We start from the raw sequence: 224,161 nt of genomic DNA, 5'->3' as shown, positions 1-224,161 counted from the left end.
TGAGAAAAGAAGAAAGCTCAAAAATTTATGTAAAAAAAGTAGGTGACGACGGTGAGTAAATATCGTATTGCACTAGCAGGAAATCCGAACACAGGAAAAAGTACGTTATTTAACGGGTTAACCGGTCTTAAGCAGCATACCGGAAACTGGACGGGAAAAACCGTAGCCAAAGCAGAAGGGACGTTCGAACATCATAATCAGCTTTATACGATAGTGGATTTACCTGGAACGTATTCACTTTATTCAAACTCGGCGGATGAAGAAGTAGCGCGCGATTATATTTTGTTTGAAAGACCTGACGTGACGGTTGTGGTGGTGGATGCAACGGCGATGGAACGAAATCTTAATTTAGCGCTGCAAGTGATGGAAATGACGGAAAACGTCGTGATTTGCGTGAACTTAATGGATGAAGCAAAGAAAAAAGGAATTGTGATTAACGAAAAAAAGCTGGCTGAATCGTTAGGGGTACCAGTTGTACCAATATCAGCTCGCAATAAAAAAGGAATTACGAATTTGCTGGATGCGATTGAAGGAGTCGTGCGCGGGGAAGTAAAGCTTAACCCTTACCAGGTGCAGTACACAAAGGAAATTGAAGCTTCGCTAAAAGAGCTAGAGCCTCAAGTCGCTTCTATTGTTGGAAATCAATTTCCTCTCCGCTGGATTGCTTTACGGGTTCTTGATGGAGACACGTCATTTTTAGAAACGATTCAGCAGCGTCAGCAAAAAGATATCAGCCACACAGAAAGGAGGAACAGCGCATATGGGAAATCCGTTAACTCCTGAAAACTCATTAGCGATGGAACAGCTAACGCGCTATGCGCAGCAGGCAAAAGAAAAAGATCATCGTTCAAATATGGTCGCAAGTATTTATCAGTCTTCACAGCAAATATGTAAAAAATCAGTTGTGTACCAAGACCGCTCAAAGCTTCAGCGCACTGAGAAATTGGATAAAGTCTTCACTTCACCAATCTGGGGCTTTCCGATTATGCTTGGTATCTTATCAGTCATCTTTTATATCACCATAGCAGGTGCAAACGTTCCTTCTGGATTAATTGCAGAAGGGTTCGGCTGGGCGGAAGGATATTTAACAGCTTTCTTTCAAGCAATGCATGCGCCAGAATGGCTGCACGGAATTCTTGTATTAGGGCTGTTTCGAGGCACAGGGTGGGTCATCAGCGTCATGCTGCCCCCGATGGCTATCTTTTTCCCGGTGTTTGCGCTTTTAGAAAACTACGGCTACTTGCCTCGCGTAGCGTTTAATATGGACCGTTTGTTCAAACGAGCAGGCGCACACGGCAAGCAGTCGCTGACGATGGCGATGGGATTTGGATGCAACGCCGCAGCGATTATGTCAACGCGTATTATTGAATCGCCCCGTGAACGTATGATGGCGATTTTAACAAATAACTTTGTTCCTTGTAACGGCAGATGGCCTACGCTGATTTTGTTAGCTTCTTTATTTATGGCAACAGGCTTTACAGGAAGCGCTAAAACATTCGTAACGGCGCTTGTGGTAGTGGGAACCGTGTTATTTGGAATTGTGGTGACGCTGTTTGTATCGTGGGCACTGTCTAAAACAGCGCTGCGCGGAGTACCAACACACTATACGCTAGAGCTTCCGCCTTACCGCAAGCCAAAATTTGTAGATACAATTGTACGGGCGACGTTGGATAAATCGCTGTTTGTGTTAAAACGTGCGATTATTGTTGCAGCGCCCGCAGCGGTGTTAACGTGGGTATTGGCTAATATCTATATTGGCGATACGAGTATTTTAATGCACTTTGTTCAGTTTCTTGATCCGTTTGCCAAGTCGCTAGGACTAGACGGTTATATATTAGCTGCTTTTATTATTGGATTGCCGGCTAATGAAATTGTTGTACCAGTTTTACTGATGGCGTATTTATCAACGGGCTCATTAATTGAAATTGAAGATGCGACTCGACTCAAGCAAATTTTCCTTGATCACCACTGGACGTGGCTAACGGCTCTTAACATGATGTTGTTTTCACTTCTGCATTTTCCGTGCGGAACAACGCTTGTGAATATTTATAAAGAAACTAAAAATGTAAAGTGGACGTTTCTTGCTTTTGCGATTCCAACAGTGATTGCGATTGGCGTTACGTTTGCGGTTGCTCAAGTGGTAAAAGCGTTTAACCTTATTTAAATATGAAATAAAAGTGCAGGGCTCTTGAGAGAGTCCTGCACTTTTTTTATAAGTCGCTGATTCTTTAGTCTTAGTGAGATTAATTGATATTTTTTAGGATAAATGGTAATTTGTATGATGTGTGTTTCTTTTATGATATGCACACATTTAACTTCTGGGGGAGAACAACTATGGCAAAAAACAAGGTGGCAGAAACCATCTGCTGGCTGGCAATCCTTGCTCTCCTTATTCTCAGTATCGTGAATGTCGTTTATAAAGGTACAAAACAAACGCTGTTATTTACAAGAGATGAGCTGAAGTCTGGAGAAGTAAGCAAAAGCTGGGAATCCTTTCGAAAAGAACAGCAGCTCTCACAGCATAAAGCAAAAATAGAAGATTTTCGTTTAACGCTAGATAGGGATCAAAACATATCTTCTATGCGGTTTACAGTGATAAATCCTTCTGATCATAACTCCTATACAATGTTACATTACAGCTCATGTTTTTCATGTGAAGATCAAGGAGAGGACTGGTTGACGGTTACAAGTGACAAAGTTGATGGAAAGCCTGCTCAATATGACCGATTAATGACCGCAGATGAGTTTTTTTCGAAGGTAGAAATCCTTAACAACCAACACTTCTTTACAACTAGTCGCTATGCGTACACGCACCTTCATTCTTCCGGTGAGTACGAGAATACGAGTTATGACGGCCCTTACTTTGTTTTAGAGGGAACGGAGTTAAAACAACTACAAATCTCTCATTCTTCGAACAAAGATTATCATGATTACGGCAGCATACAAGTGATTGGCAGCAACAGTTCAGGTGGCTATCAGACAAGCGAGGGTACTACGAAAAGTGTCATCATTAGGTAAAAAGAAACTGCAGGTTGAGCCAAGAGAGATTAGTAGAAAAACTCACCGATAAAATGCTGAAAGGAGGCTGACCGTGAGGGTATTTTTTAATAAAATAGATTCAAAAAAAACGAGTAGGTATCAAACAAAATTATATTTCGGTTTCACCATCGTCATCATACTGAATGTCATTAACAGCTGGTTTCTGGACTGGTTTTGGCTTTATGTGACGACAAGCAGCGCTCTTATGATATTAGTGATCCTGCTGCTAACAACACCTAAACGTGATTCAAAGGAAGAGTGGAAGCAGCTAGAAATAGAGAGGGACGAAGCGTTTGAAAACAAAGTCAATCTGATGCTTATGAATGGCCGAAGCGACGTTCAGGCTATTAAATACATACGAAAAGAAAAAAATCTTGGCTTGCTTCATGCGAAGCAGTATCTTGATCGTATCAAAGAATCAAAGAAATAATAAAAACGACCTCTGCTTGTCAGAGGTCGTTTTTTAATAGGTAGTTTACTTTTTCTCGCCAACCGTTACTTTTTTCGTAAACATTTTCATGTCGCCTTTTATCGTAACGTGAGCAGTAATCGTATATTTACCGTCTGTTTTAAACGTGTAGTCAGTGCTGTATGTGCCATTACCCTGATGTTTGGCAGGGATCATTTTCTGGTTAATATAGCCTTCTTTTTCAACTTGAATCTGTACGTCATCTGCATTTTTAATCTTTTTGTCTCCTTGTGTAACGAGCGTTTCAATCGAAACTGTTTTATTGGCATTAATGGTTTGGGGCACTTCAATTTTCCCTTTAACTTCCTGTGATTTTTGCTCATTTCCTTTTGAACAGCCGACCATGGCAATGACTAAAATGATCAGCAGCATGCTAAGCTTCTTCATAAATATCTCCTTTTTATTTTCTATCTTGTTAGTAAATAAATTTCTCTATAAAACTTTATCACTGAAGTCATAAAATAAAATCATCACAATGAGTGATTTTTATAAGTGTTCATGTGAAAGAATTGAACATTTTGTTACAAAAAATAGTTCACTATCACAACACGACGAGAGGTGCTTTACAGCATTGTGTCGTGCGTTTAGGATTAAACATAGTAAGCTAGTAAAAGGAGAGAAGGATATGGCTATACTTTATGATGAGCTGTACGGAAAATTTGAAATAGACGGCGTTCTTTTAGAACTCATTCAAAGTGATCCCGTACAGCGTTTAAAAGGAATTTACCAAGGCGGAGCGAGCCGGTTTGTAAATGGAAAATGGAATACTACACGATACGATCATTCCGTTGGTGCGATGATGCTTGTCAATAGATTAGGAGGCTCTTTGGAAGAGCAAATAGCGGCTTTATTACATGACGTTTCCCATACGGCATTTTCTCATGTGATTGACTACGTTCTTGAACAAAAAGAAGAAAATTATCATGAAATGATTTACGAAAAAATAGTAGCCCAGTCATCTATTCCTCATATTTTAAAGAACGCCGGTTTAAACTGGCGAGATATCTTACTTGATGAAAGCCAGTGGACGCTTCTCGAACAGAGCGCTCCGCACTTATGCGCTGACCGCGTGGATTATACGCTGCGGGATTTGTACGTATGCGGGGAGATCACTTTACAAGAAGTGGATGCGTTTTTGGATCAGCTTGTCGTATTTAATGGACAAATGGCATGCAGTAATTTATCAGCGGCAGAGTGGTTTTTGGATGCTTACTACAAAGAAGTGATTGGCTTTTTTATGAATCCGCTTAATATGTTTGGAAATTATCAGCTGACGGAGATTATCAAGCTTGCTTTGCAAAAAGATATTTTATCTATAGAAGATTTTCTAAAGCAGGATGAAGATGTGGTTGGGTTGCTGAAAAATGCTGGAGATAGCAGCATTGAAGTAATGTTAGCTACTCTTTTTAACAGCAAAGCAGAAACAGGTACTGCGTCTTGTCATGATGTTCACCAAACGACAAAAATGCGCTGGGTTGATCCTCTCGTCATTGGTTCAGAGGGAGCGGCTCCTGTATCTCAGTTATCACTTACCGCTAAAAGAGTAATAGAAGAAGCAAAACAAAGGATAGAAAAAGGAGTGTATATCAACGTTCAGGCTCCGTTATAACAGGAATCGTTACATAAAGAAGGGGATGCATAATAATGTGCATCCCCTTATCTCATAAGAAGTTTTATAGACCTCTAAAGAAGCCTTCTCTTAACGAACTTCATCACGCTTTGCAGTTAGTTCTTTAATCGTTTCGCCTTCAACTAACACCGGCTGATAGTAGGTTTCGTTTGGCAACTCTTTTTTGCCCTGCAGCTTTTTAATAATCCAATCCGCCGCGTCGTGTCCCATTTGTTCCTGCGGATGGGTTAACGTTGTTAAATTAATCGTCGCATTTTTAGCGATGTACGAATTGTCTTGACCAATAATTGACAACTTGTCCGGAATGGAGATACCAAGCTGTCTGCATACATTTACAACTTCTAATCCCACTTCATCGTTATAGCAGACAAGAGCCGTCATTTCGTCTTGATTTTCAGTAAGAAATTCTTTTAAATTAGCATACAAATCAAGCTTTGTCTCCGTGTTAAAAGACAAAATATGCTCAGGCTGAAAGCGGAGCTTTGCTTCACCAAGCGCTTTTATGTAGCCTTTCATTCGGTACTTTCCTTGCAGGTCATCCATTTTTGCAATGAGCCCAATTTGTGTATGGCCTTTTGAAATTAATTCATTTGTGGCAAGGTAGCTTGACTGAACGTCATCTAAACAAAAAAACGGAACCTCTAATTCTTCGTAGTAGGCGTTAATCATCGTAAATGGAACGTCTTGTTCTTTGAATGATAAATAATACGAGATGTTTGGATTGTACAAATTACTTTTTGTAGGCTCAACAATTAGACCGTCTACTCCGTAAGAAAGCATCATTTCCAATGCTTTTTTTTCTTGTTCTACATCATTATTCGTGCTCGCCAGCAGCAGCGAATAATTATCTTTATTTAACCTGCTTTCAATTCCGCGAATAATAGAAGGGAAAATATAGTCAGAAATATACGTGGTAATAACGCCGATTGTTTTGTTGGCAGAAGCCCCGCTAGCTTTGGATTGATACTGATTGCTCACATAGGTGCCAGAGCCTTTTTCGCTTCTTAAATATCCTTCATTCGACAGCTCTAAAATCGCTTTTCGAACCGTATGTCTGCTGACGTTATATGTTTCTTGCATGGCCGATTCAGTCGGGATTTGCTCGCCGATGCTGTAATCGCCTGAAAGAATTTTGCTTTTTATATCCTCAATAATCACCTGATATTTTGGCTTCATGTTTTCACTTCTTTCGTAGTTGTATACATTCAACTTTTTTTATGTATAAAATTTGTATGGACATATTTTATCATGAACGTGAATAAATGAAAAGATTTCCGTAATTTTTAATTGAAAGAAGAATGATTTAACGATTGGATACCGATTATTTGAACGTTTAAAGAAGGAAAGGTAGGATATTTTTAATATTTGTGTGCATATATAATTTTATTATTGACAAATGTACGTACAAATAAATATACTTAAGTTGTTAACAAATTCAAACAGCGTTACATAAAACGGAAAGCGCTTCCTTACTGCTATAGGTATCTTTATAGCTATCAGAAAGGAGATTAAACGTGAAAACAACTCAAGAAAGCATAAAACAAGCAATTGCTAAAGGGAAAACGTCCCTTGGAATTGAACTTGGATCTACTCGTATTAAAGCGGTGCTGATTAATGAGAGGTTTGAAACCATCGCATCAGGCAGTTACGAATGGGAAAATCTCTTAGAAGACGGTTTTTGGACGTACAACTTACTCGATATTATTACAGGTTTGCAAAGTGCTTACCGTGAAATGAAGCAAGAAGTAGAGCGAAGCTACGGGATCACCATTCGAACAGTTGGCTCCATCGGTGTTTCAGCTATGATGCACGGATATATGGCGTTTGATAAAACGGGTGAGCTGCTTGTGCCGTTTCGAACGTGGCGTAATGCTACAACAAGCGAAGCAGCAAAAGAATTAACTGAACATTTTAACTTTAATATTCCTGAACGATGGAGCATTGCGCATCTGTATCAGGCAATTATCAATCAAGAAAAACACCTGCCGCGCATCCATTACATAACAACGCTAGCGGGCTATATTCACTGGCTGCTAACGGGCAGTAAATCGCTTGGTATTGGAGATGCTTCGGGGATGTTTCCAATTGATGAACGCACGCAAAATTACAGTGAAGATATGATGAAGCAGTTTGATGAGCTTATTTCCTACAAAGGATATCCATGGCAACTATCAGATATTCTGCCTGCAGTCCATACGTCAGGCGAGCAAGCAGGTACATTAACAGCTATTGGGGCTAGCATTTTAGACCAATCTAAAAACTTACAGCCGGGCATTCCGTTTTGTCCTCCAGAAGGAGATGCGGGAACGGGAATGGTGGCGACAAACAGCGTAAGAAAGCGCACAGGAAATGTTTCAGTAGGAACGTCCGTTTTTGCGATGATTGTACTAGATAAAAAGCTTTCAAACGTTTATCCGGAAATTGATTTGGTTACGACGCCAAACGGCAGTCCAGTTGCCATGGTTCATGCGAATAACTGCTCAAGCGACTTAAACGCCTGGCTCGGATTGTTTCGTGAATTTTCGGAGGCGATGGGACAAAAAGTAGAGTCGGATAAATTATTCCAAGTGATGTTAAATAAAGCGCTAGAAGCTGATCCTGATGGAGGGGGCTTGCTTAGCTACGGTTATTTCTCAGGTGAAAATATTACCGGAGTAGAAAGTGGACGTCCGCTATTTGTCCGTTCAGCAAAAAGTAATTTTAATCTAGCAAACTTTATGCGTACACATCTTTTTACAGCTTTTGGTGCTTTAAAAATAGGGATGGATCTTTTAGTCAAAGAAGAAAACGTAAAGATTCATAGTATTTTAGCGCACGGAGGGTTATTTAAAACGCCGGTAGTTGGTCAAAAAATGATGGCAGCGGCAATTAATACCCCGGTTTCCGTTATGGACACAGCAGGAGAAGGCGGCGCGTGGGGAATGGCTATTCTTTCTTCTTACATGCTCAATAAAAGTGAGAATGAAAGTTTAGAAGATTTCTTGGATGATAAAGTTTTTAAAGAAGTGACCGCACAGGAAATCTACCCTGACGAACTCGATGTAAAAGGGTTTGAAGCATTTATTAAAAGATATAAAAAAGGGCTAGTCATTGAAAAAACAGCTGCCGAGCATCACAGCGAAGAACGGGAGGAGTTACTGTGCTAGACAAATTAAAAGAAGAAGTATTTCAAGCAAACCTCGATTTGCCAAAACACGGACTGGTCAAGTACACGTGGGGAAATGTAAGTGCAGTTGACCGAGACAGCGGTTTGTTTGTGATTAAACCAAGCGGCGTGACGTATGAAAAAATGACAGCCAAAGATATGGTAGTCGTAGACCTAGATGGCCGCGTGGTAGAAGGTGAGCTTAATCCGTCCTCTGATACGCTGACTCACGCTGTACTATATAAACACTATCCCGAAATTGGCGGTATTGCTCATACGCATTCAACGTGGGCGACCATTTGGGCTCAAGCAGGACTTGATGTGCAGGCAATGGGTACCACTCATGCGGATACTTTTTATGGTTCGATACCGTGCGCGCGCTTTTTAACAGAAAAAGAAGTAAATGACGGATATGAAGTGGAAACGGGCAAGGTGATTATCGAAACGTTTGAAGAGCGCGGCTTAGATGTGTTAGCGGTTCCTGGTATTTTACTTCAAGGGCACGGGCCGTTTACGTGGGGAAAAGATGCCAAAACGGCGGTAATGAACAGCGTTGTATTAGACGAAGTATCCAAAATGAACTTCTTTACACAAAAATTAAACGGACTGGCTGAAGAGCTGCCGCAGCGTATATTAGACAAACATTATTTACGAAAACACGGACAAAACGCGTATTATGGGCAGGGACAGTAAAAGACTTACATACAGAAAAGGGGATTATCATGTTAAAAACAGCTCAAAAAGAATTTTGGTTTATTGTTGGTTCACAGCATCTTTACGGAAAAGAAGCGCTAGCAGAAGTAAAAGCACACGCGCAAAGTATGACTGATGCTTTAAATGAAAGCGGTATCTTGCCTTATCCGATTGTTCTGCAAGATTTAGCTGTGAGTGCTGATACAATTACAAGCATGATGAAAGAAGTAAATTACCGAGATAAAGTTGCCGGCGTAATCACGTGGATGCATACGTTCTCGCCTGCAAAAATGTGGATTCGCGGTACCAAGCTGCTACAAAAACCGCTGCTTCATTTAGCAACACAATTTAATGAAAGCATTCCTTGGGAAACGATTGATATGGATTTTATGAACTTGAATCAGTCCGCTCACGGTGATCGTGAATACGGCTTTATCAACGCGCGTTTGAACAAGCAAAATAAAATCGTAGTAGGCTACTGGGAGCGCCCCGAAGTACAGCAGCAAATTGCACAGTGGATGGACGTAGCCGCTGCTTATAACGAAAGCTTCAACATTAAAGTTGCCCGTTTCGGTGACAATATGCGCAACGTGGGCGTAACGGAAGGAGACAAAATTGAAGCACAAATTCAATTTGGCTGGACGGTTGACTACTTTGGAATCGGTGACCTTGTTCAATATGTAAATGCTGTTACGGAAGAAGAAATCAATGATTTGTTTGCTGAATATGCCGACGCGTATGAGTTTGTTTACGGGGATTATTCTGTAGAAGACTGGGAATCTAGCGTAAAAGTACAGGCAAGCTATGAAATTGCGATTAAACGTTTTCTAGACGAAGGCGGCTACAGCGCTTTTACGACTAACTTTGAAGACTTGTACGGTATGAAACAGCTTCCTGGTCTAGCCGTACAGCGCTTGATGGCACAGGGATACGGCTTTGCTGGTGAAGGAGACTGGAAAACAGCGGCGCTTGACCGCTTGCTCAAAGTGATGAGCCATAATCAGTCAACGGGCTTTATGGAAGACTACACGTATGAATTAGCACCTGGACGTGAGTCAGTGCTTCAATCTCACATGCTCGAAGTAGACCCGACGCTAGCGGTAAATAAGCCAAAACTAATCGTTTCTCCGCTAGGAATCGGTAACCGTGAAGACCCGGCTCGCTTAGTGTTTGACGGTAAACAAGGAGAAGGCGTAGTGGTTTCCATGGCTGACTTCGGTACGCATTACAAGCTGTTAATTAACGAAGTATCGGCATTTGAACCGGAAGTTCCAGCTCCAAATCTTCCGGTAGCGCGCGTGCTTTGGAACATTAAGCCGAACTTCCAAGACGGCGTTAAAGCGTGGATTGAAAACGGAGGAGGCCACCACACGGTACTTTCGTTAAATTTAACAACGGATCAAATCGTGAGCTATGCAAAGCTTGTGAATTTAGAGTACGTCATTATTAAGTAAGCATCATTACTTCCAAGGGAGCGCTGCTTCCTTGGAAGTGAAAATATGGCGTTAGTAAAAGAACGCCGTTTTTAGAAATAAATGAAAGCGTTTTAAATAAGTGTGGCAGGAAGAAAAACTAAGACAATACAAAGGGGATATAATCATGAGTAAAGTATCAAGTAAGTTTATCTTCTTCTTCGGCTCATTTGCCGGTATTTTATTCGGTTATGATATTGGGATTATTGCTGGTGCAGAAGGTCATATCCGTGAAGCGTTTCATTTAAGTCCGCTGTGGCTGGGGATTGTGGTTTCGTCGCTAATGGGCGGAGCCATTATTGGTTCTATTTTAAGCGGATTATTAGGCGATAAGTTTGGACGAAGAAAGTTAATTTTAATTTCGTCTATTATTTTTCTGTTAGGCTCCATCGGTTCAGCGATTGCACCAGAGGAAATCACGTTGACGATTGCGCGCGTCTTTTTAGGTACAGCAGTAGGAACGGCTTCTTCTTTAGTTCCTGCTTATATGTCAGAAATCGCACCCGCTCATATTCGCGGGAAGCTTTCAGGTTTGAATCAGCTAATGATTGTAATTGGATTATTATTAAGCTATATCGTAGCCTTTATTTTTGAACCGATTCCAAACAGCTGGCGACTTATGCTTGGCAGTGCCGGTATTTTTGCGATCGTCTTATGCATCGGTATGATCAAGCTTCCAGAGTCACCTCGTTATTTAATTAAAAATGGAATGGCAGATAAAGCGCGTGAAGTGCTGCGCACGCTTCGTTCCTCAGCAGCGGAAGTCGAAGCTGAAGTGTCTGAAATTGAAAGCGTAGCTGTGCATGAACAATCAGGCATTAAACAGCTGTTTCAGAAAAAGTTTCGTTTAGCTTTAATTATCGGTGTCGGAATGGCAACTTTCCAGCAGATTCAAGGCTCAAACTCAATTGTTTATTATGCAACAAGCATTGCTCGTCAAGTTGGTTTAGCGCCGCAGGTAGCTGCTGGTTTTACGGTCATCGTTGGGGTAATCTTCGTTGTGACAACACTTATTTTTCTGCAGTTTGTTGATAAATTCAACCGTCGTACCATTCTTACGATTGGCGGCGCGGGTATGGCTCTTTCCTTTTTTACACCGGCTATTCTAGGAGCATTAGGCGTTAATGAAGTCGTCGTTAACTGGGTTACGTTAATTGCCCTTTGCTGCTTTATCCTTTGCTATGCGTTTTCTTGGGCGCCGCTTACGTGGATCATTGTAGGAGAAATTTTCCCGCTTTCTGTACGCGGAATCGGTGCTGGTATTTCATCTGCCTTTAACTGGACAGGATCGCTTGCAGTAGGGCTTGTGTTCCCAATTTTAGCCGACCAGTTTAGTTTAGGCGTGATCTTTTCAACGTTCGGAATCATTTGTATTCTCGGATTATTCTTCATACGCTTTGTAGTTGTTGAAACAAAAGGACGCAGCCTAGAGCAAATTGAAACAGACATGGCAGCTCGTTCTGAAAGAAATTCTTTAAGTCCAGTTGAGCGTAATAAATATGTTTAATTGTCGTAAATGTTTTAAATGTAAGGTGCTGAGATAAAAATATTTTAGCTGAAGTGAAAAACGAACCACTAATCAAACACTTTGATTAGTGGTTCGTTTTTTATGGTGAACGCAGGTTTCAGCTGTTTCATTTCTTCTAGCAGTTGATTGGAGAGCAAGGCGAAGACTCCTGCGGGAAAAGCGGAACAGATGAGACCCCGCAGGCGCACAAGCGACGAGGAGGCTCATCGGCCGCCCGCGGAAAGCGAAGCCTTGCACGGAAATCAACTGCGGGGCAACAAGCGGTTCAGCTCATGTCGGCCTTTGCTCGTCTTTGGATTATGCTCCAGCTCTTATTAATAGATACTGAGATTCTAGCTTTTATGTTGTCTTATCAGTGCTTAACAAAATGAAAGAATAGATAGGCTATAGAAACGCATTTAAATGTGCGTTCTGCTTACAAGAAGATAGTGACCTTCATCAGCAAATTTCCATATAAATAAGTAAGCTTGTTTACTTTTAACTAAATTTATTTAGTAATAGGGGGATTAACTAGTTGATGAATTTGACGCTTCATGAACGTTCTGAAAAGTTATTAAAGCAAAGAATTAAACAATTAAATCCGAGAGATCCATTCAACTTTGTTTTTATGGGCGACAGCAGAGGTGACGGACCAAACGATAATTGTTTCACGATGAGCGGTGAATTTGAGCTTGTGTTAAAAAAGGCGGTGGAATTGGACCCGCTGTTTATTATTCATGGGGGAGACACCGTCTATACAGGGAAAAAAGAGTATTTGGAGCACTTTGTTAAGGTTGTCGAAAAAATCGCACCAAACATTCCTGTGTTTGTATGCGTAGGGAATCATGATGAACTGTACCTTGATGAAAGCAATCTCGAAAACTTCAGAGCCACTATCGGAAAAGTACACTGGGTCATTGATATTCCTGTCTTTAACTTCCGGTGCATCGCATTAAATAATGTCATCAGTCCCAAAAATAAAATATATGGATTTACAGATAGAGAGCTTAATTATTTAGAGCGGCAGCTAGAGGATGCTCCTCGTAATACCGTTATAGCCATGCATGCGCAGCCAAATATTGGTCGATGGACAAACCTTGAAGGGTTTCCTGTAACGACTCCTCAAAGTCAAGAATTTTTTGATTTAATTCAAGAACACTGCGTGAAAAAAGTGTTAGTCAGCCACGTGCATGCGTATGACGAACAGTTTATTAGAAAAAACAGAAACGGGTCGTTTACGCTTGGAAGAGGCACTGATTTTGTATTGTCAGGAGGCGCGGGTGCTCCCCTTGATTTTGAGCCGCCTTTAATTTTAAATAATTATAATTTTACGGAGTTTTTTGTTAGCCGGTACGACATTTTAGGACCTCTTCTTTGGAAGGATTTTGGACGACCTCGAAGAAGTTGTTTGTAAAAACAAGAAAGTAGAAAGCTAAGTTTAATAGAGAGCCTGCCTGTGAATCACAGGCAGGCTTTTGGAAGATTGTGCATAATGTTTAAAGAAACCTTGTAGCAGAAGGCTCAGTCAAACGTTATAATAGATAGTGAATGATGATATATTCTCTATATTTGTCATATATTTGTATTACATATGTAATTGAAGAAAAACATTCACTTGATATACTGTTTAATGACTTAACTTTATCTTAAAATTTACAGTGAACTGCCTGCTTATAGAGGATTAGAAGATACACAGCAAATGGAGGAGCTATCATGGCAAACGAAAAGATGCAAGAAGGACTTAATCGTTTTATTAAGGAAGATTTAAATGACCTTTTAGGTAGACTGTTCCCTTTAATGGACCGGGAGTGTGCGGAAGAAAAGAGAATGCTTATCGAAACCGCGGTAGAGTACATCTATTCTTCAGGGTATCATCAAGGAGCAAAAGACTTGATCGAAACACATCGAAAAGATGATTACAAATTGTTAAGGCAAAAATTAGCGTCAGCACCTCCTGAAAACTGATTTTTTAAAATTTGTTTTGACAACGTAAATGTAAGGTGTTAAGATAACTCTAAATTCAAAACATTATAAACAATTAAAACTCTTATTGAGAGAGGCGGAGGGACTGGCCCTGTGAAGCCCGGCAACCATTTAACAATTTTGTTAAAAAGGTGCTACATCCTGCAAAGCGTACAGCTTTGAAAAATAAGAGAGGATTTCATAGATACTATGCCTCTCTATTCATGATAGAGAGGCTTTTTATTTTATGTGAAGGTGTTTTGAATAAACAATTTCATAGAAATGCATCAGGTGCTGTGTAACGAATGTACGCAGCTTAAAAGGGAAGACCGGTAAAAAGCCGGCGCGGTCCCGCCACTGTAATGGGGAGCAACTTATTAACCACTGTTTCATGTTGAAATGGGAAGGGATAGGAAGCGATGAACCTAAGTCAGGAGACCTGCCTGTTGTATGCACTTAAGCTCTACGGGATATAGAGAGGAGTGAGGAATACGTGTTGAGAAAAACAGGCTATCTCAACTTTAGTTAAGTATGCGTATCATCTCTCTTTTCATTTCGAAAAGAGAGATTTTTTAGTTTACCGATAAAAAAATATACAGGGAGTGGAAAAAATGAGCAGTGTAAAAAGTTCAAATGTAGGTTATCCAAGAATTGGTGAAAAACGAGAATGGAAAAAAGCGCTTGAGCAGTTTTGGGCAGGAAAGCTAGAGAAAGATATCTTTCTGCAGGAAATGGAGGCTCTTCGTCTAGGGCATCTGAAAAAACAGCGTGATGCAGGAATTGAATTGATTCCAGTCGGCGATTTTAGCTTATACGATCATGTGTTAGATACAGCTGTTATGTTTGGTTTGGTGCCAAAGCGCTTTGAGTACGAGGGAGGACCAGTATCGCTTGAAACGTATTTTGACATTGCGCGAGGAACAAAAGGTGCAGTAGCCTCTACGATGACAAAATGGTTTAACACCAATTATCACTATATCGTACCAGAGCTAGAAGGACGTAAGCCGGCTCTCGTAGAAAATCGTCCGCTTCAATTTTACAAAGAAGCAAAACAAAAGCTAAATATCAAAGGAAAGCCCGTTATTTTAGGTCCGGTAACATTTGTAAAGCTATCAAAAGGATATAAAGAAAGTGAGTTTAAAAGAGTAGTTGAACAATTTATTCCTCTTTATGCAACTATCTTAGCGGAGCTTCAGGCAGAAGGAGTAGAGTGGGTACAAATAGATGAGCCGGTTTTAGCTACAACGCTATCAAAAGAAGACCTAGCGCTGTACAAAGAAGTCTATCAAGCTTTGAAAAAAGCAGCACCGAACGTCAAAGTCATTTTGCAAACGTATTTTGACAGCGTTGATTACTACAAAGAAGTTGTGTCTCTTCCTGTTGAAGGAATTGGCTTAGACTTTGTACATGACCGAGGAGAAAATCTCACTGCGCTTAATAAATATGGGTTTCCGACTGATAAAGTGCTGGCAGCAGGAGTGATTGACGGACGAAACATTTGGCGTGAAAACTTGGACGAGCAGCTTTTAACGATCAGTGAAATTGAAGAAGCCGTATCAAAAGACCGTTTGATTCTGCAGCCTTCATCGAGTTTATTACATGTTCCTGTCACGGTAAAAAATGAAGAAACCATTGAGCCAGTGTTAAAAAATGCGCTCTCTTTTGCAGATGAAAAGCTAAAGGAAATCACGCTTTTAACAAAAGCGGTGCAGCAAGGAAAAGAAGCAATAGAAGAAGAAATAAACGTAAGTAAACAGGCGATTCAAGCATTAAATGGATCATCTTTCCGAAACCATCAAGACGTGCAAAAAGAGCTGAAGCAGCTGGACAGCTATAAAGCTAAGCGCCAAACGCGGTTTGACGTACGTCAACGCGTTCAGCAAGAAGCTTTTCAACTGCCGCTTCTTCCCACGACAACAATTGGAAGCTTCCCGCAAACAAAAGAAGTGCGACAACAGCGTCTAAAGTGGCGTAAAGGCGAGTTAAGCGATGAAGCATATGAAGCGTACATTAACGATGAAATCAAAAAATGGATTGAAATTCAAGAAGACATCGGCTTAGATGTCCTTGTGCACGGAGAGTTTGAGCGTACGGACATGGTTGAGTACTTCGGTGAAAAATTAGGAGGCTTTCAGTTTACGAAGTTTGGCTGGGTGCAATCATACGGTTCTCGCTGCGTAAAGCCGCCGCTCATTTACGGAGATGTATCGTACGAGCAGGCGATGACGATCAAAGAAACTGTGTATGCACAGTCTCTAACAGATAAGCCGGTTAAAGGAATGCTGACGGGTCCGATTACGATTTTAAACTGGTCGTTTGTACGTGATGATATCCCGCGCTACGATGTCGCAAATCAAATTGCGCTTGCTCTTAGAAAAGAAGTAGAAGCACTTGAAAGTCAGGGCATTTCAATGATTCAAGTAGATGAACCGGCGCTGCGTGAAGGATTGCCGTTAAAACGAGAAAACTGGGACAGCTACTTAAACGCTGCGGTGTATGCGTTCAAGCTAGCAACGGTATCGGTGCAAAACGAGACGCAAATTCACACGCATATGTGCTATTCAGAATTCGAAGAGATTATTGATGCAATCAAAGCGCTTGATGCCGACGTGATTTCTATTGAAACATCTAAAAGCCACGGTGAACTAATTCATGCGTTTGAAAAACATACGTACAATCAAGGAATAGGACTTGGCGTATATGATATCCACAGCCCGCGCGTACCGAAGCTTGAAGAGCTGACAAGAAACATTGACCGCGCTCTGCAGGTGCTTGATCCTGCATTGTTTTGGATTAATCCCGACTGCGGCCTTAAAACAAGAGGAATCAGCGAGACGGTTGACGCTTTAAAAGTGATGGTTGAGTCTGCAAAACAAACAAGACAAAATTTATTACAAAACGTTTAATAACGAGAAAGTAAAGACCAAGCAGTGTAAACGCTACACTGCTTGGTCTTATGGGTTTCTTAAAGGCCAAAAATATCCATTGACACTTCCCGTACATTTTTGTATCTTTTTAAAGGTGTTTTTAAAATCAGGGAGGTACAACATGAGTAACAACAGCACGCAGCACGTTAAAATTGTAACAGCAGATCCATCAGCGCTAGGTCTATTTGGGCTTGCCATGGTGACACTTGTTGCATCGTTTCAAAAGCTTGGGGTAACCGACGGAGTTTCATTGGTATTGCCATGGGCAATTTTTTTAGGCGGGATAGGGCAGTTAATCGCGTCTATGCAAGATTTCAAACATAATAATACCTTCGGCGCAACGGCTTTTGGTGCCTTCGGGTTATTTTGGCTAGGTGTAGCTATGACATGGCTTATTCAGCTTGGAGCATTTGGGGAAGCGCTCGCAAAAGCAGCGGATCCGAAGCAGCTCGCATTTGCTTTTGTCGGCTACTTGATTTTCAGCGTTTTTATGACAGTTGGAGCAATGGGCACTCATAAAGTATTATTTATTATTTTTGTGTTAATTGATTTCTTATTCATTGGATTATCGCTAAGTACATTTGATGTGGCATATGAATACACGCACTTACTAGCAGCAGTGTCAGAGCTATTGATCGCTCTGTTTTCATTCTATGGATCTGCAGCGGCTGTATTAAATACTCACTATGGTCGAGTTGTGCTTCCGGTGGGCAAGCCGTTTGGTGCATTTATCAAATAATCAAGACGTTAATTAAAAGCGAAGTAGGGTTGAATTCTGTATGATGCAGAGGTCAATCCTTTTTTGTTTGGGCATTTTTATATATAGTAGAAAGAGAGATATATAATAGTAGCTTTTAATGAAAGGAAACGTTTCAATGATTATAAGACAAGTGGATAAAAAGGATTTAAACCAATTAATTACGTTAGAAAACAAAGGCTTTACACCTGAAGAAGCTGCCTCAAAAGAAGCGTTTATCACGCGGATCAACACCATTCCTGATACGTTTATCATTGCCCAAGAAAATGAAGAAATAATCGGATATGTGAACGGCCCCGTCATTTCAGCTCCGTTTATCACGGATGATTTGTTTGAAAAAACGATTTCGAACCCTGAGACAGGTGGTCATCAAAGTATTTTAGGTATCGTTGTAAATCCCAAGCATCATCATAAAGGAATTGCTAGTATGCTGCTGAGGGAGTTTGAGAAACAAGCGCGGAACAAACAGCGCTTAACGGTTACCTTAACGTGTAAAGAAGAATTAATTCCTTTTTATGAAAAAAACGGGTATGTGAATCAAGGATTGGCGGAGTCGCAGCATGCAGGCGTGCAGTGGTTTAATATGAGTAAAAAGCTTTAATGTTACTACTATGAATCGCTTGTTACACCCCTGTTGATCTCCGTGCAAGGCTCTGCTTTCCGCGGGCGGACGGTGAGCCTCCTCATCGCATGCGCTCCTGCTGGGTCTCACTTGTTCCGCTTTTCCCGCAGGAGTCTTCGCCTTGCCCTCCAATCAACAGCTAGAAGCATCGAACGAAATAGATCAAGCCTACATTCATCATAGCAATAAAAAATCTGAACGAGTTTGATTCTTAATCAAGCTCGTTCGAATTGTCCTTCAACTAACCTGCTTTTTCCCATCCTTTATTTCAGGTATGTAAGAAATATTAATTTGTCAAACATATTTGACAAAATCGAGGAAGATAATGTAAGATATAAATGTAAAAAGTTTTTTACATTTTAGAGATGAGTGATGAATGGTGGAAAACCGAATTAAAGAACTGCGTAAAATCAAAAAAATGTCTCAGGATGAACTGGCAAAAGTATGCGGCGTCTCGAGACAAACGATTAATGCAATTGAAAACAATAAGTATGATCCAAGCTTAACGCTAGCTTTTCAACTCGCCGAAGAGCTGGGAGCAACAGTAGATGAGCTGTTTTTATTTCATAAATCATGAGTTAGTTAAAAAGGAGAAGGTAATGTGAAAATAAAAAAAGCGGACGAAATGGAAAAGTTTGAAATTAAACAAGCGGCGCAAAACGGCTTTTTATTTTATACGGTAGCGCTGTTAATTTGGTCTTCCTATGATTTTATTAAAACCGGTGAAAGAGGCTGGGAAGCCACAATTTTACTAGTAGGAATATGCGTATATTTTTGGACCCTCGTTTATTACAAGCGAAAAGTACATAGCTAATAAGTGAACAGGAAATCGAATTTACCAAGCGATGGTGGTGAAATGAATGGAAAATCGAGCTGCCGGAGTAGCTCTTACAAGTACGGGCATGTTACTGTTGATGGTGACATTAATACTTCCTGTTCCGGGATTAACGTATAGTTTACTTGTAGGAAGCAGCATTCTACTAAAAGGCTGCGGGACTGGAGGAATAAAAAGATGTATCACCTGAATGCAGCGTGATATGGAAAAGGAGGTTCCTTTTGAAAAAAAGAACAATTATTATAGCTGCACTTTTATTTATCGCAGTATTTTACTTTACATATACAGGGAAAGCCTATCAATTAAAAGACGTCATAAAAGTAGACCAAGCAAACGTTACGCGTATTGAAATAGATACAGACGAAGGAAAACGTGTAATAGACGATAAAAAGAAGACGAAAGAGATCGTACGTTCTTTATCACAGCTAGAAGTAAAAAAAAGCAAGGAGCTGGACCCAAAGTTTGACCAGGCTTACTGGGTAAAAATCGTTGAAAACGGAAAAGATGCGTACGGTTTAACGATTTACGATGATGATTACATAAAAGCCTTTAATTTTAAAGATAAAAAGCAGGCCACGTATACGATTGTTAAGGATCAAAAAGTAGATGTTAAAAGGCTATTTTCAACTAAATAAACGTGTAAACCTACTAAAAAAGACAGCCTGCGCTGTCTTTTTTTATAAAAATAATAGATTGAAAATTATGACTATTTAAAGCGGAATTAATCCTTGCCTATATAATTAATAAATGATTGAATTAGGTCAATATCAGGGTTAACCAATAGTGCTGGAAGAAGGCCGAATGTTAATAATACAAGAACGTTTGATCCAATAAAGATGCGAAGTGCTTTTTTGATTTTCATGATATTTCCTCCCTTTTTTATATTTTCGTATAAAAAGAGAAAAAAATCAATAGAAATGTGACGAAATTGTGAACTTTTTGTCTGATAGTCCCTGCTAGATTATAAAAATCCCCTCTCTATACTAGATAAAGAGGGGATTTAGTAAGTCATAAAATATGTAGAAACATTAAAAGTACATGCGCAGATTCCCAATAAACCGGTAAAGAAAGTAGCATGAAAAACCAATTAAGATACATCCAGCTGCAATAGAAACCCATTTGATATAAATCTGATTCAGCACTTTTCTAGTTCCAGAGACAATCGTCATTAAGCCTAAGTCATGAATTAAAATCCCTGTTAATATCCCCGCAGCAATCAGCAGGAAATGAAAAGAATGAGAGGATTGAAGCGAGTTGGTCAGCACTGTTCCAAACACGCTTAGCCAAAAGATGAGATTGCTAGGAGAAATGGCAACAAAGATTCCGTTCACATAAGAAGATGCAAACGACTTTTTTACCTGTTCTCCAGGAGCCGTAATATCATGGTCCGCATGTCTAATGCTATCATAGCCAATATAAAGTAAAAAAAGCGCCCCTACAAGCCACATCACAAGCTGGATAAAAGGAGCAGACAAAAAAGAAGCCAGTCCAGAGTAAAGAAGCACAATTAGTAACAAATCAACCGTCATGCCTCCAAGTCCGACAACCCATCCGTGAAGAAACCCGTTTTTTAAACCTTGCTTTGTCATTTCAATCGTCACCGTACCAACGGGAAGGGCAATCGAAAGACCGAGCAGCACATTTGTTAAAAATAACGTCACCAAAAACAAAACCTCTTTCAATCTCGTATCTACTAACATTTTCCGTTTAAGTGATCTTTCATCATATAAAAATATGTAATAAAATTCAATATTATGTATAAAAAAACATGATGAATATAAGAGGAGAAAAAAGTAAATGAAATTGACTTATGAATCGTTGGAAAAAGAAGACTACAAGCAAGAACTTCCTGAAGTGAATTTTACACATCCTTTGATCCAACAAAAGGTACGTGAACTCAAAAGCGGCTTGCCTCATTCTTCCCTAGCGTACATAAAAAAAGCATATGAGTTTGTGAGAGATGAAGTATCTCATTCCTGGGATATTCAAAGCAAAATCATCACAAAAACCGCTTCGGAGGCTTTAAAAGAAAAGGAAGGAATTTGTTACAGCAAGTGTAATCTACTAGCGGCTTTGCTTCGGGCAGAAGGGATTCCGACAGGGTTTTGTTATCAAAGACTGATACTTGGAGATACGTTAGACACAGGCTACTGTATTCATGCGTTAAATGCAGTGTATATCAAAAGTGAAGAGAGATGGATTCGACTAGACGCGAGAGGAAATAAAGAAGGAGTGCAGGCCGACTTTTCGCTGAAAAAAGAAAAATTAGCTTTTCCAGTAAATCCTGCACAGGGTGAAGTAGATTATGCGACTATTTATACAAAACCTCGTAAAGAAACAATGGACGTGTTGTCTCAGCATGAAGACTGCTTGGATATGTATTTGCACTATTTGCCTACCAAGCTATAAAAAGAGGCTGGGGCAAAAGTAGGTTAGTTGAAGCAAGAGCTGAACGATGAATGGAGACTCTTAATGGAGAATTAAATTCGTTCGGATTTTTTATTGATAGGTTTCATGTATGTGGCTGCTTCTAGCTGGTGATTGAAGGGCAAGACGAAGACTCCTGCGGGAGCAGCGGAAGTGGTGAGACCCCGCAGGAGCGAAAGCAACGAGGAGGCTCACCGGCCGCCCGCGGAAAGCGAAGTCTTGCACGGAAATCAACAGCGGTGTCACAAGCGCTTCAGCTCATCTCTCCAATTTGTTCGTTTTTAACTGAAATTAGTATGCAACCTCTTCACCATTTTAAACGCTTTCCTGCACGGTGGCTGACGGTCTTTTAAACGCAACAACAAACCACACAATATTCGTGATCAGTAAGCCCAAACAAGAAATCATTACACCTATGATGGAAGCTAAGTTTCCTGAGAAATCTTCCAGTCCAAATAAAAACAGAGCCGGCATCAGTAATAGAGTACTAGCAGCGATTAAAAGTCCAATACTACAAAAAGCGGCCATCACAAATTTTAAGAAGTTGATTCCTATCATATAGAAAGCTAAAGGCAGCAAATATAAAAACAGAATCATGCCAAGAGATAACCACATTCCTACTGAACCGAACGTATTAACGTTTGGACCTGAATCTGCTAGAGGTGAAAGCGAAGCAAGAACCAAGATAAAGCAGAAAAATAGTGCAGAAAGCAAAGTGGTGATCGCCACACTATTTTTTGCTGTAGAATTACGCACTGTTTGTTAACCTCCTTTCCAAATTAAAAGTATATGGATTAATTTTACAATATAAAAGTCCGGAAATCACCAAGTTTTTACAAAAATGTTCGATAGGCTGGATAATAATGAAGAGAAGATGGGTTGAGATAATACACGTGAACATATTTTTTGTGTGGACCTGGATAGTGGGTTTGGTGCCAGTATTGCGTCATCAGCGTTTGAATAGGGTGCGAATGAGGGGCTTCTCCGTAATGTCCGTAGTAGAGGCCGCTGCCTGAATAAGGAGAATACATAAAATCACCTGCCTGCTTACATGAATGTGTTACACGGTATGTTTTTGTGGTCACTAACGTTCTTCTATCATGTAAAAAGGGCACAAATAGGTCGGAATGCATTCCTACAGTAAAAAAGACCTCTAAAAGCAAGAGGTCATATGCTAAGCATCTGTATGTTCTTCACTTGGATTCCTTTGAAAATCCAAAAAACGAGTTCCTTGAAAGGTCAGCATTCCTTCGTCGCCTTCTGCAAGTTTGCCGTATTCGCTGCCTGAAACAGTAAATTCAGAGCGGTCGGTGCTTTCAAACTGGAAGGTTACATAGTAAGTTGTAGACGTGTGAGAGTGGTGATGTTCGTGAGCGTGACTGTTGTGGTGATGGACGTTTGTCCGTTTGCCCGTAATTTTTGCTTTTACAGATAGACGAGGAGACTGCTCATTTTTACTCCACGTGCTGATTCCTTTAAAAATAGAAAATAGAAAAATACCAATAACAATAATAAAAAATAGCATAACAAACGTAGGCATTCCGTTAAATAACGCATCGTCTGGAAAAAAAGCGCCTCCGCTTAGGTCAGTATCACCTTCAAAAACAATGTCATCTCCGGACGGATCATCTTCAAATATCATTTCATCTTCAAACATTCGTATTCCCCCTTACTATAAATACGATTACTGAATGGAAAAAGTTTCATCTTTATAGTAGGCTTATGATAGAATAGCTAGTTTCTATTCATACATATGAGTGAACAAGGAAAAGGAGAGATACACATGGGGAAATACAAAGTTGTTATGTCTGGAAAAACGTGGCCAAATGCTTATGAAAAGCTAGCGGAGCACTGCGATATTCAAATGTGGGAAGGAGAAGGAAAGATTCCACAAGAAACGCTGCGCGACTGGCTTCATGACGCCGACGGCTTTTTTAATATCGGACACATTACAGTGGATGAAGAGCTGTTAGAAGCAGCGCCGAACCTGCGCGTTATTTCTCAATCGGGTGTGGGGTATGATAGTGTAGATGTCAAAGCATGTACCAAAAAAGGCGTACCGTTTAGCAATACGCCAGGCGTGTTAGTAGAAGCGACGGCTGATTTAACGTTTGGTTTATTACTGTCGGCAGCTCGCCGCATTCATGAAGGCTATGAAAAAGTGAAACAAGGAAACTGGGAAACAGTATTCGGCGTTGATTTATTTGGAAAAACGCTTGGTATTGTTGGGATGGGTGATATCGGAAGCGCCGTTGCCAGACGCGCAAAGGCATCAGGCATGAACATCGTTTATCACAATCGAAGCCGCAAGCATGAAGCAGAAAAAGAGCTTGATGCCGTATACCTTTCGTTTGAAGAACTGCTTCACACAGCTGATTGTATCGTATGCTTAGTGCCGCTTTCAAACGAAAGCCAAGGGATGTTTGGAGAAGCGGAATTTAAAGCAATGAAAAACAGCGCGTATTTTGTAAACGCAGCGCGCGGAGGGTTAGTGGACACTGAAGCGTTGTACGAAGCGCTAAAAAATGAAGAAATTGCGTATGCTGCACTCGACGTAACAGACCCAGAACCGCTTCCGGCAGATCACAAGCTGCTGCAGCTTTCAAATGTGTTAGTAACACCTCATATTGGAAGTGCTACGTACGAGACGCGCAATCGCATGGCGGATTTAGCCGTACAGAACTTGCTGTTAGGCCTTGAGAAAAAGCCTTTAGTGACGTGTGTGAATGAAGAAGTGAACTACAAGTAAGGAGAGATTTTTTGTTAAAAGTATTACAGCTTATTTTTTCAATTATTACCGTTGGACTGGCTCTTTATATTATGCTCACTCACAATTACCAGTTCCTTTCGTTTTTAAATATACTTCTAGGCTTAACGATGCTAGTTTTAGGAGCAATTGAGTGGCAAAAAAGAAAAAAAACCAGCGCGTGGCTGTTGCTGTTAGTTGCGCTGTTTAGCTGGTTTGTTGGTATTTACCGTATGATCAGTTAAAAACGCTTGGCATTTGCCAAGCGTTTTTTTAATGTGCTTTTAGCTGTGTTTCTAACACTTTTTCAATAACGGAAGCTACTCCGTTTTCATCGTTTGTTAATGTAACGTCATCTGCTAGTGCTTTAATTTCCGCGTGCGCATTTGCCATAGCAATTCCTTTTCCAGCCGTTTGAAGCATCGATACGTCATTAAAGCTGTCTCCAATGGCAATGGTATCCTGAAGAGAGCCGCTAAGCTCTTTGACAACGTAGGTTAATGCATTTCCTTTTGAGGCGTCTTTGTGTTCGAGTTCAAAGTTGTGATCAGCGGAAGAGACAAGGGTCATGTCATGCTGCTTGCTAAAGTGATCCCAGCCTTTTTTTCGTTTTTTATCATCAAATGAAAAAGCTAATACGTTATAAAGCTCAGCGTTTGTATTTAAAATATCTTCATACGATGCAACAAAGGCAAATCCCGTTTGGCTGTACTGCTTAGCCGCAGCGTGATGAAGTCTTTCTTCATCCACATTTTGATTGGCGCTTTTTACCCGGTCAATTTCAATGGCCAGCAGCTCTCGGCCTGAGTTGGGTGTATAAATCGCATGCTCTGCAAACACTTCATAATAAAATTCGTTTGCATCCAGCCACTGAAGCGCTTCTTTTACATGATGGGCATCAATTGGAACAGAATGTCTAAGCTTTCCGTTCGGGTCATGAATAGTCGCTCCGTTTGCGGCAATCACCCAAAGATTTGAAAGCTCAGCTTTTTTTAAAATTTCCTGCACGTCGAAATAAGCGCGCCCTGTAGCAACCACGACTTCAACTCCATGTGTTTGCGCTTTTTTAATTGCTTCTGCATTAATTGTGCTAATTTCACTGCTGCTATTTAAAAGAGTTCCATCTAAGTCTGTAAAAATCATCTTCATAAACTATCTCTCCCTTTGACTATTATTACTTGTTTTTGCGTGTTTTATCTTGTTTATCCTACAATAAACGAAAAAACACTTATAATCAAGCGTTTTTACATTGTTTTTACAAAAGAAACAAGTATAATAAAGTAAAAAGCAGAAAGAAAACAGGTGAACAAGCAATGCTAAAACAAGAAAGACGCAAACAAATTATGAATTTGCTTGAAAAAGAAGGGCGCATTGTAGCTACGACGCTTAGTCAAACGCTGAACGTTTCAGAAGATACAATCCGCAGAGACCTGCGGGAAATGGACGCGCTTGGTTTGCTGCAGCGCGTACACGGAGGAGCGCTTCCGCGTTCCACGTCTGCGGTTGATTACAAAGAGCGTAAACGTGAATTGATGGATGTTAAGCATTCACTTGCCGTTGCGGCGCTTCCGTTAATTAAAGACGGGCAGGTGCTCTTGATGGACGGAAGTACAACAAATATTCAGCTCGTCAAAGCTTTTCCAAAGAATTTAAACGTTACGGTTATTACAAACAGTCCGTTAATTACCGTTGCATTAGCGGAACATGACTTTGTAGAAGTTGTTTCTCTTGGAGGAACGTTTCGAAAAGAATCGATGGTCACGGTAGGACAAAGCGTGGTTGATACGCTTAAACAAATTCGAGCGGATCTTTGTTTTTTAGGCGTATACGCGATCGATCCGAAAATTGGCATGAGCATTCCTTTGCTTGAAGAAATGCACATTAAAAGTCAAATGATTAAAAGCGCGAGTGAAGTAGCGGCTATTGTAACAGCTAAAAAACTCAATACGTCTTCAACGTACACGTTCAGCTCAGCCAACTCACTAGATTGGCTCATTACAGAAGAACATGTGAACGAAACCGTGTTAAATGCTTACCGCGAAATCGGCATTGAAGTGATCACAAATAAACAGTAGTGTTAGTAAGGAAGTATATGGTAATGTAGAGTAAAAAGGAGCTTGAGCGATGAGCGAACAAATAGATGTTACGCGGGAATTAGCGAAGCTTCAGCAAAGAGTCGAACACCTAGAGGAAAGAGTGAAGAAAGCAGAGTCCAGGCAAGGACCTTTACGCTTTCTGTGGGAAGCTATACGATCGATTTTAATAGGACTATTTATTGTAGGACCTGTAGCGGCAATTATTTTTGGCGTTCTATCAGCCCTATCAGGAAAATAAAAAAACCCGTTTCTTTATCGAAACGGGTTTTTTTATTATTTGTTTTCTGAAGCAGAACGAAACTTCGTGCTGACAAAAATGATAATGGCTAATAGAATCACAATTGGCAGCCAAATAATTTCAAATTTATAAGCAGGCTCTGCAAGTGCAGCGATAACAGCGCCAAAGCAGTAAAATACAAGAGACAGCGCGCGAAGAATCGCATCGGTTGTAAACGTTTTGCGGTAGCGAGGGCTGCGCAAACGTGCCGTTACGTCTTCAAAGAAATTAGCAAGCGTCCCTGTTAATACAGTTGTTGAAATTCCGGCTACGCCAAGCTTTCGAGCAGCCGTTGTTTGAAGTCCCATTGCTGAGCTTAATAAGAAAATAAATAAGTAAGTTAAGTGTAAAGAAGGAGAAAACGAAGATAAAAGTGCAAAAACAAGTAAAATCAATCCTTCTATTCCAAGGGCAATCGTTACGGCTTTAGGCCAAAATGTTTTTTCTTTGTTTCCAACTAGGATTGCAGCGCCTACAACTCCTACAATAAAACCTCCTAAAGCTGTCAGGGAATGAAAAACAGTTGTTTCAAGCGAGTTTCCGATTGCTAACCCGAGCAGCACGATGTTTCCCGTCATATTCGCGGTAAAGATATGGCCAAGGCTTAAGTAGCCAATCACATCAACAATACCTGCTGTTACGCAAAGAACGAGTAAAATAATGTTTCGATAAGTAGAATTCGTCACGGTAAGTCATCCTTTCTTTTTATACCAACTAAACAGTTTACCGTGAAGAAAAAAATCTGTCCAGATAGTTGTCTTACAAATTTTTAAGCGTGTCCCACCCAAAAGCCACTTCAGAGAGAGATGTACCATCAATGATAACGTCAGCGCGATCGATTCTTTTCCCGCCAAGCGCTTCGTAAAATTGACAGGCGTCGTTTTGTTCAAAAGCCCATGTGAGCATCGTATGTATATGTTGGTTTGTCAATTCTTGCGCTATTTTATGCATGAGCGCTTTTCCAATTCCTTTTCGCTGATGCTCTGTGAGTAAATACATGGCATACAGTTCTCCGTTATAGGAAGGATGCTTGTTGGTTCTTTCTTTACCATAAGAAGCGAAGCCGACAATTTGACCGTTTTCTTCTGCAACGAAAACAGAATTTGATTCCAGCTGTTTTTTCCAGACGGCTTTTCGCTTTTCAGCGTTCAACGAATTTAAAAAAGAATCCGGAACAAGTCCTTTATAAGTCGATTTCCAGCTTTCTACGTGTACGTGGGCAATGCCCGCTTCATCACCAATTCTCCCTTGACGTATCATCTGCTCACCTCGTTTTTTTCTATATTTTAACATAAATTTAAAGGTGGCATCCCCGTTTTTCCGTTTTCTTTGTATATATATAGTAGCTATTTTACATAACAAAGGAGATGACGTAATGAGTAAATTATTATTAAAAGATCAGCCGTTACTTGTACTGCCGGCGCTTGCAGTTAAAGTAGGAGTGAACGGAGCGCTGTTTCTTCAGCAGCTTCACTACTGGCTTGAAAAAAGCGTAAACGTGCAGGACGGATATACGTGGGTATACAATACCAATCAGCAGTGGCTGCAGCAGTTTCCGTTTTGGTCGCTTTCAACGATTCAACGCATCATTTCAAAACTTGAAAAAGAAGGCTTGATTATAAAAGGGAAATACAACCGCTCTAAATTTAACAACACGGTCTGGTACCGAATTGATTATGAGCAATTAGAAAAGCTTATGCCAAGGGATGAATTTGAAGAGCTCGAAGATGTCAATTTGACAGAAGGGAATCGTCAAATTGAAGCAGCGGAGCCCGTCACAGTGAAGGCGTCATTAACAGAGACTACAGCAAAAAATACAAATCAAATAAAAAGAGAAGAAGACGCGCATGACGCTTACGTCCAAACGTTGGAAGCCGCTTTTATTGCTAGAAGAAATCGAGGGATGTATCCTTCAGCCAGTGATTTAAAGCACATGTACGAAGTCGCAAAAAGCGAAATACCAATAGAAACGGCGCTATCAGGACTGCATGAAGCATTCGATCACTACGTGCCTAAATACAGCGGTGATACCATTCGAGCATTTGCCTATATTAAACAGCATCTTTTTCATAAGCATTATGTAACATCGCAGCGAGCGCTAGCGAGTCAACAGGCTGAAAAGCCGATTTCCTACGCTAATAAAAAGCGCTTCATTCGCAAGGAAATGACGCCGGATTGGCTAAAAGAAAATGAAGAGCTAGAACCTCCAGCTCCTGCTTTTAAAGACGATGCTCACTTTGAAGAGGAAAAGAAAAAGCTTGCTGAAAGTCTTCGTGAGTTGGAGCAGGAATTAAAAAATAATTGAAAATACCCCCGGACTTTTATAAGATAAAAGATAGTAAACCTTTTGAATACGAAAGGTTTACTAGGTAAAAGAAAAGCGGCTTTTAAAGAAGGTGCGCCATAAACATGATAAAATTTTTGTTTTTGCTGTTCATGCCTACAATCTTTGTTTTTTTCGGTTTGTGGCTTATCCAAAATGTGTTGGTAACATTTGTTTGCTTTTACGGCTGGATGTTTATGATTTTATATGCGAATAATAAAATTAACTTTAAGGTAGCGCTTACAAAGAAATCTCTGTATGTGGGAACTCTCAGCGGAGTTCTATGTGCCGCTGCTATAATTGGAAGCAGCCTGCTTTTTTTTGGTAAAATCTTTCATGTAGAAGATATGCAAGCGGTTTTGCAAATATGGGGATTTAGCGGATGGGAAGTTACCGTTTTAGCCGTCATTTTGATTTTTATTAATCCTGTTTTAGAAGAAATGTATTGGCGGGTGTATATACAAAATAAAGTGAAAAAGCATGTTTCTGTACTTGCTTCAAGCGCTGTTACATCAAGCTTTTATACGCTTTATCACGTATTCATTATCCTTCCTGTTTTTGTATTTCCGTTTAATGTGATCTCGGTAATAGGCGTCTTTTCAGCAGGTATGATGTGGGCGTATATAAGAGAGCGATATGGTATCAAAGGGGCCATCATCAGCCATGCGTTAGCGGACGCGGCGATTATGATTGTATACGGATTATATGTAAGATAGTGGTATTATGTCAAAAAACCATGAATCGTTATTCATTTATAACTTGTTTTCATGGTATAATAACAATAATAGTAAAATTTTATCAACACATTTGAATTGAAATAATGTATACTTGTAATACAAAGATTGAAGCGTTTACATAAATCGGAATACACATAGTTAATCTGGGTCCGATGAAAACTAAAAAAAGAGAGAGAGATAATTACTTGGAGGAGGAATAGAAGTATGTTTGTACCTATTGAGCGTAAAAAAGTGTCTAGTCAAGTGCTTGATCAATTAAAAAAGATGATTAAAGAGAAAACGTTCCCGCCAGAGTCTCGTTTGCCGTCGGAACATGAACTGTCAAAAATGTTTGGAGTGAGCCGCGCACCGATCCGTGAAGCGCTAAGCGTTCTTTCTGCAAGCGGATTGATTGAATCACGACAAGGCGGAGGAAGCTACGTAAAGCGTGTAAACTTAGTGGGCATGCTTGATCCAATGACGTTTGAAATGGTTGAAGCAGATCAGGTTCTTGAATTAATTGAAATGCGTATTATCATTGAGTCGCAGGCAGCAAGCTTAGCCGCGCTGCGCCGCACAGATGAAGAACTGATTGAAATTAAAGAATCGTTAGAAGCATTTAAAAAGACGGTTCATAACAGTGAAGAAATTGGACATGAAGCGGACTATCGTTTTCACCATGATATCGTGAAAGCAGCTCATAATTCATTCCTTCTTCATGCCGTAGAAGATTTAGGTCATTTGTATCGAAAAGCGCTTGCTTATTCGTTAAATAAAAGCCAAAAAGAAAATCGTAAGCAAACGGATGCCGACCATGAGCGTATTTTTGAAGCAATTAAAAATGGAGAGCCAGAAGAAGCAGCAGAAGCGGTTCGTGATCACTTAGAGCACGTTCGCCAAAAAGTAATGGTATCTCAATAATAAAAAAACGACAGCCCGAGTGGTTGTCGTTTTTTTATTAATCAGACCATTCATGTGAGGAAATAGCACACGATGAAATCGAAAATTCATGCTTAAGCCGGTGCACATGTGCCGGCTTTTTTGTGTGTAAAAGGAGAAAATATCTAATTATACTCTTTAATAATCAGAAAATACAGTATTGTTAATAATTTTACGGCGTGGTATTTTATTAACAAATGTTACTTTTATTTACATTTAAATGTGAGTAAATATAACATTGAGAGGAAGGGGAGGGATAGGATGCTTTCATCAAGCGTCGGGTATTTTATTTTACTGATTTTTGGAGGAGGATTTACGGCCGTTACAATCATGATGCAGCGCCGTCAAGGAAAGGAAATGACGGCTGAGCAGTTTAGTACAGCCGGAAGAAATGTAGGCGTTGGACTGGCGAGTGCGTCCATTATCGCCGCGTGGACATGGGCCGCTACGTTAATGATGTCTTCTTCCACGGGCTATCAGTACGGAATTAGCGGACCGTATTGGTATGCAGCGGGAGCAAGCATCCAAATTTTGCTGTTTGCCATTGTCGCGATTAACCTGAAGAAAAAAGCACCGAACGCTCATACGTTTTTAGAATTTATTGCACAGCGTTTCGACGTGAAAAATCATCGTTTAATGCTTGGCTTTGCTCTTATGACAAATATTATTGTGACCGCCATGGTTATTTTAGGAGGAGCCATTGCTTTAAACTCTCTCACTGGGATGAATATTTTTGTTGCCGCTTTTTTAATTCCTCTTACGTTTACCATCTACACCATGATTGGCGGTTTAAAAGCCTCATTTGTTGCTGATTATTTTAACACCGTTTTTATTTTCATTATTTTATTTATTTTTGCTGCTGCCGTTTATTATAAGTTCGGCGTAACAAGCGTGTACGAAGGGTTGAAAAATCTGCCTCAATCACAGCATATGCTTACGATGGCATCGGTGCCGGGCCTTTTGTTTGGGATGATTAATATTATCGGGAACTTCGGTACGGTCTTTGTAGATCAAGCTTACTGGCAGCGTGCCATCGCAAGTAAAAACAGCGCTGCTTCAAAAGCGTATATTTACGGCGGAATTGCCTGGTTTTCGATTCCGTTTGCGGTTGCCACTTTCCTAGGTGTAAGTGCGGCTGGGCTTGGAATTGCTGTAGATTCACCAGATTCCATCGCGCCCGTTATGGCGTCACACGTGCTTGGAAATCTAGGTTCTATTTTGTTTTTAACGATGCTGTTTATGGCGGTGATGTCGACAGGAGCAGCTGAATTAACGGCGATTACGAATATTATCGTAACGGACATTTACCTGCGTTCTATCAATCCGAAAGCAAGCAGTAAAAAAATCTTAAGCACGTCGCGAAAAGTGACGCTTGGTTTTGGGCTTGCGATGGGTGTGTTTTCCATTTTACTGTTTTACTTAGGAATTAGCCTTGGATTTGTGTATATGGCCATGGGTATTTTCGTCAGCGGAGCCGTTATTCCCGTTACGCTTGGACTGATGTGGAAAAAAGCGACGAATACAGGTGCATTTTACGGCGCGCTTTTAGGAATGGTTGGCGGCGTTGTCGCATGGAACACGTCTGCTTACTTGATTAACGGTCACATTGATGTGGAAGCCCTTGGCGGACTGTATCCAATGCTTATTGGAAATTCTACCGTTTTTATCATCAGTGGTGTCATATCAATTGGACACGGCTTGCTTGCTAAAAAAGAATTTGACTTTGATGAACTAAAAGACAAATTTAAAAGTTTTGATGAACATGGAGATGAACCATTAAGGGAGGAAGTGGCGTATGGATCCACAACAACAGTTAAATAAAGACGCAAAGCTTTGTACGCGCTGGGCGCTGGGACTTACATTCTTATTTGTCCTCTTGTTTCCAGGTGTGATGTTTTTAACGGGCTATCAATATACGCTTTCCTTTTTTAAAGGCTGGACGTATCTGGCGTTTGGCTGGCTGATTATCGCAGGGATTTGTATTATTGTGGGGCCTGTGGTGGAGTTTGTGAGGGAGAAGAAGGATAGTGCTTTAAAATAATAGATTTCATCAAAGAACAGCTTTTCTTTTGCAGAAAAGCTGTTCTTTCATTGATTACTTATATTGGTCTAGAATTCCTCTCCAACTTACACACCCACCGGTAATACTGCACCACCATCCAAAACAGCAGCGGATTTAGCAGAAGCGAATACCACCACGTCCACCATCCGTAGTGAAAATAACCCCATGGAGCAGGGAGAAGGGCCACTACTTCATAAAGTAAAACAGCAACCGACCAAAGTAAAATATAGGCGGCTTTTTTTGTGATTTTCCCGGCAAAAGGATAGTAGGTAAGAAAAAGCATGTTTACAGGCGGAATGAGAACAGTATAGGCAAAAATACCTTGCCAGTCTGTCTCTTGTGTAAAATACCAGTAGCCGTGAAATTTGAAATTAATGAAGACGTCAAAGATATGCTGAGCAGCAATGGTGAACATCCAAATGTGTACAATTTGATTTGCTGTGAAGCGCTTGTTTGTTTTAAAAGCAAGAATATTAAATATTAAAATAGAAAGAATTAATCCAATCATATTGGTTCTCCTTTTGGCTTCTTGACTATATTGTATAATTTTAGGAGATTAAATCCAATAGAGAAATGGACATACTATGAATTTTCTGCGGTATTTTTCACAGGGACGGACTGTGTTTTTTTTCGATTTCTTAAAAATGCGATCACGAGTAAAAGAGCAGGAATGACAATTTGAAACGGAAGGTGTAAAGTGAACGGAATGATTTTTAACCCTTCATATACGTGTTCGAAATAGTTTTGAGCAAGGGACAATGAATAAAACAAAACGACTAAGCCAATTGGAAATACAAGCGGTGACGGGTTTTTAAGCTCAAACACGTGGGACAGGCCCAGCACAGTGGCGTAGAAAAACAGACCTATTTTAAAGAAGCCGCCAGTGATTAAAGCCACCATAAAAAACACATCAAGCCGTTCTAAAAAACCTGCGAATTGAATGCTTTGAACAGTGCTTAAAAGCGGAAAAGCAGATCTCGATGTTAAGGTAACGCCCAGCACACCTATATTCACAATCATAGTAATCATAAGGTTAATGCCGTTTAACGTAATTGCGCTGAATACAATGAATGCGGTCTTTTTTACATTTTTTGTATGAGGAAAAATCATGGCAAATACAATGACTTCTCCAAAAGGAAAATACAGCGTCTGGCTGTAGGCAACCCTCAGCACTAAAGAAATACCGTTTTCAAGCATCGGCTTTAGGCTTGAAAAATCAAGAAGGCCAGAAACGAAGATAAGAATAAAGCCAGCGACGGCGAGTACATAAATGAAGAAAAACAGCAGTTCCGCCGAACGTGCCATCACTTCAATTCCTTGGCGAACCGTATAGATAATTCCGAGCATCAGTAAAGCGTTCACTATAAACAGCGGCGTGTCAGGATATACAAAAGTAAGAAGCATCGCGCCGAAATCGCGCAGTACCCGCGCGGCTCCGTTAGCAAAATATAATACGTAAAGAAAAGCCAGTACGCGTCCCGGCACTTTTCCAATAATTTTTTCAATGTACTCCGTCAGAGCTAAATCTGGATAATAGCGGTGCAAGCGATAATAAATAAAAATGAGTGCATAGCTGCTGATCATACCAACTAAAATGGCAATCCAAGCATCTTGCTTAGCGTCCATCGCTAAGCCGACTAAAAAGGCGCTGCCAATCTCAAAGAGCGTAATTAACACAAACAGTTGCCATCCGCTAATTCGAGCATTTTCCACTGACTACTCGCCCCCTTTTCTACAGCTAGTATGCGCTTGTTAATATGGAGCATATGCATCATGTAAGTAAAGAGTTGGCAAATAAAAAGGGGTATTTTGTTAAAAAACAGATATGTTAACCGAAGAGATAAAAGAGAAGGACGTAAAAGGAGAGAGCGTGTTGGATTTATTTGCAGTCCGCTTATTTACATAGTGGGAAGACGCTATCGAAAAAAACCTTCCGTTACTAAAAAAATATCATACTAACGAAAAAAGCCTTTTCTCTATAAAAGGCTTTTTTCTATGGCGAACATTTGTGCTATGATAGAAAAGCAAGGAGGATACAGCATGAAAGAAAAACAACAGTTTATCATACATACGAATAAAGAAAAACTTGATATAGATGTCATCTACTCGTACCTTCATCATGAATCGTACTGGGCAAAAGGAATTCCGCTTCACCTTGTTCAAACATCTATTGAACACTCCGTTTGTTTTGGCGTGTATGATGAGTGCGATAAACAAGTAGGGTTTGGACGAATTATTTCAGATTTTGCGACGTTTGCTTATTTGGCGGATGTGTTTATTCTTCCGCACGCGCGAGGCAACGGGCTTGGAAAGGCGCTGGTACAAGAGATGATTCGCTATGAGCCGATTCAACACGTACGAAAAATTTTATTGGCAACAAAAGATGCTCACGGTTTGTACAGTCAGTACGGATTCAAGGAAGTTAAAAATAAGCAGCTATTTATGCAAATTTTTAAAAAAGGGATGTACGAGCGGGCGATTTATTCAAAAGAAAATAAAATACTGCCTGGAAAAGAGGGATAAGTATGGCTGAAGAATTACGTAAAAGCGTATTTAATGAAGAATTGATTACGCACTTGAGCGACGCTTTTTCACGTGAAATGAGTTCATTTGATCAAAAAGCATTTCATGAGCTGGTTTTTCAACAGGACTGGGAAGACTTAGCGCTGAAAGAGCGCATGAGAAGAATTACGCTTTCCATGCATGAAGTGCTGCCGGCGGATTATGAAGAAGCGCTTCATATTCTCTATAAAGTGGCTCCAACAGTAGGAGGACTTCAAGGTACGATTTTTCCAGATTACGTTGAACTTTACGGATTGAATGCTTGGGAAGCTTCAATAAAAGCACTCGCTTTTTTTACGCCGTTTTCCACGTCAGAATTTGCGGTGCGTCCGTTTTTGATTCAAGATAAAAACCGAATGCTCCAGCAAATGATTGAATGGGCAGGGGATGAAAACCATCATATTCGAAGATTAGCAAGTGAAGGAAGCCGGCCTAGACTTCCATGGGGACAATCAGTACCTGCGTTAAAGCAAGATCCGAAGCAAACGCTGCCGATTTTAGAACAGTTAAAACGCGATGAATCGCTCTATGTCCGCAAAAGCGTAGCCAATCATTTAAATGATATTTCTTACATAGAAAAAGATTGGATGCTTGACGTGATGAAAAGATGGTACGGAAAAGACGTTAAAACGGACTGGATTGTTAAACATGCGTGCCGTTCACTTTTGAAAAAAGGAGAGCCTGAAGCTCTGTCTCTTTTTGGCTATGGAGATGATCCGGGCGTGAGTGTCACAGGGCTTAGCTTACAGCCGCATGTCATTACGATTGGTGATAGCATTAACTTTTCCTTTGAACTATCGGTAGAAAAAAACATGCCGCTTCGCATAGAGTACGGAGTTCATTACGTAAAAGCAAAAGGAAACCGCACTCAAAAAGTGTTTATGCTAAAAAATGTTCAAGCAAAAGCAGGCCAAACGCTGACAGTCACAAGAAAGCATGCGTTTAAAGATTTAAGCACAAGAAAACATTACAGCGGTACGCATACGCTGTCTGTTATTGTAAACGGAGTGGTAAAAGCAGAAGCGGATTTTGTGATAGAGTAAAAGCTTGGACAAAAGTATCTTAGTTAATTTTAAACGCGAACTATCGATCAAACATTGATTAATAGTTCGTGTTTTTTATTATCACGGTGAATGTAGGTTTTATGTATGCAGCTGCTTCTAGCAGTGGATTAGAGGGCGAGGCGAAGACTCCTGCGGGAAAAGCGGTTTAGATCATTTACCCTGATTGGTCGTCTTCATATTGAATTGATTCTGCTATGTCCCAATCTTTTTGTTATAAAACAGAATTCGTCTCCTACGTTAAAATAGTTAAAAAGGTTCATCTTCCTTATCTTGAAGTTATTTCCTTAAACGGTATAATTATTTATGTAACATTTTAAATATTTTAAAAATTTAAAATGTCTAACCAAAGGGATGGGGAGGAGTAAATGAATGAAAAAAACTGTAAAACGAACGGCCGTGCCGGCGATTTTGTCGATTGGATTATTGCTGTCGCCGCTTGCGGTACAAGCTGAGATGCCTTATTACGGAAAAGACTATAGTCAGCCGGAAAAAATTAAAGCGCTTTATCCGGAAATAAAGGTGAATGAAGCAACGCCGGCATTTATGAAAGGGCAAGACGCATTTACGACTCAAGAAGAAATGATGAGCTATGTCCAAAAGCTTGCTCATAAAAGCCCGTACGTAAAGCTGAAGATTATCGGTAAATCACAGCAAGGACGAGACATTCCGGCTCTATATTTTTCAAAGGAAAAGAAGTTTGCAGATGGAAAAACATCCAAAAAGCCAACGATTTGGCTTCAAAGTCAAATTCATGGTAATGAACCGGCAAGCGGTGAATCCGTACTCGCTGTGGCGACGCGTTTGACAGAAGACTTTGGAAAAGATGTGTTAAATAAAGTCAACATTGTCATTGTGCCGCGCATTAATCCAGACGGATCTTATGCATTTAAACGTCAGCTAGCAAATAATTTAGACGGAAACCGTGACTACATAAAGCTTGAAAGCCCTGAAGTGCAGAGCGTAAGAGCTGAATTTAACCGTTTTTCACCAGAAGTCGTCATTGACGCTCATGAATATACGCCGTACAGCAGCGGATTTAAAAATATCGGTAAAGAAGGCGTGTGGAAGTATCACGATATTTTACTGCAGTCCGGTCGGAACTTAAATATTCCGCAGCGCATTCGAGACATGTCTGATGAGCTGTTTGTGAACAGTACGCTTACAGCCATTGAAAAGCAAGGATATTCAGGAGAAGTATACTATACGTCTCAAGTGAATAAACAAGGACAGCTTGAAGTAGAAGAAGGCTCAGTTGAACCGCGAATTGGCCGAAACTCACTAGGCTTGTATCCATCGTTTTCGTTTTTAGTCGAAAGCAGAGGGATCGGTATTGGACGAGAAGATTTTCCGCGGCGAGTGAGTGCGCAAATTGCTACGCAAGAAAAGCTGATTACGCAAACAGCTGATCACGCCAAACAAATTAAAGCGCTGATTGCAAAAGAAAAAGCGGCGCTTGTCAAAAAAGGAAAAAATGCAAATGATCATGATCCAATTGTTGTGAACAGCGAAAATAAAAAAATACCAAACTCCACGTTAGAAATGGTTGATGTGGAAAGCGCGTCTGTTAAAGAAATTCCTGTGACGTACTACAGTGCAAAAGAAGCAGCTCCGACGCTTGTCCGCGAGCGTCCGACTGCTTATCTTTTAAAACCAGGACATGAAGAGTTAGCAGAAAAACTGCAGGGACAAGGAGTAAAAGGCTTCAAGTTAACGAAAGAAACGGCTCTTTCAGTAGAAGCGTATTCGGTCAGCAGCCGCATTGAAAATGAAGTCTACGAAAACAAACCAAATGTAGATGTGCAAACAATCGTCAAGTCGAAAACGGTGACGTTCCCAAAAGGAAGCTACGTCTTTTTAACGTCTCAGCCGCAAAACAATTTATTGTCTCTATCGCTTGAGCCGGAATCAGTGGACAGCTTCACAACGTTTGGGTATTTGCCTTCAGAGGTAGGACAAGAACTTGATGTTTACCGGTTTACGCGTTCCATTGAAAAATCGCCTTTGCAAAAAGAATCTCGTAAATAATGAAAAAGCGTGGAGCTTGGCTTCACGCTTTTTCATTGTGATCACGTGACTGCTGTCGGTTTTTTCTTCTTCTAGAAAAGAAATAAACAAAAAAGCCGGCTAATACGAGAAGTGTAATAAGAAGAATACTAGTAGGAAAGTAAAGAGAGCCTATCTGAATGCCCAAATAGTTTAACATTGTCATAACTTCCTTTCTTGATAAAAAATGGTTTATTTTACTAAATACCCTTATAAGCTGATAAAAAACGTTTCCGCTGTTTTAGTAGGGAATGTGTTGACTCTGTGCGCCAATAACCAGGATATGTCCTCGTTTCATTTCTTCTATATACTGATTTGCTTCTTGATTAGATAAGCCGAGTGAAGCCATCTTTGAAAAAAGCTCATCTTCTCTTGAAAGAAGCATATTGACCGCCGTTTCAAAAATTCCTTGCTCTGCCATTCTGTATTTTTTGGTGCGTGTTGCCTCCGTTAAATTCTGAGCCCACTCTTTATCATAGGCTAGCAGATAAATATCTTTGTTTGTAAATCCATTCTTTGAAAAAGAACGGATGACGCAGACTGCCTCTTCTTGGTTTTCTGCTACTTGAATGTGTTTCATACACCAACCAAACCTCCTGATAAAAAGATAGTTCCGACATACATCTTCTACTCATTCTGTAGCCCTTGTTTCCAACTTTAAACTTGTTTTCAATAAATTTTCTAAGATAGTAAAAAAGAATAGAAACATCATAAATTTTTAAAAAAGATGTTTGAACTTCAAAACGGAAGGCTAAACGTAGACTATACTAAAAAGTTCCATCAAAAATAGGAGGAGATTAAAATGAATTTACAAGATCAACAAACACAAGGTCAGCCCCAGCAAACGCAAGACCGCCAGCCGGGTATTGAAAGCGAGATGAATCCTCTCCCTATTTATGAGGATGATAATTATATTGGTACAGGAAAATTAAAAGGAAAAGTAGCGCTAGTTACCGGAGGAGACAGCGGAATTGGACGAGCAGTATCCATTGCTTATGCGAAAGAAGGAGCGGACGTAGCCATCGTTTACTTAAATGAACATAGCGACGCCGAGGAAACAAAAGCCCGCATTGAAGAAGAAGGTGTAAGATGCCTGCTGATTGCAGGAGACGTAGGAGACGAATCGTTCTGTAACGAAGCGGTAGAAAAAACGGTGAGTGAGCTTGGAAAGCTTGATATCCTTGTGAACAATGCCGGAGAGCAGCATCCAAAAGAAAGCATTAAGGAAATTACGAGTGAACAGCTTGAACGAACGTTCAAAACGAACTTTTATTCCTACTTTTATTTTACGAAAAAAGCGCTTGATTACTTAGGGAAAGGTAGTGCAATCATTAATACAACGTCGATTAATCCTTATCGCGGAAATCCTCAGCTCATTGATTATACGGCGACAAAAGGAGCGATCAACGGCTTTACGCGCAGCATGGCGCAAGCGCTTGTCAAAGACGGCATTCGCGTGAACGCCGTAGCGCCGGGACCAATCTGGACGCCGCTTATTCCGTCTACTTTCTCAGGCGATAAAGTAGGAGAATTCGGTACAGATACGCCGATGGGCAGACCCGGACATCCTGTGGAGCACGTAGGCTGCTACGTACTATTAGCATCCAATGATTCATCTTATATGACGGGTCAAACGCTTCATGTCAACGGCGGAGACTTTATGAACACATAATTGCTTCACCTATAATAAAGGAGGAGAAAAGATGGGAGAACGCGAGAAAAGATCTATTTCAAATACACCAAAAAAACGAGATGAAACGGAGCAGCGTGTAACAGATCAAGACGAAACGTTATTTGAGCGTTTTAAAGAAGAAGAAACGGTGGACCCTATGCCAATGGAAGACATAAGGCTTGAACAAAAAGAAGAGAAAAATAAAAAGAAAACGAAGGATGAATCGGGTTCTGAACGTATTCATCATAGAAAATAAAAGATAAAAAACAGCCTGAGAAGGCTGTTTTTGTCTTTATAAATCTACTTATTAATGAGTACTAGAAGCAATTACAATTTTTGAATCATCTTCTAATGCTTGAGCAAGATTCGATTTAATCCGTATACGGTCAAATTTTAGTCCAAGCTGCATCGCAGTAGTGGCCAATTCAGGGCGGATACCTGATAAAATCGATTTGACGCCGATTAAATCAAGTGCATCTATCAGCTGGAATAGCTCGTGTGCGACCATTGTATCAATCATCACAACGCCTGATAAATCAATATACAAATGAGCAATTTGCTTTTCTGCACACTGTTTTAACGTGCTTTCTAGAATCATTTTAGCTCTTGTCGTGTCAATATCACCAACTAATGGTAAAAGAGCCACGTCTTTTTTAATCACAATAACAGGTGAACTTAGTTCATGAATCATTTCCTGCTGAGAACGAAGACGACTTGACGCATAATTTTGAGCTTCTGTAATGAATTTTAAGATAATAATATCAAATACTCTTACTACTTTTTCGTTCCACTTATCGATATGCTGTTGAGTCACGTCATGATGAAGTTCTGCAAACTGACGAATATAATCACAATATTGTTTACGGACGTTCATAAACTCTTTAATAATACACTGAATGGGAGTTTGGAGATGGTGTTGATCTTTAGAAACTTTATTTAGCCACGTGTTAAAAGAGTCAAAAAAGCTCTTTTCTTCTTCTATAAAGATGTTGCTGATATATAAATGAAATTCATAGTTTTGCGCTTTTAACCGTTGAATGACATCAGGGTCATTAGAGATATAAACGCCTTCAGAAGATTTTCTGTCCAAAGATTCATACCATTCTTCGGTCATATTTGGTGCATTCTCTAGCAGATAAGAACGTAAAGCGATATCTTTCTTCACTATTATTCTCCTCTCAAACTGATGAAGCATCGCGCATACGCGCAGTGTATCTATTATTATAGCACTTTTGAAATAAAGATGTATATGAAATGTATGTTTATTTAATATGTGAGGTTTTAATTGATTGTATATAGGGAAAAATCCTAATAAAAGGGGAAAGAGGGAAAGTATGAATACCGTGACGAACGACGAATGGAAATGGTATCAGTTTGATGTAGAAGAAGCAGATGGAATAGCTGATGTCCTTAAAGACTATCAGTACCCACGAGATGAATGGTTTTGCCATCAGCTGCAAAAGAAAAACTCTAATCACATTCAAGTAGATGTAGTAGGAGAAAGTGAGCTGATTTATGGTTCACTCATTTATCATAAGAAGTCATTTGATCAAAGGGATTACGATTCGTTTCACTTTTATATTACCGAGGAGTTTATTATAACCGCGGGACTTGATTTAAAAATCCTCGAACAAACCAACCATGAACGAATGATTGAACGCATGAAGCAGTCTGCTAATACGGCGGAAAGTTTTTTTATTCTTTTAGGTGAAATTATGAAAAAGCACTTAAACGGGTTTGATCAGTTTGAAAGTCATTTCAGAGAGCTTCTTTGGGAAGTGCGCCATAATAATAACATCGACGTGTTAGATGAAATTCATAAAGCGCGCTATGACCTGCTTATATGGACAAATCTAATCAGTTCTGTTCGAGAAGTCACAATGGGAATCGAAGAAGCGTTTCATAAAAAAATTAACCAAACGATTCAATATCAGCGGATGTGCAAAAAAATCGAAATCGGCTTAACGCTAATTGAACAATATCAAAAAGAATTTGACGCGTTAATTAAATTAGAAGAAGTTGTGTCTACTCACAGAGGAAATGAGATTATGAAAGCTTTAACGCTTTTAACAGCAATTAGTACACCTTTAACCGCTTTTGGGGCCCTTTGGGGAATGAACTTCAAAGGGATGCCGGAGCTTGATTGGAAGTTTGGCTATATCTACGCGCTCATTTTAATTGTTCTTTCAACGGTTGCTCTTTATCTCTATTTAAAAATGAAAGGCTGGACGGGAGATCTGTTAAAAGGAAGAAAAAAGAATTCATTTTTTAAATAAGCTTTAATAAAAGAGGGTGAGACATAACTAAATGAATCCAACCTAAAGGCGAACAAAGGAGATCAAACTATATTCACCATCACAAAAAACGAACCACTCATCAAACATGTTGATTAATGGTTCGTTTTTCACTTGGGCTAAAATATTTTTGTCCCAGCCTCTTTGTTGTTTGTTATCCGCGCCTCCACGTCGTAGGCTCACCTGAACGAAGGCACCTTGGAAATAAATCGTTTTCTTTTAACTTTACTTGATTGCCGTTTTCGTCGGTATAGCGACCGGTTTGCGGAACCAATTCTCCGGTTGAAAAGGCGTCATCTACAGGCTTCCACGTCGTGGATTCACGTGTGTGTGGACACGGTGTAAAAAGGTCATCTTTTTGAAAAATCTTAATTTCGCCTTCAGCGCAAATGTAAGCACCGGATTCTGGTACAGCTTCACTCGTTCGATAAATGTTCTGTACAGTTTTCACACGTATCCAACCTTTCGTTTTCTATTAGTTGTATTTTAGTGTCCCTGTCGTGGCATCCATGTACGTGCGGTCTTCTATGATATCCGAGTCGTCTAGCTTTCTAAAAGGTGCGCAGTAGCAGACAACACCCGTCTCGATTTCAATTTCTTGAAATCCGTACGCACGGCAAAGGTACTCACCAACATCCGCCGGAGCTGGATGCGTATCCAGCTCATCTAACGCTTCATTAAACATCTCTAAAAATTCTTTTTTCGAAAACTTCTTTTCATGATGCAGTGTCACTGGGTCTCCAGAATCTGTTCCTTGTGCTAACGCGTAAAAATACATCGTCCTCACTCCTTGCATATATATAGTCGAGATTTTTCTGAATTGTAGAAACATTGATTGTTAATAAGTAAATTCCCTTAAATAAAAAAAATAAACGCATCTGGAAGAAAACGGTTTCTTTGTTATTATGATCTTAACGAGAATTCAGCGCAATCAGCGTTTGATAGCAGGCTGCAACAGGGTGATAATCGGCTTTAGGCGCGGGGCTTTTTTTCGAGCTGTAGCGTTCATTTTGCTGATTTAACAGCTGATACCAGCCTCCATATGTGTGATCAATAAAGTGTTTCTGACAGTAGGAGAACAGGGCGTCGTAAGCTTTCCAATACCCGCTGTCTTCGGTTTTTACCCCGAGCAGTGAAGCCGCAGAAATGGCTTCGGCCATCACCCAGTAGTTTTTATCCGGGTCAATGACCTCTTCTTGAGGGGACAGCGCAAAGTAAAGACCTCCGTACTTAGCATCCCAGCCTCCGTTCCAGCCCTTATCAAACAAATACTTTGCACGTTCTGTCATCCAGTTTTCCGAACGGTGCCGATCAAGCCATAAAAGCAGCTTGCTCCATTCAAACTGATGTCCTGGTATAAAGCCGTACGGACGAAATTCATCTTTTGTATTGTTTTTATTGTAGTCCCAATCCGGCTGCCAGTCTGTATCATAATGCTCCCAAATCATGCCTCCAGATCGTTCAGCAAGCTGCTGAGTAACGCCTTTTGCAAGCGTGTACGCTCGGTCTAAGTATTTTTTATCTCTTGTTGCTTCAAAGGCAGAAAGCATCGCTTCACACATATGCATGTTTGCATTTTGGCCCCGATAGAAAGAAGCAGCTGACCACGATGCGTCCCATTCGTCTCGGTAAAAGCCGTGCGCATCTTCCCAAAAGTACTTTTCCATCACGCTATATACCTGTTCAATGGTTTCTTTTGCTTCTTGAATGCCGGCTTGATATGCGATGGAAGAAGCTAAAAGCGTAAAAGCGTGGCCATATGCTTGTTTAGAATCATCTTTTACTTCGCCGTCATCGGCTATTTCAAAAAAATACCCGCCGTGCTCTCTATCATAATGGTTGTTTTGTAGAAAACGAATGCCGTGCTGAGCTGCTTCTTTGCACCAATCCGGTCCGTCTAAAAGAGCCCCTACACTGAAGATATAAATAAAGCGCGCCGTACTTACTAAGTGCTTTGAATGCGTATTGTTGACGGTGCCGTCGTCGTAGTATTCATGGATGTACCCGCCGTTTTTCTTGTCAATACAAGCAGGATAGTAGAAATGAAGCGTATCAAAAATATGCTGTTTTAATGTATGAGGTTCTCGAAACGCAGTTGAGGAAAAACCCGTTGCCATGTTCATTTTATCACCATCTCAATCTTTGTTTTTAGTTGTTTTTACCCTAAGCAGTTGGGCGTAAACGTAAGGGTTTTTTTGCTGTTTTTGCGCTATTATTCTATTTTTGTTGAAAATGTATCAGTTTGGAAACAAGTTTGAAATATTTTGATATACTTTTGACACGATTATCCTGTATTCTAAAAGTACGTGCTAGCTGGAACGAAGTAATGGTAAGCCTCTAGACGTCGAATAATTTTACTTAATGTTGTTTAGTTAAGGTTGAGCTTAAACATCGGATCCTGTTTTCACTTAACCTATTAAACTAGCAGCATATATTTCTATTATATTTTGCAAATGAGGTATAAAAAATGACAGAAGTGAACAAACAAAGATTTTACAAAAAATTAGCGGTAACAGGTCTTGCTTTTACACTTGTAGGGGCAGGAACTCTAGGTCTTCATTCTTTACATTTTACGGGTGAGCCAACTGTCGCAAGCGCAGCGGCGGAAACATATACAACAACGGCGAATTTAAACATTCGAAGCGGCCCATCGACGTCCAACGCGATTATTGCAACGGTTAAACAAGGCACGCAGCTAACGGTAATTGGACAAGCAGCAAGCGGTTGGCTGAAAGTAAGCTATCAAGGCAAAACGGGCTATGTAAGCAGTGAGTATGTTAAAAAGTCAGCGAGTTCAACGACCAAAACCTATGTAACAACGGCAAATTTAAATATTCGAAGCGGTCCATCTACGTCAAGCGCGATTGTTTTAACGGTCAAACAAGGCACGCAGCTAACGTCGACAGAACAAGCAGCGAACGGCTGGCTAAAAGTAAGCTATCAAGGCAAAACGGGCTATGTGAGCACGCAGTACGTAAAGGAATCAACGGGTTCTTCTGAACCGGCTCCAGCTCCAGCAGCTTCTGTCTATGTGGCAACGGCGAATTTAAATGTTCGAACAACTGCTTCAACTTCTGGTGCGGTTATGGCAACACTTAAAGCCGGCACACAGCTCGACGTAACGGCTAAAGCAGCAAACGGCTGGCTGAAAATTACGTATCAAGGTAAGGTTGGTTATGTAAGCGGTCAATACGTACGAGCATTAGCTGGCATGAAAGTGGTTTCGAACCCTGAAAGTATACAAGTTGTTGTGAATAAACAAAACAAGCTTCCGGAAAACTACGTTCCGAAAGATTTAGTATATACAACGATTCCATTTACATTCAAAGAACAAACGGAAAAGAAAAAAATGCGCAGTGAAGCAGCCGCTGCTATTGCACAGTTATTTGCGGGTGCGAAAAAACAAGGCGTTACGCTTCTTGGCGTATCAGCTTACCGTTCACATGCAACGCAAAGCGCGCTTTTTAGTTCGTATGTTCAACGAGACGGTTATGATAAAGCGGCAACTTATAGCGCACTGCCAGGCACGAGTGAACATGAAACGGGTCTTGGAATTGATGTAACAAAAGGAGACGGCACATGTGCTGCTCAAGACTGCTTTGGCGGAACAAAAGAAGCAGCTTGGCTCGATGCCCACGCAGCAGAATACGGATTTATTATTCGTTATCCAAAAGGGAAAGATGCGGTAACCGGCTATAAATATGAGCCGTGGCATTTGCGATATGTAGGCAAGCCAGTGGCGCAGGCGATTAAGAGTAAAGGCATTACGCTTGAAGAGTATTACGGAATTAAGTGATTTTTAAAAAAGAGGCTAAAATAACAGTAGCTTAGTTGAAGGAAGATCCGAACGCGTTTGATTCTTGATTTAGAATCAAATGAGTTCGGATCTCTTTTATTTTTGTTCATCATGTTTACCCTTCTTGTGAAGGAGGGTAGGTAATGATACAAAAGAACTACTGTTTGTACATTTAAAGTTGTGTTTGTGTGTGAAAAGATCTAGTGTATATTTCATACAGAAGTGTAAAGTACAGGGGGCGTTCATCTGTGAAAAAACGAAGGAGATGCATCCTACCATGTTGAAAAATCATATGTTTGAATTTTATTTTGATCAAATGAATGAGCTGGTTTTTTTAGCGGAAGTAAAGAACCAACATCTTTATTATAAAAAAATGAATAAAGCGGCTGCTAAGCTTGTACGGTGCCAAGGAGAAGCGGGCATGCGGCTAAAAAGCGTACTCCCTGAGCGGGCGTATCACTCCCTTTACCCTTACTATATGAAAGCGATGGAAACAAAAAAGCCAGTTACCTACCATGACATAAATATCTTCTCAGATGAAGCTGAAGCGTTTGAAACAACGCTTACCCCAATTTTTGATGATACCGACAATAGTACGCACCTATTAGTGATGAGTAAAAATATCCAGAAGTTAAAAAAAGAATTAGCTCAAACCATGGAGCAGTATAAGTCGCTTTTTATGAACCATGAAAACGCCATATGTATGATGAATTTAAGCGGTAAAATTGTTCAAGCAAATCCTGCCTGTGAGCAAATGTTCGGCTACGGTGCGCAGGATATCATCAACAGTTCTTACATGCAGCTGCTAGAAGAACTGAAGATTGATGTGCGTGCTTTGCCTCTGCATCACATCATATACGACCAAAGCTACAGTAAAGAAATCCAAGCGTGGCACAAAGAAAAAGGAATGATTTATTTATATGTTACAAACGTGCCCATCATAGTGGAAAATGAATGGATTGGTATTTACTTGATTGCTCAGGACGTTACAAAGGAAAAGGTAGCTGAAATAAAGTTGGAAAACACGGTGAAAGATTTAGCAAACATGAAGTATGCCCTTGATGAGTCCGCTATTGTGAGCGTCCTAGATCCATATGGAACGATTAGGTATGTCAATGATATGTTCTGTACGATATTTGGCTATGAAAAAGAAGAGCTAATTGGACAATCATACGAGTTATTTAATGTAAGCTATGATCTTCGGGTTCTTGAAAGTATTGGACAAGGAAAGGTTTGGAGAGGGCAAGTCAAAAGCATAACAAAAGAAGGCGTCATCGTGTGGAGCCATAAGACCATTGTTCCGCTGACAGATATTCATCATCGCATCTCAAGCTACGTGCTGATTCAAACCGATATTACTGCGCAAAAAAAATTAGAAAATCAGCTGAAGTTTAAGGCATTTCATGACAGTTTGACGGGGGTGCCGAATCGAATGATGCTGCAAAAACAAGTGCAGGCTGCGATCGAACAAAAAGAAAGATTTGGCCTGCTGTTTTTAGACTGTGATAATTTTAAAGAAGTGAACGATCAATTTGGTCATGATATCGGCGATGCATTTTTAATTCAGTACGCGCATCGTTTAACGTCTTGCATTCGCACATGTGACGAAGTGTATCGCCTTGGAGGCGATGAATTTGTTATCTTGCTTCGGCAGATTGAAAGGAGCGAGGAAATACAGCAGATTATGGAACGAATTCACCGAGAGCTTCAAAAAGAATGGAGTATTGAATCCTGCACCTTTACAGCTACATCGACAATTGGAGCCGCTTATTATCCAGAAAACGGAGAATCGTTTCAAGAGCTGTTAAAACAGGCGGATCAAGCGCTGTACGAAGGAAAACGACAGGGGAAAAATAACGTGAATTTCTATAAAAAAAACCAATCTGTAGCCGATTCTATAGATGAAGAAAGTATTGTCTAATATAGAAAGGGATAAATATGAATAAAGATAAATTAATGGTTGTTTTATCAAGCGGAGCAGTGATACTTTCTCTGCTCATACATATCATTCATGGTATTTGGCCGATGGGTATGTCCGGCATGTCCATGGAACATAATTCAACGCCAGGCGAAGTGTCATCGATCTTTTTGATGCTTCCTATTCTTTTTCTTGGTGTGCTGCTTGTGCTGTACGTTAAAAAGCATGAGCTAGTACCTGCGTTTGTGACGCTAACGCTGACGTTTTCAAGTATCAGCACGGTGGTAGGCGGAGGAGGAATGGTTGAGTATCACTTTTCAATTTTTATGGTGATAGCCATTCTTTCCTACTATGAAAATGTAAAGCTGTTATTGTTAATGACGGGTATTTTTGTCGTCGAGCATCTAGCTGGATTTTTCGTGCCATTTTTTACACCGATTATTTTCGGAACGTCTTCTTATTCTTTTTCGATGCTTTGCCTTCACGCGGCTTATCTGCTTTTTACATCAGGGGCAACCGCTTGGCAAATTACTTCCAAGAAAAAATACACAGAACAGCTTCAGCAGGAAAATGAACAAAAGCAGCACATCATTTATGACATGATGAAAAAGCTGCATGAAACGAATGGGCAGGTAAGACAGACGGTTGAAGACTTAAAGGGGAACTTAGAAGAATCGCAAGCGGCTAGTCATCATACAACGTCTTCAATGCAAGAGCTAGCCGCAGGAGCTGAGCAGCAGGTAATAATGGCTCAAAAAAGCAGTGAGTTTCTAGAAGAGATGACGCAAGGCGTAACCAAAATAGCCGAGGCTTCAGCAGCAGTCAGCGAAGCTTCTGATCAAACAGCAAATGAAGCGGTTCAGGGAAAAGAAAAAATTCAAGAAGCAATTCAACAAATTCATACAATCGATTCTTCTGTTCAGCATGCAGCTAGCGTTATTCATCAGTTAAAAGAACGTTCTGCGGAAATCAACGATATTATGAGTGTGATTTCAGGTATTGCTGCACAAACAAATCTACTGGCGCTAAATGCTGCAATTGAAGCAGCGCGCGCAGGCGAACATGGTAAAGGGTTTGCGGTCGTAGCATCGGAAGTTCGCAAACTTGCAGAACAATCCAATCAGTCAGCCGAACAAGTAGCAAGGCTCATTCAGCATATTCAGCAAGAAACGTCTCAAGCCGTAGCCCTCATTCAATCAGGAACAGCCGATGTGAAAAATGGTATTTTACTAGCCAACGAAGCGGAAAATGTTTTTAATCGAATCGCCAACGCATCTACGTACGTTCACGAACAAATTCAGCAAACGGCTGCTTCCGCACAGCAAATAGCAGCCGGATCTACGCAGGTGCTCCATGCCGTCAGCGATATGACCGCTTTTGCCAACCAATCGGCTGTAAGCAGCAGCAGCATTTCTTCTGCTTCCGTGCATCAGCTGCAATCGCTGCAGATCATTGACCAGACGGCGGAATTTTTAAGTGGGTTAGTTGAAGAGCTTGGCAGCGTAACGGAAAAGTTAGCGAAGCAAGCGTGAGTGAGGTAGCAGACTACATAGAAGTACATGATTTTATACACTGGATTCATGTTATAAATCTGGTAAAGAATTATGTACATACAAACATTTAAAAATTTTCTACGAACCTTTAAACCACTAACGTTCATATCAATCCCCTCCTTTAGAGAAATGAAGCGATCTAAAAAGAGGGGATTGATGCTTTTGTCTAAAAGCTAGTGTTAGTTATTTGTTGGAGAAGGAAATCTCGCTGCTTCAAAATGTGAGCCATCTTCGGATGTGACGATTGTACCAGCTATACTGCTTTGAACAAAAACTTCAACGCGATCTCCAGCTTCTAAATTATAAATAGTAGACACGGATACCGCATTAACAAACGGTGTGTTCCCGCCAAAGAAATCGTTATCGATAGCGATAGCGGTTGTCCCATTTACACGTATTTCTATACGAGTTCTATAATCTAGCATCTGGTCGTTAGGAGAGAATCCAATTGTAGCAATGATGGAATATACGCCATCTTTTTTGGGGCGGAAGGTAGAAGTAATCGGGTTATATTCATTTGCTAAATCAAATTGTTCAGTTGGGAAAACTGCTTTTACAAACGTATTTGCAGGAACATTTTGAGGCATCGTTAAATTGAGCGCTCTAAATGCTGACTCCCGCGCGCTTCCTTTTTTGTCTTTATCTTCTTTATATTTAGAAGCCCAATCATGTGATTCCTCATAGATGTCTTCTGCGCGTCCATAAGTCCAAACCTGTGATTCTTCAGAGCTAGCTTCTTCGTGACCATAAGCCCAGCCGCGTGCTTCCTCAGGGGCGTCTTCTTGAAGCTGCTCTTTCTTATTGTTAAGGGAAGCTTTCTTCTTGTAAGGATAAGATTTTTCTACATAATATTTATCATCGTTATCATTGTAATGGAAATAATACTTTTTTATAATAATCATCCTTTCTTTGCAGTACTCTATACTGTATTCACTCATAGAGGAAATGTTTGGATACTTGTCTGATAACTTTAGAACTGTTTTTTAAATAGCTAATAGTAACTAATTTTGAATGTAGAATTATTTGCATCATATAAAAAAACACCTCGTTTGAACAAAAGTCGAAGAGGTGTTTTTATTCGAAGGGTATTTGATTCGAGAGTCTACCGATAACCTGTATGTAAATGTCACTCTATCAGTCAACTGGGTGTACTTTTATAGCGCTGGGTCCTTTAGCTCCTTCTTGGATTTCAAATTCTACTTTTTGTCCTTCTGACAGGTTTTTATATTCCTCATGGTCGATCGCATTGGAGTGAACGAACACTTCTTTTGATCCGTCCTCGGGTGTGATAGATCCAGATCCTTTTGATTGGTTGAACGATTTAACGGTTCCTTTATGTTTGCTCATTGAAAAATCCCCCTTATAAGTATAGAAATAAATTCATAGTAGTTTTTACCCCAACGCTGAAATTTCAATCATGTTTATGGTAGGCATACCGATTAGAAGAGTAGGGATAAAAGCAAATAGGTAGGGCTTAACAATTTTTTCATTTCGGTTATATTTTTATATTGTCTGTGACATAACTATTGTTATAAAATGTAATCGTTAATTCTGCTAACTAAAGGAGATAAAGAAAAAAATGAGGGATGAGTTGTTATATATAGGGAAGAAAATTATCAATAATAAACAGGAATTAGCGATGCAATTTTCTGATCTGATGGACTCTGAATATAAGCGGAAGCTTGTTTACCACGAAGAAAGCGAAGTTTTAAGATGGAGAGCAGAACTCATTGAGTATTTAGGCGAGTCGTTATTCGAAGAACACTCGGTCATTTTAAAGAAAATCGTTCAGTGGGGTACAGATATAGGAAAAGTGGCTGTGGAAAACGGACTTTCTTTGAGGCAAACGTTAAAATCACTCGCGCTGTTTCGAACAGTGATATGGGGCGTTTTTACAGAAGAGCTGCAGCAGAAGCAGTTTGCTCCTATTACGATGCTTGATGTAAGTAAAAAAATTGATCCGATGCTTGATGAGCTTAATCATATATTTGTCGAAATCTATGAAGAACATAATACCGAAACCATAAAACGAGCTTATGCAGCGCTAGAAGAATTATCAGTTCCCATCGTTCCTCTTTCTGAAGGAATCGCTGTGATGCCAATCGTTGGACAAATTGATACGCATCGTTCGCAGCTTATTATGGAAACGGCTTTAGAAAAAAGCGCTCAGCTGCAGCTGAGTTATTTAATATTTGATATTTCAGGTGTTCTTATCGTCGATACGATGGTAGCGGACAATATTTTTCAAATTGTAAAAGCCTTACAGCTTATCGGCACTAAAACGATGATTACCGGAATACGTCCGGAAATCGCGCAAACCGTTGTTGATTTAGGCGTCGATTTTGGAACAATCAAAACAAGAGCAACGCTAGAAAAAGGTCTTGAAGAAATAGGCTTCAGTAAACTGCCAGAAAATCCGCAAAGAAAAAAAGACAAATGGCGTTATTAATAAATAAAAAAGCCTAGAGGCTGGGACAAAAATATTTTAGTTGACGTTAAATCCGAACTATTAATCTAATTGATGGTTCGGGTTTTTTGTTGTTATGGTGAACGTAGGTTTCATGTATGTAACTGCTTCTAGCTGGTGATTGGAGGGCAAGACGAAGACTCCTGCGGGAAAAGCGGAACAGGTGAGACCCCGCAGGAGCATAGGCGACGAGAAGGCTCACCGGCCGCCCGCGGAAAGCGAAGTCCTGCACGGAAATCACCAGCGGTGTAAAAAGCAGTCCAACTCATTTATCTCATTTGTTCGTCTTTCGATTGGGTTGATTTAATTATGTTTCCATCTCTTAGTTTTCTCGTGTCTCTAAAAAATAAAAGAAAGGCTTATATTACGAAAAATTTAAGGGGAAGTCACAGCGTCACATGTTACATTCCTTGTAAAAATGGGTACTGGTAAAAAGAAGCATTTCAAGCCCTTTTCAATTACATTGGCCGTCTAAAATTAATTAATTGTCAATTTCGAATAACATAAATTATTTAAATACTTAGACAAACAAATGAGGAAAATATATACTTATTAGTGTTGTCACGAAAAGATAAAGGGGAGAAACAAGGATGGATATCAAACGTCAAAACGTTGATTTTGGTAACTCAATTTTTCAAACGCTAGTGGATGGTTATTACTATGAAATTCCTACAAACGTAGTAGAAATCACAAAAGATCAGGCAGAGGGTCATTTTCCTTCAAGTGTAAATGAACCGGAATTACTTCTTCAAAATTTACTGATTTCTACCGCAATTGAAGGAGTAGAAAAGTATTATTTAGTAGGAGACGCTGCAGAGAAACATGTGCTAGGCAATATCCATATTAATAAGTTACATAATAAAACTGAATCTGATATTCCTTATGTGATGTTTTTAGCTTCAGTTGCTTATTACAACATACTTAAAGGAAAAGACAAAGAGGATAATCATGTGACGATTAATTATTTCTCGACTATGCTTCCGATTTGGCTGCTTAAGAAAACAAATAAATTCAGTGAAATGCAGCAGAAGATGGCCGAACGTTTTCAAGGAGAGCATACGGTTACGGTATTGACTCCTGGGTTAGAAAAAACGGTCACTGTGAACATTGAAACGAGCAAATGCCGTATTGAAAGCGAAGTGGCTCGCTGGGCGATCAAAAAAGATTTTGAATTACAAGATAGAGAAGAAGCAAATGCATTCAAACATTTTGAAACATTGATTGTAGATTTGGGCGGAGGTACGGTTGACCTGGCACTGCTTCCTGCAGGACTTCAAGCTCCTAAAAGCAGAAATTCGTTGAAGTGTCTTACGGATATTTCATATTTGAAGCATATTGAAAAGCTAAGAAATGAAAAGCTGCTTGAGTATTTTGAAGATGTTCGTTCATTAGAAGAATTTATTATTGCCAATATCCATAAAGCAAAAATGGAGCAAAGAGACGGCAACAGCGGGAAAAAAGTAGATCTCACGGAGCCTATTCACGCTTCGCTTAGAGAATACACGCAAATTTTATTAACGAAAGTTGAAAATCTATTTCCATCGCCAAAAGATAAAGTCTATAAATATATTTATATTGGAGGACTAGCTCCTATCCTTCAACAGTTTATTGCAGAGCAGATTGATAACATGTACGGGGAAGAGATCAGAGAAGAAAACCATCTTTTCTTGCCGGAGACACGCAAATTAAATTTATACGGTCTTGAAATTTTAAGCAGACATGAAACAAACGCAGCGGTTCACGTTTAAAAAGGGGGAGCATACATGAGTCATCAAAACACTCGCCTTAAGGAAGCATTAGACGATTGGTACGGTCAGCTAAGCTCCCAAATGGCTGCACCGTTTTACTTACTATCAAATGCGTTTCTGACAGCTGGCAATCTATCAGCAGATATGATGGGAGCAAGGGAAAAGACCGCAAGTAATAGAGATGAACGTGCAAATTTAACAATCGAAACTGCTAACATTCCATCAGAAGTGTCTTCATTTCTGAAAGAAAAACAGCAGGCAAACGAGCTTCAGGACTATATAGTAGGACTCATACAGCAAGACTTGCAAAAAACGAGTAAAGAAGAGGATATAGAAACGCTCGTTCATTCACTTCGAAAAGAGCTGTTGGGCGAAATTGACTTACTAAAAAAAGAAATGAATTCACGTCTTGCTGCAAATCGTGAGGAGTATGAGTCCAAGCAGGCAAATGAACTTCAAGATTATGTAGCGAAGCTTGTAGAACAAAACGGGAAGAAAGACAGCCGTGAAGAAGATTTTCAATCGTTAGTCCATTCATTAAGAGCGGAGCTGTTAGGCGAAATTCATTTGCTTAAAAAAGAGCTAGGCTCTGCGTCAGCTCCTTCTTATAAGCAGCTGAAACCCGTTAAAAATGAGGAAGAAGAAACATTTAAAGAAGGTCAATTAATTAAAAGTGAAAAAGTGACCGGAACCATTCAAGAAGATATCGATGTAGATTTCTAAACAGAAAGTAGAGGCGTGATATGCCTCTACTTTTATTATTTTTCAATTTAAAATGAGGCTGGGGCAAAAGTATTTTTGCTAAAGGAAGATCCGAACGAGTTTGATTCTTGATTGTGAATCCAACTTGTTCGGTTTTTTATTGATATGCTGAATGTAGGTTTCATGTGTTTAAATGCTTCTAGCTGTTGATTGGAGCGCAAGCGACGAGGAGGCTCATCGTCCGCCCCCGGAAAGCGAAGCCTCGCACGGAAATTAACAGCGGTCCAATGTAAAGGCTTTAGCGTATAAATCATAAATCTTTTTTGTTTCTTTTTAGCTTTTTTCGAAAATATAAGCAAATATCAAATGTAACGATGGTACAAATACTGCATTTTATCATAAACCAAAATAACGATTCGTTTATGCCAAATCCGCCAATCGAAGCTTTTAGTTCATTTAGCTGCCTGAGAATTAAATTTATGTCGTTTTCATAGGCCACAGTAAAAGATTTAATCACAAGCATGGTCATAATGACTGCTTCTACAGATATATATAGAATTTTTCTTGCTAATTTAAGAGAAGGATTTACGTTTGATTTGGGAATTTTATAAAATAATTTCATCGCCTGTTTGCCTTTCAGTTATTTTAAGCTGTTTAAAAAGATTAGTTTATTCTATAATTCTTTCCTTGGCTATAAAATCCTGTATGTATAGCAAGTTTAAAAAAAGCCCGCTAGAAAAGGTAGTACACCGATTTTCTAGCGAGCTTATGTTAGTTAATGTTCTTCAGCTAAGGCATTTGCTTTTGTCACATGAACTGTGCCAAACGGATGGTTTGGAGGAGCGTAGATGGAGTAAAGCTTTAGAGGAGTGGTACCCGTATTAGTGAGATCATGCCACGTTCCGGCAGGGATAAATATCGCATCATCATCGTAGACTTTTCGTTTAAAGGTTAGGTTGTTTTTACTTTTGCCCATTTGAACAACGCCTTGCCCTTGTTCAATGCGCAGGAATTGATCAACGTTAGGGTGGATTTCTAAGCCGATATCTTCACCGGGCTTGAGACTCATTAGCGTCACTTGTAAATGTGTTCCCGTCCATAACGCAGTGCGGTACGTATTGTTTTGCTTTGACGCTTCATTAATGTTAATAACAAAAGGTCTTGGTCCGTAGTCCTTTAATTTACCGTTTCTTTGCTGAAATTGTTCGCTGGTGTGATAGTGATTCGGCGCATAATAACTATATGGCTGCCAGCCGTAATACACTGGAGTCTGCCACTGATGGTAATAAGGTGTATAGTGCATACTCATTCTCCTTTTCTCGTTTCATTTTTCTTTTCATCCTATGCTTTTGTCAAAACGGTTGATACCATTTGCCTTTTTGTCCGCGGTCTTTATCCGCTTATTTTTTGCTGAAATCATTTGATTAATGATTTATCTGAGCTCCTTGCCTGTTTTTTCGGTGGTTAAAAAATACTTTCATCACTTTAATACGATAATTCATTAAAAAAATATATCGTATGAAAACGTTTTATTTGATATAATTTTAGAAGATGAAAATTATTTTAAAGGGTGACGTTCATTGAAAGAAAAAAAACTTCAAGAATTAACTGAACATCTTAATAATTTATTCAACAATTTAATTCATGGATCTATCACAGAAGGTGAATTTAATGAGCTGTCCGAAGAGCTTTACAGAAAGCAAACTAGGCTGCGCTATGAGATAGAGTGTGAGAAAGGTTCGTATTATAGAGAATATTTTAGAGGCTAAGGCTTTGTATTAGACTGCTTTATAAGAAATAAGAAAAGACCTCTACTTAGGAGGCCTTTTCTTAACTTCTAGTAGAAAGTGGAGTGATACTTTCTATTTCAATAAGTATATTAGTATATTTACTTCATAAAAAATACAACTGTTGAAGCTCTAAAACTCGCTATTCACCCCCAAAAACCTGTATGATAGGTTTAAGATTACCGCATATGAGATATATGTATAGTAAAAAGGGGTGATGAGCTGTGAAGTGGTATAAAGGAGTTGTCATGCAAGTCTTAATGACAGAAATCGAAACAGCAAGAGAGCACATGGTTATGTTAGGACTTACAGAAGGTCTTACAAGTCGTAATACAGTTCGAATCAGTCAAACCCTTGATTATTTATTAAATGAACTAAGTAAAGTGATGGCCGCAGATTAATCGTATTTTATATAAAAATGAAAAGAGCTGCTGACTTCACGGCAGCTCTTTATAAGTTGCCTTAACGTTTACTTTAATGTTTATGATACTATTTATACAGTTACCTCATAGCAAAGAAAATAGCGGATTCGATTATATATATCGTATAGTAGAAACCTAGAAAATGAGTTGAAAGCACCCGTGAAAAGGGAAGCTTAGATACATAAAGCAAACGCCGTACTAAGAATGGCGATGGAGGGTATAGTGGAATGGAATATCATATTAAAGAGGCCGCTGCAAAGGTAGGGCTGCCTACGCATACGCTTCGATACTACGAACAGCAAGGGCTTTTGCCTTTTATAAAAAGAGATGAAAACGGAAATCGGATTTTTAGCGAGTCCGATATCGAGTGGCTGGAATTTATTATTTGCTTGCGAAAAACAGACATCTCTCTTTTAGAATTACGTAAAATTGTTGAATTAACACAAGAAGGTGATGATACAATCGGTTTGCGCAAGCAGATATTTGAAAAGCATAAAGAGAAAATGATGGAAAAACAAAGAGAGCTGGACGCAGCTTTTAGAAAAGTGGAAACAAAAATTGAGTACTATGATAAATTAGAGCAAAAGTATCAAGAAGAGCTTTCATCTAAAGCTTAATTTAACATTTGTTTTTCTTATTTTATAAAGAAATAAAAAACAGGCAGCTAATTGAATTAGCTGCCTGTTTTTTTTACAACTTACAGTGTAGAAATGTCAATAACAAATCGATAGCGAACGTCGCTGCGAAGAACGCGCTCGTACGCTTCATCTACTTGATTTGCATCGATAACTTCAATCATAGGAGCAACGCCGTGTTCAGCCGCAAAATCAAGCATTTCTTGTGTTTCACGAATGCCGCCTACAAGTGAACCCGCAATGCTGCGACGTCCCATGATAAGGGAGAATACGCTGTATTGATCTGGGTTAGCCGGTGCACCAACGTTAACAAGCGTTCCATCTACGCGAAGTAATGATAAGTATTGATCCACGTTCAGGTTAGCCGATACCGTGTTTAAGATAAGGTCAAAGCGACCTGCTAGTTCAGTAAATGTCGTCTCATCACTTGTTGCAAAATAATGATCCGCACCAAAGCTTAGCGCTTCTTCTTTTTTATTGTTAGAACGGCTCAATACCGTCACTTCAGCACCCATTGCATGTGCAAATTGAATCGCTACATGTCCAAGACCGCCCATTCCTACAATGGCAACTTTTTTACCAGGGCCAGCATTCCAGTGCTTTAACGGAGAAAATGTTGTAATCCCTGCACATAGAAGAGGACTTGCTGCATCCATACTTAAATTATCAGGAATACGAACAACGAATCCTTCTTTTACGACGATTTTTTGGCTGTAGCCGCCGTATGTACGGTTTCCGTCGTAATCCAATGAGTTATACGTTTGAACAACGCCTTTTGTACAGTATTGCTCGTCACCGTTCACACAGTACTCGCACTCTCCGCAAGAGTCAACGAAACATCCAACGCCAACGCGATCGCCAACCTTGTATTTTGTTACGTTTTCTCCAACCGCTTCAACTACTCCTGCGATTTCGTGACCAGGAACCATCGGGAACATCCCGCCGCCCCACTCATCAAATGCACTATGAATATCAGAGTGACAAATACCGCTAAACTTAATATCAATTAAAACGTCGTCTGCTCGCAGTTCTCTGCGTTCGATTGTCGTGTTCTCGAATTTTGCCTTTGCATGCGGCGCACTTAAAACACGTGATGTTGTTGTATGTTGATGATTATTACACATAAGTAAAAACACAATCCTTTCGTCGTTTGATGTATTTAAAAACTACAATACTAGCTTAAACGTTAAAGTCGACTTTAAAGCAAGACCTTTTTGAAAAAAATTTTCTTTCTATGACTTTATGAAAAAAGGAAAGGAAGGAATAGCATGGCAGCTTTCTATCTATGTTTAGTTAAAAGAAATTCTTCAAGGGTGCGAGCGGCAGCTTGTTCATCAACTCCATTTGTCAGCAGTGTTATTTCATCTCCTTTCTTAACAGCCAAAGCCATTACCTTCATGATGCTTTTTCCACTTACACATTTTCCACGTTTCGCAAGAAGAATATCACTTTGAAACGAACACGCTTCGCGTACAAACAAAGCTGTATGTCTAGCTAGAAGTCCACCGGAAAGTTGCACCGTCATTCTTTTAATCAGCATTGTATTTCCCCTTTTTTGTATTTTAAAAACTATAAAACTAGCTTAAACGTTAAAGTATACTTTAAGGCAAGGGAGGATTTGGATAAAAAGAGTCATTTATGAATGTATGGGGAGCAGCAATCGTTTCTACTAGTCATTTAAATGACGGTAACAAAAAGAAAATACGGTAGACATGTTCAGAAAGGTTAAATAAGAACTTATTGTTAAAGGAATTTCCACTCCCTAACCAGAAAAACAATATAGATATCATTTTCTGGAGGAATACGATGAAAGAGCTAAAAAGGTTAGAACCGCTGCAAGCAGCTACACAATTTATTTCTAAGCATTATCCTAATTGTCAAGGCGCATTACTCGCCGGAAGCGTGGTGAGAGGCGAAGCTACCCATACGTCTGACCTTGATCTTGTTATTTTTGATGATAGTTTTACTTCTTCTTTTAGAGAATCACTCATTGAATTTGGATGGGCCATTGAAGTTTTTGCTCATAACCTGGCTTCATACCAAGCTTTTTTTAAAAGCGACTGTAAGAGGGCTAGACCATCACTGCCGAGAATGATTTCCGAGGGAATTATTTTAGTAGATAGTGGGGTTGTCCAGTCTATAAAAAAAGAAGCAACACAATTACTGGAAAAAGGCCCGGAAAAATGGTCGGAAGAGACGATTAGCTTAAAAAGATATTTTATAAGTGATGCCTTGGATGATTTAATCGGTTCTTCAAATACAGGTGAAGCACTTTTTATTGCCAACACGCTCGCTTACATAACGCACGAATTTGTTTTAAGAACAAAGGGGCATTGGATTGGGGATTCTAAATGGATGGTCCGATCTTTAAATGACTATAATGAACGCTTTAGTAAAGAGTTTGTGGAGGCATTCGATACCTTTTATAAAACAGGGAGCAAAGATAAAGTGATTCAACTGGTTGATAAAGTATTAGCACCACATGGAGGCCGGCTGTTTGAAGGGTTTTCACTGGGGAAAGAGAGTTTGGATCAGTAGCCTTGTTAGAACCCCACTATTAATTCTTGCTAGTAGTGGGGTTTATTTTTAGGGATATTCACGTATGCTTAAAGAGTTTGTCCGTTATCAATCGTAAATACTTGGCCCGTCACGGACTCTTGTTTTAACTGAAACAAGATGGCATCTGCGATATCTTCAGGAGAGGAAATGCGCTGAAGAGGCAGATTTCCTGCAAGCTGATACATTTTATCTTCGTTGCCAGACCACCACCTTGTGTCGACTGCACCAGGAGAGATGCAGTTTACGCGAATATGTGGTGCCAGTGCAATCGCTAACGATTTCGTCATCGTATGAATTGCTGCTTTTGTCGCTGCATAGGGAATAGACGAGCCGATCCCAGTTGTGCCCGCAACACTTCCTACATTAACAATCGCTCCCGACGTTTGCTTTTTCATATATGGAACAGCTGCTTTTACACAGTGAAACATGCCTTTAACGTTTACATCATATAAAGAGTCCCATACGTCATCCGTTGCAGACTCTAAGTCATGCATCGGAATTTGAGCGGTAATACTAGCGTTATTCACTAAACCATCTAATCGTCCAAATTGTGCAATGGTTTGATGAATCATTTCACTCACTTCGTGCTCGTTGGCTACATTCGCTTTAAAAGCGAATGCCATACTTCCTTTTTCTACAATTTCCTCCACAACTTTTTTGGCTTCTTTTTCTGAGTTGCTGTAGTTTATCACAAGTTTTGCGCCCATGTCAGCTAACTTTAAAGCCGTTGCTTTACCTACGCCAGTACCGCCGCCGGTAATAATAAATACTTTATTTTTAAAATCATTCATTTCTTTAAACCTTCCTTTCTCTTACCACCTTTTATTATATCTTCGATGAAAAAAAGGATATAATAGGTAATACTAAGAGAGGTATCATTTAAAATGATATCAGCGGAGGAATTGAGAGTGGAAAGCCAAGACTTACGAATTTTTAAATGTGTGGCAGAAGCCAAATCATTATCAAAAGCTGCGGAGATATTGGGATATGTTCAGCCGCATATCAGCCAGCGAATGAAAAACTTAGAGGACGAGTTAGATACCAAATTATTTATACGTACAAATAGAGGAGTCACGTTAACGGAAGGAGGGGAAGCTTTGTTTAGCTACGCCCAGCGTATTTTGCGTTTAATGGACGAGGCTAAGGCAGAAGTTAATCCAAATAAGTTTAGAAACTCTTTAATTATTGGTGCCTCGCAGACAGTTTCTGCTACTAAAGTTCCTTTTTTGTTCTCGTCGTTTCTGAAAGAAAACAAAAATATCGAGGTTAAACTAAAAACAGATAGAAAACAAGTCTTGCAAGAAATGCTTTCGTACGGGGAAATTGACGGCCTTTTTCTTAGCGGTACTTATAACGAAGCGCAGTTCGAAACGGCTTATCACTATGCAGAAAAGGTGGTGCTCATCGCACCTCTATATGAAGGTAGAGAAGAAACAGATCAACCAACGCTACTCATCAATAGTGATGTAAACTGCATCTATAGAAACAGACTATTAGCGTTTTCAAAAGAACATCATATAAATAAAGCCAACATCATGGAATTTGATTCATTAGAAGCGATTTTACAAGGTGTCCGCGATAGACTTGGCATGAGTGTAGTGCCAGCTAGCGTAGTAAATTCTCGTGGTGATATGCAAAGCATTCACTATCAAGAGCTTTCAGAAGACGTTCGAATTGATTTTGTGGTAAAGAAAGGAAAGCAACGTTCTCCAAGTCTTAAGAAATTTATTCATTTTTTAGGGAGTCTATAATCGAGTATTTATTTTAGGTTCAAATCGTATATGATTTGAACTTTTATTTTTGTCTACATTTATATATTGAATATATGTTTTTATACCCTTAATACTCGTTATGATTTGAAAGATAAATGAATGATCCACCAAGGACTTTTGTTTTTGAAAACAGAAATAGTTTATATAAAAACAAAAGGAGTAGGTTCTATGAAGGTTTCTCTTTCAAATTGTATAGAAGATGTTGAGTGGTCGAGAATGAAAGAAATTTACTGCTCTGTCGGGTGGAAGAAGCATGATGAAGAAAAGATTAAAAAAGTATTTCAATCAAGCAACGTAGTAGCGATTGCTTATGATAAAAATAAAATAACAGGGTTTGGCAGAGCTCTTTCAGACGGTGTATTTAATGCTGCGATTTATGATGTCGTGGTTGATGAGCATTATCAGAACAAAGGAATTGGACAGCAAATTATAGAAAACCTGCTTGCTCAGCTTAAGAATGTTTCTTGCGTTCATCTTGTTTCCACATCAGGCAATGAAGAGTTTTATAGAAAAGCAGGGTTTCGTAAAATGAAAACCGGTATGGCTCGTTATTTAAACCCGTCTTTAGCAAAAGAATATTTAGAATGAGCTATATCTCTATCTTAAAAACTGAAAAAAGCAAAGACTATACTATACGCTTCACTACGCTGGAAGCCATTTGTGAAGTGCTAGATTGTCAGCGGGGTGAATATGTACCAGATGAATAAAAAAAGAGGACGTAGATAAAATCTACGGCCTTTTTTCTTTCTGATGTTGAGACTTTGTAATTTGTATATTTCAATTCAGTATTATATGGTATTATTTTCTTTAGTTAGGAGGTATTTGAAATGAGTGTTTCAAAAGAAAATAAGCCGATTTTATTAACGGTTATTCTGCTGGCGGCTGCTTTTGTAGTGTTTTTTTCGAATCGGATATTCCCACTAAATTCAATTTTTCCAAATAGAAGCGGTGATTTGACCATTCCGCTGTGGCTATTTTTTGCAATAGACGTTGGCTTTATTGTGGCATTAGTTTTAGGAGTCCGAACAAAAAAGCCGAGCGTTGTGTGGTTTAGCATAATCGCAAACAGCATCTTTTTTGTGTTGCTTTCTGGCTTGATGTTTTTATTAGCGATTGCCCAGGGAATTTCTGAGCCGTAAGCTGATTATCTCTATTTTAAGTGAATGAAAAGGATTTAGAGAGGTTGATAGATATGATGATAGGCGGTCCTTTACTGATTGCCCTGCTGCCAGGTGTACTTGTACTCCTTGTAACCTGGCTGTTCAGAAAGATGAAGTGGAACAAAGTTATTAGAATGCTTCCCTCCATGCTTACCGTTCTTGCCGCCACCGTGCTTTTTTATATTGGCTATGTAGAAGTAAGAGGGTTTGAAGGTGCTGGCTATTTGTTTTTATCCGTATGTTTACTGTTGTTTGCAACTGTTGCATTTATCATTGCCAAAAAACCTGTACGATAATTTTTATAAACTTTATAAATTCTTTATAATTCCCTCCTATACTACGTGTAGGGGGGATTTAATATGAAAAATATTATTTTAGAGGTAAGAAGCGTTTCAAAAAAAGTAAGGCGTCGCCACTTAGTAAAAGAAGTATCGTTTCAAATCAGTGAAGGAGAAATATGCGGACTGCTAGGGCCAAACGGAGCTGGTAAAACGACGTTAATTCGTTTATTGACGGGGTTGATTAAACCAACCGGGGGAGAAGTTTTTATTAATAATAAACATATTGTTTCACAAAGAAAAGAAGCGCTGCAAAGCGTTGGTGCAATTGTGGAGTCGCCCATCTTTTTTCCTTATATGACGGGAAAAGAAAACCTGACAAATTTAGCCCGATTGCATTCATTTTCGACAAAACAAGAAAGGCAGCAAAGAGTAAAAGAAGTACTTGATATCGTAGGATTAACCGGCAGAGAAAACGATAAAGTTCGAACGTATTCTCTAGGGATGAAGCAAAGGCTCGGAATTGCTCAAGCTCTTTTAGGTGACCCGGACTTATTAATACTGGATGAGCCCGCCAACGGCTTAGATCCAATGGGGGTACGTGAACTGCGCGAGCTGCTTTTCACCTTAAAACGTGACTATAACAAAACGATTTTAATCTCTAGTCATTTGCTGGATGAATTACAGCGAGTATGTGATCAAATTGTTGTGATGAGAGAAGGAGAGTTAATATGGGACGGCGCTCTGGACCAGTTAGCATCTGGTAAAAATCTTGAAGATGCGTTTGTAGAGCTGGTGTCGCAATGAAGGAGCTGTTAGTAGCGGAGTGGGAAAGACTTTGGAAAAGAAAAGTGGCGTGGCTGACTTTTCTATTAGTGCCGTTGGTACTGTTGGTCGCTTCTTCCTATCTCCAAAAACAAAATGGAGCACTCACAGTCGATTTACCAGAGTATACGTTTGCGGGAAACTTTCCTGTGCTGAGCTTAGTCGAAATGTTATTTACCGTTTTTAATGGAATGTTCTTAGTTTTTATTACCCTCGTTGTTACCGGAGAGTACAGATCCGGACAGCTGCGAATGGTCATGATCCGCTCGTATTCGTTTAAAGAAATTATCCTAGCAAAAGTCGCAGTGATTCTGCTGTTTAATGCACTGTTTTTTATTACGTATTTTTGTATGAGCTATGTGATAGGCTTTCTGATGTTTGAACACCCGCAAAGCTACTTTGTGTTTTATCACAGTCATGCTTTTAACATAAAAGAAGCACTAGTATATAATCTTTCGTTTTATGGATATGCCTACTTAACGACTATTGCGATATGCTGTGTGCTGTTTTTTATCTCTGTTATCAGCAAAACGACCACTACGGCTGTTGGAGTTGGGGTTGCTTTTATACTGATTTCCTTTTCGTATCCTACTTTATTAAGAGGATTTAGGCAGTGGATGAGTGAAGAGCTCTTTGGACAGCTGTTTTTTACTTCCGTACCGATGATTCAATGGCAGGGGATCACAGTCATGATGGCGGAAAAACCGCAGTTTGTAGGGTGGAATTTCGGCGTGTTAGGGTTTTATATTTTATTCTTTGGTGGTTTAACGTATTTAGCTATTCGAAAAAAAGAATCATTTCTATAAAAGGAGAGAAGACATGATGACAGGACTTTTTATCAGTGAATTAGAGCGAACGTTTAAACGAAAGAAAACAGCGGTGGTACTAGGTGTGTACATAGGGTTACTTGCTTTTAGCTGGTTCTTTTTCTTTCAAAGGGGAGGCATTTCATTTTTTGATGCGGCTCATGACGTGAAAATTGATTCTTTAAATTCAGCACCGCTGCTTCTTCGAGACCTATCCTTTGCGATTACGTTTATTGTCATTCCTATGTTTGTGGCAGATAGCTTTAACGGCGAGTATACGTCGGGAGCTCTGCGCATGGTACTAATTCGACCGCACCATCGCGTGAAGCTGTTTTTTGTAAAGTGGGCGGTTCAATGTTTACTAGTTTTTATTATTCTTTGTATTACGTGGGTAGTGGGGACATGCCTTGGGAAAATGGTTATGCCTCATGTAAATGAAACAACATTTTTAGGCGGACATACGCTAGGGACTTTAGGGGCGTTACTATATTCGCTGAAATTTTACGGCATTTGTTTTTGCATCTTTATAGCGGTTATTAGTATCGGGAGTATCCTGAGTGTTCTTATGCCTAATTCCATTTTATCTTACGTCGCAACCATTGGTGCTTTAATTGGAAGTGTGTATGTGTCAGATAAACTAAGCTTCTTTTTCTCGGTAACCGATTCTGTTTTTCATGAATTAAGTAGGCCAAACTCTGAATTTTTAGTGAACCTATTATTTCCAATTTTGCTTATTAGCCTTATAATAAACCTATTCGTATGGAAAAAGAAGGAATGGGTAGGGTGAGATGGAGATGAAGCAAACAATTTTACTAGTGGACGACGAAAAAGACATTATTTCATTTATGAAAGATGCGCTGAGTGATGAAGGATATGAGGTGGTGTTTGCTTACGAAGGGCAAGAAGCGTTAACAAAGTTAAAAATAAATCCAGACTTAATTGTGCTGGATGTGATGATGCCAGGCATAGACGGCTTTGCACTTTGTGAAATGATCCGAAAAAGCATATCATGCCCCATTATCTTTCTAAGTGCCAAACAAACGGAGCAGGACCGAGTAAAAGGACTATTAGTGGGTGGAGATGATTACTTAGTTAAGCCTTTTAGCATGAAAGAACTAAAAGCCCGAATTTACGCCCATCTGCGCCGAGAGCAGAGAATTAACAGTAACTCCTATAACAGGCTTCACTTTGGAGAGTTAACCATTGATTTAAATGGCTATCAAATTTTACATAATAATGAAGTAATTCCGTTTACTTCAAGAGAATTTGAGATTATTCATTTCCTCGCTCTTCATCCAGGTCAGGTGTTTACACGCGAGCAGCTGTATGAAAAAGTTTGGGGCTACGACGCGGAAGGGGATTCGTCTACGATTACGGAACACGTGAAGAAAATTAGAGCAAAACTATTAAAGTATGACGAAACGCCTTATATCTCAACCGTTTGGGGAATTGGCTACAAATGGGTAAAATAAAAAAATGGATGAACCGGGCGACGTTAAAAGCGCAGTTTGTTTTATCTTTTCATTTAATTTTGCTGTACAGCCTGCTTGCGACGCTTTTAACGTGGGGAATTGTCATCTTAGTGAACTGGTTTCTTATGCCCGGAGCACTGAATCCAGCAAATTATTATGAAAAACAAATTCCTGATATTTTGCAGTTTGTGAATAAAAAAGAGGATGCGCTTCTTTCGAAAGATGTTCAAAGCCAAGTAGAAGCGGTTATTCCGCTAGAAGGAATGGATTATCAAATTATAAATAAAGAAGGACAAATCGTGTATGGATCCATGTCCACTTCATACATAAAAAATAAACGGAATCTTTATTCTCAGGTCAATACAAATATTCATTCAGGTAAATATATTATAAAAGTCTATCCGCTTTTTAATTCAAAAGACGAAGTAAACGGGGCGATTGCGTTAAGATATCAATTAAATGTGGCTTCGGCTAATCCAAATATTAAATGGATTGTTGCGCTTGTAACGTTTTTATCGTTAGCCAGCCCGTTTCTTTACTTTTATTTGTTTGCTTATTTGTTTGGAAGACGATTTAGCAAAAAAATTGAACGGCCTTTTAATGAGCTGATGACCGCAGCCAAAAATATTCAGCATAATAATTTAGATTTTTCGCTGTCCGTCACTCAAGACGCCAAAGAATTAAGTCAGCTGCTGCATGCCTTTGAAGAAATGCGAAAAGAATTAAAGCAATCGCTATCTAAACAGTGGCAGCTAGAAGAAGACCGCAAAGATATGACAGCTGCGATTGCGCATGATTTACGAACGCCTCTTACGATTATTCACGGTCACACCGAAATTTTAGTAGAAGGAAGCAAAAAGGACCCGGAGAGGCTTAATCGATATTTACATACGATCTACACAAATACACAGCGTTCGATTCAACTATTAAATCAGCTGCAAGAAGTATCTGTCATAGAAAATCCGGGCTTTACCGTAAAGAGAGAGCCTATTCATATACCCTCATTTGTTCATGAGAAGGCAAACGAGTTCCAGCCTTTATGTCAAAAAAAAGAGATTGCATTTGTATCTTCAACTAGTGTAGAAGATGCATCCAATCAATTTTACGGAGATCCTCAGCGCATTTCTCAAGTATTAGATAATATCATCACAAACTGTATTCGCTACACGCCTGAACGAGGGGAGATAGCTTGGAAGACAGTCATTCATCATAACGAAGTAATCTTTGAAATATATGATACGGGTCCCGGCTTTGCGTTATCGAACAAAGATCAGCTGTTTAAAAAGTTTTACAGAGAAGATGCGTCAAGAACAAGCGGCCACGGAAACTTGGGGCTAGGTCTTTACATTGCTCATTCCATAGTGAAAAACCACGGAGGAAGCATCACAGCGGATAATAAGGAGACGGGAGGAGCATTGTTTAAGATTGTTCTTCCGGTGGGAAAGAAGTAAACGCATAAAAAAAAGAACCCTCAAAAAAGAGAGTTCCAAAAAGGGTAAGTAAGAAAGAAATGTACATGTTCCTTTGGGGGGACTGCATCTGTACAGTGAAATTCATACCCCATATACATCTGTTGAAACGTTGAAAAATAATCCAATTACAAAAAATAGACGATGATATGTTTTATAATCTATTAAAAAGACTGCAAAGCGGTTGTATCCTGTACTTTGCAGTCTTTTTCTAGTTTATTTGCTTAAGAAGTTTCTCATGAATTCATTTACTTTTTCTGGCTGCTCATGCTGAGGAGCATGCCCTACACCATCTAAGCGGTGAATCGTTACGTTTGGAACGTACTCTTCAATTCCATCTAAATTACTGTTTTCAAACGCTTCATCTGCATTTCCCCATACAATTAAAGTCGGAGAGTGAAATACTTTATGCGGAAGGGCAACAGGTTTATGAACGCGCTCTTCAAACGGATAAAGAGAAGACGCACGGTAGTAGTTAAGCATGGATTTCATCGCATTCGGCTGATTCCACGCCTCTACGTATTTAGCTTCTTCTTCTTTTGTTAAATAGCCTTTTTTGATGCCAGGCTCCGTCAGCATGTTTCTTAGCTTTTCACTATTATTTGCGAGTAGCTCATCTTGAGAATTTGGCTGTTGGAAAAAGCTCATATAGCTGCTTGCTTCTCGTTGAGCAGGGTTTTCAGCAAGCTCTCTTATAAATGTATAAGGATGCGGTGCATCGAACATCACTAACTTTTTGACATACTGCGGATACGTATAAGCAAATGCCCATGCTACAGCGCCGCCCCAATCGTGTGCTACTAACACACACTCTTTTTCACCAAATGCTTCAATTAACTGTTTTACATCTTCCATTAGAAGAGGCATGCTGTAAGAAGAAATTTCTGCTGGCTTATCTGATAAGTTATAGCCTCGCATATCTACCGCTACCACGCGATAATCTTTCGAAAACTCTTCTAACTGATGGTGCCACGTATACCAAAAGTAAGGGAAGCCATGTAAAAATAGCATAAGCTCGCCTTCACCTTTTGTCACGTAATGGAGGTTTACATCATTCACTTTTACATAACCGTCTTTAAACATCTTACTCATCCTTTCGCTTTTAACCTTTATTATAGAAAAACTTTACTCTTTATTAGTTGATATATCAACTAATAAGCTTTTATATGTACTAAATGAGCTATAAGACCTTTTGGGAATCTTTATTTTGGTTATTGTGTGCAAAATAGAATATGGGAATTTTATTTAATTGTACAAAATTATTGTGTTTAAAAACATTATCATTTGCTCATGCATACTGTATTAAAAAATGTAGAAAGTGTGAGATATATGACGAGTTACAGTAAAAAAAAATACGTTAAAAAATCCAAAAGTGCGAGAGAAGACTATTCTTGTCGTACTAATACTCGATATGAGAAAAGATGTGACGACTTTTGTAACTGTGAAATTTGTTGTGTAGAAGGGCCGCCGGGACCGCCGGGACTTCCGGGACTTCCGGGAACTCCGGGACTTCCGGGAACTCCGGGACCTCCAGGATCTCCAGGACCTCCGGGATCTCCAGGACCTCCGGGATCTCCAGGACCTCCGGGATCTCCAGGGCCTGCGGGATCTCCGGGACCTCCAGGACCCCAGGGGCCTCCAGGACCAGCGGGAGGGCCTCCAGGACCACAAGGGCCCGAAGGACCTCAAGGACCAGCGGGATCGCAAGGGCTCCAAGGGCCAGAGGGGCCACAAGGACTTCAGGGGCTCCAAGGACCAGCAGGAACTCAAGGGCCGGCGGGACCACAAGGGCTTCAAGGGCCAGCAGGAGCTCAAGGGCCTGAGGGACCTGAGGGCCCGCAAGGACTTCAGGGGCTCCAAGGACCAGCGGGAGCTCCAGGACCAGCAGGGCCGCAAGGGCTTCAAGGACCAGCAGGAGCTCAAGGGCCTGAGGGACCTGAGGGACCGCAAGGGCTTCAGGGGCTCCAAGGGCCAGAAGGAACTCCAGGGCCAGCAGGGCCGCAAGGGCTTCAAGGGCCAGCAGGAGCTCAAGGGCCTGAGGGGCCTGAGGGACCGCAGGGACTTCAGGGGCTCCAAGGACCAGCGGGAGCTCCAGGACCAGCAGGGCCGCAAGGGCTCCAAGGGCCAGCAGGAGCTCAAGGGCCTGAGGGGCCTGAGGGGCCGCAGGGACTTCAGGGGCTCCAAGGACCAGCGGGACCGCAAGGGCTCCAAGGGCCAGCAGGAGCTCAAGGGCCTGAGGGGCCTGAGGGGCCGCAGGGGCTTCAGGGGCTCCAAGGGCCAGCGGGAGCTCCAGGGCCAGCAGGGCCGCAAGGGCTTCAAGGGCCAGCAGGAGCTCAAGGTCCAGCAGGACCGCAAGGGCTTCAAGGGCCAGTAGGAGCTCAAGGTCCAGCGGGACCGCAAGGACCAGCAGGAACTCCTGGTGGCAATACAAAAGCTATTCTGTTTGGTGGTGTTAACACAGGATTCCAAAGAGTCGCTGGATCACCTGGCGCAACTTCTCAAACTATACCATATGTAACTGGAGGATCAGGAAGCGTAGTAGGTTTCTCAGGTTCTATAAATGTTAATAACTTATCACCTGGCTCTTATAGCTTTCAAATATGTTCAGATGTAATAAACGATGCATCGGCACCATTAACAAGCAATATTATATCAACTATTGTATTGAGGGTAACTGCTACAACGAGTGGGACTTTCAAATTCAGTATTCGTTCTACAGCTGTAGGACCGCAGTCTGTGGTATTTGTTTCAAACGGCTCACCTTATGTTCTGGCTCCCGCTACAGCTACCTGGATTAGTAATATTTCAGGGAATCCTATAGCAGCTGATACTGCTCTCTCACTATTTGCTAATCCAACTCCTGCATCAAGTGCCATTTATACCGTGTTTTTAAACACTAGTATTTAATAGTTGGAGACTTAAAATATAGCCGGTGTAGGAAGTTTTTAAGCTTTCCAAATATATTCGTTTAATAAATAATAATTTCAAGAAAAAAGGGCTTAAGTTTGTCTTAAGCCCTTTTTAAATTTTATAAATCTATGCATTTAATAAAGAGGTTTATGCTATAAAATAAGAGAAACTTACTGTTATAGAATCTTCTTTATTTTTATGGTTATTATATGTTATGTGAATTGAGATTTTAAATAGAATGATAAAGGAAACTGAAAAACACCTCTCGGTAACTATCTATCGGTCCAAGTTTTTCTTCAGCGTCTCAAAAATCAAAAACTACAGTATGGAGTATTTATCTTTACATGCTATTAAATGTTACATTTTGTATAGGTAAACTTAAAAAAGTATTATAATGGAATTTATAAAAATAGTACTAAAAGAAGATAAAGGTAATAGAAAAATTAATTATGCACTTATACTTTTTTACTGTTAATTTGACTTCTAAAGGAGGAAATCAATATGGGTGGAATCTCTAAAACCCCCGAACCACCTTATTATGCCGTTATTTTTGCTTCTGAAAGAACGGAAGGTGAGAAGGGTTATAGAGTTATGGCAGACAAAATGGTAGAGCTTGCTTCTGCACAAAAAGGCTTTTTAGGAATAGAAAGTGCCAGGGACAAAGATTTAGGCATTACCATTTCATACTGGGATTCTTTAGAATCAATCAAAATGTGGAAAGAAAACTCAGCCCACCGCGCAGCCCAGCACAAAGGGAAAACAGAATGGTATCAAAAGTTTTCGCTTAGAGTTTGTAAAGTGGAAAGACATAGCTTTTTTGAGATGTAGGGCGCTTCTAACATGAAAAGATGAATTACACATACACAACAGTTTTAAGAGGAGAGAAAATGTGACAAATTTATATTTGATCCGGCACGCTCATTCGATGTATACACCTGATGAAGTCAATAGACCTTTATCAAAAAAAGGAATGGTAGATGCTGAGCAAATTGCGAGTTCACTTAAAAACGAAGAGATACATCTTGTGATTTCCAGTCCGTATCAACGAGCTGTTCAAACAGTCGAAGGAATTGCCAATCAATTCAATTTAGATATTGAACTGGCATATGATCTGAGAGAAAGAAAGTTAAGCTCGGATCCTTTAGAAGATTTTGAAACAGCAATCACAAAAGTGTGGAAAGATCCTTTATTTTCTCTAGCAGGAGGAGAGTCAAATATCATAGCTCAGCAAAGAGGCATAGCATGTATTTGTAACATTTTAGAAAAGTATCAAGGAAAAAATATTGTTGTTGGAACGCATGGAAACATCATGGTGTTAATCATGAATTATTTTGATGCAAAGTATGATTTTGAGTTTTGGAAGAGTTTACAGATGCCTGATATCTACAAATTATCTTTTGAAGGAGATAGCTTAAAGTCTGTTTCAAGAGTGCGCATAAACGACACCAATAAAAGTTAAAGTCTAAAATACATTGCAGATGTTAAAGGCTTTTCATATAGCGGAATACGTGTCTAGCATTTGAAAAAGAAAGGGCGTGCATATGGAAATGAGGAGAACCATTAAGACGCGGAGGAAAAACCATGACAGTTGATTTCTTGTCTAATCATCCTGATTATATTAAAGAAGTCGCCTCTATGATCTATAAAGAGTTTGTGGAAAACACAACTAGCAAGATGACTTTTGAAGAAGCTGTAACCTTCTTTTCACACACGCAAAAAGATGATTTGCCTCTTACACTCATTGCGCTAGAAGGAGAAGCGTGCGTAGGGACCGTATCAATTTTTGAAAACGACTTAAAAATACAAGGTGTATACAAACCTTGGCTTGCTTCCTTGTACATAAAGCCCCAGTATCGCAGTAGAGGTGTAGGTCAAACTCTCATACTAGAAGGATTAAAGGTAATTAAGAGCTTAGGATATCAAGAGCTTTATTTAAAGACTGAAACCGCCTCTGAATACTACCAAAACAGAGGGTGGAAGCTTCTTCAGACAATTTCAGGTAATAACGATAAAAAAGTCGATATCTTTAAATGGATTTTATAACACAAAGCCATGTTACAAAGTGACTTAAGTCAACTACACTGCTAAAATGGAAGTAACAGGAATTGTAATGTTTCGCCAACTAAAAGTGAGGTGGGTTGTTTGGTTCTTCATAAAAAAACAGTTTCTTTTGTTGCTCTTTTCTTGTTGTTATTAGTGATAAGCTCGAATTATGTGTTATATCATTCTTCTTTTGGAACTCAGTCTTTGCCTGCTGATCTCAACGGAGTGGTAGTAGGATCTATTTTAGATTTAAGCCTTGTGGCTCCGCTCTTGTTTCTAGCTTGGCAACGTAAGTTCAGCGTAAAATATTTTATTGTATTAATGGCCACAGGTCTTATTGCTGCGCGTTTTATCATTCCAAGTGAATATTTAGCTTCTTTTCAGTCGGTTATGTGGCTAGGCGTTGGCATAGAAGGGGTACTCATTTTCTTTGAACTTTCGCTGCTGTTTATGCTGGCTAAAAACGTACCGCCTATTTTGAAAAGAGTCAAATCAAGCTCTTTACCGCTTTTATTTTCCTTTTCGCGGGCTATAAACGAAAAGTTTCCCAAACAAACGTTTATACACATACTGTGTTCAGAAATGCTGATGTTTTACTATGCGTTTGGAACGTGGAAGAAGCAGCCGAGTACTGAAGGGGATACGTTTACTCTGTATAAACGCTCAAGTTTTATTACATTTCAAATTATGATTATTCACGCGATTGTTATTGAAACATTAGGGCTTCACTGGCTCCTGCACAACACGTCAATCATTCTTTCAGTTGTTTTACTGTTCCTTAATATTTACAGCATTGTTTTCTTTATAGGAGACATTCAAGCATTAAGGCTTAACCCTTTACGAGTGGAAGATGATCGTATATACGTTTCGTTTGGCTTAGCCAAGCGTATGGAAATCTCTTTTAAAGATATTGAAGAAATAATAGAAGACACTCACATCCTCGAACAAAAAATACCTAACACCACGATTGAATTTATTGCACGTGATTTTGAAAAAGTTTATCCAGATCTTTTATTAACACTAAAGTCTCCAGGAGAGGCGACACTTTTTATGGGGATTAAAAAGAAATACAAGCAGGTCGCCATTCGTGTAGATGATCCTCATGCGTTTAAGAAAATAGTCAAAGAACGTTTGGAGAAAGCTCAGCGAGATGAGTTGATCTAGAATTCTAGAAAGATAAGACCTTATAGAGATATCTATAAGGTCTTTTTGCTGTTGATTAGTTACCGGACATAAATAGTGAAGTGTTAGCTGTATTTTAGTAAAATGGAAGTAATAGGCAATGCGATAAAGGGGGATAGGGTATGGGAATTTTTTTTAGAGGAAAAGAGAAGTATTTAAACTCTATAGAATGGCTATCTGAAAACTCAATCCATTTAAGCAAACCAACTGAATGTACGCCGCAAGAGTTTGAATTTCTCCGTCATATCGTAAAAGATAAGAGAGTTGTGTGGTTAGGGGAAAACGGTCATAACATAAGAGAACATAATATGATGAAGTCAAAAATAATAGAATTTCTACATAAAGAAATGAATTTTACCGTACTGGCATTTGAAAGCGGATTAGCTGAATGCTACAGCGCTAATGAGTTAAAGAAAGAGTTTACAGATGAAGACTTTTTAAAAAACGCGATTTATTCTTTATGGGCAACAAAAGAAAATCTGTCTTTGTCTCAGCTAATAAAGAACTCAGATTTAAATTTAATAGGAATAGATATTAATCCTTCTTCTAATCCAGATCTTTTCATAAAATTTGTTCAGCAGCTGAGTCCCGTAGTGTCTAAAGACGTAATAGAAAAGATAGAATACATTGAAGCAGGCGTATATAAATGGTACTACCAGCTAGGGCAATATAAAGCGAGAAGAAAAAAAGTCCCAGCAGAAATGCTGCATGAGTTTGAAGAGTTTAAAGAAAAAGCAAGCGCAGTAATAGCGGACTTAGAAGCTTATCTACATGAAGAATACGTTTTGTATCTTGAAAATCAAGAGCTTGCATGTAAAGTTAAAATAATTATTCGATGCCTGCAAAATCGCTTATATTTTGTTAACCATATTCACCATAACCACCGAACCTATAAAAAAGTAAGAGAAAAAAGGATGAAAGAAAATCTAGAGTGGGTTTGTCAGGAGTTGTATCCTGACGAAAAAATTATTATTTGGGCCCATAATCTTCATATTTTCAAGCAATACAAAACGTTTACGGGATTTGAACCTCTAGGAGCAATTGTCTCTAATAAAATAAAAAAACAGTCTTATTACTTAGGCTTATTTATGTATGAAGGTGAAATACATACGGATACAGGGCAGCCATACAAAATAGAGAAGCCGCCTAAAAAAAGTCTAGAAGATTACATGCATCAAGTGCAGTCACCGGCGTTATTTACGGATTTCTCACAGCTTGAAAAAAACTCAGACAACAAGTGGATATTCACTAAAACGATCTTTTTAGAAAGCGGTACTATGCCGAATTTATTTGTACCGCGTGATCAGCTAGACGGTGCTTTATTTGTTGAATCTGTTTCTCCGCCCGAGTATCTTAAGCGCAATAAAAATAAATAAAAAATCGTAATGAACCAAGAAGAGGTGCACATTGAAAATCTATACATGCAGTAAAGAAAACGGCAAAAAAGTAGAAAAATATCAGTCGCATTTAGCTACTTACGTAAAAATGATTCAAACAAACGAAGCGGCTACGATTGGCTATATGTATATAGATGGAGAAGGAACGGTAGGACATCACCCAGCGCCTATACCTCAGCTGTTTATCGTAGTCGAAGGTGAAGGATGGGTAACAGGAGGAGATCAAAAACGAGTATCCATTAAACGTGGAGAAGCGGCGATGTGGGAAAAAGGAGAGTGGCATACGTCGGGAAGTGAAGAAGGCATGACGGCCATTGTCATTCAATCCGAGGAGCTACATCCTGAAACATTTATGGAGGGAAAAAAGCACGCTTAGATAAATTATCTAGGCGTACTGCTTTCTTATAAAATGCCAAAATTTTTAAGGGCAAATTCAATTCCGTCTTCACCTGATTTCTTCGTAACAAAATCAGCAGCGCTTTTTAACTTATCAGATCCATTTCCCATCGCAATTCCAAGGCCGGCTAACTCGATCATATCAATATCGTTTTCGCCGTCTCCAAATGCGATAGCTTCGGAGTGATCGATGTTAAAATAGTTTAAGACGTTTAGGATAGCTACCGACTTTGTGATTTCTTCTTGAAGAACACTTACGACAAAAGGATGCCACCTTTTAAACATTAAATGAGGAAATCGCTGTGCATACTGTTCAGCCGTTTTTTCATCAGCGAATAAGCACATTAAATAAATATCTTCATCGTAAATACGCTCACTTATTTGAGGATAATCACTGAGCGATAATGTTTCGTTCAGGGCTTTTAAAATATTTTTATCTTTGACACCGTTCATGCTGAGCTCTTTTGTGTAAAATGAAAGGCCGTGATTTTCCGATGCTGCGTATTCAAAAACTTCGCGCACAGCGTGCTTATCCATAGACAGCTTATGAATGATTTCTTCATTATGTACAGTAAACGCTCCGTTTGCGGTAATGAGCGTATCTATACCTAATTCTCTAATTTCTTCACAGAGAGATAAAGGCCTTCCGGTAGCGGCTACGATTTTTAATCCTTTGTACTTTAAACTTTTTACAATCTCTCGAGTTTTGGTGGAAATCGTCCCGTTTTCGTGATGAGTAAGAGTTCCGTCCACGTCAAAAAATACAATTTTATAGCTCATAGTAATCTCCTTGCTTAAACAGCTCGATCTTTTTTTACATTTACAAGCAGTAGCGAACAGGCAAAAATAGCACCTACATATAAAAACGCCGAAACAACCGGTTTATGTAAAAAAGCAGTATGATTGTATGAAGAGTCATACAAGTAAAGAGCGGCTAGAAATAGAAAAGGCAGTAGTTTTTTCATGTTGTCACCCCTGGTTTTATTATACATATTTTCCTTGTATTTGTATGTAATCTTAATAAGAGTGATAGAATAATAGTATTTTACATAAGCAAAGAGAAAGCGAAGTGACGAATATGACGATACATCACTATATAGGTTCTCCTTATGAATTGCCTACAGGAAGCTTTGGCATAAAAGAAAAGTTGGTGCCTTTATCCGAAGTTTCTTCTTTTAATCAAAGTCAAAAGAAAGAAAAGCTGATTACAATCTATGAAAAAGAAGAAGATGCGTACGGTATTAGTATCAATTACTTAACTGAAGGGTACAGCGATATAAAGCATGTATTCACCTTGCCATATATCTACGAATTATCTTGCGCTGTGCACCCGAAATCCATGAGAGAGCTTTTTACATATATTGAAGAACACCTTATAGAGGGTTGTCACATCGAATTATATTCTTGCTTGGACGGTGATGAAGCGGAAGAAAAAGATTCCAGTCTAGATACGAGTATTAACTTAAAAACGCTTTATTTGGGAAAGCATTATAAATTAGATAAAAAGAAGTATATCTATGAATTAGGGGAGATGTTTACATTTGAAGATAAACAATTTGTAGTGGTGGTTAAGTGAGTTGGTTAGCCTGTAACTTTTGGGTAAGAGTTATAGGCTAACCAGTTTAGGTAGACTAATATTTATAAAAAAGGCTTAATATACGGAAGACTCAAACTAAAATAAATAACAAATGACATAAGCAAGTAACACCCAATAACACTTCTTCTAACTGGTTTAGAAGCTTTCTTCAACCAGCCCCAGTGCTTCTCGTCATAGTCAAAGATAAAGTAATCTAAAATCACAGATAACGTGATAATAGCAGCAATTATTAATAAGCCCATATGTATCCTCGCTTTCAATTTATAAAGTAATTTCCTATTTATAACAATATACCTTATTATCCAATTAATTACAAAGTGATACCCCTATAAATGGTTTATTATCACTACTAGATTATGGTAAAATCCACAGAGTATAGCAGTATCATTTTCTAAGAAAGATGTGAAGAAGTTGGACGTAGCAAAAGAAGTAAAGCTATTAAAATATCAAATGAGTCTCATGAAACATATGATTAACCCTGAGGAACATCCTTTTTTTATGTTTGCGATTGATCATGAGTTTGAAGAAAATCAAGTTCAGGCATTTTTAAAAATACTAGGTGTGTTTAGCTGCCGAATAAAAGGTGAAGATATTTCCGTATTATATCAAGATGATCAGCTGTTTTCGCCATTTAACCTTGAGTTAGATAAACTATATGTGTCAGAACAACCAACTGTAGAAGAATTAAAATCGGTTGCTGCTAAAATTTTTTATCAGGAATTTGAATTAGAGTATTTATTGTGCAGTTTAAAGAAGCAGTTTATTCAAACTGAAGTTTGCGATTTCTTCTTGCAGTGTTTAAAACCAGGCTCGAAATAAATGATTTAAGAATGTGTTTAAAAGTGAAAGTTTCAAAGGTAGGGGAGGTTAGTTGAAATGGCAGGAGTTATCAATTTTTGGTCATTTATCTTTACACTACCATGCGTTGTGTTCTTTTTCATCGCTTTTTATTATTCAGCATTATTGAATATAAATTTTTGTCTAGCAATTATTCTATTTTTTATCGGCATTGCAGGTTTCTTTGGAATAAACAATTGGGCATCGGCTCTAAGAAGTATTCTAACAGTGGTAATTAGTGCTGGGTTAATTCTAGTGACAGGGTTTATTATCTTCATCGGCAATCTTTTTTCATAGCATGTACATAAAAGTACTACTAAAGGTTCTCGTGTAGAGAACCTTTTTTTCGTGCAGATGCAATTATCTAGAAAATAAAAATAAAAATATAAAAACCTTTTTATAAAACGCTTCGTCTAAGAACAAGAAAGGAGAGGCAGAAGTGAAAGAACTAACCGTAGAATGGATACACGTGCAAGACAAAGAACTAGTGATAGATGAAATTATGGATCGATATGGACAGGAAATCTTGCAGCTGGCTTACTCATATGTAAACAGCGTAGCGGTTGCGGAGGATTTGACGCAGGAGATTTTTATTAAATGCTACAAAAATCTTTACAAGTACAGCGGTAGATCCAAGTTTCGGACGTGGTTATGGCAAATCGCAATTAACCACTGTAAAGACTTTTTAAAAAGCTGGTACAACAAAAACATTATACCGGCGACAGACTATTTTCCAAATCATATAAGTGAAAAAGAAAACATAGAGGAAGCTGTTATTCAACACGAAGAAGACCACGAGCTGATGTCAGCTGTTATGAAGCTGCCTACCAAATATAAAGAAGTGATTTACCTCTTTTACTATGAAGAATTGTTAATTAAAGACATTGCGCTCGTAACCAAAACCGGAACGAATACAGTAAAAACAAGACTGAGGCGTGCAAAATCACTTTTAAAAGAAATGCTGGAGGAATGAGTCATGGATAAACGTCTTAAAAATCTTAGAAAAACAATGAATCGTGAAGTGTTTGCTCAGCTGAAATTTACAGAAAACCATAAGAAAAGCATTCACGAAAAAATAAAGCAAGAGACTCATAGCGACGAAGAAATTTTAATCGCTATTATGCAGCTGCTTGTACAAGAAAAAACAGGCTATCAGTTAGTCAGCTTACTGCAAAGCCGAGGGATTTTAAACTTTAAAGAAAACGAAGGGGCTTTATATGTCATCCTCCATCGACTAGAGCTAAAAGGTGTATTGACGAGCAGCTGGCAAGAAGACGGAGCAAAGTTTTATCAATTAAATAAAAAGGGGCGCAGGCTACTTAAAAAAGTGGCAGAGCAGCCATTATCTAACCACATAAGTTTTAAAGAAATACTAGAGGGGTGAAGGAGTATATGGGTGAACAAAGAAATTCATTTTTAGAACAAGTGCAATCGCAAATTAAATCAAAAGAAGCCAGGGCATTTGTTTCCATGGAATTGCATCATCATTTAAACGAAGTGAAAAACTATTGGCTGCAAAAAGGGATAAGCGAAGACCAAGCAGAAGCCAAGGCTGTTACTCAAATGGGAAATCCCATCAGCATTGGTCAAAGTCTTAACCGTATTCATCGACCGAAAGTAGACTGGATGACCTTAATTTTATTTGTAGCTGCTCTTCTTTTAGGGTTTCTGCCACTGCTGTCCCAAGGGTATATGAATGATAATCATTTTTCTATGTATAAGGCTATCTTTGTAGTTTTAGGTGGGGTTTTAGCTCTTGGCATGATGTTGATAGACTATAGAAAGATGGCCAATAAAGGATGGATGTTCTATTTATTAGGTACTGCACTCTTATTGTTCCTCACAAGGCATTTTAACACCGTCGTAGACGGTCAAGCTGTTTTTAAGTTAGGGCCTTTAAAAATGGAAGGTTTAATGGCCATTCCTTTTTTCCTTATGGCATGGGGAGGGTTCTTTCAAAGCGATCGCTTTAAAATGTGGAAATTTATTCTTTTGTTCATTCTGTCATCGTATTTCTTTTTACAATTCAGCCTTACAACGCTCTTTATATATGTAGCCATGACCTTTACGATGATCTGGTGGAGTAAGCTAAATAAAAAGAAAATAGCCATTGTCCTAGGAACTGGCTTTGCGTTAGTCGCTGCTTGGGGCATAATTGGATGGATGACCGTTGCTTATTATCAGAAGTATAGAGTTCTTTCATTTTTAAATCCCTATAACGCTGAATATTTAACATCCAAATTTGGACTCTTAGAAATACATCATCTATTTGTGGGTGCAGGGTGGTTTGGCAAGCATTCATTTGCGGATCAATTTATCCCTGAGGCTCATACTAACTTCGTCTTCTTAAGTTTTACGTATTATTACGGATGGTTATTTGCAGCAATTCTTATTGTGGTTCTTTGTTTAGTTGCTCTGAGAATTATATTTATTGCCCGAAATCTAAACGATACGTACAGCAAGCTTTTACTAGCAGGAGTTGTAATGGTCTATACTGTACAGCTAGTTGGGAACGTAGGAATGATTGCCGGATTCTTTCCTATGACAAATATGTCTTTACCGTTTATTAGCTACGGATTGATGCCGATCTTGTTAAATGCTTTCTTAATTGGAATTGTGTTGAGTATTTATAGACGTAAGGATTTAATGGTTACAAACACCTTACATGGTAATCAGCAATAGAGTATAGATCGTGAGACTTTAAGATCTGTTGCTTTTATGAGCAAATAATTCACTTCATAAAAACAAGTAAAACAAACGCTGACATCCATTTGTCAGCGTTTGTTTTATATCTAGAGCGGTTATAGGTTTTTTAATTCTTTGAGGTAGTTTCTCGGTTTTCATATATTTTCTCGATAATTTTATACGTAACACCAGTTAAAACGGACAGTATTAGCACCTTTCCTATAAGGTTAAGACCATAGTTATATTTTAGATAGTCTAATAGTACGGCATATACGAATACGCAGATGCCTAATATGACATGTTTCATAAAGAACTCCTTTATTGTTGACTTAATACGTCGATATTTTAACGTATAGAAGAGGGCTAAATCGTTAGCCCTCTTCTAGGTAAGCTTGTTCAGTGACCAGCTGTTTTTTAACTCAGCTATTTACATTTAAAAGAATAGTCATTGGTAATTGGATTATGTATTTCTACTATCGCATCTCCGCCGTTATCATAACATTTTGAGGTGAACGTTTTTATTTCTGTACTATTAAAATAGCTAGAACAGTTAATCAACACAGAGATGACTAGCAGTAAAGTAAGTAGAACAATTATGATTTCTTTTATTCTGGATTCAACGATAGATTTAATTTTGTATTCTCCTTTGCAATTTCGCGTAAGTGTAGTAACGATGATTAAATAAGTAACGTTTACATTTTAGGAGCTTGATTTTCAACTATTTGAAAATCAAGCTTTTATTGTTTTACATAGAAATGTAAATGATTCTATATAAACTACGTTTTTATTCCATTGTCGTCCCGGCAAATACAAACGTAATAATCCCCAATACGAAGAACAGCTGAGAAATCACGCCTACTATACTGCAGATCAGCCCGGCAATCGCGAGTCCTTTGCCGCCTTGATTGGAAGCAGCTATTTGATTTGATGCTTTTTTGTAGAGGATAATGCCGATAATACCTGTAATAAACCCGAGGATTGGAATAAAAATGGACAGGATACCTAGAGTTAGAGAAACAATAGAGTTGGTGTTTACTTGAGGTTTTGTATTAGTTTCCAATAGTTTCACTCCCTATGAATTATATTTTTTGATTATACCATAAAAAGGAATAATATCCTTTTTACTAATAAAAGTAGAAATTTTTAGAATTATATGTGTCCCAGTATATGTTCTATTCGTTGTTTCATCAAACGTATGAAGGTATGTGCAAAAGAAACGTAGCTTTTGACTTTCCTATAAGAAAACCAGCTTTGTAGAGTATATTTACTGAGATAGCAGATTCTGCGCCATAAAATCAATTAACCTAAATTAAGGAAAATGTGATACAATAATCCATAAGGATGTGAATAAATGGAATTATTTATACCGGATGCTTTAGTGTATTTATCATTTGTGATCATGACAGCATTCTTTGTACATGCTGCTATTAAACTAGCTACATTTCAAACAATACATAAGCACGTTTGCCTGCAGCAAAAAGACCTGTATCTCATACAAAACGTAAATCTTTTACGTGCTCAGGATCTTATATGCTGCGTGTATCATAAATTTAAATTTATACATTCTGTTCAGAGACAAGAAGCAATAGGTGAACAAGACGATGAAGGTCCTTATTCGCCAGTGTTTTTTTCGTTTAACTAAAAAAATACTGGAGGAATATAGATGTTAAAACATAAAAAGAAGCTTTTCTTTATTGTTGTTTCCATCTTTCTACTTGCCGGATGTGATTCAGTAAACGTGATTCAAAGTTCGCACACTCACTTTTTTGATCACTATTTTATTTATCCTTTTTCACTGCTCATTTTGTTTATAGGAAATACGTGGCTTCATCAAAGCGTTGGCTTTTCAATTATGCTTGTGACGGTGGGCGTACGTATGCTGCTGGCGCCTTTAAATGTTCTTCAATATAAAAATCAGCTGAGCAATAAACGTATACAGCCACAGCTTCAACAGCTAAAAGAGAAGTACAAAAATAAAGATCCTGAGAGTCAGCAGCAATATCAGCGTGAAATGATGGAACTGCTTAAAGAAAATGGAGCCAACCCGCTGATGGGATGCATTCCTTTACTAGTTCAGCTTCCAGTCTTTTCAATTGTGTACTATGCGATTAGACGAATAGATGAGATTAGCGCATCGTCCTTTTTATGGCTAGATTTAGGGCACTCGGATCCGTATTTTATTCTTCCGATCGTTGCAGCGGTTGCTACGTACTTACAGGGAAGAGTTATACAAACAGGCGTAGAAGGAATGAATTCATCCCACGCACTGCTAGCCCAAATTCTTTCGCCTGTCATGGTCCTTTCTTTTGGGATATTTTCACCGTCAGGTCTCGTCTTGTATTGGATGACGGGCAGTTTGTTTATGATCTTTCAATCTCTTGTATTAAAGAAGATTTTTCGAGAGAAGGCAGTGCTTGAAGCAAAATAAAGAAATTAAAAGGTTGCTTTGCTTCGAGCAGCCTTTTAATGAAAGGAGGGGTACAGTGAAGAAATACATCATTTCATTCGGCGTAACGCTTGGAACGATAGCACTTTTATTTTTTATTGGCAATACCTTTCATATTTCGTTGCTTTCAGTTCAGTGGCTTTATGTAAATGAACCGGAAAATTTTCAAATGGAAGCAAAAGGCGGTTTAATACCGGTAGCCGTCGGACTTATTCTAGGGTTTATAACCGACTACGTATTAAGTGAAAAAGAAAAAAAGCAGGGTCATCAATTATAGTGAAGAAAAAAGGATCTTTTATAGCAGATCCTTTTTTTATTTGTGATTTTGCTAAATAGGTCAGGCAAGAATAGTACAGGCAGATGTTGTCATACATATTACGGTCATCAAAAACAAACGAAGGGGCAGCAAACCTTTATGTTATCATCGACTTTTTATAGTTTACTAGCTATAATTGGTATTAAATAGTCATTTTTGTAAATAAAAGGTGATTTAAAGTGCCGTCAAAATGAATAAATCAGTTACTTTCTATGATTACACCTAACTACTAATAGAGAAAGTGAAGTGAGCAAATGACAAATCTTTTAGAAGTTAGAAACATGGCAAAATCGTTTGGCCAAAATGAGGTTTTAAAAGATGTTTCATTTCATGTACCTCCTGGATCGATTGTAGGATTTATTGGTGATAACGGAGCAGGGAAATCGACGACGTTTAAGGCGGTACTAGGACTGATTTCAAGAGATAGCGGTACGGTCGAAATATTTGGTGAAGACAATTTAAATAAAGATGCGACGATTAAAGAAGACATTGGAGTCGTGTTTGATGCGATTAATCTGCCGGTTTCTTTAACGATAAAACAGCTAAACAACGTTTTTAAGAAGCTATTTAAATCTTGGGAAGAAGCTGATTTTCACCGGTTGATTCGTTCTTTTTCATTGCCAGAAGATAAAAAAATACATACGTTTTCACGCGGCATGTCGATGAAATTATCTCTAGCGGTAGCGCTGTCTCACGGTGCTAAACTATTGCTGTTAGATGAAGCGACAGGAGGATTGGATCCTTCGTCTAGAGAGCAGATATTAGATGAATTAAAAGCTTTTGTCAGCGATGGGAACAGCGGAATACTGCTTTCATCTCACATTATGAGCGACGTCGAAAAAATCGCGAGCCATCTTGTTGTGATTAAAAAAGGTGAAATTTTATTAAATGAAGAAAAAGAGAAAGTGTTTGAGGAGTACGCAATTGCCGTTATGAAGGAAGAGCAGCTGAATGTACTTCCTGAAGATGTAGTAGTGGCAAAAAGAACGTATGATACGTCTGCCCGTGTACTCGTATCAGATAAGCATCAGCTGCCAGAAGGAACTGTAACTGAACCGATGTCGATGGAAGAACTAAGCGTGCTTTTAACAAGGAGTGAACGATAAATGAAAGGTCTATTGTTAACGAACTATTACCTCATTCACCGAAGCTTTTTGACTTACACAGCGCTCGCCATAGTTATTTCTGCAGTCATCTTTTATTTTGCTGATCCTTCATTTTATCGTATTATAGCGATGTTAATTATTTTATTAATGGCAATGCCAGCGCTTGAAGTGATCAAACTAGAAAGCAAAACCGGCTATGACAAATACGTGCTTACCCTTCCAATTAGCCGGAAAAATGTGGTGCAAAGCCACTATATTTTTTACTTTTTAATTGTCGTCAGCGGAACCATCCTATCTTATGGTGTTTTCTCAATGTATTCGCTTATTTCCAAGAGTGCAGTAGAGAATATAGTAAATATCGTTTCGTTTGGTACATTTATCGTACTTTTCGCCGGTGCACTTGCTTATCCGCTTCTTTATGTATTCGGGGCAGAGAAATCTGACGGAATAGTACTTGGAGGTGGAATGGGCGGCCTTTTCGTTGCGATTGCTTTACAAGGAGTTGTTGGGTATATAGTTGAAATATTAGCAGCATCCAGCTTACCGATCGCTTCTTCTTTGCATGTTCCTATCTTATATACTCTTTTGGGGATGGTAATGTATATTGCTTCTTACTTTATTGCGCTGTCTATCTACCGGAAGAGAGAATTTTAGTATGAATTGATTTTGAAGTAAAGACTACAAAGCGTTCTTTAAGGCTATTTATCAACAAATAATTCAAACAAAAAACAGCTAGAACATTTGATAAACTAAGCAAACAAGATCTCAAAAATATAGCTGATATTATTGGTGATCAAGCTTAACTTATCAAGGTTTTCACAAAAGTTAATTGTGTCCTCTAGACACATGTATTATAGTAAAAGATGCAGTTTTAAAATGGGAAAGGAGATTATATGGGGAATTTGTTTAAACGTGCTTCAAACGTATCAAAAAACGCTTTTATTGCTACACTGATTTTGTATATCATTATTGTAGCGTCTTTTATTCCGTCAATTGTATTTGCAGGAGCTTTCTTTGCTATAGTAATTAAAATAGCAGCAGCACTTTTAATCTTAGTAACAATCCTAGGAATGATTTATTCGTTCTTCATTAAAGGCGGCCAAAAATTTCTTTTTTTACTGTTACACGCCGCTTCTTTATTGATTGTTTTGTTTAGTATCTCTGCTTTTATGCTCGCTAAAAGCGCTGAGTTGACATAGTAAAGAGGAATTACATATGCAAAAAGGCAGGGGAAACCCTGCCTTTTTTATTTTTGTGCAATTTCAAGATGGTTTGTATTTTCTCGAGAGGTGCCGCTGACTATTTGGCTAAACTTGTTTAACAAGAAGAAAAGAAGGAAAAGGAAGAAAAAGGAGATGTGATAATTTGGAAATAATCATAGCTATGGCAGCAGGCGTGGGATTTCTTTTCTCTTTTTATCTTTTTTACATTCACCTTGTTATAAGTGAAAGAAGGGGTAAACCTTTGAGTGAAAGTCAAAGTTATATATTGAGAGGAGTAGCTGTAATCGTTCTTTTAGCTAGCTTTATTTTAGGAAATCACTTCTTATAAAAGATGATTGATACATAATGTCGAGTGCATCTCTCAATCTGAAAAAATGCTGCCACTATCAAGCTAAGCGGGTTGAAAAAGAGAGGAGGCTACTAGAATGAAATGGTACAAGCACGCGCTCATTCCTTTAGCTATAGGCCTTTTAAGCTTTGTGTGTTTTATCATTTATAGTAAGGCAGCGGCAAATCCGAGTCTTCAGATGAACCAGTCGCTGTTTATTTCAATAGGTATAGGTATTGGAGCAGTCCCAGTCTCATTTTTTGTAGAGTATCAAAAGAACAAAGAAAATAAAAAGTTTCATAGCTGAGTTATTTACCAATTGGCCGTTCGTTCTTTATTTTGTTTGTTAAAAAGGATGTGATGACCTGTTAATTCTCGTAAAGATTGGTATGTTGGTTTTTATCATTTTACTGCACGTTGCCTTTCGAAAAATGATTTTTTACGCCCATAAAAAACAAAAGAAATCCCCAAAAGAAGGGCGAAGGATATTAATAGAAGGATTTTTAATTATGTTAGTCATCCTGTTATCTATCATGAATTTTTTAAAGTATTATTATGGTAGTTAAAAAAGCTGGGTATGCGTATTGTATATCTATGTGATCCTCATCAATTAACCTTATGGCATAAAAAATATTAAGAAATATCCAGTTAGACTACCAGCCTTTAGAGTTATAAATCCAAAGGCTGGTTTGATGTCTAGAAGTCACATTATAGTAATGAAACATGTGTGAAGTATATATACGTTCCCATAAGGACTTTGATATACAATGAAGGTTAAAAAAGAATTATTTCAGAGAGAGGGAAATATGTGAAACGTCATTTAACCTTGCTTTTATCGTTATGTAGTAGTTTGTTCATTTTTTTATTGTCCCTGTTTCAATGGGATTTAGATGATCGTATAGGGAGATACGTAAGTCCATATATATGGTTATTCTTTGTCATTCCTTTCTTTTTACTACTAACGCTGTGGACATTGATTTATCTCTTTAGTAGTAGAAAGTGGCTGCCACTGGTTATTCAAGTGATGACCGTTGTGCTGTGGTTCTTCATTCCGTTTGAGCAGCTTAATTTAGACATAAACTTTAAACTCCATCAACAGAAAAGAGAAGAAGTGGCAGCTAAAATACAAAGTGGCGTCTTGAAAGCCGATGGAGTCGACTACCCATCGCTCATTCCTTTCTCCAATGAACCCGACAACTCATCGCTGATTGATCTACCGAAAGAGTATGCGAGTGTATCCAGAGGTCGAGATGATGTCGCAGTAGAAACCAAAGGAAAGGCAACTTCCATACTTTTCTTTACAAACCTTAGGCTTTTCGGCCATTTTTCAGGTTTTGTTTATGACCCAAAAAACCGTAAACCTTCATCAGGCGATTTTGGTATGAAGTTTGATGAAATAGAAAAGATACAAAAGAATTGGTATTATATATCTTATTAGTAAAAAAAACGAGCCTGAGACAAACGTATGTTAGCCCAAGTGAAAAACGGACCCTTGATCAACATGTTTGATGGGTGGTTCGTTTTTTTTGTTAGGATGAACGTAGGTTTCACCTGTTTAAATTTGTGATTAACCTGATTCATGCAACCCACCGTCCTGTGAATTCGGATGTAATTAAACCGATGGAGGCAGTCCTGTTGTCTACTTGACCTTAAAAATCTGTGCAGCCTGTCCACATAGACTCTACAGTTACTATAGGGTCTAGTTATCTTGCTTTATTTATAATTAAGAACCACAGTTTATCTGAAAAATAACTAAAAGAATAAAAAGTGAGAATTTTTAAGAAAATTTTAATAACTGTCTAAGAAACTTCTAATTTCCTCTTTATTTTTTTGTAAGTTGTCTCCTTTAAGATAGAAGTAATCGAGTAGCCCACCTTATTTTGAACGAATGGAAGTGAAATAAGGTTGTATGACCAAAATACGAATGGGTAACCTCACTACTTAAAATGGAGGCTGATGTACACTTATGAATCTAGAGGTTTTTCGAAATTACTCCTTGCAGCATTTGAAGAAAGATATACTATCGGGTATTGTTGTTGGCATTATAGCTATACCTTTAGGATTAGGATTTGCGATAGCTTCTGGAATATCGCCTGTTACAGGACTGTATACAACGATTGTAGCGGGCTTGCTAATTGCTATTTTAGGTGGATGTAGGTTTCAAATCGCTGGACCTACGGGTGCGTTTGTTCCTGTTTTATTAGGAATTGTGTTGCAATATGGCTATGAAAACTTATTAATTGCCGGCTTTATGTCAGGGATTCTCCTCATTATCTTTGCGCTATGTAAAGTAGGAGCTTTAATCAAGTACTTTCCGTCATCTATTATTGTAGGATTTCAGTCAGGAATTGCGCTGATTATCTTTAGCGGGCAGATACCAAACTTCCTTGGGCTGCACGCGATTGACAAATTTCAGTTTTTTCATTTGAATATAAAAGAGATTTTTGGTAATTTACACTTCATCAACATCTATAGTATTGCTACAGCAGGATTGTGCTTAGCTACGATTTTAATTGTTCTTTACTTTTCACCCAAGTCGCTTGGGATGTCTTATTTACTCGGAATTATTGTATCAACGGGCTTGGCATCTTTTTTCTTTTCCAATCAGTTTGAAACCATTGGTTCCATTTACGGAGAGATACCTCGTCATTTCCCGGCGCCAGCGTTTCCAGACATAACAGTGGAGAGGATGGTAACTCTTTTACCTTCTGCGTTTGTGATTGCTATACTTGTAGGGTTACAGTCTTTGCTGACAGCTCGCGTTGCGGATGAAATGACAAAATCAAAGCACAGCAGCAAAAAAGAACTGATCGGTCAAGGAATTGTAAATATGGTAACACCGATGTTTTCAGGTATTCCCGCAGCAGGAGAGATTGCAAGAACCGTTACCAATATTAAAAACGGCGCTTCATCTCCAATTGCAGGAATGACGCATGCTATCTTTGTGTTAATCGTGCTGTTAGTGCTAGCTCCGTATGCTTCATACGTTGCGCTTGCCAGTCTTGCGCCAGTTTTAATGGTTGTAGCATGGAATATCAGTAAAAAAGAACAGTTTGCAAAGGTGATAAAAGAAAAATCATTTCATTCACTGGTTTTACTTACGACATTTTCGTTGACGGTGTTTACAAACTTGACAATTGGAATAGCCGTCGGGTTGTGCTTATGTGGTATACACTTTATGGTGAAAAAGAGCCGCGAAAAACAAAAGCTATTAAGAAAAACAGGTTAACGTAAGGTAGAATAATATGCGAAAAACCCCCACTGTAAGCTTGCACAGTGGGGGTTTTTATATTAATAAAAAGAATATCTCAATTATTTTCCTTCAAACCAGCAGCGGGCGTTATCAAAAAGCATATGCTGAATCTGCTGTTCCGTTACGCCTTTTCTTTTTAACTCCGGCACGACTTCTTCTAACACAAAGCTCATCGACCATTTTGGAAAACGTTCTTCAATCACGCCTTCTCGAAACCAGTCCATTGTACAGCAGTAGTCTTGTGAGAGAAACATGCGGTTTGAATAGCCTTGTTTAGCTAACTGGATGACCGTATTATTTCTATTTTCAGTTGAACATTCTCTAGTCAGGCCGTAGCGGTCCATTCCAATAAAAGCTCCTTGTTTTAAGATGTTTGAAATATATTCAAGGTTATCCGTATCTCCCGTATGTCCAATCAGAATTTGATGTGGATTAGCACCTTCTTCAAGTAAGATATCAAGCTGCTTTAAGCCTGTGCCGCTTGCAGGATGTGAATGGGTCATAATCGGCACGCCCGTTTTTTTATGAGCTCGTGCAACGGCACGCATTACTTTTTCTACATCCGCCGTTACGCCAGGTGCATCCGTGGCGCATTTTAGAAAGCCTGCTTTAATCGACGTGTTTTGGATACCGACTTCGATGTCTCGAACAAACAGGTCTGCCATATAGTCAATGCTGCGAGTTTGAAAATGGGTAGGGATGTAGTTATACGTATAAATTCCTGTAGCTGCAATGATTTGAGTGTCCGTTTCACGGGCAATTTTTTCAATAAAGCGAATATCGCGCCCTTGTTCCATTACCGTAGGATCACAGATGGTTTTGACTCCGAGCTTCTTCGCGCGATTAACTTGTTCGACTGCTTTTGCAACTTCTTGTTTCTCATCATATAAATGAGGAAACTGTGCGTGAACAGATTCAGAACGAACGCGCATATGTTCATGGATTAACGTTAGCCCTAGTTCTGACGTGCTGACTGGGCCTGTTACAGAATTGATAAATGTCATAGTATGATTCCTTTCATAATCTACCTGTAAATCAAACAGCGGGTGACCAGGTACAGTTTTCATATAATCTGTTTTTATATATAGACTACCGTTATAAAAAACACATATTGCATTATACAATATATGTGTCGTCTTACACAACACGCGAGACTTTTACTCACTATGACAAAAATCCTTCTTTCCAAACAGGAAGAAGGACTAGTCATATTGATGATTATCCAGCATTTACGCTGTAATTATCACCATTTAGTTTACGGAATTTTAAATAGCTGCCACCTCGCCAAATGACAATATATATAAAAGCTAGTGTCATCGTTAAGACCGCGAAGTCTATCGAGTCTAATCCTTTGAAGTACTGACTCAAAGCCATTCTTATAAAGATAATGGCGATAATCACATATTTAAAATTCTTGTTTGGCTTTGAGTAAATGAAGCCGTCTTCTCTTACTTCATAGTCTGTTTGGCTGAGCATAATAAGTCCAAATATAATACCTAATACACCAGCAATCAGCATTTCCCAGTAGGGTGGTAAGTGAAAGGGCTGGCCCGGTATGTGCATCAGCTGACTTAGACTAAGTGAAAATGCAATTAATATGAAAAAAATAGGTGCTAATATACCAAGTCCATTCTTTTTAATGGGCTTATTTTTCTTTTTCATCTTTCTCCAAATAATGAATCCAATAAGAGCGATAACAAATAGATAAATCAGTAGCATTTCCATCGTCATTTTGCCTCCTTTTTCAGTTCTATGTTCGTACAATCCACTATTTAGTATAAACACTAAAAGGATGAAGATAAAAGTGCATTCTTTCATTTTTTACACATGAGAATTCTCACTATTTTTTAGTGGTGTCATTTTATGGTTTACACGTCTCATTACTGTTTCTTTCTTTTTTACCATAATATGTTAGAATTGTAGAAAACGAGAAAACGTAGTGCAAGCAAATTTTGTTTACACGCTGTCATAGTTATAGAGGTGAATGAGTTGAGGTTAGGAAATCAATTGCAAAAGTTAAGAGAAGAACAAAAGATGTCTCAAGAAGAGGTTGCTGAGCAGCTGAGTGTATCGGTACAGCACATACATAAGTGGGAAAATAATAAAAGCTATCCTGACATTCAGCATCTTTTAAAATTAAGCGACATCTACGAGACGACTATTGATGAATTTATTAAAAAGGATGCCACATTACAAAACAGACTAAACATTGAGGAAGAAGAAAAAGAAGATGACGATGAACTGTTTCATCCAGGTTTTTATATCGGAATAGGTATTATGTTTCTTGGTACTTTTCTTAGCCTGATTATCGGCAATCTTACAATTATGATGGTCACCAACATCGCGGGCATGTTAATTACTTGTTTTTATAAAAACATCTTAAAACTTTTAAAAGATGTCAAAAAGGATTTTTATGAACAAGGATAAAAGAGCAAGCAGCGTAAGCCATCCGATGAAATAGCAGAAAAATAATGAGGTGTACCAAGTGAAAGAGTTAAATTTAAATTTTATGACCCTATCTTTTTTATGTTTACTAACCTATTACTTATTTCGAGTGGGAGCATACGCTTTAGCGAGAAAGTATGTAGATAAAACGTCTGAGGGAAGTGCTTTGAATTGGGCTGTAAATGTACTTGTTAGAGGCGGTAAAGAAATGGAGTTTAGTGACTACGTCACGTGGGCAGGATTTTGTGTGTTTTTATACCTTGTGTAGTCACAGTAAAAAAAGTAAGGAACTATTTTCTTATTTTAAAAGGAAGAAGCGTTGTCGCACATGGTCTTTGAGCTCAAATCATAAAAGGGTGAAAACATATAAAATTCTTAAAACGAATAGTATAGGTTATCAATGAAACCTAAAGCAGAAAGATGGTGTAGTGATGATCAAGTCAAAGCTTTTGTGGAAAGTTATTGGCCTAGAAATCTTAGTTATCTTTTGGTTTGTGGTAAACGGTGTATACGTGAGCATGACGCATCCTACTGCACATTATCTTCAGTTTTTAGGAGTTGTCCCTTTGGCGATTGGAATAGCATTTTATCTAACAAAAACAAAAAAGTGGCAGCATTTTTTCTCATTTCAACAAAACATGTCGTTTAGAACGAGAATCCTGTTTCTTTCTCCGCTTCTTTTGTATTTGCTTATTATCCTCATAGGGAACAAAGGTGTACACGGAAGTTCCATTGCTGATCTTGTTCTTATTTTGCTTACCCAAACTCTAGTCATAGCATTTGTAGAAGAAATGGTATTCAGAGGATTTATGCTGAATTTGCTGTTATCAAAAAGCTATAAAGTGGCGGTTCTTCTATCATCGTTCCTATTTGCCTTTACGCACAGTTTGAATATGCTAAGCGGTCAATCGGTAGCAAATACAATTTTTCAAATTCTATTTGCATTTGTTATTGGATTGGTACTCGCTTTGCTGATTGTTAACGGTCAATCGATTGGAATTACGATTGCATTCCACGGCTTAAATAATTTTCTCCAGTTTACAAGCCCTGTCGACGCTAACGATTCTTTACTTATTAATTACGCGCTGCTTCTATTTTTAAGCGGATATGCCTTTTATTTATGGAATCGAAAATCTACTTTATCTGTTTCTCAGCATCAGATTAGTAGCTAATCAAAAGAGGTTGAGACATAATGAGATATGAATCCAATCTAAAAACAATAACTAGTATGCATGAGCTGAACCGCTCGTTACATCGCAGTTGATTTCCGTGCAAGTCTTCGCTTTCCGCGGGCGGCCGCTGAGCCTCCTCGTCGCTTACACTCCTGCGGGGTCTCACCTGTTCCGCTTTTCCCGCAGGAGTCTTCGCCTTGCCCTCCAATCAACTGCTAGAAAAACCTACACACATGAAACCTATGTTTACCACAAACAAACGAACCACGAATCAAAAGTATTGATCAATGACTCATTTTTCACTTCGTCTAATCTCCTTTTGTCCCAGTCTCTTTTTAGTGTTTTAAAGCAGGGATTAATCTACCTAAAGCTGAATAACTTCTATGGCTAATGTTACTAAATTTAATTTGTTGGGACTTCATTAAACGCAAAAGGGGAGAAAGATATGTTTGAAGAAAAAGTAGGGATCATTACGGGTGGAACGTCGGGGATTGGCTTAGCAACAGCGGAATTACTCGCAAAAGAGGGCATGCATATCGTGATTGCTTCTAGAAATAGTGAAAAAGGAGAAGAAGCTCTTTCTGTATTAAGAAAGTGGTCTCCTCACTCTCTTTTTATCAAAACGGATGTAACGAATAGTCAAGATGTCAAAAATCTCGTGAGCCAAACATACTCTACGTTTGGAAAAATTGATGTGGGCTTTAATAATGCGGCTAACACGGAGGCAGCTTCTAATGCTACTCATGAATTCAAAGAAGAAGACTTTGACCATTTAATAAACGTTACGTTAAAAAGTGTATGGCTTTGCATGAAATATCAGCTGCAGGTAATGACAAAACAAAATAGCGGGGTCATTGTGAATACGTCGTCAATGGACGCTATTTTATGTTCAGCAGGGACTGGCGTATATGCGGCTGGGAAAAGCGGTGTGATCGCTTTAACAAAATCAGTTGCTCAAGAATATGGTCATCAAAATATAAGAATTAACTCTTTGTGCCCAGGTGCATTTCGTACGCCTATGTTAGAAGAAAGATTTTCAGATTTATCTGAAGACGAAAAAGCAAAGCTCAATGAATCCTATCAAAAGCTAAACGCGCTATGCAGAATTGGTGATCCGCTTGAAGCGGCAAAAGCAGTAAAGTGGCTTCTTTCGGATGACGCATCTTTTATTACGGGTCAAAACATTATTGTAGATGGTGGGATTGGGTTTAGGTTTGAGTAAGATTAATGGAGTAAAAAGGTGTTTAAGGGGATGCTTATGTCGTTCATTCTTAATAATTGTATGGCCATTAGTATCGTATTTACGGTAATCCTTTTTATAAGTATTGCGTTTAAAAAAAGAATAGTGGCCCTTGTTATTTCCTTTGTTACGGTGTTGTTCGGTTTGTTTTTACTTCTTTACGATTTTGCCAAAATAAGCGGGTTTGATGCTTTAGACATTTAAATAAAAGGTTTAATAACTATCGGAGAAGGTTTACTCTTACTCGTTATTACAAGTGTATTCATTTCCGTTCAAGAGGCAAAAAAGAAAACACTGTAAAGTGAAAAATAAACGGCTGTTAAAGGCGGTGATGGAATGGCAATTGGAGTTGCATTAACGGTTTTAGTAGTAGGTCTGATGTTCGCAAGCGGACTAAGCCAAGGCAAATCAGCTAAAAGAAAATATATAGTGTGGGGAACAACAATCATATTGATTATAGCTCCATTCTTTTCATGGGTCGTTTCAATTTTGTTTGCGATTAGCCAGGAAGAAGGTTTTGCGGGAGTTGCATTAATGATGTTATTGTTTCCGTTTTTCTTTATAGTGGGACTTGTTACGCTTTTAATAGGAATCTTTAAGAAAGAAAGTGTGAATAAATCTGTTTAGGAATAGGGAGAGACCGTTAATTTTGACGCCGCTCAAACACGGCGCTAAAAACGAGTTTTTGTAGTCTTATTTTTAATTGTTAAATAGTTCAGGAGAGGTTTTGCTGGTTTAATTTCATTTCGAATAATAGCAAAAGGTTCGGTGTTAAAATTCGAAGAGGAGCTACTGCTTATTAATAAAGGTGATTATTCCGATAATTAAAGTGTGGAAAAGCATAAAAATCCTAATTCAATAGGATTTTTATGCTTTTATTAATATTCAATAAAATGATGGGTAAATCATACCTTATAATTCTGATGAAAATAATATAAATTATAATGTATATAGTACGTTTACAGAATTTAAAGGAGTGTGTATGATGCCGTTTAGTTATGTTTCTCACTTATATTGTCCTAAATGTAAAAAAGAATATAGTCCGAAAGAAAAACATCAATTATGTGAATGTGGCTCACCGCTATTGGTAGCGTATGATTTAGAGAGATTGAAAGGTAACCTGACTCCAGAAGATGTTCAAAGCAGGGAACCAAATTTATGGAGATATCATGAGCTGCTTCCAGTAGAAGATCCTAAAAACGTCGTTTCCTTAGGCGAAGGGATGACTCCGCTTATAAAAATGCCTAAGCTAGGTAAAGAAATGAACATTCAAAACTTATATATGAAAGATGAAGGCATTATTCCAACGGGATCATTTAAAGCTAGAGGTGCCGCTGTAGGTGTGTCAAAAGCAAAAGAACTTGGCGTTGAACAGTTAGCGATGCCTACAAATGGGAACGCGGGAGCTGCTTGGTCGCTTTATTCGTCACGAGCTGACATAAAAGCAACCGTTGTCATGCCAAAAGATGCGCCTGTTATTACACGAAATGAGTGTGCTGTCGCGGGAGCTGACCTTTACTTAGTAGATGGACTCATCAGTGATGCGGGTAAAATTGTCGGTGAAGCTATTAAAGCCTGGGGTCTTTATGACGCTTCTACGCTTAAAGAGCCGTACCGAATCGAAGGTAAAAAAACAATGGGCCTAGAAATTGCTGAACAGTTTTCTTGGAATCTTCCTGATGTGATTTTATATCCAACAGGAGGAGGCGTTGGCTTAATTGGAATCTATAAAGCGTTAAATGAATTAAAAGAGCTTGGCTGGATTAAAGGTGATCTTCCTCGTCTAGTAGCGGTACAAGCTGAAAACTGTGCGCCTATTGTAAAAGCATGGAATGAAAGAAAACAAGAATCTGAATTTTGGCCGGATTCTTCAACCATTGCCTTTGGGATTAACGTACCAAAAGCAATCGGAGACTTTCTTGTTTTAGAAGCCGTATACAACACAAATGGATGCGCAATTGCGGTCGACGAAGATAAAATTGTGGAGGAACAAAAAAAGGTTGCGCAGCTTGAAGGTTCGTTCATTTGTCCGGAAGGCGCTGCTACATTCTTAGCTGCACGCCGTTTAAGAGAAGAAGGATGGATCAAAGAAAACGAAACGGTTGTTGCTTTAAATACAGGGCTTGGAGTTAAATATCCAAACACGGTAGATATTGAAGTACCTATTTTAGAGCGAAATGGCAGCCTTACTAAAAAATAAAATAAGTGAAAAAAATAGATCTCCGTCTAAGCGGAGGTCTATTTTTTTATTCTATTGCAGATAAAACGTTTATTTAATGTAAAAAAATGTAATAAATGCGTATCTTTATGTTCAAAACTATACGGATGTATTTAGGTTTAAAGTTCGTCTTATGGGGTATCTAAGAGAAGAAAGAGGATATCTTTCTATCCGGAAAAATAGCTTGGTGAGGGAGTTGAGCAGGCATATTACGTAAATTGAATAATATGCCAAAAGGGGCACTGTAAACCAGCCTGCTTTTACAGTAGAAAACTTACTTGAAGCCACGAATGATTATAGGGAGAAAGGAGTTGAATTTCTATCCCTCGAACCCCATCCAAATCTTAAAGTTTTATTCTATGGACCGAATCATCCATTGTTGAACTTGTTAGAACGAGCTTTATATTTATTTTTAAGGCTACATAATTTTTGTAATAGAAGCAGTGTATTTATTACAAAAAATAAAGCTTATATCTAATGGGTTGTAACAATAATTGTAAGATAACCTGAGTGGAAATTGCTACCAAGCGCATTGTAAACCAGATGCACTATCTTTAACGGGAATTTACTATTTCAGCGACTGTAATTTCATCGAAAACGTTCCCTGTTTTAGGAAAAATCCGTTCTTTTAGCAGCGATTAATTGTACGTTGAAATAAAAAAAGTTTATTTTGGTTCTAATTAATTTATTTATTAGCGTTCCTTCCTCAGCTTTTTCTGGCTTCAAACCCTTTAGCCATAACCTTTTTTAATATTTAACATCACATGAATAGTTTTCGTTTTTTACTCAAAAATAAGTAGTGTTCCAAGACAGTTACGTGTGAAATACAGTAAGTCAGATTTGACTTTACTACTCAGTCTTGTATAATCGTATACCGCGGAGGTGACGTGATGAAATGAAGTTTAATAAGAAAAAAATTAACGTCGTAGATATTGACAAAGCTAAAAAAAGCGTCTTTGCTACAGGAGTAGGAAACGCGATGGAATGGTTTGACTTTGGCTTGTATTCATATTTAGCCGTAATTATTAGTCAAAACTTTTTTAGCGCAGTTGAAAATGATCAGCTCAAATTAGTGTTCACATTTGCCACATTTGCGATTGCCTTTTTAATGCGTCCATTAGGCGGTGTTATATTCGGTAAAATCGGGGACAAGTTAGGAAGGAAAGTCGTTTTAACCACCACCATTATTTTAATGGCCTTTTCCACATTACTCATTGGGTTGTTACCTACATATGATCAAATCGGTATATGGGCACCCATCCTTTTATTAATTGCACGAATCATTCAAGGTTTTTCAACTGGTGGTGAATATGCTGGTGCGATGGTGTATATTGCAGAATCGTCTCCAGATAATAAGCGAAATGTACTTGGAAGTGGACTAGAGATCGGTACACTTGTTGGTTATATTCTTGCTTCACTACTAGCTAGCTTACTGTTTTTTGTTCTGTCGGATAAACAGATGGCCTCATGGGGCTGGAGAATTCCCTTCTTATTAGGATTACCTTTAGGACTTATTGGTTTTTATTTACGAAGAAGTTTAGGGGAAACACCTATTTTTGAAAATGAACTTTCCAACGAAGACGAAGTTGAAGAAGAAAGCTTCCTCTCTATTTTAAAAAATCACAAAAAAGATGTGTTTGTTTGTTTCGTAGCCGTGGCTTTCTTTAACATTACAAACTATATGCTATTATCGTACATGCCTTCTTATTTAAATGAAATTATTGGCTTATCAAACACAGTGGGTACGGTATTAATTACGGCAGTTATGATTTTAATGGTGCCGCTTGCGCTTATGTTTGGAAAACTGAGCGACAAAATCGGAAACAAGAAAGTTTTCTTAATCGGTTTAGGCGGATTGAGCTTACTGTCAGCCTTTTCGTTCTACTTAATCAACTTAAATGGTTTAGTATTTGTTTCAATCGGTATTCTTATTCTAGGTGTTTTACTTGCTACGTATGAAGGAACAATGCCAGGAACGCTGCCAACAATGTTCTACACAGATATTCGCTACCGAACATTAGCAATCACGTTTAATGTTTCAGTTTCTATTTTTGGAGGAACGACGCCATTAGTTGCGACATGGTTAGTTCACGCAACAGGCAATCACTTGGCTCCAGCGTTCTATCTAACGATTGTGAGTATCATTGGATTTTTCGTAATCTTGTTCCTGTTTGCGAACACGGCAGGAAAATCACTCAAAGGTTCATACCCAACGGTTGCTTCTAAATCTGAATACAATGAAGCAGTTGAAAATCCAAAAGATTCATTATGGTGGCACACAGAGCAAACAGAAAAATAAGTTGAATAACAAGCTGCTGTGCAGCATATGAATAAAAAAAGAGCCTTTTCCTTGTATAGATTTACAAAGAGAAGGCTCTTTTTTATCGTTCGACGATTTATTCCATTTCCTGTATTTGCTATCTGCGGTTCCGTATGTTACGATTAAATTAATTATTTTTGTTCGGTATAGGATTGAGAGAAGAGAAATCTCTTCAATAGAATTTTTTATCTTAAGATAGTATGGTTGGACAAGGGTAGTAATACAACCGTGGAGTATTCCACACCAGGAGGCACTATTATGGAACAAGGTACAGTGAAATGGTTTAATGCAGACAAAGGCTTCGGCTTCATCGAAGTTGAAGGCGGAGACGATGTATTCGTACATTTCAGCTCTATTCAAGGTGAAGGCTTTAAATCGTTAGAAGAAGGTCAAAAAGTAACGTTTGACATTGAACAAGGTCAACGCGGAGCACAAGCTGCTAACGTTCATAAAGTAGCATAATTAATACCAAGTAAAAAGACTCCACATAGGGGTCTTTTTACTTGGTATTTTAATAATTAAAAAAGAAATGATTTTAAAAAGGTTACTTTAAACATAAGTATAGACATTGAAGATAGAAAGCTAGTAAAGAAGAGCTACCTATATCCTGTGTCGTAAATAAATAGAAAAGAATACCTTATAGCTATAGAATGATATGCTTTAGGAGTAGGTATACTTAAGGTATCAAAAATAACTAACCTTCGCTGGACTAGCCGTTGGAAAAGGCTGCTGACTATCAGAATACTGATAAAGTCAAATATAAGATGCAAATTATATTTCCCGATAAATAAAGTTGAAAATTTGCTTGTTTTTGATATGAGAGAGGATGAAGGATATGAGTATAAGCTTATTTGCTAATGGAGAAACGGTAAGTATAAAAGCATCTAATGAAATAGTGATCATTTTAAAAAGTCATTATGTGAAAAACATGAAAAGATATTCTTATACAGTTGATAAATATCCCAGTACATTTTTCTTTGAAGAAGAGTTAATAAAACACGAATCATAATTATTCATGAAGAAATATTGATTTATAGTTTGGATTTTGTCTATACTATGCTATACTGAATTTACCATTTGTATTACCGATTACTATTTTTGTATTAATAAGCCCTATTCCTCAGTGGATAGGGTTTTATTATTACATTTCAAGGGAATGAAAAAGACAGACTCTATAGAGTCTGTCTTTTTGTATTTATGATGGATTACGCTTTTTGAACGTTAGAAGCTTGAGGGCCGCGTTGACCTTGTTCTACGTCAAATGTAACTGCTTGACCTTCGTCTAAAGATTTGAAGCCTTCGCTTTGGATTGCTGAGAAATGTACGAATACATCGTCTCCGTTTTCGCGTTCGATGAATCCAAAACCTTTTTCTGCGTTAAACCATTTTACTTTACCTTGTTCCATAATTGTTGCCTCCTAGTGTGACACGCACACATTGTGTTACTATCCTTGCTCAAATCTACAGACGAAAGTTCTTAAACTTATCAATCTTTACCGAACAAAAATAATTCTTCTTAAACTTAACAGAAATAGGGACTTATTGCAAGGATAGAGTCTGTAAAGCTAGAAGTTCTCCTTTATCCATGTTTGCACTATGTGAACTAAAAAACGATACGTAAGCCTCCTTAGTTCAAATAAAGAGAATGTTTGTGGTACACTTAAATAGTAAAAAACATTTAAAAGCGAGGAATTATATGAACACAACTAAAAAACACCACAGGCCTAAGCGGCTGAAAATTGCTTTCCGAGCACTAATGGTCATTATCGGAGGGATTATTGCAGCTTACGGCTTAGAAACTGTCTTAATTCCAAACCACGTCTCAGATGGAGGGGTAACAGGCATTAGTATCGTTGCTTCAAACCTATTTGGCTTGCCATTAGGAGTTCTAATTGCCGTTATTAACATTCCTTTTGTATGGTTAGGGTATCAACAAATCGGGAAAAGTTTTGCTGTATTTTCCATCCTCGGAATCGTCTCACTAGCTGTCGGTACAAGCCTCATGCATCACACTCCAGCGATTATTGAAGGAGATACACTACTCGTAACCGTTGTCGGCGGTATTATCCTTGGTTTTGGAATGGGAATTGCACTGCGTAATGGCGGCGCGCTAGACGGCATCGATATGCTGGCCGTGCTGCTTTCTCGAAAATTGCCGTTTGGAACAAGTGATCTTATTTTGTTCTTAAATGCATTTGTGTTTATTTTTGTTTCATTAGTATTTGGTTTGCAAGGCGCGATTCTTTCTGCAATTGCATACTTTATTGCATCCAAAGTTATTCACATCGTAGAGGTAGGATTAAGCGGATCGAAAACCTTCCAGATTATCACTGCTCAGCCCGCAATAATGGTAGAGACAATACGTGATCGTTTAGGTCGAAGCGCTACATACAAAGAAGCTTACGGCGGTTATTCTCATGAAAAATTCAAGGAAATCACATGCGTAATCAACCGTTTGGAAGAAAGTAAAATGAAAGAAATTATCAATGAAATTGACCCAACGGCTTTTGTTACGGTATATGACGTAGCGGAAGTTAAAGGCGGTAATTTCAGAAAGAATAATATTCACTAAGTTCACAATTCACTACATTTGTACAAACACTCTACAATACTCCACTTTTAGGTTGGAGTGTAGAGATAAGAAAAGCAGCGTGATTCTTGCATCCGCTGCTTCTTTTGTATCGTAAAATCCACTTGCAAGAAGCCGCCTGTTGGATAGCTCATTTGCTTAGCGGAGTTTTTTTAAAACCAGATACTTTTGAAAAAATGAAACGGTCAGAATGAAGCCGGATAGGGTACCTGCATACATTAACGTAATGATTTTTCCTTTGTGTGTCTTCTTTAAAAATTTGACAACAGCGCTCCATATTATAATAGAAGAAATTGTTACTGGGAAAAGCCACATACAACTTCTTCCTTCGTTAAACAGCAGCCTCAGATAGCCTACGTGTACCATATGTATTTGTGTTAACTTTCCTCTCGTGCTTTACCTAACAAAGCTAACAGAAAAAATCTCTGAACATAAAAGAACAGAGATTCAACAGAATGATGATTCTTATATAATACAAAGGATGACTTTTCCTGTCTCAGAAAGGTCATCTTTATCGTACCATCAGCAAGGACTCGGCGCTGTGCGTTTTCTCACAGCAGAGGAAGAAAAAATCTGCTATTGTATAGAGGTCGGAGTAAACTTTCTTAATTATGTGCGCTTCTTTCATATGTATCGAACCTGCTGACAAGATCAGCAGGTTTTTTTATATTACCAGCTAGCTATCATCTTCAAGGGAGCAAGAGCCGTTAATCTTTATAGCCAAATAGACTTTACACCATTTTACCCATACGTAAAATAGGTTAAAATAAAGAGGTGAGGCATGGAGAGAAAAGAGTTAAACAAGAGGTGAGTAACATTATAATCACAATTTATCTTACAGGGTTATAACGGTGATTATACTAAATGGTGAACGTTGAAAGGGGATACATAGTTTTGAACACAAAATATCTAGATTTACTTGCACAAAAGTATGATACGGAAGAAAAAGTGGTAACCGAAATTATTAACCTTGAAGCTATTCTTCATCTGCCAAAGGGGACCGAACATTTTGTCAGTGATTTACACGGCGAATATCAAGCCTTTCAGCACGTGCTGCGAAATGGCTCAGGAAATGTAAAAGAGAAAATCAAAGACCTTTTTAAAAATGTATTATCTGACAAAGAAATCAATGAATTTGCGACATTAGTGTATTATCCTGAAGAAAAATTACCGTTGATTAAAGCGCAGTTTCGAAACAAAAAGGAACTCTATCAATGGTATACAGAAATCATTGATCGTATGCTTAATCTTATTTCGTACGCTTCTTCTAAATACACGCGTTCTAAACTGCGTAAAGCATTGCCAAATCAATTTGTGTACATTATTGAAGAGCTGCTATACAAAACGGATGAATTTACAAATAAAGAACAGTACTATACAAAGATTGTTCAGCAGATTATTTCTCTGGGACAAGCCGATAAGCTTATTATAGGGCTTGCTTATACGACGCAAAGATTGGTTGTGGACCACCTGCACGTAGTGGGGGATATTTATGACCGGGGACCTGAACCGGATAAAATTATGGATACGCTGATTAACTATCACTCCGTTGATATTCAGTGGGGAAATCACGATGTGCTATGGCTAGGCGCTTTTGCGGGTTCGAAAGTGTGTCTCGCCAATATTATTCGTATCTGCGCGAGATACGACAATCTAGATATTATTGAAGACGTATATGGCATTAACCTGAGACCGCTGCTTAACTTGGCGGAGAAATATTATGATGATAATCCTGCTTTTAGACCAAAAGTAAGCTCGAGTGACAAACTATCCGATCACGAGCGACTACAAATTACGAAAATTCACCAGGCCATTGCGATGATTCAGTTCAAGCTTGAAAGTCCGATTATCAAAAGACGTCCTTTCTTTAATATGTCAGAAAGGCTGTTGCTTGAAAAAATTGATTATGATAAAAATGAAATTACGATATACGGAAACACGTATCCGCTAGAAAACAGCTGCTTTGCAACGGTTAACCCCGAGCAGCCTGATCAGCTATTAGAAGAAGAAGAGCAGGTAATGGAAAGACTGCTGCTTTCTGTACAGCACTCAGAAAAGCTGGCGAGACATATGAAGTTTCTGATGAAAAAAGGCAGCCTATACTTGAAATATAACGGAAACTTATTAATACACGGCTGCATTCCTTTAGATGAAGAAGGAAACATGGAAAAAATGACGATAGAAGATAAAACGTATGCAGGCCGTAACTTGCTTGATGTGTTTGAACATTATTTACAAGAGGCTTTTGCACATCCTGAAGAAACGGATGATTTGGCAACAGATATGGTCTGGTACCTATGGACAGGAGAATATTCATCACTCTTTGGGAAACGCGCCATGACGACGTTTGAACGATATTTTATCAGTGATAAAACAACGCATAAAGAGAAGAAGAATCCATACTACTATTTACGGGAAAATGAGGAAGTCTGCCAAAACATCCTCGCAGAATTTAATTTGAATCCTGATCATGGTCATATTATTAATGGTCATACGCCAGTCAAAGAAATCGAAGGAGAAAATCCGGTCAAAGCAAATGGAAAGATGATTGTTATTGACGGCGGTTTTTCAAAAGCGTATCAATCCACAACAGGTATCGCTGGATACACGTTGTTATATAATTCTTACGGCATGCAGCTAGTTGCGCACAAACACTTTAATTCAAAAGAAGATATTTTATTAGAAGGAACGGACGTTTTATCCGTAAAACGATTGGTCGACAAAGAACTAGAAAGAAAGATGGTTCTAGAAACAAACGTCGGAGAAGAATTATTAAAAGAAATTTCTATTTTAAAAGATTTACGAAAGTATCGCTATAGTTAAAAATAAGAAAAGAGCAGGACGCCTAAAGGCTCCTGCTCTTTTTTACACCGTCATTTCCCAGCTCGACATTTCCAGCCAGTGCTCTTGTTCACGATAGTCAGGCATGATTTTCCCGACAAGACGCCAAAAGGATCGATCATGATTCATGTGAACCATATGGCACATTTCATGAACGACTACGTAATCAATGACGTGCTGAGGTGCCATTGCCAGCCGCCAGTTAAAGGTTAGCTGACGATTAGAATCACACGTGCCCCACGCTTTTTTGCTATCGGAAATCGAGATGGATCGCGGCTTTGTTTTAAAATGTTTTTGATAGGAGGAGATACTCTTAGTTACTAGCGCTTTACATCTTTGATAGTAAAAGCGTTTGAGCGCTTGTTTTATCGCTTCATCGTCGTGCTGATTGACATAAATCTGAAGCGTGTCCGCTTCAAACACTACAGAATCCTTTGTAATAGTCGAATCGTGATGAATCTGTATCGGATAGTTTTTTCCTACATACAAAAAGCTTTCTCCGTGTTCATAGACTTTTTTCTTTGGTCCATGCGTTCTATCTTTCATTTCATTTATTTTTTGCTGAATCAATGCCCAGTTGTTCTCTAGTACCGAAAGTACTTGTTCAGTAGACGTCCCTCTAGGAGCAAGGACTTCGACCGTTCCGTATCCGTCGACTTTGATCGCAAAAGAACTTCGGTTTTTATATCGTATTTCATAATGGATACTCTGATTTGAAAAAGTGTGTATCATGTTATCCTCTATATTGTACAGTTAAGCCTCTTAGGAATTTTCGAGCAAAATTCTCTTTGCACGGTTTGTAATTTTTGTGGCCTTTTTTTCGTAATAAAGCACCTAATTCTGCTTTAGATACACGTATTCCGCCGTCATCAAATACTTCTAACATCTCTTCACTTGTTAGAGATAAAGCAATTTTCACTTTCTTTAATAAGACGTTATACATATTTTGATTACTCTGAACCGGTGCTGGAGGTGCTTGCCCTGGTTTAGGGTCTTGTTTTCCTCTTTTAAAGGTAATAAAACCGTTTAAAAAAGAATCTAACATGCTGTTACTGCACGAGATGTGCTCGTCGGCGTGAACTTCATCCTCGTCTTCTTCGTCCGGTGTTCTCGTAAGGATTTTTAATACGTCTTCTTTTGTTACGTCTACTCCGCCAAGATTAAAGATCTCTACCATTTCTGTATTTTTTAAATCTAAGGCATATCGCAATCTAATTAAAATATCGTTATTATCCATTCTTGCTCCTCCTATAACTTGCTTGCTGTATGTAAAAATCATGACTGCCACAATCTGAACGGACTTGGTCAATATCAGTACAATTATAGTAACAGGTTCCGCTGGAATTCTAAGTTATTCCATTCATTTCTACAAACATATAACTTCTCATATTTATCAGCCTTCGTCAACTCTTGAAAAAGAACGATTTGCTCATATTATGCCCGAACAGCCTCTTTACCATAACAAAAATTAGGCGCCGCAGTCTGCTAAAGGAAGCAGAGGCAGCTTTATTTTTTAAGAACGCATAGGACAATTTTTAAAGTTGGCGAACCCCTGTATGCTGCTAAAATGATATACCTTACTAAATAAATAGTTTTACGTATTTATTAAGTGTGTAATTAGGAGTATGATAGTAGTAAAAAAAGAAAGAGGTCAACAAATGAATTCAACATACTCACCAAGAGAATCAACCAAAATCAAAGCTTTATCCATGCATGCGCTTTTTATTGCACTGACGTTTGTAGCGACAATGTTTATCAACATAAAGCTTCCAATCATGGGTAACGGAGGCCTCATCCATTTAGGCAACGTTCCTCTTTTTATAGCAGCCTTTATTTACGGCAAAAAAACAGGAGCCATCGCAGGGGCTTTTGGGATGGGGTTATTCGATCTGATCTCCGGCTGGACAGCATGGGCGCCGTTTACGTTTATTATCGTAGGGGCCATGGGCTTTTTAGCAGGTCTTATATCTGAAAAAGCACCTGGTAAAAGAGCACTTGTGAACACGCTGGCAGTTGTTGCTGCGCTGATTGTAAAAATCGTAGGCTACTATTTTGCCGAAGTGATTCTTTACGGTAACTGGATCCTTCCGCTTGGCTCTATACCAGGCAATGTGATGCAAGTTGTGATAGCGGGTATCATCGTCGTTCCGCTTGTAGCGCGCTTAAAGAATAGAGCGGTACAAATTTAATCGCTCACTCGTAACTTGTGTTACCATTATCCTATCCTTAAGTGATATACTTGATGAAGGTTTATCAAGTGAAAGGAGCGGAAAACACCATGAAATATCTAAAATCACAGATGAAGCAGCTCATTAAAGACAATCAGGAACTGCAAGGTAAGCTGAATGGACTGATGAAAGAGCACAGCCTTGAAAAAAACTTTGCTCTTAAAGCTCTGTACCATGCAGAAGTGGCTGAAGGCGGGAAATATCAGCTTGCCTATCAAGCATTAGACGCACCGAAAAAGTAATGGCCTTATTGCTCATTCGTATAGTTCTTCATTATAAAAAGGCAGCCAAATCGCGTATTTGGCTGCCTTTTGTAGCAAATAGAATGACGCACAATCATCTTAGTGTTTGTACAACTTCTTTTGAACTGCTTAACTCTAGATAAATAGGGTATGTAAAAATTAAAGCTAGCTATCGTTCTAATCATATAAGAAAAGAGGAAAATAGCGATGACCATATCTGCTTTAGAACAAGCAAAAGTAGAGTTACCGAATGGAGAAATAATCAATTACCGAATGAAAAAAGGCGGAAAAGAAGTACTTTTGTTAATTCACGGAAACATGAATTCTTCCCTTAACTGGGACGTGTTAATGAACGAACTTCCAGAACATATCACAGCTTATGCCATCGACTTGAGAGGGTTTGGAGACTCCACTTATCATACACCTATCCACACAATAAAAGACTTATCAGATGATGTTAAACTGTTTGCGGATGCTTTAAAGTTGTCTGCTTTTACAATAAGCGGGTGGTCATTAGGAGGAGCAGTTGCTATGCAATATGTGATTGATCATCCGAACGATGCCAAAAATTTAATTCTATTAAGCTCCGTCAACATCAAAGGCTATCCCATTCCAAGAAGAACGTTTCTAGAACTGCCTATCCCTAACAATTTTATCCAAACCAAAGAAGAAGTAAAAGAAGCATTTAGAATGGTAGAAAACGCGAAAGAAACAAAAAACACATGGTTTTTAAAAATGATGCTGCGTCAATTTTTATATACAAAAAATAAGCCGTCTGCTGATCAATTTGAAAAGTATTTAGAAGGAACGATCAAGCAGCGCAACTTAATTGATATCAATTACGCACTCATGAGATTTAATATTTCAAACGATTTTAATGGTGTTGTTCAAGGGACAGGAGAGGTGGCAAAAATCACGATTCCTACTATGGTTATTCAAGGAGATGAAGATAAGATGGTTTCGACAAGAGATGCATCTGACATCGCAAAAGGCATAGGGGAAAATGCAACGTTGAAAATCATGAAAGGTGTAGGCCACTGCCCGTTGTTAGATGATTTAAGCAGTTTAATGGACTTATACAACGCTAATTTAAGCAGAGTTTAGGAAAATTGCGATTCTCCTTAGTAACAGAAGTTTTATTATTGCTAGATGCAGCATGTTCTAAATCTACACAAGCAAAATGGGCTGCTTACAAAAGAGATACTGTGAGATGAAACAAGCATGCTATCTTTTGAGGAAACTGACAGCGAGTAAATAAAACCACTACAAAAAACGTAAGGTCTTTTTAAAGAGGCTTACGTTTTTTTAAATGCACTCAAAGTATTCAATTCTGTTTTTCAAAATGAAGAAACAGGTTGGTAATCCATTTTGATAGCAGTATCACACCGAGATAAAATACAAATAAATGACCGTAAGTAGCCCATTCATGCAGCTGGAAAAAGCCAATCCCTGTTAATAACGGTTTGAAAATAAAAGCAAAAAATAAACAAAGAGTCGTTGCATATAAATAGTAATTTTTATGATGGTTGATTGTCCATTGATAAAGAAGCATAAAAGAGACAGGAATAAGCGAAGCATCTAGGCTAAAGCTTACGGGTATGATTGTGTTGATTTGGTAAGGATACGTCCACAGCCCGTTATAAACTCCAGCGGTGTCACTATAGTGAAACCAAACGTGCACGTTAAATCCATAAAACCCTAAGTGAAAGGCTTTTTTTCGATCAATAAAAAAATAGAGAATGACTAAAGGTAAAATAAAAGCGCCCAAGGTCACCCAAAACTGCCAAGAGCCTGGAGTGGAGTAGTGATGCCAATATTCAGCCCACGTTTTGGAGAGATCTTCCTGTATACTATGTATTTTTTCAAGATATTCTTTTTGATTGGTTGTCAACGTGATCCATCCTTTTTAAGTAAGAAAAGTTTTTTATTTTTAAATTGCCCTTTTCTTAAGGTTTGGATACCTTTCCCTGTTGAGTTGTTTGTATTTTTCTGCACGTCCATTTTAACTGGCCTTTATGCTAAAATAGGAAGTATAAAAAGGAAAAAGAAGGGAACGTATGGATAGTTCTATTTTAAACATAGTGATAGCGGTTTTTTCTATGATGACCGGGTTAATCATCCTTTCTTTATCTCGATCATTATCCGATGAATCAATGAAGCGGGTTCGGATTAGAGGGCTTCTTATCCCCATGTACTGGATAGCTAAAGGATGCTTTGGCGTATCGTTTGAGCGATTTGCACGTAAAACGATGTATGTATTCGGTTTTATCTGCATGCTTACGTCGATTTTGCTGCTCGGAGAGGCCGTTTATCAGCTAATTATCTAAAAAGCAGTTAAAGTAACTGCTTTTTTCCATTTTTATGAAACTTTTAGCGCGTTTTTTACGTATAAAAGGTATCAATAAAATAGTAGCAACAAGGAGTGATTTTTTGTCTGAAGAAAAGAAAAAGACAGATTATCTAGGGGTAGGATTAGGTTTAGGTGTTGCAATGGGGGCTTCTCTTGGAATGTTGATGGATAATATCGGGTTTGGTATTGCGATTGGGACATCATTAGGCGTTGTTTTTGGAACGACGATGAATCAAAGAAACAAAAAAGAATAAAGTTCTCAAGAAAGGAGTAGAGAATGAAATATTTTGACGAAGCAAAAGAACTATGGTTAAACTATGTTCCGAGAAATGGGCAGTCAGATATCGTAGAAGGCGAGGTCATCCGAGCCATTGAAAAGCTTCGCTGTGAAGCTCAAGGCAACGGAAATGCCAATTGGGACGGCGGATTTGAGATGCTAGTGCTATATATACTAGACGTATTAAATGACCCGGACGTATTCAGCTCAGCTATGTTAGCCGAAATAAAAGCCGATGTTCACACCTTGCTCACTTCGGCAGAAGATCCGTATTTAGAAGACGACGTATACGATCGTTTGACGGACCGCGTCATTGAGTGGCATATAGCCAAAGGCGGACCTATCAAACGAGAAAGAAATCCTCAATTGTATAGATAAACGTGAGAAATGAGCTGTTTTAAACAAGCTCTTCTTTTTTTGAGTTCCTGGAGCTTTATTTAACCGACAGCTATCTAATTGCATCATGTGCTAAATAAATACATGTAAAAAATCGGCGGTTTACATCGCACCAGCGTAGCATAAACTTCTTAAAAAATCGATTCATAAATGGTTAAATGTTTGCTGACCTCCATAAAAAGTTCATAACTGACGCTGTTGCAAACGCGTATAGTATTATATCTTTTACTAAATAAGAGATAAAGGAGAAGCGCCGATGTATATTCCAAAGTATTTTAAAGTGAATGATGAACAAATCATGTATGATTTTATTGAAGATAATGGATTCGCCACTTTGTTTTCGTATCATAACGAAAAGCCTTATGCTACTCATTTGCCCCTGATGTTAAACCGGAAAGAAAAAGCTTTATACGGACATTTTGCTCGTCCGAATCAGCAGTGGAAAGATGCTGAAAATCAAGAAATTTTGATTGTGTTTCAAGGGCCTCACTGCTATGTTTCACCGTCTTGGTATGAAACGAATCAAGCTGTACCAACATGGAATTATGAAGCTGTTCACGTGTATGGAACGATGAAAATGATTGAAGAACCAGCAGAACTGCTTGGGCTGCTGAGGAAGATGGTGGAGAAATATGAAAGTCCGAGCAGTACATATACACTAAATGACGTTGATCCTGCTTATATGAATGGTTTAAGTAAAGGAATCGTTGGATTTAAAATCGATATCACTAAAATGGAAGGCAAACAAAAGATAAGTCAAAATCATTCAGCAGAGAGACAGCAGCTAGTTATAGAAAAATTAGAGCAGAAGTCTCGTGAAAATGAAACGAAAATTGCGGAGCTGATGAAACAAAATGTGCAGCGTGCGCTTAAAAAATAAGCGCTGGTTGAAAAAGTGATCTATTCGTTAGTTTAAATCCAAAAAGAAACTGAATATGTTTTTAGTTTCTTTTTTTATGTCCACAGTAATTTTCTTGTTATTGACAAACTGGCTGTACATCCTTTAAAATTATCTTTAATTAAAGATAATTAAATTAAAGATAATTTTAGTGAAAGTTAAAAAATTTATATATTATGAAAAGAGGCGGAGCAGATGGAATTGTTAGGGTTGCATCATGTATCTATTTTGACGGGGAAAGCGGAGAAAAACTATCAGTTTTTCACCAAAGTTTTAGGCATGCGATTAGTAAAAAAAACGGTGAATCAAGATAACACGCAGTCTTACCACTTGTTTTATGCAGATGGAGAAGGGACGCCAGGAACGGAAGTAACGTTTTTTGATATTCCGGGGCTTGCAAGAACGCATCAAGGTGCATCTGACATTTCGACTGTGTCGCTTCGCGTTAAAAGTACGGATTCTTTACACTTTTGGAAAGAGCGCTTCGAACAGTACGGAGTGGAATATGAAGAAATAGCTAAACGAGCTAATCGTGATACGTTAGCATTTAAAGATTATGAAGGTACACGTTTGCTTCTTGTCGCGGATAACGGCGAAAAAGGGGTAAGAGCAGGCGTGCCGTGGAAGCGTGAAGACATTCCGTTAGAACATGCGATTATCGGTTTAGGACCTGTCACGCTAACGGTGGGCACGGCAGAACCAACTGTTGACGTACTAACAAACATTATGGGATTTCGCTACGTGGATTCTTATCCATCTCTTGCAGGAGATCATAGAGATATTTTGGTTTATGCAACAGGTGAAGGCGGAAGCGGAGCCGAAGTTCATATTGAAACGAGACCCGATTTGCCGAAAGTTCGCTTAGGGCGCGGTGGCGTTCATCACGTTGCCTTCCGTGTTCCAAATGAAGAAGAATACAATAAGTGGGCAAGTCGATTAGATGAAAACAGTCTGCCGAATTCTGGTAAAGTAGAACGATACTATTTCAAAGCACTTTACTTCAGAGAACCAAACGGCATTTTATTTGAATTATCAACGGACACACCTGGATTTGCGACCGATGAACCGCTTGAAACAATGGGTCAAACATTAGCGCTGCCGCCATTTTTAGAGCCGAAGCGCAAAGAAATTGAAGAGAAGCTGAGACCTCTAGATTTGGACGAAACACTATAAGGTTTGCAGCGATTAAGACATGAAAAAACTCCAGTGTTTATACTGGAGTTTTTTGGGTTAACACTCATCGTGGCAGAAATTGAAACCACATGCACCAATGATAATGAGTAAAATAAACAGTACGATGATAATGGCAAAACCACTACCTCTGTGGCAAGGAACGCTATATCCACATTCCATATATCCATAGTCCGGCATTGTGTATCCGCAGTGTGGAATCATATGGTCATAAGCAGGAGCAGCGTAGCCGTGGTGAGCCATAGCAGGTGAGAACGGCATATTTTCATTAGAACTAAAAGGTGCGTTTACGTTATTATGCATTTTGATATCTTCCCTTCATTTATAAAACTTTTATAAAGCTTTGATAACTTATTCATATGTTCCAAGGTCCTCATATGAAGCTTATTCACAGCCCAATTATGGTTAATTAACTATATTTTATGGTGAATGGAAATGAAGCAGTGAGTTTTACGGTGCTTGTGGCCTTATAAGTTATGTCAGAAGGGAAGGGGTTTACCTGTTTTTGACTGCGTACCGCTGTTTCTAGAGTGGTTATGATGAACGTTTTGATTTTCTTAATTCTATATCGTATACGTACCCAAGCTTTCGATGGTTCATAACGTCTTCAGGGGTTGTATTCCAAGGATACATCGGATCTCTAAAGTTTTGACCAAATGGCCCGTTTTTCATCGGCTGATAGTTTTGATTGCGATGAACAATTTGCCATACAGCCCAAATACGATCCACATTTGCGTGGTGTAAAAAGAAGACAGGATCATTCGGAGCAGTAGGGACAACGCCCATCTGTCCGCCAACCCAACGGTGTACGCGATTGTGAAGCTGCGGCCCGTTAATAAATCCTTCAAGCTGATTACGAAAGCTGTTTTGGCTGGTCATATCCCAAGGCGGCGTGTCATATTGAGTTATTTTTAAAGCATTGAGAACATCATCTCGAGTAGGGAGTGTAGGTGCCTCTTTCGTTGCTCCAAAATTACGTTTTAGCCCTCCGGAAGGATTTCCTTGTTCATCGATTGTCGTCCAGCGCCCAGCTGCAAATGGCCCGGTATCGACGATAAAATCCTTTTTGGGATTTCCGTTTCCTCCCATAAAACCTGCGCTCCAAATTGGTGATTGTGATGGATCCTGCAGCTGTGCATCCGTTTCCCATTCCCAATAAGGAAGGGTTACTTCTGGATTGATCGACTGGAGGTCACGTTCGAATCGCAAAAGGTATTCACGATGCCACGGCAAAAAAGCAGAGCTCATATGTGCTGCATTTCGATCGCTGCCCGGAGGCGTATGAAATTTACCTGCTGCACCATGCCAGGCTATATAGCGGTCATATATTCCTTTTTCCTTTAGTATTAGCACGGCACGAATAAAATCTCTTTTTTCGGTGTCTGTAAGATGTAATACGTTTTTTCTGACTCTGTACTTGTTACTCATTTTTTAACCTCTTTCTAAAAAAGAAGCAAGGGGCTGTTTCTTTTTTATATTCAGAATATGTCCAAGAGGTAAAAGTGCTACTGAAAATTTAAAGAGACTTTTTTAAAGGTGTAAATTATAAATAGAGGTAAAATCAAAAAAAAGCAGGCATGCGCCTGCTTTTATTCACTGCATTATTATTAATGACCAATTGGATACATGGTCGTTACGCTGTAGTCGTAGTCTTTGCCTCTGTAGTCGGTATACACAACTCTAACTTCTTGGTTTAAAGAACTAATATACTTTTCTTTAACGTAGTTGCCAGATTTATTGTTGGTGCCGTCTTCACCTTCGTTGATGACTTCTTCAGCAATAGACATCGCTTGTTTTTCATTTAAATACTTGCTGAACTGACTTTTACCTTGGTAATTGTCAACGCCTGGTTTTTGCATATGCGCGACAATGTGGCAATATCCGTATTTATCATTTCCTTCTTGTAAGACAAGTTCTTTGCCGGTAAATAACCTATCGCTTTGAGTCTCAGCTGAGCATTCGTTGCTTGATGTAGTGTCCGACGTACTGCTCGACGTGCTGTTTGAGTTTTCATGCTGCTGAATGAGGGAAATAGGCGAGTTGTTGGTAAATACAGCGATGAGGGCAATCACAAGTGCTACAATGGTGTATAGTATTTTGCTGTTTTTAAAAAAATCCATTCCTTTATGCGTCTCCTTTTTGAATCAACGTTAAAATCAAATCCACTTTCTTTTCTAACTGATCAATTAAGTTTTGTTTTACTTGTTCTGATTGTAATAAAGCGCTTCTTAGTTCGTCCATATCTTTTTGCATATACGCTCGATTTTCTTTTTCTTGCTGCAGCTCTTTTTGAAGAGCGTGTATCGTGGACAGCAATTCTTTATCTTGGTTCATTTCTGCGTTCACCGCCTCTGTGTTGATAAAAAGCAACTTATGCCCACTATATAAAATACCACTATCTCTGCTGTAAATCGACTATTTGGATAGGAAATGAGTCCTCCCGGGTGAGGTTTTAGCAGGATATTGCTAGTTGAGAGGAGAATAGTATGGTGGTTTACCGTAGATAGATAAGCTGCGCAGAAAAGAGGGAAGAAAATGTTTCCGGAATTAGAGACAAAACGGCTGATATTAAGAAAAATTGTAGAAAATGATGCGGGTGAGATTTTAGAATGCTTTTCTGATGAAGAGGTACTGCGCTATTACGGGCAAAAATCTTTAGAATCGATCCACCAAGTGAAGGAGATCATTAAGAATTTTTCCAAAGGCTACGAAGAAAAGCAGTTGATTAAATGGGGGATTCAGCTAAAAGAAAACGAAAAGCTGATTGGCACAATAGGATTTCAAGAGTGGTCTTCAGAGCATAAAAAAGCAAATATAAGCTATGCTCTTTTTCCGGAGTATTGGAACAAAGGATACGCAACGGAAGCCGTTCATGAAGCGATTTCTTATGGCTTCAACGAACTTCAATACAATCGTATAGGAGCGATTGTATTTACGCAAAATAGTGGATCTATCTCCTTGTTAAGCAAAGTAGGATTTAAAAAAGAAGGGACGTTAAGAGAGTACCTGTACCAAAACAATATCCCGTTTGATACATATGTTTATTCGCTGCTGCGCCGGGAAGCAAAGATATAATTATAAGCACAAAAAAGGAACATGGGGAGATGTTCCTTTTTTGTGTGCTTACTTTTTTATTAGAACGTACGTGCAGCTTCTTTAGCGCGAGCAATACCGTCTTCTTTAATTTCTTGCGCTTTATCTGGCATTGCAGCCTGTCCTTCTACAAATAGGCTTCCGATAGAAGGAACCCCGAAGAAGTTCATCATAATGCGCATATAGCGGTGACCCATTTCTAGTTCACCAGCAGGGCCGCGAGAGTAGATACCGCCGTTTGCTTGAATATGATACGCTTTTTTATCTGTTAATAGACCTACAGAACCTTCTGCTGTATATTTAAATGATTTTCCAGCTACTGCTACAGCATCTAAGTATGCTTTCATCACTGGAGGGAATGAGAAGTTCCACATTGGTGTAACAAATACATATTTGTCCGCTTGAGCAAATTGGTCACTTAACTCGTTTAAGCGAGCAACTTTGCGCTGTTCTTCAGAAGTAAGTGCATCAAATTCTGCGCCGCTTCCAAGTTTTCCCCATCCGCTGAATACATCACCGTCGATGTGAGGGATGTGCTCTTGATATAAGTTAACGTGAACAATCTCATCCGCTGGGTTTACTTCTTTATACTCATTAATAAATGCATCTCCCGCAGCCATACTGAATGATTGCGTAGCATCGTTAGGGTTTGCTGTAATATATAATACTTTTGCCATAATTCTTTTCACCTTTCTGTCTTCAATATATAAATGTTGTTTCATGAATTAAAGATAATATGTTCGAAAACATCTACTACGTTATTAATAGTAACTTACGTAACAAATTTAGTCAAAGGTTTTTTATTGGGTTTTATCATGTTCACAAACTTTTTTTAGGATGTTACGCTTTGGGGTTTTACGGATAACCCCTTTAAAAACAAGGGTTTATTTCGTTTTGAAGCGTGGTTTGAACGCGATTCTTTTAGAAGAAATATCTTTTTTGAAGATAAATAATTAAAAAATGAGAAAGGGAAATTATATATTTTTGTTACGTACGTTATGAATAGTAACAGAAAATAACAGCGTTTCATCTTTTCTTTCAACCTATTTTCAGCGTGAAACGAGCAGGAAGGTATAATTATTTCAAGGGAAATATAAGGGAGGGAACAGTAAAGAAAAAGACCTCGATCTGCTTCGAGGTCTTTTTGATTCTTCTTGAGTTTAAAACGTTTTGGCCATAGAATGCGCTTTTTGGATGGCGTCTTCTTTGATTTGCGGAACTTGATCCGGAAACTTTACTTGGCCTTCAATAATAATGCTTTCAAACGCTTCGATGCCAAAGAAGTCCATCATAATCTCTAAATAGCGATGTCCCATTTCTCTTGCCATTTCAGGGCCTTCTGAATACACGTCTCCACGGGATTGGATGTGAAGCGCTTTTTTTCCTTTCAGTAAGCCTTGAGCGCCTTCTTTTGTATATGTAAAGGTTTTACCTGACACGGTAATCGCATCAATATACGTTTTCATAATCGCAGGAACGGAAAAATTCCACATTGGCGTAACAAAAATATATTTGTCAGCGAGTACGAACTGTCCGCCTAACTCAGCTAATCGTCCTACTTTTAATCGTTCATCCGTTGATAGATCTTGGATGGAAGAGTGAGAACGAAGCTTTTTCCATCCGTTAAATACGTCTGCATCTAAGTATGGAATATCTGCTTGATATAAATCTAAATGAACCACATCATCTTCTGGATGTGTTTGCTTATACACGTCAATAAATTCTTTCCCTACAGCCATGCTAAGCGATTCGTCTTCAGCTAAAGGGTGTGCAGTAATATAGAGAACATTTGCCATGATGCTCATCCTTTCTATGGAGTAGTTTTATTAATCTTGGACCCAGCTTTCTGCCCACTGACTAATCGGTCCTAATATTTTACCTAACTCTGTTCCTTTTTGAGTCAGCGAATATTCAGAACGAATAGGGCGGTCCGGAATGACATTTCGGACAACAATTCCGTGGTCTTCAAGCTCTTTAATCCGTTCTGTCAACAGCCTTCTGCTTAAGGCTGGTATACTTTCATTTAATTCACTAAAGCGTTTAGGACCGCTCATCAGCACATAAATGATTAATCCTGTCCACTTCTTGCCAATCAGTTCGAAACTTTTTTCTACTTTAGGTTGAATATCTTTTGGTTCGTCCATATCACGTATCCTCCTTCAAACAATATGGATGAAAAATAACTTATGCATTTATTGTAACAGAAAAAGCGTAAAAACATGTGGAAACTTTGGGTGAAGCAGGGTGAAATGAATAAATTCACTAATGTTTGTACCTTGCTTTTTGTTTTATAAAAACTTTTCACACATAGGCTTGTCACAACATACGATGTACGAATTCTCTTTAAGAAAAGGTGGTATGGTCATGGCAGGAGTTATTAACATCTGTAACACGAGAATTAATGGTATGGCAAGAAACGGATCGATGAATTTTGGAGAAGTTCTTCACAACGGACACACAGCGGATGTTAAATCTGTTGGAATCAACTCAACCTATGGAGACGTTTCAGCTGCTTGTGCGCGAATGAAAAATACAAATATGGATGCAGATATATTTGATCAAACGGCTGTTGCGAATATTGACGGGGTATATGGAAATCAGCTATAAAAGGGAGCTGCTTATAACACATGAAGTTGTAAGCAGCTTTTTTATGCTGAGAAGTAGAACACTTATTTATGATAAGAGAATATGTTTCTAATTCAATAGAATGATCTACCAAAGTTCCCGAATCTGTTATATACGCCTTTTCTAAAAAAAAAATATATATTGTACAAGCACCCCGTCATTTATTGAATAGTATATAGAGGAAAAACAAAGAAAGGATGATTAAAATAGACTTGTATGATTCCTATTACAACCGTTCCGATGGAAAATACTATATTAAAAAGAAAAAAAAGAGTCCAAATCCCTTAAAAGAGACCAAAAATAAAATAAATAAAGCAGACCATTCATTATATAGTATGAGTATAAAAAATAATCATAAACAACCTATTAAAGTGAGTATTATTATGCCTACTTATAATAAATACCACCAAACCTCTCTTTCGCTTTACGGTTTATCCAAACAAACGTTTCCCCACGCTCAGTATGAAGTCATTCTAGTGGATGACGCTTCTTCTGACAACACACCTAACATTGTAAAAGAAGCTGATGTCCCTTTTAAATTTAAATATATTCGCATGAAAAAAAATAAAGGGCGCTCATCTGTGCGCAATATAGGAATTAACCATGCTGAAGGAGAGGTTTTAATCTTTTTAGACGGAGAGATGCTGGCGCCTCCTGCTTTTGTTGAAAATCACTATAAACATCATATGCATAAATCCAATCTTGTCGTTACCGGAGCTATGCATTATGAAGGAGTCTACACATTTATTATGCCAGACTATAATGAAGATCAAGTGGCCCACTTAAAAGAACTAGTAGGCAGTGATCCTGAGTATAGAAGATTGTATGAAAACTATGAACAGACGAGGCAGCATTCAAACGTTCCTTATCCTCTTGTAACAAAAGAAGACATTGATACAAACCGTTTTCAACGTTTATCATTTCCTAATCGCTATTTCCTTAACAGCGGGCTAAAACATTTCGGAGAGCGACTTGAAGGATTTACGCTACCTTATATTGCATTTTTAAGTGGAAATGTATCAGTACGAAAAGGGAACTTAAAAAAATCTGGTCTTTTTGATGAAACGTTTGTTGGCTACGGGGCAGAAGACTGGGAGCTTGGATATCGTTTATATAAAAATGGTGCACAATTTGTTTTAGATCCTTCAACAGTTGCTTATCATCAGGAACATGGGATATCGAAGCGAAAAGTGAAAGAACAGTGGGGCAATCACTATCGTTTTGTGAAAAAACATCCGAATATAGACGTTCTTATTCTATCTCTCGAATGGAAAGAGCTTCCGTTTATGCATATGCATAAAACATTAGTTGAATATAAAGCGCTGGAGCAGCGTTTTCCTGATGAATATAAGGAATTTAAACATGCTTTTCGCGTCATGCTGTTTAGAATCATTGAATATTTAAATAGTGGACAGCCCGTGACGAAACTTTACGATCTCCCAGGAGGATCAGATGAAAGAATAAAAATTATTCAGCAGTTCGAAACACTGCGCCCTCGTGGATTTGACTACTTGGCGAGTTCTTTTGAACAAATCTATTACCTATAGCGCTATTACATGCAGAAAAAGATATAACATCATCTCTTAAAAATTGTCTCGTCGTAAAAGCCCCTCAGCTTACACCCACAAATTGAGGGGTTTATTTCTATATCTATTTTATACAAGGGGAGAAAACATGAATCAAAATTCACCAAAGTACGTTGCGTTAACGTTTGATGATGGACCCTCAGCTTACACAGTTGCCATTTTAAAAATTTTAAAAAGATATAATGTACGTGCGACCTTTTTTGTCGTTGGTTCGGAAGTAGAAAGATTTCCAAAGCTGATCCAACGTATTCATAGAGAAAAGCACGTAATTGGAAATCATACGTGGAGTCATCCTGATATTACAACTCTTTCTAAGCATGAATTGTGGAAAGAAATCACTTCTACAAATGCTCAAATAGAGAAAATCATCGGTTATTCTCCCAAGCTGTTTCGTCCACCTTACAGTTCGATAAATGATCCAGCTCTTGCTGCTATTAAAGAATTGGGAATGACGTCTGTTCTATGGAATGTAGATAGCCAGGATTGGCGTGAAGAAGATCCATTGGCCATATACAAACATACGATTAAAAATCTACAAGAAAAGAATCTTATTGTCATGCACGATGGGGATCGATACGGCAGCGGAGCGCGAGACCAAATTGTTACTTCATTGCCGAAACTTATTAAGTATTTAATAAAGAACGACTATCAATTTGTAACGGTTCCTGAATTTCACCGAGTGGCATTCAAGATTGAAGGATGGTCTTAAGCAAAAAAAAAGGAATACCCAAGAGGTATTCCTTTTTTCTGTTGTGAAACAAGATAAAATCGAGAAGGGTTACATGTGCTAATTGATAGAAAGACTAGGTAGAGAAAAGTGTTTCACCTTATAGAGGAATTGATTGTTAGGAGAGATCTTACTTATACGTTTAACATAAATAAAATTGGTAAAAAATGAATCTTTTGAGGGTATGATTAGTACTAGTAAGTAGATACATAATTTTGATGAAGAAAAGAGGTAGTACATTGAAAAACAAAGGTTTGATCGCTACGATCATTGTGTTAGTGCTTGTTGTGATTTACGGAGTGAGCTCTTACAACAGCCTCGTTAGCGCAGAGGAAGATGTAGATAATAAATTTTCCCAAATAGATAATCAACTGAAAAGAAGATCTGACTTAATTCCGAACTTAGTGGAAACGGTCAAAGGCTATGCTAAGCATGAACAGGAAGCAATTGATTCAGTCACTCAGGCAAGAGCGCAGCTAGCGGGAGCTAAAACTCCTGAAGATAAAGCTGATGCTAATCAACAGTTAAGCGGTGCATTAAACCGCCTGCTCGTAGTGGTTGAAAAATATCCGGATTTAAAAGCGAATGAAAACTTCAGAAGCTTAATGGATAGTTTAGAAGGAACAGAAAATCGACTCGCTGTAGCGCGTAAAGACTATAACGATGAAGTTGCAAAATACAATAAATCGGTTAAGAGATTTCCTAAAAGCATGTTAGCGGGTACGTTCGGCTTTGAAAAAAAGCCATATTTTGAAGTAACAAATGAAGAAAAAGAAGCGCCGAAAGTTGATTTTGGGAGCGATAAGTGATGAAATTTCTTGCTTCGTTTGCTTTATTATTGTCTCTTTTATGTAATACCGCAAGCGTTGCTTTTGCTGCACCTGATATTCCAAATCCGGTAGGCGATATTTACGTTCAAGATTTTGCTCATCTATTAAACGATCAGGAAAAAGCTGAAATAAACCAAATGGGCAGAAAATTGGATGATGAAACGAAAGCTCAAGTAGCAATTCTTACCGTGAATTCATTAGGTGATGCGGATGTAGAAGAGTACGCGAATGAAGCGTTTCGAAAGTACAAACTCGGTGATAAAAAGCTGAATAATGGCGTTCTTATTTTGCTCGCTAAAAAAGAACGGAAAATTCGAATCGAAGTAGGATATGGATTAGAAGGAGCTATCACCGATATCAAATCAGGAGAAATTTTAGATTCTTATGCTATTCCTAACTTAAAAAATGGAAAATACGATACGGCGATAGAAAGTACATACAAAGCTGTCTATAACCAAGTCGTAAAAGAGTATGATTTAGGAACAGATTTTGAACAAAAAGTGCCAAAAGCATCTCCGCCTTCCGATAGCGGCGTTCATTTCACAACGCTTCAAACGCTGCTGATCGCAGCTGTTATTGTGGGCTTGCTTATTCTTGACTTCGTCTTTTTTAAAGGAGCGATTACACAATTTCTACTAAACTTTCTTGTGATGTTTGGAGGAAGAGGCGGCGGAGGTGGCGGCAGTGGAAGCGGTCCTCGCGGAGGGGGAGGCGGCAGCTCCGGAGGCGGCGGAGCGAGCCGAGGCTGGTAAAAAGATAAGAGTAAAAAGAGGCTGAGATAAAATTAGGTTAGTTGAAAGAAAATCCGAACGAGATGGATTCTTGATTGAGAATCCATCTCGTTCGGTTTTTTTCTTTGTACAGTTATACCTTAAAAAAAAGATTTTTTCCATTATATAAGCATAATTAGAAAAATTAAGGGAACTAAGAAAAAAGTTAGAGATTTACAAATAAAAAGGAAGGTTTTATATGAATACATTTAGATGGATAGCTGCAAGGAAACAGCTTTCTCCTCGTGCTTTTAAAGATGAGTTAACTAGTCAAATCTGGTTTAGTCCCTTAATTTATGCTTTTTTTTCTGTTCTTTTAGCTGCACTCACCCTGTTTCTTGACTATTATTGCAAAGTAGGAGAGAAAGTCCCTTCATTTTTTTCAATCAACATGGACTTAACGAATACGTTAGTGAGTACGATTATGCCCGGGATTCTATCGATTACGACGTTTACCTTCAACTTAATGCTCGTTGTGTTTACATCGTTTGCAGCTCAGTTTTCTCCTCGCGTGTTAAAAAACTTTGCTTCTTCTAAATCTACTCAGCGAATTCTGGGCATTTTTATAGGGAGTTTTTTGTATACACTTTTTGTCTTTCTTTTTTTAAACAGTTCACAAGTAGACGGATATTTTGCAATTCCATTTGTGACGACGGCGCTATCGGTTTTTAGTGCGGGCACGTTTGTCTACTTTATTAATCACTCTGTGAAGTGGCTGCAAGTAAATCATATGACTCAATCAATGAAAACAGCGTCCATAAAAGCGATTAAGACAACGATTCGCGAGGAACTGGAGATTCATCGAACGCAGTCTAGTCATAGCGAACAATTTTCCTTTCCAGAAGGAGAGAAACAGCGGGTATGTATTCAAACATCTGGCTATATTCAAACGCTGAACTACAGTCAATTGATTCACTGTGCCAAAGAGCATAATTTAGTTATAAAAATGGAGCGTGAAGTAGGGGATTATGTGCTCAGCGGAACCGTATTGTTTTATTATTGGCATAGAGATTCGACGGAGCACGATGAAATGGATTGCACCGTCTTTCACCAATATATCCATGTAGGGAAATCTCAGACTGATATTCAAGATACGACGTATATTATTACGAAGTTTGTAGAGATGGCGATTAAATCGTTAGGAAATGATGACTTCAAAACAGCGGTTAACTCCATTCATCAAATTAGCGATATTCTTCGGGAAATTTGTGACGCTAGTCAATTTTCTTCTTACTTAGTCGACGATAAAGGTATCATACGAATGGTGATCCCTGACAAAAAGTTTGAGGACTTTTTATATGATGGATTTGCTAATATCCGGCACTATGCAAGACGGAATATTATCATTACAATGGAACTGCTCAAAACGCTTGGAAATCTCGCTGAGGCCATTGGACCGGCTTATTACGACGACATTTGGCAGTTTGCCGTATACATTTCTAAAGGCTTTGAAGAAGAGTATTTATTTGTTCAAGATAAAAAGTATTTTTTACATATTCTTTGTGATTTAGCGGTTTCTACAAAAAAAGAAGAGCAGTATGAACAAATCGCCAAACAAATGAAGGAGTAAAAAAGCCGAAGTCAGGCATTGACTTCGGCTTTTTCTTTATTTATTTGAACGTTTTAAGATGCTTTTTGCATGTGAAAATGTATCAAAGCTTGCTTTTCCGTGATACGCACCCATTCCGCTGTCACCAACGCCGCCAAATGGAAGGTAGTGAGATGTCATATGGTTAATTGTATCGTTAATAGAGCCGCCGCCGAATGACACGCTGTTTAAGATGTGATCTTGAACTGCTTCATCTTCAGAGAAAAGATAAAGTGCCAATGGTTTTGGACGTTTTACGATTGCTTGGATTACTTCTGAGATTTCATCGTATACGATGACTGGAAGAATTGGTCCAAAGATTTCATCTTGCATCACATTGTCTTCCCATGAGATGTTGTCAAGAACAGTTGGTTCAATAAACAGACGAGAACGATCCGTTTTGCCTCCAAAAACGATATCTCCGTTTGTTAGGAAGCTGCTAAGGCGATCAAAATGCTTTTCGCTCACTACGTGAGGGAAGTCTAGGTTTTGTGAAACATCTTCGCCGTACGTGTTTGTTACGACTTCTTTTAGGTTAGCTAGCAGCTCGTCTTTTACATTTCGCTGAACAAGAATGTAGTCTGGCGCTACGCAAGTTTGACCAGCATTTGCAAATTTACCGCGCGCAATGCGTTTGGCTGCTTCTTCAATATTAGCATCTTCGTGTACAATTGTAGGACTTTTTCCGCCTAGTTCTAGCGTAACAGGCGTTAAATGTTTAGCTGCAGCTTCTGCTACAATTTTGCCGACCATTGTACTTCCTGTAAAGAAGATGTAATCAAAGTTTTCTTTTAGTAAAGCCGTGCTTGTTTCCACTTCACCTTCGACTACAGTCATATATTCTTCAGGGAAGTTTTCATTAAACATCTTAGCAAGAAGGCTTGATGTATGAGGTGTTAATTCAGAAGGCTTTAACACCACGCAGTTACCTGCAGCAATCGCGCCTACTACCGGTGATACAGCAAGCTGGAACGGATAGTTCCAAGGTGCAATTACTAGAGCTAAACCGTATGGATCTTGATAAATATAGCTTTTTGCTCCGGCGTGAGTAGAGGGTGTTTCTACTTCTTTTGGCGCTGCCCATTCTGCAAGATTCTCAACTGCAAAGTCGATTTCGCTTAGCACAAGACCAACTTCTGCACGTTTTGCTTCCATTTCTGGTTTGTTAAGGTCAGCTTTTACTGCTTTTAAAATGTCCTCTTCATGACGCACCACAAGTTCTCTTAATTTTTTTAGCGTTTCGATACGGAACGCAACGTCTTTTGTTTTACCGCTGTTGAAGAATGAAAGCTGTTTTTTTGTAAGTTCTTGATAGTTATTCATCAGAAAGTCTCCTTTTACTTCACATTTTTAGCTCTTTACTTATTGAATAGAACTAGCTGCTTATTTCCAAGTCGTAACCGTATTGACCGGTAAACGGTAAGAAGCATGACCTTCGCTTGCTGCTTTTCCGATTGAGATAAGCATAATTGGAAGATAACGCTCTTTATCTAAACCGAATGCTTCTGCGATTAAGTGTTTTTCGTATCCGCCGATTGGATTTGTATCATACCCGTGAGCACGAGCAACAAGCATAAGCTGCATAGATACAAGACCTGAATCGATCAGCACGATGTCTTTCATATCTGCTTTTGGCATGTTTTCGTAAATCGGCTTAAAGAAATTTAGCTGCTGTTCTTTAATATCTTGAGGCATATAGCCAAGCTCAACGGCTTTGCCGAAAATTTCGTCTGCATATTCGACGTTGTTCATGTCACCAAACACGGCAATAACAGCTGAAGATGTGTTAACTTGTTCACTGTTGAATTTTGCAAGTTCAGCTAGCTTTTCTTTTCCTTCGGGTGTTTCAATCACAACAAAGCGCCAAGGCTGCATATTAACAGAAGAAGGAGCGCGCATAGCTTCTGTAAGAATTTCTTCCATTTCCTCACGGCTGATTTTTACTGAGGGATCATATTTTTTAATTGAACGACGTTTTAAAGCAATTTCGTTAAAGTCTTTTATAGTCATAGTCATTATTCCTTTCTTTTTAGGCGTTAAACGTATTTATTGTCATTTCCATATATTTGATTGTGGACAATTGTTTGACATATCAATAATTGATACATCAACAATATAATACATTGATTTAAGAATTGCAAGGGAAAAAGTTTAATCTTTTGAAGTGGTGCTAATTGGAAGTGTGAAGACTCATTCTCAAGGGAATAGACAACTATAAAGAGAGTAAGGAAAAAAGAAATGATAAAAATGAACAAACAAAAAGTTTGACTACTTTATCTCTCTTAGTTACGATAAGTAACGAAAAGAAACAAAAGTGAATTTGTTGCTTTTTAAATGAATGACAGTTTGAGAAAAAAGAGATAGAAAAATGTTTATTCTCTTTTTTAAAACTTAAACTGTATCTGTAATTAGTACAGTATAACAAGACATATCACGCAGGAAAAGTAGGAGGACTTCAAGATGTATACAGATTTAAAAGATAAAGTAGTAGTTGTAACAGGCGGATCAAAAGGATTGGGTCGCGCAATGGCCGTTCGTTTTGGTCAAGAGCAGTCAAAAGTAGTCGTAAACTACCGCAGCAATGAAGAGGAAGCGCTAGAAGTAAAAAAAGAAATTGAACAAGCTGGCGGACAAGCAATTATTGTTCGAGGCGACGTAACAAAAGAAGAAGACGTTGTGAATCTTGTAGAAACAGCTGTTAAAGAGTTTGGTACGTTAGACGTTATGATTAACAATGCAGGCGTTGAAAACCCAGTTCCTTCTCATGAATTATCATTAGAAAACTGGAATCAAGTGATCGATACAAACTTAACAGGTGCATTCTTAGGAAGCCGTGAAGCAATCAAATATTTTGTTGAAAATGATATCAAAGGTAACGTTATTAACATGTCTAGCGTTCACGAAATGATTCCTTGGCCGTTATTTGTTCACTATGCAGCAAGTAAAGGCGGTATGAAGCTAATGACGGAAACATTGGCTCTTGAATATGCGCCAAAAGGTATCCGTGTGAATAACATTGGACCTGGTGCAATTGATACACCAATTAACGCTGAAAAATTCGCTGATCCAGAACAGCGTGCAGACGTAGAAAGCATGATTCCAATGGGCTACATCGGTAACCCAGAAGAAATCGCGTCAGTTGCAGCGTTCTTAGCATCATCACAAGCAAGCTATGTAACTGGCATTACATTATTTGCTGATGGTGGTATGACAAAATATCCTTCTTTCCAAGCGGGAAGAGGTTAATAAATAGAACTGAGCAAAAAAGACCTCGGAATATTCCGGGGTCTTTTTTTTGCAATAAATGCGGCAGGATATTTACCAAATATTGAAACTTTTGTTGAAGTGTTACGTATATAAGCTAACACCTAATAAAGGACGTGTTAAGATGGTGCCAGAGAATATTCAACAAAAAATAAATCAGTATAGAGATTTTTATATCAGCTTAAAAAATGAACTGAAATGGAAAGTAGGAGATCACAAGCAGTTTATGGCTATCGCTTCTATGTATGCAGTGAAAGGTAAACCGCTCAAGCTTCAGGATTATCTCGAGTTAAGCGACTATATTAAAAATCAAGTAGGGATGTTTTCTACCTTAAAATCATCGCAGCGATTTACGATCGCAGCCATGCTAGATACTCGCTATGAGAACCCAAAAGAAACGTTTCATGAGTTTCTTGATGTATATGACCAATTGGTAGAAGGCGGATTTACGAGAGGCGCGTTTACGTATATTGCGGCTTCGGCTATGCTGTCGAATGAGTCAAGTCGAAGTCATAAAGAAATGGTCCGAAGATCCGTAGAGATTTATCAAGGTATGAAAAAAAAGCATCTCTTCCTCACATCCAGCGGTGATGTACCTCTTGCTGTGCTATTAGCTGAAACGAGCGAGTCTACTGATGATCTCATGCATGAAATTGAACACTTCTATACGACATTGGCGCAGCATGGATTTAAAAAAGGAAATGACCTTCAATTTTTAAGTCATATTCTTTCAATCGATAAAAACTTACATGGAGATACCCTTATTGAAAGATGCGTATCAGTAAAAGAAGCCTGTGAATCCACAGGTATGAAAGTAAAAGCGATGCATTACCCCGTCATTGGCTTATTAGCACTGTTTGAAAAACCGGAAACTGAAATTGAAATTATCCATGAAGTAGTGAAACAGCTAAACGCAGACAAACTTTTTAAATGGCAGAAAGACGTCAATGTTATGATGGCGGTTAACTTGGTTATCAGTGAAAAACTGAAGGATTCCAGACTGGTCGAAACAGGCATCTATACAACGATTGAAACGATTATTCAAGCTCAGCAAGCAGCTATGATAGCGATTATCGCGAGCACTTCAGCAGTTGCTACTACGACTACTACTTGATAAATTAAAGAGCTAAAAGAGAGAGTGAGACATAACTACATCAATCTAATCTAAAGATAAATCAGTGAGGTAAATAGCTCGTAGATTGCTTATAACACCGCGATTAATTTCCATGCAAGGCTTCGCTTTCCGCGGGCGGCCGCTGAGCCTTCTCGTCGCTTGCGCTCCAATCAACAGCTAGAAGTACCGACATACATGAAACCTACGTTCACCATACAAATAAAAAGATCCGAGCGTATTTGATTCTCAACCAAGAATCAAACTCGTTCGGATCTTTCTTTAACTAAAATACTTTTGTCTCAGCTTCTCTCTTAAAAAGTATAAACTTCGCCATCATCTGGAACAAATACGCGGGATGCCATGTCTTTTTCGTTGATAAAGCTTTTTAACTCTTCTCTTGATAGCGCCCAGTGATTGACAGCTTCCATATGAACAGAAAGAATCGTAGCATGAGGAGCGGCTTTGTGTACTTCGTAAATATCTTCTTTCCCCATCACAAGAGAACCGCCTTCTAAAAATTGATTATCGCCGCCGTTTACGACAATGATATCCGGTTGATGGGTGTTGATTTCTTCTTCAACAGCGGAATACCATACCGTGTCGCCAGCTACATAAAGCGTTTTTTCGCTCTCTTGTTTAAACACAACGCCGCATACTAAACCGGTACGTTTTAAAATTTCTCCTCTTCCATGTTCGCCTTTTGTTTTGCTTAATTGGATGCCTTCAAAGACTGTATTCTTTGTTAGTACTTCTACATTTTTAAAACCAGCTTCTTTTACTGCTTCGCCATCTTCTTCATTTTGAACGAACATTTTGATATCGTTTGGCAACGCCTGTTTAGCGGCATCGTCAAAATGGTCTAAATGAAGGTGAGTGAGAATTACGGCATCAATACCCTCAATAATCTCTTCAACGGATAACGGTAGGCTCACTAAAGGGTTGTTTTGATCTTGTCGGATCGAATTTGGGAAAGGAGGGTACGTTCCTTTCTCCGCTAACATGGGATCAATTAAAAACGTTTTTCCCACGTATTCAACAAGTAAAGTAGCATTTCGAATGTGTGTAATCTTCATCTCTATCTCTCCTTTTTTTGATCTACATATAGTTTATAGGATGAGCTGTTTTCAAATACATAAACAAAATCAAGTCTTTTCGCACTTTTACTTGATAAATGAAAGAATATTAGTCAAAAGCAAAAAGAACCGAAACAGTGCTGTTCAGGTTCTTTTTAGTATTTCTTTTTTCTCTTCATACACACGTACTTGGTTGCGTCCGTTTTGTTTGGCAGCGTACAGGGCGATATCTGCTTTATTCAACAGCTCATCTAACGTTTCATTTTCTTGTTTTTCCGCTTGTGCTACTCCAAGACTTAGCGTAACAGAAATGGTTTCTTCATTAATCAGTACGGGCTGAGTCTCGATGTGACGGCGAAGTTGGTTAGCAAGCGTTTCAACCTTGAGATAGGATATACCGCGTGGGGACCGATTGATTTAATCAGTGTGTCAACAAACGAAATGTCAAAACGATACGGCTTTATTTACGTAGATCAAGACGATGAAGGAAATGGTACGCTTGAACGATCTAAAAAAGATTCTTTTTACTGGTATAAACAAGTGATTCAGACAAATGGAGAAGATTTATCTTCATCTACAAAAGTCAAAGTTTCTCAGTAAAAAACACATGCCTGAAAACACGAGATGTTCCTTCATCTGCGTGTCTTCAGGCATATTTTCATTGGCTCACAGCCTACGTAAGTTCATCGTTTTACAAAGATGCCAGCTGCATTTTTTTCTGTCTAAAAAAGACCCAATCTGTAAAACCGATTTCTTTAAGACGCTTTTTTACTAGTTCAAAGTCGTCGCCAATACGCTCTGGGTCATGAGCATCAGAACCAAATGTAATGTGTACCTCGTAGTGCAGGGCTCTTTCTAAAATATCATCTGCAGGATACCAGCCTCCGCAGTCTTTGGTTTTGCCTGATGTATTCACTTCTATAGCAATGTCATGTGCCGAAATCACTTTTAGCGTCTGATCAATGACAGCCGTCTCGATAGAAGAAAAAGAGGGATAGAATCCTTTCATGGCATCAATATGGCCAAGAATCTGAAACATTCTGCTCCGGGCGGACTCTTCAATCAGCTGATAATACGTTTCTTTCGTGCGCTGCTTTTCTTTTTGAGAAAGTCCTTCCCAGCGCGTTTTATGAAAGATACTGATTTCATCAACTTGATGAACAGAGCCAATTATGTAATCAAAAGGATATTTTTTATAGTGGCTTTGGTATATTTTTGCATGCTCGGGAAAGAAATCAGACTCCACGCCTAATAGCACTTCAATTTTCTCTTTATATTCTTCTTTTAGTTTCAAAATCTCAGCTACATATCCGGAAAATGCGCTTTTTCCCATAGCAATGTGAGGATACGGCTGGTCTTCTTCGATCGCAAAATAAGGAGAATGGTCCGAAATCCCAATGATATCAAGCCCTTTATCAATAGACGCCTCTATATAATCTCGAATCGTTCCGCGAGCATGTCCGCATCGGTCGTGATGGGTATGAAAATCAAATTTTAAATCAGCGTTCATTTTTCATCACCTCTGTCATCTTTTTATGTGGTGTATAAGATATTCTACAAAGAAACAAAGTATCCCCCGTAGAAATGGATGAAGAGAATATTTCTTGGATTTGCTTGTGATTCACCTACTAAAAAGAGTGTACAGAAACAAGTTATTTTATTTAATTTGCTGTAAAAATTGAATTGGAATCCATACCAAAAGTTACATTTGATTCGGCAAGCTAAAACGCATATACTACTCATACACGATCTGAAATAACGTTCAGGTAATTGCTGCATCATTTGATGTAGAGGAAAGTCCATGCTCGCACGGTGCTGAGATGCCCGTAGTGTTCGTGCCTAGTGAAAAAATAAGCTAGGGCAGCTCGGCTTATAGCTTAGCTGACGGCGGGAAAAACCACCTAAGTCTTCGGATATGGTCGAGTATCCCTGAAAGTGCCACAGTGACGAAGCTTTGCTGGAAACAGCAAAGGTGGAACGCGGTAAACCCCACGAGCGAGAAACCCAAACAATGGTAGGGGAACTGTCTTGAAGGAATTAAACGGAGAGACGGACGGTTACTTGTGTAACCGTAGATAGATGATTACCGCCTGAGTACGAGAGTAAAATCGTTTGCAGTACAAAGGTACAAAACATGGCTTATCGAACGTTGTTGAAACAGAGACTGACTATAAAATACGTAACCAAAACAAACCAATGAGGTTTGTTTTTTTGTTTGTTATTTTTCAACTCATAGCCGACTCATTGATAGAGTGCTTGAATTTTTTTAACCATAGTATCAGGATTCAAGGTATATGGAAATACATATTGCCTAAATTGCGGTATAGTTTACTTGTACTTACTAAACATGGGGAAAGGGAGAATATGCATGATTAAGAAAATGGAGCATACAGCAATTATTGTTGGAAATATGGATGAGACGATTCACTACTACGGGGATATGTTTGGTTTTAAAGTTCGCCTTCAAGGATCTACCGAAAAAAGAGAGATGGCTTTTTTGTATCTTGAGGAACAGCCGGGTATCGAAATTGAGCTCATTCGAGATATTGATCCAATTGGCGAGTATAACAAAAGTGGGATTGTTAACCACCTTGCGTTTACAGTAGAGGATATAAATAAGGCGATTCAACATTATAAGAGCAAAGGAATTGAATTTTTATCATCTGAGCCTCAGCCAACGCTCGAAGGCGGACGTATGATTTTATTTCACGGACCTAATGATGAGTTGCTGCAGTTAGTAGAACGAGTTAAACTCTAAAAAAGTTTACTTTAAAGGGGTACATACAAGAAAGAATGTGTTTTGCAGTCAGGTTTTTAATAAAAATAGCCTTGCCATAATACATCTATAGCTAACACGAACACTATTGATAGCAAGTAGACAGTAAACTTAGGTCATAGATTGGCATCAGTTCGTTCCACGTATCATTATATAAAAACGGCTTGTATTCATCTAAAAATTTACTACTTTTAACTTGGTTTCGAGTATGTGCTGTGATAAAAAAACGGGCCCCTCTAATTAGAATGACTGACAACTGGAGGGGCAGTTTTGTATGCAAAAAAGTTTATTAATTTTTATCGAGGCCGTGTTTATACGGATTCTAGAGTTAACTCAATAAATTTTTCAACAGCAGGGGATTGCCACTTTTTTGACTTGACGAGTAGATGCGAGTAAAAGGGCTCAAATTGTTCATTGTGTTCAAGAATGTTTAATAATCCTTTTTCAACCTCATTTTTTACGGTGATATAAGGAAGTACAGAAAACCCTAATCCGCTCATTACCGACTGTTTGATTGCTTCTAAACTCCATAGCTCCATTGTTTGAAATTTAGGCAGTTTATGAGCAGCCAGATACTTTTCAAACATCGAACGATAACTGCATCCCTCTTCGTTTGTTATAAAGAAGTCAGTAGTTCCATCGGTTTTATAATCATCAAAGTGCTGATTTTTATCCGGGCTTGTAATTAAAACAATTTCTTCTTTATGCAACTCATGATGAATGAAATTATCTGCTTCTAATTTTGGCCAAACCATAAACGCAACATCAACATCTCCGCTCATAAGATCTGTTTGATTTTGCCCGCAAGTTCCATTGCTTAATATAACCTTAACATCGGGATACTTAGTTGAATATTTTTTTAGAATAGGTCCTAATCTTGAAATAGTTAGCGACTCAGGTGCAGCAATTTTCAGCTCGCCGCTGACCTTATTATGAGTTTTTAGATGGGATATACGTTTATACGTATATAACAGTTCGTCGGTTAAAGGTATTAATTCTTTTCCTAGAGCAGTCAATTTTAACTCTCGTTTAGTATAAGTGAATAACTCTCCGCCAACTTCGCGTTCTAATGCTTTAATATGAGAAGTGATAGTTGACTGAGTATAGCCTAATTTTAGAGCCGCATTTGTATAACTCCCCACATCGATAATCGTTCGAAACGTAGTAAATTGTCGTATCTCCATTGGTCATAAACTCCTCTTATCTATTTAAAAAAACGATAGTAGTTATTTGTTATTTCAATTTTACCGATAGATAGGCTTATATTACAATGAAGCACGTAACTCATTCAACAATTTTTTAGTAAGAGGAGAAATTAACTATATGAATTTTACAGCATTCCTTTCCTATTTAATTATTACATCTTTTACTCCAGGTCCAAGTAATATCTTGGTAATGAACGAAGGGAGAAGGTTTGGATTCAGAAGATCCCTACGCTTCAGCGGTGGAATTATGTTAGGGTTTATTATTCTAGGTGTAGTAACCGCATTATTAGCAACAAGTCTGTATCAGTGGATACCAATGGTAGAACCTTACTTTAAGATCGTTGGTGCGGCCTATTTAGTTTACCTAGCATGGCAAATGGCTTTTTCTAAGAAGAAAAAAGAGGATGATTCCTGTACACATTCTTCTTTTTTTTCGGGGCTGTTTTTTCAAATTCTCAATGTGAAAAGTATTTTGTATTTTTTAACGGCCATGACAACTTTTGTGCTCCCTTATACTAATTCAAAACCAGCTGTACTCTTTTTGGTGTGTCTAACGATATTTATAGGGTGCACCGCATTGCTACTGTGGACTGCATTTGGTTCTGTATTTAAAAAACTATTTGCAAAATATGATAAAAAAATAAATGTAATAATGTGCGTGTTGCTTATTTATTCGGCAATTGTAATTTTCTAAAACTTGCTTGTTTATAAATTCATCTTGTATTAAATGGTGAAATGTGAGCAAAAGAATCAACTGCAAGAGGTAAGTAGGATTTAGGATAAATAAGTAATATAAATAGTTACATAATGACTGCATCAAAAAAGACCTTTTTTAGGGGGTCTTTTTTGATGTGTATTTTTCTACTTCTTGATCTAGATAATAGGATATCCCAATTAGCTTTCCTTCATTTAATAACTTTCCTTAACATTTGTAACGCGTCTTGTCTTTACTGAGCTCTTTAAAAGAAAACCAGAAAGGATAAAAGCAATCAGTAAAAAAACAATAATCATACAAATAAGGCCTTTCCAGCCCAACATTGACCAAAAGACTCCGCCGAGCGTTCCGCCTACGCTTGAACCCGTGTAATATAGAAACAAATAAAGTGAAGAAGCCTGAGCTTTATTTGTTAAAGCGCGCTGACCTACCCAGCTGCTAGCAATCGAATGGCTGCCGAAAAATCCAAACGTAAACAAGCCCAAACCGGCTATTTTAGAAAGTAAAGCAGGATCTAACGTTAAAATCACACCAGCTAGCGTAATCACAAGGTTGATCATAAGTATTTTTTGTTTTCCATAGCGGTCTACCAGTCTGCCGGTCCACATCGAACTAAACATTCCGATAATGAGAATTAAGAAGACCCAGCTGACAATCGTTTGACTTAAGGAATAAGGTGGAGCGGTCAGTACATACCCAATATAGTTAAATAAGGCTACGTTGCTGCCTAACAGCAAAAAGCCTAAGCCGTATAAACAAACTAATCCTGGATCTTTAAGATGATCAAGTAACGATTTCCCTAGCTTTCCAACCTCTAATTTACGAGATTGAAAGTGCTGGGAAGGAGGCAGGCTAATCCAGAAGATAACGGTTGCTGCTATACTTATAATACCAATTCCTGCTATTGCACCGTGCCAGCCGAAATAATCACTAAGCGTGCCTGAAATCACTCTCCCTCCAACGGCGCCAATTGCATTACCGCTTATGTAGAGGCCCATTGCTGAACCAAGGCTTTTAGCTTCAATTTCTTCCCCTAAATAAGCCATTGCCACTGAAGGAAGACCGGCTAGCGTAATTCCCACGGCTGTTCGAAAAAACAATAGAACGTGAAAAGTAGGACTACATGCAGTCAATAGGCATAATAAAGAAGCGGCAAGCATGGAATAGACCATGACCGGCTTTCTTCCCCATACTTCCGATAACGAACCGAAAATAAGCATACTAATAGCCAAAGCTATGGTTGTAACGGAAAGTGATAGGCTAGAAGTTGTTGGAGAAATATGAAATTCTTTTGTGAACGCCAGCATTAAAGGCTGTGCGCAGTATAAAATCGCAAATGTATTGAATCCTGCTGCAAAAAATGCAAAGCTCGTTTTGCGAAAGGCGGGCGTTCCTTTTTTTATATAACTCATAGAGCAACCAGCTTACGCTTTCTCAGATGTACGATACGTTTCATAACAAATCCTTCTTTCTGCTAGAAAATAATGATCATAAAATTTTATAGGAGCTGTATACAGCAGTCGTTAAAAGAAACTAAAAACATCCTCGAGTATGTTTCCATTTTTTATCGTAACACCAGCTATTTATAATGTATAATTCATTATAATCATATTTTTCATACATCTATGTAATGAATAGAACGGTTAATAAGGAGATGGTACAAAGTGGAGTGGCAGCAGTTTAAATATTTTCAAACGCTTGCACGTACGCAGCATATGACGCGCGCCGCAGAAGAGCTGTTAATTACGCAGCCTGCGCTCAGTCGTTCGATCGCTCGTTTTGAAGAAGAAGTAGGAGCGCCGCTATTTGACCGGCAAGGACGTTCCATTATATTAAATCAATATGGTAAAGCTTTTTTAAAGCGTGTAGATAACATAATGAAAGAATTTGATAAAGGACAAGAGGAAATTCAAGCGCTGCTAGATCCTGAAAAAGGGCAGGTGTCACTTGGATTTTTACATACGCTCAGCACAGATTTGATTCCAGATTTAATCGCTTCGTTTCGCAGTTTGTATCCTAAGGTAAATTTTCAGCTGAGGCAAAGTCCTTCTCACGTTCTTCTTGAGCAGCTGGAGATCGGTGAATTGGATCTTTGTTTGATTGCGCCGATGGAAGAGAAATCGTTCATTAAGTGGCAGCATCTTTGGAGTGAAGAGCTGTTTGTCATTGTGCCAAAAAATCATCGGTATGCTCATCGTAAAAGTATCGCGATAGAAGAAATTGCTGAAGAATCCTTTATTCACTTAAAAGAAGGCTTTTCTCTTCGTCTTACGTTTGAGCAGTTATTTGAAGAGACAGGGGGAAAGCCCCACATCATGTTTGAAGGAGAGGAAGCTGATACCGTAGCGGGACTTGTAGGAGCCGGCTTAGGAGTTTCTATCCTTCCAGATTTACACGGAATAGATCAAAGCAAAATAGTGAAAATCCCATTAGCTAAAGCCAACTGCCACCGAGTAATTGGACTAGCATGGATTGAAGGAAGATATCTATCGCCGGCTGTTAAACAGTTTAGAAACTTTGTTTTAAATAAATTCCATGACCAGAAATAAAGGTGTTTTTTAACCTAGGCTCGTATACAAGCTTAGTCCTTTTTTCGTTTGAATAACCGTTTTAAAATCGATCTCTTTTTACCTACTACGCTGCTTTCTTTTGAAGCTTCTACCAATTCTGAAATGGCCTGCTGTTCACGCAGACTTTTACGCAAAGATTGAATAAGCTGCTTATCTTTTTCCTGAAGAATTTGTTTTGTATCAGGCTCTTGTTGGGGTGAAGGCTGTACCGGCTGTTCGGGAGGTGTCGGCTGCTGGTCGTCGACCTCGGGCTGGTCAGCTGCTTCTGCTGTGTTTTCTGTGTCCTCTTTGTCTTCGGCTTCTTCTAGAGACACGGCAGCTTGATCCTCGCTTGTAGTCAAAGAGAATTCTTGTTGCAGCGCTTCATTGATTTCTTCTGCTTGACAGCCCTCATCATAAAGCTGCTTGATTTTCAGTAAAACGGTCGCAGCCGCAGCTTCATATTGTTTTGGTCGATGATCCTCTTTTTGAATAAAGAAATATTGGAATTTATCTATATATCTTCTAATCGTTGAAGTAGGAATATTCGTTTCTTCAGATAACTCTTTTACACTAAGCCATTTTGTCATTTTCTCACCACTTTTTAAATGATTACTTATTCGTCAGCATCAATTTGAAATTGTACTAGTATCTACTGTTTATCTTATCATGTAACGCTTCTACGTACTTTGCTGTGTTGATTTCTGTAACGTTTTTATAATCACAGTGTCATAAATGAGGCATAAGCTGCCACTCGCGCAAAGATTTGCTAGTTGAAGAATAGGAAATACAAGCATTTACCTGAGGAATGTTGCACAATGATGAGCGTACTTCTTATGTATTATCTTATAATGTTGCTGAAGAAAAATCGAGTGATTACTTCACTGTTTATTAATTATGGTAATGTTGTACTAAAGAATAAAAGGAGGGGCAGCATGAGTTTTACAGAGCGAACAGTAGCACTTATTAAACAAATTCCTTATGGGAAAGTCATGACATACGGACAAATTGCCCGCCTGGCGGGTAGTCCGCGAGGTGCAAGACAAGTTGTACGAGTACTGCACTCGATGAGTAAGAAACATAATCTCCCCTGGCACCGAGTCATCAATTCCAAAGGAGAAATTGGGTTTAAAGACGAAGAAATGCATGTTGTCCAAAAACTTTCACTTGAAGCGGAAGGAATACTCGTTTCTTCGGATGGAAAGCTTGATCTTAAAGTCTATCTCTATGAACCTGACGTGCATAAATAACAATTGAGATAAATGATCGAGTATGAATCGCTTGTTACACGTCTGTTGATTTCCGTGCAAGACTTCGCTTTCCGCAGGCGGCCGCTGAGCCTCCTCGTCGCTTACGCTCCTGCGGGGTCTCACCTATTCCGCTTTTCCTGCAGGAGTCTTCATTTTGCCCTTTAATCAACGGCTAGAAGCACCTACATTTACCCTACTAATAAAAAAATCCGAACGAATTTGATTCTCCATCAAAAATCAAACTCGTTCGGAACTTTCTTCAACTAACATATTTTTGTTATTTATGTTTTTCAAAAGCGAGCTTTAATCCAAACCCGATTAACACGACGCCTGTTGCTTTATCCATAAAACGCTGAACGCTAGGTTTTGTGAGCCATTTTCGTAAGTAGTTAATAAAAAATACGAATACGAAAAACCACGTGACAGCAAGAATGGTATACGTTATACCCATAAGAAGTAATTGAAACGTTACATTTTGATCACTTTGAACAAATTGAGGTAAAAAAGTTAAGAAAAACACCGCCACTTTTGGATTCAGAACGTTTGAGACAAGACCTTGACGAAAAGCAGACGTTTCTTTTGACTTTTCCTCTTTTACAGGAGAAGTTGTATCGCTTTTTTTAGAAAATAAAGAAGAGATCCCTAAGTACATTAAGTAAAGAGCTCCTGCGTATTTTACCACTTCAAATGCCAAAGCTGACTGAAGGAGAAGGGCCGATAAGCCAAACGTGGCGGCGAGTGTGTGAACTAAAGAGCCGCTCGCTAAGCCTAATGCCATTTTATAGCCGCCCGTTTGCCCGTCTGCCATCGTTCGTTTGGTGATAAGAGCCGTATCGATACCAGGGCTCATAATAACAAATAATGTGAGAACCAAAAAGGTCAAGACGTCATTCATTTTTTTCTTCCTCCTTACTATGATAAAATACAACTACATTTTATTTATTAAATATAATTTAACATATCCAGCTTAATTTATTAAGCGTAATTTAATAAAGTTAAATATAATTAAACGTCTTGTGGAGGAATCCAAATGGAAAATATAGATATTGGGAAAAAAGTAGAGAAGTTTCGAAAGGAAAAGGGACTAAGCAGTCGCGAATTAGCAAAATTAGCGGACATCACGCCGTCTATGTTAAGCCAAATTGAACGGGGGTTAGCTAATCCGTCCATTTCAACGCTAAAAATGTTAGCTAAATGCCTCGACGTGCCTACATTCAGCTTTTTACTCGAAGAAATAAATACCTCCCATTTAGTTGTAAGGTCGAATGAGCGTAAAACGATGAAGGTAAAAGAGCTCACGTATTCGCTGTTATCACCTGATTTTACTGGAAATCTAGCTACGGCAATTATGGAAGTGCCGCCGATGATGTCTTCATCAGAAACTCCTTTAGAGCACAAGGGAGAAGAAGTAGCATATGTCTTAGAAGGGAAAATTAAAGTGTATTTAGACGAGGAAGTATACATATTAGAAAAAGGAGACAGCGTCAAAATTCCTTCTCATCTGAAACACAAATGGGACAATCCGTTTGATGAGAAAGCCGTTATTTTATTTTCCGTTACGCCGCCGGTATTTTAAATTTATTCATAGGTGGTATGCTAGTTATTCTTCATTATCGGGTACTTTATTATATAAATGTGATAAAACTATCATGTTTGTGAGAGTAAACAATTGATAAAATAGTATTGTTGGTAATCTCTACCTAAGAGACTACATACTAAATACTTTTTTGAAAGGTGTTGAAGGGTAATGAAGACATGGAAAAAGATGTTTCACGCTTCAAAGCTCCAAAAAATGCTGCCTGTATTCGCTCTGTCGTGTGCGGCGGTTGTGGGCTTTTCAAGCAGCGGAGTACAGGCTGAGACGGTGAAGTGTCAAAAACAAGAAAGCATGAGTGATCGAGAGTTTGCTAAGCTTGAAGAAAAATATGATGCGCACCTTGGTGTTTTTGCATTAGATACGGGTACCAATAAAACGGTAACGTATCATCCGGATGAGCGTTTTGCTTATGCGTCTACTCATAAAGCTCTTGCTGTCGGTGCACTTTTACAGCAGAAGTCAATCGAAGATCTCAACGAACGAATCTTTTATACGCGCGATGACCTTGTGAACTACAATCCAATTACAGAAAAACATGTTGATACAGGCATGACTCTTCGAGAACTCGCGGATGCATCGCTTCGCTATAGCGACAATACGGCAGGGAACTTAATTCTGCAGCAGCTGGGCGGACCGGATGGGTTTAAAGAAGCTTTAGAAAACATAGGAGACGAAGTGACGCTGCCTGAGCGCTTTGAGCCGGATTTAAATGAAGTGAATCCAGGAGAAACTCATGATACAAGTACAGCAAGAGCACTGGCTACAAGTCTTCAAACATATGTACTTGGACAGGCACTTCCTGAAGACAAACGTGAACTTCTAACGGATTGGATGAAGCGAAATACAACAGGGGATGCCTTGATACGAGCGGGCGTGCCGAAAAGCTGGGAAGTAGCCGATAAGACAGGCTCAGGCTCATACGCGACGCGAAATGATATTGCCATCCTTTGGCCGCCAAAAGGAGATCCAATTGTTCTTGCAATCCTTTCCGATCGTACGGAAAAAGATGCGGAGTATAATGATAAACTGATTGCAGAAGCGGCTAAACAAGCGGTAAAGGCTCTTAAAGCTACTCGCAAATAAAAAATTGGATAATAGTAGTTTAAATGTAAAAAAAAGATTGAAAAGATTGATAGAACATTCTATTATTGATGAGAAAAATATAGGAAGGAAGTATCTGTTATGAAAAAGATTTTTCCAATTGTTCTATCTTTCGGTTTGTTAACAAGCGTATCTTTTGGCACAGCTTCAAACGTAGATGCTGCAGCTAAATCTTACAAAAACTGCACGGAGTTAAACAAAGATTACAAAGGCGGCGTAGCTCGTGCCGCTAACGTAAAGAATAAAGGCGGCAAAACAAAGTACAACCCGTACGTATCAAAATCACTGTATGATGCCAATACAAAGCTAGATCGAGATAAAGACTACATTGCCTGTGAAAAATAAATACTAGCTGACTCATCCAAGCGCTTATTGTAAGCGCTTGGATTTTTTATTGTCATCAACTCCTGTATGTTGCGAGCTAAGATCAAAAATTAGTTAAATCGCACAAATTAATATCAGAAAATTCACATAAATAATAATGAACTTGCGTTAAAATTCGTATACACTATGTACATGTTAAGTTAACTTACATCTTATGTTAGAAATAAGAGTGGAAACATCATAAAAAGGAGTTGAGTGTATAGTGTCTACAAATGCAACAAGTTCCGTTATAGAAGAGGTGCATTCTCATCAAGATAGGGGGCTTGATCCTTCGCTGAAGCCAAAAAGGGATGCGGATCGAAAGCTAACTCCACTGGCCTATATGTTTATGTGGATTGGAGACGGCGTTAACTTAGGAAACATGACGCTTGGTGCTAGCTTGGTAATCGCAGGTACTGCGGTATTAAATCTTTTTCAAACGTTTGTAGCAGCCATTATTGCCATCGGTATTATTTCTACTTTTTTTGTGTTAAACGATCGAATTGGCTACAGGACGGGTATACCTTACGTGATGCAGCTTCGAATGTCTTTTGGTATAAAAGGCTCCGTTATATCGTCACTTTTACGAGGTATTCCAGCTATCATTTGGTATGGCTTCCAAAGCTGGACAGGCGGTACCGCTTTAAATGAAATCGGGAAAATTGTGAGCAAAGGGTCTTTTGACAATCTTGTTCTTTGCTTTATTATCATTCAGCTGCTGCAAATTGTGCTTTCACTGTACAGTTTCCACGCGGTTAAATGGGTAGAGATGCTTGCGTCCATCATCATATTGCTTGGTCTTGTTTATGTATTTGGCGTTCTTTTAACTTCTCATAGTGAGGTAGTAGGAGAGAAGTGGGTACATACAAAAGGTTCATGGGGACTTCCGTTCTTTTCTTTCATTATGATGTTTATGGGGAATTATGCGGCGATTTTTCTAAGCGCAGCCGATTACTCTAGAGAACTGAAGCCAGGAATTAGCGACAAGAAGCGTGGGTTCTTATACTTTATACCGATTCTAGTAGCCTACGGATTCGTTCTTACAATCGGAGCAATGCTTGCTTCTGCTACGGGTATTTCCAATCCAGTTAAAGCGTTCGCAGTTGTAGTCGATAATTCGTATATCACTGTTGCCGTATCAGCATTTATTGTGATTGGCGTCATTGCCGTAAACATGGTGGCAAATATTATTCCACCTACGTATGTGATTACGCTGCTGACAAAAGCAAATTATAAAGTGGCGGTGACCATTACTGGACTGCTTGCCTTTTGCTCGTTCCCTTGGGTGCTTGTTCAAGATTCGTCAGCCGCAGGTCTTGGCTTGTTCATTTTAATTTACTCTGCTTTTTTAGGTCCAATTGTTTCTATTTTACTAGTCGATTACTATATTTTACGAAAACAAAGAGTAAACGTAGAAGAATTGTATCAAGAAAAAGGGCCGTTTTCCGGCTACAATCCGTGCGCTTTGCTTGCGATGCTCATCGGAGCAGGTGCTGCGTTTATCGAAGTTGATTTAGGCTGGATTATAGGAGTAGTAGTCGCAGGAGTGGCGTATATTTTTTTAACGAAATTTGCTTTTAAACAGTCAAAGTTCAAAAAAGGAACCATCTTTGAACAATAACTCATGAGATAGATATTAGCCTTTGCTTGCCGCAAAGGCTTTTTGTGTGTCTTTTATCGCGTCAGAGCAAATCTCTTTGTCTAGTTTCCTAAAAAGTGGGTAAAGTAAAGAAGAGAAAAAGTTATCTCTATTATGAGTTGCTTTTAACAGGAGCGCATCTAATGTATCGCATCAATCACAGCTTAAAGGAGAGGGCAGGGTATGTATGAATTTAGAGTGTATACTCTTCGAGATGGAAGCGAAAAGATCATTAAAACGCTGAAGCATGAATCGTTTGCGGATGAAATTCAACGAGCGGGAATTAAGCAAACAGAAATTGCGCAAACACAGCTAGTAGATAAACCGAGATAATGTCTTTGCATTTATTTTTACACGTTTTAAAAAAGCCGGGTTCCTGTGTCTTTACGCAGGAACCCGGCTTTTCTGATTTCTTATAGTTCTTCACCATTTGTTTCAATCACATGTTTATACCAGTTAAAGGAGTCCTTTTTGTAGCGCTTCATCGATCCGTTTCCTTCGTTGTCACGGTCGACATAAATCATGCCGTATCGTTTTTTCATTTCGCCTGTTGTAAAGGAAACAATATCAATAATTCCCCACGGCGTATAGCCCATTAAATCCACACCATCGTACGTCACGGCTTTTTCTAACGCTTCGATGTGCGATTTTAAATATTCAATTCGCGATGCGTCATGAATGGATCCGTCTTCTTCAACCGTATCAATGGCGCCAAATCCGTTTTCTACGATGAACAGCGGAATTTGATAGCGGTCGTAGAAGCGATTTAACGTATAGCGCAAGCCCGTTGGATCGATCGACCAGCCCCAATCGCTTGATTTGATATAAGGGTTTGCTACGCCGTTTGGCAATCCGCCGTTTACGATATCGCCCGTATTATCAGCTTCAACGTCACTTTTAACCGTTGTGGACATGTAATAGCTAAAGCCTAAATAATCGACTTTTCCATTTCGTAAAATTTCTTCGTCGCCTTCTTCAAACGGAATATGATAGCCTTCTCGTTCGAATTCTTTTAATGCGTAGCTCGGGTAATAGCCGCGAACTTGAACGTCAGGGAAGAAGTAGCGCTGTCTCATTGTTTCTTCTGCTAACATCACATCTTCAGGGTTTGAAGAATACGGATAGATTGGCACATGTGACACCATTGCTCCGATTTGGAAATTTGGATTGATTTCTTTTCCTTTTGATACGGCAAGAGCGCTTGCTAAAAGTTCGTGATGTCCCGCTTGATACATCACTTCTTTTGCATTTTCACCAGGCTTTACAGAAACGCCTGAGTTCGTCCATAAGAATAGAGGATTGTTTACGTCCATTTTGTTGTTGATTTCATTAAACGTCATCCAGTACGTGACTTTGTCTTTATAGCGGTCGAAACAAACTTCAGCGAACTTCACAAAGCAATCTACCGTTTTTCGGCTTCTAAATCCGCCGTATTCTCGAGCTAAATGCAGGGGCATTTCAAAGTGAGACAGCGTAATAACCGGTTCAATTCCGTGCTTTAACAGTTCATCAAATACATCGTCGTAGAATTTTAGTCCTTCTTCGTTTGGCTCAGCTTCATCGCCCTTAGGAAAAATACGGCTCCAGCCAATAGACGTTCGCAAACATTTTAAGCCCATTTCTGCAAACAGTGCGATATCTTCTTTGTAGCGGTGGTAAAAATCAATTGCTTCGTGATTTGGATAGAATTTATCTTCTTCTACTGTTTCAGTGATTTGTCGCGCTACACCGTGCGCACCTGCAGTCATAACGTCTACTACGCTCGGTCCTTTTCCACCTTGGTTCCATCCACCTTCAAATTGATGAGCTGCTAATGCGCCGCCCCATAAAAAATCTTTTGGCATTTTTGTCATCGTTAGTTCCTCCTTATTTCACTACGGTAAATAATGTTTGGTTTAGTCCGCTATTTTCAACATCTTCAACGATTACTTCTCGGTAAGCGTTTGAATTTGTGATAATAACCGGTGTAATCGTTTGTAACCCTTGTGTTTCAATAAATTCTTTATCAAATTCAATTAGTAAATCGCCTTTTTTAAACTTTACACCGTCTTCTACGTGCAGGGTAAACGGCTTGCCGTCTAACGTAACGGTATCTAATCCAATATGAACAAGCAGCTCAACGCCGTATTCTGAACGAAGGCCGATAGCATGCTTCGTTGGTGCTACCATGACTACAGTTCCGTCAAAAGGTGCATAAAGCTTGTTATCTGAAGGATCAATCGCTAATCCTTCTCCCATCGCACCTGAGCTGAATACTTCGTCCGGTACGCTAGAAAGTGGGATAACTTTCCCGCTAAACGGTGCGCTGATTGTTTCTTCATTTTCGTTCGGGTTGCTGACAGCTACTTCGTTTAAAGGAGCAGCAGCAGCTTCTTTTGCTGCGTCTTCTCCGTAGCCAAATACTTGAATAAGCACAACTGGAAGAATAATCGCAATAGCACATCCAATTAAAATTCCCCAGATTGACATCGGATAGTCTTGGCTAATACCGTTTACAATGGTCAACGGTCCAGGCAATCCTGCGTAAGCAAAGTAATATGGGTGAAAGAAACTTGCTACAACGGCACCAATAGCACCTGAAACGCATCCAAAGATAAACGGCTTTTTAAAACGTAAGTTTACGCCGTAGATAGCTGGCTCTGTAATACCAAATAATCCTGTTATTCCGGCTGATACGCTTACTTTACGTGCTTCTTGGCTTTTTGCTTTTAAAATAACCCCAAGCACCGCTCCAACTTGAGCTACTACGGCAATTGTTTGATACGCTTGAAATGAATCTCTGCCGTTTAAATCAAAGTTTGCAAGCACCATCGGCGTAATTCCCCAATGTACTCCAAAGATAACAACAATTTGCCAGAAGCCGCCAATGATTGCTCCAGCTAAGGCAGGTACGTTTTCAGCTAAAAAGTTATAGCCGTGAGCGATTCCGTTAGCTCCCATCGTTGTAACGGGGCCAATGAGTAAAATCGTTATAGGAACCATAATCACCATACATAAAAACGGAACAAACAGCGGTCTAACCACTTCATGAATGCTCTTGTTTAGGAACCTTTCAAGGTAAGACAAAATCCATACTAAAAATAAAGGCGGTAAAACAGAAGAAGTATAGATCGTTTCGGATAAGGGAAGACCTAAAAACGAAATGCTGCTTCCGTCGGCAATTTTGGCCGCCATTTCTGCCCATGTTGGACTGACTAATGCGGCACAGCACGCCACTGCGATGTAGGTGTTGGTTTTAAAATGCTTGGATGCTGTGATGGCAATAAAGATAGGTAAAAAAACAAACGGTGCCCACGAAATAAAGCTTAATACTTGATAGGTGCCCGTTTTGGCAAAGCTATCCGAAAACAAATTAATTAAGATTAACAAGCCCTGTAAAATTCCTGCCGCTGCTAAGATATATACAAATGGTGCAAACACAGCGGACATTGTCGCAATCACACGGTTTAAAATCGTGCCTTTGTTTTCAGTTTGCTCCTCTGCTGTATCCAAATTTACTAAACTAGCAAACTCTTCATAAACGTCTCCTACGTGCTGTCCAATAACGACTTGAAACTGCCCGCTGTTTTCAACAACCGTAATGACACCAGCCATAGAAGACACCTTACGTTTGGCTTCTGGCTTCGAGCGCTTTAATACAATTCGCAGCCTCGTAGCACAGCGTGTAGCGCTTACGATATTTTCTTCGCCGCCTACTGCATCTAAAATATCTGCTGCAAGCTTGTGATAATCTCTAATTTTCCCTCCCATATGTTCAACCCCCTTGTTGAGTATACGCTTTCAGTATAATTGTACCGATACAATTTATCAATACCCAAATAAAATAATAATCAATAAATAATTTAAGTTTATGGGATGGAGTTAGATTATGGTATAATCGTGTTATTCTTGAGACAAATTCAGTAAAGAGGTATAGCTATGATCAAATACCAACAAATTGCAATTGAAATTGAAACCTATATTGAAGAACACAAGCTTCAGCAAGGAGACAAGCTGCCGGTATTAGAAACGCTGATGGCACAATTTGAGGCGAGTAAAAGTACGGTAACAAAGGCCTTAGATCTATTAGAGAAAAAAGGCGTTGTTTTTCAAGTAAGAGGAAGCGGCATTTTTGTCCGTCGTCATAAACGAAAAGGATATATTGGCTTGCTTTCCAATCAAGGATTTACAAGTGAACTTGAAGATTTTCAGTTAACGTCGGAAGTAATTGAGCTAGATGTACGGAAACCGACGCAAGAAGCGGCGTTAAATTTAAACATAGAAGAAAATAGCGACGTCTATTATGTAAAAAGAGTACGGTATATTAATGGCCAGACGCTTTGTCTGGAAGAATCGTTTTATAATAAGTCCATCGTTACGTACTTAAATAACGAAATTGTTTCTCAGTCTATTTTTCATTACATTAAAGAAGGCCTTGGCTTAAAAATCGGGTTTTCTGATCTATATCTTCACGTCGGCAAGCTGAACGAAGAAGAAGCAAAGTACCTAGGATTAAACGAAGGCGATCCTAAATTATTTATTGAAACACTTTTTCACTTAGCGAACGGCCAGCCGTTTGACTTTTCAAAAGTGACATATAACTACGAACAGTCGCAGTTCTTTTTACAAGCAACGAGTCATGTTTTATAAAAAAGTGCCCGTCTCTCAATTAGCAAGGAACGAGAGGCAGGCACTTTTTTTTTCATTTCTTCGATAAAAATATGAAAGAAGATAAAGATTGTAATAAATAGGAAATTAATATACGATAAAATGGTTACAAGGTTTATAGAAATAAGGAAATGAGGTGCTAAGTTGAAAAAGATGCTGAGCTATCTTATTCCAATGCTTTTTATGTTTGGTTTGCTTTCCATGAATTTATTTCAGCCGACTAAAGGCGATTTTATCGCTGTAGGTGTGATATCGATTCTTGCAGGTGCTGTAATTGGTTTTATAATGAACATAGGCTGTGCAGTATTAAAAACAGCCAAAAATAAGATGGAGTAAACTGATTAGAGGCGGTGGAGGTTTTGAGTGAAAGTATCATCATTCAGCCATATGCTAGTAAGTATCAACAAGAAGTAGTGGACTTAATTCTTCCTATTCAGCAGCAAGAATATCACATTCCAATAACGGAGAAAGATCAGCCCGATTTATTTAAAATCGAAAGCTTTTATCAACAGGGCAACGGAAACTTTTGGGTTGCTGTTTGCAACGAAAAAGTAGTGGGAAGCGTAGCTTTAATAGACATTGGAAGCCGCCAAGTAGCGTTACGGAAAATGTTTGTAGCAAAGTCTTATAGAGGAGCCACCTTCAAAACAGCTCACCGTTTATTGCATACAGCCATCGGGTGGGCAAAAGAGAGAGAAGTGGAAAGAATATACTTAGGAACCACCTTACAATATAGGGCTGCGCATCGATTTTATGAGAAAAATGGATTTCAACATATAGAAAAAGAAACTCTGCCTGCGAATTTCCCGGTAATGGACGTAGATAAAAAGTTTTATACATATAAGGTATAAGCTTAGCCTTTATGCAAAATCATATCGGTTATCGTAATGAACGATAGCGATATGTCTGTAGCAAAGCATCTAAAAAGACGGTCTATGTATAATAGACCGTCTTTTTAGATAGCTTGTTTATGAGTATAGAAGATAACCCAAACGGCAATGAGCAGCTCAACGTTACAATAAGGATTCGAGGAAAGAGACTAAAAGCCGATATTCCGTCACTTAGCAAAAATAAAGTTAATACGGCGAGTGCTCCCACGATACCGAAAAGAAGATATAGGATTAGTTCAATATATCCATGAAATAATAGTTGAAAGTATTCGTTTAATAAGCTTCACAGTCGTTCACCTAGACCTATTTTTTATCTAGAATAGCAATATAGTTTAAAAAATACTAGCATCTATTAAAATAAAAGTGGAGATAGGTGCTGTGACTGCTAAAAGAAAGCTCATACCTTAGCTTCATAACAAAAGCCGCTAGGTTCTTATCTAGCGGCTTTTACTTTGGCAAAGTCTCTTGATAATGAACTCTTTTTTTTAATAGCAAATCGTCTAATTGAGCAATTAAAATCCCCGCAATCACAATAATAGAACCAACAAGGTCTTTAAGCGTAAACAGCTCATGCAAAAAGAGAACGGCAAACAGCGCAGCAAAAATAGGCTCTGTTGCAAAAATAAGTCCTGTGTGAGTAGGAGTTGTGTAGCGCTGCGCAATGGCTTGACAAATGAATCCAATCGCGCTGCAAAGAACGCCAAGACCTAAAATCGCAATCCATGATGATAACGTAGTTGGAATGCTGGGGTGTTCAAATAAAAAGCTGCAAGTCAGTGCAAATAATCCAGCAAACCCTAGCTGTAAAATGCCGAGTGCAATTGGATTTTCATTTTTCGTAAACGTGCCGGTCAAGGTAATATGAATGGCATAGCATAGCGCCGTTCCGATGCAAAGTACATCACCAGTATTCATATGAAAGGAGTGCTTTAAAGTTAACACACTTATACCGGTTAGGGTAATAATAACTCCAAGTCCAATCGGCCAAGAAGGAAGCTTTTTTACTAACAAGCAGTTGAGCAATGGAACAAAAATGACCGTTAAACTGACAAGAAATCCGGCATTTGAAGCAGACGTCATGCTGACGCCAAACGTGACAAACGAAAAAACGGAAAATAGTAAAAAGCCTAAAATAGCTGATGATAAAATCGTTTTGCGCGTGATATGTAGTAAAGGCTTATAGAAAAACAGTCCGGCAACCAAAAAAGCAATTAAACATCTGAGTGCAATGATAGTAAATGACCCGAGCGAACCCAGCCCCATTTTCATAAACACGTACGACATGCCCCAAAATACGTTCACACCAATCATCATCATATTTGCTCGCGTGCGGTAACTCACGTTCAACCCTCCATTGTTTATCATGTACTCACAGTATACAAAGGAATTTGATATTAATAAAATGAATCTTTATAATGATGAACATGAATTAAATTCATGTTAAGGCGGGAGAAAATGAGCTTAGTGAAATATGAAATTTTAAACAAAGTAGCTGAAGTGAAAAGCTTTACAAAAGCGGCAGATGCGCTGGCACTCACGCAGTCAGCGGTCAGTCATGCCATTACAAATCTCGAAACAGAATTTGGATTTCCGCTTGTGAATCGAAACAGATCAGGTATTACCTTAACAACAGAAGGCGAAACGATGCTTCTTGCCATTCGGAAAGTGCTGCAAGAAAATGAAAAGGTTCATCAAGAAGCAGCCAGTCTCTTAGGTCTTGCAAAAGGAACGATTAAAGTTGGGATTTTCAAAAGCGTATCCACCAAGTGGCTCCCTGAAATTATTCAGCTGATGGAAAAAAGCTATCCGGCCATTCAAATTCAGCTAAAAGAAGGCGATTATCTTGAAATTGAACAGTGGCTGCTGAGCGGAGAAATAGACTGCGGTTTTATTAACATTACGCATTCAAGTCAATTTCATATTATCCCTTTAAAAAAAGACCCGCTGCTGTGTGTCGTATCAAATCAAAGTGCTTTGTATCATCAAAAAAACGTTTCCTTTAAAGATTTAGAGAAAGAACCGTTTATTATGCCGACATACGGCGGATATCATGATATTAAGCAATTGTTTGAAGAACAGGGGGTTCAGCCTGAAATTCGCTTTGAATTAATGGATGAAAGTGCTATCCTATCGATGATTACGTATCACTTAGGCATTAGCATTTTACCTGAAATGCTTTTGGATTCTATCCCGCAAGAGCTGCGTGCGATTCCATTTCAAGTGGACAGCTACCGTTCAATTGGTCTAGCTACTCGCTATCATCTTTCACCTGCAGCTAAAAAATTTGCTGAAACAACGCAAGCATGGCTGCAAAATTCGGACAAGTAAGAGATTATTTATAAAGCAAAATCGGTTAATTCATAAGACTCTTAGGAACTAAGAGCATCTTTGTGCTATAATAAAGCTATACAATTACCTATTAGTCATCATTGATGACTAATTTTTTTTGGAGGATAATATGGAAGATTTATTACAATTAAAGAACAAGAACATTGTGATTATGGGAGTTGCCAACGACAGAAGTATTGCTTGGGGTGTTGCAAAAGCCCTTCATCAAGTAGGAGCAAACTTAATTTTTACATACCGTAAAGAACGTTCACTAGGAAAATTGAACAAGCTTTTAGAAAAAAATGAAATTCAAGCATCATTAATTGCTGAATGTGACGTAAACAGCGACGAAAGTATTGAAGCAGCTTTCAAAAAAATCGGAGAAGAAGCAGGCACAGTTCATGGAGTGATTCACTCTGTTGCGTTTGCTCACTCAGAAGATTTAAACGGCGAGTTTATTAATACATCAAGAAGCGGATATGCATTTGCTCAAGATACAAGCGCTTATTCATTTATCGCCGTAGCGAAAGCAGCAAAACCTCTTATGACAGAAGGCGGTTCTCTTGTAGCAATGAGCTATCTTGGTGCAGAGCGCGCAGTTGAAGGCTATAACGTAATGGGCGTAGCAAAAGCAGCGCTTGAGTCTTCAGTAAAATACTTAGCATTAGACTTAGGGAAAGACAATATCCGCGTAAATGCGATTTCAGCAGGCCCAATTCGTACACTTGCAGCGAAAGGCATTTCTGACTTTAACCAAATTCTTCACCATGTTGAAGAAAAAGCACCTCTTAAGCGTAACGTAACGCAAGCAGAAGTTGGCGACATGACGGTTGTATTACTGAGCCACCTTTCACGCGGCGTAACGGGAGAAATCGTACACGTGGACGCTGGTTATAATATTGTAGGTTAATCCCGAAGAGGCTGGGACAAAAGGATTTTAGACAAAGTGAAAAACGAGCCATTGATCAAGATGTTTGATTAGTGGTTCGTTTTTTTTGTTATGTTAAACGCAGGTTTCTTGTGTGCAGGTCTTTCTAGCAGTTGATTGGAGGGCAAGGCGAAGACTCCTGCGGAAAGCATAGTCTTGCACGGAAATTAACTGCGGTGTCACAAGCGGTTCAGCTCATGTATACGAGTTGTTCGTCTTTAGATTAGATTCATTTCGATATGTCTCAGCCTCTTTTTTATAGAAAACTGAGTAGTCTATCGTTTCCTATTTTATTTCTATTAAAATTATCAGTCAAAGGACAAGCATCCAAGCATTTTTCCTGCGAATGAATAAAATAGATAGACACATAAAAAAAGGATGATTACGATTAAAAAAGATGATAAATATCATGTAGAAAGATCTTATTCTTCTAAGAAACATCATCATTGTTCTTCCACACAAGGAAATACAAGAGACTCAGCGTTTCGTGCTCTTAGCCTTACAAATCAATCCGTATCAGCAAACACTTCTATAAAGGTTTCCTATCAGTTCAAACAATTTGACTTAGCAAATGAATATAACCCGGTTACGTCCACTTTTCGTCCTAAAAAAGATGGCGTATATTCTCTTGTTGCTACAATCGGATTTCTCCCTAATGATACGACTGTAGATTATCGAGCGCGCGTAGAAATTCGTGTCAATGGCACGGCGGTTATCGCGATTGATAACGATTTCTTTGGAGGGAACACTGTGTTTGTTAACGTAGTATCGGTCTCTACTATTTATAATTTAGAAAAAGGAGATCGAGTTGAAGTCTTCGCGGAAAGTAATGTTGACGGAACAATTGTCACAACAGAAAATGTGTCGCATTTCGAAGCAGCAAGATTTCCATCTCCTTCCGAATAAAAGGCTACATGCATCTTTTGGTGTATAGAAGTCGAGAAAAACAAGTTTAATACAAGCTGGCAAAAGAAGCAGACTTCTTATAAGAAATCTGCTTCTTTTGCTTATATTCATTTAAACGTTTCTTTTATATTTTTCTCAGCTTTTTTCATGGGAAGGTAAACAAATACGTGTAAAGAAAGGCCAATCACGGCAGTAATATTAGCAATAAGGCTAATAATAAGAAATAGCCATTCTATACTTCCAGATAAGTTTATGCTTCCGCTTATAAGAGAAGAGCTTACTCCTATAAGTAAGATAGCCATTAATAATGGTAAGTTTTTAACCAATTGAAATCCTCCTGGATGTTTTATATTAATATTACCATATAAAAACAAAAGTGTGATTTAATTCATAATTAATCAAACGCCTATATTTTAAAATAGATAAGCTCTAAATCCCAACATGAACATATGATGTGGCAAAGAAAAGGAGTTGAAGGAACATGCATCAAGGACAGCAGAATTATATTCCATGGGAACAATGGCATCATCAGCATCCGCACGGCACGTGGAATCAATGGCATCAGCAACATCCACATGTACCTTGGGAGCAGTGGCACAAACAGTATCCGCACGGCACATGGAATCAATGGCATCAACAACATCCATACACACCTTGGAATCAGTGGCACCAGCAGTATCCGCACGGTACGTGGAATCAATGGCATCAGCAAAATCCATACGTGCCTTGGAATCAGTGGCACCAGCAGCATCCACACAGTTCGTGGAATCAATGGCATAACATTTATCATCAAAGCTAATCAGCTTTTTACTATAAAAGGTCCGGTTCTCCTTGGGAACTGGATCTTTTGTGTGTAGACGTGAATGATACAGTAAGCTTATTTTCTAGTAATTTATATGAGCCCAGGTGATGCATGAAAACGGAAAAGTATGTTTGATCTATAGGGTAGGGGGTACACACAATAAAGCAGGTTAAAGAAAACATTCATGATCCCTAAGCTGTATAAAGTGGATTGGTTCATATGAAAGGATCCATGTATAAGCAAAATCAAATATAATTTTATCGCTTGACAATATACCTATAGGGGTATATTATAAACGTGTAAACAACATCAATTCAATAGCAAGGCGGTGATTCTTATGCTATATATAGCAGTGTTGTTGCTTGCTATTTCATTTATCGCATACAGACGTTATTATCCTGTTAAAAGAATACAGTGCATGCGTGAACTTGAAGCGAAAGAACTTGGGCGAACGATTGTAGATATTCGCCATTACCATGAAGCTCATGATTCTAAGGGGTTAGTTATGCCGTATGCTTACCTCAAACGCTTTTATTCGGAAATTCCACAGGGCAGCGTTCATGTAATTGCCGAAGATAGAGTGGAATTAAATTTAGGCGTACGGTTCTTACGAAAAAAAGGTTTTCAAGTGCGCAGCTATGAATTAGCAGCGTGTAAGTGTCAAAGGAAAGAAAGGGGTATTCGATTATGGAGTATAACCAGCAAGTGAAAAATCGGCTGCGTCGAATTGAAGGGCAGCTAAAAGGCGTGCTTAGCATGATGGAGCAAGGAAAAGACTGTCGAGACGTCGTAACTCAATTATCGGCTGCAAGAAGTGCCATTGATCGCACGATGGGAGTCATGGTGAGCAGCAATCTTGAACAGTGCGTCAGAGAGAGCCTGCAGCATGGAGAGCCAACCGAAGGGTTAGTGCAAGAAGCTGTACAGCTGTTAGTGAAAAGTCGTTAATCATTGTCACCTTATTTAAGGTTGACGAATATCATTATTTAATATAATATACCCTTACAGGTATATGTATATAAAAGGAGAGATAGCTACTATGAAAATTGATCAAGTTTTAGATGCAAAAGGATTAGCGTGTCCAATGCCAATCGTAAAAACAAAAAAAGCAATGGATACTTTAACAACAGGCCAAGTATTAGAAGTGCAAACGACAGATAAAGGTGCTAAAAGTGACTTAACCGCGTGGGCAAAATCAACAGGACACGAGCTCATTGATTTTAAAGAAGAAGGCAGCACATTTATCTTTTACATTCAAAAAGGCTAGTTTTTTTAGAATTAAATATACCCCATAGGGTAATAGGAGGAACAACATGACTGAACAAAAGAAACGAACAACAATCGTATTATTTAGCGGTGATTATGATAAAGCGATGGCAGCTTATATTATTGCCAACGGAGCGGCTGCTTATGACCATGAAGTGACGATATTTCATACGTTTTGGGGATTGAATGCGCTTCGTAAAGAAGAAATGGTGCCGGTGAAAAAAGGATTTTTAGAAAAGATGTTTGGCAAAATGATGCCGCGCGGTGCGGATAAAATGGGCTTATCTAAAATGAACTTTGCAGGTATGGGACCTAAAATGATTAAAAACGTAATGAAAAAGCATAATGCCCTGACGCTACCGCAGCTTATCGAAATGGCACAGGAACAAGATGTGAAGCTAGTGGCTTGTACGATGACGATGGATCTTCTAGGGTTACAGGAAAAAGAACTGCTAGATAATATTGAATATGCAGGCGTAGCGGCGTATTTAGCCGACGCAGAAGACGGAAACGTAAACTTATTCATCTAAAAGATAGCTCATGAAGCGAGGATTAATATGATTATCAATGCGCTTATTATCATCTTTCTGCTGTGGTTTTTGTATCAGCGTTTTGCACCCGTAAAAGGTATTCAGCAAATAGCCACAACGGATTTAAAAGCAAAGTTAAAAAATAAAAATAACCAGTTTATCGATGTGCGAACATCACATGAATTTCGTACCAAACATATTAAAGGATTTCGAAACATTCCTTTATCAGAACTGCCAGCGCAAACAGGCCAGCTTTCAAAAGACAGAGAAGTAGTCGTTATTTGTCAAAGCGGAATGAGAAGTATGAAAGCAAGTAAGCTGTTGAAAAAGCAAGGTTTTACATCCATCACCAACGTTAAAGGCGGCATGAATACGTGGAGATAAATCAAGAAGGAGGAGACGTAGCGTGAAGACAATAGCAGCACAAGAAGTAGAACAATTAGTACAGAACCAAAAACAAATTCACATTTTAGACGTGCGTGAAGTAGAGGAAGTAAAAACAGGTAAAATTCCAAACGCTTTAAATATCCCGCTTCCTTTATTAGAATTCCGTATGCATGAATTAGATAAAGCAAAGAACTACATTATTGTCTGTCGTTCTGGCGGCAGAAGCGGTATGGCAGCTCTTTTTCTTGAACAGCAAGGCTACAGTGTAACGAATATGACCGGTGGAATGATGGAGTGGAAAGGGGAGACGGTCTAATTTTTTTAGATTGAAATATACCCCTACTAGTATTTGAACCAAGGAGGAAATAGAAATGATGCAAGCAAACTTCGTATTAGATGCAAAAGGGCTAGCGTGTCCAATGCCAATCGTAAGAACAAAGAAAAAAATGAATGAATTAGAAGCAGGTCAAGTGTTAGAAATCCAAGCAACGGATAAAGGCTCTACGGCTGACCTACAAGCATGGGCAAAAAGCACAGGTCATGAGTATTTAGGTACAGAAACAAAAGATGACGTTCTTCACCACTTTATTCGTAAAGGCGGTGCCGAAGAAAGCGTAACGCCCATTCCTGAAATTTCATTAGAAGAATTTGCGAAAAAAGTAGAAAATGATGAACATCTTCATATTTTAGACGTTCGTGAAGTAGAAGAATACGATGAAGCTCATATTCCAGGCGTTGTTCATATTCCGCTTGGCGAAGTAGAAAAACGTGCGCATGAATTAAATAAAGCGAATGAAATCTATATTATCTGCCACTCTGGAAGACGAAGTGAAATGGCAGGTCAAACGATGAAGAAGCAAGGATTTAAACATTTAATTAACGTGGTTCCTGGTATGCGTGACTGGACGGGTAAAGTAGAATAATCAATTGAACATAGCGAATTAAAAAATTTTGATAGTTTATATACCTAAGGGGGTATTTTAATATGACAGTGCATGTGCTTACTGCAAAAGAAGTTACATCTAAAATTATCAATAAAGAACCGTTATTTATCTTGGACGTTCGTAACGAAAGTGATTTCAGCGATTGGAAAATTGAAGGTCGTTACTTCGATCATTTAAATGTTCCATACTTCGATCTTTTAGAAGGAGTAGAAGGAATCTTAGAAAAAATCCCTTCTGATAAAGAAGTGGTAGTTGTCTGCGCCAAAGAAGGTTCATCCGTGATGGTAGCTGACATGCTTTCAGAAGCTGGTCTTACAGTATCATACCTTAAAGGCGGAATGAAAGCGTGGAGTGAATATTTAGAGCCTATTAAAGTTGGCGATTTAAAAGACGGCGGAGAAATTTATCAGTTTGTTCGTATCGGTAAAGGGTGCTTATCTTATATGATCGTATCAAACGGGGAAGCTGCTATTATTGATGCGACGCGTATGGCAGATGTGTACATCAACTTTGCCAAAGAACTTGGTGTCACGGTTAAGCACGTGTTTGATACGCACCTTCATGCAGATCACATTTCAGGAGGAAGAGTTATTGCGGAAGCAACAAATGCAGCGTACTGGCTGCCTCCAAAAGATGCAGAAGAAGTGATGTTTGACTACAACGCTTTAGAAGAAGGTAGCGATGTCGTGATTGGTAACACAACCATTACGATTCAGCCGCTTTATTCACCGGGTCATACGATTGGATCAACTTCTTTTATCGTAGACGATCAATACTTGCTTTCAGGTGATATTTTGTTCATCGATTCAATTGGACGTCCTGATTTAGCTGGTATGGCTGAAGACTGGGTAGGCGATCTGCGCGAGACGCTTTATACACGCTATAAAGCATTGTCAGATGAGTTAATCGTATTGCCAGCTCATTTTATGATTATTGATGAGCTAAATGACAACGGCAGCGTAGCTGAAAAGTTAGGTACGTTGTTTGCGGAAAATCACGGATTAAATATTGAAGACGAAGCAGAGTTCAGACACTTAGTAACAGATAATTTACCGCCGCAGCCAAATGCGTATCAAGAAATTCGTGAAACCAACATGGGAAAAGTAAGCCCAGATGAAGAAAAACAGCGTGAAATGGAAATTGGACCAAACCGCTGTGCGATTCGCTAAAACCTAAACAAAGGAGAGAGAGAAATGGAATCAAATAAAGTACTAGATGCAAAAGGGCTGGCATGTCCAATGCCGATTGTTAAAACAAAAAAAGCAATGAATGAATTAGAAGCAGGTCAAGTGTTAGAAATTCACGCAACGGATAAAGGGGCAAAAAATGACCTTGCAGCCTGGGCAAAATCTGGCGGTCACGAGCTTCTTCATACAGAAGAAGGCGACGTTCTTAAATTTTGGATTAAAAAAGGATAAGAAATAATGGACGAAAAGGGTATCTCTTGTAAAAGGTACCCTTTCCTTATATGAAACGGAGCGACTATAGATGGATCTTACATTTATCATCACGCTTTTTCTTATTGGATTTATTGGGTCGTTTATTTCCGGTATGGTCGGTATTGGCGGGTCTGTTATTAATTATCCGATGCTGTTATATATTCCTCCATTAGTAGGAGTAGGAGCATTAACGGCTCATCAAGTCTCCGGTGCAGGAGCTGTTCAAGTATTCTTTGCGACAATAGGCGGCGTATGGGCGTATCGAAAAAGCGGGTTTTTAAATAAATCATTAATTTTATATATGGGGAGCAGCATTCTAATTGGGAGCATGCTCGGAAGCTATAGCTCGCATTATATGAGTGAACAAGGATTAAATGTTGTATATGGAGTTTTAGCTCTTATTGCGGTTATAATGATGTTTATTCCAAAGAAAAACGTAGATGAGATCAAAAATGGTGAGCTTCAATTTAACAAAAAGTTAGCTTCTATTTTATCGCTGCTTATCGGAACCGTAGCAGGAGTATTAGGAGCAGGAGGAGCCTTTATTTTAGTTCCCGTCATGCTCGTAGTGCTTAAAATTCCAACTCGAATTACCATCGCCACTTCACTAGCGGTTACCTTTATTTCTTCCATTGGTTCAACGGTTGGAAAGCTGGTGACGCATCAAGTGCCATTTATACCAGCACTAATTTTAATTGCTGCAAGCCTAATTGCTTCTCCAATTGGTGCAAAAGTTGGTCAGAAAATGAATACAAAAGTGCTTCAGTGGATCCTTGCCGGTTTGATTTTAGCAACGGCAATTAAGATTTGGTGGGGGCTACTATAAAAAAGCTATGGATTCCCATAGCTTTTTTTATAGCACTTCATCACTTTCCACATACGTTTCAAGCGCAGGATGAAATTCTTTTTGATAGTGGTTAGACGGACACACTTTCACAACAGTCGCGTGAAGTGCGTTAGATTTTGATGTATTTAACACTTGCTTACATTTAGGGCAGCGCTCATTAAATAAGAAATGAAACCATTTCACTTTTATCACTCCTGTATTAAAACCTTTAAACCTTATCGAGTTAATAAGGATTATAAAGGGTTTAATATGGAAGGTCAATAAAAAGAGTATCTCTTTAGATGTTGCGAAGCTTCTTTAGTTTACGCTGATACGCCAGGTAAGGGAGTCCTGGAAATACTAAAAGTACCGTTAAAGTTGCTACTAAAATCTCAGTAATCGTACCTACTGCTTTAGGAAGCCAGCCGTATAAGCTCATAACGTCAAAAAGCAGCAGAAACACCATCGCGACAAGAATAGATAGAGCTGCTTTTCCTACAGAATGCTTTTCGCGTTTATATCTGTCAACAATGGTTTCTACATCGGAATAAATAGGTTTTGTTCCCGGAAGTGCGCTGAAAATATGCATAGCATTGCCTGTTGAACAAACATGCTGCCATCCGGCTTCTTTAAAAAGCAGAAAATATTCATCATCTGCATGTTCTTGAAAATCTAGTGTATATTGAAGCTCTTGAGGCTTTCCTTTTTTTAATGTATATCCTAAAAATGCAAAACGATCTAACAGCCAGCCTTTTTTCGCATAGTCGCTAAGCTTTTGTAAATCTTCTTTTTCGGCAAAAGCAGTTCCGCCACTCAGTATGTATTTTGTCTTCTTCATTTATAAACCTCCTAAAGCATTTTCAGCATGTGTAATCATTTCTTTACGGCGCTGAACTTCTTTTTTTAAAAACTGAATTCCTTTTTCTGTTGCAACATACGTTTTCTTTTTGTCTTTGCTTTCGCCATAAAGCATGATTAACTCAGCTGCAAGAAGTTTTTTAATTGTAGTGTACATAGATGCAGGTCCAATCGAAAACTGTTGATTGGTCATATCTTCAATCGTTTTCATAATAAGATATCCGTGTTTTGCTTCTAAGAGCGACACTAAGATGTAGTAGGACGTGTCGGTAAGTTCCCCCGTCTCTAATGAATCGTTTCTCGGCATATTCAACCTCCTTATATCATTAAACGATATATCGTTAATTAATATATATCATTTAATGATATAGACAGTCAATAGAAAATGTTAAATTTTAGGCTTAGAATTGCCTCGTGAACCTATTTAACGAGTAGAAAGGGGAAGAAATCTTACAAAATAGTTTACTAAGATAAATATATTTGTATAAAAAATTAAGAATTTGTAGAATTTATTGTTTATTTATTTGGTTTTTATGTTATCCTTTTTAACATACATTAAACACAAGGCCATAATTATCGTACGACCTTTGATTTGTGTTACAGATAGTGAATGAGAAAAATATATATTGAAAGGAGAAAAGGAGAGTCAGAGAGGGTGCGAATGCTAGTTGTCTGTTAAAAAGGCATCTTGCACGGTAACTGTCTGATTTTATAAAGGTAATTGTCCACAGTTATTTTTCTGACTATTCGAATAATTAATGTTAAAAGTTTAAAATCTAAAAAAGGAATGATCATCAATGAAAGATAAATTTGCCGAACGAGCTAGTCTTGTAAAATCCTCTGAAACACGCGAAATCTTAAAAGTCACGGAACGACCAGAAGTCATTTCGTTTGCAGGAGGACTTCCGGCTCCAGAACTGTTTCCCGTTGAAGCAATGAACGAGGCGTGCCGTGCCGTATTAAATGAAGACGGAGCCGCTTCGCTTCAATACAGTACAACTGAAGGGTATATTCCTTTAAGAGAAGCCATCTCTACACGAATGAAGCATATCGGCATTGAGTCCACTGTTTCAAACATTTTAATCACGTCCGGCTCTCAGCAGGCAATCGATCTTACCGGGAGATTGTTTCTTAATGACGGAGACGTGGTAATCTGTGAAAGTCCAACGTATCTAGCAGCCATCAACGTTTTCAAATCTTACAATGCAACGTTTGTAGAAGTAGATATGGACGAAGACGGAATGATTATGGAAGAGCTAGAGAAAAAGCTTCAGGAAAATCCGCATGCGAAATTTATTTATACAATCCCAGATTTTCAAAACCCTACAGGGCGCACATTAACGCGGGAAAGACGTCAGAGAATGATCGAGCTTGCGAACGCCTATGACGTGCTGATTGTAGAAGACAATCCCTACGGAGGAGTCCGATTTGCAGGAGAAACGCTTCCCCCGGTCAAGCATTTTGATACAGAAGGCAGAGTTATTTATATCAGCACATTTTCTAAAATTTTTGCACCAGGTCTTCGAATCGGCTGGGTGTGCGCAGATGAAGCTTTCATTGATAAGTACGTGGCATTTAAACAAGTAGCAGACTTGCATACGGACAGCTTTGCTCAGCGGGTAACGGCTAAGTATATGGAGCTTTATGATATCGAAGAGCACATTCAAAAAATTAAAGCCGTGTACAAAGAGCGATGTACACAAATGTTATCTTGTATTGAAGAATTTTTCCCGGAGAATTTGTCTTACAGTAAGCCAGAAGGCGGATTGTTTATTTGGGTAGAGCTGCCCCAAGGAATCGATTCAGCACATATCTTTTCAGAATGTCTAAAAAATAACGTAGCCTGTGTTCCGGGAACACCATTCTTTCCAAATGGCACAAGAAACAACGCCCTGCGCTTGAATTACTCTAATATGTCTGCTGAACAAATCGTAGAAGGCATGAAGCGCATGGGAGACGTATTGCACCGTGAACTGACAAGGGAAACGACTGTTTTATAAAAGAAATGAAAAAATCAAATAAAGCGATTTTATTGATTCATGAAATATACGGTGTGAACGATCATATGAAGTTTATGAAAGAGAAATTGTCTAAGTTAGAGGCAGATATTATCTGTCCTAACTTATTATCTAAAGACGTTCCTTATCGTTATGAAGAAGAGGACATGGCTTATCAAAACTTTGTTCAAAACATCGGTATTGATGAGGGTTCAAGACAAATCAATAACATGTTAATTCAGCTAAAGCAAGAATATGAAGAAGTAGGGGTCATAGGATTTAGTGTAGGAGCCACAATATCGTGGCTATGCAGTGAAAACAATTTGTGTGACTTCGTGATTGGCTGTTACGGATCGCGCATTAGAGACTATATAAATAGACGTCCTGTGTGTCCAACTCTTCTTCTTTTTCCTGCTGAAGAGCAAACATTTGATGTAGACTCTTTAATAAACTCATTAGAGCAAAAAAGAGAGCCGCTTTTGAAAATCAAAAAGTTTTATGGATTTCATGGGTTTATGAATCCTTTTTCAAAAACCTTTAATAAAGAATCAGCAGACCAAGCCTTCCAAACCATAAGTGATTTTCTCGAAAAAAACTTAGCTGATAACCAGTATTATAATGAAAGTGATACCTTACAATAAGCAGAAACTGACCCTTTTTCAGTACATATACATGTATTAACATTTTCTTTAGACGTATTGAAAAGGGGCGAGGTTATGCTAAAGTCAGTTGAAATTGTAGGAACAGCAGTAAAGCTAGTACCGCTTGAAAAAATGCATGAGCAAGGACTCTATGAAGCTGCAAAACCGAAAGAAATTTGGGAGCATCTCCCGGTAAAAGTTCATCGTCTAAGTGATATGAAACGGCTGATTGAAAGTGCTTTAACAGCAAAGCAGGAAGGAAGAGAGCTGCCTTTTGCTGTATTTGATATAGAGTCACATTCAATTGTAGGAAGCACAAGATTTTTAGATATTTCCCTTCCTAACAAAAGCGTAGAAATAGGGTGGACGTGGTATCATCCATCCGTGTGGCGCACTCGGGTTAATACGGAGTGTAAGTATTTATTATTAAAACACTGTTTTGAAGAGCTGAAGTTTCACCGCGTTCAATTTAAAACGGATGTGCGAAACAAGCGGTCTAGAGCGGCTATTAAACGATTAGGTGCCACGCAAGAAGGCATTAGCAGAAAACATATGGTTTTACCAGGTGGATACGTACGAGATTCGGTCATCTTCAGTATAATCGATGACGAATGGCCGTTTGTCAAAAAGCGGTTAGAAAATTTTTTGCATGCAGCCAGTGCGGAAAATAAAGAAAACGCCAGCAATTAATGGCATTTAAAGATAAAAAGCACAAGCTGTAGCTTGTGCTTTTTATCTTTAAAGAGCTTCTTTAATCATTTTTTTATAGTAAAGAACAGATAAAATACCAAAAATAGAGTACAGCGCCGTATAGACAATCATGACGATAATAATAGGTGTCCAAAGCTCTGTCCCAAAAAAGAACCAGCCGGATTGTACGGCAAAATAGCTGTGAAGCAAGCCTACGATTAACGGAATGCCGAAATTAAAAAGCTGCTTTATTTTTATGCCTTTTAGTAAATCATTTTCAGTGAAGCCGAGTTTTCTAAGAATCGTATAGTTTGGCTTTTCATCTTCACTTTCGTCCATTTGTTTAAAGTAAAGAATGCACCCTGACGTGATTAAAAAGGCCAGTCCTAGAAAAGCGACAATGAACATAATTAGACCCATAGTCTGCTTTTGGCTTTTTACCGTTTCGATACGCGAATCATTGAAGGTGTGATTGCCCAATTTCGCTTCTTTAAAAATCTTATTTGCTTTTGGTACGTCATTTTTTTGTGATATATCTATCCCTGTGTACACAGAAGATTCTTTTTGCACAGAAGGATTCACGTCTTTTTCCAGTTCATTAAACACAGAATCGTCTACAATCACAGTAGGCATACCGCTCGTAAAATAGGTAGATAAGAGAAATTTTCGATTTAAACCTATATACTTTTGCGGAATGACTTTTTTCTTTCCTCTTAGCTCAATTTCTCCGGAATCTTTAAATGAATTTACTCGTTGAAGCATATCATTATAGCCGGTAAACAAAGTTTCATTTTGAGCTACATTTACACCACTAACAGATTTTTCGCTAACAACTGAAAAAACCATAGCGGACGAGTCTACCATCGGGCCTTCCAAATTATTTTCTAAGATGTTTTTTACGTTTGCTTTTACCTGGATGACGTCGATCTTTTTTTCCGTATATGCTATTTTCTTTTGATCCAGCGCGGCTTTAAATGAAGCAGCGTCTTTTGTATTATTGATCGAAAAATCGTTAGGCACATAATCTTCGGCCGACTTTTCAGCAGAATAATAAGAGATGTAGCTCAAGCACAACAGACCAATAGCAAGAGCCGATACGGTTGTAATAACCGTCAGTAACAGTGCATTTGCTTTCATGCGAAACATAATGGAAGAAAGAGATAATACATTGTTAATCGATAAATAGCCTTTTTTGCTTTTCCGCATCAGATTTAATAAAAAGCGAACTGAGCCTTTGTAAAACAAATAGGTTCCGATGATAACCGAAGCTAAAATAGATACCATTGCGATGGACAAAGCATTCATGCTTGTAAAAGATCCGTCAAACAATTTAGCAGAAATATAGTAGCCGGAAGCAACAAAGATCATGCCAAGAATTCCAATAATAATTTCAAGAATACTGATTTTTTTTGTTTTGCTTTCTGTTGATGACGTAACGCGGAATAGTGCTAAAATGGTCTGTCTTTTAATAAAAAGATAGTTCATCGTCATGATTAACAAATAGATGACGCCGAACACAATCAGCGTTTGAATCAAGGCTTCTTCTGAAAAGTGAAGCTTGGCAATGCCTTTTGTATCGGTGATTTTAAACAAAATCATAATGACCGCTTTTGAAAACGAAAACCCAATTAAAATGCCGACAATCAGTGAGGCAAAATACAGCATAAAATTTTCAACGGTCAAAATACGGAAAATTTTTGTTTTGGTCATGCCAATTAGCTGAAATAAGCCAATTTCTTTACTGCGTCGCTTAATAAAAATCGTATTTGCATATAATAGAAAGATAGAAACAATGGCTACAAGTAAAACAGAAGCGGCCCGAACCGCCGCGCCTCCTTTAATGGAGCCTTTGGTTGCATCAAGAGCAGGATCGTACTGAAGCGTGACAAAAGCAAAATATAAAGCTGCGCTGAAAACCAGTGCAAAAACGTACAAATAATAGTTTTTTACATTCTTTTTGAAGTTGCGGAAGACGAGCTGATTAATATTCATCTTGCACTCCGCCCAGTACACCTTGAGTTTTCATAATATCTTCAAAGAAGTCTTTTCGCGTTTGATCCCCTTTATACAGCTGCGTATAAATTTGTCCGTCTTTTATAAAAATCACTTTACTGCAGTAGCTGGCTGCCACTGGGTCATGCGTTACCATCACGATTGTTGCGCTTCTTTTGTCATTAAGCTCGGTCAGTTTGTTTAATAAATCGCTAGCTGCTTTTGAGTCAAGTGCACCGGTTGGTTCGTCAGCAAAAATCATACTTGGCTCATGAATAAAGGCTCTTCCAGCAGAAGTACGCTGCTTTTGTCCGCCCGAAATTTCATTTGGATATTTATCTTTGAGCTCATAGATGCCGAGCTGTTTGGCTAGCGCGTCAAATTTTTTGTGAGCTACTGCTGAAGGAGTTTTTACAACAGAAAGAGGCAAGAGGATATTTTCTTTGACTGTCAGTGTATCGAGCAAGTTATAGTCTTGAAAAATAAAGCCTAAATGTGTTTTTCGGAAGTTTGCTAACTGCTTTTCTTTCATTCTGCTAATTTCATTTCCTTCAATTTTGATGGTTCCGCCGTTGATTTTATCAATCGAGGAAAGCACGTTCAGAAGCGTGGTTTTACCTGAGCCGGAAGCCCCCATAATTCCTACAAATTCTCCTTTCATAATGGTAATATCTACACCTTTTAATACTTCTTGTTTATTAAATTTATTTCCGTAGCTTTTATGAATATTAGTAGCTTCTAATATGTTCATATGTATTCACTCCTTTGATTTGATACGTTTATTATAAAAAAAGAGCCTTGCGTTTTCCTTTGATTCACCGAACAAATGACGAAAGCATGTGACATTTTTGTCACATGCTTTTCATATCAACAAAATCATTTGATTTAGGAAAGGCAAGCGTAAACGTCGTGCCTTCGTTAAGAACTGACTTCACACCAATGTGAATAGAAAGAGCGTGCGCAGCTTTTTGAGCGAGATACAAACCCATACCTGTGGCACGGCTGTCTTCATGCTGAGTGGTTGATGTAAAACCTTTCTCAAAAATGCGCGGCATATCTTGAGGAGAAATGCCGCGTCCGCTGTCTTTTATCTCGACGTACACTTGACCATGGTGCTTGTAGCTTCTAATCATTACGTCAGATGCTTCACTGTACTTGACTGCGTTTGTTAAGAGCTGTCTCATAATAAACGAAAGCCACTTTGCGTCACACAGTACACGTTCTGCCTGTATGTCCACATCAAACCCAATATTTTTTTGCATACACCAAGCTTGCAGCGTTTTGATTTCAGTGAAAATAAGGGACTCTAAATCCAGGTGTTCAATATACATATCATTTTCGATAAAGAAAATGCGCTTTTGATGCAGCTGTTGATCAAGTAAAAAGTGAATACGGAGCCACTCGAACGTCAAGTTTGCTTTAACTTCTCGATTTTCTAAGCGTTCAATTATTAAATGCATTGCAGTTAACGGCGTTTTAATTTCGTGAATCCAAGCTAACATTTCATCTTTTTCCTGCGTCACGTGCAGCTGAGTTTGCACCGCATCTTTTTTCGCCTGTTCTAATTGTTGCATCAGATTTCGCTGAACAATCTTTTCAAACGGACGCAGCGAATGAGAAAGGGTAGAAGAATCAAAGAAATCCTCCTCATCTTTTAACCCTTGGTAAAATTTCGTTTCTTTATGATAGCGGAAGACGCAGAAAATAAGAAAGATAATCGATGATAAAAACACGATATAAAGAATCGAAGACAGCGGAATGGAGCTATCAATATAAGCGATAAAAAGCATAAAAAGATGCATCATAAAAAAGAAAAGAATCCAGCTTAGACGCTCGCGAATAAAGAGTTTAATCATAGCGTTCCTCTTCAATCGCTACATAGCCTTGGCCGACTTTTGTTTCAATAAAAGTTCCCAGTCCAATTTCATCTAATTTTTTTCGCAGGCGATTGACGTTTACCGTCAGCGTATTATCACTGATAAACCGTTTATCTTCCCAAAGGCTATTAATCAGTTCGTCTCGGCTTACAATCGTATTCTTTTTATGTATTAAGCATTTTAAAATAAAGATTTCATTTTTTGTTAAATCGATAGCTGTAGATTCCGTTGATACTTTATTTTTTTCATAATCAATCGTTGCGCCTTGCCATGAAAGAAGGTTTACTTGCTCAACGCTGTAATTATATACGCGGCGGAGGAGGGCCTGTATTTTTGCTACAAGCACATCAAAATGAAACGGCTTTTGCACAAAGTCGTCGGCTCCAAATTGCATAGACATCACCATATCAGAAGGGTGATCTCGTGAAGATAGAAAGATAATAGGAATTTTTGAGTGAGAGCGAATCATTCTGCACCAGTGGAATCCGTCATACTTCGGCAGTTGAATATCCATAATAACCAAATCAGGTTTTACCTCGCTAAACTCCTGCATAACGTTACTGAAATCACGGATGCCATAAACATCATATGACCATTGCTCCAACCGCTCTTTCAGTTCATTAAACAGTGTTACATCGTCTTCAATTAAAAGAAGTTTAAACAACCGTACTTACCACACTTTCTGTTTTTATACTCATTTTATAGTAATATCCTTTTATTTACCATATGTGATAGTAGATTCACCGGCGTTCTTTATAAAGTGTGAAAGAATAGCTTTCACCGAGCATAGTTTATAAACATATATTGAACTCTAGTGAAAAAGGGAGAGCTGTTATGAAAGCAATGGTATGTACAAAGTATGGTAAACCGGATGTTCTTCAGCTTCAAGAAGTGGAAAGCCTATTCCAAAAGAGAATGAAATACTGATAAAAGTTCATGCCACCACGGTCACATCGGGCGACTGCAGAGTGAGGAGCTTTAATAGTCCACTGCTATTGTGGCTTCCAATGCGAATAGTTTTGGGATTACGAAAGCCTAGAAAATCAATACTAGGCGTAGAACTGGCCGGAGAAGTAGAGGAAGTCGGAAAGAACGTAACGCGTTTCAAAAAAGGCGACCAGCTGTTTGCAATGACAGGTATGAAGTTCGGAGGATATGGGGAATATATCTGCTTACCAGAAAAGGGGACAATAGCCGTAAAGCCAGAGAATGTAACCTATGAAGAAGCCGCCTCTATTTCTTTCGGCGGCACGACGGCTCTGCATTTTTTTAGAAAAGGAAACATTCAAACCGGGCAAAAAGTGCTTATTTACGGTGCTTCAGGTGCCGTAGGAACTGCCGCTGTACAGCTTGCTAACTATTACGGAGCTGAAGTGACAGGCGTGTGCAGTGCTAAAAATAATGAACTAGTAAAGTCTTTAGGAGCAGACCGCGTCATCGACTACCAAAACGAAGATTTTACTGAAAAACAAGAAAGATACGATCTTATCTTTGATGCCGTTGGGAAAATCACAAAAAATCAGTGCAAGGAAGCGTTAGCCTTAAATGGACGCTTTGTTTCGGTCGAAGGGCAAGGAATTGCCAAAGTGCAGACGAAAGATTTATTACTTCTTAAAAAACTTATGGAAGAAGGACAGATCCAATCAGTGATTGATAGATGCTACTCTTTAGAACAAGTGCCAGAAGCTCATGAGTATGTAGAAACCGGACATAAAATAGGGAGCGTAGTCATTACGTTAAAAAATTAAAAAAGAGAATCTCTATAAAAGATCCTCTTTTTTATGATATTAAACTTTACTCTCCGCCTTTAATCCAAAGTTCAAGAGGAAGCCCTACAAGGTTCTTTCCGATCCATTCTCTGGCAATATTATTAGAAGGGCCCATAGCAATGCCCGCTCTGGCATCTCGGAACAAACGTTCAATAGGGCCTTTTTTATAGCCATATCCGCCGCTTACATCCAATGCAATTCGCGTTGCTTTGTTGGCTACTTCTGAAGCGTGCACTTTAAATTCAGTCAGCGGGAGGGTAAGGACACCTTGTGCTTTTTGTTCAGCTTGTAAAATATCAAGCTGTTCTGCCAAGTCAATTTGCCATGGTTTTGTGCTTTCAATGAGGACTTTTGCTTCAGCAATCTGCTGGCGAATGACTTGATAGTCGCTAAGCTGGTTATTAAAATCGCGGTGAATCGTTCGCGTTGCATGGTTAACCGCAAGCTCTAATGCATGTTCCGCTACTCCAAGCCAAGCAGAACCAAGGCCAATTAAATAAATAGGGGAAACACCGTTTAAGACGATTTCTTTCCCTGTCTCTTCACTGCCTAGAAGGTCTTGTTTTGGCACGTGTACATTTTTATAAGAAATGGGACCGCTGTGATTACCGCGAACGCCCAGCGCTTCCCATGGACTTGCAGTAATGCCGTCTGATTTCCCGTCTACAATAAAAAAGCTAATATCCGTTGCTTCTTGTGCTTCAGGGCTGCGTGTTTGGACCACATAAAAATCAGCTTGCCCGGCGCTTGTAGTAAATGATTTGTCAGCATTAACTACATAATCTTCACCATTTCGCTGCGCTTGACTGAAGTTGTACCACCAGTGTCCTCCTGAGGCTTTTTCACTTGTAGAGTACGTACCAATCAGCCCTTGGTCAATTGGTTTTAACCAGCGTTTCTTTTGATCGTCGTTTCCGTACAGCGTAATAGTTTGAATCGCTCCGACATGCATCACGTAAACTAAAGCAGTAGAAGCACAAGCTTTTGCAATTTCCTCAGCTACAATCGCAAAAGCCACGTGATCAAGTTCTAAGCCGCTGTATGCTTTTGGTACAAGAATATTTCCCCAGCCTGCTTTAATAAGCGCTTCTAAATTTTCTCGTGGAAAAACGCCTTCTTCATCTGTACGGGCTGCATTAGGCCGGATCACTTCATCTACGAGAGAAGCAATTTTCTCCCGAATAGATGCGTAATAAGCGCGCGTTGATTGATTGTATACAGGACGTGCAGAAACTTCGATTGACATAACATACCTCCAAAAATTTTAATGTTCGTTACGATAAACTATTTATAATGCACCCGCTTTTTCTTTTAGTTCCTGTTCTTTTTGTCTTACGAGCGGAATAATGGTTTCGCCAAACGTTTTGATTTCTTCTTCATAATGTAAAAAGCCTGTCAAAATAATATCCACACCGATTTTTTTCAGTTCGATAATTTGATTGGCGACTTGTTCGGCTGTTCCGATAAGGCCAGTTCGGAAACCATCATTATACTGAACTAAGTTTTCAAACGAAGAGTTTGCCCACATGCCTTCACCTTGAGGAGAAGCTTTGCCTGCAAATTTCACTTGACTTTCAAACCCTTCAACGGCTTCTTTATCTGCTTGTAGAACAATTTCTTTTAGCACTTGTTTTGCTTCTTCTTCTGTTTCACGGACAATGACAAACCCGTTTACGCCAAATTGAATATCACGGCCGTTTGCGTTTGCTTTTACGTCTTTAATTTGATTTTTTAAGTTTTCAATCGAGTTGCCGTTCATGAAATAGACGTCTGATACCCGGCTTGCCATTTCACGCGCAGCTTTAGAGTTTCCTCCTTGAAATATTTTCGGCGGCTGAAGAGGCTTTGGTTTTAATGGTGCGTCATTTAATCGGTAAAAGTCTCCTTTGAACGTGGTCGTTTCGTTTTTCCAAAGTTCTCGAAGCACGTTAATAAATTCTTCAGAACGGCGGTAGCGCTCATCATGATCTAGCCACGGTTCGCCGTAGCCGTTAAATTCGCCTTTAAACCAGCCGCTTACCACGTTCACGGAGACGCGCCCGCTGCTGATATGATCAATAGTCGAAATGATTTTAGCAAATACGCCGGGATGCCATAACCCCGGAAGAACTGCTGTAATAATGTTGATTTTTTTAGTAGTGGCGGCCAGTGCAGAAGCGAGAGTCGCAGCTTCTAGTTGATTTTCAGCGCCGTAGCTTGCAAAAAATCTAGTTTGCAAGAGAACGTAATCAAAGCCTACCTGCTCGGCAATTTGTGCGTACCGGCTGTTTGCTTCAAATGACCACTCTGTTTTTTGAGGAATGTTGGAAATGACAAGGCCTCCGCTTACGTTCGGGGCCCAATAAGCAAATTGCAAACTCATATGTAACGCCTCCTTAGTTAAGTAGTGAAAATAAATGAGCTGAGTAAAACATTCACCCCCTTAAATGCCAAAGGCCCTTATCCCTCTTCAAGTTGAAGAGAAAATAAGAGCCTTCAGTAGCCTGACAGGCGGTATGGATGCTGAATGTACATATAGTTATATCACCGGTTATTCCGATAGTCAAAGTGAGTTTTAAGGAATTTAAAAGAAATGAAATCGTAATTAAGTTTAACTAAAGAAGGAAGAAATCATCTATTTGAACCAAAAACAAACTTGACTTATAGGAATAGTGAGTATACTATTCAAATAAGCTAAATAAATGAGAGGTCAACAGCTATTTTCTCTAAATAAACAGCTATTTAAAAACAATCGACCAGACGACTGGAGATGCTTTGAACAATCAAAGCATCTCTTTTTTATTTGTCGTAAAAAGGAGGAAGTATACGTTGAGTGAAAAAAGAAAGCTGAAGCTAGGAGCAAATATTAAAGGGCTTGGAAATACGACGGACGGATGGAGACATCGGGACGTAGAGCCTGATGCGAGCATTAATATTGAGTTTTATAAGAAACAAGCGCGTATATTGGAAAAAGGACTTTTCAGCTTTGTTTTTATTGCGGATGGATTAGCGATATCTGAAAAGTCCATTCCTCACTTTTTAAATCGTTTTGAGCCAATTACACTGCTGTCAGCTCTCGCTGCTTCTACGAGTCACATCGGACTAGTTGGGACGGTTTCAACAAGTTTCAGTGAGCCATTTACAATCGCTCGTCAGCTGATGTCTCTCGATCATATCAGCGGCGGGCGAGCAGGATGGAACTTAGTTACTTCTCCGCAAGAAGGGGCAGCGCGCAATCACAGCAGAGGACATCTTCCTCACCACAGCGAACGATACGAAATGGCAAAAGAGCATCTCGACGTAGTAAAAGGGCTGTGGGATTCATGGGAAGATGATGCTTTTACCTATAAAAAAGAAACCGGTCAGTTTTTTGATCCAAAGAAAATGCATACGCTTGGATTTAAAGGCAAGCACTTTCGAGTTCAAGGGCCGTTAAATATTGCTCGTTCAAAGCAGGGACATCCGGTTGTGTTTCAAGCCGGGTCATCAGAAAAAGGAAGAGGATTTGGCGCAGAAAATGCGGATGCCATTTACACCAATGCACATACACTAGAAGAAGCGCAGGCATTCTATCAAGATATGAAAAATAGAGCAAGAAATCATGGGAGAAATCCTGAAGAGCTTCTCATTTTTCCAAGTATTGATTTAATTATAGGAGATAGCGAGGAAGATGTAGAAAGAAGATATGGAGAGCTTGCCGCGTTAATTCCAATTAATCATGCCATTACATATTTAGCTCGTTTTTTTGATGATTATGACTTTCAGCAATTTGACGTAGACGCACCGTTTCCAGAGCTGGGAGATATCGGAGCAAATGCTTTTCAAAGTACTACAAATAAAATTAAACAAGCGGCGGCTGCTCGGAAATTAACGTTAAGAGAGGTCGCGCTTGAAACAATTTTGCCGCGTTCGCCATTTTCAGGAACACCTGAGCACGTAGCGAATGAAATGCAAAAATGGTATGAGCAGGAAGCAGCGGATGGATTTGTGCTTCGCCCGTTTATGAGCGAGACGTTTCATCAGTTTGTGGAAAAAGTGGTGCCTATTTTACAAGAGCGTGGGCTTTACGACACTTCATATGAAAGCGATACGCTGCGCGGAAATTTAAATCTTTCCGTTCCAGCCAATCGATATAGTCAAACAAAGGGGGAATTTGTTTATGACAGTCAAATCAATCGGTGAATACAGCGTCACAGAAAGCTTGAAGAAGCAAGTAATTGAATGGAGAAGACACTTTCATCGCTATCCTGAATTATCGTTTCAAGAGCACCGAACGGCTCAGTTTGTTGAAGATACGCTTCGTTCGTTTGGAAGCTTTATCATTACGCGTCCTACACCAACAAGCGTGGTGGCTAGATTAATAGGAAAAGAGCAGGGAAAAGTGGTTGCGATTCGAGCGGATATGGACGCGCTGCCGATTGAAGAAGAAAACACGTTTGCATTTGCTTCGGTTCATAAAGGCGTGATGCATGCATGCGGACATGACGGTCACACGGCTATTTTGCTAGGAGTAGCTTCCGTGCTTTCTCAGTTAAGAAATGAATTTAAAGGAGAAATTCGCTTGATTTTTCAACACGCGGAAGAGCTGCTGCCCGGGGGAGCGCAGGAGCTTGTGAAAGAAGGCGTGATGGAAGGTGTGGATTACGTGATTGGCACACATTTGAATTCTGGTCTTCCCGTCGGAGAAATCGGCGTGCTTGCAGGTCCTATGATGGCTTCGCCTGACACGTTTAACATATCGATTAAAGGAAAAGGAGGACACGCCGCAGCGCCTCATGAAGCAGTTGATGCGATCGTTGTAGGAGCGCAAATTGTGACGAACCTTCAAACCATTGTTTCAAGAACGACGAATCCAGTCGATAAATTAGTCGTATCGGTTACACAATTTCACGGAGGAACTACGCACAACGTACTTCCTGATAAAGTGGAGCTGAACGGTACCGTTCGAAGCTTTGACGCGGCTCTGCGAGAAAAAGTTCCAGCACAAATTGACCGGATTGTAAAAGGACTAACAGAAGCCTACGGCGCAGAGTACACGTTTACGTATGAAAAAGGCTATCACCCTGTCATTAACTCTGAAGAAATTACAAGGTTAATTGAAGAAACAGCCATTGAAGAATACGGAAACGACCGTGTAAAGACGCTGTCTCCTAAAATGGGAGGAGAAGACTTTTCAGCTTACCTGCAGGAAACGGAAGGAGCATTTTTTAACATTGGAGCGCGAAATGAAGAACAGGGCATCGTATACCCTCATCATCATCCGAAGTTTACGGTAGATGAAGCCTCGCTTGAAGTCGGAGTAAAAATGTTTTTGCGCGTTACTGAAAAGCTGTTGGCTCGTTAAAAAAGAGATTCAGACATACAATTACCCAATCTAAAGACGAAAAAAGGGACAAAGGAGCTTGTATGGCTCGCTTGTGACACCGCTGTTGGTTTCCGTGCAAGACTTCGCTTTCCGCGGGCGGCCGGTGAGCTTCCTCGTCGCATACGCTCCTGCGGGGTCTCACTTCTTCCGCTTTTCCTGCAGGAGTCTTTGTCTTGTCCTCCAACCAACAGCTAGAAGCTACTACATAGATTAAATCTACGTTCGCCAGCACAATGAAAAGATCCCAACTGTTTATGGTTCGGATCTTTTTTCAACTAAACTACGTTTGTCCCACCCACTCTTCTCTACGACATCTTACTTTGTATCCTTATAATTCGTCGCAAATCCTGCTGCAATTAAACCAATTAAACCCAGCACTCCTACAATAACCGTTATGACCACTATGCTCACCTCAATCGCTCTGAATAATACGTTTTCATTTGTTTAATTTTACCATGAGTCTTCGTATGAAAGAAGTTTTTCTTTTAAAGGCTCGAGCTTCTTAAATTTCCGATCATAGCTTTGCCGTTTTAACATGTCATTGGTTATTATCAGCGCATCTTCTTTACGCCTCGCATACAAGTAGGCTTCAATAACTTCGTCGAATCCCTCTGAGTAAGGAAATTTTTCGTATTTTGCGAGTTTAAATGATGCATCGTAGTGTTTCGTTGATTCTTCATATTGCTTTAGTTTTAAAAGCATACGCCCGTTCGCTAAATGTAAATCAGCTCGTTCTAAATCGGTAAGGGTATGGAGTTCAATTCCTTGATTACGTATATCAAGCGCATCTCCATAGCGCTTTTTCTCTTCCAGCTCAAACGCTCTCTCGTAAAAATGATCAAACTTCGTTAGCGGTCTCCTTGATTTATAGAACTTGTAAATGCCGTATAGAATCAAAAGCAATAACCAAAGCAATTCCTTCAACTCTCTTTCATCTCTTTATGTATAATATTTATACTAAAGGAAATTAAAACTAATTGATAGATTGAATGAAAGAAATACATTTGGAGGTATAGGGTGGTCATCAAACAGCAGATTTACCATGTAAAAGGACTTCAGTACATCATTCGTTCAGCTGACATTAGCGATGCAGACGAACTGTCTCACCTAAGAGTTCAGCTAGATGGAGAAACGGAAAACTTAGATCGTGAATCAGGAGAAGGGTATATGGACGAATCCGACTTTGAAAAACTTATTCAACGTGACGCAGAAAGTAAACGAAACTTATTTTTAGTAGCGGTTGTACATAATGAAATTGTCGGATTTTCAAGATGTGAAGGTAATGAGTTGAAACGATTTGCCCACAAAGTGGAGTTTGGCGTATGTGTCGCAAAAGAATGTTGGGGATACGGAATTGGCAAAGAGCTTTTACAGCAATCTATATTGTGGGCAGAGAGCGCGGGCATGAAGAAAATGACGCTGAATGTGTTAGAGACGAATAAAAAGGCAATTGATTTATATGAGAAGTTCGGATTTGAAGTAGAAGGAGTATTAAAAAATGACAAGGTGCTGTCAGACGGGAAGTTTTATAACACGGTAGTGATGGGGCGCTTTGCATAGTCTTTTGCGAGGATTTTTTATCGATTTTTAAAGGAAAAACACCTTCAAGGCTAATGTGCTTGAAGGTGTTTTGCGTTTCGCCTGTTTTACTAGAATGATAGTTAGTCATAGACCTCACTTTTTTCACTAAAGCTTTTATTGATTTCAAATCCTTGTTCTTCTTCTTTTTCGACATCTGTACCAATAGGCTCCCACTTAATAAGGAGTGTCGCGACCAGACCAATAACGGGAACGATTGTAAGGACGAGAAATAAATTCTAAGAATAACATAATCGTTGACAAACATAGCATAAACTTTTAATATATAATTAAACAAAGTGAATTACTTGGTATTGATGATGCTGTACGAAGAAACGCGCCTACTAGGCAACTGGAGGCCAGACCATTGTGGTGAAACAAATGGACTGGTCTCCTTTTTATATTGAATGGGTATTATGGAAGAGTTGAATTCTGGAACGGAATAGTTGGTATAGATTTAGTGATGAGGAAAATAGTCGAGTGGATAATAAGTAAGGTTTTTCTTAATAAGGTTTTTGAGAGCGCAAACATTTTAAGAGGGGGATCCGTATATGACTGCCGACTTTCATTTTCATACAGATGTATTAATTATTGGAGGAGGCCCTGCTGGTGCATGGGCAGCTCTGCAAGCAGTTAAAGAAGGTGCAAAAGCTGTACTTGTGGATAAAGGATATTGCGGAACGAGCGGAGCAACTGCGCCTTCTGGTACAGGAGTTTGGTATGTAAAGCCCACTTCTGATGAACAGATGACCGCGATGAAAAGCAGAGAAGAGCTGGGGGGATATTTAGCTGAAAGAAGCTGGATGAAACGAGTGCTTGATTGTACGTTTGAACAAGTAAATGAATTAGCTCATTTTGGCTATCCGTTTCCTGTAGATGAAAAAGGAATTTCTCAGCGAACGACACTTCAAGGGCCTGAATATATGAGGCTAATGCGGCGTCAGCTTCAAAAAGCAGGCGTACAGATTTTAGATCATAGCCCGGCACTGGAGCTTCTTGAAGATGAACACGGTGTGGCAGGTGCTTGCGGAATCAATAATCAAACGAAAGAAACATGGAGAGTGGAGGCTGCTGCAGTTGTGATTGCAACGGGAGGCTGTGCATTTCTGAGCGGAGCACTCGGTACAAATGTTTTAACAGGAGACGGTTACTTATTAGCTACAGAAGCAGGTGCGTCGCTTTCCGGCATGGAGTTTTCAAATGCTTATTCGATTTCACCAGCTTTTTCTCCAGTCACAAAATCTGCATTTTATAAATGGGCTACATTTTATTATGAAGACGGTACAGTCATTGAAGGAGCCGGTTCTCATAAAGGGCGATCCATTATAGCCAGAACGTTAATGACCCAGCCTGTTTATGCAAAGCTGGATAAAGCGGATGAACGTATTCAAAAAGCAATGCGCTTATCACAGCCAAATTTCTTTTTATCGTTTGATCGTCTTCATATGAACCCCTTTACTCAAATGTTTCCAATCACCCTGCGTTTTGAAGGAACTGTTAGAGGAACAGGCGGTATTCACATTACAGACGAAACGTGTAGAACCGACATTCCAGGATTATATGCAGCCGGAGATGCAGCAACACGCGAATTAATCTGTGGAGGATTTACGGGAGGAGGCAGCCATAATGCTGCATGGGCTATCTCTTCAGGCTGCTGGTCAGGAAAAGCAGCGGCAGCATTTGCTGTTAAGCAAGGAAGAAATGCTGCAAGTCGACATGCTAAAGGCTTATCAGAAGCGTCAGGAATCACAAAGTCAGTAGCTTCTTCTGATGCAGCTGATACGAAAGAAATGATAGCATCGGTTCAGCGCGAGGTCTTTCCATATGACCGGAACTGGTTTCGTTCAGAAGCAAGGCTGCAAGCTTCTCTGACAAGGTTACATGCCGTATGGAATGAGTTGAAGAACGGAGTGTATGATAAAGAAAGAAACCTCGTGAGAAGTCGAGAGCTTGCGGCCATGACGGCAACGGCGCGATGGATGTATACAAGTGCATTAGAAAGAAAAGAAACGAGAGGGATGCACCGCCGTGACGATTTTCCGTTTATGGATTCCAAACAGCACTACCGGATTCTAAGCGGAGGCGTGCAAGAAGTCTGGGCGAGACCCTTAGGAACAAAGTCTTCTAATCACGTAAAGGGGGTTATTTAATGATTGAGCTCCTTAGTGAAGACCGGTGTATTAACTGCAATCTTTGTGTATCCGTTTGTCCAACAAATGTCTTTGACCGCTCTCGCATGGGAGGAGCTCCTTCCATAGCTCGTCAATCCGATTGTCAAACTTGCTTTATGTGTGAACTGTATTGTCCGGTAGATGCTTTATACGTAACGCCTTTAGCTGATCAAACTGCAGAAGTAGATGAACAGGATGTAATTAATCAGCAGCTGCTTGGAAGTTACCGAGAAGCTGTAGGCTGGGGAAAAGGAAGAAAATCCACCGCTTCTTCCGATCAATCGCATATCATCTTAAATAGGAAATAGAAAAAAAGAGCGGACAAAGCCGCTCTTTTTTACTTTTGCGTTTCTCGAACCCATTTCACAATATCATCAATGACATAAGAAGGAATGTTGGCTGAAACAGCATATTCATCGGGCGTGCTTTTTTCACCAGTTCCTTCTGTGAAAAAGTGGTTGAGCTTTGGATAAAGCTTAAAGGAAGTGTTGGAACGCTGAGATAAGCTTTGTTTCCAGCCTTCAAAATCTTCGGTCGTTACTTGATAGTCACGCGCTCCTTGTAAAAGAAGCAGCGGCGTATGCTGAGATTTTGCGACTTCTGCGGGGTGCCAGTGAGCTAAGTCATACCAAAAATAAGGCGTGCCAAGCAAGAATTCTTTTGGCGGCTGAGCTGGCGAAAAGCTTGGGTCTTGTAAAATGGCAAACTGCTGCTGGAAAAAAGAAAGCTGCTCTTTCGGAAGCTGATTAAGCGATGCAAGATAGGCAAATTGTTCAAGCATTAACTCTGGAAGTGTGCGGCTCGGTGCAGCAAGTAAAACAGAGCCCCGCACGCTTTTATCCGGCGTTTGATTTAAAATTCTGGGCATCATCATACCGCCTTGACTGTGTCCCAGTATAAAAACATTGCGGCTGTCGATGCCTTTTTGTTTTGCCATTGCTTTGACTGCGAGTACGGCATCATCCGTTGTTTCATCGTCAACGTTTATTTTACTTTCACCGGACATTTTAGCTGTATGTTCGTATGTACGCTTGTTGTAGCGTAAAACGGCAATTCCTTGAGAAGCCAGTCCTGAAGCCAGATCTCGAAACGGCTTTAAGCTCATAAAGGTTTCATCCTGATCAGAAGGCCCTGATCCGTGAACTAAAATGACAACGGGTACATTTTGATGCTTTGAACGTGTTGGAAGGGTGAGCGTTGCTGGAAGTTCGTAAGGTGCTTTGCCGATTGAAAGCTGTTTTTCTCTGTAATTCTTAGGGGTGTCATAAGGTGGTCTGGAAAACGAAAACTGGCGCTCCTCCGGTACGATTCGCCAATCATCCATTTGACGATTTTGACTAAAGCGAACGGTTAAAGTAGCTGATGCATGTTCAAATTCAATGGGGATTTCTACATTTCGATGAACGGTATTGACTTCACCTTGTACAGCTGTCCCAATCTTTTTTACAGCACCTAACTGAGCCGTTAGAGATGACCACCACGTTTTTAGGTTGTCTTCACTCATTTTTGACTGCAGGATGCGGGAAAAGTAGCGCGTAGCTTCCTTTGTTTTTCCGTTTGCTACATTCGTTAAAAATGCGTTTGCGCGTTTGTATTCAACTTTAGATGAGTGCTGAGCAGCATTCGCCGATGCTTCAGCTTGAACGGTTGAAGTGGACATAGGAAGCGCTTGAAGGCCGAGTGCTAAAGAAACAGCGAGTGGAAGGGCGGCTTTTACTTTTTTCATACATCATCCTCCTTGGCAATTCTTGTACTCTATTAGTATACCAATTTTAGGTAAATGGAGTCATCTCCTTTTGAGATAAAAAGAAAGGCGCTGGGCCGTAAATATGGTAAAATAAAGAAGTTAAATTAGTTAGAAAATTAAAATAAATTTAGAAGTGTAAAAGAGGAGGAGCTTTTATGACCTATGATCCGCATTATCATCCATATCCATCTTACCGAGTTCCCGTTTATGCAAAAAAAGGAATGGTATCTACATCTCAGCCGCTCGCAGCGCAGGCAGGTCTTGATATTTTAAAAAAAGGCGGCAATGCCATTGATGCAGCGATCGCGACAGCAGCAAGTCTTACCGTATTAGAGCCCGCCTCTAATGGAATCGGAGGAGATGCGTTTGCGCTTGTTTGGACCAATGATCAGCTGTACGGACTGAACGCGAGCGGACCTTCTCCGCAGTCTATTTCCATTGATGCGCTGAAGGAAAAAGGATACAAAAATATTCCTAAGTACGGAATGATTCCCGTTACGGTTCCCGGCGCTCCGGCTGCTTGGGCTGCTTTATCGAAGCGTTTTGGCAAACTGTCTCTTTCTCAAGTACTGCAGCCTGCTATTCAATATGCCAAAGAAGGATTCCCGCTAGCGCCTACTCTTTCTAAACAATGGAAACAAGCGTACGATACGTTTAAACGAGTTCATACAAGCGAAGAATTTGAATCGTGGTTTCAAACGTTTGCCCCAAATGGACAGGCACCAAAAGCAGGAGAAATGTGGTCATCCATCGATCATGCTTATACGCTTCAGCTTATTGGTGAGACCAATGCAGAAGCCTTTTATAAAGGTGAACTTGCAGATCGTATTGATGCATTCAGCAAAAAATATAGCGGCTTTTTATCAAAAGAAGATTTGGCAGCTTACGAACCTGAGTGGGTGAATCCTATTTCCGCTCACTACCGTGGATATGACGTATGGGAAATTCCGCCGAATGGTCAAGGGCTTATTGCATTAATGGCATTAAATATCGTAAAAGGCTTTGAGCTTCAAGAAAAAGATGGGGTGGATACGTATCATAAACAAATCGAAGCGATAAAGCTTGCGTTTGCGGACGGAGAAAAATACATTACGGAAGAAACGAAAATGACCGTACCTGTCAGCGAACTGCTGTCTGATACATATTCAAACTATCGCCGCACCCTTATAAAAGAACATGCCCTTCAGCCTGAAGCAGGAGAACCTGTTGGAAGCGGAACGGTGTATTTAGCAACGGCTGATGAAGAAGGAAACATGGTTTCATTTATTCAAAGTAATTATATGGGCTTTGGTTCTGGAATCGTTGTGCCAGAAACGGGAATTGCTTTGCAAAACCGCGGTCACAATTTTTCAATGGACCCTAATCACGATAACTGTCTTGCTCCGAACAAAAAAACGTTTCATACCATTATTCCAGGCTTTCTCACTAAAAATAATGAACCTGTAGGACCGTTTGGCGTTATGGGAGGTTTTATGCAGCCGCAGGGACATATGCAAGTTGTCATGAATACGATTGACTTTCAGCTTCATCCTCAAGCTGCTTTAGACGCGCCAAGATGGCAGTGGAAAAAAGATAAAACGGTGCTTGTGGAGCCGACGTTTCCTTTATACGTAGCACAAGCGCTTGAACGAAAAGGGCATAAAATTGAAGTAGCCGTGGATTCGATGGCATTTGGGCGCGGACAGATCATTTGGAGAGATCCTGAAAGCGGCGTGCTGTGCGGAGGAAGTGAATCACGAACGGACGGATTTGTGGCTGGATGGTAAGAACAAAATAGATCATGAAAGAAGCCCGTACTGATTAGAGTCGGGCTTTTTTCATGTCTCAACCATATGTATAAATCTCTTCAAAGAACTGAAAACTAAAACAAACATTTACGTATGTATGGATAACGTGAACTTAGGGATTATGTACGGGAAATTTACATTAGACGCTGCTGCGTATCTTTATAAATTAACATAAGCAATAATTGAGCATGGTTAGAACAACCGTCTTAAGCTGCCAATCGACACGAAGGTATACTAACAACACTTGGTGAAAGGAGCGAAAAGGTTATGAGAAATAAAAAATTTGAAGTGAATTTTTTACGTACAATGCTGATTATAGGGCTGGGAATGCTCCCTTTTTTATTTAGAAAACCACCGATCAAAGACTGGCTGCTGGCTTATGCATTTAATGCACTAACAAATGGTATTATTGATAAATTTATTGTCTCTCACGGCCTTCTTCGATATCCAACTCGCTTGCTGAAAAAACAGTTTAGAATTAATGTGTTGTTCGACTTTTTACTGTATCCTAGCATATCCGTTATGATTAATCAGGCTACGTATCACGATAAAGGGTTAAAGATTTTATATAAAATTGTGCTTTTTACGATTCCAATGTTTTTTATTGAATTATGGGCTGAAAAACGAACGAAGCTCATCGAGTGGAAAACAGGATGGATGTGGTACCACACCTTTACTAGCGTAACATTAAAATCGTATCTTAACCGGCTGCTGATTGGATGGATTCGGAAAATTGAAAAGAAGCAGGACGAAACGAAAATAAAATAACATTGGTTCTAAAAACGACGTTAGAGAGGTGAACAAAGGTGCATATTTCTATCCTTCTATGGCTGATTTTTCAAAATATCCAAAAGAAAACATGGAAAAAAATTCACGAGCTTTATGCTGGGGTTTTATACGTGAGCTTTTTTAATATTCTTTATTACTTTTTATGTAACGATAAGTTGCTTTGGGATTTTAAATCTTCTCATCTTTCATTAAAAGTACTGCGTATTTTACACCTTATGTTTATTACGCCTCTCATGGTTTTGTCGTTCTTAGCTACTTATCCGCCTACACTTCTTAAACAGGTGAAGTATATTACAAAATGGGTATGTACAGCTTCATTTGTAGAATGGATTGGACTTAGGTGTAAGGCTATTACATTTAGGCACGGATGGCATTTAGGGTGGTCAGCACTTATTTATGTAATGATGCTTATCTTTTCGAGATGGTTTCAAAAAAAGCCTTTTGTGGTCTTGCTGCTCTCGGTTTTTGCAACAGTAGTTCTCAGCATTATTTTTAAAGTTCCCGTGAGCAAACGGATGCTAAAACATCCGCTGAAACGAATATTGACTCGGCCTTTAAAAGATCATGTGACTCAAGCTGTTGCGAATAAAGTAAGGCGAAAATGCCTGCTTCTCAAGCTGTTCTCGTAAGTTCCTGCTCTCTGTAAAGAGCAGGTTTTTTAGCTTACTGGAGGAATAACGTCCGTCAGCAACAGAATGAAAAAAATCAGGCCCACTCCCGTAAAGCTTAAAGAAGCAAGAAAATAAGCCGTCCAACGCAAACGAAACGAATTATGTTCAATATTGGCTCCAGACATTAACCTCATGGAGTGAGTGTTATAGTGAGAATGAGCGCTGTTGCTTCCGCTGCTTGAAAACCAAAAAGTTAAAACTGAAAACAAAAGTCCGCTAAAAAACATAAGCTCAATAAAGCGGATAGACAAAAATGATGAGCATGCATAGGTTAATCCAGCTTCAATAAGCAGGGTAATAACAAAAATAAGCTGAGTTCTCTTCAAAAAATTTCCCCCTTTTTTTCTCTATGTCTACTTTTCATTATACAATAATTTACATGTATAAAAAGTCTCAAAAATTCTTTTATTATGATATAATGGTAATTATTGTATGTTTAAAAAGGGTATTCAAAGCCCGTACGCATCACGATTAGAAGCTCTTTTATAACGATGACACTGATGATATACGCTGCGATTAGTTTCAAATGCGTAGAACGAAAGTGAGGAATATCTATGGACTTAGGAGAGACTGTGATTGCAATACTAGCAGCGGGAGCACTACTGTTATACGATACGCTAGAGCTTTGGTTTGCGCCTCGTAATTCTTCCTTTTTTAAAGGGTGGAAGCAAAAACTAGCCGTCATTTTACCGTTATACACAGTTACATTTGGCATATGGTCCGCGTTTTTTTCATAACAAAAAAGTCTTACAAAAAGGAGGAATGAAAAATGGAAATCAATTCATACCTCATTCGGTTTTCATGTATGCTGATGCTCATGTTTGGGGGAATATTTATTATTCGGTATGTAAAAACAGGGGACTTTTATTTAGATCAGCTTCTTGTCTTTGGAGCGGGTTTTGTTCTGTTTATCGGCTCACTTATTTGGAAAAGAAAACATCAGCAGCAAGGAAATAGAAAAGCTTGTTAATCTTATAAAATTGTGACAGTATAAAACAGATAAAAAACGTAATCTCGTGACCGTACTATTGTTTACGAGCTGGTGGAGGAAAAGAAAATGAATGTACCTAATTGTCCAAGCTGTCAATCACAGTATACATATGAAGATGGAAGCCTGTTTGTCTGCCCGGAGTGTGCGCATGAATGGGGACAAGATGAAAAAGCAGAAAGCACGGAAGAACAGCTTACTGTAAAAGATGCAAACGGTAATGCTTTAAAAGACGGAGATTCAGTTACTGTCATCAAAGACTTAAAAGTAAAAGGAAGCTCATTGGTTGTAAAAATCGGAACGAAAGTAAAAAGCATTCGTTTAGTAGAAGGCGATCATAACATCGACTGCAAAATTGACGGATTTGGAGCCATGAGCTTAAAATCTCAGTTTGTGAAAAAAGCATAACAATTAAAAAAAGCCAGGATGAAGAAGACTTTCATTCTGGCTTTTTTTTATGTATTTTAAGGAACAAGGTGAAATATATAGACCATTTTGTCTATTTTAGAAGGAATCTAGCTAAATGTCCCGAACTTACTTAAAGTGTCTGAAGGTTTGGATATTAATGGAATGGATGACCATTTCATTAAGGCAAAGGGGAGGGAGAAATGTGAAAAAGTTTTTAGCGTTTCAAATTTTAATTGCATTAGTAATTGGAGCTGTTATCGGGCACTTTTTTCCGGACTTCGGGATGGCTTTAAGACCGGTAGGGGACGGGTTTATCCGCCTCATTAAAATGATTGTGGTGCCGATTGTCTTTTCAACCATCGTCATAGGTGCTGCGGGAAGCGGCAGTATGAAACAAATGGGAAGTCTAGGGTTAAAGACGATTATTTGGTTTGAAATCATTACTACCATCGTATTAGGAATCGGTCTGCTGTTAGTGAATTTGCTAAAGCCCGGAGTAGGCCTCGATCTTTCTCATCTTGTTAAAAAAGATATCGGTGAATTGTCTCAGTATACCGACAAAGTCGTGGACTTTAAACAAATGATTTTGAACATCATTCCAACGAATATCGTAGATGTGATGGCAAAAAATGATTTGCTGGCCGTGATTTTCTTTGCTATTTTATTCGGTGTTGCCGCTTCAGGAGTTGGTAAAGCATCCGAACCTGCCATGAAGTTTTTTGAATCTACCGCTAAAATTATGTTTAAATTAACGCAAATTGTTATGGTCACAGCGCCTCTTGGTGTACTAGCGCTAATGGCTGCATCTGTGGGGCAATACGGCATTGTACTTCTGCTTCCAATGCTGAAACTAATTGGAACCGTCTTTTTAGGTCTTTTTATTATTTTATTTGTTTTGTTTCCGCTTGTTGGATTTTTGTTCAAGTTCAACTACTTTGAAGTATTCAAAATGATTTGGGATTTGTTTCTTATTGCGTTTTCAACAACAAGTACAGAAACGGTTCTGCCACAGCTGATGGAGCGTATGGAAAAGTACGGATGTCCTAAGCGAGTGGTGTCGTTTGTTATTCCGTCGGGCCTGTCGTTAAACTGTGATGGATCCACGCTGTATTTATCCGTTTCATGTGTCTTTTTAGCACAGGCTTTTAATATTGACATGCCATTAACTCAGCAATTATTTATGATGCTTATACTCGTAATGACAAGTAAAGGAATTGCGGCTGTCCCGTCAGGTTCACTTGTTGTGCTTTTAGCAACAGCCAACGCAGTAGGTCTGCCGGCTGAAGGAGTCGCAATCATTGCAGGAGTAGACCGCATCATGGATATGGCCAGAACAGGAGTCAATGTTCCAGGTCACGCCATTGCCTGTATTGTCGTCTCAAAATGGGAAAAAGTATTCCGCACCCAAACGCCAATTCCGCCTGCATCTCACACGGAATCTCTATAAAACCAACCCCCGCTTTAGTCTATAGAGCGGGGGTTTTTGCTTACGTTTCAAAGGTGCAGACTAGAGTGGTTCGCCATACTCAGTCCTCCACAAAAAGAGGAGCAGCCGCTTGCAAATGTTCACAAAATGTTCACTTACGAAGAAGGAAGATAAAAAGCTATACTAAGCCAAGTAAAAAAGATGAAAAGGATGAGGAATGTGCCAACAACTAAAAAAGAAAGTATGTATTTTGGAATGATGATGTGCGGAGGGATGGTGCTTGTGATGACGATGTATAACATGTTAATAAATGATGTCATCGGGCATATCACACTTGCAGAAGGTATTTTGAACTTGGTTATCACATTTGTAGTTGCCATGGCTGTCGAAACTTTCGTAGTCGGTCCCGTAGCAAAAAAAATAGCATTTTCACTGCCGTTTGATAAGTCTAAACAGTTAAAAGTCGTGTTGATTTTGTCAACGTGCATGGTTATCGGAATGGTGCTTTGCATGTCTGTATACGGCTTAATTACGATGTCATTTACAAAAGGTTTGCATGGAGAGCCGCTTCTTTCAAGCTATGCATTTATCGTTATGAAAAACTTTATCGTAGCCTATCCGCTTCAGCTTCTCATTATGGGGCCTTTAGTTCGCGGATTGTTTATGAAATTTGTTAAAAAGAATCCGGCAGCTGCTTAACTCAAAACCCTAAGAACGTATATTTTCTTAGGGTTTTGTTATGCAAAGCTGTTCGGTAAGAAGAGAAGAAAATTCACGTAAAGCCGCCGATATAAAGGCATCTTTCCGCGTAATAAAAAAAGTCGAGACCTTGCTGTATGGCTGTGGTAGCGGAGTTAACGTTAATGAATGATCGTGATTAGATACGATGGATTTCATCATTACAGCTACGCCCATACCTGCTTTTACACACCCAATAATCGCTTCAATTGTGCCAAATTCTAATATGCGTTTTGGAAACACGCCTTCTTTTGTCAGCAGCATTTCTAACGTATGTCGATATGCGCAACCGCTGCTGAAAGCTAATAGGTTCATATCGTTTAGGCTGTAAAGAGAAGGAAGGGGATGACGGCTCACAAGTACAAGCTCTTCATCTTGAATAAATAACGTGTTTACATCCGGATGGTCACAGCTTCCTGCAACAAATGCTCCTTCAAGTTTTCGTTCTAAAACCAGCTGAATAAGAACATCGGTTGTATGTGTTTCTAAAATGAAGTCTACATCCGGATAGGCAGTGCAATAAGTAGAAAGCAAAGGTGGCAGCCGAAGAGCCGCAGTGGATTCAGTTGCACCTATTTTTAAAGGCCCTATCGGCGTGTGCGCACTGCTTTGAACAGTTATAGTGGCTTCGTTGGTTAAACGCAGAATCTCTTCAGCATAACGATGCAACAGCTCTCCGCTAGAAGTTAACGTTACGCCTTTACCGCTGCGTTGAAATAGCTGTGTACCCAGCTCAGCTTCTAATTGCTGAATTCGCATTGTCACATTCGACTGCACGTAGCTTAAAGTTTTGGCTGCTTTTGAAATATTTTTTTCTTCTGCTACCGTCGTAAAAACAAGCAAATCTTTTATATCCATCTCATCTCCTCCTTCAGCTATCATTTTTATTGATGACTTTTATCTTTATTCCTTATTTTACATGATATTAGCTCTTCTCTACACTGAAAGTAGAGGTGGAGGAGAGAAAATGAACAGACAAAAAGCATCTTATAAGTGGACAATTTTATTTATTGCCACCCTTTCTCAGGCGTGTGCAACGTTTGTCACGTACGGCGCAGGACCATTGGCAGCGTTTTGGCAAAGACTATATGATTTATCGCAGTTTCAAACAGGACTGCTCGTATCAGCTGTTCAAATTGGTCCGATTTTTTCCATGCTGTTCTTTGGAAACTGGATGGATCGATATGGAGAAAGGTGGCTTGTAGGAGGAGGGTCTATTTTGCTGGGGATAAGCATGCTTTTTGCCTATAGCGCTGATCATTATTTGCATCTAACAGGCGTACTTCTCGCAGCAGGCGTGTGGTATGGAACAGCACAGCCAGGAGGAAACAAAGCCGTGGTGAAGTGGTTTCCATCTCGTCATAGAGGGCTTGCTATGGGGATTCGGCAAACGGGAATTCCAATTGGAGGCGCTGTCGCTTCAGCTGCATTACCCATGCTGTTTCACCAATACGGCTGGCATTGGGCTGTGGTCATACAGGCTGCGGTAGCTATTGGGGGTGGTTTTCTTTTTTTAGTATTCTATCGAGAATACCCATCATCGCTAGAAAAAAAAGAAACATTTACGCTTCGTCAAAAAATCATGCGTATTTCTCAAGATAAAACGCTCTATCCCTTATTTTTTGCAGGTGTTTCAATGATTTCCCTTCAAATGATTATTGTGGCGCACTTTATAAGCTATTTAACAAAAGCCATGAAGATGGATTTTGCTTCAGCGGGCATCCTGCTGAGCATCACACTGTTAGGCGGAATGATTGGGAGAATTGTTTTAGCTTGGGTAAGTGATTATGTGTATAACGGAAATCGAAGAACTTCTTTGCAAGTGACGGTTTGGGTGACTGCAGGACTAACAATAGCTATTTCTTATATTGGATTTACTTTGCCTTTTTGGCTACTAACTGCTTTTTGTTTTAGCCTCGGCTTTTTTGCAATTGGCTGGTTTAGTTTGTTTATCGTGTTAATAGCAGAAAAAGCGGATGATCGTTTTATCGGTTTAACGGTAAGCATTGCGTTAACGCTCAATCAATTTGCCATTGTGCTTGCACCGATTTGGTTTGGGCTCCTTGTGGATTGGCTCCGGAGCTACGCGTTGGCTTTTAGTACGGCTGCATGCTTCATTGCTTGTGGAGGAATATGGTTAAAAAAAGAGCGAGTTCATTCATTTTTAAATAAAAACGTCACTAAATGAAAAGTGATTTAGGGCTATTTATTTAAGAATAGAGAAGACCTCTTACTCTCTAAAACGTTTCAAAGCCATACTCCCGGGTACACACAACATTAATGAGGAGGAGATAGTATGGAAGCAAAAGCAAAGAATGTTGTGGGGGTATATGAAACGGAACAAGAAGCAATTCATGCTGTAGAGAGTTTAAAAAAAGAAGGATACGCATCAGAAGAAATATCTATCATCGGTAAACATAAAAAGACCAAAAAAGTTCAGAAAGAAACGAATACAAAAGCAGAAGGGGCAGCAACTGGAGCACTTACCGGAGGTACGCTAGGGAGCTTGACCGGAATATTAGCAGGTGCCGGCGCTCTTGCAATCCCGGGAATAGGTCCAATTGTAGCGGCTGGTCCGATTGTAGCTACATTAACAGGTGCAGCAGCTGGTGCGAGTGTAGGAGGTCTGTCTGGTATTTTAGTCGGTATGGGAATTCCAAAACAGCAGGCCGAACAATATAATGATTCAGTCAAAGAAGGCAGCTTGCTTGTTTTAGTAGACAAAGAAGACTCAGATCATGATGGAAACCCGAAAGCCCCTTTAACCGGAATGATTTTATAGAACGTATGATATATGTAGGAGAAAGCTGTCGCAGTGCGGCAGCTTTTTTATGCCCTGGTTTTATTTAAGTAAACTTAATGCACAATAATATTCCATAATAGTTAAAAATATCAAAGTATTTGAGGGTAACCTGAAAGATAATATGCCTTAAATTATAATGTAATATTATTGTAACAATAATGTATTTATTATTTTATTTTGGAATTTGAATTTCAATAAAAGCTTTAACAACGGGATTTGCGCGCAAAATACATCCATAAATTAACTGTAAACTATTATACGAAGTAGAATAATTTTCTAATTATTTTTCAGGAATTAATTTTTAGCAAATTATTCATGTTTGAAAGATGGTTAAAAAGTATATTTCAAAAGTATGTTTACTAAAAAAGTTAAGCAGGTTGTTTAGTAGCATCATTCATTTAGTTAAATCTCGAAAGGAGCTGCTAAAAAATGAGTATTCAAAAAAGTGCAGATAGTTCAAGTTTAGCAGAAGTGATTGATCGAATTCTAGACAAAGGAATTGTCATCGATGCTTTTGCTCGAGTATCGCTCGTAGGAATTGAAATTTTAACAATTGAAGCACGAGTCGTTATTGCAAGTGTCGATACGTGGCTTCGCTACGCGGAAGCCGTCGGGTTATTAACCGACAAAGTAGAGGAAGAAGGGCTGCCTGGCCGAACAGAGGAGCGAGGTGCAGGGCTTAGCTTTTAAGTCTTTTAATCGTAAGAAAATTCATTAAATAAATAATAATAAGAGAAAAGAGGATGAAACATGTCAACCACTGATAACAATGTGCAAAGTGAAAAACAACAAAATGAGCAGCAAGAAGAAAAAACGCAAAACTCTTTGAATCTTGCCATTTTAGGAGGCGTAGTAGGAGCGGGAATTGGACTTCTTTCAAGTCCGCAAACGAGTAAAAAAGTACTCAGTCGCTTAGGACAATCAGAAATTGTACGTGCGACGGGACAAGAGTTAAGAAAAAACGCACAGGATATTTTAACGCAGCAAGCGATGGGAGCGTTAAGACAGACAGCTACAGGCTATCTTGAAAAAGACAATTTAAGCAAGCTGCTGGCACCTAAAAAGAAAAAAGAAGAAACATCAAATGAACAGGGAGATTCGCAGGAAGAAGTCAGCGCAAGCGCAGAAATGGAAACGTCTCAGTACGAAGAGTTAAAAGAAGAAAATAAAAATATGAACGATCAGCTGCAGCGCATTGAAGAGATGCTAAACAAACTCATGGACGCGAAGAAGTAAGATATCCGTCCTGAAGGGGAATTTCATGGATAAAAAAGATGTGGAGAAAGCAGCCTTAAAAGCAGGAAAAAAAATAGTTGAGCACACGCCTGAACCTGTTAAGCAAAAAGTAGAAGAAAAGGTTAAAGAAAAAGCGAAAGAAAAGTTTGTCGAAAAAACCGAAGGGAAACTGCAGGAAAAAGCAAATGAAGCGTCAGAAAAACTGCAGGAAACGAAAGAAAAAAACTCCCAAAAGGTACACGGCAAAGGAGAAGACGCAAAAGAAAAGCTTCAAGACGTCTTATTATCAGTAAAAGATAAGCTTAGCGATGTGAAAGAAGCTGGAGAAAACTTTCAAGAAAAAGTTTCTTCTTCAGACGATGACGATAAAGATAAGTCAAAAAACAAGCGGAAAATAAAAGGCGTAAATCAGATTAAAAAAGCAACGGATATTAAAAGCTCTACTAAGATTAAAAGTTCCACTGATATTAAATCATCTACAGATTTGAAAACAATGGGATCATAACCGAAAGGAGAAATGGGATATGTCTATTCAAAAAAGTACTAATAGTTCAAGTTTAGCAGAAGTAATTGACCGTATTTTAGATAAAGGAATTGTTATTGATGCTTTTGCAAGAGTGTCTGTTGTAGGGATTGAAATTTTAACAATTGAAGCGCGAGTGGTTATTGCCAGTGTTGATACATGGTTACGCTATGCAGAAGCAGTAGGGCTTCTTCGTGACGACGTAGAAGAAAACGGCCTTCCTGAACGTTCAAATTCAAGTGAAGGACAGCCGCGTTTTAGTATTTAATATGAAGTGGTATGGAACCTTCCTTTTTGAGGGTGGTTCCAGCTTTTAGATCTAACTATTGGAGGCTACTAAAAATGGAAATTAAAAAAATTATGCAAGCCGTGAACGACTTTTTCGGTGAACACGTAGCTCCTCCTCATAAAATTACCTCGGTGGAAGCTACTGAAGATGAAGGCTGGAGAGTTATTGTTGAAGTCATTGAAGAACGAGAATATATGAAAAAATACGCCAAAGATGAAATGCTCGGAACGTACGAGTGCTTTTTAAATAAAGAAAAAGAAGTCATTTCATTCAAACGACTCGACGTCAGATATAGAAGCGCCATTGGCATTGAAGCATAAACGATGAGATGGCAGGAGGAACGTAAAAATGACCGTCTTAACAGACAAAAGGAAAAAAGGCAGTGGAGCTTTTATACAAGATGACGAGACAAAAGAGGTTCTTTCAAGAGCGCTGAGCTATTTAAAATCCGGCTATTCCATTCATTTTACAGGTCCTGCCGGCGGAGGCAAAACTTCTTTAGCACGAGCGCTTGCTAAAAAGAGAAAGCGTCCTGTAATGCTGATGCACGGGAATCACGAGCTCAACAACAAAGATTTAATTGGCGATTTTACGGGATACACGAGCAAAAAAGTGATTGATCAGTATGTTCGTTCTGTCTATAAAAAAGATGAACAAGTGAGTGAAAACTGGCAGGATGGCCGATTGCTTGAAGCTGTAAAAAATGGCTATACGCTGATTTACGACGAATTTACTCGGTCTAAGCCTGCAACGAATAATATCTTTTTATCAATATTAGAAGAAGGCGTGCTGCCGCTGTATGGAGTGAAAATGACTGATCCTTTTGTGCGCGTGCATCCCGATTTCCGCGTCATCTTCACAAGCAATCCAGCTGAGTATGCCGGCGTATATGATACACAAGATGCGCTTCTTGACAGGTTAATTACTATGTTTATTGATTATAAAGACATTGAGAGAGAGACAGCAATTTTAACGGAGAAAACGGACGTGGAAGAAGACGAAGCGCGCACAATTGTAACGCTCGTAGCAAACGTGCGAAACCGCTCTGGAGACGAAAATAGCAGCGGACTTAGCCTGCGAGCTTCGCTTATGATCGCTACCCTTGCCACGCAGCAAGACATTCCTATCGATGGAAATGACGAAGATTTTCAAACGTTATGTATCGATATCTTGCATCATCCGCTTACCAAATGTTTGGATGAAGAAAATGCAAAAAGCAAAGCCGAAAAAATCATTTTAGAAGAATGTAAGAATATAGACACTGAAGAAAAGTAAAGGAGCTTGAAAACATGAGTGAAACAAACGAAACAGGTATTTATATTTTTAGTGCCATTCAAACGGATAAAGACGAAGATTTTGGATCGGTAGAAGTAGAAGGAACAAAAGCTGAAACGTTTTTGATTCGCTACAAAGACGCGGCTATGGTAGCAGCTGAAGTACCGATGAAAATTTATCATCCTAATCGCCAAAATTTATTAATGCATCAACACGCAGTAGCAGCGATTATGGACAAGAACGATACGGTTATTCCAATCAGCTTTGGGAATGTATTCAAATCAAAAGAAGACGTAAAAGTTCTTTTGGAAAACCTTTATCCGCAGTTTGAAAAGCTGTTTCCAGCGATCAAAGGGAAAATTGAAGTCGGCTTAAAAGTAATTGGGAAAAAAGAATGGCTTGAGAAAAAAGTAAACGAAAATCCTGAACTTGAAAAAGTATCAGCATCCGTAAAGGGAAAATCAGAAGCAGCCGGTTATTATGAGCGTATTCAGCTTGGAGGAATGGCTCAAAAGATGTTTACTTCCCTGCAAAAAGAAGTCAAGACAGATGTGTTTTCTCCGCTTGAAGAAGCAGCGGAAGCAGCAAAAGCAAATGAGCCAACGGGCGAAACGATGCTTTTAAACGCTTCTTTCTTAATTAACCGAGAAGATGAAGCGAAGTTTGATGAAAAAGTGAATGAAGCGCATGAAAACTGGAAAGACAAAGCCGATTTTCATTACAGCGGTCCTTGGCCTGCTTATAATTTTGTGAACATTCGCCTAAAAGTAGAAGAGAAATAACGTGCTTCACAAATTAGTAACCGCACCTATTAACCTTGTAGTGAAAATCGGCGAGAAAGTACAGGAAGAAGCTGATAAACAGCTATATGACCTTCCGACGATTCAGCAAAAACTCATTCAGCTTCAAATGATGTTTGAGCTTGGTGAAATTCCGGAAGAAGCGTTTCAAGAAAAAGAAGATGAATTGTTAATGAGGTACGAAATCGCGAAACGCAGAGAAATTGAACAATGGGAAGAGCTGACAAAAAAAAGAAATGAGGAATCCTAGATGGGAGAATTACTGTATTTATACGGTTTAATTCCAACAAAAGAAGCAGCAGCCAGAGAGCCGTTTCCATCTTATAAAGGGTTTGACGGAGAACATTCACTGTACCCAATAACGATTGATCAGGTGACGGCTGTCGTTTCTAAGCTGGATGCTGACGTCTATTCAGAAGAAGTGATTAAAGAAAAAATGGAGCAGGATATGAGCTGGCTGCAGGAAAAAGCATTTCATCATCACGAAACGGTAGCCGCTTTGTACGAAGAATTTACGATCATTCCATTAAAATTTTGCACCATTTATAAAAGTAAAGAAAGTCTGCAGGCAGCTATTGAGCTTAACAAAGAAAAGCTAGAGAATTCACTGACGCTGCTTCAAGGAAATGAAGAGTGGAACGTGAAGATTTACTGTGATGATACGGAGCTTAAAAAAGGAATCAGCGAAACGAATGAAAGCGTGAAAGCGAAAAAAGAAGAAATTAGTCACTTATCACCAGGAAGACAGTTTTTTGAAAAGAAAAAAATAGATCAGCTGATTGAAAGAGAATTAGAACTTCACAAAAATAACGTATGTGAAGAGATACATGACAAGCTTAAAGAATTATCGCTTTATGACTCTGTTAAAAAGAATTGGAGCAAGGATGTAACGGGCGCAGCTGAACAGATGGCATGGAACAGCGTGTTTCTTCTCCCATCTCTGCAGATCACTAAGTTTGTAAACGAAATAGAAGAGCTTCAGCAAAAGCTTGAAAATAAAGGCTGGAAATTTGAAGTGACGGGACCATGGCCGCCCTATCATTTCTCGAGCTTTGCGTAAAGTGAGGAATTAACATTATGTCTCTTAAACAATCCATGGAGAATAAAGATATTGCTCTTATTGATATTTTAGATGTCATTTTAGATAAAGGAGTCGCCATTAAAGGAGACTTAATCATTTCCATAGCTGGCGTCGATTTAGTGTATTTGGATTTGCGGGTGCTTATTTCTTCGGTTGAAACGCTTGTACAAGCAAAAGAAGGAAATCGCAAACCCATCACTTCTGAACAATTTGATAAACAAAAGGAGGAATTAATGGATGCAACCGGTCAGCCAAGCAAATGGACGAATCCACTTGGATCCTGATCAAGCTGAACAAGGCTTAGCGCAGCTTGTGATGACAGTTATTGAGCTATTGAGGCAAATCGTTGAACGTCATGCCATGAGGCGGGTGGAGGGTGGAACGTTGACGGATGAACAAATTGAAAACTTAGGAATTGCACTAATGAACTTAGAAGAAAAAATGGACGAGTTGAAAGAGGTGTTCGGTCTGGACGCAGAAGATTTAAATATTGATCTTGGACCGCTAGGCAGCCTGCTTTAAGCGGTCAGTAGGAGGAACAGTATGGCAGTCGAACATAATATGCAGTCAAGTACGATTGTAGATGTGCTCGAAAAGATTTTGGATAAAGGAGTCGTTATAGCGGGGGACATCACCGTAGGAATTGCAGATGTCGAGCTATTAACGATAAAGATCCGCTTGATTGTGGCTTCGGTTGATAAAGCAAAAGAAATCGGCATGGACTGGTGGGAAAATGATCCGTATCTCAGTTCAAAAGGAGCCAATAGTAAAGCGCTCGAAGAAGAAAATAAAATGCTGCATGAGCGGTTAAAAACGCTTGAAGAAAAAATAGAAACAGAACGTTAAAAACTGTACGCTACTTAAAAAATGGAGGGATTTACAATGGCAACTGAAACTAAATTAAATAACGAACAGGTAGAAAACAAGGAAAACAAAAACAAGGAAAACGGTTCAAAAGAAAAGACCGATTCAAAAGCAAGCAAAACAACAAGCAGCGGGCCAATCAAACGAGCGGTAGCAGGAGGCATCATCGGTGCAACGATTGGATATGTATCGACTCCTGAAAATCGAAAAAGTCTTCTTGACCGCATTGATACAGACGAATTAAAAAGCAAAGCATCCGATTTAGGAACAAAGGTAAAAGAAAAATCAAAAAGCAGCGTGGCCAGCCTGAAAACATCTGCGGGAAGCTTGTTTAAAAAAGATAAAGATAAATCAAAAGATGATGAAGAAAACGTAAATTCTTCTAGTAGCGAAACAGAAGACGATAACGTTCAAGAGTACGACGAGTTAAAAGAAGAAAATCAAACTCTTCAAGACCGTTTATCACAGCTTGAAGAAAAAATGAACATGCTTGTTGAGCTTAGCCTCAATAAAAATCAAGACGAAGAAGCGGAAGATACAGATTCTGACGAAGAAGAGAACGACGAGAACGATGAAAACGAGCAGGACGATGAAAATGAAGAAGACACATCTAAGCCTCGTAAAAAGAATAAAAAAGAAGCTGAGCAAGAAGAGGAAGAAGAAAGTGAAAGTGAAAGTGACGAAGACAGCGAGGAAGAAGAGGAAGATTCTCGTTCAAACAAAAAAAATAAAAAAGTAAAAACAGAAGAAGACGAAGAAGATGAAAGCGAAGAAGAAAAAAAGGAAGCGAAACCAAAAAAGTCAACAGCTAAAAAATCAAAAAATACAAAAGCAAAGAAAAACACGGATGAAGAAGATGATGACGCAACATCTCTTTCTAGTGAAGACGATACAACAGCCTAAGACGTAAAGGAGGAAAGAAATACATGAGTACAGGCCCTTCTTTTTCAACTAAAGACAATACGCTTGAATACTTTGTGAAAGCTTCTAATAAACACGGCTTTTCACTTGATATTTCATTAAATCTAAACGGCGCTGTGATTTCCGGTACCATGATTTCAGCAAAAGAATACTTTGATTACTTAAGCGAAACGTTTGAAGAAGGCAGTGAAGTGGCTCAGGCGCTAAGCGAACAATTCTCTTTAGCAAGCGAAGCGAGCGAATCAAACGGAGAAGCAGAAGCACATTTTATTCATTTGAAAAATACAAAGATCTACTGTGGAGACAGTAAGTCTACTCCTTCAAAAGGAAAGATCTTTTGGAGAGGAAAAATAGCAGAAGTAGACGGGTTTTTCTTAGGGAAGATTTCTGATGCAAAATCAACGAGTAAAAAGAGTTCATAACAAACGGCGGGGTGATTGCCCGCCGTTTTTTAGTGATGAGATGTGCAGCTTCTTTTTACTAACAAACGGCTCCGTTTCTGTATCTGCCGCTGTTTGAGGAGTGTTGTCAGGTGTAGAAGTATTTTATGCGCTGTATGCCGTGCCGCTGATTAAAAAGTACAGTTCGCTTGTTATCGTTGGCTGGGCAATGGTAATCGGGGGAAGCGTCATAAGCTTTATTCATTCTCCGTAGAAGCTAGAGGTGTCAAGCTTATCACCAATAGTCTATGTCTATCTTTTATTTGTCATTATTTTCGGCACGATGCTTGCTTTTTGGTTTTATGTAGAAAGCTTGCAAAGTCTTTTACCTAAAGAAACGAATTTGTTTGGAAGTTTAGAGGCTTTAGCCGCTGTTATTACAACCGTTGTTTGGCTGAAAGAGCCTTTTGGTTTTTATCAATGGATTGGCACAGCTTGTATTATTGGATTAGTTCTATTACTCACACGAACGAAACAAGCATCTTCTGATACGACACTTTCAGTATAAATGGGGGTTTGCTAAAAGAAGAAGCAAACCAATATCACTTTGCTGCTGAATCTGTGGACACTCGTTTGACTTTTAAAATCTTTACATATTGAATAAACACTCTTTCTTTTGTAGAGACATTTAATTTAGCAAGTCTTGATGCGTCGTCTCGGTTTTTAGCAGCTTCTATTACAAAAGTTCCTTTGATTTTGGCTTCATCTTTTAGAACGGAATAATGTATTTCAAATTGTTTTGTTTTCGTTTTCTCCATGGTGATAAACTCCTTTGCCTGATAAATTAATGTATTGCTATGAAATAAGCTTTGATAAAAAGGAAGAAAAGAACGTAACATATACTACTAAATCAAATGCAAAGCGGCAGTGACTTTTATCACACCACAACCTAGTATTTCATCTTTTTACCAAAAAAGATAGGGTGTTTTACCGCCGCTGCTTGCAAAATTTTTTATTCTTTCTGCTTGACCTAGAGTTAACTCTATGGTTTATCTTGTAGTAGTATTATTTCAAGGAGGGGCTTTACATGAAGTATCATACAATTGCTAATACTGACTTACACGTATCAAATTTAATTATGGGAAACATGCGTTTAACAGAGCTTTCTTTACAAGAAGCAGAGAAGCTAATCCGCACAGCGATGGAAGAAGAAATTAACTTTTTTGATCATGCTGATATTTACGGTCCTGATTATGTAGGACAATGCGAAGAATATTTTGCAAACGCTATACAAATGAACCCAAGTCTTCGTGAAAAAATGGTGATTCAAAGCAAATGCGGCATTAACGCAGCGGAAAATTACTATGACTTTTCAAAGAAGCATATCATAGACTCTGTTAACGGCAGCTTAGAGCGTTTAAAAACAGATTACTTAGATCTTTTATTACTGCATCGTCCAGATCCACTAATGGACCCTGAAGAAGTAGCAGAAGCATTTAACGAACTGCAAAACAGCGGAAAGGTACGTCACTTTGGTGTATCGAATCACAACCCAGCGCAAATTCAGCTGCTTGAAAAATATATTAACCAAAAGCTTGTCGTAAACCAAGTGCAGTTCAGCATCGCACATACGCCAATCATTGATTCTGGTATTTCGTTAAACATGGGAATTGATCAAGCTGTTAACCGCGACAGCAGCGTGCTTGAATATTGCCGTTTAAACGATATCACGCTTCAAGCATGGTCGCCGTTCCAAAACGGATTTTTTGAAGGTCCTTTCCTAGGTGATAAAGAGAAATTTGGAAAGCTAAACGAAGTAATTGATCACATCGCAAGTAAATATAGCGTGACGAATACAGCGATTGCCGTTGCGTGGATTACAACGCATCCTGCAAATATTCAAGTAGTACTTGGTACGACAAATATTCAGCGTATGAAAGATGCAAGCAAAGGTTCAGAAATCAAGTTAACACGCCAAGAATGGTACGATATTTATAAAGCCGCTGGCAACATGGTGCCTTAAGCGCTTTAGTCTCTAAAATAAAACAGGTAACTCCGTTCGAACATGGAACGGAGTTACCTGCGTTTTACGTTAAGAACTACTGGTTAAGCTAGAAAAAGATTTAGCAGCAGCTCAATTATTTTTGTGACGCCAAAACCTAATAAAAAGGCAATAAAACCGCCGATTACAATGGTAAGCATCATGTGAGCAGTATTCATCGTATCATCCTTTCTGATTTGAATGTATGTTGCTGCTTGTACAAAAAACCTGCAGCATAAAGAGCGCAATAAAGAAGACTCTAAAAGAATAAATCCTCGAGATAACTGGAGGTCAAGACAAACTCATCATGTTTTTCTGAGAAGTTTAATTGTAGGAGGAAGCAGTATGACGTATACCATTTCACAAGTTGCGAAGAAATTGAACGTGACAATTTATACCATTCGCTATTATGATAAAGAAGGGCTTTTTCCATTTTTAGATCGTACAGCGTCAGGAAATCGTATTTTTAAAGAACAAGATATTGAATGGATTGATTTAATTTGCTGTTTAAAAAGCACGGGTATGCAAATCAAGGATATTCGAACGCTTATTGAAAACTGTACGCTTGAGAATGCCGTGCTTGATAAAAGTCTTCAAATGCTGATGGATCACAAAAAAGCAGTGCTAAAAGAAATTGAAGAAATTCATCACAAGCTTGAGACGATTGATTATAAAATCAAGCACCTGCCGGAAATGTACGAGCGAATTGTTAATAAGCCTTCAAACTAAACAAAAAAGGAAGCGTAAAAATGATCGAAAAAGTAGTACCTCTCACTGCAGAGAATATGCAGCAGTGCATTGACTTGTATCTAGATGTATTTACAAAAAACCCTTGGAATGAACCGTGGACGGAAGAATCAGCTAAAGAAAGGCTGACTGATCTACTGAACACGCCTAAATTTATAGGCTATTTATTTTATGACCAAGGAGAGTTGATTGGAATGATTGCAGGTCACGCGAAAAAATCATACAGCGGTATGACCTTTTACGTGGCCGAGCTTTGCGTCAGCGCAAGCGTGCAAGGAAAAGGATATGGTTCAGCTATCTTAAGCCGGTTTGAGAACGAACTTCAAAGACACGATATCAACAGCTTGTATCTCTTAACGGCGACTGGTGGAGCTGCACAGGCTTTTTATGAAAGAAACGGCTATACTGTCAATGATCAGCGGGTCGTCTTGAAAAAATCGTTTGTATAATTTTTTACATAAAGCGGGAAGAGAGTTGCAGAGGGACTCTCTTTTTAATTAATCTTTTTATCTATTAATATGTAGAAGAAAGGGAAGTATGAAAAGGGAAAATAAGGTAATGAGGAGAAACAGACAAGAAGCTGCAGATTAAAAAAATCTATTTTTTTTATAATGGTTAGTCTTATTATTACCTGGTTCATAAGCACGCTTAAAAACAGTGCCCATTATGTGGACACTGCTTTTTCATAATAAAGTGGAAAGCTAGCTTTTGGTAAAAAAATTAGTGGAAATGAAGCCGTTCATCATTATTTCTAATGATTAGCAACCGCCAAATCCTCCCCAGCAAGCACAGCCGATGATGATTAATAAAATGAATAATACGATGATTAAAGCAAAGCCACTGCCAAATCCGCAGCCGCCACCGCCGTAACCGTAACCGCCATAACCACAGCCACCATAGAAGCCCATATAGTTCACCTCCAAGTTCTGAGTACATTTTTAACATATGCCTGAAATGCAAAAGTGCTCCAAAAATATCCAATGATTTCAATGAAAACAAAAAAAGATAAGAAAATAAGATGGACACGGTACTTTTTTTCACTTTCTACATAGGATGAATCATCCCAAGATCTCATATATGAGCCCCCATGTTATAACGACGCAGGCTAATACAACTTCCTCCTTAGCCTGCGTACATAATGAAGTAGAAGCCGAAGAATTTTTTCTTCGGCTTCTTATTTTTTACTATGAAATAAACACGTTAATACTTTCCCTAGACCATTCTAAGTCAGGATCCGCTCCTTTTTGTATGTATTAGGTACTAAAGAGAAATCCAAGCTCATTTTCATATAAACCTAGTCATTTGCTTTTTTTCGTAATTCTTTTCCCTTATTTTCAGTATAACCAAGATATTTGCCCAAGACAGCGAATAGGTAAATGCATATTCTTGGGTGAAAGCAAAAAACAAAAAAACGGAGGTTTCTCTTATGAATTCAGAAATGCATTTTTTACCTACTATGTATTCTCATGATCATCATCAACTTCAACACGCAGATGAAAGGTTTATTGGCAGACCGTTTGGTTTCGGACGCCCGTTTGGTTTTGGCTTTGGTAGACCATTCGGCTTCGGCTTTGGAGGCCCATTTTTAGGAGGATTAGCAGGAGGGTTAGTAGCCGGTTCACTATTATCACCATATGGCTATGGTGGCTACGGTTACGGTGGTTATCCTTATGGTGGATATGGTGGATATGGCGGTTACGGATATGGCTTCGGCGGCTGCTGTTAAACATAAATAAAAGAAAAAAACTTCAAAATAAGTGTTTCTTATCGTCATTCTTTTCTGTAAAGAAATTTGTTTTTAAACCATAAGGTTTTCTATCCACCCGCAGTTAATCAGAACGTGCACCCCCTCTCATATAAAAAACCACCTGGTGATTTTTCTAGGTGGTTTTTGCGTGAAGTTTTTATTTTTCATACAGTGAAGAAACAAAAAACTTTACTCACTTACTGCATGCCTGTGTCCAAAGCAGAAGGTAACGATAATAACCTTCTTACCATTCTCAAAAAACTTAGCTCACGTACTTTCATCCTGCTAGGTGCAAAAATTAGCTTATATTGGGCATAATACAGAGAGAAAAGGAGGCATTTGTATGGATTTACTATCTGGGAAACCTTATTGGCAGACAACTGTAGCGAAGCCGCCTGTATACCCAGTTCTAGAGGAAGATATTGAATGCGATGTTCTTATTATTGGAGGAGGAAGTTCAGGTGCACAATGTGCCTACTATTTATGTAAGCAAGGGCTTGATGTTGTGGTTGTTGATAAACGTAAAGCAGGGCATGGAAGTACAATTGTAAATACCTCTCTTATTCAATATTTAGGAGATAAATTGTTTTACGAATTAGTCAACACGTTTGGAGAAGAAAAAACAGTCCGTCATTATAAACTGTGCGAACAGGCCATTACAGATATTGAGAAAGCAGCTAAAAAGCTTCCGATTGATGCAGAATTTATAAGAAGAGATAGCTTGTATTATGCAAGTTATGAAGAAGATATCACGAAGATAAATAAAGACTACTTTTATATGCAAAAGCATGGATTTGAAGCTGAAATCTTATCAGAAGAACAAATTGAAAAAGACTATGGATTTAAAAAACGCATGGCCATGCTTATTAAAAATGATGCAGAGCTAAATCCTTACAGCTTTACGCTCGGTCTGTTGGAGTATGGAAAACAGTATGGGGTTCGGATTTTTGAAGAAACAGAAATTGTCGGTCAAAAGTTAGAAAAAAATGAAGCTGTATTTTTCACTAAAAATAAATCGCAAATTAAAGCTAAATATGCCATTATGGCAGGAGGCTATGAAAATCAAGAATTTAAGAGAGAGAAAAAAGCTGTACTCACAAGTTCCTATGCTATCGTTACGACTCCTGTAAAGGATTTTAAAGGATGGAAAAACCGAAATTTAATTTGGGAAACCGCTCGACCGTATATTTACATGAGAACAACTTCCGATAATCGGGTCATTATAGGCGGTCTTGATGAAAGCACGATTGTGCCGCAAGAACGTGATGCCAAACTCGTTCATAAAAGAGACAAACTTTTAAAAGAGTTCAATAAGCTTTTTCCTCATCTTCAAGTCGAAGCTGATTATTACATAAGCGCTTATTACGGAGGCACTCATGACGGGCTTCCCCTTATCGGAATATATGACGAAATGCCTAACTGTTACTTTCTAAGCGGATATGGAGATAACGGAACGGTGTATAATATGGTGCTAGCTAAAATCATAGCAGAACATATCACGACGAAGAAAAGCAGTGATTTAGAACTTTACATTCAAACAAGAAAAGTTTAATATGTGAGAAAATGGAAGGTTTTTTAAAAAAAGCCTTCTTTTTTTACATATATTTCTTGAAGTAGAGGAGAGACGTAATATGATAGAGGGTCACGCTATTTATTTACGCCCACTAACTGTCAGCGATGCGCATGACAGCCTTCGGTTGCAAAATGACAATCGCGACTTTTTTGAACAGTTTTCTATGATTCGAGAGCCTTCTTTTTATACATTGGAAAGCCAAGTAGAAAAAATTCAGCTTCACGAAGAGAATAGGAAAAACGATCAAGAATACTATTTTGGTCTTTTTCAAAAAGAGAATAATAAATTAATTGGTACTATTAGTCTTTTTCAAGTGATGCGCGGATCTTTACAAAGCGCGTTTATCGGCTATTTTCTAGATCAGCATCATAATGGAAAAGGATACGCAACAGAAGCCGTAAAAGCGCTTGTTTGCTATGCGTTTGAAGAGTTGCATCTTCACCGCATTGAAGCGGGCGTCATGCCACGTAATGTGCCTTCTCAGCGCGTATTAGAAAAAGCGGGGTTTCATAGGGAAGGAATTGCTAGAAAAAATGTAAATATCAACGGTGTATGGGAAGACCATCAAGTCTTGGCTATCCTTAACCCTAATGATGAAATAGAAGAAATAAACGAGTTCTTAAAATTTTGATATACGTTTGTACATTTAAAATTTATAATGAGAATAAGAGAATAGAACAGTCTATATTTAAATAGTAGGTGACTAAGGTAATGGAAGAGAGGAACATCAATGAAAAAGCCGTTTGGGATGTATTGCAGATGGCCAGCGAAGTAGTCGGAAGCAGGACGCTGTTTGTAGGGATTTTCGACGAACAATTTTCAGTTATGAAAGCCTTTAATAAAGAAGGGGGAAGCCTTGTAGAAGATGGACTGACGCTGCCGTTAGAGCTTGCGGTATGCAACTTAGTCACGTGTGATGAACCCCTTGTTATTCCCAATACAAAACGCGATGTTAGAACGTCTAATTTAGCCATCATTGATGGTGCCCGGGTAGGTTCTTATTTAGGAACACCTATTGTGCTAGAAGACGGGAGAATGTTTGGTACCTTATGCGCGGTCGATCCGGATCCTTATCAGTTTAGCGAAAGTGAAATTCAAGGGTTAAACCGGCTGGCTGGTATTTTGTCTCACATTATTTATAAACATCAAGCGGCTGTTTTGCCGAAAATTGAAGAGAAAATTCTACAGCTTGATAAACTAGCGCTCGTAGGGCAGCTAGCAGCAGGGTTAGCACATGAGATTCGAAACCCGATGCAGTCGGTGCGCGGCTTTATTCAATTTTTATTTAATGAAAATGAGCAGGCAGAGCCTTTTCAAAAAATTGTTCTTGATGAACTGGATCGTATGAATGAACTTATTAACAACTTCTTGCTTGTCACGCAGCCAACAGCGCCCAAAAAAGAAATCGTATCGATTGTAGAAGTTATTCATGATACCGTTGCTTTCTTGAAAAGTGAAGCTGCGCTGTATAATGTCGAAATGAACGTAAGAATAGAAGGAGCCATTCCACTTGTATCAATCGACCCTGCTCAAATGAGACAAGTGTTTATGAATCTTTTGAAAAACGCCATTGAAGCAATGGAGAAAAAGAAACGCGGCGAAGTAAATCTTATTATCAAAGAATGGGAAGATTGTGCTCTTATTGACATTCAAGATACCGGTTCTGGGATTCCGCTATCCATTATTAATAAAGTAGGAAATCCATTTTTCTCAACAAAAGATGGAACAGGCATGGGGTTAGGGCTTTCTATTTGTAAAACGATCATCAACGAACATAATGGTACGCTTGCGATTGAGAGTGATGAGAACGGGACAGTAGTGACGGTGAAGCTGCCTTTGACGCTTTAAGATAAAACAAAAAAGAAAGGAGATTAAGCACTCATCCTTTCTTTTTTGCTGACCTTTTTAATATGCTGAACTGTCTTCAATCCAGTATTCATAGTCTTCCGCATCTTTTTTATTTAGCTTTTTGCCGTTGATGTAAATTTTGTCCCACTCGTAAATTTGTTTATCCAAATAAACGTTAAACACAATGCGCACATGCTCTTTTTCTGTATAATCGTAGCCCGTAAATTGTACAACGTGATGACGGCCTTCTTTTTTAATATAGGTCCATTTTGGATGATCGTTGTACGTTTCAAGCGTAATTGCTTCGTCGCCGTAGCGAACTACATCTTTAATATTCGTTTTTGTTGGTAAAAGTGATAATCCCGCTCCGACTCCAAAAGTAATCACAAGTGCTAAGATGCTTAAACCAATAGCAATTCCGATGTGAGTGCCGCCTTTTATTTGCAAATAAGCTTCTTTCCGCTGCTCCAGCTGAGCTTCGGCTCGAGCTAACACGTTTTTAACGTGCTTATAATACCAGCGGTTGGCACATAGCCCTGTAATAAGTGAAGCACCGCCGAACACAATTGCATCGGACCACTCTGGTATGTCTACAAAGCACAAAAGGGAAAACCAAATTACTTCAATAAGCGTTAAAATAAAAAAGTGCTTATACATTTTTCGGTATGCAAACCAAGCGCTTGTCAGAAAAAAGGCTGCCCAGTTCCACGTGTTGCTTTTAGCTGGATTAGCTGTTTTTCCCCACTTCAAATCATAATAGGACGTATTTGTTCGAACTACTTTATGCTCTTCTTCAAAAGAAACGAGTTCATTTACTGCTTGTTCTTCCATTTAAAACACCTTTCATTGGTTATAATCTATCATCTAAAATGACTCTATTATTATACATTATTTCTAGTATTTTTCTATTCTTCCTTAAATTATTTTTAAAGTAAGAATATTTGTGCTATGGGTTTTTCAACAAGAAGTTTCATAAAAAAGAATAATATGGTAGATTTGAAGAAAAAGGAGCTGCTTGAGCATGAATCATTTAAAGAAAGCCCTGCACCAATCGTGGTCAATTCATTCAAGCACAAAGTGGACGGCCGACAATCCTGCCAAAGGACAGTGCGGAGTGACAGCTCTTGTCGTTCAAGATATCAAAGGAGGAGATATTTTAAAAACTCCGTGTAAAGAAGGCTGGCATTTCTATAATCAGCTCAACGAACAGCGCTATGATTTTACACAAGAACAATTTCGTGAGCCTCTCCATTATGCAGACATTTTGTCCAGTCGGAAAGAAGCGTTTATGGATACGAATAAAGAGCAATATGAGGCTTTAAAGAAAAACGTAATGACCCATTTTGTACATAAAAATTCCCTTTAGAAAGGAACACATAAATGAAAAGTATTCAGTATTCCATTGTTGATGTATTTGCACAGAGAAAATATACGGGAAATCAGCTCGCCGTTTTTAAAGACGCCGGAAGCCTTTCAGACAAAGAGATGCAGCAAATGGCTAAAGAAATTAATTTCTCTGAAACGACGTTTATTACGTCGGCTTCTCCACAAAAAGGAGAATATGACGTACGGATTTTTACGCCTACTGAAGAAGTGCCATTTGCAGGCCATCCGACGCTTGGTACCGCTTATGTTATCCGAGAAGAACTAGAAGAAAAAGATACAGAGGAGCTTACTCTTCATTATAAAGCAGGTCCTACGCCTGTTACATATGATGAACAAAAAGATGTGCTGTGGATGACACAAGGTCAGCCGACGTTTGGGAAAGTGTTAGATAAAAAGCAGGTGGCGGACGTGTTAAACCTTGATGAAGCTTATATCGATATGCGTTTTCCCGTTCAAGAAGTATCCACCGGTCTGCCGGTCATCCTTGTCCCGTTAACATCATTAGAAGCAGCTAAAGAGATAAATGTAGACAAAGAAAAATATTTCAAGCTGATAGAAAACACTGAAGCAAAAGCAATTATGGTCTTTTCACCGGAAACCTATCACGAAGATCATCACGTAAACGCGCGAGATTTTGCGGACTATTACGGCGTTCCAGAAGATGCAGCAACCGGCAGCGCCAACGGCTGTTTGGCAGCATATTTAGTTAAATACGGTTATTTTAATCAGCAAACCATTGACATATGTGTAGAACAAGGATACGAAATAGGAAGACCTTCACTGCTGTATGTAAAAGCTAGTTATGACGGAGAAACTTTTCACATTAAAGTAGGCGGAAAAGTAGAGATGATTGCGCGCGGTGAATGGATTTTGTAACAAGCTGTTCATCTGCTGTTCACAATAAGTCTCTACCCTAATAAAAACGCAATATGAACACGGCGTTTGGTTACACTAGTAAACAGATAGAAAGTGAAAGAATAAATGATGGCGGCCAAAAGGCCGCCATTTTAAATGGTTCATAAAAGGAGTGGTAGAAAAAATGATTCACATTTTACTGGCGGATGACGATGAGCATATGCGGCAATTAGTTCGTCACTATTTGCAGCTTGAAGGCTATATGGTGCATGAAGCAAAAGACGGAGAGGAAGCTTCGGGTCTGCTTGCTAAGCAGCACATTCATTTAGCCGTTGTCGATATTATGATGCCTCATAAAGATGGATATGAAGTTTGCGAAGAAATACGCAACTATTATGATTTTCCCATTATTTTATTAACAGCAAAAGATCAGCTCGAAGACAAAGAAAAAGGCTTTTTAGCAGGAACGGATGACTATGTGACAAAGCCGTTTGAACCAAAAGAATTGATTTTCCGAATCAAAGCACTGCTTCGCCGGTACGAAGTGGTAAATGAAAAAATGATCGTGCTCAACAACACCTCTATCGACCGAAAAAGCTATGAAGTGCACTGTAGCGGGCGACTGTTCATTCTTCCAATGAAAGAATTTGAGTTATTAGCTCAGCTTGCGAGCTATCCAGGAAGGATTTTCACAAGAGAAGAATTAATTCATCTGATATGGGGAGCGGATTTTAACGGAGATAACCGCACAATTGATGTCCACGTAAAAAGGCTTCGCGAGAGGTTTGAACATACCGATGATTTTGTCATTACCACGGTTCGAGGAGTCGGCTATAAGCTTGAGGTGACGGCAAAATGAAGACGCTCTATTTGCGGATTGTCCTGACGACCATTGCTGTAATGGTATTTAGCAGTCTCCTCGCGTTTATTTTAGCAAACGTTTATTATCAGTACAGCTTAAAACCGTATAACGATCAAAAGCTTACGCGTATGGCAAAAGACATTGCGAGCTTTTACGAAAGCAATAGGGGCGTGGATCAACAAGCTTATTTACAGCATATTAGTAAACTGGGCTATCAAATATATGTGGTGGACAGGAGCGGACATGAGACGTTTTACGGACGGAAATTTAGAAATCAGCGCTTAGAAAAGAGTGCCGTCAAACAAGTTCTAGACGGGAAAATGTATCACGGAATTGCAAACTTTCCTTCACAGGTGTTTGTGACGGGTTTTTTTGATAATGTGTTAGCCAATACCATCGGCGTACCGTTAAAAGGAGAAAGTAACAAGCAGCAAGCGCTGTTTATTCGCCCTGATATTCAGCTGCAGTTTGGGGAAATGCGCATTTTTTTCTCGGTCATTTTACTGCTGATGATTGTATTAAGTATTTTATTTGTACTTATTAGTACGCGTTATTTAGTAAAACCAATCGTCAAGCTGACGGAAGCAACAAAGCAAGTGGCAAAAGGAAAATACAACGTTGAGCTGTACGTAAAGCGCCGAGACGAAATCGGCGCGCTTGCTTCACATTTTTCCGAAATGGCTAAAAGCTTAGAGCAGCTTGAAGAGATGCGCCAAGAATTTGTATCGAACGTGTCACATGAAATTCAGTCTCCGCTGGCGTCCATTCAAGGATTTTCAAAAACGCTCCGTTCCGCCCATCTTTCTGATGAACAAAGAAATGAGTATCTGACTATTATTGAAGAAGAAAGCAGGCGCATGTCATCGCTCAGCAAACAGCTGCTTACGCTTGCTTCACTTGATAAAGAAAGTGAGCATATCGACAAAAGGACGTTTGACGTTGCAGCTCAAATCAAGCAAGTGCTGTTTATGACGGAGTGGAGCTGGCGTGAAAAAGAATTAGCCATTGAAATGGATCTTCCTTCCACGATGATTTCAGGCGATCAAAAACTGCTTCATCAAGTGTGGACAAACCTTATTACAAACAGCGTAAAGTTCACAGAAGAAGGAGGGACGCTGTCTCTTCGCGTTCGTATGGAAGACACGTATTGCCACGTAGAATTTCAAGATACGGGAATCGGCATGTCAAAAGAAAGCCTCCCGCATATTTTCAATCGTTTTTACAAAGAAGATAAAGCAAGAAGTCGGACGGAAGGAAGCAGCGGTCTTGGTTTAGCGATTGTAAAGCAAATTGTCGAAATGCACGGAGGTTCCATTCACGTTGAAAGCGAAAAAGGAAAAGGCAGCACCTTTCACGTCTATCTTCCGAAAATGTAATGAGCCGTTCATCTTCCATTCATTTTCTATTTTTATACTTTAAATAGAATTAAAAAAGGAGATGAAAGAAAGATGTTTTTGGCTTTACGTGAATTAAAACATGCGAAGCTGCGCTATTTACTCATTGGCGTGATTATGGTGTTAATTGTATGGCTTGTGCTTTTTGTATCAGGCTTAGCAAAAGGGCTTTCCTCTGACAATGCTTCAGCTGTTCAAGAAATGAAAGGTAACTACGTTGCGCTTCAAAAAGAAGCGGATCAGCGCCTGACGCGCTCTGTTTTATCTATAAACAAAACAGAAGATATTCAACAACTAAGCGGAAAGAAAAAAGCTGAGCCGCTTGGTGTGATGATGACAGCCGTGATAAATGAAGGAAAAGAGAAAAAAATAGACGCCTCGTTTTTTGCCATAAGCACAAGCGGCTTTTTAGCTCCGAACATAACGGAAGGGAAGATGATTACGGACGATGCGAAACATGAAGCCGTGGCGGACTCTTCGCTAAAAGAAGAAGGAGTAAAGCTAGGTGATACGATAAAAGATACGGCTTCAGGAAAAAGCTTTACAATTGTTGGTTTTACAAAAAATCAGTCGTTTAGTCACGCGCCTGTTATTCATATTAATCTTACAGAGTGGAAGACAATTGAAAGCACAGGTGCTTTTAATGCAGTGGTATTGAATATGAACAGCCAGCAAGCACAGACTCTTCAAAAAAAAGAAGCTGAAATCGATGTAATCAGTAAGGATGAAGCGTTAAAAGGAATTCCGGGTTATCAAGAAGAACAGGGCTCACTTTTAATGATGGTCGCGTTTCTGTTTATCATTGGAGCTTTTGTCTTAGCCGTTTTCTTCTACGTGATGACGCTTCAAAAAATGAATCAGTTTGGCGTGTTAAAAGCGATAGGAGCAAAAACAAGCTATTTAGCGCGAACGATTTTATCTCAAGTGGTTGTGTTAACTTTATGCAGTCTTGCTATTAGTATTGGATTGACATACGGAGTAGCTGCTATATTGCCGGATTCGATGCCATTTCACTTGGATTTATCGCTAATCGCAGGCTGTTCGGCGCTGTTTATAGCTGTTTCTGTACTGAGTTCATTATTGTCGCTGTATCGCGTAGCAAAAGTAGATGCGGTTGAAGCGATTGGGAGGGCTGTATAATGAGTGAAGAAAAATTAGTTTTAGAGAGTGTTAGCAAGTCGTTTGGAGACGGAGAAAACGCTGTAGTCGTGTTAAATGACCTATCGCTGCGTGTGAAAGCTGGAGAGCTTGTGGCTATAGTCGGGCCTTCTGGTTCTGGGAAAAGTACCTTTTTATCTATTGCAGGGGCGCTGCTTTCACCGTCTAGCGGACGTGTAATTATTGACGGAGACGAGATTAATAAAATGTCTCCATCACAAATGAACAGCATTCGTCTGAAGAAAATCGGCTTTATCTTTCAATCAGCTAATTTAATCCCGTATTTAACGGTTCGCGATCAGCTTCTTCTTGTCACGGAACTAGAAGGAAATCGAAATCAAGAAGCAAAAAAAAGAGCGGATGATCTGCTTGAAAAGCTAGGACTTGCTCATCGAAAACATCACTACCCTGAAAGTCTATCCGGCGGAGAACGTCAGCGGGTAGCGATTGCAAGAGCGTGGATGAATAACCCTGAAATTATCTTTGCAGACGAGCCTACGGCAAGCTTGGATTCAGAGCGAGGAAGAGCAGTCGTGCAAATGCTCGCAGATGAAGTAAAGCTAAGGGGCAAATCAGCTGTAATGGTTACCCATGACCAAAGAATGCTGGATTTATGCGATCGCGTTGTGTGGATGGAAGATGGAAAATTAGTGGAATCAAATAGCGTGCAAGTCTAAAAAAGTGCTGCTCTTGACAAGAGCAGCACTTTTTTGCGTTCTTCATCATGTGCATATTTGTCGTCTCGGTTTGGCGCCTCCATACGTTCACTCCTTTATTAGTAAATCAGTTAGGTATTCATATTCCATTTTATTAAAAAGCGTGTATTGAAAATAAAGCAATGCTATTTAGAAAGTAAGAAACAGGAGATAACGGAACAATGAAGAAATAGTAAAAAGGTGATGAAATGATGAAGAAATGGAAGACAGCTGCAGGTGGACTTCTCATGGCAAGCTTTACAGGATGTTCAAGCAGTGGATTTCTTGAAGAATCCCCGCCAAAAGTGTATCTCGAAGCAAGCAACCATCTTTATGAAACAAAAGTTGGCACGTACTGCTGGGAAAGCACGTGTGTGGATAAAGCAGGCCCTTTAGAATTGTTAAAAACAGAACAGCCGATTAAAGTAAAAGCAAATGAATCGCTATCGCTTGTTATCAAGTATAAGCGGCAGCCCAACGAAAAGCATATGGCACAAATACAAAACAGCCATGAAGTGGAAATACCACTGAAGAAAAATAAGCTGAAAGCACCTTCTGAAGCAGGCACGTACTACTACTCATATTCAGTGTGGTGGATGGATGAAAGTCAACAAAATGTATCTAATGGAGATGCATCGTACGCGTTTGTATTGGAAGTGAAATAAGGAGAGAGCATATGCAAACCCCTATTATTCTCATTGGACCTATGTGCGCTGGAAAAACGACGGTCGGTGAAAAAGTGGCAACCAAACTAAATATTCCTCAGTGCTCAATGGATGAAGTGCGATTTTCCTACTACCGGGAAATAGGATTCAGCAAAGAAACACAGCAACAAATTCGAGAAAAACAAGGATTTCAAGGCATGTACGCCTATTGGAAACCGTTTGAAGCCTATGCTGTTAAAAGAATACTAGAAGAGAACAAGCATGCGGTCATTGATTTTGGCGCCGGTCACTCGGTGTATGAAGACATAAAGCTGTTTCAACAAGTAGAAAAGACGTTAAAACCTTACCAGTCTCTATTTTTACTGCTTCCGAGTGTTGATAAAGAAGAGTCCATACAGATATTACATCAAAGGCTGCATCAAATAACAGATGATAAAGATGTTTTTGAGCTTAACAAACATTTTGTAACGCATCCGTCAAATCAAAAGTTAGCAAAGCAAACGATCTACACAAAGGAAAAGTCGGCAGATACAGTAGCGGAAGAAATTATTTCATGTATATCAAATATATCAAAGGAGTGAAAACAATGATTACAAAAGTCGGTCAAATTATGGTGTATGTAAACGACCAAGATCAAGCTGTAAAGTTTTGGACAGACAAAATGGGATTTCAAGTAATTTCTCAACAAGAGAATGAACAAGGTATGAAGTGGATTGAGCTAGCACCGGCAGCGAATGCTGAAACAACCATTATCCTTCATAACAAACAGCTAATAGCAAAAATGCAGCCAGAATTAAATGTCGGGACTCCTTCACTGATGTTTTTTACAGAGAATGTGGATGAATTATACAGGGATTTAACAGCTAAAGGCGTAACGGTGGGAGAAATCGTATCTATGCCTTCAGGAAAAGTCTTTAACTTTTCAGACAGTGAAGATAATTATTTTGCAGTTATGGAAAACGCGAATAATAAATAGAGCAAAAACAAAAAACACCGGGAGCATATATATTGTCTCGGTGTTTTACAGGCAAAGCAGGATAAGTTACTTTTCATTTTCATCTGCTGATTGGCAGTAGCAATACTACTCTTTATAAATTTACTCCTTTTCTTCATTATTTAACGCTATGATTGTATAAACGTGTATTAAGAGTCGCTTTAAGTTTCTAAAATTTAATAAGCCATTTCATAAATCAAGGAGTAATGCCTCTCATGATAAAATTAATAGGAGAAAAAGTGTTATTAAGAGAAGCGACACAGGAAGATGTTAATACGCTCTATTACTGGAAATACGAAGAGAAAAAACAAGAAGCGAAAAAATGGAATGCTCCGTACATACTAGAAGAAAGGCTTACGAAAGAAAAATATATGAATTCATTGGACAAAGAGCATGAGCTTTTTCCAGACGTTCCTCAACTCCTTGCGGTCATCATTGATGAAAAAGCTGTGGGAACAGTGAGCTGTTACTGGGTGGACAAGCATACAGACTGGCTGGAAACTGGAATTGTCATTTACGACTCAGACTATTGGAGCGGAGGATATGGGACAGAAGCTTATGGAATGTGGATCGACTTTTTATTTGAGTTTACACCCTTGCATAGACTCGGCATGTCTACGTGGTCAGGCAATATCAGAATGATCAAAACAGCGGCAAAAATAGGTATGAAAGAAGAAGCAAGAATCAGAGAAGCACGTATCGTAAACGGTGAATATTTTGATAGCGTCAAAATGGGAATTCTGCGAAGAGAATGGAACAAAAAGATGAAGCAGGAGCTCTAATACCCTTTGTGCTATGTTGTCATTGAACTAGGCAGTTTAGTTTGATATATCCTAATACGGGGAATAGAGGGGAATAGAGGGAAAATGAGGACGTGTGAGATTTTTATATAATTTAAAACTTCTTCCTTCATGAACGGAAGAAGTTTTTCTTATGTGAAATCATGTCATATGTCAAATCTAGTATGTATAAGATAGAAAAGAGGCAATATAGCCGTCCTCTCTCATACTACAAAAAAGTTATAGCCAAGCTGTGCGTATCTTTATGAAAGAATGCACTTATGGCAGAGAGAATGATAGTTGCGATGGAGGTAACTAAATGAACGTTGATGGAGAAAATAAAGTTCCTCATTTTTATTCACTGCGGTCTGTTTCGCAAAAATTATTTGAGGTTATTACCAAACAGCTGAATGTCAGCACAACGTACGTAACTAGAAGAGGAGAAACAGCGATGACGGTCCTGAGCTCATATAACGAGAAGGAAGAGATTATTCCTGAAGGATACAGCGTTGAATACGGAGGTACATACTGCCGCTTAATTATTATGAATGACGGAGACGTTATGCATACGGCAAATCTGATGAAGGATGCCGTTACAAGACAGCTAGAAGTAACGGATCAATTGCAGGTAAAAGGTTTTTTAGGTGTTACATTAAAAGATTTAAAAGGAAATGTATTTGGAACACTCTGTGTAATGGATAAGGAAGAAAAAGAATTTTCAGGAGAAGACATTGATTTTTTACAATCAATGGCCGGTATCTTATCCCACATGATCGATCTGGATGAAACACGATATCAGATGGGATTTTTAAGCGTCCCAATTATTCCAATTACAGAAGGTGTTTCGATTCTTTCTCTTCAAGGTATTATTGATAAAGAGCGTGCGAATCAGATTATGACAGATGTGCTTCACGATGCAGCTCATAATGAAATAGATTACTTTATCATTGATTTATCGAAGCTGCTTCTGAGAGAAAAAGAGTTTCCGAATTTCTTCTTTAAAATGATTACAGCACTTCAGCTCATGGGTGCTCAAGCAGTTATAACAGGTGTAACGCCAACATTTGCGAAAGAGCAAATTAAAAATCATGATTTGAGAAACTTACAGTTAAAAGTCGTGAAAAATATTCAACAAGCTCTTCAATGTGTGGGGTATAACTTAATCAAAACATGAACCAAGCCTTGGCTCTATCAGCCAGGGCTTATTTTTGTGTATGTATATAATTCAATACGAAACGAAAAACAAGCTGGTATGCTCAGAAGCTGTGAAAGCATCAAATGCAGCATAAAGTGAATATAGATAAAGAATGTAGCTTCATTGAAGCCTTGCGTGATGATCATTACGCACCTTTTGGTGGTGTAAGAAATAGCCGGGGAGAGACCTGTGTATGGCTGATGACCCTTTTGCTGTATGCAAAAACATCATGGGGGGAAATACATGCGAGCAAACTTTAAAAGGTCCGCACAAACGGATGTGGATATGAGAAAGAAACAGCGGAGAACACTTCAGTCCACTTTAAACACAATAGGGATACTTATGTTTATTGGAATTTTGATCAGGTGGTGGACCGTGCCGTTCACTATTAGTAAAGATCTCCGAATTTACTATAATCAAGATTTTCAAATGACGTTGAACGAGTCTAAAGAGTTTCTTACGTTCGTTTTATGCGCAGCAGGCGTGTATTTTACGTTAGTCAACGTCTACTTTTTAGGTGAAATAGGTAAAAAACTAGTCTATATCGTTCTTGTTTTACTTGCTGTTTTTAACCTCTATATGATGCTTATGCTTCTTGTCGCAGTGACGCATTAAAGTTAAAGTGTGAGTGTAGCTCAAAAAAAGAGGTCAACTTCCGGTGACTTTTTTGGATTGAGCTACGATTTTTCTATGTAAAAAACAGATAGATCTTCAAACATCTTGATCAGCTGAGCTTCCATATTACTTCCACCTTTTGATAATTTCCCTTGGTACATATGCAAACATTATGTATGCTTTTACTTTCATACAATTCTATCAAATCCATTAAAGCAGTTTTATTTTCTAAATTCAACTAAAAAGTATTTTCATTATTTTTCCATAAACTAACCGAGATAAGCTGTCATAAGGTTTAAAGAACAAAAGAAAAAATGAAATGATTTTTTACGAGTTTTATATCTTGACGAAAAAATATTTCAGGAATAAGATAGGTTACATAAAGTAACGAGTAAAAAAAAAGTTACTTTTTAAAAGATTATATTTTTCCTAACAGGAGGAAGAGATATGGAAGCGATGACTTTTGTTTTATTCGGTTCAACAGGTGATTTAGCGAAACGCAAAATTTATCCTGCACTCTATAATTTATTTGTAGACGGGAAAATCCCTAAATCAATTTCTGTTGTAGGACTAGGCAGAAGGGAGATGTCCGATGCAGATTTTCAGAAAAAAGTAGAAGAATCTATTCATACTTTTTCACGTCGCGTCGAAAAAGATTCATCTCTTATGCAGCATTTTCTATCAGCTTTTCGCTACAGCCAATTGGACGCAACAAATGCTGAAGATTATAAAAATTTGTTAAATCTAGTAGAAGCACGAGAAGCAGAACTGAACATTCCAAGCAACCGAATGTTTTATCTATCCGTTGCACCAGAATTTTTCGGTACAATTGCTGAGCATATTAAAGACAGTGGCTTAGGTGCTACAAAAGGTTGGAAACGGTTAATTATTGAAAAACCCTTTGGCCATGATCTACAGTCAGCTCGACAATTAAACGAAAATTTAAGCAAAGCGTTTAAAGAAGAAGAGATTTACCGCATTGACCACTATCTTGGCAAGTCGATGGTGCAAAATTTAGAAGCGCTGGAATTCGCTAATCCTATTCTTCAATCATTATGGAATAACGAACATATTGCGAATATACAAATTACAGCAAGTGAAACGGTCGGCGTAGAGGAAAGAGCAAGCTATTATGACCATTCAGGTGCCATTCGAGATATGGTTCAAAATCACATGCTGCAAATGCTGATGATGACGGCCATGCACTTACCGGCTCGCATTAGCGCTGATGATATTCGAAACGAAAAAATAAATGTGTTAAAAGCGCTTCGTCCGCTTGTAAAAGAAGATATGGACCTAGACGTTGTTCGCGGTCAATATGAGGCTGGAAAAATAAACGGGTCTTCAGTGGAGGGCTACATAAACGAGCCTGGTGTATCACCATCTTCGCAGACGGACACGTTTTTAGCAGCCAGACTATACATCGATAATTCGCTTTGGAAAGGCGTTCCTTTCTACATTCGTACAGGAAAAAGAATGGCAGAAAAAGCGACGCGAATTGTTATTGAATTCAAAGACTCGTTAAAAGAGTTGTACTTAGACAAAGGAGAAACAACATCTCCAAATCTGTTGATTATTGAAATCAACCCGCATGAAAATATTACGCTGCAGTTGAACAGCAAAAATCCATTTAATCATGGTCATATTGAGCCTGTGCAAATTAATTTTTCAGGTCAGCAAGAAGGAGCACCGGAAGCATATGAGCGCCTTATTGCAGATGCATGTGCCGGAGATTCTACATTTTTTGCTCATTGGAAAGAAGTAGAGCTAGCTTGGGAATGGGTTCAGCCGCTTCTTGAAGCATTTGATGAAAATACAGTGCCGCTTCACAAATATGCTGCCGGTTCACACGGCCCTGATGCATCACATGCACTTTTAGAAAAAGACGGCTTTAAATGGTGGTTGGATGAAGAAACAGCGAGTCCATCACGCGAAGTGCAGCCAGTTTAATACAAACAAAGCGAAAGAAGGATGAAACATGAGTACCAACATAGACACACTTGCAGTTAATACGATTCGCACCCTGTCAATTGATGCGGTGAACGCAGCTAATTCAGGACACCCTGGGCTTCCGATGGGAGCTGCTCCGATGACCTATGCGCTATGGGCGAATCACTTACAGCATAATCCGGCAAATTCAAGCTGGTTTAACCGAGATCGTTTTATCTTATCAGCCGGTCATGGCTCAAGCTTGCTGTATAGCATGCTGCATCTAAGCGGATACAATGTATCAATAGAAGATTTAAAAAGCTTTCGCAAGCTAAACAGTAAAACACCGGGTCATCCTGAATTTGGTCATACGGACGGCGTGGAAGCAACAACAGGTCCTTTAGGTCAAGGAATTGCTAATGCAGTCGGAATGGCAATGGCAGAAGCTCACTTAGCAGCAAAATTTAATCAACCCAATTTTCCTGTCATTGATCACTATACGTATACCTTAGTAGGTGATGGTGACTTGATGGAAGGAATTTCTTATGAAGCGATGTCCATGGCTGGCCATATGAAGCTTGGCAAACTTATCGCTTTATATGACTCCAACGATATTTCGTTAGACGGGGAATTAAATCTTTCGTTTAGTGAAAATATCCAGAAAAGAGCGGAATCTGCAAACTGGCAGTATTTGCGTGTAGAAGATGGAAATGACGTAGATGAAGTCACAAACGCCATCGAAAAAGCGAAGCAGAACACCGAACAGCCAACGCTTATCGAAGTGAGAACCATTATTGGCTACGGAAGTCCAAAAGTAGCGGGAACAAATAAAGCACACGGCAATCCGCTTGGAGAAGAAGAAGCAAAAGCAACAAAACAAGCCTACGGCTGGGAAGCTGAAGAAAACTTCTATGTTCCAGAAGAAGTAAAAGCTCATTTTGAAAAGCTAGAAGAAAAAGGGATGAAAGCAGAAGCAGAGTGGAATAAGCTGTTTGCTTCTTACCAAAAAGAATACGCTATGCTGGCTGATGAATTAGAACGTGCCATTACGGGCGAAGCGTTAATTGAAGTGAATGATATTTTAACATTTTCATCAGAAAAAGCGATGTCGACTCGTGTTGCAAGCGGAGAAGCTATTAATTATTTCACTAAATCTGTGTCATCTATTTTTGGAGGAAGCGCTGATTTATCGCATTCCACGATGACGGACATCAAAGAAGAAGGCCCTTACGCACCGGGATATTTCGGTAATCGAAATATTTATTTCGGAGTACGTGAACACGCAATGGGAGCGGCCGGTAATGGAATGGCTCTTCACGGAGGTGTGAAGCCGTTTGTCAGCACATTCTTTGTTTTTAATGATTACTTGCGTCCAGCGATTCGTTTAGCTGCACTGCAAAAGCTGCCGGTCACATATGTGTTTACTCATGATTCCATAGCAGTAGGAGAAGATGGACCAACTCATGAGCCCGTTGAACATTTAGCTTCTCTTCGTGCAATTCCAGGGCTTACCGTAATCCGTCCGTCTGATGCAAACGAAACAGCAAGCGCTTGGGCTTATGCGCTTCAGCAAGTGGAGGGCCCTGTAGCCTTAGTGCTTAGCCGTCAAAACTTGCCTGTATTTGAAGAAACAAAACAAAATATCAACGACCTAGCTAAAGGAGCTTACGTATTAACCGAAACAGACGATAAGCCAGAGCTGATTTTCATCGCCACAGGTTCTGAAGTAGCACTAGCGGTCAGTGCAAAAGCTCAGCTAGAGCGTGAAGGTACATCTGTTCGAGTTGTAGCAATGCCTAGCTGGGAGCTGTTTGGCAAACAGTCAAAAGAGTATCAAGAGCGCATCTTGCCTGAATCTGTTTCAAAACGAATCTCTCTAGAAATGGGAATTTCACTTGGCTGGGAACGTTTTGTAGGACAAAAAGGAAAAGTGTTAGCTATTGACACATTCGGTGCTTCAGGAACCGGAGCTGATGTGATGAAGCTGTTTGGATTTACAGAAGAAAACGTAGTGGCACAAGCAAAAGAATTGCTAAAGGCTTAAACAATAAGACAAATAGAAGGAGCTGTTCACATGAAAGTAGGATTAGTTGGTTTAGGGAAAATGGGGATTAACTTAGGACAAAACTTATTGGATCAGCGTCATAACGTTGTAGCATTTGACGTAAATTCAAACGCAGTGGAACAAATGAAAGGGTACGGTGCGTCAGGAGTATCAAGCTTACAGGAGCTTGTTCAGTCATTAGAAACGCCAAGAGTCGTATGGCTGATGGTTCCTCATACGGTTGTTGATTCTGTTATTAGTGAAATATCTCCTCTTTTAGCTGAAGGAGATATCGTAATTGAAGCTGGAAACTCTCATTACAAAGAGTCTATTCGACGCTATAACGAGTTAAAAGAAAACAAAATTCGCTTTATGGACGTTGGAACATCTGGCGGAATGGAAGGCGCTCGTAACGGAGCTTGCTATATGATTGGCGGAGATCGTGAAGCGTGGGAAATTGTTGAACCTATCTTCCGCGATACAGCAGTAGAAAACGGATATCTATATGCTGGAGAAGCAGGGAGCGGCCACTTTTTAAAAATGGTTCATAACGGCATTGAATACGGCATGATGGCAGCAATCGGAGAAGGATTTGAAGTTCTTGAAAAAAGCCAGTTCGACTATGATTACGAAAAAGTGGCGAGAGTATGGAATAACGGATCTGTTATTCGTTCATGGCTCATGGAATTAACGGAAAATGCATTCTCTAAAGATGCTAAGCTAGATGACATCAAAGGAGTTATGAACTCTTCTGGTGAAGGGAAGTGGACGGTCGAAACGGCTCTAGACCTTCAAACAGCTACGCCGGTTATCGCGATGTCTTTATTGATGCGCTATCGCTCGCTTGAAGATGATACCTTTACAGGAAAGGTAGTTTCCGCGCTTCGAAACGAGTTTGGCGGTCATGCTGTGGAAAAGAAATAACAAGTGAAATAGTGGGTATAGTAAAAAAAACTAATGGAGGAATGAAAAAATGAAATTTTTTATTGATACTGCAAACCTTGAGGATATTAAAAAAGCATACAAAGTGGGGGTTTTATCTGGCGTCACAACAAACCCTTCTCTTGTTGCAAAAGAAGGCGTAAAGTTTGAAGATCGTATTGAAGAAATTTTAAAAACCGTTCCAGAAGTAGAATCCGTTTCAGCAGAAGTGACGCCGGATGCCGAAACAGCAGAAGACATGATTGCGCAAGCAGAAGAACTAATCAAAATTAACGGCGGGGATCAAAACATTACGATTAAGCTTCCAATGACAATTGCTGGATTAGAAGCAACTCGCTACCTTGCTAAAAAAGGTGTAAAAACAAACGTAACGCTTATTTTCACTGTAAACCAAGCGCTTTTAGCAGCTCGTGCAGGTGCAACATATGTATCTCCGTTCCTTGGTCGCCTTGATGATATTTCAGAAGACGGCGTGCAGCTTGTGGCTAAAATTGCCGAGCTGTTCCGCATTCAAAATATCGACTCTCAAATCATTGCGGCTTCTGTAAGACATCCGGATCACGTTACACGCGTAGCCCTTGCCGGAGCTCATATTGCAACTATTCCATATTCAGTAATCGAGCAGCTTGTCAAACATCCTTTAACCGAACAAGGAATTGAAAAGTTTGCGGCTGATTGGAAAAACGCTGTTCAAAACTAAGTAAAAGATAAAGAACGTGCGCATTCTAGAAAAAGAATGCACGCGTTCTCTCATAATATCCTTAAAGAGGTAAACATCATGAATACAGTAGACGCTAAAATTATTAAAACCCAATACGGTTCAGAAGTTTATGTAGATGATGTAGAGCATATTAACTTTAAAAGCCTTCATGCGCCGAAAGTTAATCAGCCGCTCTATCGCATTGAATTTGAAATTGGCTACTTTTTATTAAAAGAACACAGATATTACGAATACGAAAAGAACTATTTTTGGCTTGCAGTAAGCGAAGATTTTAGTAAGCTAACTATTCAAGAACCTGATATGGAGAGCTTATTTGGAGCTAAAAGCGAAGACGAAAGAAAGGCGACAAAAGCGCTTTTAAGTCAGTGGCTCATTCATACCGAGGCTTATAAAAAACAATTAAACCAGCATATTAATGACTGCAAAAAAAGTAATGAAACAAATAAGGGCATAACGGCTGTTTTAGAAAAGTTGCTGACTATATCAGCAGCAGACATCGAACAAGCCCCTATTGAGAAATTAGCTGCCTCACGAGCAGTTTGACTTAAAAAGTAGGTAAGTATTCATAGCTGCAATAGAAAAAGATGCTTCGTTTAAAACGCGAAGCATCTTTTTTCATTTTTTATAAAGAGCGGGTTTATCTTTAGGAAAGGTTCTTTCCGCTAAAGTCCCTGTTACTTAAATAACTTATACCAGTATAAAGTGGTTTCAATAGTAGGATTATATGACTGCTTTAGTGTGTCAACTCCACCTAGTATAAACCCTTGTTTCACATAAAATCTGCATGCACCAAGATTATCATCTTGTGCTTCCAAGGACATTCCTATAAGTTTTCTTTGTTTTGCCCACTCTTCTGCTTTATTTAAGAGCAACTTTCCGACTCCACTGCCTCTATAATCTTTTTTAGTAGCAATGTTTTCAATATAACAGAAGCGATTCCAATCCTTACTTATTCTAATCTGTCCTATGCAAGTAGTATTCATATAAGCTAAAAACAAAGATTTATCCTCTTGGTTTATATATCGGCTCCAATCAAGTTTGTCATCTGGAAAACGTGTTTCTCTAGCTTCATCAAAAAGAACTTCTTTATAAGACCACTTGCCTGGTTGTAAACTGGGGACAACTCTACCATATAGCTTAAAATAATCATTTGTCATATTGATATCCTCTATTAAGTCATTATTTAATGGAGAAATAGTGAGTTTACTTTCACTACCCAATATTACACACTTCCTTTTATGATGTTTTGAAAAAATTTTATTTAAGGATAAGTAAATCCTATCTTATTCAACATTACTGTCCGTTAGCTGAATGAACCTCTCTTTATACACTACTATAAAGAGTAAATTTTTCCTGGTTATAATTAAAAGCAACAATCTTTACGAAAAGAGCCTTAGGAAAATAAAGGATAGGAAAATAAAGGATAGCAATAAAAACGACATTATTGTCGTTTTTTTATTGACGAATTAATTCAAGAAAGGTACATTATATTAAAACGACAACATTGTCGTTTTAATATAAGGGGGCTGAAATCATGCTTATTACGATGTTAACAACAGGAACTCGAGGAGATACCCAGCCTTTTATGGCTTTAGGATTAGAGTTGAAAAAGAAAGGATACCGTGTACGAATTGCGGCTTCAGAAGCTTATCAAAATTTCATAGAGTCGTATGGATTCGAATATGCCATGCTTCGAGGTGATGTTTCTAAAATTATAGAGAGCGGAGCAGCAGACGATGCGATTAATGCAGACAATCCTCTCAAATTCTTTTCAAGCTTAAAAAATGAAAAGATGATGGGTATGATGGTTAATATACAAGAAGATTTGCATAAGGCCTGTAAAGGAGCCGATGCAATTGTATATCATCCAGGTGCAGCAATTGGTTATTTTGCTGCTAAAGAGATGAATATACCAAGCATTCTAGCGAGCCCTTTTCCAATGACACCAACAAAAGATTATCCAGCGTTGATCTTTTATGATCGACCACGGTTTGGAAAAACATATAACAAGCTGACGCACCGTATTTTTGAATGGGGATTTTGGAAGGTAGTAAGTGGTCCTTTAAAAAAATATTGGGTTCAGCAGCATGGAGAAGGACCTAACGATTTTTCATGTCCGTACCCAAAGCAGCGTACAGCAGCTAACCCAACCATTGTTTCATCAAGTCCCGCCGTATTTTCCGTATCTAAAGATTGGCCTCAACACGTTCATTCCTACGGAAATTGGTTTATGGACAGTGACCATAGCTATGAGCCGGAAGAGAGGCTGGAAAGATTTTTAAAGGCTGGAGAACCGCCAGTTTATATTGGATTTGGAAGTGTTGGTGATAAAAAAAACGCAGACGAAACGACTGCTTTAGTGATTAAAGCTTTAAAACTCTCCGGGAAACGAGGTATCATCAATACAGGAGGAAGTGGAATAAATCACACGGAGGGGATAGCAGAAGACATTTTCTTTGTAAAAGATATTCCTCATGAGTGGCTGTTTCCTAAAATGTCTGCCGTTGTTCATCACGGAGGAGCAGGAACAACAGCCGAAGGCCTTCGAGCTGGCGTTCCAAGTGTTATTATTCCTTATGGAAATGACCAATTCGCTTGGGGAAGAAAAATTCACGAGCTTGGAGCTGGAGCAAAAGCCATTCCGAGAAAAGAATTGACGGCTGAAAAATTATCCGCAGCTATTTCCTATACGCAAGTTAATGAAATTCAATCCAAAGCACAAGAAATCGGAAAACAAATCCGAGCTGAAAAAGGAGCCGAAAAAGCAGCTCAGGTAATTATTAATACACTCGAGAGATTCAGGAATAAATAAAAAAGTAAGAGAGCGTGAAAAAAATGCCAAAAGTAAGGGAAGGATACGCTGAAAAAAAGAAGCAAGAGATTTTAGAAGCCGCCAAAAGAGTATGCAAGAGCAAACCGGTGCATGATGTAGCCATGCGAGATATCGTTCTGGAATCTGGAATGAGTCAAGGAGGCGTATACAAATATTTTTCAAACCTTGATGAAGTATTTGTCGGACTTCTTAATCAAGAAAGTGTCAGCCATAAAGTAAAAGATAAAATTGAAGCCCTACTTCAGACCAATAAAGATCCCTTTGAAATGCTGCATGATTTTATTATGTATATTGGAGAGCATATCCAAGAATCAATGACAGCAGGAGGAGAAATTTACTTTGAACTAGTAGCGTTGTATTCAAAAGACCCTCAGCGTTTTATGAAAATTGAAGATCAGCTAGTTGAAGTATCTAACCTTAAATATATTCAAAAGAAGCTTCATGACTTTATCGCCGAACAAATCGAAGTAAAAAATTTCTCTCCGGCTGTACCAACAGCTGAACTGCTAGCTTTTATGGCTACAGCGATCAACGGAATTACGCAAAATCCAGCGCTGGTCTACAACGTAGATGGACAGAAACAAGCTGCAGAGGAGACAAACGTAGAGCGTCATATAAACACGCTGTCAATAGCCGTCCGAAAGCTGTTAGGAGAATAAATACAGTTGCAACCTTGAAAATTCCTCTTAGTATTGCCAGCAGTGTTAGGTATGTTTAGAAAAATGGTGTGTCACTTCTCCGTCTCGCTTTGAATAGTTTTGCAAAAATTAAGCATAATACGACTGCAAACTATATTTAAGGAGATGGAAAAAATGAAAAAAGGGCTTATCATTGCTTCTTCGGTTCTTTTCCTTTCAGGCCTAGCTGCGTGCGGAGGAAATAAGGACAATAACGCAATGGACAATACTCAAAATGACTTACGCAACACTTCTACAAACGACGGGGTTGATAACAATATCCCAATGGATAACACAGATCAGCCGACTAAGTCAGTTGAAGCAGCACAAAATGTAGAAGATATGAAGGAAGTTGATGATGCATATGTGCTTCGCGATAATAATAATGCCTATGTAACGGTAGATTTAGCTGGAAATGACGCAGCGGACAACAATGATAACGGCAAGGTCAACAACGTAACGTACAACGGCGATACTTACCATGAAGTCTCAACTGATTTTGAACAAAAAATTGCGGACCGCGTGAGAGAAGCAGATAGTAAAATCGACAAAGTATACGTTTCGTTTGTAAACACGGGCTTAGACAATATGAACAACAACAATAACGTGCCTGGCGTAGATAAAAATGACAAGATGTATCGAGATGATGAAAAAGACAACAACCGTGATCCAGAAGATATTGTAGAAGATCCAAAAGATATGATGGACCGTAACAACAAAGATCAATAACATCAAAAAGGCCTCTGAATCACCAGAGGCCTTTGGTTCATTAACTAAGTTCAAGTAAAGAAATAAAAATCGGAAGAACACAGCAAGAAACGGCTGAAATAAAATCAAGCTCGTTCTGTTTTTTTGCAGAAAGCGTGAACTCCATCAAAATAATCGTCAGGATACTCATGAAAAGCGTTGCATAAAAAAGAAAATCGCGCTGACTTTCCACTAAAAACAACACCGCATTTAAAACCAAAATAACGGCATAAAGAAACTTAAGCAGCAAGTGGAGCTGCATGCTGAATTTATTCTCTTGTTTGTAGCGCAAGATATAGACAAAAAAGAAAATAAATAAAGTTAATTGCCATGAGGCAGGGAGTAGCTGCTGCCATAGATTGTCCAAGAAACTCATTCCTCCTATAAAACAATGATGCATATATGTAACACACACGTTTTTATTTTAAAAGTGAAGAGTATCTTTAGGCAAGAGCAATTTTTCATTTTTTGCAGACTTTTAATATAAAAAAAGAAAGGTCATCACGACCATTCTTTTTACTTCACTTCAATTAAAACC

At 39.0% G+C, this 224,161-nt stretch carries 271 protein-coding genes, 1 other RNA gene, 3 pseudogenes and 2 riboswitches (2 of these 277 running past the window's edge); of the genes and pseudogenes, 198 read left to right on the top strand and 77 right to left on the bottom strand.

Annotated elements, in window-relative coordinates:
* The 5 genes from U9R83_RS17655 to U9R83_RS17635 form a co-directional block, all read left to right on the top strand.
* Positions 1-59, top strand: the end of a protein-coding gene (locus tag U9R83_RS17655) for a FeoA family protein (protein ID WP_013058246.1). The gene continues 199 nt to the left of window position 1, outside the view; 59 of the gene's 258 nt are visible here — the last part of the coding sequence; its start codon lies beyond the left edge, outside the window; the stop codon is at positions 57-59.
* Positions 52-783, top strand: a complete 732-nt coding sequence (locus U9R83_RS17650) for a FeoB small GTPase domain-containing protein (RefSeq protein ID WP_116739995.1) — start codon at positions 52-54, stop codon at positions 781-783. The genes U9R83_RS17655 and U9R83_RS17650 overlap by 8 nt, the downstream gene beginning before the upstream one ends.
* A gap of 13 nt (positions 784-796) precedes the next feature.
* Complete coding sequence (locus U9R83_RS17645) at positions 797-2,164, top strand: nucleoside recognition domain-containing protein (RefSeq protein WP_371906106.1); 1,368 nt, start codon at positions 797-799, stop codon at positions 2,162-2,164.
* A 170-nt stretch (positions 2,165-2,334) separates the two neighbouring features.
* Positions 2,335-3,018: a hypothetical protein gene (locus U9R83_RS17640; RefSeq protein ID WP_226555087.1), complete on the top strand. Its 684-nt coding sequence runs from the start codon at positions 2,335-2,337 to the stop codon at positions 3,016-3,018.
* A gap of 73 nt (positions 3,019-3,091) precedes the next feature.
* Positions 3,092-3,469: a hypothetical protein gene (locus U9R83_RS17635; RefSeq protein ID WP_042991996.1), complete on the top strand. Its 378-nt coding sequence runs from the start codon at positions 3,092-3,094 to the stop codon at positions 3,467-3,469.
* Positions 3,470-3,514: 45 nt separating this feature from the next.
* On the opposite strand, the gene U9R83_RS17630 is transcribed toward U9R83_RS17635, so the two are convergent.
* Entirely contained in the window at positions 3,515-3,895 is a 381-nt protein-coding gene (locus U9R83_RS17630) for a FixH family protein (protein WP_243549673.1), read from the bottom strand.
* A gap of 238 nt (positions 3,896-4,133) precedes the next feature.
* Here U9R83_RS17630 and U9R83_RS17625 point away from each other — a divergent pair, with 238 nt between their 5' ends.
* The gene (locus U9R83_RS17625; protein ID WP_243549670.1) at positions 4,134-5,117 is read left to right on the top strand and encodes an HD domain-containing protein; all 984 of its coding nucleotides are present in this window, start codon (positions 4,134-4,136) and stop codon (positions 5,115-5,117) included.
* A gap of 90 nt (positions 5,118-5,207) precedes the next feature.
* Here U9R83_RS17625 and U9R83_RS17620 read toward each other — a convergent pair whose 3' ends face one another.
* Positions 5,208-6,314 (bottom strand): GntR family transcriptional regulator, encoded by a 1,107-nt coding sequence (locus U9R83_RS17620; protein WP_243549668.1) that lies wholly within the window; start codon positions 6,312-6,314, stop codon positions 5,208-5,210.
* Positions 6,315-6,652: 338 nt separating this feature from the next.
* Between U9R83_RS17620 and U9R83_RS17615 the strand changes: the two genes are divergently transcribed.
* The 14 genes from U9R83_RS17615 to U9R83_RS17550 all read left to right on the top strand — a co-directional run bounded on the left by U9R83_RS17615 (position 6,653) and on the right by U9R83_RS17550 (position 19,693).
* Positions 6,653-8,284: a xylulokinase gene (locus tag U9R83_RS17615; protein ID WP_243549666.1), complete on the top strand. Its 1,632-nt coding sequence runs from the start codon at positions 6,653-6,655 to the stop codon at positions 8,282-8,284.
* Positions 8,278-8,976, top strand: coding sequence for an L-ribulose-5-phosphate 4-epimerase (locus U9R83_RS17610; protein WP_116739982.1), 699 nt, complete (start codon positions 8,278-8,280; stop codon positions 8,974-8,976). Before U9R83_RS17615 ends, U9R83_RS17610 begins: the two co-directional genes overlap by 7 nt.
* 29 nt (positions 8,977-9,005) lie before the next feature.
* A complete protein-coding gene (gene araA / locus U9R83_RS17605) occupies positions 9,006-10,430 on the top strand; it encodes an L-arabinose isomerase (protein ID WP_243549664.1) in 1,425 nt (474 codons plus the stop codon).
* A 145-nt stretch (positions 10,431-10,575) separates the two neighbouring features.
* On the top strand, positions 10,576-11,955 hold the full coding sequence (locus U9R83_RS17600; protein ID WP_014458967.1) for a sugar porter family MFS transporter: 1,380 nt from the start codon (positions 10,576-10,578) through the stop codon (positions 11,953-11,955).
* Positions 11,956-12,098: 143 nt separating this feature from the next.
* The gene (locus U9R83_RS17595; RefSeq protein WP_243549662.1) at positions 12,099-12,347 is read left to right on the top strand and encodes a hypothetical protein; all 249 of its coding nucleotides are present in this window, start codon (positions 12,099-12,101) and stop codon (positions 12,345-12,347) included.
* A gap of 146 nt (positions 12,348-12,493) precedes the next feature.
* Complete coding sequence (locus tag U9R83_RS17590) at positions 12,494-13,369, top strand: metallophosphoesterase family protein (protein WP_223260228.1); 876 nt, start codon at positions 12,494-12,496, stop codon at positions 13,367-13,369.
* 299 nt (positions 13,370-13,668) lie between these two features.
* On the top strand, positions 13,669-13,920 hold the full coding sequence (locus tag U9R83_RS17585; protein WP_033580155.1) for a hypothetical protein: 252 nt from the start codon (positions 13,669-13,671) through the stop codon (positions 13,918-13,920).
* A 79-nt stretch (positions 13,921-13,999) separates the two neighbouring features.
* A riboswitch (SAM riboswitch) is annotated at positions 14,000-14,110 on the top strand.
* Positions 14,111-14,189: 79 nt separating this feature from the next.
* Positions 14,190-14,378: riboswitch (cobalamin riboswitch) on the top strand.
* A 150-nt stretch (positions 14,379-14,528) separates the two neighbouring features.
* Positions 14,529-16,823 (top strand): 5-methyltetrahydropteroyltriglutamate--homocysteine S-methyltransferase, encoded by a 2,295-nt coding sequence (metE, locus tag U9R83_RS17580; protein WP_243549660.1) that lies wholly within the window; start codon positions 14,529-14,531, stop codon positions 16,821-16,823.
* Between the two features lie 142 nt (positions 16,824-16,965).
* Positions 16,966-17,583 carry an acetate uptake transporter gene (locus U9R83_RS17575; RefSeq protein ID WP_116739974.1) on the top strand — a complete coding sequence of 206 codons (618 nt, stop codon included), beginning with the start codon at positions 16,966-16,968 and terminating at the stop codon, positions 17,581-17,583.
* Between the two features lie 118 nt (positions 17,584-17,701).
* Positions 17,702-18,202 carry a GNAT family N-acetyltransferase gene (locus U9R83_RS17570; protein ID WP_014458974.1) on the top strand — a complete coding sequence of 167 codons (501 nt, stop codon included), beginning with the start codon at positions 17,702-17,704 and terminating at the stop codon, positions 18,200-18,202.
* Between the two features lie 397 nt (positions 18,203-18,599).
* On the top strand, positions 18,600-18,800 hold the full coding sequence (locus tag U9R83_RS17565) for a helix-turn-helix transcriptional regulator (protein ID WP_014458975.1): 201 nt from the start codon (positions 18,600-18,602) through the stop codon (positions 18,798-18,800).
* A 30-nt stretch (positions 18,801-18,830) separates the two neighbouring features.
* Entirely contained in the window at positions 18,831-19,037 is a 207-nt protein-coding gene (locus U9R83_RS17560) for a hypothetical protein (protein ID WP_226701529.1), read from the top strand.
* A gap of 46 nt (positions 19,038-19,083) precedes the next feature.
* Positions 19,084-19,248 carry a hypothetical protein gene (locus U9R83_RS17555; RefSeq protein WP_221781433.1) on the top strand — a complete coding sequence of 55 codons (165 nt, stop codon included), beginning with the start codon at positions 19,084-19,086 and terminating at the stop codon, positions 19,246-19,248.
* A 31-nt stretch (positions 19,249-19,279) separates the two neighbouring features.
* Positions 19,280-19,693, top strand: coding sequence for a DUF5301 domain-containing protein (locus U9R83_RS17550; RefSeq protein WP_014458978.1), 414 nt, complete (start codon positions 19,280-19,282; stop codon positions 19,691-19,693).
* Between the two features lie 86 nt (positions 19,694-19,779).
* On the opposite strand, the gene U9R83_RS17545 is transcribed toward U9R83_RS17550, so the two are convergent.
* Complete coding sequence (locus U9R83_RS17545; protein WP_013058226.1) at positions 19,780-19,920, bottom strand: hypothetical protein; 141 nt, start codon at positions 19,918-19,920, stop codon at positions 19,780-19,782.
* A gap of 166 nt (positions 19,921-20,086) precedes the next feature.
* Positions 20,087-20,719, bottom strand: a complete 633-nt coding sequence (locus U9R83_RS17540) for a LysE family translocator (protein WP_243550262.1) — start codon at positions 20,717-20,719, stop codon at positions 20,087-20,089.
* Positions 20,720-20,855: 136 nt separating this feature from the next.
* Here U9R83_RS17540 and U9R83_RS17535 point away from each other — a divergent pair, with 136 nt between their 5' ends.
* Positions 20,856-21,467, top strand: coding sequence for a transglutaminase-like domain-containing protein (locus tag U9R83_RS17535; RefSeq protein ID WP_116739966.1), 612 nt, complete (start codon positions 20,856-20,858; stop codon positions 21,465-21,467).
* Between the two features lie 128 nt (positions 21,468-21,595).
* Entirely contained in the window at positions 21,596-21,838 is a 243-nt protein-coding gene (locus U9R83_RS17530) for a hypothetical protein (protein ID WP_116739964.1), read from the top strand.
* On the opposite strand, the gene U9R83_RS17525 is transcribed toward U9R83_RS17530, so the two are convergent.
* The 3 genes from U9R83_RS17525 to U9R83_RS17515 all read right to left on the bottom strand — a co-directional run bounded on the left by U9R83_RS17525 (position 21,801) and on the right by U9R83_RS17515 (position 23,142).
* Complete coding sequence (locus tag U9R83_RS17525; protein WP_115654539.1) at positions 21,801-22,241, bottom strand: DUF5391 family protein; 441 nt, start codon at positions 22,239-22,241, stop codon at positions 21,801-21,803. The genes U9R83_RS17530 and U9R83_RS17525 overlap by 38 nt on opposite strands.
* Before the next feature lie 77 nt (positions 22,242-22,318).
* Positions 22,319-22,570, bottom strand: coding sequence for a hypothetical protein (locus U9R83_RS17520; protein ID WP_243549658.1), 252 nt, complete (start codon positions 22,568-22,570; stop codon positions 22,319-22,321).
* An 89-nt stretch (positions 22,571-22,659) separates the two neighbouring features.
* Positions 22,660-23,142, bottom strand: coding sequence for a DUF2500 domain-containing protein (locus U9R83_RS17515; RefSeq protein WP_243549656.1), 483 nt, complete (start codon positions 23,140-23,142; stop codon positions 22,660-22,662).
* A gap of 126 nt (positions 23,143-23,268) precedes the next feature.
* Here U9R83_RS17515 and U9R83_RS17510 point away from each other — a divergent pair, with 126 nt between their 5' ends.
* Both U9R83_RS17510 and U9R83_RS17505 read left to right on the top strand, forming a co-directional pair.
* Positions 23,269-24,234: a 2-hydroxyacid dehydrogenase gene (locus U9R83_RS17510; RefSeq protein ID WP_243549654.1), complete on the top strand. Its 966-nt coding sequence runs from the start codon at positions 23,269-23,271 to the stop codon at positions 24,232-24,234.
* 11 nt (positions 24,235-24,245) lie between these two features.
* Positions 24,246-24,476, top strand: coding sequence for a YczI family protein (locus U9R83_RS17505; protein WP_182421696.1), 231 nt, complete (start codon positions 24,246-24,248; stop codon positions 24,474-24,476).
* 28 nt (positions 24,477-24,504) lie between these two features.
* On the opposite strand, the gene U9R83_RS17500 is transcribed toward U9R83_RS17505, so the two are convergent.
* Entirely contained in the window at positions 24,505-25,380 is an 876-nt protein-coding gene (locus U9R83_RS17500; protein WP_209367304.1) for a Cof-type HAD-IIB family hydrolase, read from the bottom strand.
* A 164-nt stretch (positions 25,381-25,544) separates the two neighbouring features.
* On the opposite strand from U9R83_RS17500, the gene U9R83_RS17495 reads away from it, so the two are divergent.
* Positions 25,545-26,306: a DeoR/GlpR family DNA-binding transcription regulator gene (locus U9R83_RS17495; RefSeq protein WP_243549652.1), complete on the top strand. Its 762-nt coding sequence runs from the start codon at positions 25,545-25,547 to the stop codon at positions 26,304-26,306.
* A 49-nt stretch (positions 26,307-26,355) separates the two neighbouring features.
* On the top strand, positions 26,356-26,565 hold the full coding sequence (locus tag U9R83_RS17490) for a hypothetical protein (protein WP_182421692.1): 210 nt from the start codon (positions 26,356-26,358) through the stop codon (positions 26,563-26,565).
* 35 nt (positions 26,566-26,600) lie between these two features.
* On the opposite strand, the gene U9R83_RS17485 is transcribed toward U9R83_RS17490, so the two are convergent.
* Positions 26,601-27,290 carry a YoaK family protein gene (locus U9R83_RS17485; protein WP_140451225.1) on the bottom strand — a complete coding sequence of 230 codons (690 nt, stop codon included), beginning with the start codon at positions 27,288-27,290 and terminating at the stop codon, positions 26,601-26,603.
* Positions 27,291-27,363: 73 nt separating this feature from the next.
* Complete coding sequence (locus tag U9R83_RS17480; RefSeq protein ID WP_014458991.1) at positions 27,364-27,864, bottom strand: GNAT family N-acetyltransferase; 501 nt, start codon at positions 27,862-27,864, stop codon at positions 27,364-27,366.
* A gap of 115 nt (positions 27,865-27,979) precedes the next feature.
* On the opposite strand from U9R83_RS17480, the gene U9R83_RS17475 reads away from it, so the two are divergent.
* From U9R83_RS17475 to U9R83_RS17455, 5 genes are all read left to right on the top strand, one after another.
* Positions 27,980-28,909 (top strand): hypothetical protein, encoded by a 930-nt coding sequence (locus U9R83_RS17475; protein WP_243549650.1) that lies wholly within the window; start codon positions 27,980-27,982, stop codon positions 28,907-28,909.
* Between the two features lie 104 nt (positions 28,910-29,013).
* Positions 29,014-29,643, top strand: a complete 630-nt coding sequence (locus tag U9R83_RS17470; RefSeq protein ID WP_243549648.1) for a CPBP family intramembrane glutamic endopeptidase — start codon at positions 29,014-29,016, stop codon at positions 29,641-29,643.
* Between the two features lie 225 nt (positions 29,644-29,868).
* Positions 29,869-30,564: a FadR/GntR family transcriptional regulator gene (locus tag U9R83_RS17465; RefSeq protein WP_013058211.1), complete on the top strand. Its 696-nt coding sequence runs from the start codon at positions 29,869-29,871 to the stop codon at positions 30,562-30,564.
* Positions 30,565-30,843: 279 nt separating this feature from the next.
* Complete coding sequence (locus U9R83_RS17460) at positions 30,844-32,403, top strand: sodium:solute symporter family protein (protein WP_140451229.1); 1,560 nt, start codon at positions 30,844-30,846, stop codon at positions 32,401-32,403.
* Positions 32,378-32,623 carry a hypothetical protein gene (locus tag U9R83_RS17455; protein WP_050690391.1) on the top strand — a complete coding sequence of 82 codons (246 nt, stop codon included), beginning with the start codon at positions 32,378-32,380 and terminating at the stop codon, positions 32,621-32,623. Before U9R83_RS17460 ends, U9R83_RS17455 begins: the two co-directional genes overlap by 26 nt.
* 58 nt (positions 32,624-32,681) lie before the next feature.
* Here the strand turns inward: U9R83_RS17455 and U9R83_RS17450 are convergent, their stop codons facing one another.
* Together U9R83_RS17450 and U9R83_RS17445 are read right to left on the bottom strand one after the other, a co-directional pair.
* Positions 32,682-33,152, bottom strand: coding sequence for a hypothetical protein (locus U9R83_RS17450; RefSeq protein ID WP_140451230.1), 471 nt, complete (start codon positions 33,150-33,152; stop codon positions 32,682-32,684).
* Positions 33,153-33,226: 74 nt separating this feature from the next.
* On the bottom strand, positions 33,227-34,357 hold the full coding sequence (locus U9R83_RS17445; RefSeq protein WP_140451231.1) for a GerAB/ArcD/ProY family transporter: 1,131 nt from the start codon (positions 34,355-34,357) through the stop codon (positions 33,227-33,229).
* A 327-nt stretch (positions 34,358-34,684) separates the two neighbouring features.
* Here U9R83_RS17445 and U9R83_RS17440 point away from each other — a divergent pair, with 327 nt between their 5' ends.
* The 3 genes from U9R83_RS17440 to U9R83_RS17430 all read left to right on the top strand — a co-directional run bounded on the left by U9R83_RS17440 (position 34,685) and on the right by U9R83_RS17430 (position 38,295).
* The gene (locus U9R83_RS17440) at positions 34,685-35,167 is read left to right on the top strand and encodes a GNAT family N-acetyltransferase (RefSeq protein ID WP_140451232.1); all 483 of its coding nucleotides are present in this window, start codon (positions 34,685-34,687) and stop codon (positions 35,165-35,167) included.
* Between the two features lie 2 nt (positions 35,168-35,169).
* Entirely contained in the window at positions 35,170-36,249 is a 1,080-nt protein-coding gene (locus tag U9R83_RS17435) for a DNA alkylation repair protein (RefSeq protein WP_140451233.1), read from the top strand.
* Positions 36,250-36,639: 390 nt separating this feature from the next.
* Positions 36,640-38,295 carry a M14 family metallopeptidase gene (locus tag U9R83_RS17430; protein ID WP_140451234.1) on the top strand — a complete coding sequence of 552 codons (1,656 nt, stop codon included), beginning with the start codon at positions 36,640-36,642 and terminating at the stop codon, positions 38,293-38,295.
* 22 nt (positions 38,296-38,317) lie between these two features.
* Here U9R83_RS17430 and U9R83_RS17425 read toward each other — a convergent pair whose 3' ends face one another.
* Entirely contained in the window at positions 38,318-38,473 is a 156-nt protein-coding gene (locus U9R83_RS17425) for a hypothetical protein (RefSeq protein ID WP_014459014.1), read from the bottom strand.
* Between the two features lie 81 nt (positions 38,474-38,554).
* Positions 38,555-38,893, bottom strand: a complete 339-nt coding sequence (locus U9R83_RS17420; protein ID WP_140451235.1) for a general stress protein — start codon at positions 38,891-38,893, stop codon at positions 38,555-38,557.
* A gap of 222 nt (positions 38,894-39,115) precedes the next feature.
* Between U9R83_RS17420 and U9R83_RS17415 the strand changes: the two genes are divergently transcribed.
* Together U9R83_RS17415 and U9R83_RS17410 are read left to right on the top strand one after the other, a co-directional pair.
* The gene (locus tag U9R83_RS17415) at positions 39,116-39,985 is read left to right on the top strand and encodes an SDR family oxidoreductase (RefSeq protein WP_013058194.1); all 870 of its coding nucleotides are present in this window, start codon (positions 39,116-39,118) and stop codon (positions 39,983-39,985) included.
* 31 nt (positions 39,986-40,016) lie between these two features.
* Positions 40,017-40,241 carry a hypothetical protein gene (locus U9R83_RS17410; RefSeq protein ID WP_014459016.1) on the top strand — a complete coding sequence of 75 codons (225 nt, stop codon included), beginning with the start codon at positions 40,017-40,019 and terminating at the stop codon, positions 40,239-40,241.
* Positions 40,242-40,292: 51 nt separating this feature from the next.
* Here the strand turns inward: U9R83_RS17410 and U9R83_RS17405 are convergent, their stop codons facing one another.
* Positions 40,293-41,150, bottom strand: coding sequence for an STAS domain-containing protein (locus U9R83_RS17405; protein ID WP_042991999.1), 858 nt, complete (start codon positions 41,148-41,150; stop codon positions 40,293-40,295).
* Positions 41,151-41,319: 169 nt separating this feature from the next.
* Between U9R83_RS17405 and U9R83_RS17400 the strand changes: the two genes are divergently transcribed.
* On the top strand, positions 41,320-42,261 hold the full coding sequence (locus tag U9R83_RS17400; protein ID WP_140451236.1) for a magnesium transporter CorA family protein: 942 nt from the start codon (positions 41,320-41,322) through the stop codon (positions 42,259-42,261).
* A gap of 172 nt (positions 42,262-42,433) precedes the next feature.
* Here U9R83_RS17400 and U9R83_RS17395 read toward each other — a convergent pair whose 3' ends face one another.
* From U9R83_RS17395 to U9R83_RS17385, 3 genes are all read right to left on the bottom strand, one after another.
* Entirely contained in the window at positions 42,434-42,730 is a 297-nt protein-coding gene (locus U9R83_RS17395) for a hypothetical protein (RefSeq protein ID WP_176343689.1), read from the bottom strand.
* A 24-nt stretch (positions 42,731-42,754) separates the two neighbouring features.
* Positions 42,755-43,057, bottom strand: a complete 303-nt coding sequence (locus U9R83_RS17390) for a hypothetical protein (RefSeq protein WP_115654515.1) — start codon at positions 43,055-43,057, stop codon at positions 42,755-42,757.
* 133 nt (positions 43,058-43,190) lie between these two features.
* The gene (locus tag U9R83_RS17385) at positions 43,191-44,402 is read right to left on the bottom strand and encodes an AGE family epimerase/isomerase (protein WP_140451238.1); all 1,212 of its coding nucleotides are present in this window, start codon (positions 44,400-44,402) and stop codon (positions 43,191-43,193) included.
* A 344-nt stretch (positions 44,403-44,746) separates the two neighbouring features.
* Between U9R83_RS17385 and U9R83_RS17380 the strand changes: the two genes are divergently transcribed.
* From U9R83_RS17380 to U9R83_RS17370, 3 genes are all read left to right on the top strand, one after another.
* Complete coding sequence (locus U9R83_RS17380; RefSeq protein ID WP_208733100.1) at positions 44,747-46,075, top strand: SH3 domain-containing protein; 1,329 nt, start codon at positions 44,747-44,749, stop codon at positions 46,073-46,075.
* A gap of 277 nt (positions 46,076-46,352) precedes the next feature.
* Positions 46,353-47,996, top strand: coding sequence for a sensor domain-containing diguanylate cyclase (locus tag U9R83_RS17375; protein WP_182421671.1), 1,644 nt, complete (start codon positions 46,353-46,355; stop codon positions 47,994-47,996).
* A 17-nt stretch (positions 47,997-48,013) separates the two neighbouring features.
* The gene (locus U9R83_RS17370; protein ID WP_182421669.1) at positions 48,014-49,525 is read left to right on the top strand and encodes a methyl-accepting chemotaxis protein; all 1,512 of its coding nucleotides are present in this window, start codon (positions 48,014-48,016) and stop codon (positions 49,523-49,525) included.
* A 200-nt stretch (positions 49,526-49,725) separates the two neighbouring features.
* Here the strand turns inward: U9R83_RS17370 and U9R83_RS17365 are convergent, their stop codons facing one another.
* A complete protein-coding gene (locus tag U9R83_RS17365; RefSeq protein WP_042992470.1) occupies positions 49,726-50,232 on the bottom strand; it encodes a hypothetical protein in 507 nt (168 codons plus the stop codon).
* A gap of 448 nt (positions 50,233-50,680) precedes the next feature.
* Positions 50,681-50,893 carry a cold-shock protein gene (locus U9R83_RS17360; protein WP_014459029.1) on the bottom strand — a complete coding sequence of 71 codons (213 nt, stop codon included), beginning with the start codon at positions 50,891-50,893 and terminating at the stop codon, positions 50,681-50,683.
* Between the two features lie 232 nt (positions 50,894-51,125).
* Between U9R83_RS17360 and U9R83_RS17355 the strand changes: the two genes are divergently transcribed.
* The 4 genes from U9R83_RS17355 (at position 51,126) to U9R83_RS17340 (ending at position 54,484) form a co-directional block, all read left to right on the top strand.
* Entirely contained in the window at positions 51,126-51,995 is an 870-nt protein-coding gene (locus tag U9R83_RS17355; protein WP_014459030.1) for an STAS domain-containing protein, read from the top strand.
* 135 nt (positions 51,996-52,130) lie between these two features.
* Positions 52,131-52,265, top strand: a complete 135-nt coding sequence (locus U9R83_RS17350) for a hypothetical protein (protein ID WP_279401017.1) — start codon at positions 52,131-52,133, stop codon at positions 52,263-52,265.
* A 338-nt stretch (positions 52,266-52,603) separates the two neighbouring features.
* Positions 52,604-53,761 carry a ParM/StbA family protein gene (locus U9R83_RS17345; RefSeq protein ID WP_014459031.1) on the top strand — a complete coding sequence of 386 codons (1,158 nt, stop codon included), beginning with the start codon at positions 52,604-52,606 and terminating at the stop codon, positions 53,759-53,761.
* Positions 53,762-53,776: 15 nt separating this feature from the next.
* Positions 53,777-54,484 carry a hypothetical protein gene (locus U9R83_RS17340; RefSeq protein WP_014459032.1) on the top strand — a complete coding sequence of 236 codons (708 nt, stop codon included), beginning with the start codon at positions 53,777-53,779 and terminating at the stop codon, positions 54,482-54,484.
* A 754-nt stretch (positions 54,485-55,238) separates the two neighbouring features.
* On the opposite strand, the gene U9R83_RS17335 is transcribed toward U9R83_RS17340, so the two are convergent.
* Positions 55,239-55,766 carry a cupin domain-containing protein gene (locus U9R83_RS17335; protein WP_014459034.1) on the bottom strand — a complete coding sequence of 176 codons (528 nt, stop codon included), beginning with the start codon at positions 55,764-55,766 and terminating at the stop codon, positions 55,239-55,241.
* 277 nt (positions 55,767-56,043) lie between these two features.
* Here U9R83_RS17335 and U9R83_RS17330 point away from each other — a divergent pair, with 277 nt between their 5' ends.
* The 3 genes from U9R83_RS17330 to U9R83_RS17320 all read left to right on the top strand — a co-directional run bounded on the left by U9R83_RS17330 (position 56,044) and on the right by U9R83_RS17320 (position 57,289).
* Entirely contained in the window at positions 56,044-56,232 is a 189-nt protein-coding gene (locus tag U9R83_RS17330) for a hypothetical protein (RefSeq protein WP_013058178.1), read from the top strand.
* Between the two features lie 242 nt (positions 56,233-56,474).
* Entirely contained in the window at positions 56,475-56,651 is a 177-nt protein-coding gene (locus U9R83_RS17325; protein WP_223260221.1) for an aspartyl-phosphate phosphatase Spo0E family protein, read from the top strand.
* 248 nt (positions 56,652-56,899) lie between these two features.
* Positions 56,900-57,289, top strand: coding sequence for a MerR family transcriptional regulator (locus U9R83_RS17320; RefSeq protein ID WP_014459036.1), 390 nt, complete (start codon positions 56,900-56,902; stop codon positions 57,287-57,289).
* An 80-nt stretch (positions 57,290-57,369) separates the two neighbouring features.
* On the opposite strand, the gene U9R83_RS17315 is transcribed toward U9R83_RS17320, so the two are convergent.
* Together U9R83_RS17315 and U9R83_RS17310 are read right to left on the bottom strand one after the other, a co-directional pair.
* On the bottom strand, positions 57,370-58,431 hold the full coding sequence (locus U9R83_RS17315; RefSeq protein ID WP_013058175.1) for an NAD(P)-dependent alcohol dehydrogenase: 1,062 nt from the start codon (positions 58,429-58,431) through the stop codon (positions 57,370-57,372).
* A 155-nt stretch (positions 58,432-58,586) separates the two neighbouring features.
* Positions 58,587-58,847 (bottom strand): HPr family phosphocarrier protein, encoded by a 261-nt coding sequence (locus U9R83_RS17310; RefSeq protein ID WP_208733107.1) that lies wholly within the window; start codon positions 58,845-58,847, stop codon positions 58,587-58,589.
* Between the two features lie 266 nt (positions 58,848-59,113).
* On the opposite strand from U9R83_RS17310, the gene U9R83_RS17305 reads away from it, so the two are divergent.
* Positions 59,114-59,845, top strand: a complete 732-nt coding sequence (locus U9R83_RS17305; RefSeq protein ID WP_243549632.1) for a nucleotidyltransferase domain-containing protein — start codon at positions 59,114-59,116, stop codon at positions 59,843-59,845.
* 68 nt (positions 59,846-59,913) lie between these two features.
* Here U9R83_RS17305 and U9R83_RS17300 read toward each other — a convergent pair whose 3' ends face one another.
* Complete coding sequence (locus U9R83_RS17300) at positions 59,914-60,657, bottom strand: SDR family NAD(P)-dependent oxidoreductase (RefSeq protein ID WP_243549630.1); 744 nt, start codon at positions 60,655-60,657, stop codon at positions 59,914-59,916.
* A gap of 117 nt (positions 60,658-60,774) precedes the next feature.
* Here U9R83_RS17300 and U9R83_RS17295 point away from each other — a divergent pair, with 117 nt between their 5' ends.
* The 10 genes from U9R83_RS17295 (at position 60,775) to U9R83_RS17250 (ending at position 67,630) form a co-directional block, all read left to right on the top strand.
* Entirely contained in the window at positions 60,775-61,617 is an 843-nt protein-coding gene (locus U9R83_RS17295) for a LysR family transcriptional regulator (RefSeq protein WP_243549628.1), read from the top strand.
* 189 nt (positions 61,618-61,806) lie between these two features.
* On the top strand, positions 61,807-62,226 hold the full coding sequence (locus U9R83_RS17290; protein WP_243549626.1) for a GNAT family N-acetyltransferase: 420 nt from the start codon (positions 61,807-61,809) through the stop codon (positions 62,224-62,226).
* Complete coding sequence (locus tag U9R83_RS17285) at positions 62,223-62,345, top strand: helix-turn-helix domain-containing protein (protein ID WP_014459042.1); 123 nt, start codon at positions 62,223-62,225, stop codon at positions 62,343-62,345. Before U9R83_RS17290 ends, U9R83_RS17285 begins: the two co-directional genes overlap by 4 nt.
* 120 nt (positions 62,346-62,465) lie before the next feature.
* Positions 62,466-62,777 carry a hypothetical protein gene (locus U9R83_RS17280; protein WP_182421655.1) on the top strand — a complete coding sequence of 104 codons (312 nt, stop codon included), beginning with the start codon at positions 62,466-62,468 and terminating at the stop codon, positions 62,775-62,777.
* Between the two features lie 53 nt (positions 62,778-62,830).
* Positions 62,831-63,094 carry a YesK family protein gene (locus U9R83_RS17275; RefSeq protein WP_140451246.1) on the top strand — a complete coding sequence of 88 codons (264 nt, stop codon included), beginning with the start codon at positions 62,831-62,833 and terminating at the stop codon, positions 63,092-63,094.
* Positions 63,095-63,157: 63 nt separating this feature from the next.
* The gene (locus U9R83_RS17270; RefSeq protein WP_243549624.1) at positions 63,158-63,883 is read left to right on the top strand and encodes an ABC transporter ATP-binding protein; all 726 of its coding nucleotides are present in this window, start codon (positions 63,158-63,160) and stop codon (positions 63,881-63,883) included.
* Positions 63,880-64,707, top strand: coding sequence for an ABC transporter permease (locus U9R83_RS17265; RefSeq protein ID WP_243549622.1), 828 nt, complete (start codon positions 63,880-63,882; stop codon positions 64,705-64,707). Before U9R83_RS17270 ends, U9R83_RS17265 begins: the two co-directional genes overlap by 4 nt.
* Before the next feature lie 13 nt (positions 64,708-64,720).
* Positions 64,721-65,494, top strand: a complete 774-nt coding sequence (locus U9R83_RS17260; RefSeq protein WP_034268388.1) for an ABC transporter permease — start codon at positions 64,721-64,723, stop codon at positions 65,492-65,494.
* A gap of 7 nt (positions 65,495-65,501) precedes the next feature.
* Positions 65,502-66,179, top strand: a complete 678-nt coding sequence (locus tag U9R83_RS17255) for a response regulator transcription factor (RefSeq protein WP_243549620.1) — start codon at positions 65,502-65,504, stop codon at positions 66,177-66,179.
* Entirely contained in the window at positions 66,167-67,630 is a 1,464-nt protein-coding gene (locus U9R83_RS17250; RefSeq protein WP_243549618.1) for a sensor histidine kinase, read from the top strand. Before U9R83_RS17255 ends, U9R83_RS17250 begins: the two co-directional genes overlap by 13 nt.
* 234 nt (positions 67,631-67,864) lie before the next feature.
* Here the strand turns inward: U9R83_RS17250 and U9R83_RS17245 are convergent, their stop codons facing one another.
* Positions 67,865-68,731 carry an alpha/beta fold hydrolase gene (locus tag U9R83_RS17245; protein WP_243549615.1) on the bottom strand — a complete coding sequence of 289 codons (867 nt, stop codon included), beginning with the start codon at positions 68,729-68,731 and terminating at the stop codon, positions 67,865-67,867.
* Positions 68,732-68,977: 246 nt separating this feature from the next.
* Here U9R83_RS17245 and U9R83_RS17240 point away from each other — a divergent pair, with 246 nt between their 5' ends.
* The 7 genes from U9R83_RS17240 (at position 68,978) to U9R83_RS17210 (ending at position 75,556) form a co-directional block, all read left to right on the top strand.
* Positions 68,978-70,555, top strand: coding sequence for a collagen-like protein (locus U9R83_RS17240; RefSeq protein WP_243549614.1), 1,578 nt, complete (start codon positions 68,978-68,980; stop codon positions 70,553-70,555).
* 504 nt (positions 70,556-71,059) lie between these two features.
* Positions 71,060-71,386, top strand: coding sequence for an antibiotic biosynthesis monooxygenase family protein (locus tag U9R83_RS17235; RefSeq protein ID WP_243549612.1), 327 nt, complete (start codon positions 71,060-71,062; stop codon positions 71,384-71,386).
* A 61-nt stretch (positions 71,387-71,447) separates the two neighbouring features.
* Positions 71,448-72,017 (top strand): histidine phosphatase family protein, encoded by a 570-nt coding sequence (locus U9R83_RS17230; protein WP_226701437.1) that lies wholly within the window; start codon positions 71,448-71,450, stop codon positions 72,015-72,017.
* Positions 72,018-72,139: 122 nt separating this feature from the next.
* Complete coding sequence (locus U9R83_RS17225) at positions 72,140-72,601, top strand: GNAT family N-acetyltransferase (protein ID WP_243549610.1); 462 nt, start codon at positions 72,140-72,142, stop codon at positions 72,599-72,601.
* A gap of 99 nt (positions 72,602-72,700) precedes the next feature.
* On the top strand, positions 72,701-73,765 hold the full coding sequence (locus tag U9R83_RS17220) for a beta-carotene 15,15'-monooxygenase (RefSeq protein ID WP_243549608.1): 1,065 nt from the start codon (positions 72,701-72,703) through the stop codon (positions 73,763-73,765).
* Between the two features lie 140 nt (positions 73,766-73,905).
* Positions 73,906-75,159 carry an erythromycin esterase family protein gene (locus tag U9R83_RS17215; protein WP_243549606.1) on the top strand — a complete coding sequence of 418 codons (1,254 nt, stop codon included), beginning with the start codon at positions 73,906-73,908 and terminating at the stop codon, positions 75,157-75,159.
* A 31-nt stretch (positions 75,160-75,190) separates the two neighbouring features.
* Positions 75,191-75,556, top strand: a complete 366-nt coding sequence (locus tag U9R83_RS17210) for a cupin domain-containing protein (protein ID WP_226555155.1) — start codon at positions 75,191-75,193, stop codon at positions 75,554-75,556.
* A 26-nt stretch (positions 75,557-75,582) separates the two neighbouring features.
* Here the strand turns inward: U9R83_RS17210 and U9R83_RS17205 are convergent, their stop codons facing one another.
* Together U9R83_RS17205 and U9R83_RS17200 are read right to left on the bottom strand one after the other, a co-directional pair.
* Positions 75,583-76,356, bottom strand: a complete 774-nt coding sequence (locus U9R83_RS17205; protein WP_226555157.1) for a Cof-type HAD-IIB family hydrolase — start codon at positions 76,354-76,356, stop codon at positions 75,583-75,585.
* Positions 76,357-76,370: 14 nt separating this feature from the next.
* Entirely contained in the window at positions 76,371-76,541 is a 171-nt protein-coding gene (locus U9R83_RS17200) for a hypothetical protein (protein WP_226555158.1), read from the bottom strand.
* 113 nt (positions 76,542-76,654) lie between these two features.
* On the opposite strand from U9R83_RS17200, the gene U9R83_RS17195 reads away from it, so the two are divergent.
* Complete coding sequence (locus U9R83_RS17195) at positions 76,655-77,152, top strand: hypothetical protein (RefSeq protein ID WP_226555570.1); 498 nt, start codon at positions 76,655-76,657, stop codon at positions 77,150-77,152.
* 62 nt (positions 77,153-77,214) lie between these two features.
* On the opposite strand, the gene U9R83_RS17190 is transcribed toward U9R83_RS17195, so the two are convergent.
* The gene (locus U9R83_RS17190) at positions 77,215-77,415 is read right to left on the bottom strand and encodes a hypothetical protein (RefSeq protein WP_226555160.1); all 201 of its coding nucleotides are present in this window, start codon (positions 77,413-77,415) and stop codon (positions 77,215-77,217) included.
* Between the two features lie 169 nt (positions 77,416-77,584).
* On the opposite strand from U9R83_RS17190, the gene U9R83_RS17185 reads away from it, so the two are divergent.
* The 5 genes from U9R83_RS17185 (at position 77,585) to U9R83_RS17165 (ending at position 80,692) form a co-directional block, all read left to right on the top strand.
* Positions 77,585-77,992 (top strand): DUF1878 family protein, encoded by a 408-nt coding sequence (locus U9R83_RS17185; RefSeq protein WP_226555162.1) that lies wholly within the window; start codon positions 77,585-77,587, stop codon positions 77,990-77,992.
* Between the two features lie 57 nt (positions 77,993-78,049).
* The gene (locus tag U9R83_RS17180; RefSeq protein WP_182421055.1) at positions 78,050-78,307 is read left to right on the top strand and encodes a hypothetical protein; all 258 of its coding nucleotides are present in this window, start codon (positions 78,050-78,052) and stop codon (positions 78,305-78,307) included.
* Between the two features lie 142 nt (positions 78,308-78,449).
* Positions 78,450-78,983, top strand: coding sequence for a sigma-70 family RNA polymerase sigma factor (locus tag U9R83_RS17175; RefSeq protein WP_028414648.1), 534 nt, complete (start codon positions 78,450-78,452; stop codon positions 78,981-78,983).
* Positions 78,984-78,986: 3 nt separating this feature from the next.
* Positions 78,987-79,394 carry a PadR family transcriptional regulator gene (locus U9R83_RS17170; protein WP_243549604.1) on the top strand — a complete coding sequence of 136 codons (408 nt, stop codon included), beginning with the start codon at positions 78,987-78,989 and terminating at the stop codon, positions 79,392-79,394.
* 8 nt (positions 79,395-79,402) lie between these two features.
* Positions 79,403-80,692 (top strand): FtsW/RodA/SpoVE family cell cycle protein, encoded by a 1,290-nt coding sequence (locus tag U9R83_RS17165; RefSeq protein WP_014459065.1) that lies wholly within the window; start codon positions 79,403-79,405, stop codon positions 80,690-80,692.
* Between the two features lie 787 nt (positions 80,693-81,479).
* On the opposite strand, the gene U9R83_RS17160 is transcribed toward U9R83_RS17165, so the two are convergent.
* Positions 81,480-81,755, bottom strand: a complete 276-nt coding sequence (locus U9R83_RS17160) for a DUF4190 domain-containing protein (protein WP_116741656.1) — start codon at positions 81,753-81,755, stop codon at positions 81,480-81,482.
* 291 nt (positions 81,756-82,046) lie between these two features.
* On the opposite strand from U9R83_RS17160, the gene U9R83_RS17155 reads away from it, so the two are divergent.
* The 10 genes from U9R83_RS17155 (at position 82,047) to U9R83_RS17110 (ending at position 89,343) form a co-directional block, all read left to right on the top strand.
* On the top strand, positions 82,047-82,337 hold the full coding sequence (locus tag U9R83_RS17155) for a hypothetical protein (RefSeq protein WP_243549602.1): 291 nt from the start codon (positions 82,047-82,049) through the stop codon (positions 82,335-82,337).
* A 21-nt stretch (positions 82,338-82,358) separates the two neighbouring features.
* On the top strand, positions 82,359-83,123 hold the full coding sequence (gene yidC / locus U9R83_RS17150) for a membrane protein insertase YidC (RefSeq protein ID WP_243549600.1): 765 nt from the start codon (positions 82,359-82,361) through the stop codon (positions 83,121-83,123).
* 55 nt (positions 83,124-83,178) lie between these two features.
* Positions 83,179-83,418: a hypothetical protein gene (locus U9R83_RS17145; protein WP_182421050.1), complete on the top strand. Its 240-nt coding sequence runs from the start codon at positions 83,179-83,181 to the stop codon at positions 83,416-83,418.
* Between the two features lie 293 nt (positions 83,419-83,711).
* The gene (locus U9R83_RS17140) at positions 83,712-84,563 is read left to right on the top strand and encodes an ABC transporter ATP-binding protein (RefSeq protein ID WP_243549597.1); all 852 of its coding nucleotides are present in this window, start codon (positions 83,712-83,714) and stop codon (positions 84,561-84,563) included.
* Positions 84,564-85,217, top strand: coding sequence for an ABC-2 transporter permease (locus U9R83_RS17135; RefSeq protein WP_243549596.1), 654 nt, complete (start codon positions 84,564-84,566; stop codon positions 85,215-85,217).
* A gap of 239 nt (positions 85,218-85,456) precedes the next feature.
* Positions 85,457-85,762 carry a hypothetical protein gene (locus U9R83_RS17130; RefSeq protein WP_115654477.1) on the top strand — a complete coding sequence of 102 codons (306 nt, stop codon included), beginning with the start codon at positions 85,457-85,459 and terminating at the stop codon, positions 85,760-85,762.
* A 166-nt stretch (positions 85,763-85,928) separates the two neighbouring features.
* Complete coding sequence (locus U9R83_RS17125) at positions 85,929-86,114, top strand: hypothetical protein (protein WP_182421048.1); 186 nt, start codon at positions 85,929-85,931, stop codon at positions 86,112-86,114.
* Between the two features lie 97 nt (positions 86,115-86,211).
* On the top strand, positions 86,212-86,421 hold the full coding sequence (locus U9R83_RS17120) for a hypothetical protein (RefSeq protein WP_014459075.1): 210 nt from the start codon (positions 86,212-86,214) through the stop codon (positions 86,419-86,421).
* Positions 86,422-86,922: 501 nt separating this feature from the next.
* Complete coding sequence (locus U9R83_RS17115; protein ID WP_328575336.1) at positions 86,923-87,552, top strand: hypothetical protein; 630 nt, start codon at positions 86,923-86,925, stop codon at positions 87,550-87,552.
* A 528-nt stretch (positions 87,553-88,080) separates the two neighbouring features.
* The gene (locus U9R83_RS17110) at positions 88,081-89,343 is read left to right on the top strand and encodes a SulP family inorganic anion transporter (RefSeq protein ID WP_116741636.1); all 1,263 of its coding nucleotides are present in this window, start codon (positions 88,081-88,083) and stop codon (positions 89,341-89,343) included.
* Between the two features lie 83 nt (positions 89,344-89,426).
* Here U9R83_RS17110 and U9R83_RS17105 read toward each other — a convergent pair whose 3' ends face one another.
* Positions 89,427-90,371 (bottom strand): phosphotriesterase family protein, encoded by a 945-nt coding sequence (locus tag U9R83_RS17105; RefSeq protein WP_328575335.1) that lies wholly within the window; start codon positions 90,369-90,371, stop codon positions 89,427-89,429.
* A gap of 214 nt (positions 90,372-90,585) precedes the next feature.
* A complete protein-coding gene (locus U9R83_RS17100) occupies positions 90,586-91,092 on the bottom strand; it encodes a CcdC protein domain-containing protein (protein ID WP_042992007.1) in 507 nt (168 codons plus the stop codon).
* Between the two features lie 264 nt (positions 91,093-91,356).
* On the opposite strand from U9R83_RS17100, the gene U9R83_RS17095 reads away from it, so the two are divergent.
* From U9R83_RS17095 to U9R83_RS17085, 3 genes are all read left to right on the top strand, one after another.
* Positions 91,357-91,794 (top strand): helix-turn-helix domain-containing protein, encoded by a 438-nt coding sequence (locus U9R83_RS17095; protein ID WP_042992008.1) that lies wholly within the window; start codon positions 91,357-91,359, stop codon positions 91,792-91,794.
* A gap of 58 nt (positions 91,795-91,852) precedes the next feature.
* Positions 91,853-92,080 (top strand): hypothetical protein, encoded by a 228-nt coding sequence (locus tag U9R83_RS17090; protein ID WP_014459091.1) that lies wholly within the window; start codon positions 91,853-91,855, stop codon positions 92,078-92,080.
* Between the two features lie 163 nt (positions 92,081-92,243).
* Entirely contained in the window at positions 92,244-92,984 is a 741-nt protein-coding gene (locus tag U9R83_RS17085) for a CPBP family intramembrane glutamic endopeptidase (protein ID WP_042992009.1), read from the top strand.
* Positions 92,985-93,061: 77 nt separating this feature from the next.
* On the opposite strand, the gene U9R83_RS17080 is transcribed toward U9R83_RS17085, so the two are convergent.
* A complete protein-coding gene (locus U9R83_RS17080; RefSeq protein ID WP_014459093.1) occupies positions 93,062-93,196 on the bottom strand; it encodes a hypothetical protein in 135 nt (44 codons plus the stop codon).
* A gap of 233 nt (positions 93,197-93,429) precedes the next feature.
* Between U9R83_RS17080 and U9R83_RS17075 the strand changes: the two genes are divergently transcribed.
* The 6 genes from U9R83_RS17075 (at position 93,430) to U9R83_RS17050 (ending at position 99,224) form a co-directional block, all read left to right on the top strand.
* Positions 93,430-94,206, top strand: coding sequence for an SDR family NAD(P)-dependent oxidoreductase (locus U9R83_RS17075; RefSeq protein ID WP_014459094.1), 777 nt, complete (start codon positions 93,430-93,432; stop codon positions 94,204-94,206).
* A 36-nt stretch (positions 94,207-94,242) separates the two neighbouring features.
* A complete protein-coding gene (locus U9R83_RS17070; protein WP_014459095.1) occupies positions 94,243-94,428 on the top strand; it encodes a hypothetical protein in 186 nt (61 codons plus the stop codon).
* Between the two features lie 132 nt (positions 94,429-94,560).
* Positions 94,561-94,851, top strand: coding sequence for a hypothetical protein (locus U9R83_RS17065; protein WP_014459096.1), 291 nt, complete (start codon positions 94,561-94,563; stop codon positions 94,849-94,851).
* Positions 94,852-95,209: 358 nt separating this feature from the next.
* Positions 95,210-96,424, top strand: a complete 1,215-nt coding sequence (locus tag U9R83_RS17060) for a threonine synthase (protein ID WP_042992010.1) — start codon at positions 95,210-95,212, stop codon at positions 96,422-96,424.
* Positions 96,425-97,337: 913 nt separating this feature from the next.
* On the top strand, positions 97,338-98,741 hold the full coding sequence (locus U9R83_RS17055) for an MFS transporter (protein ID WP_014459098.1): 1,404 nt from the start codon (positions 97,338-97,340) through the stop codon (positions 98,739-98,741).
* A gap of 279 nt (positions 98,742-99,020) precedes the next feature.
* The gene (locus U9R83_RS17050; protein WP_014459099.1) at positions 99,021-99,224 is read left to right on the top strand and encodes a cold-shock protein; all 204 of its coding nucleotides are present in this window, start codon (positions 99,021-99,023) and stop codon (positions 99,222-99,224) included.
* 743 nt (positions 99,225-99,967) lie between these two features.
* Here U9R83_RS17050 and U9R83_RS17045 read toward each other — a convergent pair.
* Positions 99,968-100,168 (bottom strand): cold-shock protein, encoded by a 201-nt coding sequence (locus tag U9R83_RS17045; RefSeq protein ID WP_013058096.1) that lies wholly within the window; start codon positions 100,166-100,168, stop codon positions 99,968-99,970.
* Between the two features lie 290 nt (positions 100,169-100,458).
* Here U9R83_RS17045 and U9R83_RS17040 point away from each other — a divergent pair, with 290 nt between their 5' ends.
* Positions 100,459-101,334, top strand: a complete 876-nt coding sequence (locus tag U9R83_RS17040) for a YitT family protein (RefSeq protein ID WP_042992011.1) — start codon at positions 100,459-100,461, stop codon at positions 101,332-101,334.
* A 912-nt stretch (positions 101,335-102,246) separates the two neighbouring features.
* On the top strand, positions 102,247-104,175 hold the full coding sequence (fbp, locus tag U9R83_RS17035) for a fructose-1,6-bisphosphatase (protein WP_042992012.1): 1,929 nt from the start codon (positions 102,247-102,249) through the stop codon (positions 104,173-104,175).
* A gap of 42 nt (positions 104,176-104,217) precedes the next feature.
* Here the strand turns inward: fbp and U9R83_RS17030 are convergent, their stop codons facing one another.
* Entirely contained in the window at positions 104,218-104,925 is a 708-nt protein-coding gene (locus tag U9R83_RS17030; protein ID WP_208733151.1) for a M48 family metallopeptidase, read from the bottom strand.
* 1 nt (position 104,926) lies between these two features.
* Positions 104,927-105,430, bottom strand: a complete 504-nt coding sequence (locus U9R83_RS17025; RefSeq protein WP_208733153.1) for a DUF1456 family protein — start codon at positions 105,428-105,430, stop codon at positions 104,927-104,929.
* A gap of 421 nt (positions 105,431-105,851) precedes the next feature.
* Here U9R83_RS17025 and U9R83_RS17020 point away from each other — a divergent pair, with 421 nt between their 5' ends.
* The 3 genes from U9R83_RS17020 (at position 105,852) to phaZ (ending at position 107,767) form a co-directional block, all read left to right on the top strand.
* Positions 105,852-106,382, top strand: a complete 531-nt coding sequence (locus U9R83_RS17020) for an ECF transporter S component (protein ID WP_033580236.1) — start codon at positions 105,852-105,854, stop codon at positions 106,380-106,382.
* An 89-nt stretch (positions 106,383-106,471) separates the two neighbouring features.
* On the top strand, positions 106,472-106,663 hold the full coding sequence (locus U9R83_RS17015) for a hypothetical protein (protein WP_013058089.1): 192 nt from the start codon (positions 106,472-106,474) through the stop codon (positions 106,661-106,663).
* 207 nt (positions 106,664-106,870) lie between these two features.
* Positions 106,871-107,767, top strand: a complete 897-nt coding sequence (phaZ, locus tag U9R83_RS17010; protein WP_328575334.1) for an intracellular short-chain-length polyhydroxyalkanoate depolymerase — start codon at positions 106,871-106,873, stop codon at positions 107,765-107,767.
* A gap of 220 nt (positions 107,768-107,987) precedes the next feature.
* Here the strand turns inward: phaZ and U9R83_RS17005 are convergent, their stop codons facing one another.
* Complete coding sequence (locus U9R83_RS17005; protein WP_182421029.1) at positions 107,988-108,554, bottom strand: CBO0543 family protein; 567 nt, start codon at positions 108,552-108,554, stop codon at positions 107,988-107,990.
* A 166-nt stretch (positions 108,555-108,720) separates the two neighbouring features.
* Between U9R83_RS17005 and U9R83_RS17000 the strand changes: the two genes are divergently transcribed.
* The 5 genes from U9R83_RS17000 to U9R83_RS16980 all read left to right on the top strand — a co-directional run bounded on the left by U9R83_RS17000 (position 108,721) and on the right by U9R83_RS16980 (position 111,757).
* Entirely contained in the window at positions 108,721-108,990 is a 270-nt protein-coding gene (locus U9R83_RS17000) for a hypothetical protein (protein ID WP_116741680.1), read from the top strand.
* A gap of 103 nt (positions 108,991-109,093) precedes the next feature.
* The gene (locus tag U9R83_RS16995; RefSeq protein ID WP_167387325.1) at positions 109,094-109,267 is read left to right on the top strand and encodes a hypothetical protein; all 174 of its coding nucleotides are present in this window, start codon (positions 109,094-109,096) and stop codon (positions 109,265-109,267) included.
* Between the two features lie 23 nt (positions 109,268-109,290).
* Complete coding sequence (locus tag U9R83_RS16990; RefSeq protein ID WP_014459112.1) at positions 109,291-109,668, top strand: hypothetical protein; 378 nt, start codon at positions 109,291-109,293, stop codon at positions 109,666-109,668.
* A gap of 274 nt (positions 109,669-109,942) precedes the next feature.
* Complete coding sequence (locus tag U9R83_RS16985; protein ID WP_243549576.1) at positions 109,943-110,566, top strand: FMN-binding negative transcriptional regulator; 624 nt, start codon at positions 109,943-109,945, stop codon at positions 110,564-110,566.
* A gap of 213 nt (positions 110,567-110,779) precedes the next feature.
* On the top strand, positions 110,780-111,757 hold the full coding sequence (locus tag U9R83_RS16980; RefSeq protein WP_243549574.1) for a ring-cleaving dioxygenase: 978 nt from the start codon (positions 110,780-110,782) through the stop codon (positions 111,755-111,757).
* 57 nt (positions 111,758-111,814) lie between these two features.
* On the opposite strand, the gene U9R83_RS16975 is transcribed toward U9R83_RS16980, so the two are convergent.
* The 4 genes from U9R83_RS16975 to U9R83_RS16960 all read right to left on the bottom strand — a co-directional run bounded on the left by U9R83_RS16975 (position 111,815) and on the right by U9R83_RS16960 (position 114,109).
* Positions 111,815-112,078, bottom strand: coding sequence for a YjcZ family sporulation protein (locus U9R83_RS16975; protein WP_098112416.1), 264 nt, complete (start codon positions 112,076-112,078; stop codon positions 111,815-111,817).
* Between the two features lie 231 nt (positions 112,079-112,309).
* Positions 112,310-113,203 carry a tyrosinase family protein gene (locus U9R83_RS16970; protein ID WP_243549572.1) on the bottom strand — a complete coding sequence of 298 codons (894 nt, stop codon included), beginning with the start codon at positions 113,201-113,203 and terminating at the stop codon, positions 112,310-112,312.
* A gap of 179 nt (positions 113,204-113,382) precedes the next feature.
* Positions 113,383-113,895: a hypothetical protein gene (locus U9R83_RS16965; RefSeq protein ID WP_115654448.1), complete on the bottom strand. Its 513-nt coding sequence runs from the start codon at positions 113,893-113,895 to the stop codon at positions 113,383-113,385.
* A gap of 4 nt (positions 113,896-113,899) precedes the next feature.
* On the bottom strand, positions 113,900-114,109 hold the full coding sequence (locus U9R83_RS16960; protein ID WP_014459119.1) for a hypothetical protein: 210 nt from the start codon (positions 114,107-114,109) through the stop codon (positions 113,900-113,902).
* A 201-nt stretch (positions 114,110-114,310) separates the two neighbouring features.
* On the opposite strand from U9R83_RS16960, the gene U9R83_RS16955 reads away from it, so the two are divergent.
* Positions 114,311-114,850 carry a GNAT family N-acetyltransferase gene (locus U9R83_RS16955; protein ID WP_014459120.1) on the top strand — a complete coding sequence of 180 codons (540 nt, stop codon included), beginning with the start codon at positions 114,311-114,313 and terminating at the stop codon, positions 114,848-114,850.
* A 59-nt stretch (positions 114,851-114,909) separates the two neighbouring features.
* On the opposite strand, the gene U9R83_RS16950 is transcribed toward U9R83_RS16955, so the two are convergent.
* The 3 genes from U9R83_RS16950 to U9R83_RS16940 form a co-directional block, all read right to left on the bottom strand.
* The gene (locus tag U9R83_RS16950; protein ID WP_243549570.1) at positions 114,910-115,545 is read right to left on the bottom strand and encodes an FMN-dependent NADH-azoreductase; all 636 of its coding nucleotides are present in this window, start codon (positions 115,543-115,545) and stop codon (positions 114,910-114,912) included.
* 483 nt (positions 115,546-116,028) lie between these two features.
* Positions 116,029-116,664: an FMN-dependent NADH-azoreductase gene (locus tag U9R83_RS16945; protein ID WP_014459122.1), complete on the bottom strand. Its 636-nt coding sequence runs from the start codon at positions 116,662-116,664 to the stop codon at positions 116,029-116,031.
* Between the two features lie 30 nt (positions 116,665-116,694).
* Positions 116,695-117,012 (bottom strand): winged helix-turn-helix transcriptional regulator, encoded by a 318-nt coding sequence (locus U9R83_RS16940; protein ID WP_013058076.1) that lies wholly within the window; start codon positions 117,010-117,012, stop codon positions 116,695-116,697.
* Between the two features lie 220 nt (positions 117,013-117,232).
* Between U9R83_RS16940 and U9R83_RS16935 the strand changes: the two genes are divergently transcribed.
* The 6 genes from U9R83_RS16935 to U9R83_RS16910 all read left to right on the top strand — a co-directional run bounded on the left by U9R83_RS16935 (position 117,233) and on the right by U9R83_RS16910 (position 122,976).
* A complete protein-coding gene (locus tag U9R83_RS16935; RefSeq protein ID WP_014459123.1) occupies positions 117,233-117,475 on the top strand; it encodes a spore germination protein in 243 nt (80 codons plus the stop codon).
* A 215-nt stretch (positions 117,476-117,690) separates the two neighbouring features.
* Positions 117,691-119,040, top strand: a complete 1,350-nt coding sequence (locus U9R83_RS16930; RefSeq protein WP_014459124.1) for a glycosyltransferase family 2 protein — start codon at positions 117,691-117,693, stop codon at positions 119,038-119,040.
* Positions 119,041-119,167: 127 nt separating this feature from the next.
* On the top strand, positions 119,168-119,788 hold the full coding sequence (locus U9R83_RS16925; protein ID WP_115654445.1) for a polysaccharide deacetylase family protein: 621 nt from the start codon (positions 119,168-119,170) through the stop codon (positions 119,786-119,788).
* Positions 119,789-120,045: 257 nt separating this feature from the next.
* Positions 120,046-120,615 carry a LemA family protein gene (locus tag U9R83_RS16920; protein WP_013058074.1) on the top strand — a complete coding sequence of 190 codons (570 nt, stop codon included), beginning with the start codon at positions 120,046-120,048 and terminating at the stop codon, positions 120,613-120,615.
* Positions 120,615-121,388, top strand: coding sequence for a TPM domain-containing protein (locus U9R83_RS16915; RefSeq protein ID WP_243549568.1), 774 nt, complete (start codon positions 120,615-120,617; stop codon positions 121,386-121,388). Before U9R83_RS16920 ends, U9R83_RS16915 begins: the two co-directional genes overlap by 1 nt.
* A 217-nt stretch (positions 121,389-121,605) precedes the next feature.
* Positions 121,606-122,976, top strand: coding sequence for a DUF2254 domain-containing protein (locus U9R83_RS16910; protein WP_226701414.1), 1,371 nt, complete (start codon positions 121,606-121,608; stop codon positions 122,974-122,976).
* A 36-nt stretch (positions 122,977-123,012) separates the two neighbouring features.
* On the opposite strand, the gene U9R83_RS16905 is transcribed toward U9R83_RS16910, so the two are convergent.
* Both U9R83_RS16905 and U9R83_RS16900 read right to left on the bottom strand, forming a co-directional pair.
* On the bottom strand, positions 123,013-124,317 hold the full coding sequence (locus U9R83_RS16905) for an aldehyde dehydrogenase (RefSeq protein ID WP_243549566.1): 1,305 nt from the start codon (positions 124,315-124,317) through the stop codon (positions 123,013-123,015).
* A gap of 60 nt (positions 124,318-124,377) precedes the next feature.
* On the bottom strand, positions 124,378-125,004 hold the full coding sequence (locus tag U9R83_RS16900; protein WP_014459131.1) for a nitroreductase family protein: 627 nt from the start codon (positions 125,002-125,004) through the stop codon (positions 124,378-124,380).
* 450 nt (positions 125,005-125,454) lie between these two features.
* On the opposite strand from U9R83_RS16900, the gene gdh reads away from it, so the two are divergent.
* Both gdh and U9R83_RS16890 read left to right on the top strand, forming a co-directional pair.
* Positions 125,455-126,240: a glucose 1-dehydrogenase gene (gdh, locus tag U9R83_RS16895; protein WP_013058068.1), complete on the top strand. Its 786-nt coding sequence runs from the start codon at positions 125,455-125,457 to the stop codon at positions 126,238-126,240.
* A gap of 142 nt (positions 126,241-126,382) precedes the next feature.
* Positions 126,383-127,372, top strand: a complete 990-nt coding sequence (locus U9R83_RS16890; protein ID WP_014459132.1) for a DUF4003 family protein — start codon at positions 126,383-126,385, stop codon at positions 127,370-127,372.
* 311 nt (positions 127,373-127,683) lie between these two features.
* Here the strand turns inward: U9R83_RS16890 and U9R83_RS16885 are convergent, their stop codons facing one another.
* Positions 127,684-128,445, bottom strand: coding sequence for an MBL fold metallo-hydrolase (locus tag U9R83_RS16885; protein ID WP_014459133.1), 762 nt, complete (start codon positions 128,443-128,445; stop codon positions 127,684-127,686).
* Between the two features lie 144 nt (positions 128,446-128,589).
* Positions 128,590-128,772 carry a GGDEF domain-containing protein gene (locus tag U9R83_RS16880; RefSeq protein WP_243550260.1) on the bottom strand — a complete coding sequence of 61 codons (183 nt, stop codon included), beginning with the start codon at positions 128,770-128,772 and terminating at the stop codon, positions 128,590-128,592.
* Positions 128,773-128,832: 60 nt separating this feature from the next.
* Between U9R83_RS16880 and U9R83_RS16875 the strand changes: the two are divergent.
* Positions 128,833-129,045, top strand: a pseudogene (locus U9R83_RS16875) (family 1 glycosylhydrolase); the annotation flags it as partial.
* A 91-nt stretch (positions 129,046-129,136) separates the two neighbouring features.
* On the opposite strand, the gene U9R83_RS16870 reads toward U9R83_RS16875, so the two are convergent.
* A complete protein-coding gene (locus U9R83_RS16870) occupies positions 129,137-129,955 on the bottom strand; it encodes a histidinol-phosphatase (protein WP_243549564.1) in 819 nt (272 codons plus the stop codon).
* A 248-nt stretch (positions 129,956-130,203) separates the two neighbouring features.
* Here U9R83_RS16870 and rnpB point away from each other — a divergent pair.
* Both rnpB and U9R83_RS16860 read left to right on the top strand, forming a co-directional pair.
* Positions 130,204-130,592, top strand: an RNA gene (gene rnpB / locus U9R83_RS16865) — RNase P RNA component class B.
* A gap of 221 nt (positions 130,593-130,813) precedes the next feature.
* Positions 130,814-131,203 (top strand): VOC family protein, encoded by a 390-nt coding sequence (locus U9R83_RS16860; RefSeq protein ID WP_050690910.1) that lies wholly within the window; start codon positions 130,814-130,816, stop codon positions 131,201-131,203.
* 329 nt (positions 131,204-131,532) lie between these two features.
* On the opposite strand, the gene U9R83_RS16855 is transcribed toward U9R83_RS16860, so the two are convergent.
* Positions 131,533-132,405, bottom strand: coding sequence for a LysR family transcriptional regulator (locus U9R83_RS16855; RefSeq protein WP_115654438.1), 873 nt, complete (start codon positions 132,403-132,405; stop codon positions 131,533-131,535).
* Positions 132,406-132,544: 139 nt separating this feature from the next.
* On the opposite strand from U9R83_RS16855, the gene U9R83_RS16850 reads away from it, so the two are divergent.
* Positions 132,545-133,120 carry a LysE family transporter gene (locus U9R83_RS16850; protein ID WP_014459139.1) on the top strand — a complete coding sequence of 192 codons (576 nt, stop codon included), beginning with the start codon at positions 132,545-132,547 and terminating at the stop codon, positions 133,118-133,120.
* 215 nt (positions 133,121-133,335) lie between these two features.
* Here U9R83_RS16850 and U9R83_RS16845 read toward each other — a convergent pair whose 3' ends face one another.
* Positions 133,336-134,553 carry an MFS transporter gene (locus U9R83_RS16845; protein ID WP_243549562.1) on the bottom strand — a complete coding sequence of 406 codons (1,218 nt, stop codon included), beginning with the start codon at positions 134,551-134,553 and terminating at the stop codon, positions 133,336-133,338.
* A 252-nt stretch (positions 134,554-134,805) separates the two neighbouring features.
* On the opposite strand from U9R83_RS16845, the gene U9R83_RS16840 reads away from it, so the two are divergent.
* Positions 134,806-135,690, top strand: a complete 885-nt coding sequence (locus U9R83_RS16840; protein WP_014459142.1) for a LysR family transcriptional regulator — start codon at positions 134,806-134,808, stop codon at positions 135,688-135,690.
* 32 nt (positions 135,691-135,722) lie between these two features.
* On the opposite strand, the gene U9R83_RS16835 is transcribed toward U9R83_RS16840, so the two are convergent.
* Entirely contained in the window at positions 135,723-136,280 is a 558-nt protein-coding gene (locus U9R83_RS16835; RefSeq protein ID WP_014459143.1) for a MerR family transcriptional regulator, read from the bottom strand.
* A gap of 345 nt (positions 136,281-136,625) precedes the next feature.
* On the opposite strand from U9R83_RS16835, the gene U9R83_RS16830 reads away from it, so the two are divergent.
* A complete protein-coding gene (locus U9R83_RS16830) occupies positions 136,626-136,940 on the top strand; it encodes an MGMT family protein (protein ID WP_243549561.1) in 315 nt (104 codons plus the stop codon).
* A gap of 34 nt (positions 136,941-136,974) precedes the next feature.
* Here U9R83_RS16830 and U9R83_RS16825 read toward each other — a convergent pair whose 3' ends face one another.
* Positions 136,975-137,109: a hypothetical protein gene (locus U9R83_RS16825; RefSeq protein WP_274596478.1), complete on the bottom strand. Its 135-nt coding sequence runs from the start codon at positions 137,107-137,109 to the stop codon at positions 136,975-136,977.
* 108 nt (positions 137,110-137,217) lie between these two features.
* On the bottom strand, positions 137,218-137,835 hold the full coding sequence (locus tag U9R83_RS16820; RefSeq protein WP_182421015.1) for a LysE family translocator: 618 nt from the start codon (positions 137,833-137,835) through the stop codon (positions 137,218-137,220).
* Between the two features lie 135 nt (positions 137,836-137,970).
* On the opposite strand from U9R83_RS16820, the gene U9R83_RS16815 reads away from it, so the two are divergent.
* The 5 genes from U9R83_RS16815 (at position 137,971) to U9R83_RS16795 (ending at position 141,973) form a co-directional block, all read left to right on the top strand.
* Entirely contained in the window at positions 137,971-138,516 is a 546-nt protein-coding gene (locus U9R83_RS16815) for a cupin domain-containing protein (protein ID WP_014459147.1), read from the top strand.
* A gap of 189 nt (positions 138,517-138,705) precedes the next feature.
* Complete coding sequence (gene bla, locus U9R83_RS16810; RefSeq protein WP_373921234.1) at positions 138,706-139,620, top strand: class A beta-lactamase; 915 nt, start codon at positions 138,706-138,708, stop codon at positions 139,618-139,620.
* 99 nt (positions 139,621-139,719) lie between these two features.
* Positions 139,720-139,983: an excalibur calcium-binding domain-containing protein gene (locus tag U9R83_RS16805; protein WP_014459149.1), complete on the top strand. Its 264-nt coding sequence runs from the start codon at positions 139,720-139,722 to the stop codon at positions 139,981-139,983.
* A gap of 241 nt (positions 139,984-140,224) precedes the next feature.
* Complete coding sequence (locus U9R83_RS16800; RefSeq protein ID WP_014459150.1) at positions 140,225-141,622, top strand: NCS1 family transporter; 1,398 nt, start codon at positions 140,225-140,227, stop codon at positions 141,620-141,622.
* Positions 141,623-141,823: 201 nt separating this feature from the next.
* On the top strand, positions 141,824-141,973 hold the full coding sequence (locus tag U9R83_RS16795) for a hypothetical protein (protein ID WP_014459151.1): 150 nt from the start codon (positions 141,824-141,826) through the stop codon (positions 141,971-141,973).
* 80 nt (positions 141,974-142,053) lie between these two features.
* Here the strand turns inward: U9R83_RS16795 and bglA are convergent, their stop codons facing one another.
* Together bglA and U9R83_RS16785 are read right to left on the bottom strand one after the other, a co-directional pair.
* Complete coding sequence (gene bglA, locus U9R83_RS16790) at positions 142,054-143,493, bottom strand: 6-phospho-beta-glucosidase BglA (protein ID WP_243549559.1); 1,440 nt, start codon at positions 143,491-143,493, stop codon at positions 142,054-142,056.
* Positions 143,494-143,506: 13 nt separating this feature from the next.
* Positions 143,507-145,390 carry a beta-glucoside-specific PTS transporter subunit IIABC gene (locus U9R83_RS16785; protein ID WP_115654431.1) on the bottom strand — a complete coding sequence of 628 codons (1,884 nt, stop codon included), beginning with the start codon at positions 145,388-145,390 and terminating at the stop codon, positions 143,507-143,509.
* Between the two features lie 168 nt (positions 145,391-145,558).
* On the opposite strand from U9R83_RS16785, the gene U9R83_RS16780 reads away from it, so the two are divergent.
* From U9R83_RS16780 to U9R83_RS16770, 3 genes are all read left to right on the top strand, one after another.
* Positions 145,559-146,269 (top strand): GntR family transcriptional regulator, encoded by a 711-nt coding sequence (locus tag U9R83_RS16780; protein ID WP_243549557.1) that lies wholly within the window; start codon positions 145,559-145,561, stop codon positions 146,267-146,269.
* Positions 146,270-146,440: 171 nt separating this feature from the next.
* On the top strand, positions 146,441-146,623 hold the full coding sequence (locus U9R83_RS16775) for a hypothetical protein (protein ID WP_016764961.1): 183 nt from the start codon (positions 146,441-146,443) through the stop codon (positions 146,621-146,623).
* Positions 146,624-146,646: 23 nt separating this feature from the next.
* The gene (locus tag U9R83_RS16770; RefSeq protein ID WP_243549556.1) at positions 146,647-147,138 is read left to right on the top strand and encodes a GNAT family N-acetyltransferase; all 492 of its coding nucleotides are present in this window, start codon (positions 146,647-146,649) and stop codon (positions 147,136-147,138) included.
* A 486-nt stretch (positions 147,139-147,624) separates the two neighbouring features.
* Here the strand turns inward: U9R83_RS16770 and U9R83_RS16765 are convergent, their stop codons facing one another.
* Entirely contained in the window at positions 147,625-148,518 is an 894-nt protein-coding gene (locus U9R83_RS16765) for a DMT family transporter (protein WP_243549554.1), read from the bottom strand.
* Positions 148,519-148,632: 114 nt separating this feature from the next.
* On the opposite strand from U9R83_RS16765, the gene U9R83_RS16760 reads away from it, so the two are divergent.
* The 3 genes from U9R83_RS16760 (at position 148,633) to U9R83_RS16750 (ending at position 151,339) form a co-directional block, all read left to right on the top strand.
* A complete protein-coding gene (locus tag U9R83_RS16760; protein WP_014459158.1) occupies positions 148,633-149,505 on the top strand; it encodes a LysR family transcriptional regulator in 873 nt (290 codons plus the stop codon).
* A gap of 130 nt (positions 149,506-149,635) precedes the next feature.
* On the top strand, positions 149,636-150,415 hold the full coding sequence (fabI, locus tag U9R83_RS16755; protein WP_013084067.1) for an enoyl-ACP reductase FabI: 780 nt from the start codon (positions 149,636-149,638) through the stop codon (positions 150,413-150,415).
* A 396-nt stretch (positions 150,416-150,811) separates the two neighbouring features.
* Complete coding sequence (locus tag U9R83_RS16750; RefSeq protein WP_243549552.1) at positions 150,812-151,339, top strand: hypothetical protein; 528 nt, start codon at positions 150,812-150,814, stop codon at positions 151,337-151,339.
* 107 nt (positions 151,340-151,446) lie between these two features.
* Here U9R83_RS16750 and U9R83_RS16745 read toward each other — a convergent pair whose 3' ends face one another.
* Positions 151,447-151,665 carry a hypothetical protein gene (locus U9R83_RS16745; protein WP_042992022.1) on the bottom strand — a complete coding sequence of 73 codons (219 nt, stop codon included), beginning with the start codon at positions 151,663-151,665 and terminating at the stop codon, positions 151,447-151,449.
* A 155-nt stretch (positions 151,666-151,820) separates the two neighbouring features.
* On the opposite strand from U9R83_RS16745, the gene U9R83_RS16740 reads away from it, so the two are divergent.
* The 11 genes from U9R83_RS16740 to U9R83_RS16690 all read left to right on the top strand — a co-directional run bounded on the left by U9R83_RS16740 (position 151,821) and on the right by U9R83_RS16690 (position 157,533).
* A complete protein-coding gene (locus tag U9R83_RS16740) occupies positions 151,821-152,138 on the top strand; it encodes a hypothetical protein (RefSeq protein WP_115654424.1) in 318 nt (105 codons plus the stop codon).
* A 340-nt stretch (positions 152,139-152,478) separates the two neighbouring features.
* Positions 152,479-152,850 carry a sulfurtransferase gene (locus tag U9R83_RS16735; protein WP_243549550.1) on the top strand — a complete coding sequence of 124 codons (372 nt, stop codon included), beginning with the start codon at positions 152,479-152,481 and terminating at the stop codon, positions 152,848-152,850.
* Complete coding sequence (locus tag U9R83_RS16730) at positions 152,829-153,089, top strand: metal-sensitive transcriptional regulator (RefSeq protein WP_115654422.1); 261 nt, start codon at positions 152,829-152,831, stop codon at positions 153,087-153,089. Before U9R83_RS16735 ends, U9R83_RS16730 begins: the two co-directional genes overlap by 22 nt.
* A 91-nt stretch (positions 153,090-153,180) precedes the next feature.
* Positions 153,181-153,408 carry a sulfurtransferase TusA family protein gene (locus tag U9R83_RS16725; RefSeq protein WP_014459166.1) on the top strand — a complete coding sequence of 76 codons (228 nt, stop codon included), beginning with the start codon at positions 153,181-153,183 and terminating at the stop codon, positions 153,406-153,408.
* 46 nt (positions 153,409-153,454) lie between these two features.
* Complete coding sequence (locus U9R83_RS16720; RefSeq protein WP_013058040.1) at positions 153,455-153,937, top strand: DsrE/DsrF/DrsH-like family protein; 483 nt, start codon at positions 153,455-153,457, stop codon at positions 153,935-153,937.
* Between the two features lie 27 nt (positions 153,938-153,964).
* Positions 153,965-154,321 (top strand): rhodanese-like domain-containing protein, encoded by a 357-nt coding sequence (locus U9R83_RS16715; protein ID WP_014459167.1) that lies wholly within the window; start codon positions 153,965-153,967, stop codon positions 154,319-154,321.
* Positions 154,322-154,343: 22 nt separating this feature from the next.
* Positions 154,344-154,640 carry a rhodanese-like domain-containing protein gene (locus U9R83_RS16710; protein WP_243549548.1) on the top strand — a complete coding sequence of 99 codons (297 nt, stop codon included), beginning with the start codon at positions 154,344-154,346 and terminating at the stop codon, positions 154,638-154,640.
* Between the two features lie 55 nt (positions 154,641-154,695).
* On the top strand, positions 154,696-155,247 hold the full coding sequence (locus tag U9R83_RS16705; protein WP_243549547.1) for a sulfurtransferase TusA family protein: 552 nt from the start codon (positions 154,696-154,698) through the stop codon (positions 155,245-155,247).
* A gap of 62 nt (positions 155,248-155,309) precedes the next feature.
* Complete coding sequence (locus tag U9R83_RS16700; protein WP_243549545.1) at positions 155,310-156,437, top strand: MBL fold metallo-hydrolase; 1,128 nt, start codon at positions 155,310-155,312, stop codon at positions 156,435-156,437.
* 24 nt (positions 156,438-156,461) lie between these two features.
* Positions 156,462-156,686 (top strand): sulfurtransferase TusA family protein, encoded by a 225-nt coding sequence (locus U9R83_RS16695; protein WP_042992027.1) that lies wholly within the window; start codon positions 156,462-156,464, stop codon positions 156,684-156,686.
* 70 nt (positions 156,687-156,756) lie between these two features.
* Entirely contained in the window at positions 156,757-157,533 is a 777-nt protein-coding gene (locus U9R83_RS16690) for a sulfite exporter TauE/SafE family protein (protein WP_243549543.1), read from the top strand.
* A 27-nt stretch (positions 157,534-157,560) separates the two neighbouring features.
* Here the strand turns inward: U9R83_RS16690 and U9R83_RS16685 are convergent, their stop codons facing one another.
* From U9R83_RS16685 to U9R83_RS16675, 3 genes are all read right to left on the bottom strand, one after another.
* Positions 157,561-157,737: a hypothetical protein gene (locus tag U9R83_RS16685; RefSeq protein WP_176544807.1), complete on the bottom strand. Its 177-nt coding sequence runs from the start codon at positions 157,735-157,737 to the stop codon at positions 157,561-157,563.
* Between the two features lie 94 nt (positions 157,738-157,831).
* Positions 157,832-158,371, bottom strand: a complete 540-nt coding sequence (locus U9R83_RS16680) for a DUF2812 domain-containing protein (protein ID WP_243549541.1) — start codon at positions 158,369-158,371, stop codon at positions 157,832-157,834.
* Positions 158,372-158,698 carry a PadR family transcriptional regulator gene (locus tag U9R83_RS16675; protein WP_140451309.1) on the bottom strand — a complete coding sequence of 109 codons (327 nt, stop codon included), beginning with the start codon at positions 158,696-158,698 and terminating at the stop codon, positions 158,372-158,374.
* 490 nt (positions 158,699-159,188) lie between these two features.
* Between U9R83_RS16675 and U9R83_RS16670 the strand changes: the two genes are divergently transcribed.
* The 3 genes from U9R83_RS16670 (at position 159,189) to U9R83_RS16660 (ending at position 161,719) form a co-directional block, all read left to right on the top strand.
* Positions 159,189-160,391, top strand: coding sequence for an aminotransferase-like domain-containing protein (locus tag U9R83_RS16670; RefSeq protein WP_014459171.1), 1,203 nt, complete (start codon positions 159,189-159,191; stop codon positions 160,389-160,391).
* Positions 160,392-160,396: 5 nt separating this feature from the next.
* Entirely contained in the window at positions 160,397-161,029 is a 633-nt protein-coding gene (locus U9R83_RS16665; protein WP_014459172.1) for a dienelactone hydrolase family protein, read from the top strand.
* Positions 161,030-161,104: 75 nt separating this feature from the next.
* Positions 161,105-161,719 carry a GNAT family N-acetyltransferase gene (locus U9R83_RS16660; RefSeq protein WP_226701397.1) on the top strand — a complete coding sequence of 205 codons (615 nt, stop codon included), beginning with the start codon at positions 161,105-161,107 and terminating at the stop codon, positions 161,717-161,719.
* Positions 161,720-161,767: 48 nt separating this feature from the next.
* Here U9R83_RS16660 and U9R83_RS16655 read toward each other — a convergent pair whose 3' ends face one another.
* The 4 genes from U9R83_RS16655 to U9R83_RS16640 all read right to left on the bottom strand — a co-directional run bounded on the left by U9R83_RS16655 (position 161,768) and on the right by U9R83_RS16640 (position 166,252).
* A complete protein-coding gene (locus U9R83_RS16655) occupies positions 161,768-163,711 on the bottom strand; it encodes an ABC transporter permease (protein ID WP_226701396.1) in 1,944 nt (647 codons plus the stop codon).
* Positions 163,701-164,462, bottom strand: a complete 762-nt coding sequence (locus U9R83_RS16650) for an ABC transporter ATP-binding protein (protein WP_328575333.1) — start codon at positions 164,460-164,462, stop codon at positions 163,701-163,703. Before U9R83_RS16650 ends, U9R83_RS16655 begins: the two co-directional genes overlap by 11 nt.
* 100 nt (positions 164,463-164,562) lie before the next feature.
* On the bottom strand, positions 164,563-165,567 hold the full coding sequence (locus U9R83_RS16645) for a sensor histidine kinase (protein ID WP_205664229.1): 1,005 nt from the start codon (positions 165,565-165,567) through the stop codon (positions 164,563-164,565).
* Positions 165,560-166,252 carry a response regulator transcription factor gene (locus tag U9R83_RS16640; protein ID WP_013058026.1) on the bottom strand — a complete coding sequence of 231 codons (693 nt, stop codon included), beginning with the start codon at positions 166,250-166,252 and terminating at the stop codon, positions 165,560-165,562. Before U9R83_RS16640 ends, U9R83_RS16645 begins: the two co-directional genes overlap by 8 nt.
* Before the next feature lie 170 nt (positions 166,253-166,422).
* Between U9R83_RS16640 and U9R83_RS16635 the strand changes: the two are divergent.
* A pseudogene (locus tag U9R83_RS16635) lies at positions 166,423-167,336 on the top strand (NAD(P)-dependent alcohol dehydrogenase).
* 46 nt (positions 167,337-167,382) lie between these two features.
* On the opposite strand, the gene U9R83_RS16630 reads toward U9R83_RS16635, so the two are convergent.
* Together U9R83_RS16630 and sfnG are read right to left on the bottom strand one after the other, a co-directional pair.
* Positions 167,383-168,603, bottom strand: a complete 1,221-nt coding sequence (locus tag U9R83_RS16630) for an acyl-CoA dehydrogenase family protein (RefSeq protein WP_155009968.1) — start codon at positions 168,601-168,603, stop codon at positions 167,383-167,385.
* Positions 168,604-168,645: 42 nt separating this feature from the next.
* Positions 168,646-169,719: a dimethylsulfone monooxygenase SfnG gene (gene sfnG, locus U9R83_RS16625; protein WP_140451315.1), complete on the bottom strand. Its 1,074-nt coding sequence runs from the start codon at positions 169,717-169,719 to the stop codon at positions 168,646-168,648.
* A 446-nt stretch (positions 169,720-170,165) separates the two neighbouring features.
* On the opposite strand from sfnG, the gene U9R83_RS16620 reads away from it, so the two are divergent.
* Both U9R83_RS16620 and U9R83_RS16615 read left to right on the top strand, forming a co-directional pair.
* Entirely contained in the window at positions 170,166-171,518 is a 1,353-nt protein-coding gene (locus U9R83_RS16620; RefSeq protein WP_243549538.1) for an LLM class flavin-dependent oxidoreductase, read from the top strand.
* Positions 171,496-172,680 carry a M20 family metallopeptidase gene (locus U9R83_RS16615; RefSeq protein ID WP_243549536.1) on the top strand — a complete coding sequence of 395 codons (1,185 nt, stop codon included), beginning with the start codon at positions 171,496-171,498 and terminating at the stop codon, positions 172,678-172,680. The genes U9R83_RS16620 and U9R83_RS16615 overlap by 23 nt, the downstream gene beginning before the upstream one ends.
* Here U9R83_RS16615 and U9R83_RS27710 read toward each other — a convergent pair.
* A complete protein-coding gene (locus tag U9R83_RS27710; protein WP_424461235.1) occupies positions 172,677-172,889 on the bottom strand; it encodes a hypothetical protein in 213 nt (70 codons plus the stop codon). The genes U9R83_RS16615 and U9R83_RS27710 overlap by 4 nt on opposite strands.
* 262 nt (positions 172,890-173,151) lie before the next feature.
* A complete protein-coding gene (locus U9R83_RS16610; RefSeq protein WP_226701392.1) occupies positions 173,152-173,625 on the bottom strand; it encodes a hypothetical protein in 474 nt (157 codons plus the stop codon).
* A gap of 93 nt (positions 173,626-173,718) precedes the next feature.
* Here U9R83_RS16610 and U9R83_RS16605 point away from each other — a divergent pair, with 93 nt between their 5' ends.
* The 3 genes from U9R83_RS16605 (at position 173,719) to U9R83_RS16595 (ending at position 176,758) form a co-directional block, all read left to right on the top strand.
* Positions 173,719-174,261 (top strand): GNAT family N-acetyltransferase, encoded by a 543-nt coding sequence (locus U9R83_RS16605; RefSeq protein ID WP_155017402.1) that lies wholly within the window; start codon positions 173,719-173,721, stop codon positions 174,259-174,261.
* Between the two features lie 569 nt (positions 174,262-174,830).
* The gene (locus U9R83_RS16600) at positions 174,831-176,429 is read left to right on the top strand and encodes an FAD-dependent oxidoreductase (protein WP_243549534.1); all 1,599 of its coding nucleotides are present in this window, start codon (positions 174,831-174,833) and stop codon (positions 176,427-176,429) included.
* Positions 176,429-176,758 (top strand): 4Fe-4S dicluster domain-containing protein, encoded by a 330-nt coding sequence (locus U9R83_RS16595; RefSeq protein ID WP_115654406.1) that lies wholly within the window; start codon positions 176,429-176,431, stop codon positions 176,756-176,758. Before U9R83_RS16600 ends, U9R83_RS16595 begins: the two co-directional genes overlap by 1 nt.
* Before the next feature lie 29 nt (positions 176,759-176,787).
* On the opposite strand, the gene U9R83_RS16590 is transcribed toward U9R83_RS16595, so the two are convergent.
* Positions 176,788-178,176: an alpha/beta fold hydrolase gene (locus U9R83_RS16590; protein WP_243549532.1), complete on the bottom strand. Its 1,389-nt coding sequence runs from the start codon at positions 178,174-178,176 to the stop codon at positions 176,788-176,790.
* Between the two features lie 176 nt (positions 178,177-178,352).
* Here U9R83_RS16590 and ggt point away from each other — a divergent pair, with 176 nt between their 5' ends.
* The 3 genes from ggt (at position 178,353) to U9R83_RS16575 (ending at position 181,402) form a co-directional block, all read left to right on the top strand.
* Entirely contained in the window at positions 178,353-179,963 is a 1,611-nt protein-coding gene (gene ggt / locus U9R83_RS16585) for a gamma-glutamyltransferase (protein ID WP_226701389.1), read from the top strand.
* A 288-nt stretch (positions 179,964-180,251) separates the two neighbouring features.
* The gene (locus tag U9R83_RS16580) at positions 180,252-180,752 is read left to right on the top strand and encodes a CBO0543 family protein (protein WP_115654403.1); all 501 of its coding nucleotides are present in this window, start codon (positions 180,252-180,254) and stop codon (positions 180,750-180,752) included.
* Positions 180,753-180,790: 38 nt separating this feature from the next.
* Positions 180,791-181,402: a CBO0543 family protein gene (locus U9R83_RS16575; protein WP_115654402.1), complete on the top strand. Its 612-nt coding sequence runs from the start codon at positions 180,791-180,793 to the stop codon at positions 181,400-181,402.
* A gap of 29 nt (positions 181,403-181,431) precedes the next feature.
* Here the strand turns inward: U9R83_RS16575 and U9R83_RS16570 are convergent, their stop codons facing one another.
* Positions 181,432-181,770 carry a hypothetical protein gene (locus U9R83_RS16570; protein ID WP_014459189.1) on the bottom strand — a complete coding sequence of 113 codons (339 nt, stop codon included), beginning with the start codon at positions 181,768-181,770 and terminating at the stop codon, positions 181,432-181,434.
* Between the two features lie 246 nt (positions 181,771-182,016).
* On the opposite strand from U9R83_RS16570, the gene U9R83_RS16565 reads away from it, so the two are divergent.
* From U9R83_RS16565 to U9R83_RS16545, 5 genes are all read left to right on the top strand, one after another.
* A complete protein-coding gene (locus U9R83_RS16565; protein ID WP_243549530.1) occupies positions 182,017-182,181 on the top strand; it encodes a hypothetical protein in 165 nt (54 codons plus the stop codon).
* Between the two features lie 32 nt (positions 182,182-182,213).
* Positions 182,214-182,414 carry a hypothetical protein gene (locus U9R83_RS16560; RefSeq protein WP_115654400.1) on the top strand — a complete coding sequence of 67 codons (201 nt, stop codon included), beginning with the start codon at positions 182,214-182,216 and terminating at the stop codon, positions 182,412-182,414.
* An 87-nt stretch (positions 182,415-182,501) separates the two neighbouring features.
* Positions 182,502-182,840 (top strand): zinc ribbon domain-containing protein YjdM, encoded by a 339-nt coding sequence (locus tag U9R83_RS16555; protein ID WP_154973800.1) that lies wholly within the window; start codon positions 182,502-182,504, stop codon positions 182,838-182,840.
* A gap of 202 nt (positions 182,841-183,042) precedes the next feature.
* Positions 183,043-184,287, top strand: a complete 1,245-nt coding sequence (gene gltP / locus U9R83_RS16550; protein WP_029715022.1) for a glutamate-aspartate/proton symporter GltP — start codon at positions 183,043-183,045, stop codon at positions 184,285-184,287.
* 198 nt (positions 184,288-184,485) lie between these two features.
* Positions 184,486-184,965, top strand: coding sequence for a DUF2798 domain-containing protein (locus U9R83_RS16545; RefSeq protein WP_140451321.1), 480 nt, complete (start codon positions 184,486-184,488; stop codon positions 184,963-184,965).
* Positions 184,966-184,992: 27 nt separating this feature from the next.
* Here U9R83_RS16545 and U9R83_RS16540 read toward each other — a convergent pair whose 3' ends face one another.
* Positions 184,993-185,862, bottom strand: coding sequence for a LysR family transcriptional regulator (locus U9R83_RS16540; protein WP_182420987.1), 870 nt, complete (start codon positions 185,860-185,862; stop codon positions 184,993-184,995).
* A 109-nt stretch (positions 185,863-185,971) separates the two neighbouring features.
* On the opposite strand from U9R83_RS16540, the gene U9R83_RS16535 reads away from it, so the two are divergent.
* The 17 genes and pseudogenes from U9R83_RS16535 to U9R83_RS16455 all read left to right on the top strand — a co-directional run.
* Entirely contained in the window at positions 185,972-187,192 is a 1,221-nt protein-coding gene (locus U9R83_RS16535; RefSeq protein WP_182420986.1) for an MFS transporter, read from the top strand.
* 108 nt (positions 187,193-187,300) lie between these two features.
* On the top strand, positions 187,301-187,786 hold the full coding sequence (locus U9R83_RS16530) for a general stress protein (protein ID WP_182420985.1): 486 nt from the start codon (positions 187,301-187,303) through the stop codon (positions 187,784-187,786).
* A 450-nt stretch (positions 187,787-188,236) separates the two neighbouring features.
* Complete coding sequence (gvpA, locus tag U9R83_RS16525) at positions 188,237-188,497, top strand: gas vesicle structural protein GvpA (protein ID WP_014459198.1); 261 nt, start codon at positions 188,237-188,239, stop codon at positions 188,495-188,497.
* A gap of 60 nt (positions 188,498-188,557) precedes the next feature.
* Positions 188,558-189,043 carry a GvpT/GvpP family gas vesicle accessory protein gene (gene gvpT, locus U9R83_RS16520; RefSeq protein WP_115654394.1) on the top strand — a complete coding sequence of 162 codons (486 nt, stop codon included), beginning with the start codon at positions 188,558-188,560 and terminating at the stop codon, positions 189,041-189,043.
* 25 nt (positions 189,044-189,068) lie between these two features.
* Positions 189,069-189,548, top strand: a complete 480-nt coding sequence (gvpQ, locus tag U9R83_RS16515) for a gas vesicle protein GvpQ (RefSeq protein WP_182420984.1) — start codon at positions 189,069-189,071, stop codon at positions 189,546-189,548.
* 19 nt (positions 189,549-189,567) lie between these two features.
* Positions 189,568-189,834: a gas vesicle structural protein GvpA gene (gene gvpJ, locus U9R83_RS16510; RefSeq protein WP_013057997.1), complete on the top strand. Its 267-nt coding sequence runs from the start codon at positions 189,568-189,570 to the stop codon at positions 189,832-189,834.
* A gap of 74 nt (positions 189,835-189,908) precedes the next feature.
* Positions 189,909-190,175: a gas vesicle protein GvpO gene (gene gvpO / locus U9R83_RS16505; protein WP_013057996.1), complete on the top strand. Its 267-nt coding sequence runs from the start codon at positions 189,909-189,911 to the stop codon at positions 190,173-190,175.
* A 28-nt stretch (positions 190,176-190,203) separates the two neighbouring features.
* On the top strand, positions 190,204-191,130 hold the full coding sequence (gene gvpN, locus U9R83_RS16500; RefSeq protein WP_140451323.1) for a gas vesicle protein GvpN: 927 nt from the start codon (positions 190,204-190,206) through the stop codon (positions 191,128-191,130).
* 14 nt (positions 191,131-191,144) lie between these two features.
* Positions 191,145-191,912, top strand: coding sequence for a GvpL/GvpF family gas vesicle protein (locus U9R83_RS16495; protein ID WP_028414532.1), 768 nt, complete (start codon positions 191,145-191,147; stop codon positions 191,910-191,912).
* Position 191,913: 1 nt separating this feature from the next.
* Positions 191,914-192,180: a gas vesicle protein GvpG gene (locus U9R83_RS16490; RefSeq protein ID WP_013084016.1), complete on the top strand. Its 267-nt coding sequence runs from the start codon at positions 191,914-191,916 to the stop codon at positions 192,178-192,180.
* Positions 192,181-192,990, top strand: a complete 810-nt coding sequence (locus tag U9R83_RS16485; RefSeq protein ID WP_115654390.1) for a GvpL/GvpF family gas vesicle protein — start codon at positions 192,181-192,183, stop codon at positions 192,988-192,990.
* 17 nt (positions 192,991-193,007) lie between these two features.
* Positions 193,008-193,295 (top strand): gas vesicle protein, encoded by a 288-nt coding sequence (locus U9R83_RS16480; RefSeq protein ID WP_013057991.1) that lies wholly within the window; start codon positions 193,008-193,010, stop codon positions 193,293-193,295.
* Entirely contained in the window at positions 193,249-193,533 is a 285-nt protein-coding gene (locus U9R83_RS16475; protein ID WP_013057990.1) for a gas vesicle protein K, read from the top strand. Before U9R83_RS16480 ends, U9R83_RS16475 begins: the two co-directional genes overlap by 47 nt.
* 21 nt (positions 193,534-193,554) lie before the next feature.
* Positions 193,555-193,857 carry a gas vesicle protein gene (gene gvpJ, locus U9R83_RS16470; RefSeq protein WP_028414528.1) on the top strand — a complete coding sequence of 101 codons (303 nt, stop codon included), beginning with the start codon at positions 193,555-193,557 and terminating at the stop codon, positions 193,855-193,857.
* A 36-nt stretch (positions 193,858-193,893) separates the two neighbouring features.
* Positions 193,894-194,778 (top strand): GvpT/GvpP family gas vesicle accessory protein, encoded by an 885-nt coding sequence (gene gvpT, locus U9R83_RS16465; RefSeq protein ID WP_243549529.1) that lies wholly within the window; start codon positions 193,894-193,896, stop codon positions 194,776-194,778.
* A gap of 23 nt (positions 194,779-194,801) precedes the next feature.
* Positions 194,802-195,218 (top strand): gas vesicle accessory protein GvpU, encoded by a 417-nt coding sequence (gvpU, locus tag U9R83_RS16460; protein WP_243549528.1) that lies wholly within the window; start codon positions 194,802-194,804, stop codon positions 195,216-195,218.
* Positions 195,219-195,267: 49 nt separating this feature from the next.
* Positions 195,268-195,744: pseudogene (locus U9R83_RS16455) on the top strand (EamA family transporter); the annotation flags it as partial.
* A gap of 34 nt (positions 195,745-195,778) precedes the next feature.
* On the opposite strand, the gene U9R83_RS16450 reads toward U9R83_RS16455, so the two are convergent.
* A complete protein-coding gene (locus U9R83_RS16450) occupies positions 195,779-195,994 on the bottom strand; it encodes a hypothetical protein (protein ID WP_116738739.1) in 216 nt (71 codons plus the stop codon).
* 269 nt (positions 195,995-196,263) lie between these two features.
* On the opposite strand from U9R83_RS16450, the gene U9R83_RS16445 reads away from it, so the two are divergent.
* From U9R83_RS16445 to U9R83_RS16435, 3 genes are all read left to right on the top strand, one after another.
* Positions 196,264-197,199 carry an aldo/keto reductase gene (locus U9R83_RS16445; RefSeq protein WP_243549527.1) on the top strand — a complete coding sequence of 312 codons (936 nt, stop codon included), beginning with the start codon at positions 196,264-196,266 and terminating at the stop codon, positions 197,197-197,199.
* A gap of 363 nt (positions 197,200-197,562) precedes the next feature.
* Positions 197,563-197,946, top strand: a complete 384-nt coding sequence (locus U9R83_RS16440) for a MerR family transcriptional regulator (protein ID WP_014459212.1) — start codon at positions 197,563-197,565, stop codon at positions 197,944-197,946.
* 20 nt (positions 197,947-197,966) lie between these two features.
* Positions 197,967-198,413, top strand: a complete 447-nt coding sequence (locus U9R83_RS16435) for a GNAT family N-acetyltransferase (RefSeq protein WP_014459213.1) — start codon at positions 197,967-197,969, stop codon at positions 198,411-198,413.
* Positions 198,414-198,722: 309 nt separating this feature from the next.
* Here U9R83_RS16435 and yjcZ read toward each other — a convergent pair whose 3' ends face one another.
* Entirely contained in the window at positions 198,723-198,872 is a 150-nt protein-coding gene (gene yjcZ / locus U9R83_RS16430; RefSeq protein ID WP_014459214.1) for a sporulation protein YjcZ, read from the bottom strand.
* Between the two features lie 518 nt (positions 198,873-199,390).
* On the opposite strand from yjcZ, the gene U9R83_RS16425 reads away from it, so the two are divergent.
* From U9R83_RS16425 to U9R83_RS16410, 4 genes are all read left to right on the top strand, one after another.
* A complete protein-coding gene (locus U9R83_RS16425) occupies positions 199,391-199,690 on the top strand; it encodes a hypothetical protein (protein ID WP_243549526.1) in 300 nt (99 codons plus the stop codon).
* Between the two features lie 364 nt (positions 199,691-200,054).
* On the top strand, positions 200,055-201,263 hold the full coding sequence (locus U9R83_RS16420) for an NAD(P)/FAD-dependent oxidoreductase (RefSeq protein WP_014459216.1): 1,209 nt from the start codon (positions 200,055-200,057) through the stop codon (positions 201,261-201,263).
* Positions 201,264-201,342: 79 nt separating this feature from the next.
* Positions 201,343-201,915 carry a GNAT family N-acetyltransferase gene (locus tag U9R83_RS16415; RefSeq protein ID WP_208733222.1) on the top strand — a complete coding sequence of 191 codons (573 nt, stop codon included), beginning with the start codon at positions 201,343-201,345 and terminating at the stop codon, positions 201,913-201,915.
* Positions 201,916-201,995: 80 nt separating this feature from the next.
* Positions 201,996-203,132 carry a GAF domain-containing sensor histidine kinase gene (locus tag U9R83_RS16410; RefSeq protein ID WP_014459218.1) on the top strand — a complete coding sequence of 379 codons (1,137 nt, stop codon included), beginning with the start codon at positions 201,996-201,998 and terminating at the stop codon, positions 203,130-203,132.
* A 57-nt stretch (positions 203,133-203,189) separates the two neighbouring features.
* On the opposite strand, the gene U9R83_RS16405 is transcribed toward U9R83_RS16410, so the two are convergent.
* Positions 203,190-203,963 carry a DUF2628 domain-containing protein gene (locus U9R83_RS16405; protein ID WP_226555236.1) on the bottom strand — a complete coding sequence of 258 codons (774 nt, stop codon included), beginning with the start codon at positions 203,961-203,963 and terminating at the stop codon, positions 203,190-203,192.
* Positions 203,964-204,153: 190 nt separating this feature from the next.
* Here U9R83_RS16405 and U9R83_RS16400 point away from each other — a divergent pair, with 190 nt between their 5' ends.
* From U9R83_RS16400 to U9R83_RS16320, 17 genes are all read left to right on the top strand, one after another.
* On the top strand, positions 204,154-204,498 hold the full coding sequence (locus U9R83_RS16400) for a YunG family protein (RefSeq protein ID WP_226555238.1): 345 nt from the start codon (positions 204,154-204,156) through the stop codon (positions 204,496-204,498).
* Between the two features lie 14 nt (positions 204,499-204,512).
* Positions 204,513-205,394, top strand: a complete 882-nt coding sequence (locus U9R83_RS16395; protein WP_243549525.1) for a PhzF family phenazine biosynthesis protein — start codon at positions 204,513-204,515, stop codon at positions 205,392-205,394.
* Positions 205,395-205,557: 163 nt separating this feature from the next.
* On the top strand, positions 205,558-206,232 hold the full coding sequence (locus U9R83_RS16390; RefSeq protein WP_243549524.1) for a response regulator transcription factor: 675 nt from the start codon (positions 205,558-205,560) through the stop codon (positions 206,230-206,232).
* Positions 206,229-207,611, top strand: coding sequence for a sensor histidine kinase (locus U9R83_RS16385; protein WP_014459223.1), 1,383 nt, complete (start codon positions 206,229-206,231; stop codon positions 207,609-207,611). The genes U9R83_RS16390 and U9R83_RS16385 overlap by 4 nt, the downstream gene beginning before the upstream one ends.
* A 72-nt stretch (positions 207,612-207,683) precedes the next feature.
* On the top strand, positions 207,684-208,769 hold the full coding sequence (locus U9R83_RS16380) for an ABC transporter permease (RefSeq protein ID WP_243549523.1): 1,086 nt from the start codon (positions 207,684-207,686) through the stop codon (positions 208,767-208,769).
* Complete coding sequence (locus U9R83_RS16375; protein ID WP_140451336.1) at positions 208,769-209,464, top strand: ABC transporter ATP-binding protein; 696 nt, start codon at positions 208,769-208,771, stop codon at positions 209,462-209,464. The genes U9R83_RS16380 and U9R83_RS16375 overlap by 1 nt, the downstream gene beginning before the upstream one ends.
* Before the next feature lie 227 nt (positions 209,465-209,691).
* Entirely contained in the window at positions 209,692-210,147 is a 456-nt protein-coding gene (locus tag U9R83_RS16370; protein WP_140451337.1) for a hypothetical protein, read from the top strand.
* Positions 210,148-210,158: 11 nt separating this feature from the next.
* Positions 210,159-210,728 carry a shikimate kinase gene (locus U9R83_RS16365; protein WP_140451338.1) on the top strand — a complete coding sequence of 190 codons (570 nt, stop codon included), beginning with the start codon at positions 210,159-210,161 and terminating at the stop codon, positions 210,726-210,728.
* 5 nt (positions 210,729-210,733) lie between these two features.
* Entirely contained in the window at positions 210,734-211,123 is a 390-nt protein-coding gene (locus tag U9R83_RS16360) for a VOC family protein (RefSeq protein WP_205664200.1), read from the top strand.
* Between the two features lie 233 nt (positions 211,124-211,356).
* Positions 211,357-211,923, top strand: a complete 567-nt coding sequence (locus tag U9R83_RS16355; protein ID WP_014459229.1) for a GNAT family N-acetyltransferase — start codon at positions 211,357-211,359, stop codon at positions 211,921-211,923.
* A 316-nt stretch (positions 211,924-212,239) separates the two neighbouring features.
* On the top strand, positions 212,240-213,094 hold the full coding sequence (locus U9R83_RS16350) for a GAF domain-containing protein (protein ID WP_328575332.1): 855 nt from the start codon (positions 212,240-212,242) through the stop codon (positions 213,092-213,094).
* A gap of 264 nt (positions 213,095-213,358) precedes the next feature.
* A complete protein-coding gene (locus U9R83_RS16345; RefSeq protein ID WP_243549522.1) occupies positions 213,359-213,730 on the top strand; it encodes a hypothetical protein in 372 nt (123 codons plus the stop codon).
* Positions 213,731-214,177: 447 nt separating this feature from the next.
* Complete coding sequence (zwf, locus tag U9R83_RS16340; protein WP_014459233.1) at positions 214,178-215,680, top strand: glucose-6-phosphate dehydrogenase; 1,503 nt, start codon at positions 214,178-214,180, stop codon at positions 215,678-215,680.
* 28 nt (positions 215,681-215,708) lie between these two features.
* Positions 215,709-217,703: a transketolase gene (gene tkt / locus U9R83_RS16335; protein ID WP_243549521.1), complete on the top strand. Its 1,995-nt coding sequence runs from the start codon at positions 215,709-215,711 to the stop codon at positions 217,701-217,703.
* 30 nt (positions 217,704-217,733) lie between these two features.
* Positions 217,734-218,627: a phosphogluconate dehydrogenase (NAD(+)-dependent, decarboxylating) gene (gene gnd, locus U9R83_RS16330; protein ID WP_209367049.1), complete on the top strand. Its 894-nt coding sequence runs from the start codon at positions 217,734-217,736 to the stop codon at positions 218,625-218,627.
* Between the two features lie 49 nt (positions 218,628-218,676).
* Entirely contained in the window at positions 218,677-219,345 is a 669-nt protein-coding gene (fsa, locus tag U9R83_RS16325) for a fructose-6-phosphate aldolase (RefSeq protein WP_209367046.1), read from the top strand.
* A gap of 78 nt (positions 219,346-219,423) precedes the next feature.
* Positions 219,424-219,909 (top strand): hypothetical protein, encoded by a 486-nt coding sequence (locus tag U9R83_RS16320; protein ID WP_209367044.1) that lies wholly within the window; start codon positions 219,424-219,426, stop codon positions 219,907-219,909.
* A 131-nt stretch (positions 219,910-220,040) separates the two neighbouring features.
* On the opposite strand, the gene U9R83_RS16315 is transcribed toward U9R83_RS16320, so the two are convergent.
* Complete coding sequence (locus tag U9R83_RS16315) at positions 220,041-220,586, bottom strand: GNAT family N-acetyltransferase (RefSeq protein ID WP_243549520.1); 546 nt, start codon at positions 220,584-220,586, stop codon at positions 220,041-220,043.
* Positions 220,587-220,900: 314 nt separating this feature from the next.
* Here U9R83_RS16315 and U9R83_RS16310 point away from each other — a divergent pair, with 314 nt between their 5' ends.
* The 3 genes from U9R83_RS16310 (at position 220,901) to U9R83_RS16300 (ending at position 223,605) form a co-directional block, all read left to right on the top strand.
* Positions 220,901-222,178 carry a glycosyltransferase gene (locus U9R83_RS16310; protein ID WP_140451345.1) on the top strand — a complete coding sequence of 426 codons (1,278 nt, stop codon included), beginning with the start codon at positions 220,901-220,903 and terminating at the stop codon, positions 222,176-222,178.
* A gap of 23 nt (positions 222,179-222,201) precedes the next feature.
* Positions 222,202-222,858 carry a TetR/AcrR family transcriptional regulator gene (locus U9R83_RS16305; RefSeq protein WP_014459240.1) on the top strand — a complete coding sequence of 219 codons (657 nt, stop codon included), beginning with the start codon at positions 222,202-222,204 and terminating at the stop codon, positions 222,856-222,858.
* A gap of 153 nt (positions 222,859-223,011) precedes the next feature.
* The gene (locus U9R83_RS16300; protein WP_115654367.1) at positions 223,012-223,605 is read left to right on the top strand and encodes a hypothetical protein; all 594 of its coding nucleotides are present in this window, start codon (positions 223,012-223,014) and stop codon (positions 223,603-223,605) included.
* Positions 223,606-223,645: 40 nt separating this feature from the next.
* Here the strand turns inward: U9R83_RS16300 and U9R83_RS16295 are convergent, their stop codons facing one another.
* Both U9R83_RS16295 and U9R83_RS16290 read right to left on the bottom strand, forming a co-directional pair.
* Positions 223,646-223,999, bottom strand: coding sequence for a DUF1516 family protein (locus U9R83_RS16295; RefSeq protein WP_226701378.1), 354 nt, complete (start codon positions 223,997-223,999; stop codon positions 223,646-223,648).
* Positions 224,000-224,139: 140 nt separating this feature from the next.
* On the bottom strand, positions 224,140-224,161 hold the end of the coding sequence (locus tag U9R83_RS16290) for a NucA/NucB deoxyribonuclease domain-containing protein (protein WP_013057949.1). 401 nt of this gene lie beyond the right edge of the window; the window shows 22 of its 423 coding nt (coding positions 402-423); its start codon lies beyond the right edge, outside the window; it ends in the stop codon at positions 224,140-224,142.

Source organism: Priestia sp. LL-8, from assembly GCF_036227845.1.
GTDB lineage: Bacteria > Bacillota > Bacilli > Bacillales > Bacillaceae_H > Priestia > Priestia zanthoxyli.
Note: the sequence above shows the minus strand (reverse complement) of the source record. Positions and strands in the feature narration are given on the sequence as shown.

Coding starts and splice junctions, on each gene's coding strand:
- U9R83_RS17645 (WP_371906106.1), top strand. CDS start 797: ATGGAACAGCTAACGCGCTATGCGCAGCAGGCAAAAGAAAAAGATCAT.
- U9R83_RS17640 (WP_226555087.1), top strand. CDS start 2,335: ATGGCAAAAAACAAGGTGGCAGAAACCATCTGCTGGCTGGCAATCCTT.
- U9R83_RS17630 (WP_243549673.1), bottom strand. CDS start 3,895: ATGAAGAAGCTTAGCATGCTGCTGATCATTTTAGTCATTGCCATGGTC.
- U9R83_RS17625 (WP_243549670.1), top strand. CDS start 4,134: ATGGCTATACTTTATGATGAGCTGTACGGAAAATTTGAAATAGACGGC.
- U9R83_RS17620 (WP_243549668.1), bottom strand. CDS start 6,314: ATGAAGCCAAAATATCAGGTGATTATTGAGGATATAAAAAGCAAAATT.
- araA (WP_243549664.1), top strand. CDS start 9,006: ATGTTAAAAACAGCTCAAAAAGAATTTTGGTTTATTGTTGGTTCACAG.
- U9R83_RS17600 (WP_014458967.1), top strand. CDS start 10,576: ATGAGTAAAGTATCAAGTAAGTTTATCTTCTTCTTCGGCTCATTTGCC.
- U9R83_RS17590 (WP_223260228.1), top strand. CDS start 12,494: ATGAATTTGACGCTTCATGAACGTTCTGAAAAGTTATTAAAGCAAAGA.
- U9R83_RS17585 (WP_033580155.1), top strand. CDS start 13,669: ATGGCAAACGAAAAGATGCAAGAAGGACTTAATCGTTTTATTAAGGAA.
- metE (WP_243549660.1), top strand. CDS start 14,529: ATGAGCAGTGTAAAAAGTTCAAATGTAGGTTATCCAAGAATTGGTGAA.
- U9R83_RS17575 (WP_116739974.1), top strand. CDS start 16,966: ATGAGTAACAACAGCACGCAGCACGTTAAAATTGTAACAGCAGATCCA.
- U9R83_RS17570 (WP_014458974.1), top strand. CDS start 17,702: ATGAAAGGAAACGTTTCAATGATTATAAGACAAGTGGATAAAAAGGAT.
- U9R83_RS17565 (WP_014458975.1), top strand. CDS start 18,600: ATGGTGGAAAACCGAATTAAAGAACTGCGTAAAATCAAAAAAATGTCT.
- U9R83_RS17555 (WP_221781433.1), top strand. CDS start 19,084: ATGGAAAATCGAGCTGCCGGAGTAGCTCTTACAAGTACGGGCATGTTA.
- U9R83_RS17545 (WP_013058226.1), bottom strand. CDS start 19,920: ATGAAAATCAAAAAAGCACTTCGCATCTTTATTGGATCAAACGTTCTT.
- U9R83_RS17535 (WP_116739966.1), top strand. CDS start 20,856: ATGAAATTGACTTATGAATCGTTGGAAAAAGAAGACTACAAGCAAGAA.
- U9R83_RS17515 (WP_243549656.1), bottom strand. CDS start 23,142: ATGTTTGAAGATGAAATGATATTTGAAGATGATCCGTCCGGAGATGAC.
- U9R83_RS17510 (WP_243549654.1), top strand. CDS start 23,269: ATGGGGAAATACAAAGTTGTTATGTCTGGAAAAACGTGGCCAAATGCT.
- U9R83_RS17500 (WP_209367304.1), bottom strand. CDS start 25,380: ATGAAGATGATTTTTACAGACTTAGATGGAACTCTTTTAAATAGCAGC.
- U9R83_RS17495 (WP_243549652.1), top strand. CDS start 25,545: ATGCTAAAACAAGAAAGACGCAAACAAATTATGAATTTGCTTGAAAAA.
- U9R83_RS17490 (WP_182421692.1), top strand. CDS start 26,356: ATGAGCGAACAAATAGATGTTACGCGGGAATTAGCGAAGCTTCAGCAA.
- U9R83_RS17480 (WP_014458991.1), bottom strand. CDS start 27,864: ATGATACGTCAAGGGAGAATTGGTGATGAAGCGGGCATTGCCCACGTA.
- U9R83_RS17475 (WP_243549650.1), top strand. CDS start 27,980: ATGAGTAAATTATTATTAAAAGATCAGCCGTTACTTGTACTGCCGGCG.
- U9R83_RS17470 (WP_243549648.1), top strand. CDS start 29,014: ATGATAAAATTTTTGTTTTTGCTGTTCATGCCTACAATCTTTGTTTTT.
- U9R83_RS17465 (WP_013058211.1), top strand. CDS start 29,869: ATGTTTGTACCTATTGAGCGTAAAAAAGTGTCTAGTCAAGTGCTTGAT.
- U9R83_RS17460 (WP_140451229.1), top strand. CDS start 30,844: ATGCTTTCATCAAGCGTCGGGTATTTTATTTTACTGATTTTTGGAGGA.
- U9R83_RS17455 (WP_050690391.1), top strand. CDS start 32,378: ATGGATCCACAACAACAGTTAAATAAAGACGCAAAGCTTTGTACGCGC.
- U9R83_RS17450 (WP_140451230.1), bottom strand. CDS start 33,152: ATGATTGGATTAATTCTTTCTATTTTAATATTTAATATTCTTGCTTTT.
- U9R83_RS17440 (WP_140451232.1), top strand. CDS start 34,685: ATGAAAGAAAAACAACAGTTTATCATACATACGAATAAAGAAAAACTT.
- U9R83_RS17435 (WP_140451233.1), top strand. CDS start 35,170: ATGGCTGAAGAATTACGTAAAAGCGTATTTAATGAAGAATTGATTACG.
- U9R83_RS17430 (WP_140451234.1), top strand. CDS start 36,640: ATGAAAAAAACTGTAAAACGAACGGCCGTGCCGGCGATTTTGTCGATT.
- U9R83_RS17425 (WP_014459014.1), bottom strand. CDS start 38,473: ATGTTAAACTATTTGGGCATTCAGATAGGCTCTCTTTACTTTCCTACT.
- U9R83_RS17420 (WP_140451235.1), bottom strand. CDS start 38,893: ATGAAACACATTCAAGTAGCAGAAAACCAAGAAGAGGCAGTCTGCGTC.
- U9R83_RS17415 (WP_013058194.1), top strand. CDS start 39,116: ATGAATTTACAAGATCAACAAACACAAGGTCAGCCCCAGCAAACGCAA.
- U9R83_RS17410 (WP_014459016.1), top strand. CDS start 40,017: ATGGGAGAACGCGAGAAAAGATCTATTTCAAATACACCAAAAAAACGA.
- U9R83_RS17400 (WP_140451236.1), top strand. CDS start 41,320: ATGAATACCGTGACGAACGACGAATGGAAATGGTATCAGTTTGATGTA.
- U9R83_RS17390 (WP_115654515.1), bottom strand. CDS start 43,057: ATGTATTTTTACGCGTTAGCACAAGGAACAGATTCTGGAGACCCAGTG.
- U9R83_RS17385 (WP_140451238.1), bottom strand. CDS start 44,402: ATGAACATGGCAACGGGTTTTTCCTCAACTGCGTTTCGAGAACCTCAT.
- U9R83_RS17380 (WP_208733100.1), top strand. CDS start 44,747: ATGACAGAAGTGAACAAACAAAGATTTTACAAAAAATTAGCGGTAACA.
- U9R83_RS17375 (WP_182421671.1), top strand. CDS start 46,353: ATGTTGAAAAATCATATGTTTGAATTTTATTTTGATCAAATGAATGAG.
- U9R83_RS17370 (WP_182421669.1), top strand. CDS start 48,014: ATGAATAAAGATAAATTAATGGTTGTTTTATCAAGCGGAGCAGTGATA.
- U9R83_RS17360 (WP_014459029.1), bottom strand. CDS start 50,893: ATGAGCAAACATAAAGGAACCGTTAAATCGTTCAACCAATCAAAAGGA.
- U9R83_RS17355 (WP_014459030.1), top strand. CDS start 51,126: ATGAGGGATGAGTTGTTATATATAGGGAAGAAAATTATCAATAATAAA.
- U9R83_RS17345 (WP_014459031.1), top strand. CDS start 52,604: ATGGATATCAAACGTCAAAACGTTGATTTTGGTAACTCAATTTTTCAA.
- U9R83_RS17340 (WP_014459032.1), top strand. CDS start 53,777: ATGAGTCATCAAAACACTCGCCTTAAGGAAGCATTAGACGATTGGTAC.
- U9R83_RS17335 (WP_014459034.1), bottom strand. CDS start 55,766: ATGCACTATACACCTTATTACCATCAGTGGCAGACTCCAGTGTATTAC.
- U9R83_RS17320 (WP_014459036.1), top strand. CDS start 56,900: ATGGAATATCATATTAAAGAGGCCGCTGCAAAGGTAGGGCTGCCTACG.
- U9R83_RS17315 (WP_013058175.1), bottom strand. CDS start 58,431: ATGTGTAATAATCATCAACATACAACAACATCACGTGTTTTAAGTGCG.
- U9R83_RS17310 (WP_208733107.1), bottom strand. CDS start 58,847: ATGCTGATTAAAAGAATGACGGTGCAACTTTCCGGTGGACTTCTAGCT.
- U9R83_RS17305 (WP_243549632.1), top strand. CDS start 59,114: ATGAAAGAGCTAAAAAGGTTAGAACCGCTGCAAGCAGCTACACAATTT.
- U9R83_RS17300 (WP_243549630.1), bottom strand. CDS start 60,657: ATGAATGATTTTAAAAATAAAGTATTTATTATTACCGGCGGCGGTACT.
- U9R83_RS17290 (WP_243549626.1), top strand. CDS start 61,807: ATGAAGGTTTCTCTTTCAAATTGTATAGAAGATGTTGAGTGGTCGAGA.
- U9R83_RS17285 (WP_014459042.1), top strand. CDS start 62,223: ATGAGCTATATCTCTATCTTAAAAACTGAAAAAAGCAAAGACTATACT.
- U9R83_RS17280 (WP_182421655.1), top strand. CDS start 62,466: ATGAGTGTTTCAAAAGAAAATAAGCCGATTTTATTAACGGTTATTCTG.
- U9R83_RS17275 (WP_140451246.1), top strand. CDS start 62,831: ATGATGATAGGCGGTCCTTTACTGATTGCCCTGCTGCCAGGTGTACTT.
- U9R83_RS17270 (WP_243549624.1), top strand. CDS start 63,158: ATGAAAAATATTATTTTAGAGGTAAGAAGCGTTTCAAAAAAAGTAAGG.
- U9R83_RS17265 (WP_243549622.1), top strand. CDS start 63,880: ATGAAGGAGCTGTTAGTAGCGGAGTGGGAAAGACTTTGGAAAAGAAAA.
- U9R83_RS17260 (WP_034268388.1), top strand. CDS start 64,721: ATGATGACAGGACTTTTTATCAGTGAATTAGAGCGAACGTTTAAACGA.
- U9R83_RS17255 (WP_243549620.1), top strand. CDS start 65,502: ATGAAGCAAACAATTTTACTAGTGGACGACGAAAAAGACATTATTTCA.
- U9R83_RS17250 (WP_243549618.1), top strand. CDS start 66,167: ATGGGTAAAATAAAAAAATGGATGAACCGGGCGACGTTAAAAGCGCAG.
- U9R83_RS17245 (WP_243549615.1), bottom strand. CDS start 68,731: ATGTTTAAAGACGGTTATGTAAAAGTGAATGATGTAAACCTCCATTAC.
- U9R83_RS17240 (WP_243549614.1), top strand. CDS start 68,978: ATGACGAGTTACAGTAAAAAAAAATACGTTAAAAAATCCAAAAGTGCG.
- U9R83_RS17235 (WP_243549612.1), top strand. CDS start 71,060: ATGGGTGGAATCTCTAAAACCCCCGAACCACCTTATTATGCCGTTATT.
- U9R83_RS17225 (WP_243549610.1), top strand. CDS start 72,140: ATGACAGTTGATTTCTTGTCTAATCATCCTGATTATATTAAAGAAGTC.
- U9R83_RS17215 (WP_243549606.1), top strand. CDS start 73,906: ATGGGAATTTTTTTTAGAGGAAAAGAGAAGTATTTAAACTCTATAGAA.
- U9R83_RS17205 (WP_226555157.1), bottom strand. CDS start 76,356: ATGAGCTATAAAATTGTATTTTTTGACGTGGACGGAACTCTTACTCAT.
- U9R83_RS17200 (WP_226555158.1), bottom strand. CDS start 76,541: ATGAAAAAACTACTGCCTTTTCTATTTCTAGCCGCTCTTTACTTGTAT.
- U9R83_RS17195 (WP_226555570.1), top strand. CDS start 76,655: ATGACGATACATCACTATATAGGTTCTCCTTATGAATTGCCTACAGGA.
- U9R83_RS17190 (WP_226555160.1), bottom strand. CDS start 77,415: ATGGGCTTATTAATAATTGCTGCTATTATCACGTTATCTGTGATTTTA.
- U9R83_RS17180 (WP_182421055.1), top strand. CDS start 78,050: ATGGCAGGAGTTATCAATTTTTGGTCATTTATCTTTACACTACCATGC.
- U9R83_RS17170 (WP_243549604.1), top strand. CDS start 78,987: ATGGATAAACGTCTTAAAAATCTTAGAAAAACAATGAATCGTGAAGTG.
- U9R83_RS17165 (WP_014459065.1), top strand. CDS start 79,403: ATGGGTGAACAAAGAAATTCATTTTTAGAACAAGTGCAATCGCAAATT.
- U9R83_RS17155 (WP_243549602.1), top strand. CDS start 82,047: ATGGAATTATTTATACCGGATGCTTTAGTGTATTTATCATTTGTGATC.
- yidC (WP_243549600.1), top strand. CDS start 82,359: ATGTTAAAACATAAAAAGAAGCTTTTCTTTATTGTTGTTTCCATCTTT.
- U9R83_RS17140 (WP_243549597.1), top strand. CDS start 83,712: ATGACAAATCTTTTAGAAGTTAGAAACATGGCAAAATCGTTTGGCCAA.
- U9R83_RS17135 (WP_243549596.1), top strand. CDS start 84,564: ATGAAAGGTCTATTGTTAACGAACTATTACCTCATTCACCGAAGCTTT.
- U9R83_RS17130 (WP_115654477.1), top strand. CDS start 85,457: ATGGGGAATTTGTTTAAACGTGCTTCAAACGTATCAAAAAACGCTTTT.
- U9R83_RS17120 (WP_014459075.1), top strand. CDS start 86,212: ATGAAATGGTACAAGCACGCGCTCATTCCTTTAGCTATAGGCCTTTTA.
- U9R83_RS17110 (WP_116741636.1), top strand. CDS start 88,081: ATGAATCTAGAGGTTTTTCGAAATTACTCCTTGCAGCATTTGAAGAAA.
- U9R83_RS17105 (WP_328575335.1), bottom strand. CDS start 90,371: ATGACATTTATCAATTCTGTAACAGGCCCAGTCAGCACGTCAGAACTA.
- U9R83_RS17100 (WP_042992007.1), bottom strand. CDS start 91,092: ATGGAAATGCTACTGATTTATCTATTTGTTATCGCTCTTATTGGATTC.
- U9R83_RS17085 (WP_042992009.1), top strand. CDS start 92,244: ATGATCAAGTCAAAGCTTTTGTGGAAAGTTATTGGCCTAGAAATCTTA.
- U9R83_RS17075 (WP_014459094.1), top strand. CDS start 93,430: ATGTTTGAAGAAAAAGTAGGGATCATTACGGGTGGAACGTCGGGGATT.
- U9R83_RS17070 (WP_014459095.1), top strand. CDS start 94,243: ATGTCGTTCATTCTTAATAATTGTATGGCCATTAGTATCGTATTTACG.
- U9R83_RS17065 (WP_014459096.1), top strand. CDS start 94,561: ATGGCAATTGGAGTTGCATTAACGGTTTTAGTAGTAGGTCTGATGTTC.
- U9R83_RS17060 (WP_042992010.1), top strand. CDS start 95,210: ATGCCGTTTAGTTATGTTTCTCACTTATATTGTCCTAAATGTAAAAAA.
- U9R83_RS17055 (WP_014459098.1), top strand. CDS start 97,338: ATGAAGTTTAATAAGAAAAAAATTAACGTCGTAGATATTGACAAAGCT.
- U9R83_RS17050 (WP_014459099.1), top strand. CDS start 99,021: ATGGAACAAGGTACAGTGAAATGGTTTAATGCAGACAAAGGCTTCGGC.
- U9R83_RS17045 (WP_013058096.1), bottom strand. CDS start 100,168: ATGGAACAAGGTAAAGTAAAATGGTTTAACGCAGAAAAAGGTTTTGGA.
- U9R83_RS17040 (WP_042992011.1), top strand. CDS start 100,459: ATGAACACAACTAAAAAACACCACAGGCCTAAGCGGCTGAAAATTGCT.
- U9R83_RS17030 (WP_208733151.1), bottom strand. CDS start 104,925: ATGATACACACTTTTTCAAATCAGAGTATCCATTATGAAATACGATAT.
- U9R83_RS17025 (WP_208733153.1), bottom strand. CDS start 105,430: ATGGATAATAACGATATTTTAATTAGATTGCGATATGCCTTAGATTTA.
- U9R83_RS17020 (WP_033580236.1), top strand. CDS start 105,852: ATGAATTCAACATACTCACCAAGAGAATCAACCAAAATCAAAGCTTTA.
- U9R83_RS17015 (WP_013058089.1), top strand. CDS start 106,472: ATGAAATATCTAAAATCACAGATGAAGCAGCTCATTAAAGACAATCAG.
- phaZ (WP_328575334.1), top strand. CDS start 106,871: ATGACCATATCTGCTTTAGAACAAGCAAAAGTAGAGTTACCGAATGGA.
- U9R83_RS17000 (WP_116741680.1), top strand. CDS start 108,721: ATGGATAGTTCTATTTTAAACATAGTGATAGCGGTTTTTTCTATGATG.
- U9R83_RS16990 (WP_014459112.1), top strand. CDS start 109,291: ATGAAATATTTTGACGAAGCAAAAGAACTATGGTTAAACTATGTTCCG.
- U9R83_RS16985 (WP_243549576.1), top strand. CDS start 109,943: ATGTATATTCCAAAGTATTTTAAAGTGAATGATGAACAAATCATGTAT.
- U9R83_RS16980 (WP_243549574.1), top strand. CDS start 110,780: ATGGAATTGTTAGGGTTGCATCATGTATCTATTTTGACGGGGAAAGCG.
- U9R83_RS16975 (WP_098112416.1), bottom strand. CDS start 112,078: ATGCATAATAACGTAAACGCACCTTTTAGTTCTAATGAAAATATGCCG.
- U9R83_RS16970 (WP_243549572.1), bottom strand. CDS start 113,203: ATGAGTAACAAGTACAGAGTCAGAAAAAACGTATTACATCTTACAGAC.
- U9R83_RS16965 (WP_115654448.1), bottom strand. CDS start 113,895: ATGGATTTTTTTAAAAACAGCAAAATACTATACACCATTGTAGCACTT.
- U9R83_RS16960 (WP_014459119.1), bottom strand. CDS start 114,109: ATGAACCAAGATAAAGAATTGCTGTCCACGATACACGCTCTTCAAAAA.
- U9R83_RS16955 (WP_014459120.1), top strand. CDS start 114,311: ATGTTTCCGGAATTAGAGACAAAACGGCTGATATTAAGAAAAATTGTA.
- U9R83_RS16950 (WP_243549570.1), bottom strand. CDS start 115,545: ATGGCAAAAGTATTATATATTACAGCAAACCCTAACGATGCTACGCAA.
- U9R83_RS16945 (WP_014459122.1), bottom strand. CDS start 116,664: ATGGCAAATGTTCTCTATATTACTGCACACCCTTTAGCTGAAGACGAA.
- U9R83_RS16940 (WP_013058076.1), bottom strand. CDS start 117,012: ATGGACGAACCAAAAGATATTCAACCTAAAGTAGAAAAAAGTTTCGAA.
- U9R83_RS16935 (WP_014459123.1), top strand. CDS start 117,233: ATGGCAGGAGTTATTAACATCTGTAACACGAGAATTAATGGTATGGCA.
- U9R83_RS16930 (WP_014459124.1), top strand. CDS start 117,691: ATGATTAAAATAGACTTGTATGATTCCTATTACAACCGTTCCGATGGA.
- U9R83_RS16925 (WP_115654445.1), top strand. CDS start 119,168: ATGAATCAAAATTCACCAAAGTACGTTGCGTTAACGTTTGATGATGGA.
- U9R83_RS16915 (WP_243549568.1), top strand. CDS start 120,615: ATGAAATTTCTTGCTTCGTTTGCTTTATTATTGTCTCTTTTATGTAAT.
- U9R83_RS16910 (WP_226701414.1), top strand. CDS start 121,606: ATGAATACATTTAGATGGATAGCTGCAAGGAAACAGCTTTCTCCTCGT.
- U9R83_RS16905 (WP_243549566.1), bottom strand. CDS start 124,317: ATGAATAACTATCAAGAACTTACAAAAAAACAGCTTTCATTCTTCAAC.
- U9R83_RS16900 (WP_014459131.1), bottom strand. CDS start 125,004: ATGACTATAAAAGACTTTAACGAAATTGCTTTAAAACGTCGTTCAATT.
- gdh (WP_013058068.1), top strand. CDS start 125,455: ATGTATACAGATTTAAAAGATAAAGTAGTAGTTGTAACAGGCGGATCA.
- U9R83_RS16890 (WP_014459132.1), top strand. CDS start 126,383: ATGGTGCCAGAGAATATTCAACAAAAAATAAATCAGTATAGAGATTTT.
- U9R83_RS16885 (WP_014459133.1), bottom strand. CDS start 128,445: ATGAAGATTACACACATTCGAAATGCTACTTTACTTGTTGAATACGTG.
- U9R83_RS16870 (WP_243549564.1), bottom strand. CDS start 129,955: ATGAACGCTGATTTAAAATTTGATTTTCATACCCATCACGACCGATGC.
- U9R83_RS16860 (WP_050690910.1), top strand. CDS start 130,814: ATGATTAAGAAAATGGAGCATACAGCAATTATTGTTGGAAATATGGAT.
- U9R83_RS16855 (WP_115654438.1), bottom strand. CDS start 132,405: ATGGAGATACGACAATTTACTACGTTTCGAACGATTATCGATGTGGGG.
- U9R83_RS16850 (WP_014459139.1), top strand. CDS start 132,545: ATGAATTTTACAGCATTCCTTTCCTATTTAATTATTACATCTTTTACT.
- U9R83_RS16845 (WP_243549562.1), bottom strand. CDS start 134,553: ATGAGTTATATAAAAAAAGGAACGCCCGCCTTTCGCAAAACGAGCTTT.
- U9R83_RS16835 (WP_014459143.1), bottom strand. CDS start 136,280: ATGACAAAATGGCTTAGTGTAAAAGAGTTATCTGAAGAAACGAATATT.
- U9R83_RS16830 (WP_243549561.1), top strand. CDS start 136,626: ATGAGTTTTACAGAGCGAACAGTAGCACTTATTAAACAAATTCCTTAT.
- U9R83_RS16820 (WP_182421015.1), bottom strand. CDS start 137,835: ATGAATGACGTCTTGACCTTTTTGGTTCTCACATTATTTGTTATTATG.
- U9R83_RS16815 (WP_014459147.1), top strand. CDS start 137,971: ATGGAAAATATAGATATTGGGAAAAAAGTAGAGAAGTTTCGAAAGGAA.
- bla (WP_373921234.1), top strand. CDS start 138,706: ATGTTTCACGCTTCAAAGCTCCAAAAAATGCTGCCTGTATTCGCTCTG.
- U9R83_RS16805 (WP_014459149.1), top strand. CDS start 139,720: ATGAAAAAGATTTTTCCAATTGTTCTATCTTTCGGTTTGTTAACAAGC.
- U9R83_RS16795 (WP_014459151.1), top strand. CDS start 141,824: ATGTATGAATTTAGAGTGTATACTCTTCGAGATGGAAGCGAAAAGATC.
- bglA (WP_243549559.1), bottom strand. CDS start 143,493: ATGACAAAAATGCCAAAAGATTTTTTATGGGGCGGCGCATTAGCAGCT.
- U9R83_RS16785 (WP_115654431.1), bottom strand. CDS start 145,390: ATGGGAGGGAAAATTAGAGATTATCACAAGCTTGCAGCAGATATTTTA.
- U9R83_RS16780 (WP_243549557.1), top strand. CDS start 145,559: ATGATCAAATACCAACAAATTGCAATTGAAATTGAAACCTATATTGAA.
- U9R83_RS16775 (WP_016764961.1), top strand. CDS start 146,441: ATGCTGAGCTATCTTATTCCAATGCTTTTTATGTTTGGTTTGCTTTCC.
- U9R83_RS16760 (WP_014459158.1), top strand. CDS start 148,633: ATGAGCTTAGTGAAATATGAAATTTTAAACAAAGTAGCTGAAGTGAAA.
- fabI (WP_013084067.1), top strand. CDS start 149,636: ATGGAAGATTTATTACAATTAAAGAACAAGAACATTGTGATTATGGGA.
- U9R83_RS16750 (WP_243549552.1), top strand. CDS start 150,812: ATGATTACGATTAAAAAAGATGATAAATATCATGTAGAAAGATCTTAT.
- U9R83_RS16740 (WP_115654424.1), top strand. CDS start 151,821: ATGCATCAAGGACAGCAGAATTATATTCCATGGGAACAATGGCATCAT.
- U9R83_RS16735 (WP_243549550.1), top strand. CDS start 152,479: ATGCTATATATAGCAGTGTTGTTGCTTGCTATTTCATTTATCGCATAC.
- U9R83_RS16730 (WP_115654422.1), top strand. CDS start 152,829: ATGGAGTATAACCAGCAAGTGAAAAATCGGCTGCGTCGAATTGAAGGG.
- U9R83_RS16725 (WP_014459166.1), top strand. CDS start 153,181: ATGAAAATTGATCAAGTTTTAGATGCAAAAGGATTAGCGTGTCCAATG.
- U9R83_RS16720 (WP_013058040.1), top strand. CDS start 153,455: ATGACTGAACAAAAGAAACGAACAACAATCGTATTATTTAGCGGTGAT.
- U9R83_RS16715 (WP_014459167.1), top strand. CDS start 153,965: ATGATTATCAATGCGCTTATTATCATCTTTCTGCTGTGGTTTTTGTAT.
- U9R83_RS16705 (WP_243549547.1), top strand. CDS start 154,696: ATGATGCAAGCAAACTTCGTATTAGATGCAAAAGGGCTAGCGTGTCCA.
- U9R83_RS16700 (WP_243549545.1), top strand. CDS start 155,310: ATGACAGTGCATGTGCTTACTGCAAAAGAAGTTACATCTAAAATTATC.
- U9R83_RS16695 (WP_042992027.1), top strand. CDS start 156,462: ATGGAATCAAATAAAGTACTAGATGCAAAAGGGCTGGCATGTCCAATG.
- U9R83_RS16690 (WP_243549543.1), top strand. CDS start 156,757: ATGGATCTTACATTTATCATCACGCTTTTTCTTATTGGATTTATTGGG.
- U9R83_RS16680 (WP_243549541.1), bottom strand. CDS start 158,371: ATGAAGAAGACAAAATACATACTGAGTGGCGGAACTGCTTTTGCCGAA.
- U9R83_RS16675 (WP_140451309.1), bottom strand. CDS start 158,698: ATGCCGAGAAACGATTCATTAGAGACGGGGGAACTTACCGACACGTCC.
- U9R83_RS16670 (WP_014459171.1), top strand. CDS start 159,189: ATGAAAGATAAATTTGCCGAACGAGCTAGTCTTGTAAAATCCTCTGAA.
- U9R83_RS16665 (WP_014459172.1), top strand. CDS start 160,397: ATGAAAAAATCAAATAAAGCGATTTTATTGATTCATGAAATATACGGT.
- U9R83_RS16660 (WP_226701397.1), top strand. CDS start 161,105: ATGCTAAAGTCAGTTGAAATTGTAGGAACAGCAGTAAAGCTAGTACCG.
- U9R83_RS16655 (WP_226701396.1), bottom strand. CDS start 163,711: ATGAATATTAATCAGCTCGTCTTCCGCAACTTCAAAAAGAATGTAAAA.
- U9R83_RS16650 (WP_328575333.1), bottom strand. CDS start 164,462: ATGAACATATTAGAAGCTACTAATATTCATAAAAGCTACGGAAATAAA.
- U9R83_RS16645 (WP_205664229.1), bottom strand. CDS start 165,567: ATGATTAAACTCTTTATTCGCGAGCGTCTAAGCTGGATTCTTTTCTTT.
- U9R83_RS16630 (WP_155009968.1), bottom strand. CDS start 168,603: ATGTCAATCGAAGTTTCTGCACGTCCTGTATACAATCAATCAACGCGC.
- sfnG (WP_140451315.1), bottom strand. CDS start 169,719: ATGAGTTTGCAATTTGCTTATTGGGCCCCGAACGTAAGCGGAGGCCTT.
- U9R83_RS16615 (WP_243549536.1), top strand. CDS start 171,496: ATGACAGTCAAATCAATCGGTGAATACAGCGTCACAGAAAGCTTGAAG.
- U9R83_RS16600 (WP_243549534.1), top strand. CDS start 174,831: ATGACTGCCGACTTTCATTTTCATACAGATGTATTAATTATTGGAGGA.
- U9R83_RS16595 (WP_115654406.1), top strand. CDS start 176,429: ATGATTGAGCTCCTTAGTGAAGACCGGTGTATTAACTGCAATCTTTGT.
- U9R83_RS16590 (WP_243549532.1), bottom strand. CDS start 178,176: ATGAAAAAAGTAAAAGCCGCCCTTCCACTCGCTGTTTCTTTAGCACTC.
- ggt (WP_226701389.1), top strand. CDS start 178,353: ATGACCTATGATCCGCATTATCATCCATATCCATCTTACCGAGTTCCC.
- U9R83_RS16580 (WP_115654403.1), top strand. CDS start 180,252: ATGAGAAATAAAAAATTTGAAGTGAATTTTTTACGTACAATGCTGATT.
- U9R83_RS16560 (WP_115654400.1), top strand. CDS start 182,214: ATGGAAATCAATTCATACCTCATTCGGTTTTCATGTATGCTGATGCTC.
- U9R83_RS16555 (WP_154973800.1), top strand. CDS start 182,502: ATGAATGTACCTAATTGTCCAAGCTGTCAATCACAGTATACATATGAA.
- U9R83_RS16540 (WP_182420987.1), bottom strand. CDS start 185,862: ATGGATATAAAAGATTTGCTTGTTTTTACGACGGTAGCAGAAGAAAAA.
- U9R83_RS16535 (WP_182420986.1), top strand. CDS start 185,972: ATGAACAGACAAAAAGCATCTTATAAGTGGACAATTTTATTTATTGCC.
- U9R83_RS16530 (WP_182420985.1), top strand. CDS start 187,301: ATGGAAGCAAAAGCAAAGAATGTTGTGGGGGTATATGAAACGGAACAA.
- gvpA (WP_014459198.1), top strand. CDS start 188,237: ATGAGTATTCAAAAAAGTGCAGATAGTTCAAGTTTAGCAGAAGTGATT.
- gvpT (WP_115654394.1), top strand. CDS start 188,558: ATGTCAACCACTGATAACAATGTGCAAAGTGAAAAACAACAAAATGAG.
- gvpQ (WP_182420984.1), top strand. CDS start 189,069: ATGGATAAAAAAGATGTGGAGAAAGCAGCCTTAAAAGCAGGAAAAAAA.
- gvpJ (WP_013057997.1), top strand. CDS start 189,568: ATGTCTATTCAAAAAAGTACTAATAGTTCAAGTTTAGCAGAAGTAATT.
- gvpO (WP_013057996.1), top strand. CDS start 189,909: ATGGAAATTAAAAAAATTATGCAAGCCGTGAACGACTTTTTCGGTGAA.
- gvpN (WP_140451323.1), top strand. CDS start 190,204: ATGACCGTCTTAACAGACAAAAGGAAAAAAGGCAGTGGAGCTTTTATA.
- U9R83_RS16495 (WP_028414532.1), top strand. CDS start 191,145: ATGAGTGAAACAAACGAAACAGGTATTTATATTTTTAGTGCCATTCAA.
- U9R83_RS16485 (WP_115654390.1), top strand. CDS start 192,181: ATGGGAGAATTACTGTATTTATACGGTTTAATTCCAACAAAAGAAGCA.
- U9R83_RS16480 (WP_013057991.1), top strand. CDS start 193,008: ATGTCTCTTAAACAATCCATGGAGAATAAAGATATTGCTCTTATTGAT.
- U9R83_RS16475 (WP_013057990.1), top strand. CDS start 193,249: ATGCAACCGGTCAGCCAAGCAAATGGACGAATCCACTTGGATCCTGAT.
- gvpJ (WP_028414528.1), top strand. CDS start 193,555: ATGGCAGTCGAACATAATATGCAGTCAAGTACGATTGTAGATGTGCTC.
- gvpT (WP_243549529.1), top strand. CDS start 193,894: ATGGCAACTGAAACTAAATTAAATAACGAACAGGTAGAAAACAAGGAA.
- gvpU (WP_243549528.1), top strand. CDS start 194,802: ATGAGTACAGGCCCTTCTTTTTCAACTAAAGACAATACGCTTGAATAC.
- U9R83_RS16450 (WP_116738739.1), bottom strand. CDS start 195,994: ATGGAGAAAACGAAAACAAAACAATTTGAAATACATTATTCCGTTCTA.
- U9R83_RS16445 (WP_243549527.1), top strand. CDS start 196,264: ATGAAGTATCATACAATTGCTAATACTGACTTACACGTATCAAATTTA.
- U9R83_RS16440 (WP_014459212.1), top strand. CDS start 197,563: ATGACGTATACCATTTCACAAGTTGCGAAGAAATTGAACGTGACAATT.
- U9R83_RS16435 (WP_014459213.1), top strand. CDS start 197,967: ATGATCGAAAAAGTAGTACCTCTCACTGCAGAGAATATGCAGCAGTGC.
- yjcZ (WP_014459214.1), bottom strand. CDS start 198,872: ATGGGCTTCTATGGTGGCTGTGGTTATGGCGGTTACGGTTACGGCGGT.
- U9R83_RS16425 (WP_243549526.1), top strand. CDS start 199,391: ATGAATTCAGAAATGCATTTTTTACCTACTATGTATTCTCATGATCAT.
- U9R83_RS16420 (WP_014459216.1), top strand. CDS start 200,055: ATGGATTTACTATCTGGGAAACCTTATTGGCAGACAACTGTAGCGAAG.
- U9R83_RS16415 (WP_208733222.1), top strand. CDS start 201,343: ATGATAGAGGGTCACGCTATTTATTTACGCCCACTAACTGTCAGCGAT.
- U9R83_RS16410 (WP_014459218.1), top strand. CDS start 201,996: ATGGAAGAGAGGAACATCAATGAAAAAGCCGTTTGGGATGTATTGCAG.
- U9R83_RS16405 (WP_226555236.1), bottom strand. CDS start 203,963: ATGGAAGAACAAGCAGTAAATGAACTCGTTTCTTTTGAAGAAGAGCAT.
- U9R83_RS16400 (WP_226555238.1), top strand. CDS start 204,154: ATGAATCATTTAAAGAAAGCCCTGCACCAATCGTGGTCAATTCATTCA.
- U9R83_RS16395 (WP_243549525.1), top strand. CDS start 204,513: ATGAAAAGTATTCAGTATTCCATTGTTGATGTATTTGCACAGAGAAAA.
- U9R83_RS16390 (WP_243549524.1), top strand. CDS start 205,558: ATGATTCACATTTTACTGGCGGATGACGATGAGCATATGCGGCAATTA.
- U9R83_RS16385 (WP_014459223.1), top strand. CDS start 206,229: ATGAAGACGCTCTATTTGCGGATTGTCCTGACGACCATTGCTGTAATG.
- U9R83_RS16380 (WP_243549523.1), top strand. CDS start 207,684: ATGTTTTTGGCTTTACGTGAATTAAAACATGCGAAGCTGCGCTATTTA.
- U9R83_RS16375 (WP_140451336.1), top strand. CDS start 208,769: ATGAGTGAAGAAAAATTAGTTTTAGAGAGTGTTAGCAAGTCGTTTGGA.
- U9R83_RS16370 (WP_140451337.1), top strand. CDS start 209,692: ATGATGAAGAAATGGAAGACAGCTGCAGGTGGACTTCTCATGGCAAGC.
- U9R83_RS16365 (WP_140451338.1), top strand. CDS start 210,159: ATGCAAACCCCTATTATTCTCATTGGACCTATGTGCGCTGGAAAAACG.
- U9R83_RS16360 (WP_205664200.1), top strand. CDS start 210,734: ATGATTACAAAAGTCGGTCAAATTATGGTGTATGTAAACGACCAAGAT.
- U9R83_RS16355 (WP_014459229.1), top strand. CDS start 211,357: ATGATAAAATTAATAGGAGAAAAAGTGTTATTAAGAGAAGCGACACAG.
- U9R83_RS16350 (WP_328575332.1), top strand. CDS start 212,240: ATGAACGTTGATGGAGAAAATAAAGTTCCTCATTTTTATTCACTGCGG.
- U9R83_RS16345 (WP_243549522.1), top strand. CDS start 213,359: ATGCGAGCAAACTTTAAAAGGTCCGCACAAACGGATGTGGATATGAGA.
- zwf (WP_014459233.1), top strand. CDS start 214,178: ATGGAAGCGATGACTTTTGTTTTATTCGGTTCAACAGGTGATTTAGCG.
- tkt (WP_243549521.1), top strand. CDS start 215,709: ATGAGTACCAACATAGACACACTTGCAGTTAATACGATTCGCACCCTG.
- gnd (WP_209367049.1), top strand. CDS start 217,734: ATGAAAGTAGGATTAGTTGGTTTAGGGAAAATGGGGATTAACTTAGGA.
- fsa (WP_209367046.1), top strand. CDS start 218,677: ATGAAATTTTTTATTGATACTGCAAACCTTGAGGATATTAAAAAAGCA.
- U9R83_RS16320 (WP_209367044.1), top strand. CDS start 219,424: ATGAATACAGTAGACGCTAAAATTATTAAAACCCAATACGGTTCAGAA.
- U9R83_RS16310 (WP_140451345.1), top strand. CDS start 220,901: ATGCTTATTACGATGTTAACAACAGGAACTCGAGGAGATACCCAGCCT.
- U9R83_RS16305 (WP_014459240.1), top strand. CDS start 222,202: ATGCCAAAAGTAAGGGAAGGATACGCTGAAAAAAAGAAGCAAGAGATT.
- U9R83_RS16300 (WP_115654367.1), top strand. CDS start 223,012: ATGAAAAAAGGGCTTATCATTGCTTCTTCGGTTCTTTTCCTTTCAGGC.
- U9R83_RS16295 (WP_226701378.1), bottom strand. CDS start 223,999: ATGAGTTTCTTGGACAATCTATGGCAGCAGCTACTCCCTGCCTCATGG.